General features: G+C 61.8%; 215 protein-coding genes, 10 tRNA genes and 3 pseudogenes (2 of these 228 only partly in view). 87 read left to right on the top strand and 141 right to left on the bottom strand.

Annotated elements, in window-relative coordinates; translation table 11 throughout:
• From flgJ to ACE4QZ_RS09480, 12 genes are all read right to left on the bottom strand, one after another.
• Positions 1 to 1096 carry the 5' portion of a flagellar assembly peptidoglycan hydrolase FlgJ gene (flgJ, locus tag ACE4QZ_RS09535; protein WP_103462192.1) on the bottom strand. The gene continues 59 nt to the left of window position 1, outside the view, so only the first 1096 of its 1155 coding nucleotides appear in the window; it begins with the start codon at positions 1094 to 1096; its stop codon lies off the left edge, out of view.
• A gap of 11 nt (positions 1097 to 1107) precedes the next feature.
• A complete protein-coding gene (locus ACE4QZ_RS09530; protein ID WP_103463134.1) occupies positions 1108 to 2217 on the bottom strand; it encodes a flagellar basal body P-ring protein FlgI in 1110 nt (369 codons plus the stop codon).
• Between the two features lie 12 nt (positions 2218 to 2229).
• Positions 2230 to 2925, bottom strand: a complete 696-nt coding sequence (gene flgH / locus ACE4QZ_RS09525) for a flagellar basal body L-ring protein FlgH (protein ID WP_103462191.1) — start codon at positions 2923 to 2925, stop codon at positions 2230 to 2232.
• 36 nt (positions 2926 to 2961) lie between these two features.
• Positions 2962 to 3747 carry a flagellar basal-body rod protein FlgG gene (gene flgG / locus ACE4QZ_RS09520; RefSeq protein ID WP_103462190.1) on the bottom strand — a complete coding sequence of 262 codons (786 nt, stop codon included), beginning with the start codon at positions 3745 to 3747 and terminating at the stop codon, positions 2962 to 2964.
• Between the two features lie 47 nt (positions 3748 to 3794).
• Positions 3795 to 4535, bottom strand: coding sequence for a flagellar basal-body rod protein FlgF (gene flgF / locus ACE4QZ_RS09515; protein WP_103462189.1), 741 nt, complete (start codon positions 4533 to 4535; stop codon positions 3795 to 3797).
• Between the two features lie 159 nt (positions 4536 to 4694).
• Positions 4695 to 4886: a hypothetical protein gene (locus tag ACE4QZ_RS09510; protein ID WP_003254464.1), complete on the bottom strand. Its 192-nt coding sequence runs from the start codon at positions 4884 to 4886 to the stop codon at positions 4695 to 4697.
• 70 nt (positions 4887 to 4956) lie between these two features.
• Positions 4957 to 6279, bottom strand: coding sequence for a flagellar hook protein FlgE (gene flgE, locus ACE4QZ_RS09505; protein WP_103462188.1), 1323 nt, complete (start codon positions 6277 to 6279; stop codon positions 4957 to 4959).
• Between the two features lie 28 nt (positions 6280 to 6307).
• On the bottom strand, positions 6308 to 7009 hold the full coding sequence (gene flgD / locus ACE4QZ_RS09500) for a flagellar hook assembly protein FlgD (protein WP_103462187.1): 702 nt from the start codon (positions 7007 to 7009) through the stop codon (positions 6308 to 6310).
• A 12-nt stretch (positions 7010 to 7021) separates the two neighbouring features.
• Complete coding sequence (gene flgC / locus ACE4QZ_RS09495; RefSeq protein WP_012051596.1) at positions 7022 to 7465, bottom strand: flagellar basal body rod protein FlgC; 444 nt, start codon at positions 7463 to 7465, stop codon at positions 7022 to 7024.
• A 2-nt stretch (positions 7466 to 7467) separates the two neighbouring features.
• Entirely contained in the window at positions 7468 to 7878 is a 411-nt protein-coding gene (gene flgB, locus ACE4QZ_RS09490) for a flagellar basal body rod protein FlgB (protein WP_021785151.1), read from the bottom strand.
• Between the two features lie 1354 nt (positions 7879 to 9232).
• A complete protein-coding gene (gene cheR / locus ACE4QZ_RS09485; RefSeq protein WP_004575768.1) occupies positions 9233 to 10060 on the bottom strand; it encodes a protein-glutamate O-methyltransferase CheR in 828 nt (275 codons plus the stop codon).
• A 52-nt stretch (positions 10061 to 10112) separates the two neighbouring features.
• Positions 10113 to 11042 carry a chemotaxis protein CheV gene (locus tag ACE4QZ_RS09480; protein ID WP_010955104.1) on the bottom strand — a complete coding sequence of 310 codons (930 nt, stop codon included), beginning with the start codon at positions 11040 to 11042 and terminating at the stop codon, positions 10113 to 10115.
• 77 nt (positions 11043 to 11119) lie between these two features.
• Between ACE4QZ_RS09480 and flgA the strand changes: the two genes are divergently transcribed.
• The 4 genes from flgA to ACE4QZ_RS09460 all read left to right on the top strand — a co-directional run bounded on the left by flgA (position 11120) and on the right by ACE4QZ_RS09460 (position 13691).
• Positions 11120 to 11872, top strand: coding sequence for a flagellar basal body P-ring formation chaperone FlgA (flgA, locus tag ACE4QZ_RS09475; RefSeq protein ID WP_103462185.1), 753 nt, complete (start codon positions 11120 to 11122; stop codon positions 11870 to 11872).
• Positions 11873 to 12036: 164 nt separating this feature from the next.
• Positions 12037 to 12351 (top strand): flagellar biosynthesis anti-sigma factor FlgM, encoded by a 315-nt coding sequence (gene flgM / locus ACE4QZ_RS09470; protein WP_103462184.1) that lies wholly within the window; start codon positions 12037 to 12039, stop codon positions 12349 to 12351.
• Positions 12352 to 12400: 49 nt separating this feature from the next.
• Positions 12401 to 12868: a flagella synthesis protein FlgN gene (locus ACE4QZ_RS09465; protein ID WP_010955106.1), complete on the top strand. Its 468-nt coding sequence runs from the start codon at positions 12401 to 12403 to the stop codon at positions 12866 to 12868.
• A 79-nt stretch (positions 12869 to 12947) separates the two neighbouring features.
• Positions 12948 to 13691, top strand: coding sequence for a flagellar brake protein (locus ACE4QZ_RS09460; protein ID WP_103462183.1), 744 nt, complete (start codon positions 12948 to 12950; stop codon positions 13689 to 13691).
• A gap of 88 nt (positions 13692 to 13779) precedes the next feature.
• On the opposite strand, the gene ACE4QZ_RS09455 is transcribed toward ACE4QZ_RS09460, so the two are convergent.
• The 3 genes from ACE4QZ_RS09455 to bkdR form a co-directional block, all read right to left on the bottom strand.
• On the bottom strand, positions 13780 to 15120 hold the full coding sequence (locus ACE4QZ_RS09455) for an MFS transporter (protein WP_028696946.1): 1341 nt from the start codon (positions 15118 to 15120) through the stop codon (positions 13780 to 13782).
• 132 nt (positions 15121 to 15252) lie between these two features.
• Positions 15253 to 16494: a glutamine synthetase family protein gene (locus ACE4QZ_RS09450; protein ID WP_181005332.1), complete on the bottom strand. Its 1242-nt coding sequence runs from the start codon at positions 16492 to 16494 to the stop codon at positions 15253 to 15255.
• Between the two features lie 230 nt (positions 16495 to 16724).
• Positions 16725 to 17210 carry a Bkd operon transcriptional regulator BkdR gene (bkdR, locus tag ACE4QZ_RS09445; protein WP_003254485.1) on the bottom strand — a complete coding sequence of 162 codons (486 nt, stop codon included), beginning with the start codon at positions 17208 to 17210 and terminating at the stop codon, positions 16725 to 16727.
• 198 nt (positions 17211 to 17408) lie between these two features.
• Here bkdR and ACE4QZ_RS09440 point away from each other — a divergent pair, with 198 nt between their 5' ends.
• From ACE4QZ_RS09440 to lpdA, 4 genes are read left to right on the top strand one after another with little or no spacing between them, the layout of a single operon-like run.
• The gene (locus tag ACE4QZ_RS09440) at positions 17409 to 18641 is read left to right on the top strand and encodes a 3-methyl-2-oxobutanoate dehydrogenase (2-methylpropanoyl-transferring) subunit alpha (protein WP_028696948.1); all 1233 of its coding nucleotides are present in this window, start codon (positions 17409 to 17411) and stop codon (positions 18639 to 18641) included.
• A gap of 1 nt (position 18642) precedes the next feature.
• Positions 18643 to 19701 (top strand): alpha-ketoacid dehydrogenase subunit beta, encoded by a 1059-nt coding sequence (locus ACE4QZ_RS09435; protein WP_003254487.1) that lies wholly within the window; start codon positions 18643 to 18645, stop codon positions 19699 to 19701.
• Positions 19702 to 20973, top strand: coding sequence for a dihydrolipoamide acetyltransferase family protein (locus tag ACE4QZ_RS09430; RefSeq protein WP_021785142.1), 1272 nt, complete (start codon positions 19702 to 19704; stop codon positions 20971 to 20973). It abuts the gene before it with no gap.
• A 2-nt stretch (positions 20974 to 20975) separates the two neighbouring features.
• Positions 20976 to 22355 carry a dihydrolipoyl dehydrogenase gene (gene lpdA, locus ACE4QZ_RS09425; RefSeq protein WP_084850662.1) on the top strand — a complete coding sequence of 460 codons (1380 nt, stop codon included), beginning with the start codon at positions 20976 to 20978 and terminating at the stop codon, positions 22353 to 22355.
• A gap of 110 nt (positions 22356 to 22465) precedes the next feature.
• Here the strand turns inward: lpdA and ACE4QZ_RS09420 are convergent, their stop codons facing one another.
• A complete protein-coding gene (locus ACE4QZ_RS09420) occupies positions 22466 to 23464 on the bottom strand; it encodes a diguanylate cyclase (RefSeq protein ID WP_021785140.1) in 999 nt (332 codons plus the stop codon).
• Between the two features lie 215 nt (positions 23465 to 23679).
• Here ACE4QZ_RS09420 and ACE4QZ_RS09415 point away from each other — a divergent pair, with 215 nt between their 5' ends.
• The gene (locus ACE4QZ_RS09415; protein ID WP_021785139.1) at positions 23680 to 24207 is read left to right on the top strand and encodes a hypothetical protein; all 528 of its coding nucleotides are present in this window, start codon (positions 23680 to 23682) and stop codon (positions 24205 to 24207) included.
• A gap of 74 nt (positions 24208 to 24281) precedes the next feature.
• On the opposite strand, the gene ACE4QZ_RS09410 is transcribed toward ACE4QZ_RS09415, so the two are convergent.
• From ACE4QZ_RS09410 to ACE4QZ_RS09400, 3 genes are all read right to left on the bottom strand, one after another.
• Positions 24282 to 24358 (bottom strand) — tRNA-Arg (locus ACE4QZ_RS09410).
• 111 nt (positions 24359 to 24469) lie between these two features.
• The gene (phnN, locus tag ACE4QZ_RS09405) at positions 24470 to 25063 is read right to left on the bottom strand and encodes a phosphonate metabolism protein/1,5-bisphosphokinase (PRPP-forming) PhnN (RefSeq protein ID WP_021785138.1); all 594 of its coding nucleotides are present in this window, start codon (positions 25061 to 25063) and stop codon (positions 24470 to 24472) included.
• Positions 25064 to 25068: 5 nt separating this feature from the next.
• Entirely contained in the window at positions 25069 to 25338 is a 270-nt protein-coding gene (locus tag ACE4QZ_RS09400) for a hypothetical protein (protein ID WP_135192500.1), read from the bottom strand.
• A 69-nt stretch (positions 25339 to 25407) separates the two neighbouring features.
• On the opposite strand from ACE4QZ_RS09400, the gene ACE4QZ_RS09395 reads away from it, so the two are divergent.
• Positions 25408 to 25734, top strand: coding sequence for an Arc family DNA-binding protein (locus tag ACE4QZ_RS09395; protein ID WP_003254499.1), 327 nt, complete (start codon positions 25408 to 25410; stop codon positions 25732 to 25734).
• Positions 25735 to 25840: 106 nt separating this feature from the next.
• On the opposite strand, the gene mgtE is transcribed toward ACE4QZ_RS09395, so the two are convergent.
• Positions 25841 to 27283, bottom strand: a complete 1443-nt coding sequence (gene mgtE, locus ACE4QZ_RS09390) for a magnesium transporter (RefSeq protein WP_003254500.1) — start codon at positions 27281 to 27283, stop codon at positions 25841 to 25843.
• A 193-nt stretch (positions 27284 to 27476) separates the two neighbouring features.
• Between mgtE and ACE4QZ_RS09385 the strand changes: the two genes are divergently transcribed.
• Complete coding sequence (locus ACE4QZ_RS09385; protein WP_143514745.1) at positions 27477 to 27659, top strand: hypothetical protein; 183 nt, start codon at positions 27477 to 27479, stop codon at positions 27657 to 27659.
• A 20-nt stretch (positions 27660 to 27679) separates the two neighbouring features.
• On the opposite strand, the gene ACE4QZ_RS09380 is transcribed toward ACE4QZ_RS09385, so the two are convergent.
• The 20 genes from ACE4QZ_RS09380 to acs form a co-directional block, all read right to left on the bottom strand.
• Positions 27680 to 27756: transfer RNA gene (locus ACE4QZ_RS09380), tRNA-Arg, on the bottom strand.
• Positions 27757 to 27828: 72 nt separating this feature from the next.
• A tRNA-Arg gene (locus ACE4QZ_RS09375) sits at positions 27829 to 27905 on the bottom strand.
• A 71-nt stretch (positions 27906 to 27976) separates the two neighbouring features.
• Positions 27977 to 28053, bottom strand: a tRNA-Arg gene (locus ACE4QZ_RS09370).
• Positions 28054 to 28159: 106 nt separating this feature from the next.
• Positions 28160 to 28250: transfer RNA gene (locus ACE4QZ_RS09365), tRNA-Ser, on the bottom strand.
• Between the two features lie 72 nt (positions 28251 to 28322).
• Positions 28323 to 28511 (bottom strand): carbon storage regulator CsrA, encoded by a 189-nt coding sequence (gene csrA / locus ACE4QZ_RS09360; protein WP_003254503.1) that lies wholly within the window; start codon positions 28509 to 28511, stop codon positions 28323 to 28325.
• A 167-nt stretch (positions 28512 to 28678) separates the two neighbouring features.
• Entirely contained in the window at positions 28679 to 29914 is a 1236-nt protein-coding gene (locus tag ACE4QZ_RS09355; protein WP_021785137.1) for an aspartate kinase, read from the bottom strand.
• 102 nt (positions 29915 to 30016) lie between these two features.
• Positions 30017 to 32641 carry an alanine--tRNA ligase gene (gene alaS, locus ACE4QZ_RS09350; RefSeq protein ID WP_028696950.1) on the bottom strand — a complete coding sequence of 875 codons (2625 nt, stop codon included), beginning with the start codon at positions 32639 to 32641 and terminating at the stop codon, positions 30017 to 30019.
• A gap of 300 nt (positions 32642 to 32941) precedes the next feature.
• Positions 32942 to 33949: a succinylglutamate desuccinylase gene (astE, locus tag ACE4QZ_RS09345; protein ID WP_021785135.1), complete on the bottom strand. Its 1008-nt coding sequence runs from the start codon at positions 33947 to 33949 to the stop codon at positions 32942 to 32944.
• Between the two features lie 10 nt (positions 33950 to 33959).
• A complete protein-coding gene (locus ACE4QZ_RS09340) occupies positions 33960 to 34250 on the bottom strand; it encodes a topoisomerase II (RefSeq protein ID WP_003254508.1) in 291 nt (96 codons plus the stop codon).
• A 14-nt stretch (positions 34251 to 34264) separates the two neighbouring features.
• Positions 34265 to 35614 carry an N-succinylarginine dihydrolase gene (gene astB, locus ACE4QZ_RS09335; protein WP_103444745.1) on the bottom strand — a complete coding sequence of 450 codons (1350 nt, stop codon included), beginning with the start codon at positions 35612 to 35614 and terminating at the stop codon, positions 34265 to 34267.
• 22 nt (positions 35615 to 35636) lie between these two features.
• A complete protein-coding gene (gene astD / locus ACE4QZ_RS09330; protein WP_021785133.1) occupies positions 35637 to 37100 on the bottom strand; it encodes a succinylglutamate-semialdehyde dehydrogenase in 1464 nt (487 codons plus the stop codon).
• Entirely contained in the window at positions 37101 to 38129 is a 1029-nt protein-coding gene (astA, locus tag ACE4QZ_RS09325; protein WP_014590103.1) for an arginine N-succinyltransferase, read from the bottom strand.
• A 78-nt stretch (positions 38130 to 38207) separates the two neighbouring features.
• Entirely contained in the window at positions 38208 to 39227 is a 1020-nt protein-coding gene (gene aruF, locus ACE4QZ_RS09320; RefSeq protein WP_103462181.1) for an arginine/ornithine succinyltransferase subunit alpha, read from the bottom strand.
• Positions 39228 to 39374: 147 nt separating this feature from the next.
• Complete coding sequence (locus ACE4QZ_RS09315) at positions 39375 to 40595, bottom strand: aspartate aminotransferase family protein (RefSeq protein WP_021785132.1); 1221 nt, start codon at positions 40593 to 40595, stop codon at positions 39375 to 39377.
• Between the two features lie 1233 nt (positions 40596 to 41828).
• Positions 41829 to 42809, bottom strand: coding sequence for a transcriptional regulator ArgR (gene argR / locus ACE4QZ_RS09310; RefSeq protein ID WP_021783461.1), 981 nt, complete (start codon positions 42807 to 42809; stop codon positions 41829 to 41831).
• A gap of 98 nt (positions 42810 to 42907) precedes the next feature.
• Positions 42908 to 43672: an ABC transporter ATP-binding protein gene (locus ACE4QZ_RS09305; RefSeq protein WP_021783460.1), complete on the bottom strand. Its 765-nt coding sequence runs from the start codon at positions 43670 to 43672 to the stop codon at positions 42908 to 42910.
• A 22-nt stretch (positions 43673 to 43694) separates the two neighbouring features.
• Positions 43695 to 44393, bottom strand: a complete 699-nt coding sequence (locus ACE4QZ_RS09300; protein ID WP_003254520.1) for an ABC transporter permease — start codon at positions 44391 to 44393, stop codon at positions 43695 to 43697.
• On the bottom strand, positions 44390 to 45079 hold the full coding sequence (locus ACE4QZ_RS09295; RefSeq protein ID WP_021783459.1) for an ABC transporter permease: 690 nt from the start codon (positions 45077 to 45079) through the stop codon (positions 44390 to 44392). Before ACE4QZ_RS09295 ends, ACE4QZ_RS09300 begins: the two co-directional genes overlap by 4 nt.
• 88 nt (positions 45080 to 45167) lie before the next feature.
• Complete coding sequence (locus ACE4QZ_RS09290) at positions 45168 to 45953, bottom strand: ABC transporter substrate-binding protein (RefSeq protein WP_012051577.1); 786 nt, start codon at positions 45951 to 45953, stop codon at positions 45168 to 45170.
• A 535-nt stretch (positions 45954 to 46488) separates the two neighbouring features.
• Positions 46489 to 48450 carry an acetate--CoA ligase gene (acs, locus tag ACE4QZ_RS09285; RefSeq protein WP_021783458.1) on the bottom strand — a complete coding sequence of 654 codons (1962 nt, stop codon included), beginning with the start codon at positions 48448 to 48450 and terminating at the stop codon, positions 46489 to 46491.
• Between the two features lie 397 nt (positions 48451 to 48847).
• On the opposite strand from acs, the gene ACE4QZ_RS09280 reads away from it, so the two are divergent.
• A complete protein-coding gene (locus ACE4QZ_RS09280; protein ID WP_021783457.1) occupies positions 48848 to 49102 on the top strand; it encodes a DUF2790 domain-containing protein in 255 nt (84 codons plus the stop codon).
• 154 nt (positions 49103 to 49256) lie between these two features.
• On the opposite strand, the gene ACE4QZ_RS09275 is transcribed toward ACE4QZ_RS09280, so the two are convergent.
• Positions 49257 to 50816, bottom strand: coding sequence for a sigma-54-dependent phenylalanine hydroxylase transcriptional regulator PhhR (locus tag ACE4QZ_RS09275; RefSeq protein WP_021783456.1), 1560 nt, complete (start codon positions 50814 to 50816; stop codon positions 49257 to 49259).
• A gap of 257 nt (positions 50817 to 51073) precedes the next feature.
• On the opposite strand from ACE4QZ_RS09275, the gene phhA reads away from it, so the two are divergent.
• The 4 genes from phhA (at position 51074) to ACE4QZ_RS09255 (ending at position 54353) form a co-directional block, all read left to right on the top strand.
• Positions 51074 to 51862: a phenylalanine 4-monooxygenase gene (gene phhA, locus ACE4QZ_RS09270; RefSeq protein ID WP_003254528.1), complete on the top strand. Its 789-nt coding sequence runs from the start codon at positions 51074 to 51076 to the stop codon at positions 51860 to 51862.
• 39 nt (positions 51863 to 51901) lie between these two features.
• Positions 51902 to 52258, top strand: coding sequence for a 4a-hydroxytetrahydrobiopterin dehydratase (locus ACE4QZ_RS09265; RefSeq protein WP_003254532.1), 357 nt, complete (start codon positions 51902 to 51904; stop codon positions 52256 to 52258).
• A gap of 375 nt (positions 52259 to 52633) precedes the next feature.
• Positions 52634 to 52762 (top strand): hypothetical protein, encoded by a 129-nt coding sequence (locus tag ACE4QZ_RS09260; RefSeq protein WP_021783454.1) that lies wholly within the window; start codon positions 52634 to 52636, stop codon positions 52760 to 52762.
• Between the two features lie 388 nt (positions 52763 to 53150).
• On the top strand, positions 53151 to 54353 hold the full coding sequence (locus ACE4QZ_RS09255; RefSeq protein ID WP_103462180.1) for an MFS transporter: 1203 nt from the start codon (positions 53151 to 53153) through the stop codon (positions 54351 to 54353).
• Between the two features lie 98 nt (positions 54354 to 54451).
• On the opposite strand, the gene ACE4QZ_RS09250 is transcribed toward ACE4QZ_RS09255, so the two are convergent.
• Positions 54452 to 57472, bottom strand: a complete 3021-nt coding sequence (locus tag ACE4QZ_RS09250; protein ID WP_103462179.1) for an FAD-binding and (Fe-S)-binding domain-containing protein — start codon at positions 57470 to 57472, stop codon at positions 54452 to 54454.
• A gap of 152 nt (positions 57473 to 57624) precedes the next feature.
• Here ACE4QZ_RS09250 and ACE4QZ_RS09245 point away from each other — a divergent pair, with 152 nt between their 5' ends.
• Positions 57625 to 58509: a LysR substrate-binding domain-containing protein gene (locus ACE4QZ_RS09245; protein ID WP_021783450.1), complete on the top strand. Its 885-nt coding sequence runs from the start codon at positions 57625 to 57627 to the stop codon at positions 58507 to 58509.
• Positions 58510 to 58647: 138 nt separating this feature from the next.
• Here the strand turns inward: ACE4QZ_RS09245 and ACE4QZ_RS09240 are convergent, their stop codons facing one another.
• From ACE4QZ_RS09240 to ACE4QZ_RS09215, 6 genes are all read right to left on the bottom strand, one after another.
• Complete coding sequence (locus tag ACE4QZ_RS09240; RefSeq protein WP_181005296.1) at positions 58648 to 60066, bottom strand: amino acid permease; 1419 nt, start codon at positions 60064 to 60066, stop codon at positions 58648 to 58650.
• A gap of 639 nt (positions 60067 to 60705) precedes the next feature.
• Positions 60706 to 61773, bottom strand: a complete 1068-nt coding sequence (rluB, locus tag ACE4QZ_RS09235; RefSeq protein ID WP_103462177.1) for a 23S rRNA pseudouridine(2605) synthase RluB — start codon at positions 61771 to 61773, stop codon at positions 60706 to 60708.
• Positions 61774 to 62038: 265 nt separating this feature from the next.
• The gene (gene scpB, locus ACE4QZ_RS09230) at positions 62039 to 62806 is read right to left on the bottom strand and encodes an SMC-Scp complex subunit ScpB (RefSeq protein WP_021783446.1); all 768 of its coding nucleotides are present in this window, start codon (positions 62804 to 62806) and stop codon (positions 62039 to 62041) included.
• Positions 62793 to 63533 carry a segregation and condensation protein A gene (locus tag ACE4QZ_RS09225; protein WP_410480456.1) on the bottom strand — a complete coding sequence of 247 codons (741 nt, stop codon included), beginning with the start codon at positions 63531 to 63533 and terminating at the stop codon, positions 62793 to 62795. The genes scpB and ACE4QZ_RS09225 overlap by 14 nt, the downstream gene beginning before the upstream one ends.
• 110 nt (positions 63534 to 63643) lie before the next feature.
• The gene (locus ACE4QZ_RS09220; RefSeq protein WP_033730170.1) at positions 63644 to 64273 is read right to left on the bottom strand and encodes an L-threonylcarbamoyladenylate synthase; all 630 of its coding nucleotides are present in this window, start codon (positions 64271 to 64273) and stop codon (positions 63644 to 63646) included.
• 13 nt (positions 64274 to 64286) lie between these two features.
• Positions 64287 to 65147, bottom strand: a complete 861-nt coding sequence (locus ACE4QZ_RS09215) for a PHP domain-containing protein (RefSeq protein ID WP_021783443.1) — start codon at positions 65145 to 65147, stop codon at positions 64287 to 64289.
• Between the two features lie 67 nt (positions 65148 to 65214).
• On the opposite strand from ACE4QZ_RS09215, the gene ACE4QZ_RS09210 reads away from it, so the two are divergent.
• The 5 genes from ACE4QZ_RS09210 (at position 65215) to ACE4QZ_RS09190 (ending at position 68905) form a co-directional block, all read left to right on the top strand.
• On the top strand, positions 65215 to 65808 hold the full coding sequence (locus ACE4QZ_RS09210; RefSeq protein ID WP_021783442.1) for a septation protein A: 594 nt from the start codon (positions 65215 to 65217) through the stop codon (positions 65806 to 65808).
• 1 nt (position 65809) lies between these two features.
• Positions 65810 to 66109: a YciI family protein gene (locus ACE4QZ_RS09205; RefSeq protein ID WP_021783441.1), complete on the top strand. Its 300-nt coding sequence runs from the start codon at positions 65810 to 65812 to the stop codon at positions 66107 to 66109.
• Between the two features lie 143 nt (positions 66110 to 66252).
• Positions 66253 to 66930 carry a response regulator transcription factor gene (locus ACE4QZ_RS09200; RefSeq protein WP_021783440.1) on the top strand — a complete coding sequence of 226 codons (678 nt, stop codon included), beginning with the start codon at positions 66253 to 66255 and terminating at the stop codon, positions 66928 to 66930.
• A 159-nt stretch (positions 66931 to 67089) separates the two neighbouring features.
• Positions 67090 to 67506, top strand: coding sequence for a Spy/CpxP family protein refolding chaperone (locus ACE4QZ_RS09195; protein WP_021783439.1), 417 nt, complete (start codon positions 67090 to 67092; stop codon positions 67504 to 67506).
• Between the two features lie 58 nt (positions 67507 to 67564).
• Positions 67565 to 68905, top strand: coding sequence for a sensor histidine kinase (locus tag ACE4QZ_RS09190; protein ID WP_101196523.1), 1341 nt, complete (start codon positions 67565 to 67567; stop codon positions 68903 to 68905).
• 129 nt (positions 68906 to 69034) lie between these two features.
• Here ACE4QZ_RS09190 and ACE4QZ_RS09185 read toward each other — a convergent pair whose 3' ends face one another.
• Complete coding sequence (locus ACE4QZ_RS09185; RefSeq protein ID WP_021783437.1) at positions 69035 to 69592, bottom strand: nitroreductase family protein; 558 nt, start codon at positions 69590 to 69592, stop codon at positions 69035 to 69037.
• 102 nt (positions 69593 to 69694) lie between these two features.
• Here ACE4QZ_RS09185 and ACE4QZ_RS09180 point away from each other — a divergent pair, with 102 nt between their 5' ends.
• The gene (locus ACE4QZ_RS09180) at positions 69695 to 71149 is read left to right on the top strand and encodes a TrkH family potassium uptake protein (RefSeq protein ID WP_021783436.1); all 1455 of its coding nucleotides are present in this window, start codon (positions 69695 to 69697) and stop codon (positions 71147 to 71149) included.
• Here ACE4QZ_RS09180 and ACE4QZ_RS09175 read toward each other — a convergent pair.
• Positions 71106 to 72167, bottom strand: a complete 1062-nt coding sequence (locus ACE4QZ_RS09175) for an AraC family transcriptional regulator (protein ID WP_028697761.1) — start codon at positions 72165 to 72167, stop codon at positions 71106 to 71108. The genes ACE4QZ_RS09180 and ACE4QZ_RS09175 overlap by 44 nt on opposite strands.
• A gap of 153 nt (positions 72168 to 72320) precedes the next feature.
• Between ACE4QZ_RS09175 and ACE4QZ_RS09170 the strand changes: the two genes are divergently transcribed.
• Positions 72321 to 72632: a DUF962 domain-containing protein gene (locus ACE4QZ_RS09170; RefSeq protein ID WP_003254563.1), complete on the top strand. Its 312-nt coding sequence runs from the start codon at positions 72321 to 72323 to the stop codon at positions 72630 to 72632.
• 13 nt (positions 72633 to 72645) lie between these two features.
• Here the strand turns inward: ACE4QZ_RS09170 and ACE4QZ_RS09165 are convergent, their stop codons facing one another.
• Entirely contained in the window at positions 72646 to 73443 is a 798-nt protein-coding gene (locus ACE4QZ_RS09165; RefSeq protein ID WP_021783434.1) for a UDP-2,3-diacylglucosamine diphosphatase, read from the bottom strand.
• A 127-nt stretch (positions 73444 to 73570) separates the two neighbouring features.
• Between ACE4QZ_RS09165 and ACE4QZ_RS09160 the strand changes: the two genes are divergently transcribed.
• Both ACE4QZ_RS09160 and ACE4QZ_RS09155 read left to right on the top strand, forming a co-directional pair.
• The gene (locus tag ACE4QZ_RS09160) at positions 73571 to 74338 is read left to right on the top strand and encodes a helix-turn-helix transcriptional regulator (protein WP_021783433.1); all 768 of its coding nucleotides are present in this window, start codon (positions 73571 to 73573) and stop codon (positions 74336 to 74338) included.
• A gap of 178 nt (positions 74339 to 74516) precedes the next feature.
• On the top strand, positions 74517 to 75407 hold the full coding sequence (locus tag ACE4QZ_RS09155; protein WP_021783432.1) for a DMT family transporter: 891 nt from the start codon (positions 74517 to 74519) through the stop codon (positions 75405 to 75407).
• On the opposite strand, the gene ACE4QZ_RS09150 is transcribed toward ACE4QZ_RS09155, so the two are convergent.
• Positions 75408 to 75689, bottom strand: coding sequence for a SelT/SelW/SelH family protein (locus ACE4QZ_RS09150; protein WP_021783431.1), 282 nt, complete (start codon positions 75687 to 75689; stop codon positions 75408 to 75410). It abuts the gene before it with no gap.
• Between the two features lie 67 nt (positions 75690 to 75756).
• Between ACE4QZ_RS09150 and ACE4QZ_RS09145 the strand changes: the two genes are divergently transcribed.
• Positions 75757 to 77943, top strand: coding sequence for a patatin-like phospholipase family protein (locus ACE4QZ_RS09145; RefSeq protein ID WP_084851170.1), 2187 nt, complete (start codon positions 75757 to 75759; stop codon positions 77941 to 77943).
• 38 nt (positions 77944 to 77981) lie between these two features.
• On the opposite strand, the gene ACE4QZ_RS09140 is transcribed toward ACE4QZ_RS09145, so the two are convergent.
• Positions 77982 to 78419, bottom strand: coding sequence for a MarR family transcriptional regulator (locus tag ACE4QZ_RS09140; RefSeq protein ID WP_021783429.1), 438 nt, complete (start codon positions 78417 to 78419; stop codon positions 77982 to 77984).
• Positions 78420 to 78569: 150 nt separating this feature from the next.
• Positions 78570 to 80717, bottom strand: a complete 2148-nt coding sequence (gene recQ / locus ACE4QZ_RS09135; protein WP_021783428.1) for a DNA helicase RecQ — start codon at positions 80715 to 80717, stop codon at positions 78570 to 78572.
• A 243-nt stretch (positions 80718 to 80960) separates the two neighbouring features.
• Between recQ and ACE4QZ_RS09130 the strand changes: the two genes are divergently transcribed.
• From ACE4QZ_RS09130 to ACE4QZ_RS09120, 3 genes are all read left to right on the top strand, one after another.
• Entirely contained in the window at positions 80961 to 81548 is a 588-nt protein-coding gene (locus tag ACE4QZ_RS09130; protein ID WP_010955200.1) for a YecA family protein, read from the top strand.
• A 7-nt stretch (positions 81549 to 81555) separates the two neighbouring features.
• The gene (locus ACE4QZ_RS09125) at positions 81556 to 81921 is read left to right on the top strand and encodes a YbaN family protein (RefSeq protein ID WP_103462176.1); all 366 of its coding nucleotides are present in this window, start codon (positions 81556 to 81558) and stop codon (positions 81919 to 81921) included.
• 311 nt (positions 81922 to 82232) lie between these two features.
• Positions 82233 to 83591, top strand: a complete 1359-nt coding sequence (locus ACE4QZ_RS09120; protein ID WP_021783426.1) for a TolC family outer membrane protein — start codon at positions 82233 to 82235, stop codon at positions 83589 to 83591.
• A 61-nt stretch (positions 83592 to 83652) separates the two neighbouring features.
• Here the strand turns inward: ACE4QZ_RS09120 and ACE4QZ_RS09115 are convergent, their stop codons facing one another.
• The 3 genes from ACE4QZ_RS09115 to ACE4QZ_RS09105 all read right to left on the bottom strand — a co-directional run bounded on the left by ACE4QZ_RS09115 (position 83653) and on the right by ACE4QZ_RS09105 (position 86913).
• Positions 83653 to 84252 (bottom strand): tRNA-uridine aminocarboxypropyltransferase, encoded by a 600-nt coding sequence (locus ACE4QZ_RS09115; RefSeq protein ID WP_103462174.1) that lies wholly within the window; start codon positions 84250 to 84252, stop codon positions 83653 to 83655.
• 64 nt (positions 84253 to 84316) lie between these two features.
• Complete coding sequence (locus tag ACE4QZ_RS09110; RefSeq protein WP_103462173.1) at positions 84317 to 85882, bottom strand: methyl-accepting chemotaxis protein; 1566 nt, start codon at positions 85880 to 85882, stop codon at positions 84317 to 84319.
• Positions 85883 to 86019: 137 nt separating this feature from the next.
• Complete coding sequence (locus ACE4QZ_RS09105; RefSeq protein WP_003254585.1) at positions 86020 to 86913, bottom strand: LysR family transcriptional regulator; 894 nt, start codon at positions 86911 to 86913, stop codon at positions 86020 to 86022.
• A 224-nt stretch (positions 86914 to 87137) separates the two neighbouring features.
• Here ACE4QZ_RS09105 and speB point away from each other — a divergent pair, with 224 nt between their 5' ends.
• Both speB and ACE4QZ_RS09095 read left to right on the top strand, forming a co-directional pair.
• A complete protein-coding gene (gene speB, locus ACE4QZ_RS09100; protein ID WP_028697758.1) occupies positions 87138 to 88088 on the top strand; it encodes an agmatinase in 951 nt (316 codons plus the stop codon).
• Between the two features lie 132 nt (positions 88089 to 88220).
• Positions 88221 to 89600, top strand: coding sequence for a sodium:solute symporter (locus ACE4QZ_RS09095; RefSeq protein ID WP_103462172.1), 1380 nt, complete (start codon positions 88221 to 88223; stop codon positions 89598 to 89600).
• Positions 89601 to 89727: 127 nt separating this feature from the next.
• On the opposite strand, the gene ACE4QZ_RS09090 is transcribed toward ACE4QZ_RS09095, so the two are convergent.
• Together ACE4QZ_RS09090 and ptrR are read right to left on the bottom strand one after the other, a co-directional pair.
• A complete protein-coding gene (locus ACE4QZ_RS09090) occupies positions 89728 to 89856 on the bottom strand; it encodes a PA1414 family protein (protein ID WP_256122388.1) in 129 nt (42 codons plus the stop codon).
• A gap of 124 nt (positions 89857 to 89980) precedes the next feature.
• Entirely contained in the window at positions 89981 to 90874 is an 894-nt protein-coding gene (ptrR, locus tag ACE4QZ_RS09085) for a putrescine utilization regulator PtrR (protein WP_103444753.1), read from the bottom strand.
• Positions 90875 to 90980: 106 nt separating this feature from the next.
• Between ptrR and ACE4QZ_RS09080 the strand changes: the two genes are divergently transcribed.
• On the top strand, positions 90981 to 92153 hold the full coding sequence (locus ACE4QZ_RS09080) for an MFS transporter (protein ID WP_103462171.1): 1173 nt from the start codon (positions 90981 to 90983) through the stop codon (positions 92151 to 92153).
• 52 nt (positions 92154 to 92205) lie between these two features.
• Here the strand turns inward: ACE4QZ_RS09080 and ACE4QZ_RS09075 are convergent, their stop codons facing one another.
• The 4 genes from ACE4QZ_RS09075 to ACE4QZ_RS09060 all read right to left on the bottom strand — a co-directional run bounded on the left by ACE4QZ_RS09075 (position 92206) and on the right by ACE4QZ_RS09060 (position 94220).
• Positions 92206 to 93132 (bottom strand): DMT family transporter, encoded by a 927-nt coding sequence (locus ACE4QZ_RS09075; protein WP_028697754.1) that lies wholly within the window; start codon positions 93130 to 93132, stop codon positions 92206 to 92208.
• Between the two features lie 105 nt (positions 93133 to 93237).
• Entirely contained in the window at positions 93238 to 93633 is a 396-nt protein-coding gene (locus ACE4QZ_RS09070) for a hypothetical protein (protein ID WP_028697753.1), read from the bottom strand.
• A 76-nt stretch (positions 93634 to 93709) separates the two neighbouring features.
• Positions 93710 to 93964, bottom strand: coding sequence for a BrnA antitoxin family protein (locus tag ACE4QZ_RS09065; protein ID WP_004576871.1), 255 nt, complete (start codon positions 93962 to 93964; stop codon positions 93710 to 93712).
• A complete protein-coding gene (locus ACE4QZ_RS09060; protein WP_010955211.1) occupies positions 93942 to 94220 on the bottom strand; it encodes a BrnT family toxin in 279 nt (92 codons plus the stop codon). Before ACE4QZ_RS09060 ends, ACE4QZ_RS09065 begins: the two co-directional genes overlap by 23 nt.
• A 214-nt stretch (positions 94221 to 94434) precedes the next feature.
• Between ACE4QZ_RS09060 and ACE4QZ_RS09055 the strand changes: the two genes are divergently transcribed.
• Positions 94435 to 94707 (top strand): hypothetical protein, encoded by a 273-nt coding sequence (locus ACE4QZ_RS09055; RefSeq protein ID WP_012051554.1) that lies wholly within the window; start codon positions 94435 to 94437, stop codon positions 94705 to 94707.
• Positions 94708 to 94778: 71 nt separating this feature from the next.
• Here ACE4QZ_RS09055 and ACE4QZ_RS09050 read toward each other — a convergent pair whose 3' ends face one another.
• Positions 94779 to 96140 carry a DEAD/DEAH box helicase gene (locus tag ACE4QZ_RS09050; RefSeq protein ID WP_012051553.1) on the bottom strand — a complete coding sequence of 454 codons (1362 nt, stop codon included), beginning with the start codon at positions 96138 to 96140 and terminating at the stop codon, positions 94779 to 94781.
• Between the two features lie 103 nt (positions 96141 to 96243).
• Between ACE4QZ_RS09050 and ACE4QZ_RS09045 the strand changes: the two genes are divergently transcribed.
• Positions 96244 to 97545 carry a mechanosensitive ion channel family protein gene (locus tag ACE4QZ_RS09045; protein WP_103462170.1) on the top strand — a complete coding sequence of 434 codons (1302 nt, stop codon included), beginning with the start codon at positions 96244 to 96246 and terminating at the stop codon, positions 97543 to 97545.
• A gap of 42 nt (positions 97546 to 97587) precedes the next feature.
• Here the strand turns inward: ACE4QZ_RS09045 and ACE4QZ_RS09040 are convergent, their stop codons facing one another.
• From ACE4QZ_RS09040 to ACE4QZ_RS09030, 3 genes are all read right to left on the bottom strand, one after another.
• Positions 97588 to 98463 carry a carboxylate/amino acid/amine transporter gene (locus ACE4QZ_RS09040; protein WP_003254607.1) on the bottom strand — a complete coding sequence of 292 codons (876 nt, stop codon included), beginning with the start codon at positions 98461 to 98463 and terminating at the stop codon, positions 97588 to 97590.
• A gap of 285 nt (positions 98464 to 98748) precedes the next feature.
• Positions 98749 to 99348, bottom strand: a complete 600-nt coding sequence (locus tag ACE4QZ_RS09035; protein WP_021783415.1) for an FMN-dependent NADH-azoreductase — start codon at positions 99346 to 99348, stop codon at positions 98749 to 98751.
• Between the two features lie 109 nt (positions 99349 to 99457).
• Positions 99458 to 99772 (bottom strand): hypothetical protein, encoded by a 315-nt coding sequence (locus ACE4QZ_RS09030; protein WP_028697750.1) that lies wholly within the window; start codon positions 99770 to 99772, stop codon positions 99458 to 99460.
• A 48-nt stretch (positions 99773 to 99820) separates the two neighbouring features.
• On the opposite strand from ACE4QZ_RS09030, the gene ACE4QZ_RS09025 reads away from it, so the two are divergent.
• The 4 genes from ACE4QZ_RS09025 (at position 99821) to ACE4QZ_RS09010 (ending at position 104016) form a co-directional block, all read left to right on the top strand.
• Positions 99821 to 100744 carry a LysR family transcriptional regulator gene (locus tag ACE4QZ_RS09025; RefSeq protein ID WP_003254610.1) on the top strand — a complete coding sequence of 308 codons (924 nt, stop codon included), beginning with the start codon at positions 99821 to 99823 and terminating at the stop codon, positions 100742 to 100744.
• Positions 100745 to 100757: 13 nt separating this feature from the next.
• Positions 100758 to 101570: an alpha/beta fold hydrolase gene (locus tag ACE4QZ_RS09020; protein ID WP_103462169.1), complete on the top strand. Its 813-nt coding sequence runs from the start codon at positions 100758 to 100760 to the stop codon at positions 101568 to 101570.
• A complete protein-coding gene (locus ACE4QZ_RS09015) occupies positions 101564 to 102121 on the top strand; it encodes a peptidylprolyl isomerase (protein WP_021783413.1) in 558 nt (185 codons plus the stop codon). The genes ACE4QZ_RS09020 and ACE4QZ_RS09015 overlap by 7 nt, the downstream gene beginning before the upstream one ends.
• 62 nt (positions 102122 to 102183) lie before the next feature.
• Positions 102184 to 104016: an ABC transporter ATP-binding protein gene (locus ACE4QZ_RS09010; RefSeq protein WP_021783412.1), complete on the top strand. Its 1833-nt coding sequence runs from the start codon at positions 102184 to 102186 to the stop codon at positions 104014 to 104016.
• A 124-nt stretch (positions 104017 to 104140) separates the two neighbouring features.
• On the opposite strand, the gene ACE4QZ_RS09005 is transcribed toward ACE4QZ_RS09010, so the two are convergent.
• Positions 104141 to 105268: a GNAT family N-acetyltransferase gene (locus ACE4QZ_RS09005; RefSeq protein WP_021783411.1), complete on the bottom strand. Its 1128-nt coding sequence runs from the start codon at positions 105266 to 105268 to the stop codon at positions 104141 to 104143.
• 262 nt (positions 105269 to 105530) lie between these two features.
• Here ACE4QZ_RS09005 and ACE4QZ_RS09000 point away from each other — a divergent pair, with 262 nt between their 5' ends.
• Positions 105531 to 106775: a putative porin gene (locus tag ACE4QZ_RS09000; protein ID WP_103462168.1), complete on the top strand. Its 1245-nt coding sequence runs from the start codon at positions 105531 to 105533 to the stop codon at positions 106773 to 106775.
• Positions 106776 to 106975: 200 nt separating this feature from the next.
• On the opposite strand, the gene ACE4QZ_RS08995 is transcribed toward ACE4QZ_RS09000, so the two are convergent.
• Together ACE4QZ_RS08995 and hrpA are read right to left on the bottom strand one after the other, a co-directional pair.
• Entirely contained in the window at positions 106976 to 108097 is a 1122-nt protein-coding gene (locus ACE4QZ_RS08995; RefSeq protein ID WP_021783409.1) for a beta-ketoacyl-ACP synthase III, read from the bottom strand.
• Between the two features lie 174 nt (positions 108098 to 108271).
• A complete protein-coding gene (gene hrpA, locus ACE4QZ_RS08990; protein WP_021783408.1) occupies positions 108272 to 112177 on the bottom strand; it encodes an ATP-dependent RNA helicase HrpA in 3906 nt (1301 codons plus the stop codon).
• 437 nt (positions 112178 to 112614) lie between these two features.
• Here hrpA and ACE4QZ_RS08985 point away from each other — a divergent pair, with 437 nt between their 5' ends.
• A complete protein-coding gene (locus ACE4QZ_RS08985; RefSeq protein WP_028697748.1) occupies positions 112615 to 113979 on the top strand; it encodes a glutamine synthetase family protein in 1365 nt (454 codons plus the stop codon).
• 24 nt (positions 113980 to 114003) lie between these two features.
• A complete protein-coding gene (locus ACE4QZ_RS08980) occupies positions 114004 to 115311 on the top strand; it encodes an NAD(P)/FAD-dependent oxidoreductase (protein ID WP_103462167.1) in 1308 nt (435 codons plus the stop codon).
• A gap of 286 nt (positions 115312 to 115597) precedes the next feature.
• On the opposite strand, the gene fadD1 is transcribed toward ACE4QZ_RS08980, so the two are convergent.
• The gene (gene fadD1, locus ACE4QZ_RS08975) at positions 115598 to 117295 is read right to left on the bottom strand and encodes a long-chain-fatty-acid--CoA ligase FadD1 (protein ID WP_103462166.1); all 1698 of its coding nucleotides are present in this window, start codon (positions 117293 to 117295) and stop codon (positions 115598 to 115600) included.
• 332 nt (positions 117296 to 117627) lie between these two features.
• Positions 117628 to 119316: a long-chain-fatty-acid--CoA ligase FadD2 gene (fadD2, locus tag ACE4QZ_RS08970; protein WP_021783404.1), complete on the bottom strand. Its 1689-nt coding sequence runs from the start codon at positions 119314 to 119316 to the stop codon at positions 117628 to 117630.
• Between the two features lie 218 nt (positions 119317 to 119534).
• On the opposite strand from fadD2, the gene ACE4QZ_RS08965 reads away from it, so the two are divergent.
• Both ACE4QZ_RS08965 and ACE4QZ_RS08960 read left to right on the top strand, forming a co-directional pair.
• Positions 119535 to 120479, top strand: a complete 945-nt coding sequence (locus ACE4QZ_RS08965) for an alpha/beta hydrolase (protein WP_103462165.1) — start codon at positions 119535 to 119537, stop codon at positions 120477 to 120479.
• Positions 120480 to 120513: 34 nt separating this feature from the next.
• Positions 120514 to 120984: a MaoC family dehydratase gene (locus tag ACE4QZ_RS08960; RefSeq protein ID WP_003254624.1), complete on the top strand. Its 471-nt coding sequence runs from the start codon at positions 120514 to 120516 to the stop codon at positions 120982 to 120984.
• A gap of 119 nt (positions 120985 to 121103) precedes the next feature.
• Here ACE4QZ_RS08960 and ACE4QZ_RS08955 read toward each other — a convergent pair whose 3' ends face one another.
• The 5 genes from ACE4QZ_RS08955 to ACE4QZ_RS08935 all read right to left on the bottom strand — a co-directional run bounded on the left by ACE4QZ_RS08955 (position 121104) and on the right by ACE4QZ_RS08935 (position 124397).
• Positions 121104 to 122342: an RNA polymerase sigma factor gene (locus ACE4QZ_RS08955; RefSeq protein ID WP_021783402.1), complete on the bottom strand. Its 1239-nt coding sequence runs from the start codon at positions 122340 to 122342 to the stop codon at positions 121104 to 121106.
• A complete protein-coding gene (locus ACE4QZ_RS08950; RefSeq protein WP_021783401.1) occupies positions 122342 to 122827 on the bottom strand; it encodes an SRPBCC family protein in 486 nt (161 codons plus the stop codon). The genes ACE4QZ_RS08955 and ACE4QZ_RS08950 overlap by 1 nt, the downstream gene beginning before the upstream one ends.
• Positions 122828 to 122848: 21 nt before the next feature.
• Positions 122849 to 123193 carry a YciI family protein gene (locus tag ACE4QZ_RS08945; protein ID WP_021783400.1) on the bottom strand — a complete coding sequence of 115 codons (345 nt, stop codon included), beginning with the start codon at positions 123191 to 123193 and terminating at the stop codon, positions 122849 to 122851.
• A gap of 45 nt (positions 123194 to 123238) precedes the next feature.
• Positions 123239 to 123664, bottom strand: coding sequence for a YybH family protein (locus ACE4QZ_RS08940; RefSeq protein ID WP_021783399.1), 426 nt, complete (start codon positions 123662 to 123664; stop codon positions 123239 to 123241).
• Positions 123665 to 124139: 475 nt separating this feature from the next.
• Positions 124140 to 124397, bottom strand: coding sequence for a DUF2790 domain-containing protein (locus ACE4QZ_RS08935; protein WP_003254632.1), 258 nt, complete (start codon positions 124395 to 124397; stop codon positions 124140 to 124142).
• Positions 124398 to 124751: 354 nt separating this feature from the next.
• On the opposite strand from ACE4QZ_RS08935, the gene ACE4QZ_RS08930 reads away from it, so the two are divergent.
• The gene (locus ACE4QZ_RS08930; RefSeq protein WP_028697746.1) at positions 124752 to 125120 is read left to right on the top strand and encodes a GNAT family N-acetyltransferase; all 369 of its coding nucleotides are present in this window, start codon (positions 124752 to 124754) and stop codon (positions 125118 to 125120) included.
• Here ACE4QZ_RS08930 and def read toward each other — a convergent pair.
• The 3 genes from def to ACE4QZ_RS08915 form a co-directional block, all read right to left on the bottom strand.
• Positions 125075 to 125611: a peptide deformylase gene (def, locus tag ACE4QZ_RS08925; protein ID WP_103462164.1), complete on the bottom strand. Its 537-nt coding sequence runs from the start codon at positions 125609 to 125611 to the stop codon at positions 125075 to 125077. The two genes, ACE4QZ_RS08930 and def, sit on opposite strands and share 46 nt — an antisense overlap.
• Entirely contained in the window at positions 125611 to 126567 is a 957-nt protein-coding gene (locus tag ACE4QZ_RS08920) for a YihY/virulence factor BrkB family protein (RefSeq protein WP_021783396.1), read from the bottom strand. Before ACE4QZ_RS08920 ends, def begins: the two co-directional genes overlap by 1 nt.
• 157 nt (positions 126568 to 126724) lie before the next feature.
• Positions 126725 to 126904, bottom strand: a complete 180-nt coding sequence (locus ACE4QZ_RS08915) for a CsbD family protein (protein ID WP_021783395.1) — start codon at positions 126902 to 126904, stop codon at positions 126725 to 126727.
• 235 nt (positions 126905 to 127139) lie between these two features.
• Between ACE4QZ_RS08915 and ACE4QZ_RS08910 the strand changes: the two genes are divergently transcribed.
• A complete protein-coding gene (locus ACE4QZ_RS08910) occupies positions 127140 to 127520 on the top strand; it encodes a hypothetical protein (RefSeq protein WP_103462163.1) in 381 nt (126 codons plus the stop codon).
• A gap of 5 nt (positions 127521 to 127525) precedes the next feature.
• Here the strand turns inward: ACE4QZ_RS08910 and ACE4QZ_RS08905 are convergent, their stop codons facing one another.
• Positions 127526 to 128362 carry a S1 RNA-binding domain-containing protein gene (locus tag ACE4QZ_RS08905; protein ID WP_021783393.1) on the bottom strand — a complete coding sequence of 279 codons (837 nt, stop codon included), beginning with the start codon at positions 128360 to 128362 and terminating at the stop codon, positions 127526 to 127528.
• Between the two features lie 130 nt (positions 128363 to 128492).
• Here ACE4QZ_RS08905 and ACE4QZ_RS08900 point away from each other — a divergent pair, with 130 nt between their 5' ends.
• Positions 128493 to 129353 (top strand): DUF6279 family lipoprotein, encoded by an 861-nt coding sequence (locus tag ACE4QZ_RS08900; RefSeq protein ID WP_021783392.1) that lies wholly within the window; start codon positions 128493 to 128495, stop codon positions 129351 to 129353.
• A 19-nt stretch (positions 129354 to 129372) separates the two neighbouring features.
• Here the strand turns inward: ACE4QZ_RS08900 and aceK are convergent, their stop codons facing one another.
• Positions 129373 to 131088: a bifunctional isocitrate dehydrogenase kinase/phosphatase gene (aceK, locus tag ACE4QZ_RS08895; protein ID WP_028697745.1), complete on the bottom strand. Its 1716-nt coding sequence runs from the start codon at positions 131086 to 131088 to the stop codon at positions 129373 to 129375.
• Positions 131089 to 131292: 204 nt separating this feature from the next.
• On the opposite strand from aceK, the gene ACE4QZ_RS08890 reads away from it, so the two are divergent.
• Positions 131293 to 132168: a DMT family transporter gene (locus ACE4QZ_RS08890; protein ID WP_021783390.1), complete on the top strand. Its 876-nt coding sequence runs from the start codon at positions 131293 to 131295 to the stop codon at positions 132166 to 132168.
• Positions 132169 to 132181: 13 nt separating this feature from the next.
• Positions 132182 to 132640 (top strand): DUF4265 domain-containing protein, encoded by a 459-nt coding sequence (locus ACE4QZ_RS08885; protein ID WP_021783389.1) that lies wholly within the window; start codon positions 132182 to 132184, stop codon positions 132638 to 132640.
• 3 nt (positions 132641 to 132643) lie between these two features.
• Here ACE4QZ_RS08885 and ACE4QZ_RS08880 read toward each other — a convergent pair whose 3' ends face one another.
• The 4 genes from ACE4QZ_RS08880 to cysK all read right to left on the bottom strand — a co-directional run bounded on the left by ACE4QZ_RS08880 (position 132644) and on the right by cysK (position 136044).
• Positions 132644 to 133525 carry a DMT family transporter gene (locus ACE4QZ_RS08880; RefSeq protein ID WP_021783388.1) on the bottom strand — a complete coding sequence of 294 codons (882 nt, stop codon included), beginning with the start codon at positions 133523 to 133525 and terminating at the stop codon, positions 132644 to 132646.
• A 116-nt stretch (positions 133526 to 133641) separates the two neighbouring features.
• The gene (locus ACE4QZ_RS08875) at positions 133642 to 133803 is read right to left on the bottom strand and encodes a hypothetical protein (RefSeq protein ID WP_154070663.1); all 162 of its coding nucleotides are present in this window, start codon (positions 133801 to 133803) and stop codon (positions 133642 to 133644) included.
• 157 nt (positions 133804 to 133960) lie between these two features.
• Positions 133961 to 134896 (bottom strand): aspartyl/asparaginyl beta-hydroxylase domain-containing protein, encoded by a 936-nt coding sequence (locus tag ACE4QZ_RS08870; RefSeq protein WP_101196526.1) that lies wholly within the window; start codon positions 134894 to 134896, stop codon positions 133961 to 133963.
• 173 nt (positions 134897 to 135069) lie between these two features.
• Positions 135070 to 136044 (bottom strand): cysteine synthase A, encoded by a 975-nt coding sequence (cysK, locus tag ACE4QZ_RS08865; protein WP_021783386.1) that lies wholly within the window; start codon positions 136042 to 136044, stop codon positions 135070 to 135072.
• 132 nt (positions 136045 to 136176) lie between these two features.
• On the opposite strand from cysK, the gene ACE4QZ_RS08860 reads away from it, so the two are divergent.
• The 3 genes from ACE4QZ_RS08860 to ACE4QZ_RS08850 all read left to right on the top strand — a co-directional run bounded on the left by ACE4QZ_RS08860 (position 136177) and on the right by ACE4QZ_RS08850 (position 139407).
• Positions 136177 to 137250 carry a DUF748 domain-containing protein gene (locus tag ACE4QZ_RS08860; protein WP_021783385.1) on the top strand — a complete coding sequence of 358 codons (1074 nt, stop codon included), beginning with the start codon at positions 136177 to 136179 and terminating at the stop codon, positions 137248 to 137250.
• A gap of 119 nt (positions 137251 to 137369) precedes the next feature.
• Positions 137370 to 138215 carry an AAA family ATPase gene (locus ACE4QZ_RS08855; protein WP_016488585.1) on the top strand — a complete coding sequence of 282 codons (846 nt, stop codon included), beginning with the start codon at positions 137370 to 137372 and terminating at the stop codon, positions 138213 to 138215.
• Positions 138216 to 138228: 13 nt separating this feature from the next.
• Complete coding sequence (locus ACE4QZ_RS08850) at positions 138229 to 139407, top strand: vWA domain-containing protein (RefSeq protein WP_021783384.1); 1179 nt, start codon at positions 138229 to 138231, stop codon at positions 139405 to 139407.
• Positions 139408 to 139525: 118 nt separating this feature from the next.
• On the opposite strand, the gene ACE4QZ_RS08845 is transcribed toward ACE4QZ_RS08850, so the two are convergent.
• Genes ACE4QZ_RS08845 through ACE4QZ_RS08830 form a run of 4 tightly spaced genes read right to left on the bottom strand, consistent with a single transcriptional unit; the run spans position 139526 to position 143198 of the window.
• Positions 139526 to 140443, bottom strand: coding sequence for a biotin-dependent carboxyltransferase family protein (locus ACE4QZ_RS08845; protein ID WP_103462162.1), 918 nt, complete (start codon positions 140441 to 140443; stop codon positions 139526 to 139528).
• Positions 140440 to 141126 (bottom strand): 5-oxoprolinase subunit PxpB, encoded by a 687-nt coding sequence (pxpB, locus tag ACE4QZ_RS08840; protein WP_103462161.1) that lies wholly within the window; start codon positions 141124 to 141126, stop codon positions 140440 to 140442. The genes ACE4QZ_RS08845 and pxpB overlap by 4 nt, the downstream gene beginning before the upstream one ends.
• Positions 141126 to 141902 carry a 5-oxoprolinase subunit PxpA gene (locus ACE4QZ_RS08835; protein ID WP_103462160.1) on the bottom strand — a complete coding sequence of 259 codons (777 nt, stop codon included), beginning with the start codon at positions 141900 to 141902 and terminating at the stop codon, positions 141126 to 141128. The genes pxpB and ACE4QZ_RS08835 overlap by 1 nt, the downstream gene beginning before the upstream one ends.
• A gap of 9 nt (positions 141903 to 141911) precedes the next feature.
• A complete protein-coding gene (locus ACE4QZ_RS08830; RefSeq protein ID WP_103463132.1) occupies positions 141912 to 143198 on the bottom strand; it encodes an MFS transporter in 1287 nt (428 codons plus the stop codon).
• A 130-nt stretch (positions 143199 to 143328) separates the two neighbouring features.
• Here ACE4QZ_RS08830 and ACE4QZ_RS08825 point away from each other — a divergent pair, with 130 nt between their 5' ends.
• A complete protein-coding gene (locus tag ACE4QZ_RS08825) occupies positions 143329 to 144240 on the top strand; it encodes a LysR family transcriptional regulator (RefSeq protein ID WP_031322349.1) in 912 nt (303 codons plus the stop codon).
• A gap of 120 nt (positions 144241 to 144360) precedes the next feature.
• Here ACE4QZ_RS08825 and ACE4QZ_RS08820 read toward each other — a convergent pair whose 3' ends face one another.
• Genes ACE4QZ_RS08820 through ACE4QZ_RS08810 form a run of 3 tightly spaced genes read right to left on the bottom strand, consistent with a single transcriptional unit; the run spans position 144361 to position 146178 of the window.
• Positions 144361 to 144882, bottom strand: a complete 522-nt coding sequence (locus ACE4QZ_RS08820) for a DUF2937 family protein (RefSeq protein ID WP_103462159.1) — start codon at positions 144880 to 144882, stop codon at positions 144361 to 144363.
• A gap of 10 nt (positions 144883 to 144892) precedes the next feature.
• Positions 144893 to 145666 carry a class II glutamine amidotransferase gene (locus tag ACE4QZ_RS08815; RefSeq protein WP_021783377.1) on the bottom strand — a complete coding sequence of 258 codons (774 nt, stop codon included), beginning with the start codon at positions 145664 to 145666 and terminating at the stop codon, positions 144893 to 144895.
• Positions 145667 to 145680: 14 nt separating this feature from the next.
• Entirely contained in the window at positions 145681 to 146178 is a 498-nt protein-coding gene (locus ACE4QZ_RS08810) for a hypothetical protein (protein WP_021783376.1), read from the bottom strand.
• Positions 146179 to 146265: 87 nt separating this feature from the next.
• On the opposite strand from ACE4QZ_RS08810, the gene ACE4QZ_RS08805 reads away from it, so the two are divergent.
• Entirely contained in the window at positions 146266 to 148308 is a 2043-nt protein-coding gene (locus ACE4QZ_RS08805) for a S9 family peptidase (protein WP_103462158.1), read from the top strand.
• Positions 148309 to 148480: 172 nt separating this feature from the next.
• Here the strand turns inward: ACE4QZ_RS08805 and ACE4QZ_RS08800 are convergent, their stop codons facing one another.
• Positions 148481 to 148759, bottom strand: coding sequence for a hypothetical protein (locus tag ACE4QZ_RS08800; RefSeq protein WP_103462157.1), 279 nt, complete (start codon positions 148757 to 148759; stop codon positions 148481 to 148483).
• A 132-nt stretch (positions 148760 to 148891) separates the two neighbouring features.
• Here ACE4QZ_RS08800 and ACE4QZ_RS08795 point away from each other — a divergent pair, with 132 nt between their 5' ends.
• Both ACE4QZ_RS08795 and ACE4QZ_RS08790 read left to right on the top strand, forming a co-directional pair.
• Positions 148892 to 149263 (top strand): YajD family HNH nuclease, encoded by a 372-nt coding sequence (locus tag ACE4QZ_RS08795; protein WP_003254676.1) that lies wholly within the window; start codon positions 148892 to 148894, stop codon positions 149261 to 149263.
• Between the two features lie 72 nt (positions 149264 to 149335).
• On the top strand, positions 149336 to 149806 hold the full coding sequence (locus ACE4QZ_RS08790; protein WP_003254677.1) for an RNA methyltransferase: 471 nt from the start codon (positions 149336 to 149338) through the stop codon (positions 149804 to 149806).
• A 64-nt stretch (positions 149807 to 149870) separates the two neighbouring features.
• Here the strand turns inward: ACE4QZ_RS08790 and ACE4QZ_RS08785 are convergent, their stop codons facing one another.
• The 7 genes from ACE4QZ_RS08785 to ACE4QZ_RS08755 all read right to left on the bottom strand — a co-directional run bounded on the left by ACE4QZ_RS08785 (position 149871) and on the right by ACE4QZ_RS08755 (position 156176).
• Positions 149871 to 150032, bottom strand: coding sequence for a hypothetical protein (locus ACE4QZ_RS08785; protein WP_230849515.1), 162 nt, complete (start codon positions 150030 to 150032; stop codon positions 149871 to 149873).
• A 59-nt stretch (positions 150033 to 150091) separates the two neighbouring features.
• On the bottom strand, positions 150092 to 151300 hold the full coding sequence (locus tag ACE4QZ_RS08780) for a hypothetical protein (protein WP_021783373.1): 1209 nt from the start codon (positions 151298 to 151300) through the stop codon (positions 150092 to 150094).
• Between the two features lie 41 nt (positions 151301 to 151341).
• Positions 151342 to 151791 (bottom strand): YcgN family cysteine cluster protein, encoded by a 450-nt coding sequence (locus ACE4QZ_RS08775; RefSeq protein WP_028697742.1) that lies wholly within the window; start codon positions 151789 to 151791, stop codon positions 151342 to 151344.
• Between the two features lie 181 nt (positions 151792 to 151972).
• Positions 151973 to 152905 (bottom strand): D-2-hydroxyacid dehydrogenase, encoded by a 933-nt coding sequence (locus ACE4QZ_RS08770; protein ID WP_021783371.1) that lies wholly within the window; start codon positions 152903 to 152905, stop codon positions 151973 to 151975.
• 2 nt (positions 152906 to 152907) lie between these two features.
• Positions 152908 to 153201, bottom strand: coding sequence for a YcgL domain-containing protein (locus ACE4QZ_RS08765; protein WP_021783370.1), 294 nt, complete (start codon positions 153199 to 153201; stop codon positions 152908 to 152910).
• Positions 153198 to 154331 (bottom strand): ribonuclease D, encoded by a 1134-nt coding sequence (rnd, locus tag ACE4QZ_RS08760; RefSeq protein WP_064491840.1) that lies wholly within the window; start codon positions 154329 to 154331, stop codon positions 153198 to 153200. Before rnd ends, ACE4QZ_RS08765 begins: the two co-directional genes overlap by 4 nt.
• 207 nt (positions 154332 to 154538) lie before the next feature.
• Positions 154539 to 156176, bottom strand: coding sequence for a phosphoethanolamine transferase (locus tag ACE4QZ_RS08755; RefSeq protein WP_021783368.1), 1638 nt, complete (start codon positions 156174 to 156176; stop codon positions 154539 to 154541).
• A gap of 253 nt (positions 156177 to 156429) precedes the next feature.
• On the opposite strand from ACE4QZ_RS08755, the gene ACE4QZ_RS08750 reads away from it, so the two are divergent.
• Positions 156430 to 156666 (top strand): YdcH family protein, encoded by a 237-nt coding sequence (locus tag ACE4QZ_RS08750; RefSeq protein WP_016391913.1) that lies wholly within the window; start codon positions 156430 to 156432, stop codon positions 156664 to 156666.
• Positions 156667 to 156770: 104 nt separating this feature from the next.
• Here the strand turns inward: ACE4QZ_RS08750 and ACE4QZ_RS08745 are convergent, their stop codons facing one another.
• A complete protein-coding gene (locus ACE4QZ_RS08745) occupies positions 156771 to 157952 on the bottom strand; it encodes a trans-sulfuration enzyme family protein (RefSeq protein WP_021783367.1) in 1182 nt (393 codons plus the stop codon).
• Positions 157953 to 158044: 92 nt separating this feature from the next.
• Between ACE4QZ_RS08745 and ACE4QZ_RS08740 the strand changes: the two genes are divergently transcribed.
• Positions 158045 to 158506 carry an Lrp/AsnC family transcriptional regulator gene (locus tag ACE4QZ_RS08740; protein WP_003254691.1) on the top strand — a complete coding sequence of 154 codons (462 nt, stop codon included), beginning with the start codon at positions 158045 to 158047 and terminating at the stop codon, positions 158504 to 158506.
• A gap of 115 nt (positions 158507 to 158621) precedes the next feature.
• Here the strand turns inward: ACE4QZ_RS08740 and ACE4QZ_RS08735 are convergent, their stop codons facing one another.
• On the bottom strand, positions 158622 to 160952 hold the full coding sequence (locus ACE4QZ_RS08735; protein WP_028697740.1) for an FdhF/YdeP family oxidoreductase: 2331 nt from the start codon (positions 160950 to 160952) through the stop codon (positions 158622 to 158624).
• A gap of 551 nt (positions 160953 to 161503) precedes the next feature.
• Between ACE4QZ_RS08735 and moaA the strand changes: the two genes are divergently transcribed.
• Together moaA and ACE4QZ_RS08725 are read left to right on the top strand one after the other, a co-directional pair.
• A complete protein-coding gene (gene moaA, locus ACE4QZ_RS08730) occupies positions 161504 to 162508 on the top strand; it encodes a GTP 3',8-cyclase MoaA (protein ID WP_103462156.1) in 1005 nt (334 codons plus the stop codon).
• A gap of 20 nt (positions 162509 to 162528) precedes the next feature.
• On the top strand, positions 162529 to 163428 hold the full coding sequence (locus ACE4QZ_RS08725) for a bestrophin family protein (RefSeq protein WP_021783364.1): 900 nt from the start codon (positions 162529 to 162531) through the stop codon (positions 163426 to 163428).
• A 102-nt stretch (positions 163429 to 163530) separates the two neighbouring features.
• Here ACE4QZ_RS08725 and moaB read toward each other — a convergent pair whose 3' ends face one another.
• Positions 163531 to 164070, bottom strand: coding sequence for a molybdenum cofactor biosynthesis protein B (gene moaB / locus ACE4QZ_RS08720; protein ID WP_021783363.1), 540 nt, complete (start codon positions 164068 to 164070; stop codon positions 163531 to 163533).
• Positions 164071 to 164211: 141 nt separating this feature from the next.
• Between moaB and ACE4QZ_RS08715 the strand changes: the two genes are divergently transcribed.
• Positions 164212 to 165099, top strand: a complete 888-nt coding sequence (locus tag ACE4QZ_RS08715; RefSeq protein ID WP_021783362.1) for a LysR family transcriptional regulator — start codon at positions 164212 to 164214, stop codon at positions 165097 to 165099.
• On the opposite strand, the gene ACE4QZ_RS08710 is transcribed toward ACE4QZ_RS08715, so the two are convergent.
• A complete protein-coding gene (locus ACE4QZ_RS08710; RefSeq protein WP_021783361.1) occupies positions 165087 to 165869 on the bottom strand; it encodes an AraC family transcriptional regulator in 783 nt (260 codons plus the stop codon). The two genes, ACE4QZ_RS08715 and ACE4QZ_RS08710, sit on opposite strands and share 13 nt — an antisense overlap.
• Before the next feature lie 377 nt (positions 165870 to 166246).
• On the opposite strand from ACE4QZ_RS08710, the gene ACE4QZ_RS08705 reads away from it, so the two are divergent.
• From ACE4QZ_RS08705 to ACE4QZ_RS08685, 5 genes are all read left to right on the top strand, one after another.
• Entirely contained in the window at positions 166247 to 167860 is a 1614-nt protein-coding gene (locus ACE4QZ_RS08705) for an APC family permease (RefSeq protein WP_088513427.1), read from the top strand.
• A gap of 23 nt (positions 167861 to 167883) precedes the next feature.
• Positions 167884 to 168810 (top strand): 4-hydroxyproline epimerase, encoded by a 927-nt coding sequence (locus ACE4QZ_RS08700; protein ID WP_021783359.1) that lies wholly within the window; start codon positions 167884 to 167886, stop codon positions 168808 to 168810.
• Positions 168811 to 168851: 41 nt separating this feature from the next.
• A complete protein-coding gene (locus ACE4QZ_RS08695; RefSeq protein ID WP_028697738.1) occupies positions 168852 to 169799 on the top strand; it encodes a dihydrodipicolinate synthase family protein in 948 nt (315 codons plus the stop codon).
• A gap of 152 nt (positions 169800 to 169951) precedes the next feature.
• Positions 169952 to 171529 (top strand): aldehyde dehydrogenase (NADP(+)), encoded by a 1578-nt coding sequence (locus tag ACE4QZ_RS08690; protein WP_103469933.1) that lies wholly within the window; start codon positions 169952 to 169954, stop codon positions 171527 to 171529.
• Between the two features lie 2 nt (positions 171530 to 171531).
• Positions 171532 to 172779 carry an NAD(P)/FAD-dependent oxidoreductase gene (locus ACE4QZ_RS08685; RefSeq protein WP_028697736.1) on the top strand — a complete coding sequence of 416 codons (1248 nt, stop codon included), beginning with the start codon at positions 171532 to 171534 and terminating at the stop codon, positions 172777 to 172779.
• Between the two features lie 123 nt (positions 172780 to 172902).
• Here the strand turns inward: ACE4QZ_RS08685 and xenA are convergent, their stop codons facing one another.
• A complete protein-coding gene (gene xenA / locus ACE4QZ_RS08680) occupies positions 172903 to 173994 on the bottom strand; it encodes a xenobiotic reductase XenA (protein WP_021783355.1) in 1092 nt (363 codons plus the stop codon).
• 49 nt (positions 173995 to 174043) lie between these two features.
• On the opposite strand from xenA, the gene ACE4QZ_RS08675 reads away from it, so the two are divergent.
• Complete coding sequence (locus ACE4QZ_RS08675; protein WP_103462154.1) at positions 174044 to 174379, top strand: ArsR/SmtB family transcription factor; 336 nt, start codon at positions 174044 to 174046, stop codon at positions 174377 to 174379.
• 129 nt (positions 174380 to 174508) lie between these two features.
• Here the strand turns inward: ACE4QZ_RS08675 and mqo are convergent, their stop codons facing one another.
• Both mqo and ACE4QZ_RS08665 read right to left on the bottom strand, forming a co-directional pair.
• Positions 174509 to 176146, bottom strand: coding sequence for a malate dehydrogenase (quinone) (mqo, locus tag ACE4QZ_RS08670; RefSeq protein WP_021783353.1), 1638 nt, complete (start codon positions 176144 to 176146; stop codon positions 174509 to 174511).
• A gap of 328 nt (positions 176147 to 176474) precedes the next feature.
• Complete coding sequence (locus tag ACE4QZ_RS08665) at positions 176475 to 176666, bottom strand: YhfL family protein (protein WP_003254720.1); 192 nt, start codon at positions 176664 to 176666, stop codon at positions 176475 to 176477.
• A 190-nt stretch (positions 176667 to 176856) separates the two neighbouring features.
• On the opposite strand from ACE4QZ_RS08665, the gene ACE4QZ_RS08660 reads away from it, so the two are divergent.
• Positions 176857 to 177474: a LysE family transporter gene (locus ACE4QZ_RS08660; protein WP_003254721.1), complete on the top strand. Its 618-nt coding sequence runs from the start codon at positions 176857 to 176859 to the stop codon at positions 177472 to 177474.
• Between the two features lie 95 nt (positions 177475 to 177569).
• Here ACE4QZ_RS08660 and ACE4QZ_RS08655 read toward each other — a convergent pair whose 3' ends face one another.
• Genes ACE4QZ_RS08655 through ACE4QZ_RS08645 form a run of 3 tightly spaced genes read right to left on the bottom strand, consistent with a single transcriptional unit; the run spans position 177570 to position 181538 of the window.
• Complete coding sequence (locus tag ACE4QZ_RS08655; RefSeq protein WP_084852250.1) at positions 177570 to 178778, bottom strand: hypothetical protein; 1209 nt, start codon at positions 178776 to 178778, stop codon at positions 177570 to 177572.
• 10 nt (positions 178779 to 178788) lie between these two features.
• Entirely contained in the window at positions 178789 to 180669 is a 1881-nt protein-coding gene (locus ACE4QZ_RS08650) for a hypothetical protein (RefSeq protein WP_084852251.1), read from the bottom strand.
• A gap of 8 nt (positions 180670 to 180677) precedes the next feature.
• Positions 180678 to 181538 (bottom strand): SH3 domain-containing protein, encoded by an 861-nt coding sequence (locus tag ACE4QZ_RS08645; protein WP_021783350.1) that lies wholly within the window; start codon positions 181536 to 181538, stop codon positions 180678 to 180680.
• A gap of 640 nt (positions 181539 to 182178) precedes the next feature.
• Between ACE4QZ_RS08645 and ACE4QZ_RS08640 the strand changes: the two genes are divergently transcribed.
• The gene (locus tag ACE4QZ_RS08640; protein ID WP_021783349.1) at positions 182179 to 182442 is read left to right on the top strand and encodes a hypothetical protein; all 264 of its coding nucleotides are present in this window, start codon (positions 182179 to 182181) and stop codon (positions 182440 to 182442) included.
• Positions 182443 to 182578: 136 nt separating this feature from the next.
• Positions 182579 to 182851, top strand: a complete 273-nt coding sequence (locus tag ACE4QZ_RS08635; protein WP_021783348.1) for a DUF3077 domain-containing protein — start codon at positions 182579 to 182581, stop codon at positions 182849 to 182851.
• 53 nt (positions 182852 to 182904) lie between these two features.
• Here the strand turns inward: ACE4QZ_RS08635 and ACE4QZ_RS08630 are convergent.
• The 5 genes from ACE4QZ_RS08630 to dapA all read right to left on the bottom strand — a co-directional run bounded on the left by ACE4QZ_RS08630 (position 182905) and on the right by dapA (position 186610).
• Positions 182905 to 182994 (bottom strand) — tRNA-Ser (locus tag ACE4QZ_RS08630).
• A 91-nt stretch (positions 182995 to 183085) separates the two neighbouring features.
• Positions 183086 to 183796: a phosphoribosylaminoimidazolesuccinocarboxamide synthase gene (purC, locus tag ACE4QZ_RS08625; protein ID WP_003254733.1), complete on the bottom strand. Its 711-nt coding sequence runs from the start codon at positions 183794 to 183796 to the stop codon at positions 183086 to 183088.
• Between the two features lie 30 nt (positions 183797 to 183826).
• The gene (locus ACE4QZ_RS08620) at positions 183827 to 184585 is read right to left on the bottom strand and encodes an MBL fold metallo-hydrolase (protein WP_021783347.1); all 759 of its coding nucleotides are present in this window, start codon (positions 184583 to 184585) and stop codon (positions 183827 to 183829) included.
• Positions 184586 to 185707: an outer membrane protein assembly factor BamC gene (gene bamC / locus ACE4QZ_RS08615; protein ID WP_021783346.1), complete on the bottom strand. Its 1122-nt coding sequence runs from the start codon at positions 185705 to 185707 to the stop codon at positions 184586 to 184588. It abuts the gene before it with no gap.
• Between the two features lie 15 nt (positions 185708 to 185722).
• Positions 185723 to 186610, bottom strand: a complete 888-nt coding sequence (dapA, locus tag ACE4QZ_RS08610; protein ID WP_003254739.1) for a 4-hydroxy-tetrahydrodipicolinate synthase — start codon at positions 186608 to 186610, stop codon at positions 185723 to 185725.
• 259 nt (positions 186611 to 186869) lie between these two features.
• Here dapA and ACE4QZ_RS08605 point away from each other — a divergent pair, with 259 nt between their 5' ends.
• Positions 186870 to 187430 (top strand): glycine cleavage system protein R, encoded by a 561-nt coding sequence (locus ACE4QZ_RS08605; RefSeq protein ID WP_003254741.1) that lies wholly within the window; start codon positions 186870 to 186872, stop codon positions 187428 to 187430.
• 11 nt (positions 187431 to 187441) lie between these two features.
• Entirely contained in the window at positions 187442 to 187915 is a 474-nt protein-coding gene (locus ACE4QZ_RS08600) for a peroxiredoxin (protein ID WP_014755600.1), read from the top strand.
• A 117-nt stretch (positions 187916 to 188032) separates the two neighbouring features.
• On the opposite strand, the gene ACE4QZ_RS08595 is transcribed toward ACE4QZ_RS08600, so the two are convergent.
• A complete protein-coding gene (locus tag ACE4QZ_RS08595) occupies positions 188033 to 189103 on the bottom strand; it encodes an AI-2E family transporter (RefSeq protein WP_021783345.1) in 1071 nt (356 codons plus the stop codon).
• Positions 189104 to 189123: 20 nt separating this feature from the next.
• Positions 189124 to 189363: a sulfurtransferase TusA family protein gene (locus ACE4QZ_RS08590; RefSeq protein WP_021783344.1), complete on the bottom strand. Its 240-nt coding sequence runs from the start codon at positions 189361 to 189363 to the stop codon at positions 189124 to 189126.
• A 122-nt stretch (positions 189364 to 189485) separates the two neighbouring features.
• Here ACE4QZ_RS08590 and ACE4QZ_RS08585 point away from each other — a divergent pair, with 122 nt between their 5' ends.
• Positions 189486 to 190922, top strand: coding sequence for a M48 family metalloprotease (locus ACE4QZ_RS08585; protein ID WP_014590004.1), 1437 nt, complete (start codon positions 189486 to 189488; stop codon positions 190920 to 190922).
• Positions 190923 to 191030: 108 nt separating this feature from the next.
• On the opposite strand, the gene nadA is transcribed toward ACE4QZ_RS08585, so the two are convergent.
• Both nadA and ACE4QZ_RS08575 read right to left on the bottom strand, forming a co-directional pair.
• Positions 191031 to 192089 (bottom strand): quinolinate synthase NadA, encoded by a 1059-nt coding sequence (nadA, locus tag ACE4QZ_RS08580; protein ID WP_003254747.1) that lies wholly within the window; start codon positions 192087 to 192089, stop codon positions 191031 to 191033.
• Positions 192090 to 192363: 274 nt separating this feature from the next.
• Entirely contained in the window at positions 192364 to 193872 is a 1509-nt protein-coding gene (locus ACE4QZ_RS08575) for a YdgA family protein (RefSeq protein ID WP_021783343.1), read from the bottom strand.
• A 446-nt stretch (positions 193873 to 194318) separates the two neighbouring features.
• On the opposite strand from ACE4QZ_RS08575, the gene ACE4QZ_RS08570 reads away from it, so the two are divergent.
• The 6 genes and pseudogenes from ACE4QZ_RS08570 (at position 194319) to ACE4QZ_RS08545 (ending at position 200626) form a co-directional block, all read left to right on the top strand.
• The gene (locus ACE4QZ_RS08570) at positions 194319 to 195671 is read left to right on the top strand and encodes an APC family permease (protein WP_101196312.1); all 1353 of its coding nucleotides are present in this window, start codon (positions 194319 to 194321) and stop codon (positions 195669 to 195671) included.
• Positions 195672 to 195736: 65 nt separating this feature from the next.
• A pseudogene (mcpU, locus tag ACE4QZ_RS08565) lies at positions 195737 to 196897 on the top strand (methyl-accepting chemotaxis protein McpU); the annotation flags it as partial.
• 363 nt (positions 196898 to 197260) lie between these two features.
• A pseudogene (gene mcpU / locus ACE4QZ_RS08560) lies at positions 197261 to 197803 on the top strand (methyl-accepting chemotaxis protein McpU); the annotation flags it as partial.
• A 145-nt stretch (positions 197804 to 197948) separates the two neighbouring features.
• On the top strand, positions 197949 to 198908 hold the full coding sequence (locus ACE4QZ_RS08555; protein ID WP_103462114.1) for a cation diffusion facilitator family transporter: 960 nt from the start codon (positions 197949 to 197951) through the stop codon (positions 198906 to 198908).
• Positions 198909 to 199081: 173 nt separating this feature from the next.
• Positions 199082 to 199552: pseudogene (locus tag ACE4QZ_RS08550) on the top strand (hypothetical protein); the annotation flags it as partial.
• Between the two features lie 708 nt (positions 199553 to 200260).
• Positions 200261 to 200626 (top strand): hypothetical protein, encoded by a 366-nt coding sequence (locus tag ACE4QZ_RS08545; RefSeq protein ID WP_103462112.1) that lies wholly within the window; start codon positions 200261 to 200263, stop codon positions 200624 to 200626.
• A 654-nt stretch (positions 200627 to 201280) separates the two neighbouring features.
• On the opposite strand, the gene ACE4QZ_RS08540 is transcribed toward ACE4QZ_RS08545, so the two are convergent.
• From ACE4QZ_RS08540 to ACE4QZ_RS08455, 18 genes are all read right to left on the bottom strand, one after another.
• A tRNA-Lys gene (locus ACE4QZ_RS08540) sits at positions 201281 to 201356 on the bottom strand.
• Positions 201357 to 201416: 60 nt separating this feature from the next.
• Positions 201417 to 202091, bottom strand: coding sequence for a 7-cyano-7-deazaguanine synthase QueC (gene queC, locus ACE4QZ_RS08535; protein WP_010952369.1), 675 nt, complete (start codon positions 202089 to 202091; stop codon positions 201417 to 201419).
• 17 nt (positions 202092 to 202108) lie between these two features.
• The gene (gene queE / locus ACE4QZ_RS08530; protein ID WP_003254753.1) at positions 202109 to 202756 is read right to left on the bottom strand and encodes a 7-carboxy-7-deazaguanine synthase QueE; all 648 of its coding nucleotides are present in this window, start codon (positions 202754 to 202756) and stop codon (positions 202109 to 202111) included.
• Between the two features lie 168 nt (positions 202757 to 202924).
• Entirely contained in the window at positions 202925 to 203731 is an 807-nt protein-coding gene (gene ybgF / locus ACE4QZ_RS08525) for a tol-pal system protein YbgF (RefSeq protein WP_028698156.1), read from the bottom strand.
• Positions 203732 to 203737: 6 nt separating this feature from the next.
• Entirely contained in the window at positions 203738 to 204238 is a 501-nt protein-coding gene (gene pal, locus ACE4QZ_RS08520; protein WP_003254755.1) for a peptidoglycan-associated lipoprotein Pal, read from the bottom strand.
• 54 nt (positions 204239 to 204292) lie between these two features.
• Positions 204293 to 205564, bottom strand: coding sequence for a Tol-Pal system beta propeller repeat protein TolB (gene tolB / locus ACE4QZ_RS08515; protein ID WP_021783335.1), 1272 nt, complete (start codon positions 205562 to 205564; stop codon positions 204293 to 204295).
• Positions 205565 to 205590: 26 nt separating this feature from the next.
• On the bottom strand, positions 205591 to 206670 hold the full coding sequence (tolA, locus tag ACE4QZ_RS08510; RefSeq protein ID WP_103462111.1) for a cell envelope integrity protein TolA: 1080 nt from the start codon (positions 206668 to 206670) through the stop codon (positions 205591 to 205593).
• Positions 206670 to 207122, bottom strand: a complete 453-nt coding sequence (gene tolR / locus ACE4QZ_RS08505; protein WP_003254760.1) for a protein TolR — start codon at positions 207120 to 207122, stop codon at positions 206670 to 206672. Before tolR ends, tolA begins: the two co-directional genes overlap by 1 nt.
• 14 nt (positions 207123 to 207136) lie before the next feature.
• Positions 207137 to 207832 carry a protein TolQ gene (gene tolQ / locus ACE4QZ_RS08500; protein ID WP_010952367.1) on the bottom strand — a complete coding sequence of 232 codons (696 nt, stop codon included), beginning with the start codon at positions 207830 to 207832 and terminating at the stop codon, positions 207137 to 207139.
• A gap of 2 nt (positions 207833 to 207834) precedes the next feature.
• Positions 207835 to 208287, bottom strand: coding sequence for a tol-pal system-associated acyl-CoA thioesterase (gene ybgC / locus ACE4QZ_RS08495; RefSeq protein WP_103462110.1), 453 nt, complete (start codon positions 208285 to 208287; stop codon positions 207835 to 207837).
• A gap of 125 nt (positions 208288 to 208412) precedes the next feature.
• Entirely contained in the window at positions 208413 to 209459 is a 1047-nt protein-coding gene (ruvB, locus tag ACE4QZ_RS08490; protein WP_003254766.1) for a Holliday junction branch migration DNA helicase RuvB, read from the bottom strand.
• On the bottom strand, positions 209456 to 210073 hold the full coding sequence (gene ruvA / locus ACE4QZ_RS08485) for a Holliday junction branch migration protein RuvA (RefSeq protein WP_012273768.1): 618 nt from the start codon (positions 210071 to 210073) through the stop codon (positions 209456 to 209458). The genes ruvB and ruvA overlap by 4 nt, the downstream gene beginning before the upstream one ends.
• A 109-nt stretch (positions 210074 to 210182) precedes the next feature.
• Entirely contained in the window at positions 210183 to 210707 is a 525-nt protein-coding gene (gene ruvC / locus ACE4QZ_RS08480) for a crossover junction endodeoxyribonuclease RuvC (protein ID WP_003254769.1), read from the bottom strand.
• 185 nt (positions 210708 to 210892) lie between these two features.
• A complete protein-coding gene (locus tag ACE4QZ_RS08475) occupies positions 210893 to 211639 on the bottom strand; it encodes a YebC/PmpR family DNA-binding transcriptional regulator (RefSeq protein ID WP_021783333.1) in 747 nt (248 codons plus the stop codon).
• Between the two features lie 114 nt (positions 211640 to 211753).
• Positions 211754 to 213529: an aspartate--tRNA ligase gene (aspS, locus tag ACE4QZ_RS08470; protein ID WP_028698159.1), complete on the bottom strand. Its 1776-nt coding sequence runs from the start codon at positions 213527 to 213529 to the stop codon at positions 211754 to 211756.
• 93 nt (positions 213530 to 213622) lie between these two features.
• Positions 213623 to 213844 carry an FmdB family zinc ribbon protein gene (locus ACE4QZ_RS08465; RefSeq protein WP_003254776.1) on the bottom strand — a complete coding sequence of 74 codons (222 nt, stop codon included), beginning with the start codon at positions 213842 to 213844 and terminating at the stop codon, positions 213623 to 213625.
• 92 nt (positions 213845 to 213936) lie between these two features.
• Positions 213937 to 214266: a ribbon-helix-helix domain-containing protein gene (locus ACE4QZ_RS08460; protein ID WP_021783331.1), complete on the bottom strand. Its 330-nt coding sequence runs from the start codon at positions 214264 to 214266 to the stop codon at positions 213937 to 213939.
• 211 nt (positions 214267 to 214477) lie between these two features.
• Positions 214478 to 214951, bottom strand: a complete 474-nt coding sequence (locus ACE4QZ_RS08455; RefSeq protein ID WP_010952363.1) for a Dps family protein — start codon at positions 214949 to 214951, stop codon at positions 214478 to 214480.
• Between the two features lie 281 nt (positions 214952 to 215232).
• Between ACE4QZ_RS08455 and ACE4QZ_RS08450 the strand changes: the two genes are divergently transcribed.
• Positions 215233 to 215826: a cold-shock protein gene (locus ACE4QZ_RS08450; protein WP_021783330.1), complete on the top strand. Its 594-nt coding sequence runs from the start codon at positions 215233 to 215235 to the stop codon at positions 215824 to 215826.
• A 110-nt stretch (positions 215827 to 215936) separates the two neighbouring features.
• On the opposite strand, the gene ACE4QZ_RS08445 is transcribed toward ACE4QZ_RS08450, so the two are convergent.
• Complete coding sequence (locus tag ACE4QZ_RS08445) at positions 215937 to 216143, bottom strand: SlyX family protein (RefSeq protein WP_012051473.1); 207 nt, start codon at positions 216141 to 216143, stop codon at positions 215937 to 215939.
• Between the two features lies 1 nt (position 216144).
• On the bottom strand, positions 216145 to 216564 hold the full coding sequence (locus tag ACE4QZ_RS08440) for an HIT family protein (RefSeq protein WP_021783329.1): 420 nt from the start codon (positions 216562 to 216564) through the stop codon (positions 216145 to 216147).
• Positions 216565 to 217254: 690 nt separating this feature from the next.
• Here ACE4QZ_RS08440 and ACE4QZ_RS08435 point away from each other — a divergent pair.
• From ACE4QZ_RS08435 to ACE4QZ_RS08425, 3 genes are all read left to right on the top strand, one after another.
• Positions 217255 to 218535 carry an OprD family porin gene (locus tag ACE4QZ_RS08435; protein ID WP_021783328.1) on the top strand — a complete coding sequence of 427 codons (1281 nt, stop codon included), beginning with the start codon at positions 217255 to 217257 and terminating at the stop codon, positions 218533 to 218535.
• Between the two features lie 160 nt (positions 218536 to 218695).
• Positions 218696 to 220411 (top strand): proline--tRNA ligase, encoded by a 1716-nt coding sequence (locus tag ACE4QZ_RS08430; protein WP_021783327.1) that lies wholly within the window; start codon positions 218696 to 218698, stop codon positions 220409 to 220411.
• Positions 220412 to 220431: 20 nt separating this feature from the next.
• Positions 220432 to 221385, top strand: coding sequence for a hypothetical protein (locus ACE4QZ_RS08425; protein ID WP_103462109.1), 954 nt, complete (start codon positions 220432 to 220434; stop codon positions 221383 to 221385).
• 27 nt (positions 221386 to 221412) lie between these two features.
• On the opposite strand, the gene dinB is transcribed toward ACE4QZ_RS08425, so the two are convergent.
• On the bottom strand, positions 221413 to 222474 hold the full coding sequence (dinB, locus tag ACE4QZ_RS08420; protein WP_162149595.1) for a DNA polymerase IV: 1062 nt from the start codon (positions 222472 to 222474) through the stop codon (positions 221413 to 221415).
• A 221-nt stretch (positions 222475 to 222695) separates the two neighbouring features.
• Between dinB and ACE4QZ_RS08415 the strand changes: the two genes are divergently transcribed.
• The 4 genes from ACE4QZ_RS08415 to mprF all read left to right on the top strand — a co-directional run.
• Positions 222696 to 222772 (top strand) — tRNA-Met (locus ACE4QZ_RS08415).
• A gap of 133 nt (positions 222773 to 222905) precedes the next feature.
• A tRNA-Met gene (locus ACE4QZ_RS08410) sits at positions 222906 to 222982 on the top strand.
• A gap of 134 nt (positions 222983 to 223116) precedes the next feature.
• Positions 223117 to 223193 (top strand) — tRNA-Met (locus tag ACE4QZ_RS08405).
• 260 nt (positions 223194 to 223453) lie between these two features.
• Positions 223454 to 223965 carry the start of a bifunctional lysylphosphatidylglycerol flippase/synthetase MprF gene (mprF, locus tag ACE4QZ_RS08400; RefSeq protein ID WP_103444798.1) on the top strand. Its footprint extends 2131 nt past the window's final position, so 512 of the gene's 2643 nt are visible here — the first part of the coding sequence; its start codon is at positions 223454 to 223456; its stop codon lies beyond the right edge, outside the window.

The following is a 223965-nucleotide window of genomic DNA, read 5'->3' as shown; positions in this document are numbered from 1 at the left end:
CAATGCTGATGATCTTCTTCGCATAGCCCGGGTCGGTCGCATAACCTGCCTTTTGCAGCTCTCTTGCAAACTGCTCAGGGTTATCGGCCGCATCCAGCGCACCTTGATAGCGAGAATTGCTCTGCAACAAGGTGACAAGGTCGTGGAAGCTGTCCTGGTACGAGTCGTAGCTGCGGAACGCTGCGGTTTCCTTGACGAACTGGCCATCGCGGAATTCGCTGGTGATCGCCCGCGCCTGATCGCCTTGCCAGTTGCCGGTGGCTTTGATGCCGAACAGGTTGTGGCTGCTGCTGCCGTCGCTGTTGCGCATCACCGACTTGCCCCAACCGGTTTCCAGCGCGGCCTGGGCCACCAGGTAGCGTGGGTCGATACCAATGCGCTTGGCGGCCTGCTCGGCCATTGGCAGCATGGTGGCGACGAAGGCGTCGCTGTCGATGAAAGCCTTGTTCGGCGCCAGCGGCGGCTGGGCCACGGCGCGGCCGACAATGCGCAGGCCGTTGTCCGGCACGGCGAAGGCCTTGGCCACTTGCTGGCCGTCACGGGCTGGCACGGCGGCGTTGTTGGCGGTTTCCGCCGATGGCACGATACCGGCCAACAGGCGGTCGGTGAGCTTGCTGGGCAAGGCCAGGCGCCGCGCATTGAGTGCTGCAACGTCATTGCGGGTAGCGGACGAGGCCATGGTATGCACCGGCTCCGCCACCTTGTTGCCCCACAATGCCGGGCCACTGCTATCGACGCGCGGGAACGGGCTGGTATTGACCGACGCACTGCGACCCTTGGTCAGCTGGCGTACCAGCACGTCCTGCAGGCCGATGCCGCCCCCTTCGCGAGACATGCTTACGGCCAGCTGCTGGTCGTACATGTCGCGGTACTGTTTGACCGTTTCGGTGTTCATCGGGTTGTCGTCGGCCAGCACGTCACTGGCCTTGCGCGAGGCCTTGAGCATTTCACTGATGAACAGCGACTCGAACTCCTGGGCCACCTTGCGCACATTGGCTTCGCTGTCGCGGTCGCCGTGCTTGAGGGCACTCAGGCGGTTGAGGTCGGTATAGGCGCCGCTGTCGGCACTACCGGATACCTGGCTTTTGATATTCATCCGTGCCGTCCTCAGATCACGATCAGGTCGGCCTGCAAGGCACCGGCCTGTTTCAAGGCTTCGAGAATCGCCATCAGGTCTCCGGGCGCTGCGCCCACCTGGTTCACCGCGCGGACGATTTCGTCCAGCGTGGTACCCGGGCCGAACTTGAACATCGGCTTGGCTTCCTGCTCTGCATTGACCCGCGAGCGTGGCACCACAGCCGTCTGGCCATTGGAGAAGGCCCCCGGCTGGCTGACGATCGGGTCTTCGGTAATGGTCACGGTCAGGCTGCCGTGGGTTACCGCCGCCGGCGACACCTTGACGTTCTGGCCGATGACGATGGTGCCGGTTCGCGAGTTGATGATGACCTTGGCCACCGCCTGGCCCGGGTCGATTTCGAGGTTTTCGAGGATCGACAGATAATCCACGCGCTGGCTTGGGTCCATCGGCGCGCTCACCCGTACCGAACCACCGTCCAAGGCCTGGGCCACGCCAGGGCCGAGCAGGTCGTTGACCTTGTCCACGATGCGCTTGGCGGTCGTGAAGTCGGGGCGATTGAGGTTCAGGGTCAGGGTATTGCCCTGGTTGAAGCCGCTCGGCACCGCACGCTCGACACTGGCACCACCCGGAATACGGCCAGCCGACGGCACGTTGACAGTGATCTTCGAGCCGTCACGGCCCTCGGCATCAAAGCCGCCCACAACCAGGTTGCCCTGGGCAATGGCGTAGACATTGCCGTCGATACCCTTGAGCGGGGTCATCAACAGGCTGCCGCCGCGCAGGCTCTTCGAGTTACCAATCGACGACACGGTAATGTCCACCACCTGGCCCGGCTTGGCGAACGGTGGCAGGTCGGCATGCACCGACACTGCGGCAACGTTCTTCAGCTGCACGTTGCCGGAACCGGCCGGCACCTTGATGCCGAACTGCGACAGCATGTTGTTGAAGGTTTGCAGGGTGAATGGCGTCTGGGTGGTCTGGTCACCCGTGCCATTGAGGCCCACCACCAGGCCGTAACCAATCAACTGGTTGGAGCGTACGCCAGAGATGCTGGCAATGTCCTTCAGGCGCTCGGCCTGGGCAGCGAAGGCACAGGACAAAAGCAGGGTTGCGGCAATCAGCTGCCTTACGTTGAACATGGTCATCCGTACTCAGAAAGGCCAAAGCGGGCTGATGAAGAAGCGGTCCAGCCACCCGGGCTGGCTGGCATCGGCAAACGAGCCCGTGCCGGAATAGGTGATGCGCGCGTCGGCCACGCGGGTGGACGGCACGGTATTGTCAGTGGCGATATCGTCAGCGCGGACCATGCCGGCAATGCGCACCAGCTCTTCGCCGGTGTTCAAGGTCAGCCACTTCTCGCCGCGCACGGCGATGATGCCGTTGGGCAGCACTTCGGCCACAGTGACGGTGATCGAACCGGTCAGGGTGTTGCCCTGGGTGGCCTTGCTGTCGCCCTTGGTGGCACGCTCGCCGTTATAACCAGCCTCCAGCGACAGATCACCACCGCCGAACGGGTTGTTGGTGTTCGGTGTGCTGCCGAACAGCGAGGTCAGGCCGATATTGGCCGAGCTGTTCTTCTGGATCTGCGAACCTGCGTTCTTGCTGGCCGAGGTTCTCTCGTTGAGGGTGATGGTGATGATGTCACCCACCCGGAACGCCTTGCGGTCGCTGTACAGGTTCTGCTCAAAACCGGCCTGGTAGATCGAACCGTTGTTGGCCGCTGCCGGCAATGGGGTGCGCGGCAACACCGGCGCATAGTACGGGTCGTTGGGCCGGGGCGTCGGCGCGACGCAACCTGCCAGCAACACCGCCCCCCCCAGGGCGAAAACGGACAACAGACGATTCATGACGCTTACCTCACGGGTGCAACTGAGTGACAGGGCTTAGAGCTGTTGAGTAACGAACGACAGCATCTGGTCGGCCGTGGAAATGACCTTGGAGTTCATCTCATAGGCACGCTGGGTGGTGATCATGTTCACCAGCTCTTCCACGGTGCTGACGTTGGAGTTCTCCAGCGTCTGCTGCAGGGTGGTGCCAAAACCGTTCAGGCCTGGGGTGCCGACCTGAGGTGCGCCACTGGCGGCGGTCTCAAGGAACAGGTTGTCGCCGATCGCCTGCAGGCCGGTCGGGTTGATGAAATCGGCGGTCTGGATGTTGCCGATCACCTGTGCAGCCGGGTTGCCGGCGGTGGTGATCGACACGGTGCCGTCCTGGCCAACGGTGAAGGTCTGCGCGTCGTTAGGCACGACAATGGCAGGCTCCAGGGCGTAGCCGTTGGCGGTGACGATCTGGCCATCGGAGTTCAGGTGGAAGGTACCGTCACGGGTGTACGACACGGTGCCGTCCGGCTGCAGGATCTGGAAGAAACCACGGCCGTTGACTGCCATGTCCAACGGGTTTTCGGTGGTTTGCAGGCTGCCGGCAACAAAGCTCTTCTGGGTGCCCACAATACGCACACCGGTACCGACCTGCAGGCCCGAGGGCAGCTCGCTGTCCTGGGTCGACTGGGCGCCAGGCTGGCGTTTGATCTGATAGAGCAGGTCGGCAAATTCGGCGCGGTCACGCTTGAAGCCGGTGGTCGAGACGTTGGCCAGGTTGTTGGAAATGACCGTCAGGTTGGTGTCCTGGGCGGACAGGCCGGTTTTAGCGACCCAAAGAGCCGGAAGCATGTAAGTTCTCCTCGTGCGCCTGTTTTACGGCACCCGTTCAAAAGTGATTAGCCGATTTGCAAAACCCGAGCCATGGCTTCGTCGCCTTCCTTGGCCGTGTTCATCATCTTGACGTGCAGTTCGAACTGGCGGGACAGCGCCAGCACCGAGGTCATTTCCTCGACAGCGTTGACATTGCTGCCTTCCACGAAGCCAGCCACCACCCGCACATTGACGTCTGCATCGGCCGGCTGGCCGGAAGTGGTATGGATCAGACCGTCCAGGCCCTTCGTCAGGCCTTTGGTGTCCGGGTTGACCAGTTTGATGCGATCGACCTCGGCCATCACCCGCGGGTCTTCACCCATGGAGCGGATGCTGATGGTGCCGTCGGCACCCACTTCCACTTTCTGCTCCGGCGGGATGGCGATCGGGCCACCGTTGCCGATCACTGGCATGCCATTGCCGGCACGCAGCACACCGAGGGCATCGATGTTCAGGCTACCGGTACGCACATAGGCTTCGCTGCCGTCCGGCGCCTGCACGGCAATAAAGCCTTTGCCGGTCACCGCCACGTCAAGGTCGCGGCCGGTTTCGACCAGCGGGCCTTCACTGAAGTCGGTGGCCGGGCGCTCGGTCATGGCGAAGGCGCGCGCCGGAAAGCTGTCGCCGAACACCGGCATCGAACGGGCCTGCTCCAGATCGCGCTGAAAACCGTTGGTAGAAATGTTCGCCAGGTTGTTGGCGTGGGCCTTCTGCGCCAGCGCGTTCTGGCTGGCGCCGGTCATGGCCACATAAAGCAACTTGTCCACAGTTTCTCCTCTGCGCGCAGTTACCGCGCTGTCACTGGGTGGTTCAAAGCAATAATCGAACCAAGTCTGAAACACCCGGTTTACGGGGCTTTCAGCGTGGCGAGGGGCAATAACCGTCAGTTTGTCGGCGGATGTTTGCCGCCTGCGGCAAGGGCTTGCTCAATGGGCGCGGCAGGCGGCGTTGTTGTAGGGGCCGGAATGGCGCACCCAGCCTTTGCCCGGGTTGTGGGCCGAGCACAGGTAGCGGCCGGTGACCAGACTTTGCCATTGATAGAACGGGGCGGGGGCGGCAGGGGCCGGCAGAACCAGCACCAGCAAGGGGAACAAGGCCAATAATGACAGCCGCTTCATTAGCACGAACCTTCAAGTTCTTGGGGCCGCGTTGCGACCCCAATTACAGACACCACAGCAAAAACAATCATCAGGTCATCTGAATGATGGTCTGCATGATGGTGCTTTCAGTGGAAATGGTCTTGGCATTGGCCTGGTAGTTGCTCTGCGCCTTGATCAGGTTGACCAGCTCGCCGGTCAGGTCGACGTTGGAGTCTTCCAGCGCACCGCCAGAAATCTGGCCGAGGGTACCGGTGTCCGGGGCACCGATTACCGGTACGCCCGAGGCGTAGGACTCTTTCCAGTTGGTACCGCCAATCGGCGTCAGGCCCTGCAGGTTGGCGAAGTTGGCAATCGCCACCTGGCCGATCACCTTGTCCTTGCCATTGGTGAAGCTGGCAAACAGGTAGCCGTTCTGGTCGATGCTCAGCCCCGACAGCTCACCAGTGGCGAAGCCATCCTGGGTTTTTGCAATTTCTGCGGAGGACGCGTTGTATTGGGTGGCACCCAGCATGTCCAGCTTCACACCGTCCGCGTTGGCGATGGCGCCATTGGCCGACCACTCTCCGGCGGCGTTTTTCTGCGCCGGGATCCAGTCGTTGAGCTGGAAGATCTTGTCTTCGCCAATGCTCAGGCCGCCCGGGACATCACCCGCGATCATTGCGTCCTTGTCCAGCGTACCATCGGACTTGAACGGCACAGCGTTGACCAGCGGCGCGGTGGAAGCCGGATTGGCCGGGTTGCGGCCATCGATAGTGGTGTGCATGGACCAGGTATTGGTCGCGTCGTCCTTGATGAAGTACTGATTCATCTGGTGTTCATTACCCTGGCTGTCGTACACCGGAGTATTGAACGTGAAGTTGTAGGAACTGGCGTTGGTGGGATCAAATGGCGTTACCGACGGGGAGGTCGCGGCCGAGTTCAGGTTGATCTTCTCGGTGATGAGGCTGGTCGGCTTCGGCGTCAGGTTGGAAGTATCGATCTGCAGGTCAGTCAGGATGCCCTGGATGATCTTGCCGTCCTCGCCGACCGCATAACCCTGCAGGTTGGCACCCGAAGCATTCACCACATAACCGGCCTTGTCGCTGTAGAAGGCGCCCGCACGGGTGTAGATCTTCGAGCCGTTGTCGTTCAGGGCAAAGAAGCCGTTGCCATCAATAGCCATGTCCAGCGCCTGGCCGGTGGCGTTGATATTACCTGGCGTGAACAGCTGCGAAACCGCGGCGGTCTTTACCCCGGTGCCGATCACGGTCTTGCCCGCGCTAGTGCCGCGAATGGAGTTGGAGTACTGGTCGGCGAACTCGGCACGCGACGACTTGAAGCCGGTGGTGGCAACGTTGGCAATGTTGTTGCCAGTAACGTTCAGGGCCTTGTTTGCTGCATAGAGGCCGCTAAGGCCGATATTGAAAGACATGTGTAACTCCTGTCGTTTTGCTCAGGCCCTAGATGCCGATGCTTTGGATTTTGGAAAGCGCAACACTGCCCAGCCCGGCCAGGTTGAGCGTCATCTCCGAACCGTTGGTACCCATGGTCACACTGGTAACCGAAGCCGGCAGGTTGGTGGTCATGGCCGTGGCCTTGCCATCGATCGAGGCAGTAGCCTTGAAGGTGTAGGTCCCGGCGGCCGCGACTTCACCGTCATCGTTCAGGCCATCCCAGGTAAAGTCGATGCTGCCACCCTTCTGGGTACCGAGCTCGATGGTGCGCACCAGCTTGTCGTCCTTGTCGTAGATCCCCACCGAGGTGGAGGTACTGGACGACGTCAGGTTGACCGAGCCCTTCATGTCCTTGCTGGTATCGACCACGGCCTTGTCGGTCTGGACAATGACATTGCGCCCGACCAGCGAGGAGGCCTGCAAGGCCTGGGAAGATTGCAGCCCGGCCGCGATGTAGGTCACTGCGTCGTTCAGCGACTGCATGCTTTCCAGGCTGCTGAACTGCGCCAACTGGGCCACGAACTCGCCATTTTCCTGCGGGTCGAGCGGGTTCTGGTTCTGCATCTGGGTAACCAGCAACTGCAGGAACGCGTCCTTGCCCAGCGCACTGCCGGCGGCACCGGTAGAGCTGTCAGTCTTGGACGTCTGCTTCTGCAGCGAGGTCAGGTACGCGCTGCCGACGTCTGTAGTGGAATTGGTGGTGGTCATGTCGGCTTCCTATCACTGCCCAAGGGTCAGCACTTTCTGCATCATGCTCTTGGCCGTGTTCATCAGTTCGGCGTTGGTCTGAAACGCGCGGCTGGCGGAGATCATGTCGGCCATCTCCTCGACCACGTTGACGTTCGGGTAGTAGACGTAGCCGTCCTTGTTCGCCGCCGGGTGGTTCGGCTCGTAGCGTGCTTCCAGGGTGCTCTGGTCTTCGACGATGCCTTTTACCTGCACGCCCTGCCCTGCCTCGCCCTGGTCTTCGAACAGCGACTGGCTGCTGCCGGCCTGGGCGTTCTGGAAGGTGGTGGCGAACACCGGGTGGCGGGCGCGGTACGTCTGGTCGATGCTCGAAGACACGGTCTCGGCGTTGGCGATGTTGGACGCCACGGTGTTCAGACGCGTGTTCTGTGCGCTCATGCCGCTACCGGCAATGTTGAAGACACTGGAAAGGGACATGGTCATTCTCCCCGCAGGGCGGAAACCAGCCCTTTGAATTTACTGTTGAGCAAGGTGAAGCTGGCCTGGAAGCCAATCGCGTTTTCCGTGTAGTTCGATTGCTCGATCTGCGCATCCACGGTGTTCTGGTCGATCGACGGCTGCAGCGGCGTGCGGTACTTGAGGGTTTCATCGGCCATGGCCAGGCCTTCAGCCTCGATGTGCCTGCTGTTGGTACGGTCAAGACTGAAGCGGCCGCCGCTCTGCTGCTTGTCGCTTTCGGCTGCGAGCACCGAGGCGAAGTCCATGTCACGCGCCTTGTAGTTGGGCGTGTCGGCGTTGGCAATGTTGTTGGCCAGCACTTCAGCGCGCTGGGCGCGGAAGCCCAGAGCCTTTTCGTGAATACCAAGCGCTTTGTCGAAGCTGATGCTCATGTCAGGGAAACCTTTAGAGGTTGACCGGAATTTCGTTGAGCAAGGTATAGCAAGGGCTGTGCCAACCACCGAAAAGCCCGTATTTATGGGGTTTACCGGGAGAGTACTATCAGATTGATGCCAGAAAAGCGGCAAAGGCCTTCCGCCTGAGGTGACAAAAGCGGCAATTGATAGGCGGCAAAAGCGGCAAAACAAAAAATTGACGTCAGTGTTTTCCTAGGCGGGCCTCTTCGCGGGTAAACCCGCTCCTACAGCGGCCCGGCTCCAACCTCCGATGTGTGTCCACCACCGATCTGTGTAGGAGCGGGTTTACCCGCGAATACGGTAGCGGCGACAACGGTGAACGGCGGGTGGAGATTGGCCAGCTGGGCCGGCCTCTTCGCGGGTAAACCCGCTCCTACAGCGGGCTGCGTCCAACCTCCGATGTGTGTCCACCACCGATCTGTGTAGGAGCGGGTTTACCCGCGAATACGGTAGCGGCGACAACGGTGAACGGCAGGTGGAGATCGGCCAGCTGGGCCGGCCTCTTCGCGGGTAAACCCGCTCCTACGGCGGGCTGCGTCCAACCTCCGATGTGTGTCCACCACCGATCTGTGTAGGAGCGGGTTTACCCGCGAATACGGTAGCGGCAGCAACGGTGCACAGCGGGTGGGGATTGGATTGGCCAGCTGGGCCGGCCTCTTCGCGGGTAAACCCGCTCCTACGGCGGACAGTGTCCAACCTCCGATGTGTGCCCACCACCAATCTGTGTAGGAGCGGGTTTACCCGCGAATACGGTAGCGGCGACAACGGTGAACGGCAGGTGGGGATTGGCCAGCTGGGCCGGCCTCTTCGCGGGTAAACCCGCTCCTACGGCGGGCTGCGTCCAACCTCCGATGTGTGTCCACCACCGATCTGTGTAGGAGCGGGTTTACCCGCGAATACGGTAGCGGCAGCAACGGTGCACAGCAGGTGGGGATTGGCCAGCAGGGCCGGCCTCTTCGCGGGTAAACCCGCTCCTACGGCGGGCAGTGTCCAACCTCCGATGTGTGCCCACCACCAATCTGTGTAGGAGCGGGTTTACCCGCGAATACGGTAGCGGCAGCAACGGTGAACGGCGGGTGGTAAATGGCCAGCAGGCCCGGTCCTTTCGCGGGTGAACCCGCTCCTACACGGCGGGCTGCGCCCAACCTCCGGTGTGTGTCCACCACCGATCCGGTGTAGGAGCGGGTTTACCCGCGAATACGGTAGCGGCCGCAACGGTGAACGGCGGGTGGAAATTGGCCACCAGGGCCGGCCTCTTCGCGGGTAAACCCGCTCCTACGAAGACAGGGCAAACAAAAAGGCCGGCATCTCTCGATGCCGGCCTTTTTGCTTACTTGGCCTGGTAGATGATCCCCGGGCTGCACTGCACCATCTGGTAATGGTCCGGCAAGCCGTTCAGCGCTTCCGAGGCGCCGAGGAACAGGTAGCCTCCTGGCTTGAGGGTACTGTGAATGCGCAGCAGGATGTCCTTCTTCACCTGCGCCGAGAAATAGATCAGCACATTGCGGCAGAACACGATGTCGAACTTGCCCAGACTGGCATAGCTGTCGAGCAAGTTGAACGAGCGGAACTCGACACGGCTGCGAATCGCTGGCTTGACCGCCCAGCGCCCCGGCCCCTTGGGGTCGAAGTAGCGCTGCAAGCGCTCTTGGGACAAGCCGCGGGCAATCGCCAGGCTGTCATATTCGCCAGTCTTGCAGTTGGTCAGCATGGTGCCGGAGAGGTCGGTGGCGACGATCTGCGCCCCCATCTTCAACTGGCCGAGGTTGCTGCGCTCGAACTCGTCGATTGCCATCGAGATGGAATACGGCTCCTGCCCCGACGAACAGGCCGCCGACCACATGCGCAGTCGCTGGCCGGGGTTGTTGCGGATGAACTCGGGGATCACCTTGTTCTTCAGCACTTCGAACGGATAGGTGTCGCGAAACCACAGGGTCTCATTGGTGGTCATGGCATCGACCACCTGCTCGCGCAAGCCGCCGCGCGGCTGGGCCTGAATGCGCTGCACCAGCTCACCCAGGCTCTTGATGCCCTGTTGTTCCATCAGCTTGTTGAGACGGCTGGAAACCAGGTACTGCTTATTCTCGCCAAGCAGGATGCCACAGGCTTTCTCCAGGAAGACCCGGAACTGTTCGAAATCCAAATTACCCGTAGACACTACTGCCGCCTCTTTTCAATCACTGGTGCCGGGGGCATGCCCCCCGGCTGCTTCAATGCGCTGCCTTGATCCGGTCGACCACCCGTTGGGCCAGGTCGTCCGGCTTGAACTTGGCCAGGAAGTCATCGGCGCCGACCTTCTTGACCATTGCCTGGTTGAACACCCCGGAAAGCGAAGTATGCAGGCAGATGTGCAACTTTTGCATGCGCGGATCGCTGCGAATCTCCGCCGTTAGCGTATAGCCGTCCATTTCCGGCATTTCAATGTCCGAGATCATCATCAGGAACTCTTCTTCAGGCTTTTTGCCCTCATCCACCAGCTGACGCAGGTAGTTCAGCGCCTGACGACCATCATTGAGCGCCACCACCTCGACCCCGACGGTCTGCAGGCAACGGCTGACCTGTTTGCGCGCCACCGACGAATCGTCGACGGTCAGCACCCGCATCAACACCGCCTTGTCCTGCACCTCGGCATCGATCACACCGGCCGATACCGACTCGGACGACGGCGACACTTCGGCCAGCACCTTCTCCACATCGATGATCTCGACCATGCGGTTATCCACCCGGGTGACCGCGGTCAGGTAGTGATCACGGCCGGTCCCCTTGGGTGGCGGATGAATCTCTTCCCAGTTCATGTTGACGATGCGCTCCACCGAATGCACCAGGAAGCCTTGGGTCTTGGTGTTGTACTCGGTGATGATCACGAAGCTGTTGCGTGTGTCTTCCTGCAGCGGTCGCAACCCGGTGGCCATCGACAAGTCGAGGATCGGGATGGTCGCCCCGCGAATATTGGCAACGCCACGCACCACAGGGTGCGCCTTGGGCAGCAAGGTCAGTGCAGGGCATTGCAGTACTTCCCTGACCTTGAACACATTGATGCCGTAAAGCTGTTCGCCATTGAGGCGGAACAGCAGCAATTCCAGGCGATTCTGCCCCACCAGCTGCGTGCGCTGGTTGACCGAATCCATAACACCCGCCATGCCAGACTCCTTAACGTTTCAGCCTTTCGTTGCAACTCAGGTAGCGAGTCGGCACGGGCTTTGCTTTTTTGAGTGTCATGCACACGAAAACGACATTTTCCCGACGATTGACACGCCTGCTGACTGGCCCGCTGGCCACGCTGTGCCTGCTGATGCCCGGCGTTCGCACGGTAGCGGACGCGTTCACCTTGCCTGAACAGCTTATCGGTGTCACCCAAGGGTTTCTTGAATTCACCGTTGAAGATTACCTGTCCACCACCCAGACTGCCGGCCGCTATGAAATCCAGGTCAACCCGCTGGACCCACGGTTGCGCATGCCATTGTGCAGCCAGCAGCTGGACGCCTCGCTGGAAAGCCCGGCCAAGCCACTGGGCCGGGTGACGGTAAGGATACGCTGCAACGGCGCAGCACCGTGGACGGTATTTGTACCGGCCACCGTGCGACTTTTCCGCGACGTGGTAGTGGTAACCCGCCCGCTCAAGCGCGACAACACGGTCGGCGAAGGTGACGTGGCCCTGCGCGAGCGAGACGTCGGCACCCTGGGCCAGGGCTTTCTGACCGAGCTGGACCAGGCGGTGGGCATGAAGATGCTGCGCCCCACGGTGATCGACCAGGTGCTCACCCCGCAACACCTGAAACAGGCCGAGGTGGTGCGCAAGGGTGATCATGTGGTGATCATTGCCCGCAGTGGTGGCCTGAGCGTGCGCATGCCGGGCGAAGCCTTGAGCAAGGGCGGCCTGAGCGAGCAGATCCGGGTACGCAACCTCAACTCCAAACGCGTGGTCAAGGCCAGGGTGACCGGGCCTGGCCAGGTCGAGGTCAGTATGTAGGCCAGCCACCAGATTGCGCTGGCAGTGAGGAACCGCTTTTCCTAAACTGTGTCAGAACACGGGTTCGCGGGCTTGCCGACAGGCGGCAATGCATTTGTGCCTAAAGTTTATATCGGGTTGGCCGAAAACAAGGCAAGCGTCCAAATACCCAGAGGTTTCTGATCATGGTCATCGACTTCAGTCGTTTGAATAACTCTCCGTCCGTCACGGGCGGCGTGCGCGGCAATACCGCGTCCGGCAGCGCCGAAAAACCGGCAGCCAGCCAGGAAGCGGCAAGCGCCACCAGCGCCAGCGGAGAAGCGGTACACCTCAGCCAGGAGGCCCAGCAGTTGCAGAAGATCAGCGACAAGCTGCGCGACGAGCCGGTGGTCAACAGCGCCCGCGTGGCCGAGTTGAAACAGGCAATCGCCGACGGCAGCTACCAGGTCGATGCCAGCCGGGTCGCCAGCAAACTGCTTGATTTCGAAGCCCAGCGCTGACCGTACGGCGCGCTGACTTCACGGACGCTAGAAAAGCCAAGAGTTAGCCATGCACGACACCACCTTGCTGCAACTGATCGAAGATGACATTGCCCCGATGCAGGAACTGCTCGACCTTCTGCACAAGGAAGCAATTGCCCTGCATGGCCGCGACATGCCGCTGCTGGAGCAAATCCTGGCGCGCAAGCAGTCGTTGATCATCTTGCTCGAGCAGCACGGCCAGCGCCGCAGCCAATTGCTCGGCAGCCTGGGCCTGAGTGCCGACCGCACCGGTGTGCAGGCTGTAGCCGCGCAGTCACCCCATGGTGATGTGATGCTGCAGCGGCTCGACATGCTGTCGCAACTGATGGACGACTGCCAGCAGGTCAACCAGACCAATGGCCGGATCATCCAGGTGCAGCAACACGTCACCAACAACCAGATCCGCATCCTTCAGGGCGGCGATTCGCCCTCACTCTACGACAGCCGTGGCAGCACCTCGCCTCTGGCCAAGCCGCGCGCGCTCAGCCAAGTGTGATTTTTCTATCAAGGCACAGAACATAGTGGCAAAATGCCGTTACTTGCGTGTGTCGCTTTTGCCTGGAGAACGATAAGCTGTGTTCAATGAATCCGATGCCCCGCAGCCACCCAAGGTGTTGAGCACCCCCTTGGAGATTGCGGCCAACTTGCGGCAGCTGCAGGAAAGCCACGACCCCCTGATCATCACCTTCCATGACCGCAGCCAGCGCTTCCAGAGCTATGTGGTGCGCGTGGACCGCGAAAGCAACACCCTGGCACTGGACGAGATGATCCCCCGTGACGGCGAGAAATTCATCGAGAACGGCGAGCACTTCCGCGTCGAAGGCTTCCACGATGGTGTGCGCATCGCCTGGGAGTGCGATCACGAGCTGAAAATCAGCGAGGTCGACGGCCATCGCTGCTACAGCGGCGCCCTACCGCAAGAGATGACCTACCACCAGCGCCGCAACGCCTTCCGCGCCGCACTGAAGCTATCGCAGCTGGTCGACATCATCCTCGACGGTGCTCACCTCAAGGGCAACGGCGCCATGCGAGGCAAGCTGCTGGATATCTCGGCCACCGGCTGCAAACTGCGCTTCGAAGGCAATGTCGAAGACCGCTTGCAACTGGGCCAGGTGTATGAGCGTTTCAAGGCGGGCAACCCGCTGGGCCTGGTGGATACCATGGTCGAGCTGCGTCATCTGCACTATGAAGAGCGCATCAACACTACCTTTGCCGGCGTGCGCTTCCACAACCTGAGCGGGCAGGCTCAACGCAAGATCGAGAGTTTTGTGTACCAGCTGCAGCGTGAGGCGCGGCGGTTCGACAAGGACGATTATTGATCGTCGGTCGGTAAAACAGAAAACGCCACCTGCTGAGGTGGCGTTTTCATTTGTGTTTCTGCTGGGCTGGCCTCTTCGCGGGTAAACCCTACACCGACTTGCTGGCTTCTTCCGGTTCAGGCGCCTGCTGCTGCGCGCCCTTCTCTTCATCCTCGGTGTCTTCAGCCGCCACAGGTGCCTGCATCACGTCCTGCACGGTCTGCTCATCCACCCGCGGGTCCAGCGCCGCCGACAACGGCGAACCGGCCGCCGGCATCGCCACGTGGCCCAGCGGTGCATCCTGTACCTGATGCAGGCCGGTAACCGCTTTCGGCCGAATGCGCCAGACCAGCACCAAGGCAAAGAATACGAAGAAGGCATACAACATCTGCGCGCCCAGCACCTTCATCAGAACCCCTGCCGCCAACGGGCCAACGCATGCACCCACACCGTAGGTCACCAACAGCATCGCCGTCAGCGATACCCGGCGCTCGCTTTCCACGTGGTCATTGGAAAAAGCAACCGCCAGCGGGTACAGGCAGAACTGCAGCAACGAGATCAGGAAGCCGATACCGAACAGCAACTCCAGCGGCACACTGGGCAGAATCGCCAATGGCGCAGCAGCCAGTGCCAGCCCCACCGCCACGCTACGAATAAGCACGGCCCGGTCATAACGGTCAGACAACCAGCCTAGCGGCCACTGCACCAGCAGGCCGGCAAAAATGCAGCTACCCATGAACAGACCAATTTGCTCGGTACTCATCCCCTGGCTTGACGCATATAAAGGCGCCAGACCGTAGAACGAGCCGACAATCAGCCCCGAGCCCAAAACCGTACTGAGCGACTGCGGCACGCGCTTGATGAAGAACTTCGGCTCCATCGGTGCCGGGCGCAAAGGCGCCGGGTGAATACGCCGGGTCATCGCCACGGGCACCAGGCACAGGGCAAAGCACATCGCCACCAGCATCAGCAGCTCAGGGCCGAGCTGCGGGTGCACAACCAGGATCAACTGGCCAAGCACCAGCCCCAGGTACGAAGCAATCATGTAACCGCTGAACACCGCGCCCCGGTGCTTCACATCGGCCTGCTCATTGAGCCAACTCTCGATGACCATGTATTGGCACATCATCCCCAGGCCGACGATCATGCGCAGCCCGACCCAGGCCGGCAGCCAGCTGGTCAGGCCATGACCGAGCACCGCGGCGCCGACGATACCGGCACAGGTGGCATAGGCGCGTATGTGCCCTACCCGCCCGATCAGCCGGTGGCCAACCTTGCCGCCAACCGCCAGGCCAAAGTAGTTGGCCGCCATCAACGCACCCACCCACAGGCTGTCGACATGGTCGGCCGCCAGGCGCAGGGCCAGGTAGGTGCTGAGCAGGCCCGAGCCGATCAACATCATCAGCGCGGCGAAATACAACGACTGAAACGGCTTCCATACATTTCGCATACGTCCCGTGGAGCTCCCTGGTCAGGTGGCAGTTTTGGGTGCTAGCAGCATAAAGGCAAAAACCGCCTGGCGCAGGCCCCCCGACAGCTATTTGGCTGTGCGGGGGCGTGCCCGGTGCAGGTTGTGTCGCGCTCAGGCCTGTGCCGCCAGCACCCGGCGCTCCCACGGCGTGATCTCGTCGAAGAAATCGCTCAGTTCAAGGGTCTTGCTGGCGATGTAGCCTTCGATGAACTCGCTGCCGAACAGTTCCCGCGCCAGCGTGCTGCGCTTGAGTCTTTCAAGGGCCGCGTGCAGCGTGCACGGCAAGCTCAGGTGCTCGGGCACCTCGAATTCGCCCTGGATGGCCGGCGATGGCTGCAAGCGCTGCTCGATGCCGTGCAGGCCGGCGGCCAGGCTGGCGGCAATGGCCAGGTAAGGGTTGGCATCGGCGCCTGGCAGGCGGTTTTCCACCCGTCGCGCGACCGGCGCACTGGCCGGAATGCGCAGGCCAACGGCGCGATTGTCCTCGGACCAGCACGCATTGTTCGGCGAGGCATAGGGATGGCACAGGCGCTGGTAGGAGTTGACGTTGGGCGCGAACAGGGCAGTGAAGTCGGCCATGCACGCCTGCAACCCGCCGATGAAGTGGTGGAAGGTGTCTGTCGGCAGGCCTTGCTCGTCACTGAACACGTTACGCCCGCTGCTGGCCTCGACCAGGCTCTGGTGAATATGCATGGAGCTGCCGGGCGTACGCGCCAGCGGCTTGGCCATGCAGACCACCGTCAGCCCGTGCTTGAGCGCCACTTCCTTGAGCAGGTGCTTGAACAGGAAGGTCTGGTCGGCCAACAGCAGCGGGTCGCCGTGCAGCAGATTGATCTCGAACTGGCTGACACCCATTTCGTGCATGAAGGTGTCACGTGGCAGGCCGAGCGCGGCCATGCAGTGGTACACCTCCTTGAAGAACGGGCGCAGGCCGTTGTTGGAGCTGACACTGAACGCCGAATGGCCCTGCTCGCGGCGGCCATCGCTGCCTACAGGCGGCAGGAACGGTTGGTGCGGGTCAGTGCTGGGGGCAAAGACGAAGAACTCCAGCTCGGTTGCCACTACTGGCACCAGGCCCAGTGCCGCATAGCGGGCTATCACGGCTTTTAGCTGGCCCCGGGTGGACAGTGCCGAGGGCCGGCCATCCAGCTCGTTGGCATCGCAGATGGCCAAGGCGCGGCCGTCATTGCTCCAGGGCAGGCGGTGCACCTGACCGGGTTCGGCCACCAGTGCCAGGTCGCCGTCGTCACTGCCGTAGAACTTCGCCGGTGGGTAGCCGCCCATGATGCACTGCAGCAGCACCCCCCGGGCCATCTGCAGACGACGGCCTTCGAGGAAGCCTTCGGCGGTCATCACCTTGCCGCGCGGGACGCCGTTGAGGTCGGGGGTGACGCATTCGATTTCATCGATGCCCTGGAGCTGAGCAGTGCTCATGACGCTTGTCCTTGTTGTTGTAGGCTGACAACAACATAGGCTGCGGGTGTTTAAAATATCAAGCAGCCTATTGGGTGGCTGTGCCGGCCTCTTCGCGGGTGAACCCGCCCCTACAGGTGGATGCGATCCTTGTGCCGGCACCGCCCCCCTTACTCCCGCAAGGTCATGCCATTGGCCGGCAACGGCAACGCCGTCTTGTAGCGCACCTGCTTCAGGGCAAAGCTCGAACGAATATTGGCTACCCCTGGCAAGCGCGTCAGGTAATCGAGAAACCGCTCCAGCGCCTGGATGCTGGGCAATAGCACCCGCAACAGGTAATCCGGGTCACCCGTCATCAGGTAACACTCCATCACCTCGGGCCTTTCGGCAATTTCTTCCTCGAAGCGGTGCAACGACTGCTCCACCTGTTTTTCCAGGCTGACATGGATGAACACGTTCACATCCAGCCCCAGCACCTCCGGCGACAGCAAGGTCACCTGCTGGCGGATCACCCCCAGTTCCTCCATGGCCCGCACCCGGTTGAAGCAAGGCGTGGGCGACAGGTTCACCGAGCGTGCCAGCTCGGCATTGGTGATGCGGGCGTTCTCTTGCAGGCTGTTGAGAATGCCGATATCGGTACGATCGAGTTTGCGCATGAGACAAAATCACCGGTTTTTTGTGTTTATGCGGAATGTTTATCTGCCCCGCTCGGCAAAGGCAATCAACTTGAGAGAAAAATTCTCCTGCCGGGCCACTAAGATGTAGGTGACGCTGACTTACCAGTCACAAGCCGGTACTCAGCGGCGGCCGCTTCAGAGCTCACAAAAACAAATACCCGAGCGAGCGTAAAAAGCATGAACGAGTACGCCCCCCTGCGTTTGCATGTGCCCGAGCCCACCGGCCGGCCAGGCTGCCAGACCGATTTTTCCTACCTGCGCCTCACCGATGCAGGTCAGGCCCGTAAACCCGCTATCGATGTCGATGCTGCCGACACTGCCGACCTGTCCTGCAGCCTGGTCCGCGTGCTCGACGAGCAAGGCGACGCGCAAGGCCCGTGGGCCGAGGACATCGACCCGCAGATCCTTCGCCAAGGCATGCGCGCCATGCTCAAGACGCGGATCTTCGACAGCCGCATGGTGGTTGCCCAGCGCCAGAAGAAGATGTCCTTCTACATGCAAAGCCTGGGCGAAGAAGCCATCGGCAGCGGCCAGGCGCTGGCGCTGAACCGCACTGACATGTGCTTCCCGACCTACCGCCAGCAAAGCATCCTGATGGCCCGCGACGTATCGCTGGTCGAGATGATCTGCCAACTGCTGTCCAACGAGCGCGACCCACTCAAAGGCCGCCAGTTGCCGATCATGTACTCGGTGCGCGAAGCCGGCTTCTTCACCATCAGCGGCAACCTGGCGACCCAGTTCGTGCAGGCGGTCGGCTGGGCCATGGCATCGGCGATCAAAGGCGATACCAAGATCGCCTCGGCGTGGATCGGTGACGGCGCTACTGCCGAGTCGGACTTCCACACCGCCCTCACCTTTGCCCACGTATACCGCGCCCCGGTCATCCTCAACGTGGTCAACAACCAGTGGGCCATTTCCACTTTCCAGGCCATCGCCGGTGGCGAGTCGACCACCTTTGCCGGCCGTGGCGTGGGTTGCGGTATTGCTTCGCTGCGGGTTGACGGCAACGACTTCGTCGCCGTGTACGCCGCCTCGCGCTGGGCTGCCGAACGCGCCCGACGCGGCCTGGGCCCAAGCCTGATCGAGTGGGTCACCTACCGTGCCGGCCCGCACTCGACGTCGGACGACCCCTCCAAGTACCGCCCTGCCGATGACTGGAGCCACTTCCCGCTGGGTGACCCGATCGCCCGCCTGAAGCAGCACCTGATCAAGATCGGCCACTGGTCCGAGGAAGAACACCAGGCCGTCACGGCCGAGCTCGAAGCTGCGGTGATTGCTGCGCAGAAAGAAGCCGAGCAATACGGCACCCTGGCCAACGGGCATATCCCGAGCGCCGCCTCGATGTTCGAGGATGTGTACAAGGAGATGCCCGAACACCTGCGCCGTCAACGCCAGGAACTGGGGGTTTGAGATGAACGACCACAACAACAGCATAAACCCGGAAACCGCCATGGCCACCACTACCATGACCATGATCCAGGCCCTGCGCTCGGCCATGGATGTCATGCTTGAGCGCGACGACAATGTAGTGGTGTACGGCCAGGACGTCGGTTACTTCGGCGGCGTGTTCCGCTGCACCGAAGGCCTGCAGAACAAGTACGGCAAATCGCGCGTGTTCGATGCGCCCATCTCCGAGAGCGGCATCGTCGGTACCGCCGTGGGCATGGGTGCCTATGGCCTGCGCCCGGTGGTGGAAATCCAGTTCGCCGACTACTTCTACCCGGCCTCCGACCAGATCGTCTCCGAGCTGGCCCGCCTGCGTTACCGTTCGGCCGGCGAGTTCATCGCCCCGCTGACCCTGCGCATGCCTTGCGGCGGCGGTATCTATGGCGGCCAGACTCACAGCCAGAGCCCGGAAGCGATGTTCACCCAGGTGTGCGGTCTGCGCACCGTCATGCCGTCCAACCCATATGACGCCAAAGGCCTGCTGATTGCCTCGATCGAATGCGACGACCCGGTAATCTTCCTGGAGCCCAAACGCCTGTACAACGGCCCGTTCGATGGCCACCACGACCGCCCGGTAACACCGTGGTCGAAGCACCCGCACAGCGCCGTGCCCGACGGCTATTACACCGTACCGCTGGACAAGGCCGCCATTACCCGCCCTGGCAATGACGTGACTGTGCTGACCTACGGCACCACGGTGTACGTGGCCCAGGTGGCCGCCGAAGAAAGCGGCGTCGATGCCGAAGTGATCGACCTGCGCAGCCTGTGGCCGCTGGACCTGGATACTATCGTCGAGTCGGTGAAAAAGACCGGCCGTTGCGTGGTGGTGCACGAGGCCACCCGCACCTGCGGCTTCGGTGCCGAACTGGTGGCGCTGGTGCAGGAGCACTGCTTCCACCACCTGGAGGCGCCGATCGAGCGCGTCACCGGCTGGGACACCCCCTACCCTCACGCACAGGAATGGGCTTACTTCCCCGGCCCTTCGCGGGTAGGTGCGGCACTGAAAAAGGTCATGGAGGTCTGAATGGGCACGCACGTCATCAAGATGCCGGACATTGGCGAAGGCATCGCGCAGGTCGAGTTGGTGGAATGGTTCGTCAAGGTCGGCGATATCATCGCCGAGGACCAGGTGGTGGCCGACGTCATGACCGACAAGGCCACCGTCGAAATCCCTTCGCCGGTCAGCGGTACAGTGCTGGCCTTGGGTGGACAGCCCGGTGAAGTGATGGCGGTCGGTAGCGAACTGATCCGCATCGAAGTGGAAGGCAGCGGCAACCATGTGGATGTGCCTCAGCCAAAGCCGGTAGAGGCCCAGGCGGCCCCGATTGCAGCCAAGCCGGAACCGCAGAAAGACGTAAAACCCGCCGCGCACCAGGCGCCCGCCAATCACGAAGCTGCGGCCATTGTGCCGCGCCAGCCGGGCGACAAGCCACTGGCCTCGCCGGCCGTGCGCAAACGCGCCCTGGATGCCGGTATCGAACTGCGTTATGTGCATGGCAGCGGCCCGGCCGGGCGTATTCTGCACGAAGACCTCGACGCCTTCATGAGCAAGCCGCAAAGCAATGCCGGCCAGGCACCGAACGGCTATGCCAAGCGCACTGACAGCGAACAGGTGCCTGTGATCGGCCTGCGTCGCAAGATCGCCCAGCGCATGCAGGACGCCAAGCGCCGCGTCGCACACTTCAGCTACGTGGAAGAAATTGACGTCACCGCCCTGGAAGCCCTGCGCCAGCAGCTCAACAGCAAGCACGGCGACAGCCGCGGCAAGCTGACCTTGCTGCCATTCCTGGTGCGCGCCTTGGTCGTGGCGCTGCGTGACTTCCCGCAGATCAACGCAACCTACGACGACGAAGCGCAGATCATCACCCGCCATGGCGCGGTGCATGTGGGCATTGCCACCCAAGGTGACAACGGCCTGATGGTACCCGTGCTGCGCCACGCCGAAGCGGGCAGCCTGTGGGCCAATGCCGGCGAAATTTCGCGCCTGGCCAACGCTGCACGCAACAACAAGGCCAGCCGCGAAGAGCTGTCCGGCTCGACCATCACCCTGACCAGCCTCGGCGCCTTGGGTGGCATTGTCAGCACGCCGGTGGTCAACACCCCGGAAGTGGCAATCGTCGGGGTCAACCGCATGGTCGAACGGCCAGTGGTGATCGACGGCCAGATCGTCGTGCGCAAGATGATGAACCTGTCCAGTTCGTTCGACCACCGCGTGGTCGATGGCATGGACGCCGCCCTGTTCATCCAGGCCGTGCGCGGCCTGCTCGAACAGCCCGCCTGCCTGTTCGTGGAGTGAGCATGCACCAGACTATCCAAACGACCCTGCTGATCATCGGCGGCGGCCCCGGCGGTTATGTGGCTGCCATCCGCGCCGGGCAACTGGGCATCCCCACCGTACTGGTAGAAGGCCAGGCGCTGGGCGGCACCTGCCTGAACATCGGCTGCATTCCGTCCAAAGCACTGATCCATGTGGCCGAACAGTTCCACCAGACTTCGCGTTTTGCCGGGGCGTCCGAGCTGGGTATCAGCGTAGCCTCGCCGCGCCTGGACATCGGCCAGAGCGTGGCCTGGAAGGACGGCATCGTCGACCGCCTGACCACCGGTGTTGCCGCCTTGCTGAAAAAGCACGGGGTAAAAGTGGTACATGGCTGGGCCAAGGTGCTCGACGGCAAGCAGGTCGAGGTCGATGGCCAGCGCATCCAGTGTGAGCACCTGTTGCTGGCCACCGGCTCCAGCAGTGTCGAACTGCCGATGCTGCCGCTGGGTGGCCCGGTGATTTCCTCCACCGAAGCCCTGGCACCGAAAGCCCTGCCGCAACATCTGGTGGTGGTAGGGGGTGGCTACATTGGCCTGGAGTTGGGCATTGCCTATCGCAAGCTGGGTGCACAGGTCAGTGTGGTGGAAGCGCGTGAGCGCATCCTGCCGACCTACGACAGCGAATTGACCGCCCCGGTGGCCGAGTCGCTGAAGAAGCTGGGCATCGCCCTGCACCTGGGCCACAGCGTTGAAGGTTACGAAAATGGTTGCCTGCTGGCCAACGACGGCAAGGGCGGGCAACTGCGCCTGGAGACCGACCAGGTACTGGTGGCCGTGGGCCGCCGGCCACGCACCCAAGGCTTCAACCTGGAATGCCTGGACCTGAAGATGAACGGCGCCGCCATTGCCATCGACGAGCACTGCCAGACCAGCATGCGCAACGTCTGGGCCATCGGCGACGTCGCTGGCGAGCCGATGCTGGCGCACCGGGCCATGGCCCAGGGCGAGATGGTCGCCGAAATCATCGCCGGCAAGGCCCGCCGCTTCGAGCCTACTGCAATTGCCGCCGTGTGCTTCACCGACCCGGAGCTGGTGGTGGTCGGCAAGACCCCGGAACAAGCCAGCCAGCAGGGCCTGGACTGCATCGTCGCGCAGTTCCCGTTTGCCGCCAACGGCAGGGCCATGAGCCTGGAGTCGAAAAGCGGTTTCGTGCGCGTGGTGGCGCGACGCGACAATCACTTGATTCTGGGCTGGCAGGCAGTTGGCGTGGCGGTTTCCGAATTGTCCACGGCGTTTGCCCAATCGCTGGAGATGGGCGCGTGCCTGGAAGATGTGGCCGGCACCATTCATGCCCACCCCACGCTGGGTGAAGCGGTACAGGAAGCCGCGCTGCGCGCCCTGGGTCACGCCTTGCATATCTGACACTGAAGCGGCCGAGGCCGATTTGGCCCGCTGCGCCGAGAGGCGCTGCGGGTCTTTTTTCATTCAGGCCATGTAAACCTCCAGAAAACAGCGCCATCTCTGAGCGGGCGCTACTCGGAAATTGCGTTCTTGCCTGCCCGCTTGGCCCTGTATAGCGCCTTGTCGGCACGCGCCAGCAGCGCGTCCTGGTCCTCCCCATCCAGCCGTTGCACCACGCCATAGCTCATGGTCAGTCGACAATCCCCCACCGGCTCCACTAGCTCGAGCACCTGGCGCAAGCGCGCTGCCACCTCCAGCGCCTCCCCCAATGCGGTCTGCGGCAGCACGATGACGAACTCGTCGCCACCCCAGCGCGCCAGCAGGTCCAGTTCGCGCAAGCAGGTGCGCAGGTTTTCGGCCACCCGCACCAGCGCCGAATCGCCACGGGCGTGACCGTAGCGGTCGTTGATCGGTTTGAAATCATCCATATCCATGGCAATCAGCGACAACGGCTGGCGAAAGCGCTGGGCGCGCTGGCACTCCAGGTGCAACGCGCTCTCCAGCCGGTAACGATTGGCGACCCGGGTCAACGCATCGCGTTCGGCCAGTTCACGGTTTTCGTCCAGTTGCCGCTGCAACTGCTGGTTAACCCGAGACAACTCGCGGGTGCGTTCGGCCACCTGAAACTCCAGTGACTGGTTCTTCTGCTCCAGTTGAGCCACCAAGCGCTTGCCAGCGTCGATATTGCGATGCGCACCCAGCATGCGCGCCACGGAACCGTCCTCGTTATGCGCGATGATGTAGCCGCTGTCTTCGATCCAGATGTAGCTGCCATCCTGACAACGGCAACGGTATTCAATGCGGTAGCGCTCGTTGCGCTGATTGATATAGGCCTCGAAATGCGCCATTACCCGTGGGTAGTCTTCAGGATGGATCACGCTCTCCCAGGTAAATACCGAGTTGGCCATGGAGTGGCTGGCATAACCCAGCATGCTGTACCAGCCCGGGTTGCGATAAACGTAGCCAGTATTGGCATTCCAGTCCCAGATGCCATCGCTGATCAAATCGAACAAGGTGTGCAACTGCTGTTCACTGAAGCCGGCAGGTACCGGCCTGGTTTCTTGACTCATGGACACTCTCCCTGATGCCCAGCAACTGCGCTCCGATCAAGGGGCTGCCGACAGTGGTGGTAATTGCCGCAGGCGGCAAGATCATGCCTGACACGGGCAAGCATATGCCCGCCCGCGCGTATCGGAAATAGCGCCAAGGCCCTGATTTCGGCCGATAGAATGCTGGCATGGCTTTTGCGCTTGGAAGCTGTCAACGAGATTTCCAACGAGGAAACATGATAATTGCCCATAACGGCGTGAGCTGGCAGCCCACGCTCCATCAGCCTCGGCACGCCAACGATGAGCAGGCAATGGCCCAGATTGCGCCTGTCCGCACGCCAATATCCACCGCCAACACGGCGAGCCAACAGCAGAACGGAGGCAGTACCGCTCAGCAAAACGCTGAGGATGCTCGTGCAGAAGCTTTTGCCAAACTCAAGGTGATGCTGCAAAACCTGGGTTCTGCGACCAACGAGCCGATCATCGGAGAACCACTGCCGCCCAAGACTGCCCGGGAGGAATTTCACGACTTCATGTCCAAGTCGCCTGGCGAGATGATCAAGGAAAAACTGCTGCGTGAGATAGGCCTGACCGAAGAAGAGTACGACGCCCTGCCACCAGAAATGAAAGCAAAAGTCGACGAGTTGATCGCCCAGCGCATGAAAGAAAACATCGAGCGCAAGGTGGAGGAGAAAGCGCAAGAGCAGGTCGCCAAGGCGGATGGCGACCAGGATGAAACGCAACAAGCAGCAAGCCCGATATAGTGAGCTGGCCAAGCGAAGGTGCTTTAACAGCAGCGCGGCGGCGACAAAGGAGACAATTATCGGAATGACAAGAATGGCGTCCCAGGCAGGAATTGAACCTGCAACCTTCCCCTTAGGAGGGGGATGCTCTATCCAATTGAGCTACTGAGACGCTACGACCGGCAGCGAGCGCTGCACAGCGGGATGGCCAGCATGTTAACCAGCATGCTGGCGTTTGTCATGCCTCAACTGGGCTTTTTCGCGTAATCCTTTTCTGCGGCTGCTATCCCCGCGGTAGCACGCCCTGATTGCGAAGCAGCGAAAAGAATGCAGCGACCGCCGCCTCCAGCGTGGAAGAATTATCCAGCACATGCACCGACGGGTCGGCTGCAGCCTGCAAGCGTGCGCTGCGCGCCAGGCGCTGCTCCACTTCTTCTGTGGTTTCCCGGCCCCGGGCCAGCAAGCGCTGGCGCAGCACCTCAGGCTTGACCTGGACCAACACGACCAGCAAGTCCGGATAGCGCTGACGGGCCTCTGCCAGATAAGCCCGCGAGCCATTCACCAGTACCGGCCTCCCCGCCGCCAACCACTGGTCCACCTGCCGGGGTATGCCATAGTCCAGGCCATTGGCCCGCCAGTGCATGGCAAACGCACCCTGCGCACGCAAGGTATCAAACTGCTCGGGCGTGACCCCTTGGGCAGCTTCGCCTTTGGCTTCGGCCGACCGGGTGATGACCCGGCGGGCTATTTCTACCCCGGCGACGGCCAGTTGCTCACGCGAAGCGTCGATCAGGGAATCCTTCCCGGAACCCGACGGCCCAACCAGAAATATCAACCGGCCTGTCCCTGATCGGCGGTCGCTTGCGTCATGTTGCATAGCCACTATGCTCTATGGAGGGAACCGGCGCATTCTAGGGCTTTTCCGGGCATTTTTCTGGGTTTTACCAATTGTTGACGGCAAATGACTGACGGCCAGGCTAGCCAGAGCATGTGAAACTTTTCAAACCAGTGCTCATTTCTGATAATTGGTACTGGCATAAAGCCTTTATCCGGCTCACTATTTGTCACATAATTGACGCCAAGCAAACGGCGACCTTGAGGCAAGATGAGCATCCATTTTTCACTGGCGGTTGAACATTTTGTCGTCGCCACGGTCGTACTTCCATCCCGTGCGGCCAATTTGAGAACCGCTTCCCCTGAACCAAACTCCGGTCAATTTATATGCGCCCAATGAAACAGGCTATTTATTCGAGCCGCACCGCTGACAAGTTCGTCGTCCGCCTGCCAGACGGAATGCGTGAGCGCATTGCCGAGGTAGCGCGCAACCACCACCGCAGCATGAACTCCGAGATCATCGCACGCCTGGAACAGAGCCTTATCCAGGAAGGCGCGCTGGGTGACGAGCTCAGCATGCGTCTGGACAGCCCAGAGCTGTCCCTGCATGAGCGCGAGTTGCTGCAGCGCTTCCGCCAACTGTCCCACCGCCAGCAGAACGCTCTGGTCGCCCTCATCGCTCACGATGTGGAAATGGCCGCAGACGCTTCCTGAGGCCTGCGCGAACACAAGAAAGCCAGCGTAAGCTGGCTTTTTTGTCGGCGACTGACTGGCAGCAATCGCATTCCCCTGTGGGATTGCTCCCACAGGGAGGATCGGCTTACAGCAGGAACAGCGTAGCCAACCCAAGGAAGATGAAGAAGCCACCGCTGTCAGTCACAGCAGTGATCATCACGCTCGCCCCCATCGCAGGGTCGCGACCCAAGCGGGCCAATGTCATCGGGATCAGCACGCCCATCAGCGCCGCCAGTAACAGGTTCAAGGTCATCGCTGCGGTCATCACCACCCCCAGCGACCAGCTGCCATACAGCCAGAAAGCCACCGCACCAATCACTCCGCCCCACACCAGGCCGTTGATCAGCGACACAGCCAACTCCTTACGCATCAAGCGGCTGGTATTGCCTGGCGATACTTGATCCAGGGCCATGGCGCGGACGATCATCGTGATGGTCTGGTTACCAGAGTTGCCACCAATACCCGCAACGATCGGCATCAACGCAGCCAACGCCACCAGCTTTTCAATCGAACCTTCGAACAACCCGATCACTCGCGAAGCAACGAACGCGGTAATCAGGTTGATTGCCAGCCACGCCCAACGGTTGCGGAACGAACGCCAGACCGAGGCAAAAATATCTTCCTCTTCACGCAGACCCGCCATGTTGAGGACTTCGCTCTCGCTTTCCTCACGGATCAGGTCAACCATTTCGTCGATGGTCAGACGGCCGATCAGGCGTTCGCTCTTGTCCACCACCGGGGCGGATACCAGGTCATAACGCTCGAAAGCCTGCGCTGCATCGTAGGCATCTTCCTCGGGCTGGAAGGAGACGGGGTCGGTCGCCATGACCTCCGCGACCTTTTTCTCCGGGTCGTTGACCAGCAGGCGCTTGATCGGCAATACCCCCTTGAGGATGCCGTCGTAATCGACCACGAACAATTTGTCGGTGTGGTTCGGCAGTTCTTTCAGGCGGCGCAGGTAGCGCAGAACCACTTCCAGGCTGACGTCCTCGCGGATGGTGACCATCTCGAAGTCCATCAACGCACCGACCTGCTCCTCGTCGTAGCTCAGCGCCGAACGCACCCGTTCGCGTTGCTGGGCATCGAGGGTCTCCATCAGCTCGTGAACAACGTCGCGCGGCAGCTCTGGGGCGAGGTCGGCCAGTTCGTCGGCGTCCATCTCCTTGGCGGCAGCCAGCAGCTCGTGATCGTCCATGTCGGCGATCAGCGACTGGCGAACCGAATCGGAAACTTCCAGCAGGATGTCGCCATCGCGCTCCGAGCGCACCAGTTGCCAGACCGTCAGACGATCTTCCAGGGGCAAGGCTTCGAGGATATAGGCGATGTCGGCGGGGTGCAGGTCATCGAGCTTGCGCTGCAGCTCGACGAGGTTCTGACGGTGGACCAGGTTTTCCACCAGGTCGTTGTGCGCGCCTTCCTGGCGATGGGTCAGGTCTTCGACCATACGCTGACGCTGCAGCAGTTCGACCACCTGGGCCAGGCGATCCTGCAGGCTTTCTTGCGCTTTTTTAACTTCTACTTCAGTCATAGGCGAACTCCACTCCCAGCAGCGGAGCACGCCGAGGGAATCAATCGGTCAGATCTTTCTGTATGAATCTTGTTAGCGAGTAACTACTGGGTAAGTCCATGGTGGTTTTCCACAAGCCCCGGCGGGGCTGACGGGCGCAATCATACACTGCTAAAGCTGTCAGATCGCTTAAATTTTTGGCCAGAACAATCGTTTGCGTGATAAAGCTGGGACAACGCTCGAAGCTATCAGTGCGACGGTTGTTGTGGATGAGAAAGCACATTTGATTTTTGAGGCCGCACAGCGGCTCCAAGCTACACCGCAATCATTACAGAAGAGCGTAGATCGACATGATCAAGAATTCATTGGCGCACAAACAAAAAGCCCGCTCTATTGAGCGGGCTTTTTGATGGGGTGTGGCGGACTCAGCAGGATTCGAACCTGCGACCGCTCGGTTCGTAGCCGAGTACTCTATCCAGCTGAGCTATGAGTCCGTGGTGGTAGTTTTAGACCAGATTACCACTGGTTTACTGAAGTAGCTTTGCAAGCAGAACCACTTCAAAAAGTGGCGGACTCAGCAGGATTCGAACCTGCGACCGCTCGGTTCGTAGCCGAGTACTCTATCCAGCTGAGCTATGAGTCCGCAATTGGTAGTTTTAGACCAGATTACCACTGGTTGTTTGAAGCAGCTTTTAAGCAAAGCCACTTCAAAAGTGGCGGACTCAGGAGGATTCGAACCTCCGACCGCTCGGTTCGTAGCCGAGTACTCTATCCAGCTGAGCTATGAGTCCGTGTCTTGCCGCGCATTATAGGTCGCTGAAACATTTTTGCAAGAACTTTTTCGTTTAAAATCAACTACTTAGCGTTCTTGCCGTTTACAGCGCCCTAAGCGAATAATGGCGGTGAAGGGGGGATTCGAACCCCCGATACCCTTATGAGGTATACTCCCTTAGCAGGGGAGCGCCTTCGGCCACTCGGCCACCTCACCGCAACACGAGGCGAATATTAAAGAACCTCTTTCACCTTTGCAACCCTTTTTTTGAAAAAAACTTCAAAAAAATTAAAGGCTTGGCTCTTCATCCTTCTCCTTCTTGATCCGCAGGTAGATTTCCTCGCGGTGAACTGCCACTTCTTTCGGGGCGCTCACGCCAATACGCACCTGGTTGCCTTTGACGCCAAGCACCGTCACGGTGATCTCGCCGTCTCCAATGATCAGGCTCTCGGCGCACCGACGAGTCAGAATCAACATAGCTTTCTCCTTACGCAAAACATTCAGGGGTAACAGTCTTGGATTTCGGGACAAGGTCGCGGACGACGACCAAGGCCCTGGTTACTCGCCGCACAGGGCAGGACAGGGCCTGCGCGGCGAGCAGAAACGCGAAGGGCGCGGCAAGCCGCGCCCTTCCAGGCAGCGCCTTACTCGCCCTGTCGGGCAGGAGCATCCAGATCGAACGCGGTATGCAGCGCGCGTACGGCCAGCTCCAGATACTTCTCTTCGAGCACCACCGAAACCTTGATCTCGGAAGTGGAGATCATCTGGATGTTGATGCTCTCCTTGGCCAGGGCTTCGAACATGCGGCTGGCAACACCGGCGTGTGAACGCATGCCGACGCCAACGATCGAGACCTTGGCGATCTTGGTGTCGCCGATCACTTCACGGGCACCGATTTCGCGTGCAGTGTTTTCCAGCACGCTATGCGCCTTCTCGTACTCGTTGCGGTGCACGGTGAAGGTGAAGTCGGTGGTGTTATCGTGCGCAACGTTCTGCACGATCATGTCGACTTCGATGTTCGCAGCGCTGATCGGGCCGAGGATCTTGAAGGCCACGCCCGGGGTATCCGGCACGCCGCGAATGGTCAGCTTTGCTTCATCACGGTTGAAGGCGATACCGGAAATGATCGGCTGTTCCATGGATTCCTCTTCATCAATGGTAATGAGGGTACCCGGACCCTCCTTGAAGCTGTGCAGCACGCGCAGCGGAACGTTGTACTTGCCGGCGAACTCCACCGAACGGATCTGCAGCACCTTGGAGCCGAGGCTGGCCATTTCCAGCATTTCTTCGAAGGTGATCTTCTCCAGGCGACGAGCCTGTGGCACGACACGCGGGTCGGTGGTGTAGACACCATCGACATCAGTGTAGATCTGGCACTCATCAGCCTTCAGCGCCGCCGCCAGGGCCACGCCAGTGGTATCAGAGCCACCACGCCCCAGGGTAGTGATGCTGCCGTGCTCATCGACGCCCTGGAAGCCTGCAACCACGACCACGCGGCCTTCCTTGAGGTCGGCACGAATCTTCTGGTCGTCGATTTGCAGAATGCGCGCCTTGTTGTGCGAGCTGTCGGTGAGAATACGCACCTGGTTGCCGGTGTAGGACACCGCTGGCACACCACGCTTGATCAAGGCCATGGTCAGCAGGGCAATGGTGACCTGCTCACCGGTCGACACGATCACGTCCAGCTCACGAGGAACCGGGTGATCGGTAATCTGCTTGGCCAGGTCGATCAGACGATTGGTTTCACCGCTCATGGCCGACAGCACAACCACCAGGTCGTCGCCCGCTTCACGGTGTTTCTTGACCTTTTCGGCTACCTGCTCGATCCGCTCGATGGAACCGACAGAGGTGCCGCCAAATTTCTGTACGATCAACGCCATTTCAATGGTGCCTCAGCCCATACAGGGCCCCAAATAACAATCCAACATGAAGGAGTGGACGGGAGTGGCCTGTGTGGCTACTAGACCATCCACCCCTTCATCTCAAAGTCCCTGCTCTGCGAATGGCACGGCCAGCGCCAGGGCCTGGTCCAGAGCTGCGACGTCGACGCCACCGCCCTGGGCCATGTCCGGACGTCCACCGCCCTTGCCACCCACCGCCGCAGCGGCTTGTTTCATCAGATCGCCAGCCTTGAGTTGGCTGGAGAGGTCCTTGGTCACGCCGGCCACCAGCACAACCTTGCCCTCATGCTCGCTGCCCAGCAGGATCACTGCGTGGCCGAGCTTGTTCTTCAACTGATCGACCAGCGCCAGCAGGGCCTTGCCGTCCTGCCCATCCAGGCGGGCGGCGAGGACCTTGGCACCCTTGACCTCAACAGCCGCGTTGGAGAGATCGTCCCCGGCGGCGCTGGCGGCCTTGGCCTGCAGCTGTTCCAGCTGCTTCTCCAGCTGGCGGTTGCGCTCAAGCACAGCCGACAGCTTGTCGATCAGGTTGTCGCGGTTACCTTTCACCAGTTGCGCGGCTTCCTTGACCTGCTCCTCGGCAGCGTTCAGGTAGGCCAGCGCAGCGGCACCGGTTACGGCTTCGATACGGCGCACGCCAGAGGCCACGCCGCTTTCGCTGATGATCTTGAACAGGCTGATGTCACCGGTGCGCTTGGCGTGAATACCGCCGCACAATTCCACCGAAAAATCGCCGCCCATGCTCAACACACGCACGGTGTCGCCGTACTTCTCACCGAACAGCGCCATTGCGCCTTTGGCCTTGGCCGTTTCGATGTCGGTCAGTTCGGTTTCAACGGCAGTGTTCTTGCGCACTTCACGGTTGACGATGTCTTCCAGCGCCTTGATCTGCTCTGGTTTCACCGCCTCGAAGTGGCTGAAATCGAAACGCAGGCGCTGGCTGTCGACCAGCGAGCCCTTCTGCTGTACATGCTCACCCAGCACCTGGCGCAGCGCTTCGTGCAGCAGGTGAGTGGCGGAGTGGTTCAACGAGGTGGCGTGTTGCACCTCTGCATCGACCTTGGCCTCGACTGGCGAACCGATCACCAGCGCGCCGCTGGCAACCACGCCGTGGTGCAGGAAGGCACCGCCGGTCTTGGTGGTGTCGCGCACGTCAAAGCGTGCAGCGCCAGCCTGCAGGAAGCCGGTATCGCCAATCTGGCCGCCGGATTCGGCGTAGAACGGCGTGCGGTCGAGCACGACCACGCCCTGCTCGCCTTCACCCAGCTGGTCGACGGACAGGCCGTCCTTGTACAAGGCGATGATCTTGCCTTGGCCTTCAGTGGCATCGTAACCGAGGAACTCGGTGGCGCTGTCGACTTTTACCAGGCTGTTGTAATCCATGCCGAAGGCGCTGGCGGAACGGGCACGCTCACGCTGGGCGTCCATTTCACGCTCGAAGCCGGCTTCGTCGATAGTCAGCTCACGCTCACGAGCGATGTCGGCGGTCAGGTCCATCGGGAAGCCATAGGTGTCGTACAGCTTGAACACCACGTCGCCCGGTACCACGTCGCCTTTCAGCTGGGCCAGGTCTTGCTCGAGGATGCGCAGGCCCTGCTCCAGGGTTTTGGCGAACTGCTCCTCTTCGGCCTTGAGCACGCGCTCGATGTGCGCTTGCTGGCTCTTCAGCTCCGGGAAGGCTTCGCCCATTTCAGCGGCCAGTGCGGCAACGATCTGGTAGAAGAAGCTGCCCTTGGCGCCCAGCTTGTTGCCGTGACGGCAAGCGCGGCGAATGATGCGGCGCAGCACGTAGCCACGGCCTTCGTTGGACGGCAGCACGCCGTCGGCAATCAGGAAACCGCACGAACGGATGTGGTCTGCGACCACTTTCAGCGAGGCCTGGCCATCATTGCTGCAACCGATGGCCTTGGCTGCGGCAGCCAGCAGGTTCTGGAACAGGTCGATCTCGTAGTTCGAATGCACGTGCTGCAGCACGGCGCTGATGCGCTCCAGGCCCATGCCGGTGTCCACCGACGGCGCTGGCAGCGGGTGCAACACGCCGTCGGCGGTGCGGTTGAACTGCATGAAAACGTTGTTCCAGATCTCGATGTAACGGTCACCGTCTTCTTCTGGCGAGCCGGGTGGGCCGCCCCAGATATCCGCGCCGTGATCGTAGAAAATCTCGGTGCACGGGCCGCACGGGCCGGTATCGCCCATGGTCCAGAAGTTGTCGGAGGCGTACGGGGCGCCCTTGTTGTCGCCGATGCGCACCATGCGCTCGGCCGGCACGCCGACTTCCTTGGTCCAGATGTCGTAGGCTTCGTCGTCAGTGGCGTAGACGGTGACCCAGAGCTTTTCCTTGGGCAGGTTCAGCCACTGCTCGGACGTCAGGAAGGTCCAGGCGAAGGTAATGGCGTCGCGCTTGAAATAATCGCCGAAGCTGAAGTTGCCCAGCATTTCGAAGAAGGTGTGGTGACGCGCGGTGTAACCGACGTTTTCCAGGTCGTTGTGCTTGCCACCGGCACGCACGCACTTCTGGCTGCTGACAGCACGCGTGTAGGCGCGCTTCTCCGCACCGAGGAAGCAGTCCTTGAACTGGTTCATGCCTGCGTTGGTGAACAGCAGGGTCGGATCGTTGTTCGGGATCAGCGAACTGGAGGCGACTCGGGTATGTCCCTGCTCTTCGAAGAAGCGAAGGAAGGCTTCACGGATTTCTGCGCTTTTCATAGGTTCTTCCACGGAAACGGCGGCCCTGTTGGGCAAACGCGTCGACGAAACGACGGCAAAGGGCCGCATTATATCGGTCCTGCAGTCTCGATGCAGTGTGTTTATACGATAGAAGCCATCGTTTGGACGGTTTTTCGGGCTATGCAAACGAAAACGACATGACCGGATGCTAAATCCTGTGTTTCGCCACTGGCAAGCCAATTACCGCTCAAGGGAAGGGAAAATGGAACAGGCGGTGAATTAAAAGGTTTTCATCATGGATAGGATCCGAAACCCTGTCGCCTGCAGGCGACAGCGCTCTCAGCCCAGCCGCTGCCCCGAATCCGGCACGATCAGAATGCCGGCGCGCAAGCCATTCTTGACTTTGGGGTTAGGGAAGATGATGCGTGCGCCCTCCTCCTCGACCACCCAGCGCATCTCGGCCAGGTCTTCAGCCAGCAGGTAACCCTTGCTCAGCTCGGAGAAGTTTTCGATGTCAGCCGGCAGGTGCAGGTGGAAGCTGTCACTGTGCTTGATGATTTCGCGGGAAACCCTGAACAATTGCAGGCCATCCAGCGAACTTTCTTCCTCTGGCTCGGTAGCTTCGATAATGCGAATCAGCCGCTCTTCGAGCTTGTCGAGATTGACCTGCTCGTTCTGGCCGAACGGACGGGCCTTGCCCAACTCCAGGGTAAAGGCTTCAGCTTCGAGCTGTTCATAGGTGAAAGCACTGAAGGTGATGGACGACTTGCTTTGCAGTAATACCGCTTCCATACCTGCCGCCGCCAGGCGCACCAGTTCGCGACGGGAGTGCTTGCGCCCTTCTTTATAAGGGTACAAGGCGAATTGCTCGATCTTCGAACCGCGGATGGCAGTATGCAGGTCGTAATGCAGGCGGCTGCGCTCCGGCTTGCTGAAGAACACCCGGGCGAACTGCTCCAGCTCGGCAGCACGCAATGCTTCGAAACCGCTGGAAAGCTCATGGCGGCCATTGAACAAACGGTTGATGTCCTGCTCGATAAAGCGCTCGCCCTTGCGGATCGCCGCCGGGTTGCCGAACAGGAACAGCACCCGTGCCCTGGGTTTGATCTTGCCGTTGGCCACGCCATGCAGCAGCCGCTCGAGCAATTCGATCGGCGCTGTTTCGTTGCCATGAATGCCGGCGGACAACAGTAAGTCCAGCCCGCAATCTTCGCTTTCGGCCGGACGCACTTCGAGCGCGCCCTCCCCCAGCCACCGCAAACGCGCGCCCTTGGGTGTCACTTGGGTCTTCTCGGCCGGTTCGTGATCGGTGAGGGTCAGCTCAAGCAATTTGCCAAGGGCGAGCATAGGGACTTCCTTAGTGGTGGTGACCGCAGTCAGGGCCATGAACGTGATCGTCGTCTTCGCCAAGCTCTGCCGGTTCCATTTCCAGCTGCAGGCTGACCAGGTTGGTGGCCATCGGGCGCAGCAGCAAGTTGGCATACTCGGTGTCGTCTTCCTCGACATCCACACCGATCAGCAGCTGGCCACGGCCATCCTGCTGAATCCACACTTCCTTGCCTTGCCAGACCACAGCAAAGCGGGTGCAGGAAGTTTCCAGCTGGGTGCCGTCTTCATCTTCGAGGATCAGGCGCAAGGCGTCGGTCATTACAGAGTCTCTCTTCAAGGTTGGCGTTGGAACGGATACACCGAGCCCAACTTCAGGATCTGGGTCAATTCGTCCAGTGCCGTACGGCATTCCACCAGCAGTTGCGGGTCAGCCAGGTCTGCTTCGCCAAGGCGATCGCGGTAGTGCCTGTCGACCCACTGCAGCAGCGTGTCATACAGCGAGGCCGTCATGATAACGCCTTGGTTGACCGCCGCCAGTTCCGATTCCTTCAAGGCTACGCGCAAACGCAGACAGGCTGGGCCGCCGCCGTTTTGCATGCTCTGCTTGAGGTCGAACACCTTGACCTCCTTCACCGGGCCTCCCTGACTGGTCAACTGGCCAAGATAAGCCCAGACCCGCTCGTTGTTGCGGCACTCTTCCGGCACGACCAACAGCATGGAACCATCGTCGCGGCTCAGCAGCTGGCTGTTGAACAGGTAGGAACGCACCGCGTCCTCCACCGCCACCGCGGCTCTGGGCACGCAGATGGCCTGGAAGTTGCCACCCTTGCTGGCCAGTTTAGCTCGCAGCTGCCCAAGCACCGCGTCGGTATCGAGAAACGCGTCCTCGTGGTAGAACAGCACTTCGCCGTTACCCACCGAAATCACATCATTGTGGAACACACCCTGGTCGATCACCGCCGGGTTCTGTTGAGCGTAGACCACACCGTCATCGCTCAGGCCGTGCAGCCGGGCCACAGCCTGCGAGGCCTCCAGGGTTTGTCGGGCCGGATACTTCTGTGGCGCCGGGTAACGGCTGTCGAAGGCGCTGCGACCATAGACAAAGAACTCCACACCGGCCTCACCATAGGCGCGGCAGAAGCGCGTGTGGTTGGCCGCGCCCTCGTCACCGAACTGTGCCACGGCAGGCAGCGCGGCGTGATGGGCAAAGTGCTTCTCGTTGTTGAACATGGCGCCCAGCACGCGGCTGGTGGTCGGGTGCTCGATGCTGCGGTGATATTTGCAGTTGAGGTTGGCGGCGGTGAAGTGCACACGACCGTCAGCCGTGTCGGCACTCGGGCTGACTGTCGCGGCGTTGGCCACCCACATGCTTGAGGCCGAGCAACTGGCCACTAGCAACGGCATGGCCTCGCGGGCGGCGCGCTGGATGACTTCGGCATCGCTGCCACTGAACCCCAGGCGGCGCAGCGCGGCCACGTCCGGGCGTTCCTGTGGCGCCAGAACACCCTGCTTGAAGCCCATGTCGGCCAGCGCTTTCATCTTCGCCAGGCCCTGGCGCGCCGCCTCACGCGGGTTGGACCCCTGCTGGCTGTTGCTCTGCGAAGCCACGTTACCGTAAGACAGGCCGCCATAGTTGTGGGTAGGCCCCACCAGGCCATCAAAATTCACTTCATAGGATTTCATCGGCTAGGCTCCGTGACTGTTGTTATAGGGTGACGCCCGGCGTCAGGGTCGCCGGCAAGGCAAGGCTGGCGGTCTCCAGCGAAGCCACGGGGTAAGCGCAGTAGTCGGCCGCGTAATAGGCACTGGCGCGATGGTTGCCACTGGCACCCACGCCGCCGAACGGTGCGCTGCTGGCAGCCCCCGTCAGCTGTTTGTTCCAGTTGACGATGCCGGCGCGGCTGCGCAGCCAGAAGTACTGGTAGCGTGCGCGCGAATCGGACAACAAACCGGCAGCCAGGCCATACTGAGTGTTGTTGGCTTCATCGATGGCAGCATCGAAGTCGGCGTAGCGGATCACCTGCAGCAGCGGGCCGAAAAACTCTTCGTCCGGGCGGTCAGCCACGGCGGTGACATCGACAATGCCCGGGGTCAGCAGTGCGGCATCGGCCTGTGGCTGGGTCATTTCCAGCAGTTTCACGCCACCTTTGGCGGCCAGTTCGGCCTGGGCCGCAAGCAGCGCCCGAGCCGCCTGCAGCGAAATCACCGAGCCCATGAAAGGCGCCGGCTGCTCATCGAACGCCCCCACCGTGATGGTTTTGCACACCTCGACCAAGCGCGCGATCAGCGCATCGCCCCAGGCGCCTTGCGGTACCAGCAGGCGCCGCGCGCAGGTGCAGCGCTGGCCAGCGGAAATGAACGCCGACTGGATAATGGTATACACCGCCGCGTCGAGGTCCTTGACCTCGTCCACCACGAGCGGGTTGTTACCCCCCATTTCCAGGGCCAGGATCTTGTCTGGACGCCCTGCGAACTGCTGATGCAGCAGGTTGCCGGTGCGGCTGGAGCCGGTGAAGAACAGACCATCGATACCTGGGTTGGCGGCCAGCGCCACACCGGTTTCGCGTGCCCCCTGCACCAGGTTCAGCACACCCGCCGGCAGGCCGGCAGCAATCCAGCAGTTGACGGTAAGCTCAGCAACCTTGGGGGTCAGCTCGCTGGGCTTGAACACCACGCAGTTGCCTGCCAGCAGCGCCGGCACGATATGGCCATTGGGCAGGTGCCCGGGGAAGTTGTAGGGGCCGAACACCGCCACCACACCGTGGGGCTTGTGCCGCAAAACAGCCGTGGCATCGGCCAGCGGACCACTCTTTTCGCCGGTACGCTCGCGGTAGCTCTGTACCGAAATCGCCACCTTGTTGACCATGCTGGTGACTTCAGTCGCAGATTCCCACAGCGGCTTCCCGGTTTCCTCGCCAATGCATTGGGCCATGGCTTCGGCATGCACTTTCAACTGCGCGGCAAACTTCTCCAGCACATCGATACGTGCCTCCAGGCTCAACTGCGCCCAGGCCGGGAAGGCCTGCCGCGCCGCCTGCACAGCAGCGCTGACCTGGCTGGCGTCAGCGCCCTGCCCTTGCCAGATCACGGCCTGGGTCACCGGGTTGAGCGACTGCAGGGTTTCACCCTGGCCAGCCTGCCAATTGCCTGCGATGTAATGCGTGGTCATTTACTGGGCCTCCCGGCTGGCCGACAGCGGCACCGCGCGCACATTGTCGCCGACGCCCATGCGCAGGCGCTTGGCGGTCAACGGGTCGACCACCAGGGTACCGGCGGCCAACCGTGCAGGTGCAGCAGTGATACGGCAGTCGTCGCGCTTGCGGTTGTGGATGATGAAAGGGGTCGCGTCGTCGCCTGGCGTACCTACCGCCAGCACCAGGGTCTGGCTCTCGCGCACCGCGCGGATCTTGGCAGTGTCACACTCGATGGCCGGGCCGGCGTCAAAGATGTCGACGTAGCCCTGATAGTTGAAGCCCTCCTGCTTAAGCATGGCCAGCGCCGGCTCGGTGTCTTTGTGCACACGGCCGATCACGTTGCGCGCAGCCTCGGACAGGAAGCAGGTGTACAGCGGGAACTTGGGCATCAGCTCAGCGATGAACGACTTGTTGCCCACGCCGGTGAGGTAGTCGGCCTGGCTGAACTCCATCTTGAAGAAATGCCGGCCCAGGCTTTCCCAGAACGGCGAACGGCCCTGCTCGTCAGACATGCCGCGCATTTCGGCAATGATCTTCTTGCCAAACAGCTCCGGGAACTCGGCAATGAACAGCATGCGCGCGCGCGACAGCAGACGGCCATTGAGACCCGAGCGGTGGTCGCTGCGCAGGAACAGCGAGCACAGCTCGGAGTTTCCGGTCAGGTCGTTGGCCAGGAACAGCGTCGGGATTTCGCGGTAGATCTTCAGCTCCTGCGAGGCGCTGACCGTCAGGCCGACCCGATAGTTGTACCAAGGCTCACGCAGGCCGACGGCGCCGGCGATGGCACTGATGCCCACCACCAGACCTTCGTCGTTTTCCAGCACGAACAGGTAATCGGTGTCACCACGCTCGGCTTCGCCACGGAAGCTTTTTTCCGCCCAACCAACACGGTGCCCGAGGCGCTCTTCGTTGGCCGGCAGCGTGGTCAGCCCGGTGGTGCCGGTGCTGCGTGCCAATTCGATCAACGCAGGCAAATCGCTGCTGCGTACAGGACGAACGATCATGCTATCTCCTTGTGCGGCGGCATCGGCCGGCGCAAAACACTGCTAACGCATCAATCCCGAAACGTCTGTTGCCAGACCTCAAACCGCGACCAGGCGCACGCTGGCGCCCTCGCCCACGCCCAGCGCGTCGGCTGCAGCCACGCTCAGGCTGACCGGTTTGCCAGGCACCCAGTCCAGGTCCAGCAACACCGCGCGGTAGTCCTGCAACTGGCCGTTGCACACCAGGTACGGGCGCCCACCCTTGACCGGGGCCTCTTCGATCTTCACCGGGACCACCCGGCTCTGAGCGATCGAGCGGATGCCAGAGGTGCGCGCATGCAGGGTCGGGCCGCCGTCGAAGATGTCGATGTAGTGCTCGGTCTCGAAGCCTTCGCGCATGAGTATGTCGAAGGTGATCTGTGCCCGCGGATGTACCTGGCCCATGGCTTCCTGCGCCAGGTCTGGCAGCAACGGCACGTAGATCGGGTAATGCGGCATCAGCTCGGCGAGGAAGGTACGGCTCTTCAGGCCGCACAGGCGCTCGGCGTCGGCATAGTTGAGGTCGAAGAAGTTGCGGCCGATAGCATCCCAGAACGGCGATTCACCCTGCTCGTCGCTGAAGCCGACGATCTCGGTTACCACCGAATCGGCGAAGCGCTCCGGGTGCGCAGCCATGAACAGCAGTCGACCACGCGAATTGAGCTCGGCCCAGCCACTGTTCACCAGTTCCGGTGCTACATAGAAACTGGTCAGCAGGCTGTTGCCAGTCAGATCGTGACACAGCGACAGCACATGGATCTTGTTGTGTATCTTCAGCTCGCGCGAGGCGTGCACGAATGTTTCGTTACGAAAACTGTAGAACGGCTCGGAGTAGCCGGCCGAAGCGACGATGGCTGAGCAACCGGCCAACTTGCCTGTTTCGCTGTCTTCGAGCACGAAAAAATAACTCTCTTCGCCGTTGAAGCTGACCTCGGCGGCGAAGGATGTCTCGGAGGCGGCAATCTTGTCGCCGAGACGAGCGGTGTCGTCCGGCAGCGAGGTGACACCAATGGGGCTGTCTGCAGCCATGCGCTGCACGTCGTTCAGATCAGCCATTTGCGCGGGGCGCATCACCAGCATGGTGTCACTCCTTTGGAATACGGGCCGTTCACAGCGGCACGAAAAAACGGCAGGCACCCAGGCACCTGCACTGGAATCGGGTATCGCCGGCCCGGATCGGCCTCGTGCCGAGGCTGGGCTGAGGCCGGCGAAAGGACCGTTGGCGGATCAGCCTTTGGTCAGTGTGGCCACAGCGCGCTCGAAGCGGTCCAGGCCTGCGTCGATATCGGCGTCTTCAACCACCAGGCTTGGGGCGAAGCGGACAACGTCCGGGCCGGCCTGCAGCACCATCACGCCTTCTTTCTCGGCAGCGTTGAGCACGTCCTTGGCCTTGCCTTTCCAGGCCTCGGTCAAGACGCAGCCCAGCAGCAGGCCGACGCCACGCACCTGGCTGAACAGGTTGTACTTCTGGCCGATCTGCTCCAGGCGGGTTTTGAAGCGCTCGTGCTTAGCCTTGATACCGGCCAGGGTTTCCGGGGTGTTGACCACATCCAGCACCGCGCAGGCAACGGCGCAGCCCAGCGGGTTGCCGCCATAGGTGGTGCCGTGGGTGCCAACGGCCAGGTGCTTGGCCAGCTCGGTGGTGGTCAGCATGGCACCAATCGGGAAGCCGCCGCCCAGGCTCTTGGCACTGGTCAGAATGTCCGGGGTCACGCCGTAGTGCTGGTAGGCATACAGCGAGCCGGTACGGCCCACGCCAGTCTGCACTTCGTCAAAGATCAGCAGAGCGTTGTGCTCGTCACACAGTTTGCGCGCGCCTTCCAGGTAGGCCTTGTCGGCCGGCACCACGCCGCTCTCGCCTTGGATCGGCTCGATCACCACGGCGCAGGTCTTGTCGGAAATCTGTGCCTTCAACGCTTCCAGGTCGTTGTACGGCACATGGCTGATACCGGTGATCTTCGGGCCAAAGCCATCGGAGTACTTTGGCTGGCCACCCACGCTGACGGTAAACAGGGTGCGGCCGTGGAAGCTGTTCACGGTGGCGATGATTTCGTGCTTTTGCGGACCGAAGCGGTCATGCGCCACACGACGGGCCAGCTTGAAAGCGGCCTCGTTGGCCTCGGCGCCGGAGTTGCAGAAGAACGCGCGGTCGGCAAAGGTGGCGTCCACCAGCTTGTGGGCCAGGCGCAGGGCCGGCTCGTTGGTGAACACGTTGGAAACGTGCCAGAGGGTGTTGGCCTGTTCAGTCAGGGCCTTGACCAGTGCCGGGTGGCAGTGGCCCAGGGCATTGACCGCGATGCCGCCGGCAAAGTCGATCAACTCGCGACCCGACTGGTCCCAGACGCGGGAACCCTCGCCTCGCACAGGAATGAAGGCCGCCGGAGAATAGTTGGGGACCATCACCTGGTCGAAATCGGCACGTTGCACCGGGGCTTGCTCAACGGACATCTGAGTCTCCTGAAGAGGAACGCTGGCCTGGAAGTGGCGAGCGATGGGGGGATTGTAAGGACTGATCCGCGCCTGTCCTTGCGGCCAAGCGACAACTTGTTACAGCGCAAAACCCAGTTTTGACAAGGCTTTCGGCAATGCGACAAACACTGTCGCAATCGCGCAGTGTACGGGAGAGAGGGGGCTGGGTGAACGGGTGTTCACACAGGATTGAGGGAGGCGGGATGTTTGGCGATGTTGATGTGTTGACGGGGAGATCGAGCGCCGCCCGCGCGGCGCATCGCGAGCGAAGCTCGCTCCTACATTTGTTGCAACGTGCCGAGCCTGTTACGCCATGGTTGCCAGCCTTTGTGCATGGCTTGAGCCTTACAAACAAGGCTGACAACCATGGCCTCACAGGCCTGGCCACGTTGCAACAAATGTAGGAGCGAGCTTCGCTCGCGATGCGCCGCACGGGCGGCGCTCGATTTGCGCCCCACCACCAACCTCAAGGCCTACACCCCGAACCCACCCAAAATGTCAGCCTTTTTCAGCCGGCGCCGAACTCAACTCAGTGCCGAGCCTGTTACGCCATGGTTGCCAGCCTTTGTGCATGGCTTGAGCCTTACAAACAAGGCTGACAACCATGGCCTCACAGGCCTGGCCACGTTGCAACAAATGTGGGAGCGAGCTTCGCTCGCGATGCGCCGCGCGGGCGGCGCTCGATTTGCGCCCCACCACCAACCTCAAGGCCTACACCCCGAACCCACCCAAAATGTCAGCCTTTTTCAGCCGGCGCCGAACTCAACTCAGTGCCGAGCCTGTTACGCCATGGTTGCCAGCCTTTGTGCATGGCTTGAGCCTTACAAACAAGGCTGACAACCATGGCCTCACAGGCCTGGCCACGTTGCAACAAATGTAGGAGCGAGCTTCGCTCGCGATGCGCCGCGCGGGCGGCGCTCGATTTGCGCCCCACCACCAACCTCAAGACCTACACCCCGAACCCACCCAAAATGTCAGCCTTTTTCAGCCGGCGCCGAACTCAACTCAGTGCCGAGCCTGTTACGCCATGGCTGCCAGCCTTTGTGCATGGCTTGAGCCTTACAAACAAGGCTGACAACCATGGCCTCACAGGCCTGGCCACGTTGCAACAAATGTAGGAGCGAGCTTCGCTCGCGATGCGCCGCGCGGGCGGCGCTCGATTTGCGCCCCACCACCAACCTCAAGGCCTACACCCCGAACCCACCCAAAATCTCAGCCTTTTTCAGCCGGCGCCGAACTCAACTCGAACGGGCTGCTGCTGCGTCGCTGGTTACGGTCTTCCCGCGGCGTGGCGCCAAAGAAGTTGCGGTAGGCACTGGAAAAATGCGGCCCCGAGGAGAAGCCACAGGACAGCCCGATCTGAATGATCGACTTGCTGGTCTGCATCAGCATCTGCCGCGCCTTGTTCAACCGCAACTCCAGATAGTACTGGCTGGGAACGCGGTTCAGATACTGCTTGAAGATACGCTCCAACTGCCGACGCGATACGCACACATGCTGGGCAATTTCGTCGGTGGTCAGCGGCTCTTCGATGTTGGCTTCCATCAGCAACACAGCCTGAGTCAGCTTGGGATGACTCGAACCCAGGCGGTTCTGCAGCGGGATACGCTGACGCTCGCCACCCTCGCGGATGCGCTCCACCACCAGCTCTTCCGACACTGCCCCAGCCAGCTCAGCCCCGTGATCGCGCGCCAGCACCGCCAGCAGCAGGTCGGTCACAGCCATACCGCCGCAGGCAGTCAGACGGTCGCGATCCCAGTCGAACAGGTGGCTGGTGGCGATGACCTTGGGGAAGCGCTCGGCAAAGTCATCCTGCCAGCGCCAGTGCACGGCTGCCCGGTAACCATCGAGCAGGCCCAACATTGCCAGCGGATATACCCCCGCCGACAGGCCACCGATCAGGCAGCCACTGCGCGCCAGCTGCTTGAGCGCCGTTGAGAAGGCAGCCCCCATTGCCGCTGGCGGCTCGTCGGCCAGCAGAAATAGCTTGTGGCAACCCTCCAGACGGCCGAGCCACGGCTCGCCCGGCAGACGCCAGGCGCCTTCCTGCGCAGGCTCGGCCTGCAGGAAGACCAACTCGTAGACCACATCCGGATGCACCCGCTGCGCCACCAGCAACACTTCCTCGGCCAATGCCAGGGTCAAGGGCCTGGTGCTGGGCCAGATGAGAAAACCGATTCGCTGGGTGGTCATAGGGTACGGTCCGAAACCTGAGGTCGTTCGAGTCTGTGCGCCGGGTCAGGCTGCGCTCGCCGCGCAGCATGCCCTATTCTGGTGCAAAAATGCAGCTTTTACTTCAGGCTGCCGGAGAGGAACTGCTTCAGGCGCTCCGACTGCGGGTTGGCCAGCACTTCACGCGGGCAGCCGGTTTCTTCCACCAGGCCCTTGTGCAGGAACACCAACTGGTTGGACACCTCGCGGGCAAAGCCCATTTCATGGGTCACCACCACCATGGTCCGCCCCTCCTGGGCCAGCGCCTGCATTACCTTGAGCACATCACCCACCAGCTCAGGGTCGAGCGCCGAGGTTGGCTCGTCGAACAGCATGACCTCCGGCTCCATGGCCAGCGCGCGGGCAATTGCCACACGTTGTTGCTCACCACCCGACATATGCCCGGGGAAGGCATCCTTGCGGTGGGCGACGCCGACTTTGGCCAGGTAGTGCTCGGCCTTTTCCAGGGCGTCCTTCTTGTTCACGCCCAGCACGTGCACCGGCGCTTCGATGATGTTCTCAAGCGCTGTCATGTGCGACCACAGGTTGAAGTGCTGGAACACCATCGACAGGCGCGAGCGCATCCGCTGCAATTGACGCGGGTCGGCAGCCTTCAACGCGCCATCCTTGCCGGCGACCAGTTTCAGCTCTTCGTTGTTGAGCAGGATCTTGCCGGCGTGCGGCTGCTCCAGCAGGTTGATGCAGCGCAGGAAGGTCGACTTGCCCGAACCGCTGGAGCCGATGATGCTGATGACGTCGCCGGCCTTGGCCGCCAGCGACACACCCTTGAGCACTTCGTGGCTGCCGTAGCGCTTGTGCAGGTCTTGGACTTCGAGTTTGTACATGCTGTCGATTCTCACAGAGCGGTCAGTGCTTGCGCGGCGCCAGGTAGCCGAGCCAGCGGCGTTCGGCCATCTTGAACAGGCGCACCAGGATGAAGGTCAGGCACAGGTAGAACACGCCCGCCGTGATGTAGGCCTCGAAAGGCAGGTAATACTGGGCATTGACCGTGCGCGCAGCACCGGTGATGTCGATCAGGGTAACGATCGACGCCAGGCTGGTGGTCTGCAGCATCATGATCACTTCATTGCTGTATTGCGGCAGCGCCCGACGCAGTGCCGAGGGCAGCAGGATGCGGCGGTACATTTTCATGCGCGACATGCCCATGGCCTTGGCGGCCTCGATCTCGCCATGCGGCGTGGCCTTGAGGCTGCCGGCAATGATTTCGGCGGTATAGGCACTGGTATTGATGCCGAACGCCAGGCAGGCGCAGAAGGTGGCACTGGACAGCAGCGGCCAGAAGATACTCTCGCGCACCGCCTCGAACTGGGCCAGGCCGTAGTAGATCAGGAACAACTGCACCAGCATCGGCGTGCCACGGATGACGTAGGTGTACAGCCATGCAGCAAGGTTGACCACCGGCTGCCTGGATACCCGCATCAGGCCCAGCGGAATGGCTGCCAGCAGGCCGAAGAAAAGCGAAATTGCCAGCAGCTTCAGGGTGGTCAGCAGGCCGCCGAAGTACATCGGCAGCGCTTCCCAGACGACGTTGTAGTCGAAGATCATAGTTCAGCCACCTTGACGCCCACCGAGTAGCGGCGCTCCAGATACTTCAGGGCCAGCAGCGAGACACTGGTCAGCACCAGGTACAGCGCCGCCACTGCCAGGAAGAAGGTGAAGGGTTCGCGGGTGGCGTCAGCCGCCTGCTTGGCCTTGAACATCATGTCCTGCAGGCCGACGACCGAAATCAGCGCAGTAGCCTTGGTCAGCACCAGCCAGTTGTTGGTGAAGCCCGGAATGGCCAGGCGAATCATTTGCGGCACCTGGATGCGGAAGAACACTTGGCGAGGGCTCATGCCATACGCCACGCCCGCCTCGGCCTGGCCTTTGGGAATGCCCAGGAAGGCCCCGCGGAAGGTCTCCGAGAGGTAGGCGCCAAAAATGAAGCCCAGGGTACCGATACCCGCAACCAGCGGGTTCAGGTCGATGTAGTCTTCGTAACCGACCAGCGGCGCCACCCGGTTGATGATGTCCTGCCCGCCGTAGAAGATCAGCAGGATCAGGACCAGGTCCGGAATACCACGGATCACCGTGGAATACAGATCGCCCAGCCAGGCCAGCCAGCGCACTGGCGACAAACGCAGCGCCACACCGATCAGGCCGAGTACGATGGCCAGGGCCATCGACGACAGGGCGAGCTGTAGCGTCAGCCACGCCCCGTCGAGGATGACTGCCCCGTAGCCTTTCAACATGATGAGGTCCTCGACCTAGAGAATGAAAAATGGTGCAAACCCCAGAGCCTCTGCTGTTTGCACCATTGCACAGGTGAAACCCGACGTCTTACTTCGAGTCTGGACCGTAGATGTCGAAATTGAAGTACTTGCTCTCGATTTCTTTGTACTTGCCGTTGGCACGGATGGCGTCGATAGCCGCGTTGATGCGGTCGACATTGGCCTTGTCACCCTTGCGTACGGCGATACCGATACCGTCACCGAAGTACTTGGCGTCGGTGAAGGCAGGGCCTACGAACGCAAAGCCCTTGCCAGCGTCCGTCTTGAGGAAGCCGTCTTCCAGCAGGGTGGCATCAGCCACGGTGCCGTCGAGGCGGCCAGCTGCGACGTCCAGGTAGATTTCGTTCTGGGTACCGTAAGGCACCACGGTGGCACCTTTGGCACCCAGCACTTCCTTGGCGAAGCGGTCGTGAATGGAGCCGCGCTGCACGCCGATCTTCTTGCCTTTCAGTTCGTCAAGGCTATCGCTGACAGTGGTGCCGTCCTTCATGACCAGGCGCGCCGGAGTCAGGTAGTAGCGCTTGGTGAAGTCGACCGACTTCTTGCGGTCATCGGTGATCGACATGGACGACAGGATGGCGTCGATCTTGCGCACTTTCAGCGCCGGGATCAGGCCGTCGAATTCCTGTTCGACCCAGGTGCACTTGGTTTTCATCTCTTCGCACAGGGCGTTGCCGATATCGTAGTCAAAGCCGGCAATGCTGCCGTCAGGTTGCTTGAAGGCGAAGGGTGGGTAAGCAGCTTCGATACCGATTTTCAGCGGTTTTTCATCAGCCTGCGACACCAGGGAAAACACAGACAGCGCCAGGGCGCCAAGCAGTGCGAGCTTCTTCATCAGGTAACTCCATCGGTACGGGGCAATACAAGGCAGGTAACGGCTGCCCGATATGCGAATGAGTACAACGCGAGCCGCGCAGGGTTCGACCAAGGCCGCATACCACGAGCGAGTGAGTGGCATTTTAACGACAGCCCGGTAGTCGATATTTCTTCAAAGCGACAACTACTTATAGAAGCGCCTGAAACCGCCGCGGGCGATGTTGACAGCCAGTGCAGAATATGCAATGGCGCAAGAAATAGAACCTATAGACCTAGCAATTCCTGGGCCTATTATTGGCAAAGCCTTGTACGACGGCAAGTGTAGCGTGCCGCGATGCACAAAATGGCGACCCCGACGCACCGAAACGGGCCGGAATTGTTTCCTCGCGCTCCGAACCTGTGCGGGGCCGGTGACAGAACAGTTACCGATGATTGTCGGGTAACAATGCAAAAGCGGGCTTGCCCGCGAATGCGTGAGGTCAGGGTACAGCTTAGCCTGAACTGACGCATTCGCGGGCAAGCCCGCTCCTACAGGGGGTATTGCCGGGGAGGGGTTAGGCCGAAGCCAGGCTCATCGCCTTGTGTGTGTCGATCAGGTGCTGCACCACACTCGGGTCGGCCAAGGTCGAGATATCGCCCAGCGCGTCGTATTCACCGGTGGCAATCTTGCGCAGGATGCGGCGCATGATCTTGCCCGAGCGGGTCTTCGGCAGCCCCGGCGCCCACTGGATCACATCCGGCGAAGCAATCGGTCCAATCTCCTTGCGCACCCAGTTCTTCAGTTCCAGGCGCAATTGCTCACTGGCCTCGATGCCAGCATTGAGGGTGACATACACATAGATGCCCTGCCCTTTGATGTCATGCGGCACGCCAACCACTGCAGCCTCGGCAACCTTCGAGTGCGCGACCATGGCGCTTTCGATCTCGGCAGTCCCCATGCGGTGGCCGGACACGTTGAGCACGTCATCCACACGGCCGGTGATCCAGTAGTAACCATCCTCGTCACGGCGCGCACCGTCGCCGGTGAAGTACATGCCGCGGAAGGTCTTGAAGTAGGTGTCGACGAAGCGATCGTGGTCGCCGTACAGCGAACGCGACTGACCCGGCCAGGAATCAAGGATCACCAGGTTGCCTTCGGCAGCACCGTCGATCAGGTTGCCCAGGTTGTCGACCAGTGCCGGCACCACCCCGAAGAACGGACGGGTTGCCGACCCCGGCTTGAGACCCGTGGCGCCAGGCAACGGACTGATCAGGATGCCGCCGGTCTCGGTCTGCCACCAGGTGTCGACGATCGGGCAACGTTCCTTGCCTACGGTCTTGTAGTACCAGTTCCAGGCCTCAGGGTTGATCGGCTCACCCACCGACCCCAGCAGGCGCAGGCTGGAACCGTCGGCGCCCTCAACAGCTGCCTGCCCTTCAGCCATCATGGCGCGAATGGCAGTTGGCGCTGTGTAGAGGATGTTGACCTTGTGCTTGTCGACGATCTTCGATACGCGGGTAATGTCCGGGTAGTTCGGCACGCCCTCGAACAGCAAGGTGGTGGCGCCGTTGGCCAGCGGGCCGTAGACGATATAGCTGTGGCCGGTGACCCAACCGACGTCGGCGGTGCACCAGTACACCTCGCCCGGGCGGTAATCGAATACGCGCTCATGGGTCAGCGCGGCGTAAACCAGGTAACCGCCTGTGGTGTGCAGCACGCCCTTCGGCTTGCCGGTGGAGCCGGAGGTATAAAGGATGAACAGCGCCTCTTCAGCACCCATTTCTTTGGGTGCGCAGTGGCTGGAAGCCACTTTCATCAGGTCTTCGTACCAGATGTCGCGATGCTGGTGCCAGGCAATGTCGCCACCGGTGCGCTTGCACACGATGATTTTCTGCACGCTGCTGGTTTCAGGGTTGGTCAGCGCCAGGTCGACGTTGGCCTTGAGCGGGGTACGACGACCACCACGCACGCCTTCATCGGCAGTGATCACCACCTTGGACTCGCAGTCGATGATGCGACCAGCCAGCGCCTCGGGCGAGAAGCCACCAAACACCACCGAGTGAATCGCACCAATACGGGCACAGGCCAGCATGGCGACCACAGCTTCAGGGATCATCGGCATATAGATGGTGACCACGTCACCGCGGTGCACATCCTGGCCACGCAGGGCGTTGGCGAACTTGCAGACCTGCTCGTGCAACTCGCGGTAGGTGATGTTGCGGTGCTCGGAAGGGTCGTCACCTTCCCAGATGATGGCCACCTGGTCACCGCGCTCTTCAAGGTGGCGGTCCAAGCAGTTGGAGGAAACGTTCAGAGTGCCGTCGGCGAACCATTTGATATCGACATGGTGGTCGTCGAAGGAGGTCTGCTTGACCTTGGTGAACGGCTTGATCCAGTCGATACGCTGGGCCTGCTCGCGCCAGAAGCCGTCCGGGTTGATCACCGATTGCTGGTACATGGCCTTGTAGGTGGCCTCGTCGGTCAGGGTAGTGGCCGCAACCTCGGGACGAACGGGATACAGTGGAGCCGCACTCATCTGTGTTACCTCGGTGTAATAGTTGTTTTTGTATGGAACCGTTTGTAACTGTACCAGAGCGACAAAAGCCATTCGACGTTGGTAGTAATTTGGTACTCCCGTTCCGGCAAAGCGCTCTGGCGCGGGCATTACAGCCCCTTCGGAGAAAAACGAGGGGCTTTGGCACAGGATTGTTACAGATTCTGTCAAAACACTTTATCAAAACACCCACTGTTTCAGCATTGGCCACCGCCATAAAATTCATCTCGCCAGCAACGGCTAGGCGATTAACAACTGGTAACAGCCCCCACGAAGGCAAGCGTTAATCTCCCTCTAATCCCGATAGTTAAAACTCGCTGTACTCGCGGCGCCATAAGCGCCGCGTGCCCCCTCACGACCTTAGACAGGTAAATAGAAAATGAAAGCTTTACTGGTATTGGTACTTGGCAGTCTTTGCGGCGCGGCGATGGCCGGTGAAGCAAAAGATGCCGAGCAGATTCCGGTTGAACAGTACAGTTACTCGCAGCACCTGGACATCGCCCGCGTCATCTCCATGAGCGAAGTGCCCAATGTGTGCGAAGTCGTGCCAGCCCGCATGACCTATGAAGACTCCAAGGGCCAGAGACACATTCTCGAATACCGTGTGATGGGGAACGGCTGCTCTAACGGCTGACACCTTGTGAATTGGGGGCCCTGTGGGCCCCTTCGCGGGTGAACCCGCGCCTACGAACACCACGCACACCATGAATGCGGCGCGGTACCTGTAGGAGCGGGTTCACCCGCGAAGCATTCACCACCCGATTAACAGGCTATTAACTTACAGCTATTTAATCAGTCGACTTGCCCAAGGAATAATCCCTTAACTTGTTGGCAATCGTCGTGTGCGAAACACCCAGTCTTTTTCCCAAAGCCCGACTACTGGGAAACTCTCCCATCAAACTTTCCAGCACCGCCTTTTCAAAACGCCCTACAATTTGTGAAAGGTCCCCTTCCAGCGAAAACTCGCCCAACGGTTGCCGCGCGCCATAATCCGGCAAACGAATATGCTCGCTTTTAACCACGCCGCCGTCACATAACGAAACGGCCTGGAACAAGACGTTTTCCAACTGCCTTACATTACCCGGCCAGTGATACTGCCCAAGTTTGTCCATTGCCGCCGGCGCCAGGCGCGGCATGGCGCAGCCAATCTGCCGACTGGCCTGATCAAGAAAATGCTGCACCAACCCCTCCAGGCCATCCATGCACTCGCGCAAAGGCGGAATGTGCAGCGACAGTACGTTGAGGCGGTGATACAGGTCCTGGCGAAACTCGCCACGGGCACATAACTCGGACAAATCCACCTGGGTTGCACAAATCACCCGTACATCCAGGTAGACCTCTTCATCGCTACCTACCCGACGGAAGCAGCCGTCCTGCAAAAAGCGCAGCAGCTTTACCTGCAGTCGCGGGCTCATCTCCCCCACACCGTCAAGGAACAGCGTGCCGCCAGCGGTCAACTCCAGCAGCCCCAGCTTGCCTTCGGCGCGTGCCCCTTCAAATGCCCCAGGGCCGTAACCGAACAGCTCGGTCTCGGCCATCGATTCGGGCAGCCCGGCGCAGTTGAGGGCCATCAGCGGCGACTGGCCACGCGGGCTGGCCAGATGGCAGGCACGCGCCAGCAACTCTTTGCCGGTACCGGTTTCGCCCTCGATCAACAACGGTGCATCCAGCGGCGCCATGCGCCGCGCTTCACGCACCACCGCAGCCATCACCCGCGAGCTCTGGAAGATGCTGTCGAAGCCGCGCAGCTCTTGCTTGCGCACATTGTAGATACGCTCGCCGATCCGGTCGGCGCGGTGCAAGGTCAGCACCGCGCCGGCCAGCGCCTCGCTGTCATCGTGCTCGGACTGCAGCGGTGCGATATCGGCCAGGAACACATCACCTTTGACTTTGATGCGCAAGCCATTGATGCGCGACTTGTTGGCCCGAACCAGTTCCGGTAAGTCGAAGTCTTCTACATAGCGCGCCAGCGGCATGCCCGGCACTTCATCAACACGCACGCCAAGCAACTGCGCGGCTGCACGGTTGGCGGCAACGATGCTGCCGCCCATGTCGATCGACAACACCGGGAAGTCCAGCGCCCCCAGCAACGCATTCAGCTCCATGTGCCGGCGTTCGCTGGGCATCAGGCCCACGCGCTTGACGCCGAATACCCCGGCAATCGCCTCGAACTTCGGCCGGAGGGCCTGAAATTGCAGGTTGATCAGGTTCGGGCAATGCAGGTAGATGGCGTTGCCATGGTCACCGCCCACCTCGCCGCGCAGCACGTTGATGCCGTACTCCACCAGCAGGTTGAGGATGTCGCGCAGGATGCCAATGCGGTTCTGGCAATGGACTTTGATACGCATGAGGGCTCTCGAAGCGCCAATGTTTTTCAACACCGCGCAGAAAAGTCGTAAAGATAAGCTGACAAAAACAAGGTTTCCACCAGCCAGATGCCTCGAATTTTCCGACACTTGCTAGGTTTTGTAAAATTATCGTTACGAAAACCCACATCGGCACCCTTCGCGGCCGAAGCCCGCCCCGGTGCAAAACCGCTGGTGAAGGGATATTCCTTTAGGCATGTCCTGCACATAACAAGAAAAGCCCTCACCAGGAGAGCCTCATGAAACAGACGCAATACGTGGCACGCGAGCCCGATGCGCATGGTTTTATCGATTACCCGCAGCAAGAGCATGCGGTGTGGAACACCCTGATCACCCGACAGCTGAAAGTGATCGAAGGCCGTGCGTGCCAGGAATACCTGGACGGCATCGACCAGCTGAAGTTGCCTCATGACCGCATTCCGCAACTGGGCGAGATCAACAAGGTGCTGGGCGCCACCACCGGCTGGCAGGTTGCCCGGGTACCGGCGCTGATCCCCTTCCAGACCTTCTTCGAGCTGCTGGCCAGCAAGCGCTTTCCGGTCGCCACCTTCATCCGCACCCCGGAAGAGCTGGACTACCTGCAAGAGCCGGATATCTTCCACGAGATATTCGGCCACTGCCCGCTGCTGACCAATCCTTGGTTCGCCGAGTTCACCCACACCTACGGCAAGCTCGGCCTGGCCGCGACCAAGGAACAACGTGTGTACCTGGCGCGCTTGTACTGGATGACCATCGAGTTTGGCCTGATGGAAACCGCGCAAGGCCGCAAAATCTATGGTGGTGGCATCCTCTCGTCGCCGAAAGAGACCGTCTACAGTCTGTCCGACGAGCCTGAGCACCAGGCCTTCGACCCGATTGAGGCCATGCGTACGCCCTACCGCATCGACATTCTGCAACCGGTGTATTTCGTGCTGCCGAACATGAAGCGCCTGTTCGACCTGGCCCACGAAGACATCATGGGCATGGTCCACAAAGCCATGCAGCTGGGTCTGCATGCACCGAAGTTTCCACCCAAAGTCGCTGCCTGAGCGACTTTGCCGATAACAACTCGAACCGGAAAACACCTCATGAATGCCTTGAACCAAGCCCATTGCGAAGCCTGCCGCGCCGATGCCCCGAAAGTCACCGACGAAGAGCTGGCCGAGCTGATCCGCGAAATCCCGGACTGGAACATCGAAGTACGTGACGGCCACATGGAGCTGGAGCGCGTGTTTCTGTTCAAGAACTTCAAGCACGCCCTGGCGTTCACCAATGCCGTGGGCGAAATCGCCGAGGCCGAAGGCCACCACCCAGGGCTGCTGACTGAATGGGGCAAGGTCACCGTGACCTGGTGGAGCCACTCGATCAAAGGCCTGCACCGCAACGACTTCATCATGTGCGCACGCACTGACAAGGTGGCGGAAACGGCTGAAGGCCGGAAGTAAACACCAGAAAAAGGGGCCAGAGGCTAATGCCAGTCAGTTAAGGTTTCATCCTCATTAACTGGGGCCGCTTTGCGGCCCTTCGCGGGCAAGCCCGCTCCCACAGGTACAGCGCAAGCTTGAGATTTTGCGCAATCCTGTGGGAGCGGGCTTGCCCGCGAAGGGCTGCAAAGCAGCCCCATTTGGTTTAACTGACCGGCATTAGGCCAGAGGCCCCTTTTTTCATGGGGCATTTGTGCGTTGTTCGCCCGCAAAACCGACAAGCGACCAGGAAAAAAACCAAACTGTCATCCAGACTTGTGTATCCTGCCCCAGCTTATTGAAGCTCCAAACGCGCCTGGCGCAGACTTTTCACTCACACTTGCGAGGAACGACGAGATGCATGAAATCCCGAATCTTCCCTTCCCAAGCCTGAACCCAGAAGAGCCATCCGTGACCGTTCACGCCGAACCGGCACCTGCCGCCGAGCAGGATGGTGACGATCAATCCAGCGCTGACCAGGAATAACTGCGCATCCCCGGCTGTGTGAAAACGGCTGACCTGCGGGCTACCCCCGTCATCACGTTTTCACACCGTCTAAAATCAACGTCGTAACAACCCACTACCACCTGCCCCGCCCCTACCCCACACAGACTCGCGCCTCCTACCGCAAAGAGGCAGAAATGCGCCAGCCGCTCAAGCGCTCGACGCCCTGCTGCATTCGTCCATGTTCACCCGATGGGCCGGCTTCGTCCTGCCGCGCTTGCGGCTGGATTACTCGCAAGCCGAGTTCAGTGTGACCTGGATGCTCGATTACACCAACTGACTACAGGCTGACAGCTGCGCCTGCAAACACCCTTGCTGTGGTTAAGATGGCGGCACACACCGCCATTCTTACCGCAGCAACGGATCCCCAATGCCAGCACGCAGTCCCACGTCCCTTGCCGTCACTGGGCAAGTCGTCTCCATCGTCCTGTTCACCTTCATCGGCTACCTGAACATCGGCATCCCTCTGGCCGTGTTGCCCGGCTATGTGCACAACGACCTGGGTTTCAGTGCCGTGGTCGCCGGCCTGGTGATCAGCGTGCAGTACCTCGCGACGTTGCTCAGCCGCCCCGGCGCCAGCCGCATCATCGATAACCACGGCAGCAAGAAGGCGGTCATGTATGGCCTGGCCGGTTGCGGGCTAAGCGGGGTATTCATGCTGGCCTGCGCCTTCCTCACTCACCTGCCCTGGCTGAGCCTGGCTTGCCTGCTGGTCGGCCGCCTGGTGCTGGGCAGCGCCGAAAGCCTGGTAGGCTCGGGCGCGATCGGCTGGGGCATTGGCCGGGTGGGTGCCGCAAACACGGCCAAGGTCATCTCCTGGAACGGCATCGCCAGCTATGGTGCGCTGGCCATCGGCGCCCCACTGGGTGTGCTGATGGTCAAAGGCCTCGGGCTGTGGAGCATGGGTGTGAGCATCATCCTGCTGTGCGTACTCGGTTTGCTGCTGGCCTGGCCCAAGCAAGCCACCCCCATCGTCAGCGGTATACGCCTGCCGTTCCTGCGGGTGCTGGGCAAGGTATTTCCGCATGGCTCGGGGCTTGCCCTGGGTTCGATTGGCTTTGGCACCATCGCCACCTTCATCACCCTGTACTACGCAAGCCGTGGCTGGGCCAATGCGGCACTGACCCTGAGCCTGTTCGGCGCCAGTTTCATCAGCGCACGACTGCTCTTTGGCAACCTGATCAATCGCATCGGTGGCTTCAGGGTGGCAATCGCCTGCCTTTCGGTGGAAATGCTCGGGCTGTTGATGCTGTGGCTGGCACCCAACGCCGAACTGGCCTTGGCGGGGGCTGCACTGAGCGGGTTTGGTTTTTCGCTGGTGTTTCCGGCGTTGGGCGTGGAGGCAGTGAACCAAGTGTCGGCAGCTAACCGCGGGGCGGCGGTGGGGGCTTATTCGCTGTTCATCGACTTGTCACTGGGGGTGACCGGGCCATTGGTCGGTGCGGTGGCGGCGGGGTTCGGCTTTGCTTCGATGTTTCTGTTCGCGGCGGCTGCGGCAGCGTGCGGGTTGGTGTTGAGCCTCTATCTGTACCGCCAGGCGCGCCGTGGCAGGGACCGTACAACAGAAGCCTGAAAGCCGCTGACGGCCTCTTCGCGGGCAACCCCGCCCGCCTGGTTTGCACGATCCCCGTACCGCGAAGGGCTGCAAAGCAGCCCCCAAGGCCCTGAAACTTAGCGCTGAGCGTACTGCAACACCACCTCAAGCGGGTGACGCATCTTCCGCTCGGTCATGCGCTTGACCTGGCTACGGCACGAGTAACCGGTCGCCAGCGGCTCCCCTTCCTTGTCCAGTTTGGTCGCCCAGCTCTGCTCGAATATGACCCGAGAGATTTCCTGGTTGCGGGCTTCGTGCCCGTAGGTACCGGACATACCGCAGCAACCCGTGGCCTCGGTCACCAGCTTCAGCCCCAGACGGGCGAACACCTGCTCCCACTGCCGGGTGCTGGCCGGCACGTTGGTCTTCTCGGTGCAGTGCGCCATCAGGCGGAAACTGCCCGGTGCGGTCGGCGCCTGCTCGGGCAGCACATCCATCAGCCATTCCTGCGGCAGCAGCACCTGCGGGCAACCCTCCAGGCCTGGCACTTTCTGATACTCCTGGCGATACACCAGCGTCATCGCCGGGTCCAGCCCCACCAGCGGCACGCCGCAATCGGCCAGGGCCTTGAGCTGCGTGGCGTTGCGGATCGCTGCCTTGGCAAATGCGCCAAGGAAACCCTGTACGTGCAACGGCTTGCCGTTGGCGCTGTACGGTGCCAGGAATACCCGGTGGCCCAGCCGGTGGGCAAGGTCTATGAAGGCCGACAGCAGCGGCGTTTCGAAGTAGCGGGTGAAGGCGTCCTGCACCAGCACGATGCTGCGCTCGCGCTGGGCCGGGGTCAGCTCGCGCAGGGCCGGCACCGTGGCCATGCCAACGCGGCAACGGGTCAGGGTAGCCTGGAAGTTGAAGCGGCTGATCAGCGGGCTGTCGACCATGCCCACCTTGTCGGCCAGCAGTTGGCTCACCCACTTCGAGCCCATCACCGCGTTGTACAGCCCCGGTGCGTGCGCCAGGTAGGGGATGGTGAACTCGAGCGAGCCGATCAGGTAGTCACGCAGCGGGCGCTGGTAGCGGCCGTGGTACAGCTCGAGGAAGCGCGAGCGGAAGTCCGGCACATTGACCTTGATCGGGCACTGCCCGGCGCACGACTTGCACGCCAGGCAGCCGGCCATGGCGTCGTACACTTCATGGGAGAAATCTTCCTGGCCCTGGTTGCGCGCGCGGTTGTTGCGCAGACGCGCCGGCAGGCCCTTGAGCCACGACACCTTGTTGCGCGCCGCAGCCAGCACATCAATGTTCGCCTCGCCCTGCAGGCGCAGCCACTCGCGCATTAGCGAGGCGCGGCCCTTGGGCGAATGCTTGCGTTCGCGGGTAGCCTTCCACGACGGGCACATGGCGTCGTTGGGGTCATAGTTGTAACAGGCGCCATTGCCGTTGCAGTGCACGGCGCTGGGGAAGTCCTGCCATACGCGCTCGTCAATGGTGCGGTCAAGGTCGCCGCGCAGGGTCACGCCATCGACCGGGGTCAGGCCCTCGGCGCTGCCCGGCGGTGTGCAGATCTTGCCCGGGTTGAGCTGGTTGTGCGGGTCAAAGGCGCCCTTCAGGCGCTGCAAGGCCGGGTACAGCTCGCCGAAGTACTCGGGCACGTATTCCGAGCGCAGGCCTTTGCCGTGCTCACCCCACAACAGGCCGCCATAACGCTTGGTCAGCGCGGCAACGGCGTCGGAAATCGGCTTGACCAGCGCAGCCTGCGCCGGGTCCTTCATGTCCAGTGCCGGGCGCACATGCAGCACGCCGGCATCGACGTGGCCAAACATGCCATAGGCCAGGCCGTAGCCATCGAGCAGTGCGCGGAAATCGGCGATGTAGTCGGCCAATTGCTCTGGCGGTACCGCGGTGTCTTCCACGAACGGCTGCGGGCGCACTTCGCCTTCGACGTTACCCAGCAGGCCCACCGAGCGCTTGCGCATGGTATAGACGCGGGTGACTGCCTCGGCGCCTTCGGCCAAGGTGTGGCCCAGGCGCTCGACGCTGGTGTCGCTTTGCAGATGCTGGATGAACGCCTGCACCTTGGCGTTGACCTCGGCCGGTTCGTCGCCGCAGAACTCCACCAGGTTGATGCCCAGCGTGGGGCGCTCGGGGTCCGCCGGGAAGTACTCGGCAACGCTGTGCCAGACGATGTCTTTCATCGCCAGCATCAGCACCTTGGAGTCGACCGTCTCGATCGACAGCGGCTTGTGCGCCATCAGCGCATTGGCATCGCGCAGCGCATCCATGAAGCTGGTGTAGCGTACGTTGACCAGCACCGCATACTTGGGAATCGGCAGCACGTTGAGTTTGGCTTCGACCACGTAGCCCAGCGAGCCCTCGGCGCCGCACAGCACGCTGTTGAGGTTGAAGCGGCCCTGCTCGTCGCGCAGGTGCGCCAGGTCGTAGCCGGTCAGGCAACGGTTGAGCTTGGGGAAGGTGGTTTCAATCAGTTCGGCCTGGGTTTCCTGAATTTCCCGGGCCATGCGGTACACCTCACCGACCCGGCCCGGCGCGGCGCAGGCCTGCTCCAGCGCGGCATCGTCGATCAGCAGGCTGTGCAGGCGTTCGCCACCGAGCAGCACGCTGTGCAGCTCCAGCACGTGGTCGCGGGTTTTGCCGTAGGTGCAGCTGCCCTGGCCACTGGCATCCGTGTTGATCATGCCGCCGACCGTGGCGCGGTTGGAGGTGGACAGCTCAGGGGCGAAGAACAGCCCGTGCGGCTTGAGCGCAGCATTGAGCTGGTCCTTGACCGTACCGGCCTGTACCCGCACCCAGCGCTCTTGCACGTTGATTTCGAGAATGTTGTTCATGTGCCGCGACAGGTCGACGACGATACCGTCGGTCAGCGACTGGCCGTTGGTGCCGGTGCCACCACCGCGCGGGGTCAGCTTGACCTGCTGGAAGCGCGGCTCGCCCATCAGCGTGGCGACCCGTGCCACATCGTCGGCATCCAGCGGGAATACCGCCGCCTGCGGCAAACGCTGGTAGATCGAGTTGTCGGTGGCCAGTACCGTGCGGGTTGCGTAGTCGGCACTGATCTGACCACGGAAGCCGCTGTTGCGCAGGGCTTCGAGGAATTCGGGGTAATTGGCGCTCGGTGCAACGGTGGACAGCTGGGCGATCATCGAAGGAAGGCCTCTTGATATTGGCTAGATCACGGGATACCTGTCGCTCCAGCATGGGTTCAAGCATGCAGGGATGACGTATAGGCCAATGTTCCTGTAGTTTCGCGTCAGGGGCAAACGGATAATCCTGCCGCTATCAATGACTTTTATGAATGAATTACCGCCACCTGACCCCATCCATGTCACTGCTGCTGGCTTTCGAGGCCGCCGCCCGGCATGAAAGCTACACCCGCGCCGCCGCCGAACTGTCGCTGACCCAAAGCGCGGTCAGCCGCCAGGTACAGGCCCTGGAGCAGCAGTTGGGCCTGACACTGTTCCGTCGCGAGGGGCGCCAGGTGCAACTGACCGATGTCGGCCGCCTGTACCAGCGCGAGCTCAGCGAGGCACTGGGGCGCATCCGCAGCGCTACCTTGCAGGCACTGGCCTATCAATCGGGGGTGGGCACCTTGCGCCTGGCTACCCTGCCAACATTCGGCTCGAAATGGCTGTTGCCGAGGCTGCATGCGTTCTACAGCGCTCACCCGGGCATGCTGGTGCACATTCATTCACGCATTGAAACCATCAACTTCGACACCAGCGAAATCGATGCCGCCATCGGTGTGGCCAGCCACGACCTGCCGGGGCTTGTCTGCCATCGCCTGCATGCCGAAGAACTGGTAGTGATCTTGCCGCCAGAGGCCGGCGCCGACAGCCAGGGCTGGAGCCCGGCCAGGATCAGCGAAGAGGTGCTGCTGAATGTGGCCAACAACCCGCATGCGTGGGGCGAGTGGTTTTCCCATCATGGCTTGCCGCATCGTGCGATGCGGCTGGGGCCTAGCTTCGAGCTGACCTCGCACCTGATCCAGGCGGTACGTGCCGGGATCGGGATCGGGCTGGTGCCGCGCATATTGGTGGAGGAGGAACTGGCCAAGGGAGAGCTGTACAGCCCGGGCGTGGCGTTTGCCAGCCAGCGCAGTTACTACCTGATCTACCCGCCGAGGAATGAGGCGCTGCCGTCGTTGCGGGCATTCAGAGGCTGGTTGCTGGAGCAGATCTGATTTTTGGCGGGATCACCTGACTTGAGGGCAACGCTGTACCTGTAGGAGCGGGTTCACCCGCAAAAGGGCCCACACAGATAACAAAAAACCCGAAGCCAGTCACCTGACTCCGGGTTTTCACATACCGTCTATGGCGCCTTACTTGGCCACAGTCTCAACAGCACCGCCCGCATCAACCCGGCGACGCGACTTGACCATGTACACCACGAACATCGCAAGCAGCCACACCGGGATCGCATACACCGACACCTGGATGCCCGGGATCATCAGCATGATGCCGAGAATCAGCACCACGAAGGCCAGCACCACATAGTTGCCGTACGGGTACCACAGCGCCTTGAACAGCGGCTTCTGGCCGGTACGGTCAAGGTGCTGACGGAACTTCAGGTGCGAGTAGCTGATCATCGCCCAGTTGATGACCAGGGTGGCCACGACCAGCGACATCAGCAGTTCCAGCGCGTTTTGCGGCATCAGGTAGTTCAGCAGCACGGCAACGAAGGTCACGGCTGCCGACACCAGGATCGAACGCACTGGCACACCACGCTTGTCGACCTTGGCCAGCGCCGCCGGGGCATCGCCCTGCTCGGCCATACCCAGCAGCATGCGGGCGTTGCAGTAGGTGCCGCTGTTGTACACCGACAGCGCAGCAGTCAGCACCACGAAGTTCAGCAGGTTGGCAGCCACGTCACTGCCCAGCAGCGAGAACACTTGCACGAACGGGCTGCTGCCATAGCTGCCACCCGAGGCGTCGATGCTGGCGACCAGGGTGTCCCACGGGGTCAGCGACAGCAGTACCACCAGGGCACCGACATAGAAGATCAGGATGCGGTAGATGACCTGGTTGATCGCTTTGGGGATCACGGTCTTTGGCTTGTCGGCCTCGGCGGCGGTGAAGCCGAGCATTTCCAGGCCACCAAAGGAAAACATGATGAAAGCCAAGGCCATTACCAGCCCGCTGACACCATTGGGGAAGAAGCCGCCGTGTGACCACAGGTTGGCCACGGTGGCTTCAGGGCCGCCGCTGCCACTGGTCAGCAGGTAGGCACCCAGGCCGATCATGCTGACGATGGCGACCACCTTGATGATGGCGAACCAGAATTCGGCTTCACCGAAGAACTTCACGTTCATCAGGTTGATGGCGTTGATCAGCACGAAGAAGGCTGCCGCCGTGACCCAGGTGGGGATCTCCGGCCACCAGTAGTGGACATACTTGCCGACCGCCGAAAGCTCCGACATACCCACCAGGATATACAGCACCCAGCAGTTCCAGCCCGACAGGAAGCCGGCGAAACCACCCCAGTAGGTGTGGGCGAAATGGCTGAACGAGCCGGCCACCGGCTCTTCGACGATCATTTCACCCAGCTGGCGCATGATCATGAAGGCGATGAAGCCGCAGATGGCGTAGCCAAGGATCATCGACGGGCCGGCGGATTTCATCACGCCTGCCGAGCCGAGGAACAGGCCGGTACCAATCGCACCGCCGAGGGCGATCAACTGGATATGGCGGTTCTTCAGGCCCCGCTTTAGCTCGCCTGAATGCATGTTTTGTCCACTCATGAACGAAGTCACCTGCATTGTTTTTATCTGTGACGGAATCGGACCCACCGCGCTCGTGGCGCAGCGGAATGGGCAAGGTGGTTACCTTGGGTTTCTTGACCTCAGGTGCCGCCGGAGCGGGTCAACCAGGCGTGATCAAGAGTGCGCGGTACGCAAGAGAGTCACAGGTAAAACGCGGCGCACTGTATACCCCTGCAAACGCGCAGGCGTCAACGCGTTGCATCGTTTCCTCTCGGAAAAACGCAGCGTTCCTGTGGTACAGGCCTTCAAAGGCGGAGTGATCGGCGTACATGGCGCCTCCATTTGTTGTTTTGTCAGCCCGGCTCTGTGGGCGGGCTCGTGCACAAGGCAATGGCGGCTATAACACCGTGGGGACGGGGGTTTGGGCAAGGGTGGCTGGCGCCATGACGGCGGCTTTGGCACAGAGGCGCCGGCAAGGTTTGTTTACACGAACGGGCTTGATCTGAAACATGGACTGAAAACGGCCAGGCTCGTACAGATTTCTTTACAGGGCGGATCAAGAACTTGCCAGTCGTCCGAAAATTCTTTTTGTTCAATATCTTGGGCCGTTTGGCCACATTCCCGCAGGCATAAAAAAACCAGCCCGAAGGCTGGTTCCTTGATCACCACGCTGGCTTATCAGCCACGCGGCTTGCCGCGACCACGGCCTGCCGGCTTGTCACCCTCAGGCTTGCCCGCACGCTTGCGCATCTCGCTCGGGCGCTCAGCCACCGTGCTGCCACGGGTGGGTTTACGCGGGGCTTCTTCACGCGGCTGACGCGCCGGACGTTCGCTAGTCGCGGCTCCTTCGTGGGCCGGGCGCAGGTTGCGCACGCGCTCGCCACGGCCCAGCGGGCGGGTCGACTTGCGCTGCAGGCGCTCCATCTTGTCCTTGGCCTTGAGCTTCATGGCTGGCAGCGCAACCGGCTGCAGGCCTACTTCGGCGGCGAGGATGTCGATTTCGCCCTGGGTCATTTCGCGCCAGCGGCCCATCGGCAGGTCGGAATTGAGGAACACCGGGCCGAAACGCACACGCTTCAGGCGGCTGACCACCATGCCCTGGGATTCCCACAGGCGGCGCACCTCACGGTTACGACCTTCCATCACCACGCAGTGGTACCAGTGGTTGAAGCCTTCGCCACCCGGTGCCTTCTGGATATCGGTGAACTTGGCCGGGCCGTCTTCCAGCATTACGCCGGCTTTCAGGCGCTCGATCATCTCGTCATCGACCTCACCACGCACACGTACCGCGTACTCACGGTCCATCTCGTAGGACGGGTGCATCAGGCGGTTGGCCAACTCACCGTCAGTGGTGAACAACAGCAAGCCAGTGGTGTTGATGTCGAGGCGGCCGATGTTGATCCAGCGGCCTTCTTTTGGCCGTGGCAAACGGTCGAACACGGTCGGGCGCCCTTCCGGGTCGTCACGGGTGCAGATTTCGCCGTCGGGTTTGTTGTACATGATCACCCGGCGGGTGGCCTCGGCGGCCTCCTCGCGCTTGATCAGCTTGCCGTCCACGGCGATGGCGTCGTGCAGGTCGACGCGCTGGCCAAGGGTAGCCTCGACGCCGTTGACCTTGATGCGACCCTGGCTGATCCAGGCCTCGACATCACGCCGCGAGCCCACGCCAATGCGCGCCAGCACTTTCTGCAGCTTTTCGCCGGATGGCGGGGTGATTTCGGTTTCTTTCAGGTCTTGCTCACTCATCTGGGCACCTCCCGGTGTAGGAATGAAAACAGGGTTCTGGCGACGAACGCGCCAAAAGGCCGCGCATCATACGCGGTTCATCAGGGGAACGCACTGGAGGGTAGAGGGTTTTGTGGGGCTGGGCATGATTTTCTGCCCAATGGGCTTTGTGCTGGCCACCTCGCTGGCACGCCCGCCCCTGCAGGTACGCGCAACCTTCGGGACCTGTGATACCCCTGTGGGAGCGGGCGTGCCCGCGAAGAGGCCAGCACAGGCAACAGATCAATCAGGGCTGCGCCTTGATCTCCTCCTCCACCGGAGGCTCAGGCTCTTCTCCCCGCAAATCATCAAAATCGGTTTTCAAGCCGTCTTCCATGGCATCCAGCTCCACCAACAGGCTACGGAAGCTGGTCTCCTCTCTCGGCTCACCAACCTCCTCCTCCCCAAGGCTGGCATCCGCCAACGCCTGAAGGTGCGCAGGCACCGGCGCATCATCCGGGTCGAGTTGCGGCTCTGGTTCCATTTCGCGCAGCTCGGCCAAGGCCGGCAGGTCCTCAAGGCTCTTGAGGTTGAAATGATCGAGAAACGCCTTGGTGGTGGCGAACATCGCCGGCCGCCCGGGCACTTCGCGGTAGCCGACCACGCGAATCCACTCGCGCTCCATCATGGTCTTGATGATATTGCTGTTCACCGCAACGCCCCGCACATCCTCGATTTCACCACGGGTGATCGGCTGGCGGTAGGCAATCAGGGCTAGTGTCTCAAGCAGCGCTCGCGAATAGCGCTGCGGGCGCTCTTCCCACAGGCGCCCGACCCAAGGGGCATAATCCTCGCGAATCTGCAGGCGATAGCCGCTGGCCACCTCCTTGAGCTCGAAGGCACGGCCATCGCACGACTTGCCCAGCACCTCCAGGGCCCGCTTGAACACCTTGGGCTCAGGGCGCTCGGCCTCCTCGAACAGCTCGTACAGGCGCTCCAGGGATTGCGGCTTGCCCGAAGCGAGCAAGAAGGCTTCGATCAGCGACGCCAGGTCGCGGGGTTCATTCAGGTTCATCGGGTTCTTCAACTGGCGCCGGGCGAAGCCGCACGTGAATGGCGGCGAAAGGTTCATTCTGCACAAGTTCGATCAGCGATTCCTTCACCAGTTCGAGAATGGCCATGAAGGTCACCACCACACCGAGCTTGCCCTCCTCGGCAGCAAACAGCGCGATGAACGGCACAAAGGCACCGCCCTTGAGGCGCTCCAGCACCTGGCTCATGCGCTCGCGGGTGGACAAGGTCTCACGGGTGATCTGATGGCTTTCGAACAGGTCGTTGCGGCGCATCACCTCGGCCATGGACACCAGCAGCTCTTCCAGGCTGACCTGAGGAAACAGCTTGCGTACCTTGGCCTGCGGCGCTTCCAGGCGCGGTACCACCACCTCGCGTCCGACCCGTGGCAATTCGTCGATGCCCTCGGCGGCGGCCTTGAAACGCTCGTACTCCTGCAGGCGGCGGATCAGCTCGGCGCGTGGGTCACCCTCCTCCTCCTCGACGTCGGCGGAGCGCGGCAGCAGCATGCGCGACTTGATCTCGGCCAGCATGGCAGCCATCACCAGGTATTCAGCGGCCAGCTCAAGGCGCACGCTTTTCATCAGTTCTACATAGCCCATGTACTGCCGGGTGATTTCGGCAACAGGGATGTCGAGGATGTCGATGTTCTGTTTGCGGATCAGGTACAGCAGCAAGTCCAGCGGGCCTTCGAAAGCTTCGAGGATGACTTCAAGGGCGTCCGGCGGAATGTACAGGTCCAGCGGCAGCTCGGTCAGGGCTTCGCCATAGACCAGCGCCAGCTGCAGTTGCCGAGGCTCCTCGGCCCGTTCGGCCGACGCCTCAAGCGCTTCCAGCTGGCTCACGCGTTGACCAGGAATGGCGTGGGGTCGCCACAACCTTCGCGGATCAGTTCCGGTTCCTCACCGGAGAGGTCGATGATGGTCGACGCCTTGAGGTCGCCGAACCCGCCATCGATCACCAGGTCGACATGGTGCTCCAGCCGTTCACGAATCTCGTAAGGGTCGGTCATCGGCTCGCTGTCGCCCGGCAGGATCAGGCTTACGCTCATCAGTGGCTCGCCCAACTCGGCCAGCAATGCAAGGGTGATGGCGTGGTCCGGCACACGCAGCCCGATGGTGCGACGCTTATCGTGCAACAGCAGGCGCGGCACTTCACGCGTACCGTTGAGGATGAAAGTGTAAGGCCCCGGCACATGCGCCTTCAGCAAGCGGAAGGTGCCGGTGTCGACCTTGGCATACAACCCCAGTTGCGACATGTCGCAGCACATCAGGGTGAAGTTGTGCGACTTGTCCAGCCCGCGCAGGCGCCGTACCCGCTCGATTGCCGACTTGTCGCCGATCTGGCAACCCAGCGCATAGGCCGAATCCGTCGGATACACCACCACGCCACCCTTGCGGATGATCTCGACGGCCTGTTTTATCAGGCGCGCTTGTGGGTTCTCCGGATGAATCTGGAAAAATTGGCTCACGTAGTCTTCCTGTTCATAGCGCCAAAGGCTGTTCATGGCTGAATCGACGCCACAAAGGTGGCAGATCCTCGGGCAAAGGCCGATAGGCACCGATCTCGCCCCAGGTGCCGGGGCCGTGGAAGTCACTGCCAGCGCTTGCCAGCAGGCCGAACTCACGGGCAAGGATGGACATGGTGCCCACTTGCTCGGCAGGCATCATCCCGTTGACCACTTCAAGCGCCTGCCCTCCTGCCTGAATATAGTCGGCAATCAGCCGCCTGCGCTTGCTGCGTGTCAGGTCGTAGTGCATGGGATGCGCCAGGCTCACCCAAGCGTTGGACTGCCTCAGCGTGGCAACGGTTTCGTCGAGCGTCGGCCAGTGCTGCTTGACGTCGCCCAGCTTGCCGGCGCCCAGCCACTTGCGAAACGCTTCGCCACGGTCCTTGACGTGCCCGGCACGCACCAGATACTCGGCAAAATGCGGTCGCGCCGGGGCGTTGCCGCTGTCACCCAGTTCGTGTTGCACGGCGCGCGCGCCTTCAAGCGTGCCGGGCATGCCCTTGGCCGCCAGCCGTTTGTCGATTTCTTCGGCGCGCAGCCAGCGGCCGTTGTGCAACGCTTGAATCGCCGCCAGCAACGGCGGTGCGTCGAGCGGGAAGTCATAGCCCAGCACATGGATGGTCGCGCCGCCCCACGTGCAAGACAGCTCCACCCCGCTGACCCAGCGCATCCCCAGGTCAGCGCAGGCCTGGCGCGCTTCGGCCAGGCCTTCGAGGGTGTCATGGTCGGTCAGTGCCAGCGCTTGCACCCCGTGCTCATGAGCCCGGGCAACCAGTACCGAAGGCGACAGGGCGCCGTCGGAGGCCGTGCTGTGACAGTGCAGATCAACATTCATAGAGGAGCGCTTTCGCTGGAATCGATGTTTGTTATTATGCCGTCACATCCCGATTCTGGCTGCCATTGTGAAACAATTCATCGATTTCATCCCGCTGCTGCTGTTCTTCATCGTCTACAAGCTCGACCCGCGCCCCATGGAAGTCGCCGGCCATCACTTCGATTTTGGCGGCATCTACAGCGCCACAGCCATGCTGATCGTCAGCTCGCTGGTCGTGTACGGTGCTCTGTTCCTGCGCCAGCGCAAGCTGGAAAAAGGCCAGTGGCTGACGTTGATCGCCTGCCTGGTGTTCGGTGGCCTGACCCTGACCTTCCACAGCGAAACCTTCCTCAAGTGGAAGGCCCCCGTCGTGAACTGGCTGTTCGCCCTGGGTTTTGCCGGCAGCCACTTCATCGGCGACCGGGTGTTGATCAAGCGCATCATGGGCCACGCCCTGACCCTGCCTGACGCCATCTGGGCGCGCCTGAACCTGGCCTGGATCGCTTTCTTCCTGTTCTGCGGCGCGGCCAACCTGTTCGTCGCCTTCACCTTCCAGGACTTCTGGGTGGACTTCAAGGTGTTCGGCAGCCTGGGCATGACCGTGATCTTCCTGGTGGCGCAAGGCGTGTACCTGTCGCGCCACCTGCACGATGACCCTTCTACCTCCAAACCCAAGGATTGACATGCTCTACGCCATTATCGCCAGCGACGTCGCAAACTCCCTGGAAAAGCGCCTGGCTGCCCGCCCGGCGCACATCGACCGCTTGCAGCAGCTCAAGGCCGAAGGCCGCGTGGTGCTGGCCGGCCCGCACCCGGCAATCGACAGCAACGACCCGGGCGAAGCGGGTTTCAGCGGTAGCCTGATCGTTGCCGAGTTCGAGTCGCTGGCGGCGGCGCAGACCTGGGCCGATGCCGACCCGTACATCGCTGCCGGCGTATACGACAAGGTTGTGGTCAAGCCGTTCAAGCAAGTACTGCCCTGACCTGAGACGGCACGGCCCTCTTCGCGGGTAAACACGCGAAGAGGGCCGCGCGGTACCAGCAGTTATACTCAGGTCATCAGTCTGCGGTATCTTTGCCACTGGCGGGCCGAATCACCGCCGTCATTGGTTGAATTGAGTGAGTCATGAGCGAGCTGTTACTGATTGATGATGACCAGGAACTGTGCGAGCTGCTCGGCAGCTGGCTGACCCAGGAAGGGTTTTCCGTGCGTGCCTGCCACGATGGCCAGAGCGCACGCCAGGCCCTGGCTGAGCATGCCCCTGCTGCCGTGGTACTGGATGTGATGTTGCCCGACGGCAGTGGCCTGGAGCTTCTCAAGCAGCTGCGCAGCGAGCATGCCGAGCTGCCAGTGCTGATGCTGTCAGCCCGCGGCGAGCCGCTGGACCGCATTCTCGGCCTGGAACTGGGCGCCGACGATTACCTGGCCAAACCCTGCGACCCGCGTGAGCTCACTGCCCGCCTGCGCGCGGTGCTGCGCCGCAGCCACCCCACCGCCACGACCAGCCAGATGGAGCTGGGTGACCTCGTCTACAGCCCTGCGCGCGGCGTGGTCAGCATCGATGGCCGCGAAATGACCCTGACCCTGTCCGAAAGCCGTGTTCTTGAGGCGCTGCTGCGTCAGCCCGGCGAGCCGCTGGACAAACAGGAGCTGGCGCAGATCGGCCTGGGCCGCAAACTGACCCTGTACGACCGCAGCCTGGACATGCATGTCAGCAACCTGCGCAAGAAGATCGGCCCACACGCCGATGGCCGGCCACGCATCGTGGCATTGCGTAGCCGTGGCTATTACTACTGCCTGTAAAACACCGGTGCCGCTGCGCGCTCCATTCGCGGCACAAGGCCCTACCTGCTCGGGCCAATCATCTTTACGTTGCCTTTACCCTCCCCTGACTGCGCTTGACGGTGATCTCCCTAGACTGTGCTCATCCGGTAATCACCGGCCTATGAAAGGAGAGACACCATGCGCAAGACCCTTATCGCCCTGATGTTCGCTGCCGCTCTGCCGACCGTGGCCATGGCCATGCCTGACGGCGGCCCGCGCCACGACGGCCCGCATCATCGCGGTGATGCGCCTTTCCACCAACTGGACCTGAGCCGCGAGCAGCGCCAGCAGATTGGCAAGCTGATGGGCGAGCAGATGCAGCAACGCCGCGACATCACCGAGCGCTACCTGTCCAAGCTGCCGGCCGCCGACCAGAAGGCCATGAAGGACGAGCTGAAAGCCAGCCGCGACAAGACCGACAGCGCGGTGCGCAACCTGCTCAAGCCTGACCAGCAGAAGAAGTTCGATGAACTGCAAAAGGAACGCGCCGCCAAGAAAGCCGAGTGGCAGGAGTTCCAGGCCTGGAAAGCTGAAAAAGGCGCCAAGGCCCAGTAAGCTGTTCGCCCCCTGCCCGGTCCGCATCACTGCGGGCCGGGCTTTTCCCGTTTAGGAGGTGCACTTGCGTTCTCTGTTCTGGCGCATCCTGGCCAGTTTCTGGCTGGCCATCACCCTGGTCGCAGGCCTGTCGATCCTGCTGGGGCACATGCTCAACCAGGACGCCTGGATCCTCAGCCGCCACCCGGGCCTGAATACCCTGGCCAGCAAGTGGACCAAGCACTATGAGCAGGAAGGCCTGGAGGCGGCCCAGCACTTTCTGGAACGACGCAAGGACCGCTACAAGATCGACGTGCAGGTGCTCGACGATAGCGGTGAGGCCGTGGTGCCGGGTACCTTCCCACGCCGTGCGGCAGCCTTCGAAGCGCGCCAGCACAATGACCAGCGGCGCTTGCCATGGCGCCGGCTGACCGAGGAATACACCAGCCCCGACACCGGCGAAACCTACTTGCTGATCTATCGCATTCCCCACCCGGCGCTGGATGCCTGGCACCGTGAAAGCCTGCTGTGGCCTCTCAGCGCACTGGGCATTGCCTTGGTCGTGCTGACCCTGTTCAGCCTGCTGGTGACGCTGTCCATAACCCGTCCGTTAAGCCGCCTGCGCAGCGCCGTACACGACCTGGGCCAGACCACCTATCAGCAGAACAGCCTGGCACGGCTGGCAGCGCGGCGCGACGAGTTTGGCGTGCTGGCCAAGGACTTCAACAAGATGGGCGCACGCCTGCAAAGCACCATTGGCAGCCAGCGCCAACTGCTACGCGATGTGTCCCACGAACTGCGCTCGCCGCTGGCCAGGCTGCGTATCGCCCTGGCCCTGGCCGAACGCGCCGAGCCTGAGCAGCGACAAGCGCTGTGGCCACGCCTGACCCGCGAGTGCGACCGCCTCGAAGACCTGATCAGCGAAATCCTCGCCCTGGCCCGAGTGGATGCCGAACAGGCTCATGCCGAACCGGTCGACATCAATGCCTTGCTCGGCAGCGTGCGCAAGGACGCCCTGCTGAGCGCGCCGGAGCAGGACGTGCGCCTGGAGGCGCAGCCGGGGTTGAGCTTGCAGGGTTGGCCAACGCTGATAGAGCGGGCCGTGGACAACCTGCTGCGCAATGCCCTGCGCTTCAACCCGGTCGGCCAGCCGATCGAGGTCAGCGCCGCACGCGAGCAGGACCGCATCGTGATCAGCGTACGTGACCATGGGCCTGGGGCGGCAGCGGAGCACCTGACGCAACTGGGCGAGCCGTTCTTCCGCGCGCCGGGGCAGGCAGCGCCGGGGCATGGCCTGGGGCTGGCGATTGCGCGCAAGGCAGCGGAGCGCCACGGCGGTAGCCTGGTGCTGGAGAATCATCCACAGGGTGGGTTTGTGGCCAGGCTGGAGTTGCCCTTGGCTGAAGCGGCAGGCAGTTGATGGGTGTAACGGCGCCTGGCCTCTTCGCGGGTAAACCCGCTCCTACAGGGGATGTGGATGCTGTTGCAGGAGCGGGTATACCTGCGAAGAGGCCAGAAGCCTTGATACATGAATCAGCCCAAGGCAGCCCTACTCACCCCAGCCACTGACGAAATCGGCAGTTGCCAGCACCGGCGCCGTACGCGGCTCGGTCAGCGGCGTGCCGACATACAGGTAGCCAATCAGCTCCTCGTTCTCGGCCAACCCCAACCCCTTGTGCACATGGGCGTCGAAAGCCATGTCACCGGTACGCCACACCGCGCCGATCCCCTGCGCGTGCGCAGCAATCAGAATACCGTGCGCCGCACAGCCCGCCGCCAGGCGTTGCTCGGACTTGGGCACCTTGAAGTGGTCCTGCAACCTGGCCACCACCACGATCAACAATGGCGCCCGCAGCGGCATGGCACGGGCCTTGTCCAAGGCTGCCTGGCTGGCATCGCCCTTGTGCTGCAAGGCTTCGGCGAACAACTCGCCCAGCTTCTCGCGACCCTGGCCTTCGATGGTAAGAAAACGCCACGGCCGCAGCTGGCCGTGGTCCGGGGCGCGCAGGGCAGCCTGGAACAGCGCCTCGCGCTGGGCGGCATTGGGCGCTGGGTCGGTCAGGCGTGGCACGGAAACACGGTTGAGCAATGCGTCGAGAGCCTCCATCGGCTACCCTCCTGGCAGTTGAATGTGCGGCCATTCTAGCGTTTACATCACCAGACCCATAGGTAGAATGGCGCCCTTCCGTTTCGAGTCTGAGCAGATCACATGGCGTTGCCGACCTTAAGGATCATTGGTTTCATCATCGGCATCTTCCTGATTACGCTGGCCGTGAGCATGGCCGTGCCCATGGCGACCCTGGTGATCTTCGAGCGCACCGGCGACATGCCGTCGTTTCTCTGGTCGAGCCTGATCACCTTCATCGCCGGCCTGGCCCTGGTGGTGCAGGGGCGCCCCGAGCATGTGCACCTGCGCCCGCGCGACATGTACCTGCTGACCGTCAGCAGCTGGCTGGTGGTGTGCGTGTTCGCCGCGCTACCGTTCCTGCTGACCCAGCACATCAGCTACACCGACGCCTTCTTCGAAAGCATGTCAGGCATCACCGCGACCGGCGCCACCGTGCTCAGCGGGCTCGACAACATGTCGCCGGGCATCCTCATGTGGCGCTCGATGCTGCACTGGCTCGGCGGTATCGGCTTCATCGCCATGGCGGTGGCGATCCTTCCGCTGCTGCGCATCGGCGGCATGCGCCTGTTCCAGACCGAATCGTCCGACCGCTCGGAAAAGGTCATGCCGCGCTCGCACATGGTCGCCAAGTCGATCGTCGGGGTTTACGTCGGCTTCTCGATACTGGGCGCGCTGGCCTTCTGGTGGGCGGGCATGAGCCCGTTCGATGCAATAAACCACGCCATGTCGGCAATCTCTACCGGCGGTTTCTCCACCTCCGACCAGTCATTGGCGAAATGGGATATCCCGGCCGTGCACTGGGTTGCAGTGGTGGTGATGATCATGGGCAGCCTGCCGTTCACCCTTTACGTAGCCACCCTGCGCGGCAACCGCAAGGCGCTGATCCGCGACCAGCAGGTGCAAGGCTTGCTGGGCATGCTGGTCGCCACCTGGCTGGTGTTGGGGACCTGGTATTGGTACAGCACCGACCTGCACTGGCTCGATGCCTTGCGCCACGTAGCGCTGAACGTGACCTCGGTGGTCACCACCACCGGCTTCTCTCTGGGTGACTACAGCCTGTGGGGCAACTTCTCGCTGATGCTGTTCTTCTACCTGGGCTTCGTTGGCGGCTGTTCCGGCTCGACCGCAGGCGGTATCAAGATTTTCCGCTTCCAGGTGGCCTACATCCTGCTCAAGGCCAGCCTCAACCAGCTGATTCACCCGCGCGCGGTGATCAAGCAGAAATACAACGGCCATCGCCTCGACGAAGACATCGTGCGTTCGATCCTGACGTTCTCGTTCTTCTTCGCCATCACCATCTGTGTCATGGCGCTGCTGCTGTCGCTGCTGGGCGTGGACTGGATGACCGCGCTGACCGGTGCGGCTGGCACGGTTTCGGGTGTAGGCCCGGGCCTGGGTGAAGTGATCGGCCCGTCGGGCAACTACGCCACGCTGCCTGACGCAGCCAAATGGATTCTGGCGACCGGCATGCTGCTGGGTCGCCTGGAAATCATCACGGTGCTGGTGTTGTGCATGCCGGCGTTCTGGCGTCACTGAGCACTTCGCCCTCCGCGCCCAGACGGGCGCGGTACTCGCTGGGCGTGGCATCGAACCAGCGGCGGAACGCACGATAGAAGTTGCTGGGGTCGGCAAAGCCCAGCAGATAGGCGGTTTCCAGCAAGGTCATGCCCGGCTGGGCCAGGTATTGTTCGGCCAGTTCACGGCGGGTGTCGTCAAGCAAGGTCTGGAAGCTGGTGCCTTCCTCCTGCAGCCGCCGTTGCAAGGTGCGCTGCGACAGGTGCAGGGCCTGGGCCAGGGTTTCGCGCTTGGGCTCACCCTGCGGCAGGATGCGGCACAACACCTGGCGCACGCGGTGGCTGACCCGGCTTTCGGAGAAGCGTGCCAGGTACTCCCCGGCAAACCGGTCGTGCAGCACCGCCATGGCCTCGTTGGCGGTCGGCAGCGGCGCTTCCATGTCGGCCCGCTCGAACACCAGCGCATCATGTGGGGCGCCGAACACCAGCGGTGAATGGAACGCCACCTTGTAAGGCTCGACATTCTTCGGCTGCGGCCCCTGCACCAGTACCCGCCGCGGCTGGACCGGCCGGCCACTGAGCCATTTGCACAGCGCCAGCGCACAGGCCAGCGACGCTTCGGCGCTGTGCCGGGTCGGCGGCAGGTGGTCGCCGTGCACGGTCAGAATCAGCGAATAGCCCTCGGCGCCGAGGACGAAACTGAGATCGGAGCTTTCGGCGATGATGCGCTGGTAACGCACCAGACGCTCGAAGCCCTCGGCCAGGGTGCGGCTGGACATCAACGCATAGCCCACCACATGAAACGACGCCGGGCGGACCACCCGTGCCATGTTCAGGCCGATGGCCTCATTGCCCGACAGCTCCACCGCCAGTTGCCAGAGGCGGGTCATGGAATCTTGAGGGAAACGTGCATCAGGGTCATCGAGGGCGGCAAAGTCCAGCCCCAACTGCTTGAACATGGCTCTGCAATCCAGCCCTTCCAGTTCAAGTGCCTTCACGATCCCTGATGCCCAACTGGCTGACGTTGTTCTTTCGCTCATGACAGGCTTCTTTTACCAACCGCTCCAGCGGTGAACCCCAAGGATACTCATTTGGCGCCTATTGTCACTGGTAGGCCCCGTCAGTCACTCTAGACTCGAATCAGGCTCCACGCCGTGTATCTTGTCCAGAAGTATTAATTCCGGAGCACTGCCATGAACAGCACAGCGCAGTTTCGCAGTTTTGCCGAGTTCTATCCGTACTATCTGGGGGAGCACAGCAACCCCACCTGCCGCCGCCTGCACTTCGTCGGCACCAGCCTGGTGATAGCGCTGCTGGCCTACACCATTGGCAGTGGTAAATGGTTGCTGCTGCTGGCCGTGCCGGTGTTCGGCTATGGCTTTGCCTGGGTCGGGCACTTCTTTTTCGAGAAGAATCGGCCAGCGACCTTTACCTATCCGCTGTACAGCCTGGCCGGGGATTTCGTGATGTTCCGGGATATCCTGCTGGGCAAGCTCAGGCTGTAAGCATCTGAGGCCCCTAAGCCGGCTCGCGCAACGCCGCCACGGCCTGCGCTTCCGCCAGCCGATACAGTTCGACGCTGCCATCCCAATGCTCGATCAGGGCCGTGCACGACTCCACCCAGTCCCCGCAATTGAGGTAGTCCACTTCACCCACCTTGCGGATCTCGGCATGATGAATATGCCCGCACACTACCCCATGAAAACCACGACGGGTGCACTCGTGGGCAATGGCATTCTCGAAGTCACTGATGAAGTTCACCGCCCCTTTCACCTTGTGCTTGAGGTACGCAGACAGCGACCAGTAACCATAGCCATACCGCGCACGCCAGTGGTTGAGCCAGCGGTTGAGCACCAAGGTGAATTCGTAGGCGCGGTCACCCAGAAACGCCAGCCAGCGGTGGTAACGGGTAATCACATCGAACTGATCGCCATGGACCACCAGCAGACGGCGGCCATCGGCTGTCAGGTGCTCGGCCTCGTCTACCAGCTGAATGTTGCCCAGAATCAGCTTTGAGTAGCGGCGCAGGAATTCATCATGATTGCCGGTGACGTAGATCACCTCGGTGCCGCGCTTGCTCATGGTCAGTAGCCGGCGGATCACGTTGGTGTGAGCTTGCGGCCAGTAGATCCCGCCGCGCAGTTTCCAGCCATCGATGATATCGCCCACCAGGTAGACGCGGTCAGCCTGGTAGCCCTTGAGGAATTGCGACAGGTGTTCGGCCTGGCAGTCGCGGGTACCCAGGTGCACGTCGGAGATCCACAGGGTACGCACGCGTTGCTTGCGCGAGGGGCGGGACAGTTCGGCATGGGTCATGGGCAGGCTCCGGCGCAGTTTGCTGGAGACTGGCAGGCGTACATGACAGCGCCATGGCAAAACAGTGACGAGTGATGGCGTGCAGGGATTGAGGCACAATGGGCGCCCGCCCTGCGAGGAAGCCCCCATGACCGCCGGCCCGATCCTCTCGCTGCGCCATTACCGCGACAGCCTGATCGCCCACAGCCACGAACACCCGCAATTGGTGTTCGGCCTGCGCGGCCGCCTGGAGTTCGAGGTCCAGGGGCATGGTGCCGGGATCGATCGGCAGGGGCTGGTGGTGGTCCCGGCGGGTGCTCATCACACGTGCGCCAGCGATGCCGGCAGTGATTGCCTGGTGCTTGATGTGCCTGGGGAGCCTTGGCTGCACGAGCACTTGGGTGAGCATGCCGATGCCAGCCGCCGCCTGCTCGACCGCCCCATCGCCCTGGGCCTGGATGAACGCCAGCAGCAACTGGTGGACTGGCTGGCGAGCAGCCCTGTACACGACCCATTGATCGCCAGGCAAGGCGCGGCACTGCTGCTGGCCAGCCTCAACGTCACGGCGGCAGCCAGCGTGCACGCCAGCCAGCGCCTGCCCTATGCGTCCTTCGATGTGCATATCGAACAGCATGCTGCCTACCCGCTGCAGGTTGCCGACCTGGCGCGCATCGCCGGGCTGTCCAGTGCCCGGCTGCATGCGCGCTTTACCACTGAGTGCGGGATGACTCCGATGGACTACATTCGCCAGCGGCGTTTGCTCAAGGCGCGGCGGCTAATCGTGCAGACCGTGCTGCCGATGGGCGAGATAGCGGCGCAGGTCGGGTATAGCTCGCAAAGTGCCTTTTCAGCGGCGATGCTGCGGGCGTTCGGGTGTACACCTTTGGCTTTGCGGCGAGAGTCTGGCGATAACTGACAACAGTCTTGCGACAGAATGTGTTTGCCTGAGGCTTTACACTTTGCCTTTACCGGCCCTTTCGCGGGTAAACCCGCTCCTACAGGATTTGCGCGGCCCTGAAGGTTGTGCACAACCTGAGCGGGTTTACCCGCGAAAGGGCCGGCACTGCCTGTAGAGATCTTCATCAAGGACTACCATGAACCACCGCACCGCCCTCGGCGCCCTGCACATTGGCGCGCTGTTCTTCGGCCTTACCGGCGTTTTCGGCAAACTGGCCGCCAGCGCCAGCCCGGCGATCATCGTCTTCGGTCGGGCTGCCTTCGCCGTACTCGCCCTGGCCCTGTTCGTCAGCCTGGCAGGCCCGGGCTGGCAACGCCTGAGCAGCCAGGACGCGCGCCGCCTGCTGCTCGGCGGCGTGCTGCTGGCCGGCCACTGGGTCAGCTTCTTCATCGCCGTCAAAGTGGGCGGCGTAGCCATCGCCACCCTCGGCTTCGCCAGCTTCCCGGCCTTTACGGTGATCCTCGAAAGCCTGCTGTTCCGCGAGCGTATCCGCCGTAACGAAGCCGTATTGGTCGTGCTGGTCAGCATCGGCCTGATACTGGTCACGCCGGCATTCGACCTGGCCAGCGAAGCCACCGGCGGCCTGCTTTGGGCGCTGCTCTCGGGCCTGCTGTTCTCGCTGCTGTCACTGACCAACCGGGCTGGCTCCGGCCGGTTGCCTGCGGTACAGGCAGCCCTGTGGCAGAACCTGGTGGTAGGCCTGTGCCTGCTGCCGTTCGCCGCCCCCGGCCTGGCCAGCGTTGCGACCCTGGACTGGCTGTGGATCGCCCTGCTCGGCATCTTCTGCACGGGAGTGGCGCACAGCCTGTTCGTTGCCAGCCTGGCGGTGATCAAGGCGCGCACCGCCGCCGTCGTGTTCGGCATGGAGCCGGTCTACGGCATTGCCGTGGCCTGGGCAGTTTTCGCCGAAACCCCCACCGTGCGCATGCTGCTGGGCGGCGCGCTGATCATCTTCGCCATCGTGCTGTCCAGCCGTCTGGCGGCCGAGCAACCGCCCAGGCAGCGACCACTCACCGAGGGCGCCTGATCAGCGGTCGTTGTGACCAAGGTCACGCTGCGGGTCGACCAGGTCGCGCACCCGCTGCTTCAGTACCTTCGCTTCGGGGAAACCACCGTCGGCCTTGCGCTCCCAGATCTGCACACCATTGCAGGTGATGCGGAAGATACCCCCCGTACCCGGCTCCAGCGCTACCCGGCCAAGGTCGTCGGCAAAGGTGCTGAGCAGTTCCTGAGCCAGCCAGGCAGCGCGCAACAGCCACTGGCACTGGGTGCAATAGGTGATTACGATTTCCGGCTTGTTGTCAGCCATGGTGAAACATCTCCAGGTGAGGGGCCGCTTATACTAGCGGTCTTTCGCCCACGGTTTGAGACTCACGATGCGCCGTTTGCTGTTCTGTTTTCTGCTCGCCCTTACCTCGCTTACGGCAATCGCTGCGGAACCCGCCAGGCCCAAGGTCGGCCTGGTGTTATCTGGCGGTGCAGCCCGTGGCCTGGCCCACATCGGCGTACTCAAGGCGCTGGAGGAACAGGGTGTGCGCATCGACGCCATCGCCGGCACCAGCATGGGCGCGGTGGTCGGCGGCCTGTACGCCTCGGGCTACAGTGTCGAAGAGCTGGAAAAACTCGCTACCACCCTTGACTGGCAACAGGCGCTCTCCGATGCGCCGCCGCGCGAGGATGTGCCGTTCCGGCGCAAGCAGGATGACCGCGACTTTCTGGTCAAGCAGAAGCTCAGCTTCCGCGACGACGGCAGCCTGGGCCTGCCGCTGGGTGTGATCCAGGGCCAGAACCTGTCACTGCTGCTGGAAAGCAAACTGGCGCATACCGCCGACACCCGCGACTTCGACAAGCTGCCCATTCCCTTCCGCGCCGTGGCCACCGACATCGCCAGTGGCGAAAAAGTCGTATTCCGCCGTGGTCACCTGCCCCAGGTAATCCGCGCCAGCATGTCGATCCCCGCCGTGTTCGCCCCGGTCGAACTGGACGGCCGCCTGCTGGTGGACGGCGGCATGGTCGACAACATTCCGGTGGATGTGGCCCGCGAAATGGGCGTGGACCTGGCCATCGTGGTCGACATCGGCACCCCGCTGCGCGATCGCAAACAATTACTGACGGTGGTCGACGTGCTGAATCAGTCGATCACTTTGATGACCCGCCGCAACTCCGAAGAACAACTGGCCAGCCTGCACCGCGACGACATCCTCATCCAGCCATCGTTGACCGCCTTCGGCGTGACAGATTTCGGCCGTGCCCGCGACATGATCGACGCCGGTTACCGCGCCACTCGCCTGCTTGACCCACGCCTGGCCGAGCTGCGCCAGCTCGAGGGCGACGCCAGCCTGGCCGTGGCCCGCTCGCCGCGCCAGCGCACGCCGGTAATTACCGCAATCCGGATCGAAAACGACTCCAAGGTCAGTGATGATGTGATCCGCTCGTACATCCGCCAGCCGATCGACGCACCGCTGGAACTGGACCGCCTGCAGACCGACATGGGTACGCTGTATGGCCTGGACTACTTCGACAGGGTGCAGTACCGCGTGGTGCACAAGGGCAACGACAACACCCTGGTGATCAACGCCCGCGGACGACGCGGCGGCACCGACTACCTGCGCCTGGGCCTGAACCTGTCCGATGACCTGCGTGGCGACAGCGCTTTCAACCTGGGCGCCAGCTACCGGGTCAACGGCATCAACAGCCTTGGCGCCGAATGGCTGACCCGCGGCCAGATCGGCGATAAGCAAGAGCTGTACAGTGAGTTCTACCAACCCCTGGATGTGGGCTCACGCTACTTCATCGCGCCGTACCTGGACCTGGGCTCGCAGAACATCGAAGCGACCCTGGACAACGACCCCGTCGCCGAGTATCGCCTGGAGCGCTACGGCTTTGGCCTGAATGTAGGCCGGCAGATCGGCAACAGCGGTGAAGTGCGCCTGGGCGCGGGCAAGGCATGGGGCGAAGCCGAAGTGCGCATCGGCGACCAGGACTTGCCCAAAGTCAGTTTCAACGAAGGTTTCTACGAACTGAAGTACTCGTTCGACACCCTCGATAACGTGTATTTCCCGCACCATGGCGAGGACATCGGCCTGACCTTGCGCAAATACGACAAGTCGCTGGACTCCGACCAGGATTACCGGCAGTGGCTGTTTAACCTGGACAAGGCCATCAGCATCGGGCCGAACACGTTCGTGCTGGGTGGGGGCTACGGGCGCACGCTGGACGATACCGAAGTGGTGACGTCGAGCTTTGTGATAGGCGGGGCGCGACAGCTGTCAGGCTTCCGCCAGGACTCGGTATCGGGGCAGAACGTAAGCCTGTTGCGCATGGTCTATTACCGCCGGCTGACGCCGCGGGCCTATGTGCCGCTGGACTTCCCGTTATACATTGGCGGTTCGCTGGAGCGTGGGCGGGCATGGAACAACGACAACGAGTTCGACAGTGGGTACATCAATGCGGCGAGCATCTTCCTGGGGCTGGAGACGCCTTTAGGGCCGCTGAATTTCAGCTATGGCGCCAACACTGCACATGAACAAGCGGTGTACCTGAACCTTGGGCACACCTTCTGAGGCTTGGGTTTGCACTGCACCTGAATGGATGGGTGAGCTCAGGACTTTTCGAGGTTGGCCAGGATCTTGGCATGCACGCGCATACAGGTCTGCAAGTCGGCCTCGTCCACGCCGGTAAACAGCTCTACCCGCAGCTGGTTGGCAATGGTCTCGATCTGATCGATCAACGGCTTGGCCGGCGGGCACAGCACAATCTTCTTCGCCCGCCGATCCTCCAGTACCGCCTGCCGCCGCACCAGTCCTTGCGCTTCCAGGCTGTCAAGCAGACGCGCCAGGGTCGGGCCTTCGACGCCTACGCTCTGGGCCAGCTCACGCTGGGTCGGGGCTTCTTCGAAGCGGGCCAGGTGCAGCAACACCAGCCAGCGCGCCTGGGACAGGTTGAGCCCGGCCAGGCGGCGGTCCAGCTCGGCACGCCAACCTCGGGACATCTGGGCCAGTTGCATGCCAAAGCGGTGTTGGTTGTCGTTCAGGGGCATAAGGAACTCATTGAGTAGATCTAATTATTAGGCAGCTAACCATGCCCTGCCCCATGAGGCAAGGCTCGGCCTGGTCTACGCGTTCGATAATCGTCAAAAAGCATGACAAAGGTCAGCAGATGGCGCTTCCGCCTTCGATCCTGCCGGTGTTTACAATTCGAATTCCGCCGCCAGTGCTGCCCGCACGCAATAGAGTACGCCCTCCGGTACCCGCGCCCCGAACTGGGGGGCTATGGCCGACACCGGTGGCAGTTCACCCTCACCATCAAGAAAGGCGTCCTGCACCTCCAGCATCAGGTCTTCCGGCAGGTCGATGGCCTGATCAAGACTCAGCTCCTGGCGCCCCAGCGCCTCGGCCAGCAGGCTATACACGTTCTTCTCGCTGCAGTTGAGCTGCCCGGCGATCTGCGCCGGGGTCATGCCGGCACGGGCCAGGCTGACCAGTTCGTGGCGCAGGTCGAGCACCACTTTCGGTGCCTCGTCGGTGCCACCACTGTTGTTCAGCACTTCGAGGAACGCCTGGCCGTAGCGCTCCAGCTTGCGCGCCCCCACACCGCTGACCTGGGCCATGTCGCTGAGGCTGACCGGCTGGCTGCGCAGCATCTCCAGCAGTGTCGAGTCGGGGAAGATGACGTAGGGTGGCACACTGTGTTCTTCGGCCAGCTTGCGACGCAGGGTACGCAGCGCTTCCCACAGATCGCGCTCTTCGGCACGCACCAACTGGCTGGCCGGGCTGCCGCCACCGGACGACGAGGTTTTGGCCGTGGTCTGGGGTTTGAGATCACGGCGCAGTTGCAAGGTCACCTCGCCGCGCAGCAGCGGCCGGCAGCTGTCGGACAGGCGCAGGCCGCCGTAGCCTTCGAGGTCGATATCGACCAGCCCGCGCGCCACCAGCTGCCGGAACAGCGAGCGCCACTCGACCTCGGCCAGACCTTTGCCAACACCAAATACCGACAACTTCTCGTGGCCGAAATTGCGCACCTTCTCGGTGTCCTTGCCTAACAGCACATCGACCAGGTGGCCAACACCATAACGCTGGCCGGTGCGGAACACCGCCGACAGCGCCTGGCGGGCCGGCTCGGTAGCGTCCCAGGTCTGGATGTTGTCGACACAGTTGTCGCAATGCCCGCACGGTTGTTCGAGGGTCTCGTCGAAGTAGGCCAGCAGCGACTGGCGGCGGCAGCGGGTTTCTTCGCACAGCGCCAGCATGGCATCCAGCTTGTGCTGCTCTATACGTTTGTGGCGCTCGTCGCCTTCGGAGTTCTGCAGCATCTGCTTGAGCATCACCATGTCCTGCAGCCCGTAGGCCATCCAGGCATCGGAGGGCAGGCCGTCACGGCCGGCACGGCCGGTTTCCTGGTAGTAGGCCTCAAGCGATTTGGGCAGGTCGAGGTGGGCAACGAAGCGCACGTTGGGCTTGTCGATACCCATGCCGAAAGCAATGGTAGCAACCATGATCAGCCCTTCCTCGTTCAGGAAGCGATGCTGGTTGGCCGCCCGCGTCTCGGCGGCCAGGCCGGCGTGGTAAGGCAGCGCTGGGAAACCCTGACTACAGAGGAAGGCGGCGGTTTCGTCGACCTTCTTGCGCGACAGGCAGTAGACGATGCCAGCGTTGCCACGGCGCTCGCCGAGAAAGGCCATCAGTTGCTTGCGCGGTGCCTCCTTGGGCACGATGCGGTAGAAGATGTTGGGCCGGTCGAAACTCGACAGGAAGCGCTCGGCGCCTTGCAGGTGCAGGCGCTGGACAATCTCCTCGCGGGTCCGCATGTCGGCGGTAGCGGTAAGCGCAATGCGCGGAACATGCGGGAACAGTTCGGCCAGCTGGCCCAGCTGCAGGTACTCTGGGCGGAAATCGTGACCCCATTGCGATACGCAGTGGGCCTCGTCAATGGCGAACAGCGAGATGTCCAGATCGCGCAGGAAGTCGAGCATGCGCGGCTGCACCAGGCGTTCCGGTGCCAGATACAGCATCTTGACTTCACCACGGCGCAGGCGCCCGGCCAGTTCACGCTGCTGCTCCGCCGTCAGGGTAGAGTTCAGGGCGGCCGCAGACACACCCAGCTCGTCAAGGGTGGCGACCTGGTCGTCCATCAGCGCGATCAGTGGCGATACCACCACCGTCAGGCCCGGGCGCAGCAGCCCCGGCACTTGGAAACACAGCGATTTGCCGCCACCGGTGGGCATCAGCACCAAGGCATCGCCGCCATTGGCCACGCATTCGATGATCGCTGCCTGGCGCCCACGGAAACTGTCGTAGCCGAAGATGTCCTTGAGAACGCGCTGAGCCTGTTCGAGCATGTGCAACTCCAAATCGCCGTACCATCCTGGATAAAGGCTGGACGAAAAACCCGCCCCGCACACGCCAAATGCGTAAGCGGTTTTTGCCAGGCAGCCGGCAAAACCTGCCCCTGGATGAAAAATCGCGGAGTATACCGCAGCACAGCGATGCACAGGCACCATGGCGATAGACGTTCCCTTTGCCCCGCTGCCGCTGCAAGGTGCTAGAATTCGTTATCGTTTATTCCCCAAGGTAGCCCTGTAATGTCCTTCGCCGAGCAACTGACCCGCCTGCAAGCCTTCCTCGACGCCGACGAGCTGCACGAAGAAGCGCTGGACTATGTCGCCGCACACGGCTACCTCACCGCACTTTCGATCAACGCCGAGGACGTGCCCGAGCGCGAGTGGATCGACGCCCTGTTCGCCGAAGAGCCGCACTACGCCAGCGAAGCCCAGCGCACCGAGATCGAGGCCACCCTGGTAGCGCTCAAGGCGCACATTGCCCGCCAGTTGGCCAGCGACGAAGAATTCGACCTGCCATGCGACCTCGACCTGACCGATGAGCCGGACGATTCAGACCTGCGCGGCTGGTGCATCGGCTTCATGGAAGGCGTGTTCCTGCGGGAAGAGGCGTGGTTCGAAAACGCCGAAGAAGAAGTCAGCGAGATGCTGCTGCCGATCATGGTGGGTTCGGGCTTGTTCGACGAGCAACCAGAGTTCGCCGACATCGCCAGCAACGCCAACCTGCAGGATGACATGATCGTGCAGATCCCCGAAGCACTGAGCGCTCTATTCCTGCTGCTGCACGCCCCTGACGAAAAACCGGCGCTGCTCAAGCCACGCCACCACTGAGCAACCTGTGCGCTACCTGCTGCTGGCTACCGGCTGGCTCAGCGTCGCGCTGGGGGTGCTGGGGATATTCCTGCCGGTATTGCCCACCACCCCCTTCCTGCTTTTGGCGGCGGCCTGCTTTGCCCGCAGCTCGCCGCGCTTTCACCACTGGCTGATCCATCATCCCAAGCTGGGACCATGGATCCGTGACTACCTCAGTGGTGAAGGCATCCCCCTCAAGGGCAAGGTCTACGCCATCGGCCTGATGTGGGCCAGCATTGGCCTGTCGTGCTACCTGGTCCCGCTATTCTGGGCACGTACCTTCATGCTGACCAGTGCCGTACTGGTCACCCTGTACATTCTCAGCCTGAAAACGCTGCACAGGCCAAAGTGACAATATTTTGTCGCCAAATATCGCTTTCGCCTAATGGGCGCCCTCTTTATCTGAATTAGTTCTGGAACCGCGCACAACCCTTGTGCTCATTGGCTTTCATAGCATTCAGCACCGTCATTCCCTGCCCCTTAAAGCAAAATTATTAGACAATAAAAGTCTTATATGTCAATTTGATATGAATAAATCTTCTTATCTATCGCGTTGAATGTACTTAGCTGTGTTGTTAAAAACCTGCAACACTATATGCGATAAGTTTATCGTCATTTTTTTGGCGAGCAGCAGGATCAATTCCAGGATCAGGGAGATGTACCATGCGCGTTTTGAACCCCATCACCAGTGCTTTACTGTTGGCCCTGGCGAGTGCCAACGTACAGGCGATGTCGATTACCGAGGCTGTCCAAAGCGCCGTGGACTACCACCCACAAGTCAGCTCCAACCGTAACAGCAAGCTGTCGGCCGATGAAGACGTGAAGTTCGCGCGTGGTGGCTACTACCCTTCCGTGGACCTGGTTGCCGGTTACGGCCGCCAGCGCTCGGACAACGCCACTACCCGTGCAGCGGGTAATCACAACAAGGAAACCCTCAACTACACCCAGTCCGAGCTGCGCCTGCGGCAGATGATCTTCGACGGCTTCAACACCGCGAATGAAGTGGGCCGCACCGAGGCGGTCTCTACCTCCCGCGCCTATTACACCCAGGCCGTCGCCCAGGATGTCGCCCTGCGTGCAGTCGAGGTCTACCTGGAAGTGCTAAAACGCCGTGAACTGGTGACCTTGGCCAAGAACAACCTGCAAGCTCACCTGCGCGTCAACGACCAGATTGGCCTGCGCAACGAGCGCGGCGTCGGCAGCACCGCCGACCTCGACCAGTCCCGCGCCCGTCGCGCCCTGGCAGAAAACAACCTGGACACCGCCGAAGTCGACCTGGCCGATGCCGAGGCCAACTTCTTCAGTGTGATCGGCCGTGCCCCGGACGAGCTGGAAAGCCCGCAGACCATCAAGGGCGAGGTGCCAGGCACCCTCGAAGAAGCCCGCGATGGCATGCGTCAGAACAACCCGTACATCAAGTCTGCCCAGGCTGACGTCAACGCCGCCGAGAAGCAGTACGAAGTGGGCAAGTCGACCTTCTACCCACGCTTCGACGCCATTCTGGCAACTGGTGCCAACAACAACACCGGCGGCGAAAAAGGCCACAACAACAACGACTGGCAAGCTGGCGTGGAGATGAACTACAACCTGTTCCGCGGCGGCAGCGACAAGGCTCGCCTGCAGTCCGACGCGCACAAGATCAACCAGGCACTGGACATTCGCAACAACGCCCTGCGGGAGTTGACCGAGAACCTGAGCCTAGCGTGGAACGCCATGAACAACGCCAGCAAGCAGCTGCCAACTGCGCGTGAATACGCCGAGACCACCAAGCGTGTGCGTGCGGCCTACCAGGACCAGTTCGGCCTGGGCCAGCGCACCCTGCTGGACGTACTCGACAGTGAAAACGAGCTGTACAACGCCGACCGCCGCTACACCGAGGTGCGTTATACCGAAGAGTTCTCACGCTACCGCGTACTGGCGACCATGGGTGAATTGCTGAGCAAACAGCATATTTCGCTGCCGCCAGAGGCGCTGGCGACTACCGAAGTACGCACCGAGGCGCGTCTGCCTGAGATGCGTTGAGCGGGTTTGAGATAGCGGGGCCGCTTTGTGCTGCGAATGGGCTGCAAAGCAGCCCCAACCCTCACTCGCGGCCATGATTACGCTGAAACGTCTCTACCCCCATGGCCCTGATCTGCCCCTCGATCAACGCCTCGAACGGCGCCAGCAGTGCGTCAAAGCAGGTCGGTTGCTCCAACGTGTTCAACGCCCCGACCACCGCCTCGATCGTCGACACTGCACCCGCCTCCGGCGCTTTGCGCAACCGATAGCGCGAAGCCGCCACCTGCCCCAGCGTCACCCGTGGCAGCCCCCCCAGCAACGGGTTCAGGTACAGCAGCTTGCGCGCCTTGCGCCAGGTGCCGTCGGGTACGATCAGCAACAAAGGTTTGTCGCCCACCTCGCCATACGCTGTCAGCTCCTGCGCGTCATCGCCTGGGAACAGCAGCACCGGGTGGTATCCGGGGGTGGCGAGCAGGTCATGCAGGTCATCGAATACCTCCCCAATCCGCAGCTCGGCATTGTTCAGGCCAAGGGCAGCCAGGCGCGCCGTGTTCAGGGCGTGGGCAGTTTCACTGGGGTGCTGCAGCAGGACCACACGGGTACGGCTATCGAGCGCGGGAATCAATGGGCATAGGCAATGGTCGAGCGGGCGCTGGCAGCGCTCGCAGCGGGGTCTGGGCATGGCGGTCTCCTTGGCGGGGACAGTTTGCCACATAACCGGGGCCCGCTTTGCGGGCCCCGTGATTTCAGCGGTTGAACCTTTCAGCCAGGCTGTGCAGGTACTCCGCCATGCGCTCGAGGTCCTGGCTGATTTCCGCGCCTTGCCTGGCTTGCCCGGCACTCTGGTCGCACAGTTGGGCGATCCTCACGATCTGCTGGTTGATGTCTTCTGCCACATGGGTCTGCTGCTCCGATGCCGTGGCCATCTGCTGGCTCATGCCGGTGATGCGGCTGACCGCCTGGGCAATCCCGCTCAGCGCCGCCTGCACCGCCTCGACACTGTGCACACTGTCCCGGGAAATCTGCTCACCCCGGCTGGCAGTGCTGACCGCTCGCTCCGCCCCAGCCCTCAAGGAGGCGATGATATGGTGAATCTCTTCGGTCGAAGCGCGGGTACGCTGCGCCAACGACCGCACCTCATCAGCCACTACGGCGAACCCACGCCCTTGCTCACCGGCGCGCGCCGCTTCAATGGCAGCGTTAAGCGCCAGCAGGTTGGTCTGCTCGGCAATCGAAGTGATCACGTCGACCACGCTGCCAATCGACTGGGTCTGCTCGGCCAAGGCGTTGACCGCCTGACCAATGTCATTGACCGCATCGCTCATGCTGCCCATGGCTTGCAGGCTCTTCAGGGCCAGCTCGCTGCCCTGCTGCGCCAGCTGGTCGGCATCACCTGCCGCGTGTGCCGTGCTTTGCACGTTGTGGGTGACCTGCTGGATGGTTGCCGCCATCTGCGCGATAGCCGTGGCGGACTGGTCGGTCTCGCTGCGCTGCCGGTCGAGCATCTGCGCCTGGGCATCGGACAGGTCGGAAGATTGCGCCGCCCGCGACTTTACCCCGACCCCGGCATCCACCAGCCGGGTCAGGGCCGTTTGCAGGCGGGCTTCCTCGCTGATGATGGCCAGGTCGAGCTGGCCCTGCAGGCCCGGGTTGTCGCTGTAGGTCAGCGCCACCAACGGACTGGTAAAGGCCTTGGGATGCTCAGCCAACGTGCGGCGAATGGCCTGGTTCTGCCGGTGCTCGACCCAGTACCACGCCAGCAGCAGACTTGCCATCAGCACCGCAAGCGCGGCATAGGGTGGCAGCCAAAGGTAACCCGCCGCCGACAGCAGGCCGGCGCCGATCAGCGGCCAGCCATGGCCCAGGCCGTGCCCCAGGCGGGCAGCCCAAGGCACTGGGCTGCGGCCATCGCGCAAGCGCGCATACAGTGCCTCGGCGCGGCGGATCTGCTCGCGCGTGGGCACCGAGCGCACCGACTCGTAGCCACTGATCCGGCCCTGTTCGTATATCGCCGTGACGTAGGCGCTTACCCAGTAGTAATCGCCGTTCTTCGCCCGGTTCTTGACTATGCCCATCCAGGGTTTGCCCTGTTTGATGGTTTCCCACATGTGGCCAAACACTGCCGGCGGCATGTCCGGGTGGCGCACCAGGTTGTGCGGTTGGCCGACCAGCTCGTCGTAGGTAAAGCCGCTGATCGCCACAAAGGCGTCGTTGCAGTAGGTGATTCGGCTGTCGAGGTCAGTCGTGGAAATAAGGCGTTGATCGCCGGGGAAGGTTCTTTCGTGCTCAGTGACGGGCAAATTCATGCGCATCTTGGGCGATCCTTGCAGGATGAAATGAGGGGAAATCATCAGCGCAAATTGATATGTAGCAGAGCGCTATCAGGTTAGCGGCCAGCGTTTACCGGAATTTAACCCCCTCCCGACGGAATGCATGAATGCGTCGCATCTCAGCCCACGTTGAGCTGGCTTTTCAGCAGGTCACGGAAGGTCTGGATCAACGGTTCACGGCTGCGACCGCGACGAATGATCAGCGAGAACGGGGCCTGGTAACCAAAGGTCGACGGCGACAGCACGCGCAAATCACCTTTGTCGACCCAGGCCTGGGCGTAGTGCTCGGGCAGGTAGCCGATGTAGGCCCCGGAAAGGATCAGGATCAGCTGCGCCTCCATGCTTTCAACCGTCGCGGCACTGTGCTTGAAGCCATGCCGGGCCAGTTCGGCCTGGCTCCAGTAACCACGCCCGACCATGCGCTGCTGGGTCACCACCTGCTCGGGGATGCGCCGCTCGGCATACAACGGGTGGCGGCTGCTGCAGTACAGCCAGTGCTGTTCGCGGTACAACGGCTGGTAGAGCAAGCCGCTCATCCGCGAAGAAAACGCGCCGATGGCCAGGTCCAGGCGGTTGTCCTGCACACCCAGTTGCAGCTCGTAGGGGCTGGACACCGACAGGTGCAGGTGCACCGCTGGGTGCTCCTGGCTGTAGGCACCGATGGCTTCGGCCAGCGGCAAGGCGCGGTCACCGACAGTGGAGTCGATCACCCCAAGGTTGAGGGTGCCACGCAATTCACCCTTGAGGGCGGCGGCATACTGCTCGAAACCGTCCAGCTCGGCCAGCAGGCGCAGGGTTTCCTGATGGAACAGCTCGCCCTTGCTGGTAAGGCTGAAGCCGCCCCGACCACGGTGGCACAGCACGATACCCAAAGCACCCTCCAGCTGGCTCATGTAGGTACTGATGGCCGAGGTCGACAGGTTCAGCTCGCGCTGGGCGTTGGCAAAGCCCTGGTGGCGCACCACGCTGATGAAGATGCGCAGCAGTTTCAGGTCGGGCAAGGTCGAGGCCATGGTGCAACGGTTCCACAAGGGTATGTGCGCGCAGTCTAACTGCTCCACACGCCTTTAGTTCAGAAAATCCTGAACTAAGTATTTGTCGGTAGCGATTCTTCCCGGGCACTACCTTGAGCAGACTTGGCCGAAATGTCCCTGCCCGCCGGCAAACCACACATGAATGGCGCGCGGCGGCACAGGTTCGAACAAACACAACAATCGACCGACTGATGAGGCCCACCGTGGACAAGACTCTCCACCAACCACTGGGCGGCAACGAAATGCCGCGTTTCGGCGGCATCGCCACCATGCTCCGCCTCCCCCACCTGCAAAGCGCCGCAGGCCTGGATGCTGCCTTCATCGGCGTGCCACTGGATATCGGTACCTCGCTACGCTCCGGCACCCGCTTCGGCCCACGGCAGATCCGCGCCGAATCGGTGATGATCCGCCCGTACAACATGGCTACCGGTGCCGCCCCGTTCGACTCGCTGTCGGTCGCCGATATCGGCGATGTGGCAATCAACACCTTCAATCTGCTGGACGCCGTGCGCATCATTGAAGAAGCGTATGACGAGATCGTCGAGCACAACGTCATTCCCATGACCCTGGGGGGCGATCACACCATCACCCTGCCGATCCTGCGTGCGCTGCACAAAAAACACGGCAAGATCGGTCTGGTGCACATCGATGCCCACGCCGACGTCAACGACCACATGTTCGGCGAGAAAATCGCCCACGGCACCACCTTCCGCCGCGCCGTGGAAGAAGGCCTGCTGGACTGTGAGCGCGTGGTGCAGATCGGCCTGCGCGCCCAGGGCTACACCGCCGATGACTTCAACTGGAGCCGTCGCCAGGGCTTCCGCGTGGTCCAGGCCGAAGAGTGCTGGCACAAGTCGCTGGAGCCCCTGATGGCCGAAGTGCGGGAAAAAGTCGGCGGTGGCCCGGTTTACCTGTCTTTCGACATCGATGGCATCGACCCGGCCTGGGCGCCCGGTACCGGAACCCCGGAAATCGGCGGCTTGACCACCATCCAGGCGATGGAGATCATTCGCGGCTGCCACGGCCTGGACCTGATCGGCTGTGACCTTGTCGAAGTCTCCCCGCCTTACGACACCACCGGCAACACCTCGCTGCTCGGTGCCAACCTGCTGTTCGAGATGCTCTGCGTGCTACCTGGCGTGGTGCGTCGCTAATACCGCTCTACCCCGGCAGGAGCCATGAGGGAGGGCCACTGAGGCCCGCCAACACAAGAAAAGACCGCCGGGCGCCGTGCAAACGCCCGCGCGGTCGATCTCGCCATAATAAAGATAATCGGGAGACCCCCAATGGCCTTGGACATCATTGTTGTAATGATCTACACCGCTGGCATGCTAGGGCTTGGCTGGTATGGCATGCGACGCGCGAAAACCCATGAAGACTACCTGGTAGCCGGGCGCAATCTCGGCCCGGTGCTGTACATGGGCACCATGGCCACCACCGTACTCGGTGGCGCCTCCACCGTCGGCACCGTGCGCCTGGGCTACGTCCACGGCATTTCCGGCTTCTGGCTGTGCGCAGCCCTTGGCCTGGGCATCATCGCCATCAACCTGTTCCTCGCCAAACCGCTGCTGCGCCTGCGCATCTTCACCGTGACTCAGGTGCTGGAGCAACGCTACAACCCCACCGCACGCCAGGCGAGCGCCGTCATCATGCTGGCTTACGCGCTGATGATTGGGGTCACCTCGACCCTGGCCATGGCCACCGTCCTGCAGGTGCTGCTGGACCTGCCGTTCTGGGCTTCTCTGATGCTCGGCGGCGGCGTGGTAGTGCTGTACTCGACCATCGGTGGCATGTGGTCGCTGACCCTGACCGATATCGTCCAGTTCGTGATCAAGACCGTCGGCCTGATGTTCATCCTGCTGCCAGTGTGCCTGTACAAGGCCGGTGGCTGGGACACCCTGGTGGCCAAATTGCCAGCGGCCAGCTTCCAGCTGACTACCATTGGCTGGGACACCATCATCACTTACTTCCTGATCTACTTCTTCGGCATCCTCATCGGCCAGGACATCTGGCAACGGGTGTTCACCGCCCGTGACGAAAAGGTCTGTCAGCGTGCCGGTACCACCGCTGGTGTGTACTGCGTGCTGTATGGCCTGGCCTGTGCTGCGATCGGCATGGCTGCGCACGTGCTGATGCCCGACCTGGCCAACCCGAACAACGCCTTTGCCGAGATGATCAAGACCACCCTGCCCGATGGCATCCGTGGCCTGCTGATGGCCGCGGCCCTGGCGGCGATGATGTCCACCGCCAGTGCCGGCCTGCTGGCTGCCTCGACCACCGTGACCGAAGACCTGCTGCCCAAGCTGCGTGGCGGCAAGCAGTCGAGCCTGGGTACCAGCCGCCTGTTCACCCTGCTCACTGGCCTGGTGGTGCTGGGCATCGCGCTGGTGGTGAATGATGTGATCAACGCCCTGACCCTGGCTTATAACCTGCTGGTCGGCGGCATGCTGATCCCGCTGATCGGGGCGATCTTCTGGAAGCGTGCGACCACCGCAGGCGCGATTGCCAGCATGTCGCTGGGCTTTGCCACCGCCCTGCTGTTCATGTTCCTGGACGGGCTGGAGGCCAATACGCCGATCTACTACAGCCTGGCGGTAGGGCTGGTGAGCTTTGTAGTGGTGAGCCTGGTGTCGCGCAAGTCGGTGGCGGCGGTGAAGCTGGCCTGACCGTTGTACCGGCCCTTTCGCTTGTAGGAGCGGGCTTGCCCGCGAGAGGGCCAGTACAGGCAATAGACAATCAACAGGCACAAAAAGGCCGCTGCACACACTCGGGTGCAGCGGCCTCTGTCGTTAATCAGCGACGACGCGATTGACGTTTGCGCTGCTCTTCATCAGTCGGGATCGGCACCGGCTGCAAGGGTGGTGGAATCAGCCCCAAGGCGACGGCCAGGTCGTGGAGCCAGTTTGACAGTGGTTTATTCATAATGCCCCCTTGACGGGTCAGCCTCACGGCAAATCAATCCTGCGATGTTTCATACAGATCATAGCCCGATGTCCTGTATTACGCATTCCTCTGTTCCTACAGATAAGGGCCATTTTGACGCGGATCAAGCCGTGGCGGTGGATTCCGACGACTGGTTAATCGTTTCGCTTTGTTGCAGGTCGATCCATGCCTGCAGATTAGCCCCGCGCATGCCCTGGCGCCACATCAGCCAGGTGACCGCCTGATCGAAAGGAGCCTGCAGCGGGTGCACCCTCACCCGGTCACGGCCAGGCAGGCTGTCGAGCATCGACTGGGCCATCATCGCCACACCCGCGCCCGCGATCACACAGGCCAACATGCTTTGATATGACTCGATCTCCATCACCCGCCCCATCGGCGTATGGGCATGGGCATACCAGGCCTCCAGGCGCATGCGGTATGAGCAGCCCTGGCGGAAGGTGAACACCGCCTTGCCCGCCACGTCCTTGGCGGTGCGTACCGCCAGGTGCTCGGGGCTGGTGATCAGTACCAGTTGCTCATCGCACAGCGGCACGCCATCAAGCCCGGCAAGGCTCGGTGGCCCGTCCACAAGAGCAGCATCCAGGGTGTGGTTCAGCAGCCCCTCAAGCAACTCGCCGCTGGGTGCTGCACGCACTTGCAGGTTCACCTTCGGGTAAGCCTGGTGATAGCGCGCCAGCAACCCCGGCAGGTGGGTCGCCGCCGTGCTGTACATGGTCCCCAGTACGAAGTCACCAGCCGGCTGACCGCCACGCACGGCGGCCAGCGCTTCGTCGCGCAAGGCTGACATGCGGTTGGCATAGTCCAGCAGCACCTTGCCTGCTGGCGACAACTGAAGGCGCTGGCGTTCGCGCAGGAACAGTTCGACGCCCAACTGCTCCTCGAGCTGGCGCAGGCGCGTGGAGAGGTTTGATGGCACCCGGTGCAGACGCTCTGCGGCGCGGGTAACCGAGCCTTCCTCGGCCACGGCCTGAAAGATGCGCAGTTGGCTGAACTCCATAGCATTCTCCAAAACAGAATAACTTGATCATCATTATTCAATTTTATTGAAAATCAAACCGTCCTAACCTGCCATCCATCGCTTATATCCGCGCAGGAGACCTGTCATGTCGCCACTCATTCAACTGCTCGCCAGCGCCGTGGCGCTGATGATGGCCATGGGCATCGGCCGTTTCGCCCTCACCCCGCAACTGCCGCAACTGATTGCCGAAGGCCAGTTCGACCTGACAGTCGCCGGGCTGGTCGCGGCGGCCAATTACCTTGGCTACTTCGTGGGTGCGGTGGACGCCATGTTCGCCCGCTCGCCAGGCCAGGTACGCCTGCGCCTGCATGGGGGGCTGTGGCTGTGTGTGCTGCTGACCCTGGCCTCATGGGCTGCCGACGGCTTCTGGGGCCACCTGCTGCTGCGCTTTGGCACCGGCGTAGCCAGCGCCTGGGTGCTAGTGATGATCACCAGCCTCAGCCAGCAAGTAGCTAATGCCCACAACCGCCAACGCCTGGGAGCGCTGGTATTCGCCGGGCCCGGCCTGGGTATTGCAGTGACCGGGCTACTGGCACTGGCCGCACATGTACAGGGGCTGGGCTCGGCAGCGCTGTGGCTGATCTATGCCGTGGCTGCCCTGGTGATGCTGTTGGCCGTGCGGCCGTGGTTGCCACGGGCATTGCAAGCGGCACCGGCTCAGTCGCCAGTGCGACAAGGCCCGACGCGCAGTGTCGGCACTGGCCGCCTGGGGTTGGTGTATGGCCTGTATGGCATGGGCTACATCCTGCCGGCCACCTTTCTGTCACAGATGGCCAATCAGCAGTTTCGCGGGCAGTGGCTGGCTGACCTGTTCTGGCCGGCGTTTGGCCTTGCGGCGGCGCTGGGCGTCTTGCTGGTGAGCGTGCGCCGTGGTGGCCACACTTCAGCCTGGCTGACTGCCACCCTGTGGCTGCAAGGGCTGGGTGTGCTGGCCTGCCTGATGGGTGGAGGGATCGGGCTGGCGCTGGGTGTTGCGCTGTGTGGCGGGCCGTTCCTGGCCTGCATGCAACTGGTCATGCAACGCTCGCGCGAGTTGGCGCCAAATGCCACACAGCGCAATGCCGGGCTGCTGACCGCGTGCTTTGCCTTGGGGCAGTTGAGTGGGCCGCTGCTGGCCGCGCTCAGCAGCCATTACAGCGGCGGGCTGCAACCCGCATTGATGCTGGCGACGGGCGGGTTGGTGGTGGCTGGAGTGTTGGTCCAACTGCACGGTAATGCACAGCAGGGAAGCGCCTGTCAGGCCAAGGTTGCATCCTGAGTCGATGTAGCCTGTTCCGGCCGCCCGCGAAGGGGCCGGAACAGGCAATCCATCACCCTACCAACCGCCGCAATTGTTGTTTCACCCAAGGCTCGGCACTTACCAGGATCACCCCCAGCAACACCATCAACGCCCCGACCACGAAATTCGCACTGAGCGGCTCATCCAGCAGCAATACACCAAAGGTCACCCCAAATAACGGGGTAATGAAGGAAAACACCGCGAGGTTCGACGCCAGGTACTTACGCAGCAACCAGAACCAGGTGAGGTAGCTGATGAATGAGACTACAATCCCCTGGAACAACACGCTGCCCATCGCCAGCGGCGTCAGCGACACCGCGCCGATCTGCCCGCTGACCAGGGCAATCAGCAGCAGCCCGGCAAACCCGACCGCCAGCTGATAGAACAGGGTCAAGGTTGCCGGCGCCTCCGATAGCCGTGAGCAACGCACCACCACCGTAGTCGCGCCCCAGGCCAGCCCGGCGATCACGCCAAAGGCATCACCCAGCAAGGTGCGGCTGTCCATGTCCTCGAACGAAGTGCCACCGGCAAAGGCCATGGCAATGCCGCCGAAGGCCAGCAGAATGCCCAGCCATTGCAGCAGCCGCAAGCGTTCACTGGCTAGCCGAAAATGCAGGCCCAAGGCGGTAAATACCGGCGCGGTGTAGAGGAATACCGACATGTGCGCCGCCGACGTCAGTTTCAGTCCTTCGGCAATGAACAGAAACTCCACCCCGAACAGCCCGCCCGCCACCACCCCTGCGCGCCAGGTGCTGCCGACCTGCTCCCAGCCTCCCCGCCAGCACAGCATCAGGCCTACCAGTACAGCGGCAATGCCATTGCGCAGTGCTGCCTGCATCACCGGGGCGATGTCGACGGCAGCGGTCTTGATCAGTACCTGCTGGCAGCCCCAGATCAGGCAAAGGCCCAGCATTACCTGGAAGGCAAAGGCGTCAGGGTTCTTGCGGACCGCGCTCATAAGCGGGCCTCTGGGGTGATCGTAGGCATGGGCAAGGCTCGGCAGCGTTCAGGAGCTACCGATTATCGGGTTTCGAGCGCTGCACTTGCCAGCCTTAAAACGACCTCAAGCAATCTGTGCCTTCGCAGATACCTGTTCGAATGTCGTTTCGTCCAGCGCATCCTCCTGCTCATCCAGCACCTGCCGCGGGTGCTCGAAGCCGGGGATGCTGCTGTCGATCAGGCTCATCAAGCGCGAGCCGCGTTCGGTCAGGACGAAGTTTTCGCCATTGCCGCCGTCCTCTTCAGGCCGGCATTCAATGAATCCGCGCTCGAATAGCAGCTTTTCATACTCGCATGCACGGGTTTTCAGGTGATCCACGTCACCCACCGGCTCACCCTTGGCGGCCAATGCCGCAGCATGCTGTTCGGCATAAGGGCGGGGCGTGAAGCTGTGACCGGCGCCGTTCTGCACTTCGTGCAGCAAGCGTTCGATCAGGTCCCAGTCGTAGGTGATGCTCATGGCTACGGGCTCCTGCTGTGGACGAAAGGGGTACACAGGTTGGGACCTGCCAGGGTTGCCAAGCGTTCCGAAGCGCTTAGCGCTGGCGTTGTTGCGCTTGCATGTACTGGCGCAGCAACTGATTGATCCGGGTCTGGTAGCCGCTACCCTGCTCCTTGAACCAGGCGAGGACATCTGAGTCCAGTCGAATGGTCACCGTCTGCTTGGCGGGAACGCGCAGCTCGGCCTGGCGGAAAAAGTCCTGGTCCAGTTCAGGGATATCTGATGTGTCGATATCCTTGTCGTCCTGTCGGGCCAGGCGGCTCCAGTCAGTTCTCGATGATTTGGTCATAGTACCTGGCCTCCCGTTTGGTGGCTTTTCTTGCAGAAATGATGCGTATCACCTCACCCCGCCTCTCCGTGTACACGACGACACCTATCAGCGCCTTTAGCCATCCTAGGCTGACCCAACGTTCTTCAGCACATTCCACATCCTCATCACGCCGGATCAGCATGGGATGGTTGAACATGTCAGGAACGTCGGCAAAGTCGATGCCGTGCTTGCGGATATTGCTCTGGTTTTTCCCTTCGTCCCATTCAAAGAACATGGGACGACCTGTATTTACAGCTGTACATACAATACCCCCTCTTTTCCTTCGAGACTAGAGCGATGTAGCGTGCTGCTCAACGGCGCTGGAGAGATACGGGAGCGTTTCAGAAACGGACTACCACCACCAAAGAATCTTCCATCGGTCGCAAGCCCTGAACTTCCCTGCCCCCACAGCCCTCCACCGGGCATCACCACCGCCGGAGGTTGAAAGGATGAAACCGCTACTGCCCATAGCCTGTGCCACTGCCCTGCTCTGCGCCCTGCCCGCTTGGGCCTGCACACCTGAAGAAGCAACACAAAAACGTGAGGAGTTGGCCGGGCTGGTCACTCAGTTGACCGAGCAGAACCCGCAAAAGGCCAAGGAGATCAATGATGAGCTCCAGGGGATGGATCTGGGGACGGCGAGCAAGGACTTGCCCGACAAGTGTCAGCTGATCGACCAGCGGATCAAGGAGTTGAAGCAGGCAGAGAAAAAGGCGGAGTGATCGTTCGTCGCCTGCGCACGCCCTTCGCAGATGCGAGTTTGCGTCGCTTCTGCAAAGGGCCGGCGTGAGTCTTATTCAGCAGCAGGCTTGCGCTTCTTCAGCGGTGCCAGGCCGTCAGCACTGGCCAGGGGCGCGTTGGCCTTCGGCTTGGCAGTAGGCTTGCGCTTGGCGGCAGCTTTCTTATCGCCAGTTTTCTTCTCGACCTTTTTCTTCTTGCTGCCGGCCGCCTTGCCCGAGGCCTTGACTTTCTTCGGCCCGTTGTAGGTGCCCTTCACTTCCTTGATGACCCGGCGTTCGAACTGCTGCTTGAGGTAGCGCTCGATGCTCGACATCAGGTTCCAGTCGTTGTGGGTGATCAGCGAGATCGCCAGGCCTTCACCACCGGCACGGCCGGTACGGCCCACACGGTGGACGTACTCGTCACCGCTGCGTGGCATATCGAAGTTGATCACCAGGTCCAGGCCGTCGATATCCAGGCCACGGGCTGCCACGTCGGTCGCCACCAGCACTTTGGAGCTGCCCTGTTTGAAGCGCTCGATGGCCAGCTTGCGGTCCTTCTGGTCCTTTTCGCCATGCAGCACGAAAGCCTTCACATCCTTGGCCACCAGGTGACCGTAGATACGGTCGGCCATGGCGCGGGTGTTGGTGAAGATAATTGCCTTGTCGAAGGTTTCGTTGGCCAGCAACCACTGCGCGATCTGCTCTTTATGCTGGTCGTGGTCGGCGGTGATGATCTGCTGGCGGGTGCCTTCGGCCAGTTGCGAGACACTGTTGAGCATCAGGTGCTCAGGGTCTTTCAGCACTTTGCCGATGATGTCGCGCAGGGCTGCGCCACCCGTGGTGGCCGAGAACAGCAAGGTCTGCTCGCGGTTCTCGCACTCCTTGCACAGGCGCTCCATGTCTTCGGCAAAGCCCATGTCGAGCATGCGGTCGGCTTCGTCCAGAATCAGGACCTGCACGTGGGACAGGTCGAGGTTGCCGGCATTGAGTTGCTCGAGCAGGCGACCCGGGGTGCCGATCAGCACGTCGGGCACCTTGCGCAGCATGGCGGCCTGTTCCTTGAAGTCTTCGCCGCCAGTCACCAGGCCCGACTTGATGTAGGTGAACTGCGAGAACAGCTGCACCTGCTTGAGGGTTTGCTGGGCCAGTTCACGGGTCGGCAGCAGGATCAACGCGCGAATCTCGACACGCGGGCCGCTGAGGTCGACCAGACGGTTGAGCAGCGGCAGTACGAAGGCCGCCGTCTTGCCGCTGCCGGTCTGCGCAGTCACACGCAGATCACGCCCTTGCAGGGCCAGGGGGATGGCCGCGGCCTGCACCGGGGTTGGCTCGACAAATTTAAGCTCGGCCACGGCTTTAAGCAGGCGTTCATGCAGGGCGAATTGGGAGAACACGGAGGTAACCTCAGACAAGTGCGGGAAATTCAGTTGCATAGGGTAACGTTTTCTGCCGCCTTAGCCGAATTTCTTTTGGCAACTTTGTCGCTATCCGCGCTCTAATACAGCTTCGTTTCGCAACAAGACTGTACGCAAGCCCATGGATATCCAACAAATCTGGCGTGATTCCCTCGACCTGTGGGGCACCCTCGATCAACATCCAATGCTGCACGCCGCCATCGGTCTGGCGGCACTGCTGCTCATTTCCCTGATAGTCGGCCGCCTGGCGCGCTTCCTGGTACTGCAAGGCGGGCGCCTGTTGGCCCGTCAGCATGCGCTGAAGTGGCTGGACGACCTGCGCCACAACAAGGTGTTCCATCGCCTGGCACAAACGACCCCGTCACTGGTGCTGCAATTCGGCCTTAAGCTGGTACCCGAGCTGTCCGACACCGCCCAGCACTTCCTCGGCAATGTCGCCCTGGCCTTTACCCTGCTGTTCATGACCATGGCGCTGTCATGCCTGCTGGATGCCCTGCTCGACATCTATGCCCGCACCGAACACGCCCGCACCCGCTCGATCAAGGGTTACGTGCAGCTGGCCAAGCTGATGTTGTGGATCTTCGCCTCGATCGTCATCGTCGCCACCCTGATCGACCGCTCGCCGCTGTTACTGCTGTCCGGCCTGGGTGCAATGTCGGCAGTGCTGCTGTTGGTGTACAAGGACACCCTGCTGTCATTCGTCGCCAGCGTGCAGTTGACCAGCAACGACATGCTGCATGTGGGTGACTGGATCGAAATGCCGCAGGTAGGCGCCGATGGCGACGTGGTGGACATCACCTTGCACACGGTGAAAGTGCAGAACTTCGACAAGACCCTCGTTTCCATCCCCACCTGGCGCCTGATGAGCGAGTCATTCCGCAATTACCGCGGCATGCAGCAATCCGGTGGCCGACGCATCAAGCGCAGCCTGTTCATCGACGCCGGCGACGTACGCTTTCTCTCCCGCGAAGAAGAGCAGCGCCTGAGCCAGGTGCGGCTGCTGGGTGACTACCTGACCGCCAAGCGCCAGGAACTGCAGAGCTGGAACGAGGCGCTGGGGCCGGTGGCGGAGCTGTCAGCCAACCGCCGCAAGCTGACCAATATCGGTACCTTCCGTGCCTTTGCCCTGGCTTACCTGCAGAACCACCCCAACGTACACAAGAACATGACCTGCATGGTGCGGCAGATGCAGACCACGGCCGAAGGCGTGCCGCTGGAGATTTACTGCTTCACTACCACCACGGCGTGGGAAGAGTACGAGCGGATTCAAGGCGATATCTTCGACTACCTGCTGGCGGTGTTGCCGGAGTTTGGCCTGAGCCTGTATCAGCAGCCGAGTGGCAATGACATGCGGGTGGGGTTGGCCGGGCGTACGGCGGCGGAGCCGATGCTGCGTCGCATTGAAGATATGAGCGAGGCCTGAGATTGCCGGGGCTGCCTTGCAGCCCCCGGATCAAAGGGCGCGTCAGGCCTTGCCGGCCAGCGGCGCCTGTGCGCGCCCACCCAGGCGGCTCAGCCACACCGACGCCAGGATGATCCCCCCGCCGATGAATAGCCGCCCCAGCGGCTCGTGCTGGTTCCAGATCAACAGGTTCAGCAGCAGCCCTACCGGCACATGCAGGTTGTTCATGACCGCCAGCGTACCGCCAGAAACCAGGCATGCACCTTTGTTCCACCAGTACAGCCCCAGCGCCGTCGGGCACAGCCCCAGGAACAACAGCACCAGCCATTGCACATCCGTGCTCGGCAAGTGCTGAGTGTTGCCGAACAGCAAGAAGGCCGGCAGCACCACCAGCAACGCGCCGAGGTAAAAGTACCCGAAGCGGGCGTAGTGTGGCAGGTCACTGGGGTGGCGAGCGACCAGGTGGCGGTACAGCACCTGGCCAGCAGCATAGGTGAAGTTGGCCAGTTGCAGCAGCAGGAAGCCGATGAAGAACTCGCCGCTGATGCTGTCGAAGCGGATCACGGCGGCACCGGCCACGGCGACCAGCGCGGCCACTAGCGCCCAAGCGTTGAAGCGCCGGTTCAGGGCATCTTCGATCAAGGTCACGTGCAGCGGCGTGAGGATGGTGAACAGCAGCACCTCCGGTACGGTAAGCACCCGGAAGCTGAGGTACAGGCAGACATAGGTGATGCCGTACTGCAGCGCGCCAATCAGCAGCATGGAACGCATGAAGCGTGGCTCGACCTGGCGCCAGCGGGTCAGCGGCAGGAACACCAGGCCGGCCAGCAGCACCCTGGCGAGCACTGCGAAATAGCTGTCAACGTGCCCGGCCAGGTACTCGCCGATCAGGCTGAAGGAAAACGCCTGGATCAGCGCGACGATTATCAGGTAGCCCATGGTTGTCTCTCGTGAATCAAGGCCGCGACCTTAGCGGGTTGCGACGAATGAGTTCAACCATGAGGAATGTAGGGGCTGTAGCGGCCTCTTCGCGGGCACGCCCGCTCCCACAGGGACCTGCTATATCTTCCGGCGAATGGAGGCCATGTAGGTGCGGGTTTACCCGCGAAGAGGCCAGCACTGATGCCCTAAAAATCCCAGGCATAAAAAAGCCCGGCCATACAGGCCGGGCAGGTACACCCAAAGGAGCAAAAACAGGTGTCAGGGTTGGGAATTCGTGAAACCTCAGGCCACCGCCGCCAGCTTGGCCTTGGCCTGGCTGACGCCCTTCTCGTGGAACTCGCCGCTCATGTTCAAGCCTTCGGCATGGATGAAGTCGACATCGTGGATGCCGATGAACGCCATCACCTGGCGCAGGTACGGTTCCTGGTGGTCACTGCTGGCGCCAGCATGGATGCCGCCACGGGCAGTCAGGACGATGGCGCGCTTGCCGGTCAGCAGGCCTTGCGGGCCTGTCGGGGTGTACTTGAAGGTGATACCCGCACGCAGCACGTGGTCCAGCCAGGCTTTCAGGGTGCTGGGGATGGTGAAGTTGTACATGGGCGCCGCCATCACCAGCACGTCGGCAGCCAGCAATTCATCCGTCAGTTCGTTGGAACGGGCCAGGGCCTCCAGTTCGGCGGCGGTGCGCTGTTCTTCAGGCTTCATCCAGCCACCCAGCAGATTGGCGTCCAGGTGCGGCACCGGGTTTACGGCCAGGTCACGCACGCTGATCTGATCGGCTGGGTGAGCGGCCTGCCATTGCTGGATGAAATCTTTGGTCAGCTGACGGGAAACGGAATCCTGCTGGCGGGCGCTGCTTTCGATGATCAGTACGCGGGACATGGGGTGCCTCCATCGGCAAAAAAGGGTGCGATTCGATGGAGGTGAGATTAAGGCTTGACCTATCGATAAAAAAGCGTAAAAAGTGGGTCCAATCTATCGATTAATCAGTTTATTCCGCACTGCAGTTCAAGGCGATGCGCAGTTTGATGATTTGCCGATTGAATTTGGCGGTGACATCGACGCTTTTACCCGCCGGTACGTTCACCCGGCGCACCCGCGGTGCCTCCGGGCCATTGCGAAAGGTCACCTTGCACGCCGCCGGGACCTGCCCATAGTTGTTGAGGGTGATGGCGCCAATGTCATAGGCCGTGTCATAGGCGGTGTAGTCGAGCTTGACCCCGGTCAGCTCCTTCTCCACATCGATGGGATAAGCCATGGCCCCGAGGGGCAGGCACATCAGTATTGCCGCACAATATTTCTTCATGGGCCGCTCTCCTTGAAAGAGCGCAGCTTAGGACAACAGGAGCGAAAGATGAAAGCGCCGCGCGTAACCCTTGACCAGTGGCGAACCCTGCAAGCAGTGGTCGATCACGGCGGGTTTGCCCAGGCCGCCGAGGCCTTGCACCGCTCGCAGTCATCGGTCAGCTACACCGTGGCCCGCATGCAGGAGCAACTGGGCGTGCCGCTGCTGCGCATCGATGGGCGCAAGGCGGTGCTGACCGAGGCCGGCAATGTGCTGCTGCGCCGCTCGCGCCACCTGGTCAAACAGGCCAGCCAGCTCGAAGACCTGGCCCACCACATGGAACAAGGCTGGGAAGCCGAGGTGCGCCTGGTGGTCGATGCCGCCTACCCCAGTGCCCGCTTGGTGCGCGCGCTGGCTGCGTTCATGCCGCAAAGCCGCGGCTGCCGGGTGCGCCTGCGTGAAGAGGTGCTGTCTGGCGTGGAGGAAGTGATGCACGAAGGCATCGCCGATCTGGCCATCAGCAGCTACAGCATCGGCGGCTACCTGGGTGCCGAATTGAGCGCCGTGGAGTTCATCGCCGTCGCCCACCCCGAGCACAGCCTGCACCGCCTGGGACGTGAACTGACCTTCCAGGACCTGGAAAGCCAGCTGCAGGTGGTGATCCGCGATTCCGGCCGCGCCCAACCGCGTGACGTGGGCTGGTTGGGCGCCGAGCAGCGCTGGACCGTCGGCAGCCTGGGCACCGCCGCCACCTTTGTCAGCAGCGGCCTGGGCTTTGCGTGGCTGCCCCGTCACATGATCGAGCGCGAGCTGCGCGAAGGCGTACTAAAGCCATTGCCGCTGGATCAGGGTGGCAGCCGCCACCCACTGTTCTACCTTTATTCGAGCAAAGAGAAGACCCTGGGACCGGCCACGCAGATTCTCATCGACCTGCTGCGCAATTTCGACACCGCGCCACTGGACGTGCCCTTCGCAGCCCCCCCGCAAGCCTGAGAGGACCGCGCCCATGGCCTATTTCGAACACGAAGGATGCACGCTGCATTACGAGGAATATGGCCAGGGCGAACCCCTGGTGTTGCTGCACGGCCTGGGCTCCAGCTGCCAGGACTGGGAGTTGCAGGTGCCGGTGCTCAGCCGCCACTATCGGGTGATCCTCATGGACATCCGCGGCCACGGTCGCTCCGACAAGCCCTCTGACGGTTACCAGATCGCCACCTTCAGTGCCGACCTGCTGGCCCTGCTCGAGCACTTGCACACAGGGCCGGTGCACTTCGTCGGCCTGTCCATGGGCGGCATGGTCGGCTTCCAGTTTGCCGTCGACCACCCGCAATGGTTGCGCAGCCTGTGCATCGTCAACAGCGCCCCCGAGGTCAAGCGCCGCACCCGCAGTGACTGGGCGTGGTGGCTCAAGCGCTGGAGCCTGGCGCGCATCCTCAGTGTCGAAACCGTCGGCAAGGGGCTGGCCGAGCGGCTGTTCCCCAAGCCACAACAAGCAGACCTGCGGCACAAGATGGCCCAGCGCTGGGCGCGCAACGACAAACGCGCCTACCTCAAGAGCTTCGACGCTATCGTCGACTGGGGCGTGCAGGAACGCATCGGGCAGATCCACTGCCCTACTCTGGTGATCGCCGCCGACCACGATTACACGCCGATACAACTCAAAGAGCGCTACGTCGCCCTAATACCCAACGCCAGGCTGGTCGTCGTCGACGATTCCCGGCACGCTACACCCCTCGATCAACCCGAGGTCTTCAACCAGACCCTGCTGCAGTTCCTCGCAGCCGTTTCCACCTCTCAAGGATCTTTGAGCCCATGCTGAAAAAACTCCTGCTCACCGCCTGCTCGGTCGCCTTCGCCACCAGTGTCATGGCTTCCGACAAGACCCCGCACGTCATGCTGGACACCAGCTTCGGCCAGGTCGAAATCGAGCTGAACGCCGAGAAGGCACCGATCAGTACCAAGAACTTCCTGGAGTACGTCGACAGCGGCTTCTACAACAACACCATCTTCCACCGCGTGATCCCGGGGTTCATGGTCCAGGGCGGCGGTTTCACTGACCAGATGGTGCAGAAGAACACCAACGACCCAATCAAGAACGAGGCCAGCAACGGCCTGCAGAACACCCGCGGCACCCTGTCGATGGCGCGCACGTCCAACCCGAACTCAGCCACCAGCCAGTTCTTCATCAACGTCGCCGACAACGACTTCCTCAACCCGGGCCGCGACGCCGGTTATGCGGTGTTCGGCAAAGTGACCAAGGGCATGGAAGTGGTCGACCAGATCGTCAACTCGCCCACCACCATCAAAAAAGGCATGCGCGACGTACCGGCCGATCCGGTCTATATCAAGTCCGCCAAACGTATCGACTGACTGCAGGCTTCACAAGGATGTGAAACCGCCTGAGGGTCGGACGAACAGGAGTGTTGTCGACCATGCTGTACCGTCGTTTCGAAAGACTGATCGATATTTTCCGCGCGGCACCGAGCGAAGCCCCCCCGAGCACGGTGTGGCCGTTCTATCTGTACTACCTGCGCCAGGTATGGCCTGCTTTTCTCGCGCTGCTGGTGGTTGGCCTGTTCGCCTCGCTGATCGAGGTGGCGATGTTCAGCTACCTCAGCCGCATCATCGACCTGGCCCAGGGTACGCCCAATGCCAACTTCTTCAGCGAGCACAGCGGCGAGCTGATCTGGATGCTGGTGGTGATCCTGCTGCTGCGGCCAGTGTTCTTCGGCCTGCATGACCTGCTGGTGCACCAGACCATCAACCCTGGCATGACCAGCCTGATCCGCTGGCAGAACCATACCTACGTGCTCAAGCAGAGCCTGAACTTCTTCCAGAGCGACTTTGCCGGGCGCATTGCCCAACGCATCATGCAGACCGGCAACTCGCTGCGCGACTCCGCCGTGCAGGCCGTGGACGCGTTATGGCATGTGCTGATCTACGCCATTACGTCGCTGGTGTTGTTTGCCGAGGCCGACTGGCGCCTGATGCTGCCGCTGCTGATGTGGATCATCGGCTACATCGCCGCGCTCTGCTACTTCGTGCCGAGGGTGAAGGAACGCTCGGTGATTTCTTCCGACGCCCGCTCCAAGCTCATGGGGCGTATCGTCGATGGCTACACCAACATCGCCACCCTCAAGCTGTTCGCCCACACCGACTACGAACAGCAATACGCTCGCGAAGCAATCCGCGAACAAACCGAAAAAACCCAGCTGGCCTCACGGGTGGTCACCAGCATGGACGTGGTCATCACCACCCTCAACGGCCTGCTGGTGGCCACCACCACGGGCCTGGCGCTGTGGCTGTGGAGCCAGTCGCTGATCACCGTCGGCGCCATCGCCCTGGCCACTGGCCTGGTGATCCGCATCGTCAACATGTCAGGCTGGATCATGTGGGTGGTCAACGGCATTTTCGAGAACATCGGCATGGTGCAGGACGGCCTGCAGACCATCGCCCAGCCGGTCACCGTCACCGACAGGCCCAATGCGCCGGCACTGAAGGTCAGCCGCGGCGCGGTGCGTTTCGATGACGTCGACTTCCATTACGGCAAGGCTGCCAATGTCATCGAAGGGCTCAACCTGGACATCCGCCCTGGTGAGAAAATTGGCTTGATCGGCCCATCAGGGGCAGGCAAGTCGACCCTGGTCAACCTGCTGTTACGCCTGTACGACGTGCAGGGTGGGCGCATCCTGATCGACGGCCAGGACATTGCCGAGGTCAGCCAGGCCAGCTTGCGTGCGCAGATCGGCATGATCACCCAGGACACCTCGCTGTTGCACCGTTCGATCCGCGACAACTTGCTGTATGGTCGCCCAGATGCCAGCGAGGCGGAATTGATCGAAGCCGTGCGCCGTGCCCGCGCCGACGAGTTCATCCCGCAACTGTCGGATGCCCAGGGGCGTACCGGCTTCGATGCCCATGTGGGGGAACGCGGGGTCAAGTTGTCGGGCGGTCAGCGTCAGCGTATCGCCATTGCCCGGGTCCTGTTGAAGAATGCGCCGATCCTGATCATGGACGAGGCCACTTCAGCGCTGGACTCGGAGGTGGAGGCTGCCATCCAGGAAAGCCTGGAGACGCTGATGCAGGGCAAGACGGTGATTGCCATCGCCCACCGGCTTTCCACCATTGCCCGTATGGACCGGTTGGTAGTGCTGGACAAGGGACGAATTGCCGAAAGTGGCAGCCACAGTGAGTTGCTGGAACAGCAAGGGCTGTATGCCCGGTTGTGGCACCACCAGACCGGGGGCTTTGTCGGGGTCGATTGACGCTTGCACCAGCCTCTTCGCGGGCTCGCCCGCTCCCACAGGATCACCACAGGCCTCAGAACTGTGCAATACCTGTGGGAGCGGGCAAGCCCGCGAAAAGGCCAGCACAGGCAACACAAAACGCTCAGTCCCGGCGGTAGGGCAACATCCCCCGCGCCTCCTCGGCATACCCCCTGACCCCTTCCCGTTCCTGCAGCAGAAAGTCCTCCACCGCCCGCCGCAACCCCGGATGCAGCAGGTAATGCCACGACCGCGTCAACACCGGCTCGAAACCGCGAATCAACTTGTGCTCCCCCTGCGCCCCGGCATCGAAACGCTGGTAACCCTCGGCAATGGCAAAGTCCATGCCCTGATAGAAACACGTCTCGAAATGCAGCCGGTCGAACTCATCCAGGCAGCCCCAGTAGCGGCCAAACAGGCTGTCACCGCCCACCAGGCTCAAGGCCATGGCCACATCTCGCCCACCCTGGCGGGCCATCACCACGCGCACAGCCTCGGGCATGCGTTCGGCCAGCAGGCTGAAAAACTCGCGGGTCAGGTAAGGCGCCCGACGGCGTACCGCATAGGTGTTGGCGTAACACAGGAAGACGAAGTCCCACTGTGCTTCATCCAGTTCGTCGCCCCGATACCAGCGAAAGTCAATGCCTTGCCCCGCCACCTGCTCGCGTTCCTTGCGCATCTGCTTGCGCTTGCGCGAGCTAAGACTGTCGAGAAAGTCCTGAAAGTCGCGGTAACCGTGATTGCGCCAATGAAACTGGCACCCCAACCGCTCCATCCACCCCGGCAAGCCAGCCATCTGCGCATCCAGCTGCGGGTCGGTGAAGTTGATGTGCGCCCCTGACAACCCACCCTTACCCAGGTATTCCGGTAGCGCCTGTAGCACCAGCAAGCCGTCGGCTGGGTCGGCAGCCAGCAAACGCGGGCCACTGACCGGGCTGAACGGCACGGCGCCGAGCAGCTTGGGGTAGTAGGCGATACCGGCCCGCTCACAAGCGTCGGCCCAACCATGATCGAACACATACTCGCCAAACGAGTGCCATTTGCGGTAAGCGGGCAACAGCGCCCGCACCTGCCCGTCACGCTCCAGCACCAGGTGCTCGGGAGCCCAGCCAGTGCTACGCGCCACGCTGCCGCTGTCCTCCATTGCACTGAGAAAAGCATGGCGCAGGAAGGGTTGACCGGCTGGCACATGGGCATCCCAGGTGGCTGTCGGGAGATCACGCAGATGGGCAAGGCTGTACAGGCTGGTCACGTTTTCGGCTCGCTGTCTGAAGACCGTCAGTATCCCCAAGGAAGGCCCGTCGCTCAAATGACGAAAGCCGGGTTGATCCCTTCATTCTCAATTACTTAACAAGAGTGCCACTAATCAGACATTAATCTGTCATTGACCCCCGCAATACTTGCGCCTGTTTTCCGGATCCACAGAACCTGTCTACTCAGGCCCTTTCCGAAGACATGCCAACGCAGGGGCAGGCGCTTGAGCCTCCCCCATTTTTTTCAGTAGGGAGAACCTTATGCGTCTTGTTTCCACACTTACCGGAGTAAGCCTCACCGGCATGATGCTGGCCCTGAGTGCCCCGGCCAGTGCTGCTGTCGACGCCAAGCTGCTCGAAATGCTCCGCGCCAATGGCTCGATCAACCAGGCGCAGTACAACGAACTGCAGGGCGACCTGGCAAAAGAAACCAAGGAAAAGGCCGACCAGAAAGCTCAGTCCGAACGTATGAGCTCCTTCGAACAAAAAGTGGCATGGGCCGCCAAGACCCAGATCAAGGGTGACGTGCGTCTGCGTTACGAAGACGTCAACGTCGACGACCCGAACAGCAGCAGCGGCAACCAGGACCGCCAGCGCGTGCGTGCCCGTGTCGGCTTCTACAGCGAGATCAACCCGCAGGTCGACGCCGGGGTTCGTATCGCCACTGGCAGCAGCGCTGACCGACGTTCGACCAACCAGAGCTTCGACAACTACTTCGACAAGAAGTCGCTGTGGGTCGACCTGGCCTACCTTGACTGGCACCCGACTGCAGTCCCTAACCTGCACCTGATTGGCGGCAAGATGCAACAGCCTTGGGTGAGCATGGGCGACATCATCTGGGATGGCGACATCAACCCGGAAGGTGTGGCTGCGACTTACAAGGCTGACCTGGGCGGGGCCGAGGTCTTTGCCAGCGCCGGTCAGTACACCCTGAAGGACAACGTCGATGGTGACGGCGTCCAGTACAAGCACGATGCGCAGGTTTACCACGGCCAGTTGGGCGCCAAGTTTGCGCCGGCCGACGTGCTCAAGCTCACCGTGGGTGCCAGCATCTATGGTTACGACAACGACAAGGAAGCAACCATCCTGCAGTCGTTCGGCAACACCACCAACGAGTTCAATCTGGTGGAAGGCTTTGGCCAGATCGATTTCACCGGCTTGGCCATTCCGTTGTCGGCCTATGGCCAGTACGTGAAGAACACCGAGAGCACCGATGGCGAAGATCAGGCCTGGCTGGCTGGCCTGAAAACCAAAATGGGTGCCTGGAGCCTGGACTACAACTACCGCGATGTGCAGCGTAACGCGGTGGTCAGCCTGTTCACCGATTCGGACTTCGGCAACGGCTACACCGGTTCGCGCGGTCATAAGTTCAAGGTCGGTTACGAAATCGACAAGAACTTCTCCCTGGGTGCTGCCTACCTGATGGCCAAGACCGACCTGTCGCAGCTGCCGAACAGCAATGCTGACGTAGACACCCTGCAGGTTGATCTGGAAGCCAAGTTCTAAACAACACCCTGCTCTGCTTCACCTGAAGCGGGAAATGCCGACCCCATCCGGCGTTTCCCGCTTCTTTTTGCCTGTGTGAAATGCGCCGGCACCTTCGCGGGCTTCCCCGCTCCCACAGGATCACAACAAACCTTGAGCACTGTGCCGTACCTGTGGGAGCGGGCGAGCCCGCGAAGAGGCCGTAACAAGCGCCTGATGAATCAGCGCTTGCGCAGAATCACGCTACCAATCGAATACCCCGCACCAAACGAGCTCAACACGCCCAACGAGCCCTTGGCCAGGTCATCCTGGTACAGGTGGAAGGCAATCACCGACCCCGCCGAGCTGGTATTGGCGTAACGGTCCAGAATCACCGGTGCATCTTCCTCGGCCACTTCACGCCCCAACAGCTTCTTGACGATCAGGTGGTTCATGCTGAGGTTGGCCTGGTGCAACCAGAATCGCTTCACGTCGCTCGGCTGCAGCCCGTTCTCCTCCAGGTGCTCACCGATCAGCTCGGCCACCTTCGGGCATACCTCGCGGAACACCTTGCGGCCTTCCTGGATGAACAGCTTGTCCGCAGCGCCTTCGCCCTCTTCCGCTGCACGGTTAAGGAAGCCGAAGTTGTTGCGGATGTTGTTGGAGAACTCAGTCCAAAGCTTGCTGCTGACGACATCGAACTGGTGCGCCGAAGTGGCCTGGTCGGCACGCTCCAGCAACACGGCGGTGGCAGCATCGCCAAATATGAAATGGCTGTCACGGTCACGGAAGTTGAGGTGACCGGTGCACACTTCGGGGTTGACCATCAGCACTGCCCGCGCCTGGCCCAGCGCTACGCTGTTGGCGGCGGTCTGGATGCCGAAGGTGGCCGACGAGCAGGCCACGTTCATGTCGAAGGCAAAGCCCTGGACACCCAGTGCCTGTTGCACTTCGATGGCGATGGCCGGGTACGGGCGCTGCAAGTTGGAGCAGGCGACGATCACCCCGTCGACATCGGCCGCCGTTCGGCCTGCGCGCTCCAGGGCCTGGCGGGCAGCGGCCACGGCCATTTCACACAGCACCGACGGTTCATCGTTGCTGCGCTCAGGCAAGCGCGGCTTCATGCGCTGCGGGTCGAGGATACCGGCCTTGTCCATGACAAAGCGGCTTTTGATGCCCGAGGCCTTTTCGATAAACGCCGCGTCGGAGAGCGGCGCCGCCTCGACTTCACCGCGCTCGATGGCGGCAGCGTTGTCCTGGTTGAACTGCTGCGACCAGGCGTTGAAGGAAGCCACCAGCTCTTCGTTGGAAATGCTCTGGGCCGGGGTGTACAGGCCGGTGCCGCTGATCACGACGTTATGCACGGTCGTTCCTCTGGTCAAAGGCCATCGCCACAAGGCGCTGGCTGGGAATATGACAGGTTAATGGCACTTTAGTGCCAATTCAGGGGCGTACATTTACCCCTGCGGGGCGGGCTTACCCGCCAAGGGCCGCAAAGCGGCCCCAAACGCCCCAAAGTTTGCCACAAATAATGAAGGTTAGCCTTCCACCTGACTCCATTGTTTGCTCAATCGCTTGTCAGAAATCGGTACCTTGGTCCCCAACTGCTGGGCGAACAGCGACACGCGATATTCTTCCAGCCACCAGCGGTACAGCGCCAGTTGCTCATCGCGCTTGCCTTCCTGGGCATGCTTGTCGGCACGGGCCTTGTACTGCGCCCACAAATTGGCCAACTCGCCGCTCCACACCCGGTCCTTCTGTACTTGCGAGCCGAGTTTTTCGAGACGCAATTCAACCGCCTTGAGGTAACGCGGCAACTCCTTGAACCACACCCCAGGCGTTTCGCGGACGAAGCCCGGGTACACCAGGTTGCCTAGCTGCTGCTTGATGTCGTTCAGTGCCACCGCTTGGCTCAGGTCGATCTTGCCCTTGAAGCGTTTTTGCAGACCATGCCACAGCTTCAGCACTTCCAGGGTCTGCCTTGCCAGGCGCTCGGCATGCTCGGCCCAGCTGCCGCGCTTGCGTTCAGCCAGCGCGGCCAAGGCCGCGCCATCACGTGGCAACGGTTGTTCGCCTTCAAGGATGCAACTGTCCAGGCTGGCCAGCAGAATGTCTTCGACCAGCGCCTCGACCCGCCCCATTTCACGGTACAGCAGGCCCAGCTCGGTCAGCCCCGGCAGCTTGCCGCGCAGGAACTTGGCCGGCTCGGCCAACTGCTGCAGCAACAGCCGTTGCAATGCGCGGCGGTGCTGAAACTCGGCTTCGGCCTGGGTCGAGAAGCGCCCTTCACGCACGGTGCCGTTGTCTTCCACCAGCGCCGGGTACACGGTCATCGACAGGCCGGCGATCTTCTGCTGGGCGGTCTGCTTCACTTCGCTGAAGGCCTTGGCTTGCACCGGCTGCTCACCCTTGGCGTCACGCGGCACGGCCAAGGCAGCCTGGCTGGCGGCAGCAAAGCGCGCGGTCAGTTCCGCCAGGTCGCGGCCTTCGCCAAGGAACTTGCCCTGACCATCGACCACTTCGATGTTCATGCGCAGGTGGCCTTCGACCTGGTTGACCGACTCGTCCCAGGCCTCGTCCGACACACGTGCCCCGGTCATGCGCAGCAGCTCCTGGCCCAGGGCCTGCGGGAGCGCCCCTTGGCCGAAGGTCATGCGCGCCAGCGAAGCCTTGACGAAGTCAGGTACCGGGACAAAGTTCTTGCGCAGGGCCTTGGGCAGGTTGCGCACCAGCGCCACGCACTTGGCCTCCAGCAGGCCCGGCACCAGCCACTCCAGGCGCTCGCCCGGCAGGCTCGGCAACAGCGGCGCCGGCACCCGCACCGTCACACCATCGCGGGGGTGGCCGGGCTCGAAGTGGTAGCTCAGCGGCAGGCGCAAATCGCCCACCTGCATACTGTCGGGGTACTGTGCGGCGGTCACTTCGCTGGCCTCGCGGGCCAGCACGTCCTCCTCGCGCATGATCAGCAGGTTGGCGTCCTTCTGGCTGCCCATGCGGTACCAACTGTCGAAGGTCGCCGTCTGGTGGATTTCCGCCGGCAGGCGCGCTTCGTAGAAAGCGTACAGCGTTTCTTCGTCAGCCAGGATGTCACGCCGGCGAGCCTTGGCTTCCAGCTCGTCCAGCTCTTCAAGCAGGCGTTTGTTGGCCGCCAGGCACTTGGCCCGCGACTGGATTTCGCCACCCACCAGGCCTTCACGGATAAACAGCTCGCGCGAGGTCGCCGGGTCGATCGGGCCGTAGTGCACCGGCCGACGGCCGACCAGGATCAGCCCGTAGAGCGTGATCTGCTCGTAGGCCACCACCTGCCCGCGCTTCTTCTCCCAGTGCGGCTCGAAATGGTTTTTCTTGATCAGGTGGCCGGCCAGCGGCTCGATCCAGTCCGGCTCGATCTTGGCCACCATGCGCGCATACAGCTTGGTGGTTTCGACCAGCTCGGCAGCCATGACCCACTGCGGGCGCTTGCGTCCCAGGCCCGACGATGGATGCACCCAGAAGCGCCGCTGGCGGGCGCCCTGGTAGTCGCCCTCTTCGGTCTTCTGGCCGATCTGGCTGAGCAGCCCGCTGAGGATCGCCTTGTGCAGCTTCTGGTAATCAGTCGGTTCCTTGTTCACCGTCAGTTGCAGGTCGCGGCAAATCAGCGCCAACTGACGATGAGCATCGCGCCACTCGCGCAGCCGCAAGTAGTTCAGGAACTGCTTGCGGCACCAGTTGCGCAGCGGGTTGGCGGTCAGCGCCTGGCGTTGTTCCTCGAAACCACGCCACAGGTTGACCAGCGCAGCGAAGTCCGAGTCCACGTCCTTCCACTGTGCGTGCGCCTGATCGGCGGCCTGCTGGCGTTCTGGAGGGCGTTCACGCGGGTCCTGCACCGACAGCGCGCTGGTGACGATCAGCACTTCCTGCAGGCTGCCCAGGCGCGCGCCTTCAAGCAGCATGCGGCCCAGCCGCGGGTCGATCGGCAAGCGCGCCAGCTGGCGGCCAATTGGCGTCAGCTGGTTCTCGCGGTTGACCGCCGAAAGCTCCTGCAACAGGTTGAAGCCGTCGCTGATGGCTTTGCCATCTGGCGGCTCGATGAACGGGAAGGCATCGATTGCGCCCAGGCGCAGGTGCAACATCTGCAGGATCACCGCCGCCAGGTTGGTGCGCAGAATCTCCGGGTCGGTAAACGCTGGCCGGCTGTTGAAGTCCTCTTCGCTGTAGAGGCGCACGCAAATGCCCGGCTCGACCCGGCCGCAACGGCCTTTTCGCTGGTTGGCACTGGCCTGTGACACCGCCTCGATCGGCAGGCGCTGGACCTTGGCGCGGTAGCTGTAGCGGCTGATGCGCGCAGTACCGGTGTCGATCACATAGCGGATGCCCGGCACGGTAAGCGAGGTTTCGGCGACGTTGGTGGCCAGCACCACGCGGCGCCCGGTGTGCGGTTGGAAGATACGCTGCTGCTCGGCCGGCGACAGGCGCGCGTACAGCGGCAAAATCTCGGTATGGCGCAGTTGCGCCTTGCGCAGGATCTCGGCGGCATCACGGATTTCCCGCTCGCCCGGCAGAAAGATCAGCACATCGCCCGGGCCCTTGCCTTCGCTGCGTTCGTGCTGCGCCAGCTCGTCGAGGGTGGCAAGGATGGCCTGGTCGACCGTGAGGTCGTCCTCGATCTGGTTGCCCTCTTCGTCCTGTTCGCTGGTCAGCGGGCGGTACCAGGTGTCCACCGGGAAGGTGCGCCCGGACACCTCGATGATCGGCGCACCGTCGAAGTGCCTGGAAAAGCGCTCCAGGTCGATGGTGGCCGAGGTAATGATCAGTTTCAGGTCCGGTCGCCGATGCAGCAACGTTTTCAGGTAGCCGAGAAGGAAGTCGATGTTCAGGCTGCGCTCGTGCGCTTCGTCGACGATGATCGTGTCGTAGCGCTCAAGGAAGCGGTCGTGCTGGGTTTCGGCCAGGAGGATGCCGTCGGTCATCAGCTTGACCAAGGTGTTGGAATCGCTCTGGTCTTCGAAACGCACCTGGTAGCCGACCAGCGCGCCCAAGGGCGTGCCCAGCTCTTCGGCGACCCGCGCTGCCACGCTACGCGCTGCGATCCTGCGTGGCTGGGTATGGGCGATCAACCCATGGCTGCCACGGCCAAGCTCAAGGCAGATCTTCGGCAACTGGGTCGTCTTGCCAGAGCCGGTTTCGCCGGCGATCACCAACACCTGGTTTTCGGCCAGGGCCTTCTTGATTTCGTCACGCTTGGCGGCGATGGGCAGGTTGTCGTCGTAGCGTACGGTGGGCACGCTCTGCTGACGCGCGGTGACCTGAGCGCAGGAGGCCTGGACCTTCTCCACCCACTGCGCCAGCTTCGCCTCGTCGGGGCGCTTGCGCAGTTCGTGCAGTTGCCGGCGCAGGCGATGGCGGTCGGCAATCATGGCGTGGTCGAGGTTTTGCAGCAGTTTGTCGATGGCGTGGTCAGTCATGGGGCTTTTTAGTGATGCAGGTGAGCCTGCTTTTTCATGATCGGCATTCGGAAAGTCGGGCGATTGTCGCAGATTTGCAGATTCTCTGCTGCTTGCACGCTCCCGGGCGAATGTTTAGCCAAGTGCGATGTAAAGGTTGCCATTCACTGCTTTAATCAACCTTACGCCGCATGTGAGTATCAAAGGCATGACTCCCGCCCAGCCCATCGCCCCACCGTCGTCCCGCCCTTCGCTGCCGAAGGCCCGGAGGCGTGCCGGGGAAAATCCGCTGGTCCACATCATCCTCGCCTTCTGGGCCCTGTGGCACTGCCGTCACGCGCGCCCACCGGACACCTCGCTCACGCCATTGTGACCAAACCCGGCCACCTTCTGGCCGTTTGACTCATCCGGGCCGCCTGCTTGCGCGGTGGCCCTGCGCGCCCATGAGCGAATTGATCATGCACTTTGCCCCTGTAGAGCAGGCTACCCGTTTTCTGGCCGACAACCCCGATATCGAGCTGTTTGAACTGTTCATCCTCGACGCCAACGGCGTGCCACGCGGCAAACTGTTGCACCGCGAGGAACTGCTGGCCGTGTACCAGACCGGCCGGCCACTGCCCAGCACCATCCTTGGCCTGACCCTCAATGGCGACGACGTGGAAAACTCCGGCCTGGTGTGGGACGTCGGCGATATCGACTGCCGTGCCTACCCGCTTGACGGCAGCCTGGTGCGCCTGCCCTGGCGCCGGGTGCCCACCGCCGCAGTGCAGGTGAGCATGCACCCCAAGGAGGGCCTGCCCGCCAGCATCGCTGACCCACGCCATGTGCTGCTGCGCACCATCGAAGCGCTGAAGGCTGACGGTTATCACCCGGTGATGGCCTGCGAGCTGGAGTTCTACCTGCTTGACCAGCAGCGTGATGCCCAAGGCCGCCCACAACCGGCGCTGGACAACGACGGCGGCCGCCCCCGCAGCACCCAGGTCTATGGCCTGCGCGAACTGGAGCAGATCGAACCGTTCCTCGCCGACCTGTACGCTGCCTGCAAGGCCCAAGGCATCCCGGCGCGCACGGCCATTTCGGAGTACGCCCCCGGCCAGGTGGAAATCACCCTGGAGCATGGCGATGCGCTGCAGGCGATGGACCAGGCGGTGCGCTACAAACGCCTCGTAAAAGGTGTGGCCCATGCCCACGGCATGCAGGCCTGCTTCATGGCCAAGCCATTCGCCCAGTTGGCCGGCACCGGCATGCACATGCACCTGAGCCTGGCCGACAGCGACGGCAACAACCTGTTTGCCAGCGAAGACAAGGCCGGCACCCCGCTGCTGCGCCAGGCCGTGGCCGGCATGCTGCGCCACCTGCGCGACTCGCTGTTGCTGTTCTGCCCCAACGCCAACTCGTACCGCCGTTTCCAGGCCAACAGCTATGCGCCACTGGCGCCAACCTGGGGCGTGGACAACCGCACCGTGAGCCTGCGCGTGCCGGGTGGCCCGGCCAACAGCCGGCATGTGGAGCACCGCATCTGTGGCGCTGATGCCAACCCTTACCTGGCTGCAGCGGCGATCCTTGCTGCCAGCCACCGGGGCATCCGCGAACAGCTTGACCCAGGCGCCCCCGTTGAAGGCAACGGCTATGCCCAGGCCACCGAACACCTGCCCACCGACTGGCTGACCGCCCTCGACGCCCTGCAACATTCCGATTGGGCCCGCGAAGCATTGGGCGAAGACTTCCTTGGCGTGTACCTGAAGGTCAAGCGCGCCGAGTACCGCCAGTTCATGGCCGAAGTCAGCGAACAGGACTGGCGCTGGTACCTGCACCAGGCCTGAGCCCCCACATAACAAGGAACACCCATGAACGCAGCATTGAACAACGGCCCGGCGCAGCGCGCGCCGTCCTATTACAGCGCCACCCTCAACGACCACAGCGAGTACCCGCAACTCAAGGGCACAGTACAGGTGGATGTGGCGATCATCGGCGGTGGCTTTACGGGCGTGGCCACGGCAGTGGAACTGGCCGAGCGCGGCCTGAAGGTCGCCATCGTCGAAACCAACCGCATCGGCTGGGGCGCCAGCGGGCGCAACGGTGGCCAGGTCACCGGCAGCCTGTCGGGCGACGAAGCCATGCGCGCACAGATGCGCAACCACCTGGGCGCCGAAGTCGACGATTTCATCTGGCACTTGCGCTGGCGCGGGCACCAGGTGATCGAGCAGCGCGTGGCGCGCTATGGCATCGATTGCGACCTCAAGCGTGGCCACCTGCATGCAGCCATGAAGCCTTCGCACATGAACGAGCTGCGTGCGTTCGAGGCCGAAGCACGGCGCCGCGGCATGGGCGAGCAGGTGCAACTGCTCGACCGCTCTGCAGTGGCGGAGCATCTGAAAAGCCCGCTTTATCTGGGCGCGTTGAAGAACCTGCGCAACCTGCACCTGCACCCACTCAACCTGTGCCTGGGCGAAGCCCGTGCCGCACATGGCCTGGGTGCACTGATATTCGAAAATTCCGAAGTACTGGACATCGTCCATGGCCCGCGCCCGGCGGTGGTTACCGCCCACGGCCGGGTGGAGGCACGCCAGGTGATGTTGGCCGGTGATGTGTATCACAAGCTGGAAAAGCGCCAGCTCAAGGGCAAGATCTTCCCAGCCATGGGCGGTATCGTCACCACCGCGCCGCTGGGTGAACTGGCCGAGCAGATCAACCCCCAGGACCTGGCGGTGTACGACTGCCGCTTCGTCCTCGACTACTACCGCCTGACGGCCGACAAGCGCCTGCTGTTCGGCGGCGGCGCCAACTACTCGGGCAAGGACTCACGCGACATCGAAGGCGAATTGCGCCCCTGCATCGAACGCACCTTCCCGGCATTGAAGGGGGTGCCGATCGAGTTCCAGTGGAGCTGCGCCATGGGCATCGTGGTCAACCGCATCCCGCAGTTGGGCAAGCTGTCGGACAACGTGTGGTACTGCCAGGGTTACTCGGGGCATGGCATTGCCACCAGCCACATCATGGGTGAAATCATGGCCGAGGCGTTGACCGGGACGCTGGAGAAGTTCGACACCTTCGCCCAGTGCAAGCATGTGCGGGTGCCGATGGGGGACTTGCTGGGGAATCCGCTGCTGGCGGCGGGGATGTGGTATTACCAGATGCTCGAGAAGCTGCGCTGAGTTGCGCGGATGTAGGAGCGGGTTTACCCGCGAAAGGGCCGGCCCTGCTGACCGATATCCACCCGCCGTTCACCGTTGTCGCCACTACCGTATTCGCGGGTAAACCCGCTCCTACAGGGGCTCACAATGTCTGAAGACGGCGCCGCATCTTATTGTGGGGCCTTGTTTCGCGAAAGGGGCGCATAGCGCCCCCAACCATTGTCGCATCGCCGCCAAAATCCCAGGGCCGCGTCGCGGCCCTTTCGCGACACGAGGCCGCTGCCACACTGAGCGTGCAGGTTTATGGTCAGGCGATCTTCTTCAAGCCTTGCTTCTTGAGCTCTTCGTCACGCAGTTCGCGGCGCAGGATCTTGCCCACGTTGGTGGTTGGCAGCGAATCGCGGAACTCTATGTAGCGCGGTACCTTGTAACCGGTAACGTTGGCACGCATGTGCTCCATTACCTGTTCCTTGGTCACGGTCATGCCCGGCTTGACCACGATGAACACCTTGATCACTTCACCCGACTTCTCGTCCGGCACACCAATGGCCGCGCACTGCAGCACGCCCGGCAGGGCCGCCAACACGTCTTCCAGCTCGTTGGGGTACACGTTGAAGCCCGAGACCAGAATCATGTCTTTCTTGCGGTCGACGATACGCATGTAGCCATCCGCCTGTATCAGGGCGATGTCACCGGTCTTCAGCCAGCCTTCGCTGTCGAGAATCTCGGCCGTGGCGTCTTCCCGCTGCCAGTAGCCCTTCATCACCTGCGGGCCCTTGACGCACAGCTCGCCCACTTCGCCAAGCGGCAGCTCATTGCCGGCGTCGTCGATGATCTTGCACAGGGTCGACGGCACCGGAATGCCGATAGTACCCACCTGGTTCGCTTCCGACGGGTTCACCGCCGCCACCGGGCTGGTTTCGGTCATACCGTAGCCTTCGCAGATGGCGCAACCGGTAACGGCCTTCCAGCGCTCGGCCACGCTTAGCTGCAAGGCCATGCCGCCCGACAGGGTGATTTTCAGCGCCGAGAAATCCAGGGCTCGGAACGCCTCGTTATTGCACAAGGCAACGAACAGGGTGTTGAGGCCCACAAAGCCGCTGAACTTCCACTTGCCCAGTTCCTTGACCATTGCCGGCAAGTCTCGCGGGTTGCTGATTAGCACGTTGTGGTTGCCGATCAGCATCATCGCCATGCAATGGAAGGTAAACGCATAGATGTGGTACAGCGGCAGCGGGGTGATGAGGATTTCGCAGCCTTCGTGCAGGTTGGCGCCCATCAGTGCCCGGCACTGCAGCATGTTGGCCACCAGGTTGCGGTGGGTCAGCATGGCGCCTTTGGCCACGCCGGTGGTACCGCCGGTGTATTGCAGCACCGCCACGTCGTTGGCCTGCGGGTTGGCTTCGGTCACGGGCTGGCCCTTGCCCAGCGCCAGGGCGTCATTGAAACGCACGGCCTGCGGCAGGTTGTAGGCCGGCACCATCTTCTTCACGTACTTGATCACGCTGTTGATCAGCAGGCGCTTGAGTGGCGGCAGCAGGTCGGCCACTTCGGTGACGATAACGTGCCTGACCTGGGTTTTGGGCACCACTTTTTCGGCCAGGTGGGCCATGTTGGCCAGGCACACCAGGGCCTTGGCACCCGAGTCGTTGAATTGGTGTTCCATCTCCCGCGCGGTGTACAGCGGGTTGGTGTTGACCACGATCAGCCCGGCACGCATGGCACCGAAGACCGCGACCGGGTATTGCAGGACATTGGGCAATTGCACGGCAATACGGTCACCCGGCTTGAGGTCGGTATGCTGCTGCAGCCAGGCGGCAAACGCCCCCGACAACGCATACAACTCGCCATAAGTGATAGTCTTGCCCAGGTTGCTAAAGGCCGGTTTGTCGGCAAAGCGTTGGCAGGATTGCTTGAGTACCGCCTGGATATTGGGGAATTCGTCAGGATTGATTTCCGCCGTAATCCCGGCTGGGTACTTATCCTTCCAAAAATTTTCGATCATGGAAGCCCACTCCTTCAGCAACAGCGAAGTTCGATTCACGCGTCGATGCGCTTATTATTGATATGAGATGACGATTCGTTGCAAACCGGATCATCTGGAAGCGGGCCGAGAGTAACAGCTTTGCCTGGGGTCGCCTAGAGGCCAAAATAGGCCTTACGGTCACAAAAATGACTCAATGAACAATACAAGTCATTTTTAGAGTAATTACCCAAAATGTCGCAGATAAGGCTGTATACAGCCTTTTAGAGCAGTTTAGAGGCATTCGCGGGTAAACCCGCTCCTACATCGGGCGGTGTAAGAGCGGATTTACCCGCGAAGAAGCCATCCTGGTATCACGCTATGTCGCGCAACTCACGCCGCAAAATCTTGCCCACCGGCGTCATCGGCAATGACTCGCGCAGCACAATGTGCTTGGGGACCTTGTAGCCGGTGAGGTTGGCCTTGCAGTAGGCCTTCAGCTCATCAACGCTCACCCCGCCCTCGCGCGGTACCACGAACAGCTTGACCGCCTCGCCTGAACGCTCGTCCGGCACGCCGATTGCCGCACAGTTGGCGACCTTGGGATGCCCCATCACCACATCCTCGATTTCGTTGGGGTACACGTTGAAGCCCGAGACGATGATCATGTCCTTCTTGCGGTCGACGATGCGGGTGAAGCCGTCCGGGTCGATCACCGCGATATCACCGGTCTTGAACCAGCCTTCTGCATCCAGTGCCTGGGCCGTTGCCTCGGGCTGATGCCAGTAACCCTTCATGACCTGCGGGCCTTTGATACAAAGCTCGCCCCGCTCGCCCAGCGGCAGTTCGTTACCGTCATCATCGATGACCTTGAACGCAGTACCCGCCACGGGGATACCCACCGTCCCCAGACGCGCCAGCTGGCCGTAAGGGTTGGTGCTGGCTACCGGCGAGGTTTCTGTCAGGCCGTAGCCTTCAACGATGCGGCACCCGGTAAGGTCTTCCCAGCGCTCGGCGGTCGCCTTGACCAGCGCTGTGCCACCAGAGTTGGTGACCTTCAGTGCCGAGAAGTCCAGTTGACGGAAGCCCGGGTGATCCATCAGTGCGACAAACAGGGTATTGAGGCCCAGCAAGGCCGAGAAACGCCATTTGCCCAGCTCCTTGATGAAACCGGGAATATCCCGCGGGTTGGTGATCAGCACGTTATGGTTGCCGGTCACCATCATGCACATGCAATTCGCGGTGAAGGCATAGATGTGATACAGCGGCAGCGGCGCGATCATCACCTCCTGGCCGTCCTTCAGCAGCTTCTGCCCATCGGGGCCGTGCTGCGAGAAGCAGGCCAGCACCTGCAGCATGTTGGCCACCAGGTTGCCATGGGTGAGCATGGCGCCCTTGGCCAGGCCGGTGGTGCCGCCGGTGTACTGCAGCACAGCGATGTCATCGAGGTTCAGCGACACCGGTTTGGGCGACAGCCCGCGGCCCTCGCGCAGCACCTGCTTGAACGGCACCGCCTGGGGCAACTGGTAAGCTGGCACCATCTTCTTCAACTTGTCGACCACGGTGTTGACCAGCCAGCCCTTGGCGGTCGGCAGCAGGTCGCCCATCTTTGCCTCGATCAGGTATTCGATACCGGTATCAGGCAGTACCTCCTGCACGCGCTTGCCGAACATGTTCAGGTACACCAGCGCACGCGCGCCGCTGTCCTTGAACTGGTGGCGCATCTCGCGCTCGGTGTACAGCGGATTGGTGTTGACCACGATCAGCCCGGCGCGCATGGCACCAAATACGGCGATGGGGTACTGCAGCACGTTGGGCATCTGCACGGCGATGCGCTCACCCGGTTTGAGGTCGGTGTGCTGCTGCAACCAGGCAGCGAAGGCAGCCGAATGGCGCTCCAGTTCCGCGTAGCTGAGGGTCACGCCCAGGTTGCTGAACGCCGGGCGGTCGGCAAAGCGTTTGCAGGAGCGTTCGAACACCTCGACGACCGAGGCGTAGGCATTGATGTCGATGGTGGAAGGCACGCCCGCCGGGCGCTTGTCATTCCAGAAGTCGGCTTGCATTTATTATTGTTCCTCTGCCTGGACCTGCACTGCGTCCTTTAGTCCTTTACCTGATCGCCTGCTGGCGAAAAGGCGTTGATCCGACGTTAGCAGGTAAGCCCAAGGTGGCATATACGCCAAGTGCCGCCATTAACATTGTGAATCTTATTTGTGCCCCTCCTGCAATCCGGCCGGTTGTGCATACACTGTTCGGGTAACCGCGCGCACAAGGACCCGCCATGCCCCACGACGCCTTCTGGCTGCCCGCCAGTGAGCACTGCAGCCTGTACGTACACCAATGGCTGCCGGCCACACCGGTGAAGGCCGTGGTGCTGCTGGCCCATGGCATGGCCGAGCATGCCGGGCGCTACCAGCGCCTGGGCCAAGCCCTGAGCGAGGCCGGCTTTGCCCTGTTCGCAGCCGATCAGCGTGGCCACGGGCGCACTGCCGAACTGGGCGCCCTCGGCCTGTTCGCCCGACATCATGGCTGGAATGCCGTAGTCAACGACCTGGGATGTGTGGCCCAGCACATCGGCCAGCAGTACCCGTGCACGCCGCTGTTCCTGTTCGGCCACAGCATGGGCAGCTACATCGCCCAGGCCTACCTGCTGCATCACAGTGGCAGCCTGCACGGGGCCATCCTCAGCGGCTCCAACTACCAACCGGCCGTGCTGTACCGCTTTGCGCGGCTGATTGCCCGGCTGGAGTCCTGGCGCCAGGGGCCACTGGGCAAGAGTGCACTGATCGAATGGTTGTCCTTCGGTTCGTTCAACAACGCCTTCAAGCCCAACCGCACCGCATTCGACTGGCTCAGCCGCGACCCGGACGAGGTCGATCAGTACGTGAACGACCCGTTATGTGGCTTTCGCTGCACCAACCAGTTGTGGCTCGACCTGCTACAAGGCTTGGCGCAGATCAGTCAGCCGGGTAACCTCGCGCAAATCGATCCCAACCTGCCGATGCTGGTGATCGGCGGTGAATGTGATCCGGTCAGTGCCGGCAAGCGTCTCACCCACCTGGCCGACGCCCTGCGCGCGACCGGTAATCGACATGTACAGCTGCGCGTCTATCCGGAGGCGCGGCATGAAGTACTCAACGAAACCAACCGTGGCGAGGTCATCGCCGACATTCTCGGCTGGCTTGAACAGGCGCTGGCCCTTGGCCGCCCTGCACGCAGCGAATGATAGCCGCCCTCGCCCAACGCTTAAGGAAGCATCGATGTCCCAGGTCACCAACACGCCTTACGAAGCCCTCGAAGTCGGCCAGAAGGCCGAGTACAAGAAGTCCGTTGAAGAACGCGACATCCAGCTGTTCGCTGCGATGTCCGGTGACCACAACCCGGTTCACCTGGATGCCGAGTTCGCCGCCAAGAGCATGTTCCGCGAACGTATTGCCCACGGCATGTTCAGCGGCGCGCTGATCAGTGCTGCAGTGGCCTGCACACTGCCTGGCCCTGGCACCATCTACCTGGGCCAGCAGATGAGCTTCCAGAAGCCGGTGAAAATCGGCGACACCCTGACCGTGCGCCTGGAAATCCTCGAGAAGCTGCCCAAGTTCAAGGTGCGCATCGCCACCAACGTGTACAACCAGAACGACGAGCTGGTGGTCGCGGGTGAAGCCGAGATCCTGGCACCGCGCAAACAGCAGACCGTCGAGCTGGTGTCGCCGCCGAACTTTGTGGCTAGCTGAAGTGTGATGCAGCCAGCACCTACTTCAAGGCTGCTCTCCTGGGTAACCCGCTAATTCGTTGATTTAGCGGGCATCCTGTGGGATATGGGCTGGCCCGCAAAGAGCCGGCACACCCCACATCATTCGATAGCCTGCAAGCGCCGCTCGATATGCCGCCGTTCTGGCGCCTGCCGTGTCAAGGCCAGCGCCTGCTGCCAGGCCGCACGCGCCGCGTCCACCTGCCCCAGCTGGCAATGCAACTCGGCGCGCGCCGCATGTGCCAGGTGATAGTCCAGCAACTCCCCCCGCGCCAGGATCCCTTCGACTTCCCGCAAGCCAACCTCCGGCCCATCCCGCTTCGCCAGCGCCACCGCCCGGTTCAGCTCCACCACCGCTGATGGCCAATACCGCTGCAACACGTCATACAGCCCGACGATCTCCCCCCAGTCGGTTTCTTCAGCCGTCGCCGCCTCGGCATGCACAGCAGCAATCGCCGCCTGGACGGTATAGGCCCCGAATGCACGGCTCTGCAGGGCCTGGCGCACCAGTTCACAGCCTTCGGCAATGAACTGCCGGTCCCACAGGCTACGATCCTGCTGCTCCAGAACCACCAGATTGCCTTGGCCATCGATACGCGCCCGCTGCCGGGACGCCTGCAGCAACATCAACGCCAGCAGGCCGACCGCCTCCGGGTCGGGCAGCAACTGCACCAGCAACCGCGCCAGGCGAATGGCTTCATCACTCAGCGCCTGCTGCAGCAGGGTCTCGCCCGATGACGCCGAATAGCCCTCGTTGAACACCAGGTAGATCACCCGCAACACGCTTTCCAGGCGCTCAGGCAGCTCATTCAGCTCTGGTACCTGGTACGGTATGCCGGCGTCACGGATCTTGGCCTTGGCGCGCACGATGCGCTGGGCGATGGTTGTCGGGCTTTGCAGAAAGGCGCGGGCGATCTGCTCGGTGGTCAGGTCGCAGACTTCGCGAAGGGTCAATGGCACCTGAGCGTCGGGCGACAGGGCCGGATGGCAACAGGTGAAGATCAGCCGCAGGCGGTCATCCGCCAGCAGTTCTTCTTCACTGGGGTCCTGCGCCTGGCCCTCCAGCAGCATGCTCAAGTCAGCCTGGGAGCGGTCGAAGCGGGCGCGCCGGCGCAGCGCATCGATGGCCTTGAAGCGCCCGACAGAGACCAGCCACGCTCGCGGGTTGGCGGGGATGCCGTCGCGTTGCCAGCGTTCGACGGCAACGAAGAAGGCATCATGCATGGCCTCCTCGGCCAGGTCGAAATCACCCAGCAAGCGGATCAGTGTCGCCAGGATGCGCCGCGACTCCTGCCGGTACACGGCCTCGACTTCGGCGCGCACCTGTGCCGGTGCTGTCATCAGTCGGGCATCCGCTGGGTCACCACATCCACAAGACGGTCCAGGCTTTCTCCCCAGCCTTGGTAGAAGCCCATTTCTTCATGAGCCTGGCAGTCAGTGGCATTCCAGTGCCAGGCACGGGCGGTGTAACGGGTTTTGCCCTGTTCCTCGTCAAAGCTGATCACGGCGGTCATGAAGGCCTTGTTCGACGGTACCCAACCAGGGCCGAAGGCATCGGTGAACACCAGCCTGCGTGGCGCGGCAATTTCCAGAAAAACGCCCTGGTTCGGGTACTCGCTGCCATCCGGCGCCCGCATCAGAGTGCGAAACAGGCCACCGGCCCACAACTGCATTTCACATTCCGGGGTGGTCATGCCGTGCGGCCCCCACCACTGCATCAGCCACTGGGGTTCGGTCCAGGCGCGGAATACCTTGGCCGGTGGTGCGTCGATCAGGCGGCTGATGGACAACTCGTGTTGCGCTTGCGCAATGGGTGCAAGGCTCATGCTGATTGTTCTCCTTGGCGGTCAGGGTTGCAGCTCGCGCACTGGTCGCACCTCGACACTGCCGACCCGCGCGGCAGGGATGCCCTTGGCGATACTCAGCGCTTCGTTGAGGTCGCGGGCCTCCACCAGGTAGAAGCCGGCCAGTTGCTCCTTGGTTTCGGCAAACGGGCCATCAGTCAGGCTCATATGCCCGTTGCGCATGCGCACCGTGGTAGCAGTCTGCACCGACTTCAGCGCCTCGGCCGCCAGCATTCGCCCGGAACCGTGAATGGCTTCGGCGTAGGCCATGCATTCGGCGTCTTCCGGGCTGTCGGGCAGGCTGTGCAACAGCCCCTCGTCACAATAGACCAGGCACAGGTATTTCATGGTCGCCTCCAGGGCATTTGGCTAAGTGCGTTTGGCGATAACGGCTCAGGGCTTGAGATCGAACAGGGCTTTTTGCGTTTCCATGTCGAAAGGCGCCGACCAGTGTTCGTGGATTACCTGCCACTGGCCGCCTTGACGACGATAGCCCACCGTGGCGCGCATGAAGCCGCACTGGCTTTCGTCATCGCCCGGGCCGCAGCGGTTCAGCCAATGGGCCAGGGCCAGATCGCCAGCGGCGTGCACGGTAAGTTGGGCAAGTTCGAAGACCATGGGGCCGGTGCACATGCCCATGCACATTTCCCAGTGCGCCGTGTAGGCGGACTTGCCTTTGAATTGCAGGGCCTGGATGGCATCGAAGGCGACAATATCGTCGGCGTAGGGGGCGATGATGCCCGGGATGTCGCGATCGCGCACGGCTTGCATCCAGCGCTCGATCAATTGGCGGATTTCGGTTTCGGCTGCGGTGCTCATCGGGGGTCCTCCGACAGGACAGGGTGTTTTGGCACACTGCGTGCGTGCCTTCACTTATGGTCGAACTGAGGGAGGGGAAATCGACAGTGGAGGAGAATATTTTGACGGGGGGCAGCTGAGAGCGTGCATCAGGGACTGCCTGGGGAATGTTCTCGGTGAATGTTCTCGGTGATTGGGCGCCTGGGAGATCGAGCGCCGCCCGCGCGGCGCATCGCGAGCAAGCTCGCTCCTACATTTGTTTCGGGCCAGTATTGCCTGTGCCTACGCGCGCGACCGCCTTGTTTGCGCCACCCGATATCGAGGAGGACGCCAAAGGGCCGCGCGCTTCTGCCTCAGGAATAACTGGCCCGAAACAAATGTAGGAGCGAGCTTGCTCGCGATGCGCCGCGCGGGCGGCGCTCGATCCCACGGGCGGTGAAAATGCCGCGGCGATCACATGGAAGCCAGCAGCAACTTTCATCGCACTACCTATCTATCACCCCTGCTGGCAACCTTCACCCATGGCCCGGTACTGAATGGTGTGCACCTGGCCCTGATGGTCTTCATAGGTCATGGTCGCAGGTACCACTTCGCAGACATTGGGGATGGTCGACAGGTTGATCACCCGCTTGATGTCCAGGTTCATCGAGTAGTCGTACTGCTGAGCCACAGGCTCGCTGGAAACGGGTTTGGCCTCATCGGCGAGGGCGAACGAGGACATACCGACCAATGCAAGAATCAGTAATGGTTTCATGTGGTTTTGCCTTTTGCGCGTTCAAGCTGATCGATTGACTTCTATTGCCGTATCCGGCGCGGAGAAGTTGTCATCTATGGTCTAGATGGCACGAAGTACCGATCCCGCTTCGTACTGCCAGGGGGGATGAACAAAATTCTACTCCCGGCCAGCAATAGTTGAACCCCGGAGTCGGATATTCACCCTTGCCGGTTTTGCAACAATCTGCGACAAAGTGGCCGCAAATCATCAGGCCAGAGCCTCTGGCCACGTTTCAGGGTAGGACTCACCATTTCTGAACAATTGTCCTGTTCGAAGCTTTCGGACACAGAACGCCGTTTGCTGGACCACTTCTACCGCCAGCACAGCTCACGCATGCGCGCTGCAAACGACGCCGAACTGTGGGTAGCACGGGCGCCTGGCATCATCGCCGGGCTGAGCTTGAGTGCGGTGAGTGAGGGGTTCTGGCTGACCGGCCTGTTCGTCGACCCGCAGCGACGCAGCCAAGGGGTGGCCGCGCGGTTGGTCGAGGCAGCGCTGGTGCAAGTTGGCGGGCCTGTCTGGCTGTTCTGTCATCCCGAGCTAACGCCCTTCTACCAGCGCCTGGGCTTCGACCTGGCCCAGCAACTGCCAGAAGCCCTGGCCAGCCGCCTGCAACGCTATCAGCGCAACAAACGCCTGGTAGCCCTGCAGCGAGGTCAGTCCTCGCTGACCTCGAGCCCGGGGAACAACACATCGGTGTAGCCGAACCTGGCGAAGTCCTGGATGCGCGAGGGGTATAGCCGGCCAATCAGGTGGTCGCACTCGTGTTGCACCACCCGTGCATGGAAGCCATCGGCAAAGCGGCTGATCGGGTTGCCGTGGGAGTCGATGCCTTGGTAGCCGATATGCTTGAAGCGCGGCACCACGCCGCGCAGGCCAGGCACCGACAGGCAACCTTCCCAGCCGTCCTCGACCTCGCTGGAGGTCGGGGTGATGACCGGATTCAGCAGAATGGTCTGCGGCACCGCCTCGGCATCGGGGTATCGCTCGCTGCGCTCGAAGCCGAAGATCACCAACTGCAGGTCGATGCCGATCTGCGGGGCAGCCAGGCCCACACCGCCTACGTGACGCATGGTTTCGAACATGTCGTCGATCAACTGCTGCAGTTCGGCACTGCCAAGCATGTGCTCGGGCACTGGCGGTGCGATGCGCAGCAGGCGTTCATCGCCCATCTTGAGAATGTCACGGATCATCAGGGGTTCGGCTCGACGCTATGAGGCTTGCTCGGGTTCGGGTGCTCGTGACCCAGTACAGTCAAGGTTTCCTTGGGCTTATCCTCGTCGAAGTCTTTCTCGCCCGGGTTCTTGCCTTCGGCTGACATGTGCTCGATCACCGCATTCATTTCGGCGCCGAGCAACAACACGGCGGCCGAAATATAGAAATACAGCAACAGCACGATGATTGCACCAATGCTGCCGTACATGGCGTTGTAATCGGCAAAGGTCTTCACGTAGTAGGCAAAGCCCAGTGAGGCCACGATCCACACCACCACCGCCAGCACCGAGCCTGGGGTGATGAAGCGAAACTGCTGTTTCACATCAGGCATCACGTAATAGATCAGGGCCACTGCCACCATCAGCAGAATGATGATCACCGGCCAGCGCAGGATGGTCCACAGTGTGACGATGAACTCCTGCATGCCGATCTGGGCGGCGATCCATTCCATCACCTGGGGGCCCAGTACCATCAGTGCTGCGGCCGCAAGCAGCATGCCAGCCAGGCCCACGGTGTAGAAAATGGAAAGCGGGATACGCTTCCACACCGGGCGACCTTCGGGCACATCGTAGGCGGCGTTCATGGCGCTCATCATCAGGCGCACGCCAGCGGAGGCGGTCCACAGGGCGATCACGATACCCACCGACAGCAGCCCGCCCTTGGATTGTTGCAACTGGTCGATCACCGGATTCACCTGCTCCAGCGCCTGGGGCGGCAATACCAGTTCCGATTGCAGACGCAGCCAGGAGAAAAAGTCCGGCAGGTGCAGGAAACCGATCAGGGCAATCAGGAACAACAGGAAGGGGAATAGCGAGAACAGCGCCTGGTAGGCCAGCGCTGAGGCATAGGTGGACATCTCGTCGTCGAGGAATTCCTTGACGGTGCGAACCAGCACGCGGTGCAGGGGCAAGCCGCGCAGGTCGGGGAAAATCATAGCGTCTCCTTTCGCCGCTTGATCGTTACAACAGACAAGTCTAATAGACCCTGCCCGTGCTGTGCTGCTCCCGGCCGTGGTTGAAGAATTTGCTTACGTATAGTGCCGGCCTCTTCGCGGGTTCGTCCGCGAAGAGGCCGGCACAGGCCGTCTCAAGTCAAGGCTTCTTCACCGCATCCTTCACATTGCCCTTGATCTGTTGCGCCTCGCCTTTCAACTCCTGCGCCTTGCCTTCGCCGCGCAGCTTGTCGTTGTCGGTCACCTTGCCAACACCCTGTTTCACGTTGCCGATCGCTTCGTTGGCCAAGCCTTTCGCTTTGTCTTTAGTACCGCTCATGGCAAAACTCCTGCAAATGGAGACACGTGAACCGTGTCGACATTAGGTGGACCCAACGCCTTCTCCAGGAGTTTCAACGGATTTCCCGGTCAGAAGCCGGACGGTAAGACTGCGGGCGAATACCGCACAAGCCGGTGAAGAGGCTCGCACATGCGCCGCCAGTTACAAACCTTGCCCCGCCCCGTGCCACCCCTCACAATGCAGGCCTTCATAGCGTCAACCCGCAGGAACCTGCATGAAACTCGACAAACCCGCCGCCATCGCCCGGCGCAACGAAGCACTGGCCCGCCCGGTGCTGACCAGCAGCAATACGCTGTTCGCCATCCTGGACAACAAACGCAACCTGTGGTGGTTCGAAGTGCCAGTGGCACTGCTGGGCAAAGGCCAGGCCGACTGGGTCAACCTGCTGCTGCACACGCCAGAAAGCGATGAGCTGCAGCACCTGAAGGTACCCACCAATTTCCTCAAGGCTCACCTGGAGCAGATGGAAGTGCGCAAGCCTGGCAAGCGCCGCTCCACCATCAGCCTGGCCCTCAGCGCCGACCGTGACTCGCTGCTGCGCGACACCCGTCCGGGTGGCGAGCAGCTGGACTTCCGCAACTTCGTACAGCCGTAACGCGGTCAGGCTTTCTCGATACGATCGTCATGGATGACGATCAGGCCCTGCTTGAACAACCCGCCAATGGCCTTCTTGAAGTTGCCCTTGCTGACGTTGAACAGTTTGCTGATCAGCGCAGGGTCACTCTTGTCGCACACCCCCAACACCCCGCCTTCGGCTTCCAGGCGCGCCATGATCTGCTCTTGAAGGGTGTCCGCCAGGGCAGCGCCTACCGGCTGCAGGCTCAGTGAAATCTTGCCGTCCTGGCGCATTTCCTTGATGAAGCCTTTCTCGTGCATGCCCGAGCGCAAGAACTTGAACACCTCGTTCTTGTGGATCAGGCCCCAGTGGCGGTTGTTGATGATGGCCTTGAAGCCCATCGGCGTTTCGCCGGCCACCAGCAGCTCGACCGGCTGACCAACCTTGTAGTCGGCCGGGGTGACATCGAGATAGCGGTCCAGGCGCGAGGTGGCAGTGATCCGGCGGGTACGCTTGTCGAGGTACACGTGCACCACGCAGTAATCGCCAATCTTCAGCGGCCGTGCCTCTTCCGAGTACGGCATCAGCAAGTCCTTGGACAGGCCCCAGTCCAGGAAGATACCGGCACCGTTGATGTCCTTGACCTTCAGGCTGGCAAACTCGCCAACCTGCACCTTGGGCTTCTCGGTGGTGGCGATCAGCTGGTCTTCGCTGTCCAGGTAGATGAACACGTTCAACCAGTCATCGACCTCGGTCTCGGCGTTTTTCGGGATGTAGCGCCCGGGCAGCAGGATCTCGCCATCGGCGCCGCCGTCCAGGTACAGACCGAAGTCCACGTGTTTCACGATTTGCAAACTGTTGTAGCGCCCAAGCAGAGCCATTTCCGATGATCCTCAAGACAAGGCGGCTATTCTACACCTGAAGCCACCACATGGCCCGACCACTCATGCAGTGGAACCGCCAGCCCGCACTTGCATCTACCTTCTGGCCAGCCTGAGGAAGGAACAGCACATGCCGCTACGCCTGCCCAAAGCCCTGCTTATCGCCATCGGCTTCGCCCTGGCCTTGGCCGCCTGCAGCCGCATCGACCTGGCCTATCGCAACCTCGACCGCCTGGTGCCGTGGTCGCTGAGCGACTACCTGGACATGAACCGCGAGCAAAGGGCGCTGCTGGACGATCGGTTGCGCGAGCACCTGGCCTGGCATTGCAAGACTCAACTGCCCGGCTACCTCGACTGGCTCGATCGGCTACGTGGCATGGTCGCCGCCGGCCAGGTGACCGACCAGGCCCTGCAACAAAGCACCCTCGACGTGCGTGAAGCGATTGGTCGGGTGACCGAGGAAATCACCCCGTCAGCCACCGAACTGCTGCGTGGCATGAGCGACGACCAGGTAGCGAAAATGCGTGAGGCCTTCCGCGAAGACATCAGTGAGCGGCAGAAGCAGTATGTGGATACGCCCTTGCCGAAGCAGATTGCCCGCCGTAGCGAGCGCATGGAAAAACGCCTGGCACCCTGGTTTGGCGAGTTGACTGCGGTACAGAAGCAACGCATCCAGACCTGGTCTCAAGCGCTGGGTGACCAGAACCGTGAATGGATCGCCAACCGCGCCCACTGGCAGCAGCAATTGCTCTTGGCGATGAACCAGCGCAACGACTCCAGCTTCGAGCCGCGCCTGGCGACCTTGTTGCAGCGCAAGGAGAGTTTGTGGACACCCGAGTACCGGGCGGCGTATCAGAATACCGAACGGCAGGCGCGCAGCCTGCTGGTGGACCTGGTGCAGCAAAGCACTCCGCAGCAGCGGCGGTTCCTGCAGGAACGGTTGGGCAAGGTACGTTCCCATTTGAGTGAGATGAAGTGTTTGAAGGAGTGACAGGCCTGCTCGACCTGACTCACCGGGCTTTGCGCCGATACGGAAATACATCGATCACTTTCCCTTCACGTATCGCCGCCTGCAGCCCCTTCCAGTAGTCCGCGTCATACAGTTCCCCATGCAAGCGGCTGAACAACCGCCGCTGGCCCATATCGGCAAACAGAAACGGCGGAAACTCTTCGGGGAACACATCATGCGGCCCTATCGAGTACCACGGCTCGCCCGACATTTCGTCCTCCGGGTAACGCGGTGGCGGAATGTGGCGGAAATTCACCTCGGTCAGGAAGCTGATTTCGTCATAGTCGTAGAACACGACCCGGCCATGGCGGGTCACGCCAAAGTTTTTCAGCAGCATGTCGCCGGGGAAGATATTTGCCGCCGCCAGCTGCTTGATGGCCAGGCCGTAGTCCTCCAGTGCCTCCAGCACCTGGCCCTCGGTGGCATGCTCCAGGTACAGGTTCAACGGTGTCATGCGCCGCTCGGTCCAACAGTGGCGGATCAGCACCGTGTCGCCCTCCAGCACCACCGTCGACGGTGCCACCTCCAGCAACTCGGCCAGGCAATCTGGCTCGAACTTGCTGCGCGGAAAGCGAAAATCGGCAAACTCCTGGGTGTCGGCCATACGGCCCACCCGGTCGACGCTTTTCACCAGCCGGTACTTGTCGATCACCGTGGCGCGGTCCACGGTTTTCGATGGCGAAAAGCGGTCCTTGATGATCTTGAACACCGTATTGAAGCCGGGCAAGGTGAACACGCTCATGACCATGCCCCGCACCCCTGGCGCCATGACAAAGCGGTCATCACTGCTGGCAAGGTGGTTGATCAGCGCGCGGTAGAACTCCGACTTGCCCTGCTTGTAGAACCCGATCGAGGTGTATAGCTCGGCAATGTGCTTGCCTGGAAGGATGCGCTTGAGGAAATTGACGAACTCGGCCGGCACCGGTACATCGGCCATGAAGTAAGAGCGGGTGAACGAAAAGATGATCGACACCTCGGCCTCGTCGGTGATCAATGCATCGGCCTCGATACCGTGGCCCTCGCGGTGCAGCAAGGGAATCACCAACGGCCACTGTTCATCGCTGTTGTACAGGCGGCCGACCAGATAGGCCCCCTTGTTGCGGTAAAGCACGGGTACAAACAATTCCACGGCCAGCGCCGGGTCCTTGCACACCCAGTCGGGCAGGCATTCGCGCAGTTGTTCTTCCAGCCGCGTCAGGTCGCCCTCCAGGTCGCCATAGGGCATGTCGAATGGGTAATCGGCGAACACCGCGCGCAGCAAGTTCCTGAGACTGCCGTCAAGCCGATAGGTACGGGTTTGCGCGGCGCGCTCGCGGCCGCGCATGGAAGGCCGGGTGGTGTGGATGAACATGCAGCCGTCGCTGATCTGGTCATGGCTGAACAGGCTGCAAAACAGCGAGTTGTACCAGGTCTCTGCCAGCTCGTCGTCCAGCCGTGGGTCGATCAGGTGGATATAGGCGTTTTTCACCAGTGGCCACTGTTCCACGTCCAGCAGCACCTCCGTGGCAAAAGCCTGACGCAGCCAGCCGTTGACTTCGGCGACTTTCTCTTCATAGAGATTGATGCGGGCGGCGGCGGCCTGCTGAATGTCCTGCCAGTGCGCCTGCTCGAAGCGTTTGCGGGCTCCGAGGGTGATGCGCTGGAAATGATCGCGGTAGTCGTCGAAGCCGGCGAGGATCATCCGGGCGATTTCGACAGCGGGCCAGGGCTGGGACATGCGTGGGGCCTCGGAGCTGGGATTGAGTACAGAGCTTAGCCGCCCTTGGCTTCATGGGTTACTGCCATTGAAGCCCCGAGCTGTAGTTGCACCTGCCTTGCCCAGAGCCCCGCAGCCCGAGAGGAATTACACAGCAAGAAAGCACAAGAATCCCCCCGCCCCCTGGCGTACACTCGCGCCCCTGCCTTGCCTTCGGAGACCGTTGTGAGCCCCATCGCCCTAGCCCGCCTGCTGACCCTTGCCGCCGTCTGGGGAGCGAGTTTCCTGTTCATGCGCATCATCGCCCCCGAACTGGGCACGGTGCCGACCGCGTTCTTCCGGGTGTCCATCGCCTGCCTGGGCCTGATCGTGCTACTCGCCGCCGCCCGGGTGCGCTGGGACTTCCAGGGTAAGCTCGGTGCCTGCCTGGTGCTGGGCATGATCAACTCCGGCATCCCCGCCACCTTCTACTCGGTGGCGGCCCAGGTGCTGCCGGCCGGCTATTCGGCGATCTTCAACGCCACCACCCCGTTGATGGGCGTGCTGGTCGGCGTACTGTTCTTCCGCGAGCCAATGACCCTGGCCAAACTCTGCGGCATCTTCCTTGGCCTGTTCGGCGTCGGCATCCTCAGCGGCGCCGGCCCGGTGGCACTGGACATGGCCCTGCTGCAAGGCGCCCTCGCCTGCCTGGCGGCCACTACCTGCTACGGCTTTGCCGGGTTCCTCGCCCGCCGCTGGATCAGCGGCCTGGACAGCCGTCTTTCCGCCCTGGGTAGCATGCTCGGCGCCACACTGATGCTGACCCCGCTGTTCGGCTGGAGCGCACTCTCCCAGCCGCCCGCCAGCTGGGGGGGTTGGGACGTGTGGTTGTCGTTGCTGGGCCTGGGGCTGCTGTGCACGGCATTCGCCTACATTCTTTACTTCCGCCTGCTCGAGGAAATCGGCCCGGTAAAAGCCAGCACCGTAACGTTCCTGATCCCGGTATTCGGCGTATTGTGGGGTGCATGGCTGCTGAATGAGCCATTGTCGATGGCGCACCTATACGGCGGCCTGCTGATTGGCCTGGCCTTGTGGCTGGTGCTGCGCCCGGCGCGCAACTGAAGCGGAGTACTGCATGAACAGCGCGTACAAAAAGGTTTTGTTCCGCCTGGAACAGGACGAGAACGGCTACCCACCGGCTTCGGTCGAGGGGCTGTGGGCCAAGGCCGTAGAAGGCGGCTATGCCGTCGACAACATCCCCTTCCATGTCTATGGCATCGCCCCGGGCGACGTGATCGACACACGCGAGGAAGAAGGCGAAACCTGGTTCGCAGAACTGCGCCACAGCAGCGGTAGCTCGGTGTTCCGGGTGGTCGTCAAACCTCCGGAAACCCTCGACCAGGTACGTGCGGCATTGCTGGATTTCGGCTGTGCCTGTGAAACCGAGCAAGCAGTGAAGATGCTGGCGGTCGAGGTCCCGCCGCAACGCTCGCTCGACACCCTGCTCTACTACCTGCTCACCCAGCGCGAAGCCGGCCTGCTGGACTTCGAGGAAGGCGTGTTGCGCCACGCCATCCCCGAAGAATTCCGCTAGGGCCTACGCTTCCGCCAGGCGCGCCGCGGGCTTGCGAAACACGAACAGCAGCCCAACAACGATCAGCCCCATGCCCAGCAAGCTTAGCGGCGCCAGGCGATTACCGAAGATCAGCAAGTCCATCACTGCAGTCACTGCCGGCACCAGGTAGAACAGGCTGGTGACATTGACCAGATTGCCCTTGGCGATCAGCCGGTACAGCAGCAAGGTTGCCAGCAGCGAGACCACCAGGCCCATCCACAGCAGCGCACCGACGAAGCCGCCGGTCCACTCGACATGGAGCGGTTGCAAAGGTGCGAACAGCGCGCACATGGCAAAGCCGGCCAGGTACTGCAGCGGCAGTGTGCCCATGGGGTTGTCGGTAATGCGCTTCTGCAGGATCGAGCCAAAGGTCATGCTGACCAGCGCCAGCAGGGCGAACAGCATCCCCGCCAGCGATACCCCGCCCAGGTTGATGCCCTGGTAGACCACCATGATCAAGCCGCCCAGCCCCAAACCCAGGCCGAACAAACGGCTCCAGGAACGCTGGCGCTCCATCAGCACCACGGTGAGGATCGGTTGGACGCCCATCACCGTCGCCATGACACCAGGGGTGACATGGGTATCAAGCGCCAACAGATAGAAGATCTGATAGGCACCGAGCAGCACACAGCCTGTACCCAGGGCGCGCAGAATGCTACCGCGAGTACGCGGCCAGCGCAGCCCTAGCAACGGGCCGATCAGCAACAGGCCAGCCAGGGCCAGCGCCGAGCGCAACAGCAGAAAGGCGAACGGGCTGGCATGCGCCAGGCCAAGTTTGGAGACGATCGCCCCGCTGCTCCACAGCAGGACGAACAGGCAGGTAGTGGCCGCAGAGGCCACGGACGCTTTGGTAAAGACAGACATGAATTGCCACCTGATAGTAGGCAGATAAGCCAAACGGACGGCGTGCGCTTCGACGTGAGAAGTGGCCGACCGTGTTCAGTAGGTTGCGCGTGCGAAGGGTTGCGGCACGAAGCCGATCAGCCCAGCACAACCACGCAATGAGGCGGAGCTACGCCGCCTACGACGCCACTGACAGGTGGTGGGGAGTGACAGATCATGACCGGCTGCTGGCTACCACGCACGACCATGCCCGCGACTGGCGCGATGGCAAAGCGTGTGGTGGAAGGAATGGCAGGCATGACAGCGGTCTTTGAAGAAGTGAATGTTCTGGAATATAGCGAGTGATTCTTCGCGGCACAAGCCTGCTTTCACAGGCTCTGCTCATCCTTCAAGGAGGGTGATGCTCTTGTGGAAGCGGGCTTGGCCCCGCGAAGAGGCCCGAACAAACTACAAAAATCAGAACAACCAGCGATACAGCAGATACGCCACCACCACCGCCAGTACCGGCCGCAGCACACGGTAAGCCTTGGGGTTGGCGCGCTTGAACTGCTTCACATGGCTGCTGATCTTGTTGCTGAAGCGCTTGCTCCAGGCGTACGCCTGGTTGATCCCACCCACGCGCTCTTCGTCGGTGTTCTGCGGCGCGGTGGCGCGGCCGAGGAAGGCACTGACCTTACGGTTGATACGCGTCATCAACGGGCTACTCAGCGGGCGCTCGATGTCGCAGAACAGGATCACGCGGGTTACGTCGGTTTCGTTCTTGACCCAGTGCACATAGGTTTCATCGAACATCACGTCTTCGCCATCACGCCAGGCGTACTGCTCACCGTCCACGTAGATGCGGCATGCGTCGGAATTCGGCGTGGACAGCCCCAGGTGATAACGCAGCGAACCTGCGAACGGGTCGCGGTGCGGGTTCAGGTGGCTGCCGCCGGGCAGCAGGGCGAACATTGCGCCCTTCACATTGGGGATGCTGCTGACCAGCTCGACAGTGCGCGGGCACAGGGTTTGCGCCGAAGGCAGCGGTTTGTCGTACCACTTCAGGTAAAAGCGCTTCCAGCCCTTCTTGAAGAACGAACCAAAGCCGGCGTCGTTATCTTTCTCGGCGGCACGGATATAGCCTTCGTCGAACAGGCGCATGGCCTCTTCGCGGATTTCCTGCCAGTTGTCCTTCAGCACGTCCAGCTCCGGGAAGCGCTGACGGTCCAGATAGGGCTTGGACGGCACGCCGGAAAACAGGTACATCAACGCGTTGTAGGGGGCGAACAGCGCCGAATGGTTGACGAACTGGCGCAACACCGGCAGGCGGGCCTTGCCGCGCAGGTGCACGAACAGCACGCTGCCGAAAAACACCAGCAAGACACCCGCCTTGGCTGCAAAGGAAAAGGTCATGCTTTCACTCCTTGGGGAAGAGCCAGGGCTGCGCTGCCTGCTCTCCAGAAAATCATCCTGCCATCATAAACCGATCCCGCCGCGGTAAAAACAACCCGGGCGGGATCGCATTCATGAAGATTCTGCAATAAACCAGGCCGCCGATTGTTGCGCCGGATCAGCGGCAAGGCCGATTACTGTTGGTTTTCCTGCTCGCTGAACATGTCGCTGAACAGCATGCTCGACAGATATCGCTCGCCCGAGTCGGGCAGGATTACGACGATGGTCTTACCCTGCATTTCCGGTTTTTCGGCCAGGCGCACCGCCGCCGCCATTGCCGCACCGCAGGAAATACCGCAAAGGATGCCCTCTTCCTGCATCAGGCGAATAGCCATGGCCTTGGACTCTTCGTCGGTCACCGTCTCCACCTGGTCGACGATCGACAGGTCGAGGTTTTTCGGCACGAAGCCGGCGCCGATGCCCTGGATTTTGTGCGGGCTGGGCTTGAGTTCTTCACCGGCCAGGGTCTGGCTGATCAGTGGCGATGCCACGGGCTCCACAGCCACCGACAGGATGGCCTTGCCCTGGGTATGCTTGATGTAACGCGACACGCCGGTGATGGTGCCGCCAGTGCCCACGCCCGCCACCAGCACGTCGACTGCGCCGTCAGTGTCGTTCCAGATCTCCGGGCCAGTGGTTTTTTCGTGAATGGCCGGGTTGGCCGGGTTTTCGAACTGGCCCGGCAAGAAGTACTGCTCCGGGTCGGAGGCGACGATTTCGTTGGCCTTCTCGATAGCACCCTTCATGCCCTTGGCCGGATCGGTCAACACCAGCTCGGCGCCTAGTGCCTTGAGCACCTTGCGGCGCTCCAGGCTCATCGAGGCGGGCATGGTCAGCATCAGCTTGTAGCCGCGGGCAGCGGCGACGAAGGCCAGGCCGATACCGGTGTTGCCCGAGGTGGGCTCGACGATGGTCATGCCCGGCTTGAGCTTGCCGCTGCTCTCGGCGTCCCAGACCATGTTCGCACCAATGCGGCATTTGACCGAATAACCCGGGTTGCGCCCTTCGATCTTGGCCAGGATGGTCACGCCGCGCGGGGCGATGCGGTTGATCTGCACCAGCGGCGTGTTACCGATGGAGTGGGCGTTGTCTGCAAAGATACGGCTCATGGCAGGGGTCCTTGGCATGAAAAAGCAGGGAAATGCCTCAAGGGTAAGCCCGCGGCAGTGGCCCGTAAAGCCTGTTCGAACTCAGCCCGCCGCGGTGCGGTCAACCGCACATCCTGCCTTGGAGACCGCCTCATGAAAGCCCGCTATCGCTGGCCGCTGGTCGGCCTGGCCAGCCTGATCGCACTGCTGGTGGCGCTGCACCTGGCCCTGCCCTACCTGGTGCGCGACTACCTCAACAACAAGCTGGCCGACATGGGTGACTACCGCGGCCAGGTAACCGATGTGGACCTGGCCTGGTGGCGCGGCGCCTATCAGATCAATGGGCTGAGGATCGTCAAGACCACCGGCAAGGTGCCCGTACCGCTTCTCGAGGCCCCACTGATCGACCTTTCGGTGAGCTGGCGTTCGTTGTGGTACGACAAGGCAGTGGTAGCGGAGGTGACGTTCGTGCACCCCGAACTGAACTTTGTCGACGGTGGTAGCAAACAGGCATCGCAGACCGGTCAAGGTACCGACTGGCGCCAACAGCTGGAAAAACTCCTGCCCATCACCCTCAACGAAGTGCGTATCGACAACGGCGTGCTGACGTTCCGTAACTTCAACTCCAAGCCACCGGTCGACCTGAAGGCCACCCGGTTGAATGCCAGCATCCACAACTTGACCAATGTGCGCGACCAGAAAGGCCGTCGCGATGCCAGTTTCGAAGGTACGGCGTTGATCGCGGGGGATGCAAAGGTAGAAAGCCGTGCCACCTTCGACCCGTTCAGTGATTTCGATGACTTCGAATTCAGGCTTCGCGCCACCGGCATCGAGCTGCGCAAGCTGAATGACTTTGCCAGCGCCTACGGCAAATTCGACTTCAATGCCGGGCACGGTGACGTGGTCATCGAGGCCCAGGCAGAAAACGGCCGGCTGAACGGCTATATAAAACCGCTGCTGCGCGATGTCGACGTGTTCGACTGGCAACAGGACGTCGAGGAAAAGGACAAGGGTTTCTTCCGCTCGGTGTGGGAGGCCTTGGTGGGTGCGACCGAGACGGTGCTTAAGAACCAGCCGAAAAACCAGTTCGCTACCCGGGTGGAACTCAGTGGCAGTGTGCGCCAACAGGATATCAGTGCCTTCGAAGCGTTCTTGCAGATCCTCCGTAACGGGTTTATCCAGGCATTCAATGCGCGTTATGAGCAGCCAGCGCCGAAGTCTGACTGAGACAGCGTGACGGGGCATTCAGGGACTGAATACCCGGTCCGCGTTTTCAGTCGCCTGGCCCCGCGTTATAGTCGCTAACAAATCAAGACCAATACAGGCTAAAGCAGAGGACAGCCCCCATGAAGTTCGAAGGCACCCGCGACTACGTCGCCACAGACGACTTGAAACTGGCGGTAAACGCGGCCATTACCCTCGAACGCCCGCTGTTGGTCAAGGGCGAACCAGGCACCGGCAAAACCATGCTCGCCGAGCAGTTGGCGGCTTCGTTCGGGGCGCGCCTGATCACCTGGCACATCAAGTCCACCACGAAGGCCCACCAGGGGCTTTACGAGTACGACGCAGTCAGCCGCCTGCGTGATTCGCAGCTGGGCGTGGACAAGGTGCACGATGTGCGCAACTACCTGAAAAAGGGCAAGCTCTGGGAGGCCTTCGAGGCCGACGAGCGGGTCATCCTGCTGATCGACGAAATCGACAAGGCCGATATCGAATTCCCTAACGACCTGCTGCAAGAACTCGACAAGATGGAGTTCTACGTCTACGAAATCGACGAGACCATCAAGGCCAGACAGCGTCCGATCATCATCATTACCTCGAACAACGAAAAAGAGCTGCCGGACGCCTTCCTGCGCCGCTGCTTCTTCCACTACATCGCCTTCCCCGACCGCACTACCCTGCAGCAGATTGTCGACGTGCACTACCCGAATATCAGCCAGTCGCTGGTCAGTGAGGCGCTGGATGTGTTCTTCGACGTACGCAAGGTGCCGGGCCTGAAGAAAAAGCCGTCCACCTCCGAGCTGGTCGACTGGCTCAAGCTGCTGATGGCCGACAATATCGGTGAAGCGGTGCTGCGCGAACGCGACCCGACCAAGGCCATCCCGCCGCTGGCCGGTGCGCTGGTAAAAAACGAGCAGGATGTACAACTGCTCGAGCGCCTGGCCTTCATGAGCCGGCGCGGCAACCGCTGACAGGAGCAGGGCCATGCTGCTCAATCTGTTCAATGAGATGCGTGCGGCCAAGGTGCCGGTCTCGGTGCGTGAGCTGCTCGACCTGCACCAGGCCTTGCAAAAGCGCGTGGTGTTTGCCGACATGGACGAGTTCTACTACCTCGCCCGCGCCATCCTGGTAAAGGACGAACGCCACTTCGACAAGTTCGACCGGGCCTTCGCAGCCTATTTCAAGGGCCTGGAAAACCTCGACCGGCACATTGAGGCGCTGATCCCCGAAGACTGGCTGCGTAAAGAGTTCGAGCGCTCGCTGACCGATGAAGAGCGCGCGCAAATCCAGTCGCTGGGCGGCCTGGACAAGCTTATCGAGGCCTTCAAGAAACGCCTCGAAGAGCAAAAGGAACGCCACGCTGGCGGCAACAAGTGGATTGGTACCGGTGGCACCAGCCCATTCGGCTCGGGCGGTTTCAACCCCGAGGGTATCCGCGTCGGTGACGCCGGCAAGCGTCAGGGCAAGGCGGTAAAAGTCTGGGACCAACGCGAGTACAAGAACCTCGACGACCAGGTCGAGCTTGGCACCCGCAACATCAAGCTGGCCCTGCGCCGGCTGCGCAAGTTCGCCCGCGAAGGCGCCGCCGAAGAGCTGGACATTGACGGTACCATCGACCATACCGCGCGTGATGCCGGGTTGCTGAACATCCAGATGCGCCCTGAGCGGCGCAACACCGTGAAGCTGCTGTTGCTGTTCGACATTGGCGGCTCGATGGATGCGCACGTCAAAGTCTGCGAAGAGCTGTTCTCGGCCTGCAAGACCGAGTTCAAGCACCTGGAGTATTACTACTTCCACAATTGCGTTTATGAATCGGTGTGGAAGAACAACCTGCGCCGAACGTCAGAGCGTTTTTCCACCTTCGACCTGCTGCACAAGTATGGTGATGACTACAAGGTGGTGTTCGTCGGTGACGCGGCCATGGCGCCCTACGAGATCACCCAGCCAGGCGGCAGCGTGGAGCATTGGAACGAAGAAGCCGGGTATGTGTGGATCCAGCGCTTCATGGAAAAATTCAAGAAAATCATCTGGATCAACCCTTACCCCAAGCAGGCCTGGGAATACACCGCGTCGACCCATCTGGTGCGGGACCTGATCGAGGACAAGATGTATCCGCTGACCCTGCAAGGGTTGGAGGAAGGGATGCGCTACCTGTCCAAGTGAGGTTGCCTGTCCCGGCCCTTTCGCGGGCTCGCCCGCTCCCACAGGCCCCCACATTCAAAACCCTCAAATGCAGTGCGATCCCTGTGGGAGCGGGCAAGCCCGCGAAAGGGCAGCAGCCTTACAACCAACGCCCCAGGTAAAGCTGCTGCTCCCGCCAGGCCTCGTCCTGCACCACCGCCCTGAACCGCACAGAAGCCCCCGGCATGCATTGCGCCAGTTGCGCCAGCGCCAGCGGCGTCAGCGCGCCCAGCCGCGGGTACCCACCAATGGTCTGCCGGTCATTGAGCAACACGATCGGCTGCCCGTCCGGTGGCACCTGCACAGCCCCCAGCGGAATCCCTTCAGAAATCATCGGCGCGCCCTGGTAGACCAGCTGCGGTCCCAGTAAGCGGACGCCCATGCGGTCGGCCCGCCTGTCCAGCGTCCAGTCACTGTTGAACGCTTCGAACAGGCTGGTACCGCTGAATTCACCGATCTGCGCGCCTATCACCAGGTCGAGCACCGGCTTTTTGGCGAACTGCGGGCACAACGCTTGCGGCACTTCGCGCAGGGTTGCTTTGCTACCGGTAAAAGCTAATGCCTGGTCTTTAGCCAGCGCAGCACCCTGGCCATCAATGCCACCCAGTGCTTCACGTACCACAGTGGCACAACTGCCCAGCACGTCCTCGCCCTGAAACCCGCCAGGTGCCGCCAGGTACGCCCGGACGCCCCGCTTTGGCTGTTTCAGGGTCAAGCGCTGGCCCTTGGCCAGGGCAAAGCTGCGCCATGGCGCCAAGGGCTGATCATCGACCCTGGCATCCAGGTCGGCACCGGCCAGGGCCAGCACGCAATCCTGTTCGGCCACCACGCAAAAACCACCCAGCGCCACCTCGACCACTGGCGCCCCCAACGGGTTGCCCAGCAGCCAGTTGGCCCAGTGCATCGCCACCCAGTCCAGCGCCCCGCCCTGGGTCACGCCCAAATGACGCACGCCAAAGCGCCCGGCATCCTGTAACTGGCACAACGGCGTACTGGCCTCGATCCTCAATTGCTTCATCCCTGCGCCTCCATATCACCACCCATGGCCAGGAATTCACTGCGCGAAACCGGCACAAAGCGCACCCGGTCACCGGGTTGCAAGAGGCTGTAACCCTCACGCTCACGGTCGAACAACCGCACCGGGGTGCGCCCGATCAGGTTCCAGCCACCCGGCGATACTGCCGGATACGCCGCCGTCTGACGCTCGGCAATGCCCACGCTGCCCGCCGCCACGCGCTTGCGCGGGGTACTCAGACGAGGGCTGGCCAGGCGCTCATCGACCAGGCCCATGAAGCCGAAACCAGGTGCGAAGCCCAAGGCAAACACCGGGTAATCACGCTCGCAATGCAAGCGAACAATCTCTGCTTCACTCAAGCCGCTGCGGGCCGCCAGCACAGGCAGCTCGGGGCCGACACTGGCGTCGTACCACACCGGGATCTCGTGTCGGCGGCCGCCACTGCCGGTGTCAGGCTGCAAGCCGTCCAGCACCTGAGCGATTCGCGCCCTGGCCTCGCCCGGCGGCAGGGCAGACTGCACCATCAGCGTGGTGTAGGACGGCACCAGGTCCAGCAAGTGCTCGCCGAACGCCGCGCTCAAGCGCCGGCTGGCGGCGAGCATCCATGGCATGTTGGCCTCATCGATACGGTCGAACAGGCGTACCATCAGGCTGTCGATGGCGACCACTTCGATTCGCGGCTTCATCACGCCTCCAGCCCATCGAGGGCCTGGCGAATCTGCCGCACCGCAGCCACCGAACTGTCGTTGTCGCCATGCACGCAGAGGGTGCGGGCGGCGAGCTGCAAGGCACTGCCATCGTCAGCCAACAGCGTTTCGCCTCGGGCCAGACGCACAGCCTGCTCCACCACCCGCGCCGGGTCGTGATGCACCGCGCCCGGCAGCCGCCGCGACAGCAGATGGCCGCTGGCGGTGTATGCGCGGTCTGCGAACGCCTCGAACCACAGCGGTACGCCAACTTCATCGCCCAGTGCCTGGGCGGCTCGGTTGTCGGCGGTAGCCATCAGCATCAACGGCAGGTTGCTGTCATAGGCCGCTACGGCCTCCAGCACGGTACGCAGCTTGAGCGGGTCGGCCATCATGTCGTTGTACAGCGCGCCATGGGGCTTCACATAGGCCACGCGACCACCCAGCACTTTGCAGATGCCATCCAGCGCACCGATCTGGTAATGCAGCAGGTCGCGGATTTCTTCCGGGCTGCAGGCCATGGAACGGCGGCCAAAGCCGACCAGGTCCGGGTAGGCCGGATGAGCGCCGATATTCACCCCGTGCTCCAGCGCCAACGCCACGGTGCGGCGCATGATACCGGGGTCGCCGGCATGGTAACCGCAGGCGATGTTGGCGCAATCGATGTAAGGCATGACTTCGGCATCCAGGCCCATGCGCCAGCTGCCGAAACTCTCACCCATGTCGCAATTGAGTAGCAGGCGTTCCACCACGCGGTCTCCCTTGTCGTTGTGCATATGCCTACCTTACCGCGCCTGCAGCTGTTTGCCGCGGGTTTCCGGCAAGCTCAAGGCCGCCACGATCACAATGCCGTAGGACACCGCAGAAAACACGCCGATACCCAGGCCCAGCGGAACATTCTGGCCGAGCATGCCGATCATCAACGGGAACAGCGCGGCTATGACCTTGCCGATGTTGTAGCAGAAGCCCTGCCCCGAACCCCGAATGCGCGTAGGGAACAGTTCGGTCAGAAACGCGCCCATGCCACTGAAGATACCCGAGGCGAAAAAGCCCAGCGGGAGGCCCAGCCACAGCATCACGCCATCGCTGACCGGCATCTGCGTGTACAACAGCACAATGACGAAAGAGCCCACGGCGAACAGGATGAAGTTCTTCTTGCGCCCCAGCAGGTCGGACAGATAAGCGCTGACCACATAGCCCACGTACGAGCCGACGATCACCATGGCCAGATAGCCACCCGTGCCCAGCACACTCAGGCCGCGCTCGTTCTTCAGGAAGGTTGGCAGCCACGAGGTGATGGCGTAGTAACCGCCGAGCGCGCCGGTGGTCAGCAGGGATGCCCGAACGGTGGTCCAGAGCATGCCCGGCGCGAAGATTTCGTAGAAACGCGAAGGGGCCTCGGCGTTTTCCACTGCCTTGGCGTTACGATACACCTCAGGGTCCTTGACCAGGCGGCGAACGAAGATCACGAAAACCGCCGGTACCAGCCCCAGCAGGAACAACGCACGCCAGGCCTGCTCTGCCGGCAGCCAAGAGAACAGCAGCGCATAGAGGATGGCCGTGAGGCCCCAGCCAATTGCCCAACCGGACTGCACCATGCCGACCGCCTTGCCGCGGTCCTGGGCACGGATCACCTCGCCGATCAACACCGCGCCGGCGGTCCACTCGCCACCGAAGCCAAAGCCCATCAGGGTTCGGGCAATCAGCAGTTGCTCGTAGTTCTGAGCGAAGCCACACAGGAAGGTGAAGAAGGCGAACCACAACACCGTCAGTTGCAGGGTACGCACACGGCCGATGCGGTCGGAGAGGATACCGGCCACCCAGCCTCCTGCAGCGGAGGCGATCAGCGTGCTGGTGTGGATCAAGCCGGCTTCGGTGGTAGTGAGCCCCCACAGCATGATCAGCGTAGGGATGACGAAACTGAGCATCTGCGTGTCCATGCCGTCCAGGCCATAGCCAATCTTGCAGCTCCAGAAAGTACGTCGTTGCTGTTTGTCGATGTCGCGGTACCAGGCGAAAGGCCCGGTCGAACGGAAGGAACTGACCTGCTGCTGCACGCCGGTGGGGTTCATGGATGCCTCGGCTTGTTGGTATTGTTTTATGAGCGACATAAAGCGTCGCGGCCTGGGCGACATTGTTCAGAGGCCGCCTCGCCTGCGTCCAACGAAAAAAACCGCCGGTCTGGAACAAGAAAAACTGATCATGAACCTTCGCTTCCTCGAAACCTTCGTCTGGGTCGCCCGGCTCAAGAGCTTCCGCCTGACGGCAGAAAAGCTGTTCACCACCCAGGCTTCGGTATCCAGCCGTATTGCCGCACTGGAGGCTGACCTGGGCGTGAAGCTGCTGCTGCGCGATTCCCGCGGCGTCAGCCTGACCCCGGAGGGCGGCAAGGTACTGGAATACGCCGAACGCATGCTGGAAACCGCCAAGGCCATGAAGCAATCGCTGGACAGCGACCGGGCCAAGGTCGGGCGCATTCGCATCGGGGTGATGGATACTGTGATCCACACCTGGATGAGCGCACTGGTGGCGGAGTTGAGCGAGCGATACCCGCAGGTGGAAATCGAACTGGTGGCCGACACCGCGCTGAACTTGCGCGAGCAGTTGCAGAAGGGTTTTCTTGACGTGATTTTGCAGACCGATTTGCTACGCGAGCAATCGATCCGCAGCCTCGACCTGGCGCGCTACCCAATGGGCTGGGTGGTAGCCGCAGGCGCCCACCAGCACCGGGACTATGCGTCGCTGGCCGAACTTGGGCGCGAGCGTATCATCACCTTCTCGAAGAATTCACGGCCGCACCAGGAGGTACTGAGCTTGCTGCAGACTGCGGGGGCAGAGGCGCCGCGGTTGAATTGCGTGAACTCGGTGGCGGCGATTACCCGGCTGTTGCGCGACGGTTTTGGCATTGGCGCGCTACCGCCGGCGCTGGTGGATGCCGACTTGGGCCGGGGCGAGCTGGTGCTGCTGGAAGGGTTGCGGCCGCCGCCGAGCCTGGAGCTGGTGGTGGCGTGGCAGACCGGGGTGGCGTTGGTAGATGAGGTGGTTGGGGTTTGCCGGCAGGTGCTGGAGCGTTATGCGCGGGATGTGGGTGGGCAGCGGATCGTGCTGGTCTGAACGACGGTCTCTGCCTGTACCGGCCCTTTCGCGGGCTCGCCCGCTCCCGCCCGCCAGGCCTGTGATAATCCTGTGGGGCCGGGCAAGCCCGTGAAAGGGCCGGTACAGGTACAGCAGAACTTAGCGCCAGCTCTCTTTCACCGCCCTGCGCCGCCCGCCCAGGATCAGCCAGCCAATCCCCAGCAACAGGCTTTCGACCACAAACGCCAGCACAAAACCGGCACCAACCCCCCAGCCGATCGCCTCGGGCACCAGCAGAATCTGGTAGCTGTAGCCATTGAGGGTTTCTTCGCGCAACTGCGGGTCGGCCTGCACCAGCACATGCCACGTACGCTCGGCCCATGACCCTTGCAGCACCTGCCATTCATTTTCCAGCAGTTCGTTGCGGATCATCAGGCTTTCGATGCTGTTGGCGTCACTGATGAACACCGGGTCGTCGCTGCTGCGGTAGTGCTGCAGCAGCGCCTGCAAGTCGCCCTTGAAAAAGCGCTCGGCCGTTTGCCGGAACCCATCGAGCGCCTCGCGCGATTCGAACAAGTGCGCCTCGACCCGCTGGCTATAGTCCTTGACCAGCCCCGGGACCTGAATACCGGCCAGCAGGCCGAAGGTGAACAACAGCAATCGAAGGTAACTTCTGAACATGCAGGCGTCCTTAGCTCTGGCCGTGCGCCACGCACTCGCCGTGCCGCCACAGGGCCCACTGACCCGGTGCGTAGCGGTGCCAGGACTCGTTCTCGGTCAGGGCCTCGGTGGCAATCACCGTGACCACGTCGTTGGGGGTGGTTTCGGTATGAAAATCGACGATCAGGTCGACATCCTTTAACCGTGCGGCACCAAATGGCGCACGGCGGGTAATGTGCACCAGCTTGGTCGAGCAAAAGCAGAACAGCCAGTCGCCGTCGCTGAGCATGCAGTTGAATACGCCCTGACCACGGTAGCCGGCACAGGCTTCGACCAGCACTGGCAGCAGCTGTTCCACCGGCACCGGTTCCGGGAAAGCGCTGCGGATGCGGTTGAGCAGGTCACAGAAGGCCGCTTCGCTGTCGGTGTCGCCCACTGGCCGGTAGAAACTGGCCAGGCCCTTGAAGTCACCCAGCTGGCCGTTGTGCGCGAAGCACCAGTTGCGGCCCCACATTTCCCGCACGAACGGGTGGGTATTGGACAAGCACACCCTGCCGACATTGGCCTGACGGATATGACCAATCACCACTTCGCTTTTGATCGGGTAGCGCTGCACGAGGTTGGCCACTTCCGACTCGCTGCTCGCAGCCGGGTCCTGGAACAGGCGCAGCCCGCGGCCTTCGTAAAAGCCTATCCCCCAGCCGTCACGGTGCGGGCCGGTACGCCCGCCCCGCTGCATCAGGCCGGTGAAGCTGAAAACGATGTCGGTAGGGACGTTGGCACTCATGCCCAGCAGTTCGCACATCGGAGTGTCTCCGTTTACAGGCGTGGTTCGACCCGGCCTGCGCCACGCGCAGCGGCTGGCGGCGAGTCGTCACGGTAACGGTCGCTGCGCTCGGCTGCCAGCGGCGCTTGGGCGCCGAGCTGATCATCCTCGGCCAGCTGACGCTTGGCAGCGGCTTCGGCCTGTTCACGGCGTGCGTGCGCGCGCTTTTCAAGCGGCCAGCGCAGCAGGACGAAGAGGAAGTACAGGCCGAAAGCGATCATGCCGTACATGACGAAGTCGGACACAGCGCGCCAGGCGTTGTTGCCGACCTTGAAGGCAACATCCAGCGCAGTGATGGCGATTGCCGGGGCGAAGCTGTCCTTGACCGGATCGACGATGGTCGGGGTCAGCAGCAGCACCGCCAGCACCACCCGTAGCGGTTCGCGCAGCCAGCGCCACATCCAGCCGGTGAGCTTGAAGCCCACCAGCAGGCACCCTAAGGCGGCCACTGCGTACAGGCCCCAGGCGAAGGTGTAGTCGTTCTCGGTCATGGTGTTCGTGCAAGCCAGGCAAAGAGTTGCCTATGATAAACACTTTTCAGGGCGCAGACAGTGTTTGCCCCAATCAAGAGATCTTCAATGCCAACCAAGCCCCAACCCCCGATTGCCCAAGCCAACCAGGCAACCGACCCGTATGCCTGGCTGCAACAGCGCGACACCCCAGAGGTCCTCGCCTACCTGCAAGCTGAAAACGCCTACCAGGAAGCCTGCCTGGCCGACCAGGCCCCGTTGCGTGAGCAACTCTTCGAAGAGATCAAGGGCCGCATCCTGGAGACCGACCTGTCACTGCCGGCGCCCTGGGGCCCCTACCTGTATTACACCCGTACCACCGCCGGCGACGAATACCCGCGTCACTACCGCTGCCCACGCCCGGCCGACGACTCGAACACCGTCGATGAACGCCAGGAGCAACTGCTGCTCGACCCCAACGTCCTGGCCAACGGCGGTTTCCTTTCCCTCGGCGCGTTCAGCATCAGCCCCGACCACCGCCTGCTGGCCTACAGCCTCGACACCAGCGGCGACGAAATCTATACCCTGTACGTCAAAGACCTGGCCAGTGGCAGTGTCACTACCCTGCCCTTCGACGACTGCGACGGTAGCCTGACCTGGGCCAACGACAGCCAGACGCTATTCTTCGCTGAGCTTGACGACACCCACCGCCCATGGCGCCTGCGTCGCCACACCTTGGGCACTGACGCCGCGCAAACCGTGTTCGAAGAGCCGGACGGGCGTTTCTTCCTGCACTGCTACCGCACCAGTTCCGAGCGCCAGCTGGTACTGCTGCTGAACAGCAAGACCACCAGCGAGGCCTGGGTACTGGACGCCGAAACCCCGCAGGCACCGTTCATCTGCCTGGCGCCGCGCGTCGAAGGCCACGAATACTTCCCCGACCATGGCCAGCTCGACGGCCAGTGGCGCTGGTTCATCCGCACCAACCAGGATGGCATCAACTTCGCCCTGTACCATGCGCCAGTCGCGCCAGTACCAAGCCGCGAACAGTGGCAGGTGCTGGTGGCGCACCGCGACGCGGTCATGCTCGAAGGCCTCAGCCTGAATAGCGGTGCCCTGACCCTGAGCCTGCGCGAAGGCGGCCTGCCGATCATCGAAGTGCGCCCGCAAGGTTTGCCGGCCTACCGCGTCGAGCTGCCAGACGCCGCCTACAGCCTGTACGTGCAGGACAGCCTGGAATTTGCCAGCACTCGCATACGCTTGCGCTACGAAGCGCTCAACCGCCCGGCCCAGGTGCGCCAACTGGCGTTGTCCACGGGCGACCAGGTGGTGCTCAAGCAAACCCCGGTGCTCGGTGCATTCGATGCCGATGATTATGTCAGTGAGCGCCTGTGGGCAACCGCAGCGGACGGCACCCAGGTGCCGATCAGCCTGGTACGCCGCCGCCAGGACCTGGGCAAGACCGTGCCGCTGTACCTGTACGGCTATGGCGCCTATGGCGAAAGCCTCGACCCTTGGTTCTCACATGCGCGCCTGAGCCTGCTGGAACGTGGCGTGGCCTTTGCCATCGCCCATGTGCGTGGTGGCGGTGAACTGGGGGAGGCCTGGTACCGCGCCGGCAAGCAGGAGCACAAGCACAACACCTTCAGCGACTTCATCGCCTGCGCCGAGCACCTGATCAGCCAGGGCGTGACGGCCGCCGACCGCCTGGCCATCAGTGGTGGCAGCGCTGGCGGCCTGCTGATCGGCGCGGTGCTCAACCTGCGCCCGGAACTGTTCCGCTGCGCCATTGCCGAGGTGCCATTCGTCGACGTGCTCAACACCATGCTCGACCCGGAGCTGCCGCTGACCGTGACCGAGTACGACGAATGGGGCAACCCTGAAGAACCAGAGGTGTATGAACGGATCAAGGCTTATGCGCCGTACGAGAATCTGAAAGCGCAGGCCTACCCGGCGATGCTGGTGGTGGCGGGCTACAACGACAGCCGCGTGCAGTATTGGGAAGCCGCCAAATGGGTGGCGAAGTTGCGCACGCTCAAGACCGACAGCAACCTGCTGCTGCTCAAGACCGAGATGGGGGCTGGGCATGGTGGGATGAGCGGGCGGTACCAAGGGTTGAAAGATGTGGCGCTGGAGTATGCGTTCGTGTTTGGCGAGCTAGGTATTGCCTAAACCCAGGTTTGAGCACCCGCGCGATTGGACTGTGGGAGCGGGCAAGCCCGCGAAGCCAACACCGTGGTGGATGGCACGGGCTTCGCCCCGCAAGCCCGCTCCCACACCCGCCAGCTTCAGAAATTGAGCAAGACAGTTGCTCCAACATGATGACGGCGTGGGCCGCTCATGCTCAATCATTCTGGGCCGGCGGCTTCGGCGGCTCCGGCCGCAACCCGGGCAATGGCTGGTCCTTCGGCGGGCCGGGCACTGGCATCGGCGGCAACAACGGCGCCCCCGGCTGACTGTCATAAGCCTTGGGCGGTGTACTCGGAGTTATCTGCGGGTATGGCGTGGGCGTGGGCGTACCCGGTGCACCAGGCACTGGCGTATTGAGTCGAGGTGGCGTGCTGGCAGCTTCTGCCAGAGGCAGGCCAGCCATCAACAGCGCGGCGAGGATCGCGTGAAACATCAGCAACCTCCTGTCGGGAACCTTGCTACAGGCTACGCCTAAATCAACGCTTTCGCCTGTCCGCCTGACCTGCAAGCGCGCTAGACTCAATGGCATAACCGTCACCTGCCCGATCAGAACAAAGGAAACACCATGAGCTCCACCTCTTCTGCCGCCGCTACCGCGCGCCTCGACCGCATCCTGGCCGATGCCAAGCGCGACAAGGAAATGGGCTACCGCGACAAGGCCCTGAGAATGTACCCGCACGTGTGCGGCCGCTGCGCCCGCGAATTCGCCGGCAAGCGCCTGAGCGAGCTGACCGTGCATCACCGTGACCACAACCACGACAACAACCCTCAGGACGGCTCCAACTGGGAGCTGCTGTGCCTGTACTGCCACGACAACGAGCACTCGCGCTACACCGACCAGCAGTACTTCAGCGAAGGCTCCACCAGCACCCCGAGCATTGCCAAGGCTACGCACAACCCGTTTGCCGGGTTGGCGGGCATGCTGAAGAAAGACTGACCATCGATTCGCCCCCCGCTGCTACCGGGCAGCCCGTATAATCGCGCTTTTTTTCGCGAAGGGCCCCGGTACGTGGCAAACAAACGATACAGCTGCATCGGCCTGTTCAACCCCAAGTCGGCAGAAAACGTCGGCTCTGTGATGCGCGCCGCGGGCTGCTATGGCGTCAATTCGGTGTTCTACACGGGCAAACGCTATGAGCGCGCGCGTGACTTCGTCACCGACACCAAGCGCGTGCACTACGACATCCCGCTGATCGGCATCGACGACCTGCAGCGCATTATCCCGCTGGGGTGCACGCCAGTGGCGGTGGAACTGGTGGAGGGTGCGCGGCCATTGCCGGACTACACCCATCCGGACCGTGCCATTTACATCTTCGGACCAGAGGATGGCTCGTTGAGCGAAGAGGTGCGGGGCTGGTGTGAGGAGACAATCTACATACCAACCGAGGGCTGCATGAACCTGGCGGCAACGGTGAATGTGGTGCTGTACGACCGCTTGGCCAAGGGGCTGAATACCCGCTCGGGGCCCAAGTTCAAATAAAAAGGCCGCCACTGCGGCGGCAGGACAGACCTGCCAACACAGGGCGACCGAGTGCTGAGCTCCGTCAGAACAGCACCGAAACCGGGCCGAACATTGCCTCGACAAACCATGGGTTGTCGCGATCAACGTTGCCGACGATGGTTGGCTGCACGCTCCCCATCCTCGGTTTCGCCCCGTGAACAATGCTGAGTTTCTGCTCGGCGGTGTATTCCAGGTACGACTTGATACGCTTGAAATGCGACTTGCAGACGATGCCGCCCTGCCGATTGTCAGGCGCAGGGATACCTAGTGCAGCACCTTGCTCTGCAGCACATCGGAACGCCGCCCCAGCACGTTCTCGCTGATCTGCACAAAGTCTTCGGTACTGACGCTGGGCAGGCGCATCAGCCCACGCACCACATCGTCCAACGAACGCTTGGCCTGGGTGTGAATGCGGATTTCCTTGTCCAACGCCTGCAACAGCATCACGCCACGGGCCACCTGCGCCGGACTGGCGCGCTCACCCTTGAGCCGGTTGACCTTGGCGCCCTGCTTGCTCAGGCGCGCCTGCCAGACCTGGTAGCGGTCGTCACTCATCCCGCCCGAGCGGCGTAGCAACTCGTTGGCGTAATAATCGGTCAGGCTTTCTACCAGCCAGTCACTGCCGTCGCGCCCGTGAATCTGCGCGAAGAGTTGCACCAGTTCGCGCAGCAACGGGCTATTGCCGTTTTCGCTGACCATGGGCCGGGCACTGTTCAGGTACAACGAGCCCTGCGCAGCCATAGCCCCTCGCCACATGCCGTCACGCGCCCCGACCAAAAGCAGCTTGGGCGGGTTACGCGGGAACACAGCTTGTAGTTGTGGCCAGACGAATGTGAGCAAGGTCAGGTTGTCCATGCGCCGCATGCCCTGCCCCACCGGTGCGGCCACGGTCACTTCGGTCTCGCCCAGGCGAGCGCGGCGGCTGCCCAGGTCGCCGGCAAGCATCCAGCCGGTCGGGCGATCGAACAGGCGCGACACGTTGTCGATGCGAAACTTCCCCTTGCCAATGCGCGGCCAGGACGTTTCGATGCTCTTCCAGCCCTCGGGCAGGTCGAAAGCCAGGCGCGCCACCAACTCGGTACCGTCCTGCTGGTCGAGGCGCGCAGGGGGTATCAACTGGTCGCCGAGGAACAGTGCCCAGTGCGGGGTGACGCGTGATGAATAGGCGCCGCTGGCCAGCTTCTGGTCCAGCTGCACGCGGTAGCTGAGGCTGGTCTTGCCGGCCGCTGGCTGCCATATGCCACGCTGCCCCTTCAGTTGCCATTGCCCATCAGCCTGGAAGCCGCTGTAAGCCCCGGCCTTGCTCAGGTCGAAGTCCAGGCTGCGCACTACGCTGCCTTCGGCCAATGTAACGCGCACTTCAGCCTGGCCACTGGCAGGCAGCAATCGCACTTGGTAGTCGAGGTCGACCTTTTTCGCCCAGGCCGGCGAACTGGCCATCAGGCCCAACAGCAACAACAGCTGGCAACGCATACAGAAACTCCTTGTTTCCCCGGGGCAGCGGGTCGCGCCGGTCAGCTGGCGCGGAAGATCAGGTGGTCTTCCCAGTCGTCTTCGTGCACATCGTGTTCACTGAGCATACGCCCCGACTGTGAAATGCGCTGTTCATGGACCTGTTGGCGATCGCCACAGACCAGGTGATGCCAGGCCGGCAAGTCCTTGCCCTCACTGACCAGACGGTAACCACAGGTACTTGGCAGCCACTTGAACTGGTCGGCCTTGCCCGGGGTAAGCTGGATGCAGTCCGGCACTTGGGCGAAGCGGTTGGGGTAGTCACTGCACTGGCACGTATCCAGGTCCAGCAACTTGCAGGCGATGCGGGTGTAATAGACGCTGTTGTCGTCTTCGTCCTCGAGCTTTTGCAGGCAGCACAGGCCGCAGCCATCGCACAGCGACTCCCACTCTTGCTGGCTGAGTTGTTCGAGGGTCTTGCGCCGCCAGAACGGCGCGTTTTCAGCGATCATCACACGGGGTTCCTGCATTCATCTTGGGGGCCACAGCGCGCGGCGGCGCCAGTCTAGAGCCTGGCCTTCGGCAAAGCCAGACCGCTTGTCAGTCACGCCGACACGCAGTGGTGCCGTTCAATCGCAGCCAGGCGCAACAGGCTTCGGCGCTATGGCACACCTTCGACACAGCCCATACATTTCAATAACCCCGGTCGAAGTCCACTTCTCCCCGCAACCCCTGCCCCGCTTCATAAGCCCGCACGTTCTCGACAAACAAACGCACCATCGCCGCCGGCGAGGTGGGCGCCGAGCTGTGCCCGGTCAGTAGCAAGCCCCAGGCGGTCCAGAACGGGTGTTGCTTGGGCAGCGGCTCCTGGCGGCACACATCGATTACCGCACCGGCCAGATGGCCCGCCTTCAGCGCCTCAACCAGATCGGCATCGACCACCGCCACACCACGGCCGGCGTTGATGAACAAGGCCGAGGGCTGGAAGCACTTGAACAGCGCTGCGTCATACAGGTCATGAGTCGCCGGGGTATCGGGCAGCAGGTTCAGCACGTAATCGACCTGGCCGACCATGCGCGGCAGGTCGACCAGCGCCGCCACCTCGACGAACGGCGCCTGCTCACGGGCGCTGCTGGCGACCCCGTAAAGCTCCACACCAAACGGCTGCAGGAACTCGGCCACACGCTGACCAATGTCACCTACACCCACAATGAGAACCTTGCGCCCTTCCAGGCTGCGCCCCGGGTGGTCATCCCAACGCCGCTCGACCTGGCTGACCAGGCGCGCAAGCACCTCACGCTCATGGCCTAGCATATAGGTGAGCATGTACTCGGCCATCACTTGCCCGAAGATACCCACTGCCCGGCTCAGGCGGTAATCACGCGGCAGGCCATCGGCCAACAACGGCGTGATACCGGCCCAGGTCGACTGCATCCAGGCAGGCTTATGGCCTTGGCGCAGCAGACTTGCCAGCAAGTCCGGCTGGCCCAGCCACACCGGGCACTGCGGTGCCTGGCGGGCGAGTTCGGCAGAGTCGCCGCTGGTCAGAACTTCCACTTCAGGCGCGGCTGCGCGCAAAAGCTCGGCGTATCGAGCATGGTCATGCTCAGCAATCAGTACGCGCATGGTCAGACGGGGTCGTTACGGCGCAGCAGCTCTTCGGGCAGGTGCTCGATGTACTCATCTTCCAGCGGCGGCATCTGCAGGTGGTAACCTTGGCTTTCGAGGTTCTCCAGCACCTTGCTGATGTCCTCGCGGGCCAGCTTGCGCTCAGGGCTGAGCACCAGGTCGAAAGCGTGAACGGGGGTGCCGAAAAACGGCAGCAGGCCTTCAGGCACGCGCTCCAGGCCGTCAGCCTTGAGCACGTACAGGTACATTTCGTTCTTGCGTGGGCTCTTGTAGATCGAGCAAATGCGTTTCATCGGGTTTCTCCGGCACCTGCCAGGTTGTCCAGCAGGGCCTGGCCCATGCGCTCACGGCGCCAGCCGCGCAGCGAATCGGGCAGTTGATAAGGGCCATTGGGGTAACCGCTCTTGAGCAGCGCCTCCAGGGCTTTCTTGCGCAGCATCAGCTCGGGCGCAATCCCCAGGCGCTCGCCTTCGGCCTGGCCGATGGCACGCAACTGCTTGAGGAGGCCGGCAGCCTCGATCGGCAGCGGCTCGGGCAAGGGCGCTGGCCATTGCTCGGCAGGCAGGCTGGCGGCGCGCTTGATCAGCTGGATGAGGAACTCACCGTCCTGACGAATGGTGCGCGGGTGCATCTCGTCGATCTTGGCCAAGGCCGACAGGTTGTTCGGCTGGCTCTTGGCCATGGGCCACAGCGAGTGCTCCTTGAGGATACGATTGCGCGGGACATCGCGGTTGCGCGCCTCGCGCTCGCGCCAGGCGCACAGCTCACGCAGCACTGCCAGTTGTTGAGGCGCCAGCTTCCAGGCCAGCTTGACGTCGCGATACAGGCTTTCGGGCTCGACTTCACGGCGCAACGCAGCCACCAGCTCGGCGCCGTCTTCCAGCACCCAGGCGTACTTGTCGTCACTCAGCCGCGGGCGCAGCACGGTGAACAGCTCGGCCAGGTGCACGGCATCTTCGGCAGCGTAGCTGACCTGGGTTTCCGAGAGCGGGCGTTGCAGCCAGTCAGAGCGGGTTTCGCCTTTGGGCAATTCGATGCCCAGCACTTCCTGCACCAGGCGCGAATAGCCCATGGAGAAGCCCAGGTTCAGGTAACCGGCGGCCAGCTGAGTGTCGAACAGCGGTTGAGGCAGCTTGCCGGTCAGGCGCAGCAGCACTTCAAGGTCTTCGCTGCAGGCGTGCAGCACCTTGACCACACCGCTGTCTTCCAGCAGGTCGGCCAAGGGTTGCCAGTTGCCGATCAGCAGCGGGTCGATCAGGAAGGCGCGTTGGCCGTCGCCGATCTGAATCAGCCCGGCTTTCGGGTAGAAGGTGTCGACCCGCATGAATTCGGTGTCGACGGCGACGAACGGCAACTGGTGCCAGTCGCGGCAGTGTTCGGCCAGGCTCTGGTCGTCACGGATCCAGTGAATTTCGATGGCCACAAGGCTCTCCCACTAACATTGGCGCGCAGTATATACGGCGCGGGCACTGCTGGTGAAACTGTCCAGCTTTTCGGGAGCAGTCCACCCTGTGGGAGCGGGCGCGCCCGCGAAGAAGGCAACACGGTGTATGGCACGGGCTTGGCCCGGGTTCGCGGGCTTGCCCGCTCCCACAGGGACCGCGCAAGCTTGCATGACACGCGACTGGCTTCAGCGCTTGGCCGCCAGCCAGGGCCGGCAACTGGCGAACATGTCCAGCGACTGCTGGTAGAGTTCGGTGTGTACCTGCAACAAGCCAAGCATCGAGTGGAACAGGTTGTCCTGGGACAGCGGGGCATCGCTGAGCCGGGCCAGGCAGTCGGTATCGACGCCGAAGTCCTCCTTGTAGCTGTCAGAGAACCAGGTCAGCAGCGGCACATGCTTCTGCGGCTCGGGAGCGATGGCGTACGGCGTACCGTGCAGGAACAGGTTGTACTCGCCCAGCGACTCGCCGTGGTCGGACAGGTAGATCATCGCCGTGTCGACCTTGTCTTGCTTGCTGCGCAGGATATCGATCAGCGAGGCCAGCACCTTGTCGGTGTAAGCAAGGGTGTTGTCGTACCCGTTGATGATTTCCTCCTTGCTGCACTGGTTCAACGCGTTGCTTTGGCAAACCGGGGTGAAGCGCTCGTCGTCACTGGGGTAGCGCTTGAAGTACTCGGGGCCGTGGCTACCCATCTGGTGCAGCACCAGCACGGTGTCCTTGTCGAGGTTGTCGATCAGCGCGTCCAGGCCTTGCAGCAGGATCTGATCATGGCATTCGCCATTGGCGCACAGCTGCGGATCCTTGAGGTTGCTGACATCGATGAACTGCACGCGATCGCAGGTGCCTTTGCAGCCCGACTGGTTGTCACGCCACTGCACGGCCAGGCCGGCACGCTGGAGAATGTCCAACAGCCCTTCACGGTTTTTCGCTACCCGGGCATCGTAGTCCCTGCGCTTCATGCCCGAGAACATGCAAGGCACCGAAACCGCCGTTTCCGTACCACACGAGTGCACGTCGGAAAACGCCAGCAGGCCCTGCTCCTTGGCGAGATTCGGCGTGGTATCGCGGTCATAGCCCAGCACGCCGAAATGGTCTGCCCGGGCACTTTCCCCGACCACCAGCACGGTCAGCGACTTGCGCTCATGTTTTTGCCAGGCCGCATCACGCTTGGCATCTTCGCCATAATGCTGGAACGGGCGCGAGGCCGTACCGACACGCTCGCTGACATAACCAATGGAAGCCCCGACGATATTGCTGGGGGTGAGCATCAGGCGCAGTTCATGGTGATTGCGAAACAGCGACGACAGCCCCTGATAATTGACCAAGGCGACCGAGCCGATGGTCACTACACAGGCGCCACTGACCACCAACTTACCCAGCAGCTCGCGGTGCCAGGGGCGGTAAGCGATCTTCGCCTTCCACAGCAGCACCGAAGGCAGCACACCCAGCAGCAGGATATATGCGGCAAACTTGAACGACATCAAGTCGCGCACTTCCGCAATATTGGTCTCGGCCATATTACGAAACATACCGGTATCAATAAGTACACCGTACTGGTTCATGAAGTAAGCCACGCCTGCGCCACTCATGAACAACACGATAAGTACCGGCTTCAATACATATCGGAAAGCAAGTAACGTGAGGATCAGATTGAAGGCGAAGAGCATCAGCATGGCAAACGCCAGGCTTAGCCACAACCCCGACAGGCCGGCAGGAACCGCGGCTTGCAGGTGCTCCCAGAGGAACATGTTGAAGCCGATCAGCAGGTAAAGACTGGCCAGCAGCGTGACCCATTCAGTCCGCAGGGATTTGAAGTTGAGCATCAGCGTTCGCAATCAAGAGTGATTTTCAACCCCCAGGCCAGAAGGCACCGTGGGAAAGTTGGGCGAACTCTAGAAAGGGCGCCATCAAATTTTTGTGAAAAAGACGGTAACAATTTCGTGAAGGTGCGTCTTTTACAAATAATCTCAAAATCATTCAGCTGCCATTCAGCCTGGGCAGCCGCCACAAGCCTGCGCAAAGACAGCTATCCTCAGTGATCAGAGCCTTACCGACAACCCTGACAGAGGTGAAGAAATGCCAGTTCCGCATGATCTGCTCGCTGACCTGCACGTTACCGCTGATGCATTCCAGGCGCTCATTGACAAGGATCAGGACCTGCACAAACTGCACAAGGAGTACAACGCCAAGGACAAGGAGGTGGTCGCCGCCGAAGGCAACGGTACCAACGACGAGGCCGTCAACCGCCTGCGCAAGGAAAGGTTGCTGATCAAGGACAAGATCGAACGGATCATTCATCCGCCCAAATCCTGACAGGCATCTATTGAATCCGCCGGCCTCTTCGCGGGCAAGCCCGCTCCTACATTGAAACACGACACCTGCAGGAGCGGGCTTGACCGCGAAGAGGCCAGCAGCCCTTACACAGCAACCAGCGCTTTCAACGCCCCATCCAGGTCCTCGACCAGGTCACGGTAATCCTCGATACCTACCGACAACCGCAGCAGGTTTTCGCTGATACCCATCACCCCTTTCTGCTCCGGGCTCAGCGAGCAGTGCGACATGCTCCAGGAATGGTTGATCATGCTCTCCACCCCGCCCAGTGAGTCAGCCAGCACAAAAATCTGCAGTGCCTCTACCAGGCGGTTGAGCGCGGCGCGGTCGCCCTTGACCTTCATCGCCACCACTGCCCCGCCACTGCGCATCTGGCGTTTGCACAGTTCATGCTGTGGGTGGCTTTCCAGCCCCGGGTAATAGACCTGCTCGACCTGCGCGTGGCCTTCCAGGAAGCGTGCCACCTGCAGGGCATTGGCGCACTGGCGCTCCATGCGCACATCCAGGGTTTTGAGGCCGCGCAGGGCCAGGTAGCAGTCGAACGGCCCCTGCACCGCACCAATCGCCATGCTTATACGGCGCAGGCGGGCCAGCAGCGCGTCATTGGCTGCCACCACCACACCGCCGGTGAGGTCGGAGTGGCCACCGATGTACTTGCTGGCCGAGTGCATCACCAAGTCCACGCCCAAGGTGATCGGGCGCTGGTTCCACGGTGAGCAGAACGTGTTGTCGATACAGGTAAGAATTCCCCGCGCCCTGGCCAGGTCGCATACCGCCTTGATGTCGACCAGGTGCAGCAACGGGTTGGTCGGCGATTCGATCCAGATCAGCTGGGTTTCCGGCTTGATCGCAGCCGCTACGGCTTCAAGGTCGTTGAGATCGACATAGGTGGTGGTCAGCCCCGAGGTGCGGCTGCGGTAATCTTCCATGATGCGGAATGTGCCACCGTACACGCCGTTCATCACCACCACGTGGGCATCCTTGGGCAGCAGCTCAAGCACGGTTGCGGTGGCATTGACTCCCGAGGCGCAGGCCACAGCGCCCACGCCTTCTTCCAGGGCAGCGACACAGGTTTCGTAGGCATGCCGGGTGGGGTTGCCGACGCGACTATAGGAATATTCCGGCTTGTCATCCAGGCTGCGCTTGGTGAACGAACTGGCGGTGACGATGGCCGGGAAAATGGCGTTATCGGCAACGCTGAACTGCTCGCCGGCGTGAATGGTACGGGTGGCGAAATTGCGCGGCTTGTCGGACATGGTCAGGCCCATTGGCAGAATGAAAGCTGCAACTATCGCACAACCCAAATCGTCTGGCCTTGGGGTAATCTGTGAAATATTTTTCTGCACGGCCAGCGCACGATATGGACAGTTTCGACCAGCACATTCTTACCCTGCTACAGCGTGATGCCTCGATCTCGCTGAAGGACCTGGCCGAGGCCGTCAACCTGTCCACCACACCGTGCTGGAAGCGGGTCAAGCGCCTGGAAGAAGACGGCTACATACTCGGCCGTGTCGCCCTGCTGGACCCCGAACGGCTGGGGCTGGGGCTTACTGTGTTCGTCCAGCTCAAGACCCAGCGCCACGACAGCGCCTGGCTGGAGCAGTTTGCCGCGACCGTCACCGGGTTCGAGGAAGTGATGGAGTGCTACCGCATGTCCGGCGACTGGGACTACATGCTGCGGGTGGTGGTGGGCGATATCGCGGCGTATGACCGGTTTTACAAAAAGCTGATTACCCGTACCGACGGGCTATCGAACATCACCTCCAGTTTTGCCATGGAGCAGATGAAGTACACCACGGCTTACCCGGTGCATCGCGCCTGACTGGTGCTGGATTCTTCGCGGGCTCGCCCGCTCCCACAGGGTCACCTCAACCTCAAGCGCTGTGGGGTCCTGTAGGAGCGGGTTCACCCGCGAAGGGGCCAGTACAGGCACCCCATCAATCCGAGGCCAACACCGCCGCAATGCGGTTCCCCGCCTTGGCTTTCACGACCTTGATCGCCACGAATTTCGAGGTCGGGGTATAGGTCCCCTCACCATAGCTTTCCAGCGGTACCAACGGGTTGGTTTCCGGGTAATACGCCGCCGCCTGCCCCTCCGGCACGTCATACGCCACCAGGCGGAACCCCGACACCCGCCGCTCCACGCCATCCTCCCACAACGACACAAGGTCCACCTGCTCACCCGGCTCGAAGCCCAGGCGACGGATGTCCGCCTCATTGACGAACACCACTTCACGCAGGCCGAACACCCCACGGTAGCGGTCGTCCAGGCCATACAGGGTGGTGTTGTACTGGTCGTGCGAGCGCAGGGTCTGCAGGATCAGGTCGGGTTTGTCACCCCGGGCCAGCACCTTGGCATTGACCAGCTCCTCGGGCAGCGCGTGGGGCATGAACCGGGCCTTGCCCGTGGCCGTTCGGAAGTTGCGATCGGCGGCGGTGTTACCCAGGTGGAAACCGCCCGGCTGCTGCAAGCGCTCATTGAAGCTGGCGAAACCAGGGATAACGTCTGCGATCATCTGACGAATACGGCTGTAGTCGGCCACCGCAAACTCCCAGTCTATCGGCTGGTTACCCAGCGTAGCCTTGGCCATGCCGGCGATGATCCAGGGCTCCGAGCGCATATGCGGCGAGCGCGGGCGCAACTGGCCGTGGGAGATGTGCACCATGCTGAAGGTGTCCTCCACAGTCACGCCTTGCGGCCCTTCGGCCTGCAGGTCGATTTCGGTACGGCCCAGGCACGGCAGGATCAGCGCATCGCGGCCGGTGACCAGGTGCGAGCGGTTGAGCTTGGTGGAAATCTGCACGGTCAACGCGCAGTTCTGCAGCGCCGCGTGGGTGCGCGCGGTGTCCGGGGTGGCTTGGGCAAAGTTGCCGCCCAAGCCGATGAACACCTTGGCCCGTCCCTCTTCCATGGCTTTGATCGCCAACACCGCGTTGTGCCCATGGGTACGCGGCACACTGAACTGGAAACGTTGTTCGATGGCATCGAGTAGCGCCGCCGACGGCTTCTCATCAATGCCCATGGTACGGTCACCCTGCACGTTGCTGTGGCCACGCACCGGCGACAGGCCTGCGCCGGGTTTGCCGACGTTGCCGCGCAGCAGCTGCAGGTTGACGATTTCCTGCACGGTCGGCACCGAATGGCGATGCTGGGTGACGCCCATGGCCCAACACATGATGACCCGTTCGGCCTTGCGATACATGCGGGCGGCCAGCTCGATCTCGGCCAGGGTCAAGCCCGACTGTTTGACGATGTGCTCCCAGGACGTGGCGTCCACCGTCGCCAGGTAATCGTCGACGCCGCTGGTGTGCTCGGCGATGAAGGCATGGTCGAACACCGCCGGCTCGCCCTTGGCCTGCGCCTCGCGCTCCCATTGCAACAAATATTTGGCAATGCCGCGCATTGCCGCCATGTCCCCGCCCAAGGCCGGGCGGAAGTAGGCACTGGAGGTCGGCTCGGAGCCGTTGCTGAGCATTTCGAACGGGTGCTGCGGGTGCTGGAAGCGCTCGAGGCCACGCTCTTTCAGCGGGTTGAAGCAGACTACCTGGGCACCACGCTTGACCGCTTCCCGCAGGGGTTCGAGCATGCGCGGGTGGTTGGTGCCGGGGTTCTGGCCAATGACGAAGATCGCGTCGGCCAGTTCCAGGTCGTGGAACACCACGGTGCCCTTGCCCACCCCGAGGGTTTCCGACATGCCCGCGCCGCTGGCTTCGTGGCACATGTTCGAGCAATCAGGGAAGTTGTTGGTGCCGTAAGCGCGCACGAACAGTTGGTAGAGGAACGCCGCCTCGTTGCTGGCCCGGCCCGAGGTGTAGAACTCGGCCTCATCTGGCGACTGAAGCGCATGCAGGTGCCTGGCGACCAGCTCGAAGGCCTCCTGCCAGGTGGTTTCGACATAGTGGTCGGTGGCGGCGTCGTAACGCATCGGGTGGGTGAGGCGGCCCTGGTATTCGAGCCAGTAGTCGGTCTGCTCCTTCAACGCGCTGACGCTGTATTTGGCGAAGAAAGCCGGGTCGACCGAGCGGCCGGTGGCTTCCCAGTTGACCGCCTTGGCGCCGTTCTCGCAGAACTTGACCATGTCGCTTTCCGGCGACTCGCCCCAGGCACAGCCGGGGCAGTCGAAGCCGCCGTTCTGGTTGGTCTTGAGCATGGCCCGCAGGTTCTTGAAGGCATTTTCGCTGCCCAGCCAGCTCTTGGTCACGCTTTTCAGCGCCCCCCAGCCGGCGGCGGCGCCCTTGTAGTCCCTGATGTGTTCGTCCTGGCTCATGCGATGAATCCTCACGCTTCGATGCTTTTTTCCAGCCTATGGAGCGTGGGGAGGGGGCGTCCAATCGAAAGATCTTACGGCGTGATAAGCGGTTTCGATCATGGGCTTCCTGGTGCTTGCCGTGCCATCTTCAGCGCCAGTGAGATCGAGCGCCGCCCGCGCGGCGCATCGCGAGCTGCGCTCGCTCCTACGTTTGTTTCGGGCCAGTGACGCCTGTGACAGGCGCGCGCGACCGCCTGGTTTGTACGACGCGAGATCGAGCCATGCGCCAAGGCGTGCACGATCGCCTGGTTTGTGCGACGCGATATCGAGCCATGCACCAAGGCGTGCGCGCGCAAATCCCCCAGGCATCATTGGCCCGAAACAAACGTAGGAGCGAGCGTAGCTCGCGATGCGCCGCGCGGGCGGCGCTCGATCTCACTGGCGCTGAAAATGCCAAGCCGAGTGATAGAGGCCATCGATCAACCAGTAGGACAAAGCAATTTGACGCCCCTGCCCCCAGGTTATAGCTTGGAGTCATGCCCCAACCCCTTCGAGATTCGAGTGCGAACGTGGAACAGAACAGCCGGGCCCTGATCGACGGCTTCAACCGGAAAATCGACTACCTGCGGATGTCGGTCACCGACCGCTGTGACTTCCGTTGCGTGTACTGCATGGCCGAAGACATGCAGTTTCTGCCGCGCCAGCAAATCCTCAGTCTCGAAGAACTGTTCCAGGTGGCCGAGCGCTTTGTCGCCCTCGGCACCCGCAAGATCCGCCTGACGGGTGGCGAGCCACTGGTACGCCAGGGCATCGTCGACCTGTGTGGGCGCATCGCCGCCCTGCCCGGCCTGCACGAGCTGTGCCTGACCAGCAACGGCTCGCAACTCGGACGCCTGGCTCAGCCGCTGTTCGACGCCGGCGTGACACGCCTGAACATCAGCCTGGATAGCCTGGATGCCGACCGTTTCAAGCAGCTGACCCGCACCGGCGACCTTGCCCAGGTAATCGCCGGCATCGACGCCGCACGCCAGGCCGGTTTCAAACGCACCAAGCTCAACTGCGTGGTACTCAAAGGCCGTAACGACCATGAACTGGTCGATCTGGTGCGCTTTGCCATCGAACGCGAGCTGGACATCACCTTCATCGAGGAAATGCCGCTGGGGGTGATAAGCGAGCATGAACGTGACGAATCGTTCTGCTCCAGCGATGAAGTTCGTGAACGCCTGGCCGAGCAGTTCACGCTGATCGAATCGACCGAATCGTCCATGGGGCCGGCCCGCTACTGGCGCCTGGCCGAAGCCACAAACACCCGGGTCGGCTTCATTTCACCGCACAGCCACAACTTCTGCGCCACCTGCAACCGCGTACGCCTTACCGTCGAAGGCCGCCTGCTGTTGTGCCTGGGCAACGAACACTCGGTAGACCTCAAGCACGTGCTGCGCGCCCATCCTGGCAACCCCGAACGCCTGGAAAAGGCCATTCGCGACTCGCTGCACCTCAAGCCCTATCGCCATCACTTCGAAGTCGGTGGCGATGTGCAGATCCTGCGCTTCATGAACATGACCGGCGGCTGAGCAGCCGTCTCAGGACTTCCATGATCGTCCCGCCCTCCCCCGATGTGCTGCGCGTGCTGTTCACCCTCAAGGGGTCGATCGTCAAACGCATTGCCCTGCGCTGCCTGACGGTGACACTGCTGGCCGCGCTGATCGTGCTGGTCGAGCGGCATTTTCCGGCGTATTTCTACCCGGTCAGCGCCACGCCATTCACCTTGCTGGGCCTGTCGCTGTCGATCTTCATGAGCTTTCGCAACAACGCGTGCTACGACCGTTGGTGGGAGGGGCGCAAGGCCTGGGGCAAGCTGATTATAGAAACTCGCTCGTTCGTGCGGGAAAGCATGGTGATCGCCGACGAAACACTGCGCAACGAACTGCTGCGCAACTTGTGTGGCTTCGCTCATGCACTCAATGCCCGGCTGCGTAACGAGGACGAACGGGCAGCTGCCAGACCGTGGCTGGCCCAGGCCGATGCGATCAGCCCGCACAATGTGTGCGACGGTATCCTGCGTGAAATCGGCGAACACTGTTCACGGTTGGCCGCGCAGCAACAGATCAGCGAATGGCGCTACAACCTGCTGGAACAACGCCTAGTGGGCCTGACCGAAGTGCAGGCCACCTGCGAGCGGATCAAGGGCACGCCTTTGCCGTTCCCCTACACGCTGCTGCTGCACCGTACCATCTATATTTTCTGCCTGCTGCTGCCGTTTGCCCTGGCCGAGCCGCTGGGCTGGCTGGCACCGCTGTTCACCACCATCGTGGGGTACACGTTCTTCGGGCTGGATGCGATCGGCAACGAGCTGGAAGACCCGTTCGGGCGCGATGAGAACGACCTGCCGACCGATGCCATGGTGCGGACGGTGGAGCGCGATGTGCTGGCCGGATTGGGGGAACAGCAGTTGCCGCCGGCCTTGTTGCCGGTGGGGTATGTGTTGAGCTGACCGTGGGTGGTTGCCTGTTCAGGCCTCTTCGCGGGTAAACCCGCTCCTACAAGGCACAGCAGAGGGCCCGAAACCTGTGCTGTACCTTGCACCGGATACCCCTCAGCCCCGGCTTGCGCAGGCCTCGATCGGCAACAGGTGTTTGACGAAGTTGCATGGCCGGTGCCGTGCATCCAGTTGCTCTGCCAGAATCCCTTCCCAGGCGGTGCGGCAGGCCCCGGTCGAGCCCGGCAGGCAGCACACCAATGTGCGGTTGGACAACCCGGCCAATGCCCGGCTCTGTACGGTCGAGCTGCCAATATCGAGAATCGACAATGCCCGGAACAACTCGCCAAACCCATCGATACGCTTGTCCAGCAGGCACTCGACCGCTTCGGGTGTGCTGTCGCGCCCGGTAAAGCCGGTACCGCCGGTGATCAGCACCACCTGCACCTGTTCATCGGCAATCCAGCTGGCCACCTGAGCGCGGATCTTGTACAGGTCGTCCTTGAGCAGCGCTCGCGCCACCAGCCGGTGACCGACCTCGACCGAGCGGTTGGCCAGTAGCGCGCCGGAAGTATCGCTATCGTAGGTACGGGTGTCGCTGACAGTCAGCACGGCGATGTTCAGCGGTACGAAGACCGCATCAAGTTGGACGCGCACGGTGAAGCTCCTTGAAGGGCATTTTCACCACGCTAGAGGCATACCCCCAGAGGCGTCCAATCGATATGACGTACCGGCCGATCAATGACATCTATCGCAGACGTGGGTTAAGGTCTGCATAACCATACGCCAGGCACTTCCATGGACATCAAGCAGCTCAAGTTCCTCATCGCCCTCGACCAGACCCGCCACTTCGGCCAGGCGGCGGCGCTGTGCCATATCACCCAGCCGACGCTGTCCATGCGCCTGCGCAACCTGGAAGACGAACTGGACCTGGTGCTGGTCAAGCGGGGCCAGCGCTTCGAAGGTTTCACCGAGGCCGGCGAGCGCATCCTGGCCTGGGCGCGCACCCTGCTCGCTGCCCACGACGGCCTGCAGGCCGAGGCTGCCAGTTGTCGTGGCCAGGTGGTCGGCAGCCTGCGCCTGGGCACGGTGCCGCTGGCCAGTTTCAACCCCATGCACCTGCTGCTGCCCCTGCGCGAAAAATACCCCGAACTGCACTTTCAGCTCAGCTCGCTGAGTTCGGAACAGGTACTCGACGGCCTCAGCCGCAACCAGCTCGACCTGGGTATCTGCTACCTGGACCAGGTCAATACCAGTTTCTTCGAAGTGATCGAACTCGGCACCACCACCATGGGCCTGCTGCACGACACGCGGCACTTCCAGTTCGCCAGCGACCAGTTGCGCTGGGACGAGCTCGGCGATATTCCGCTGGGACTGCTGAGCAAAGGCATGCACTACCGCCAGTCTCTGGACCTGAGCTTCCGTAGCCGTGGTCTTGAACCCAATGCGGTGCTTGAGAGCGACTCGAGCTTCCAGCTTATCCAGGCCATCAACACCGGCATATGTTGCGCGATCATGCCACTGGACTGCGGCCTGGAAGACCTCAGCGAGCACCTGCGAATCCTGCCGGTGGCCGACGCCGCCATCCTTAGCCCGGTCGGGCTGCTGCTGCGCCGCAGCGAGCCGCGCTCGGCGATTGCCGAGCAATGCTTTGCCGAGGCGCGTGGGCTGTTTCAGGCCACCTGATCGGCGGTAGCCTGTCGATACTGGCGCGGCGTAAAGCCGGTCAGTTGCTTGAACTGGCGGCTGAAGGCGCTGTGATCGGTGTAGCCGCAGCGCATCGCCACTTCAGTGATCGGCAGCTCCGAATGCAGCAGGCGATGGGCATGCTCCAGGCGCGCCTTGTGGATCATCTGCCGGGGCGTGAGGTGGAACACCCGCTTGCAGTAGCGTTCCAGTTGAGCCACGGAGATACCAGCGATGCGGGTCAGCTCGCCCATGCTGATCGGCTGATGAAAATGCCGGCGGATGTGCTCGTCAACCGCCGCCAACCGCTGATAGGCAGGGTGGCTGTCGGCGGCTGACTGCAAGTCGACCGAGATGCCGACCAGGCCGATGATTTCGCTGGCAGGGTTGTACAGCGGGCGCTTGTGGGTCAGGCACCAGCCGGGCTCACGGCTGCCGTAGAGGTGCAGCTCCAACTGGTCCTCCAGCACCAGGCCTTCCTTGAGAACACGTCGATCCTGCTCGGTATAGCCGGGGCCAAATTGTGCCGGAAATACCTCGGCGCTGGTCTTGCCTAGCAGCGGTTGCAGGCGCTTGAGGCCACAGCGCTGGACCAGTGTGTTGTTGGCCAACGCATAGCGGGCAGCAGAATCCTTGATGAAGATTGCGGCGTTGGGGATGGCGTCGAGCATCGGCAACAACAGCGATACTCCGGCGAGCAGGGCCTCAAGGGTGGCGGGGCGGTGCTGGTCGAGGGACTGGTAGAGGGTTGCCAGGGGGGCGTCGGTCATCTGTCGGTTCTCTGCTGGCTGGGCCGGCCTCTTCGCGGGTGAACCCGCTCCTACAGGGCCCCCACAGATTTCGAATTCTGCGCCGTACCTGTAGGAGCGGGTTCACCCGCGAAAGGGCCGGCACTAGCACTGCATCTCTCAAACCCTTATCCGGTATGGCTTTGAGCCTATCCCCCCGCTTTGCGCCTTACCACTGTTTTTCTGCAACTGTGCCGATTTCGTCATTCCCTGTGCAGAAAACCATCAAGAACCGCCGCCCTGATCGGTCCACTCTATGCCCCACGCAAGCCGCCCAAGTCCTACAAGAGCGCGGCCCAAAAAGCCGCATCTCGTGACATCAGACCTGCCTATCCAATAACCAACAAAAAGGCGAACCCATGTCAGGCAAATTCAAAAAACAGTTATCACTGCTGGACCTCACCTTCATCGGCCTAGGCGCCATCTTCGGCTCCGGTTGGCTGTTTGCCGCCAGCCATGTCTCGGCCATCGCCGGCCCGGCCGGCATCCTCTCCTGGTTCCTGGGCGGGTTCGCCGTACTGTTGCTGGGCATCGTCTACTGCGAGCTGGGCGCCGCCTTGCCCCGCGCCGGTGGCGTGGTGCGCTACCCGGTGTACTCGCACGGCCCGCTGCTGGGCTACCTGATGGGCTTCATCACCCTGATCGCCTTTTCCAGCCTGATCGCCATCGAGGTGGTCGCCTCACGCCAATACGCCGCCGCCTGGTTTCCCGGGCTCACCAAGGCCGGCTCCAGCGACCCAACCGTGCTCGGCTGGCTGGTGCAGTTCGCCTTGCTGGGGCTGTTCTTCTTTCTCAACTACCGCAGCGTGAAAACCTTCGCCAAGGCCAACAACCTGGTCAGCGTGTTCAAGTTCATCGTGCCACTGCTGGTGATCGGCGTGCTGTTCACCTTCTTCAAACCGGAAAACTTCGAGGTCCAGGGCTTTGCCCCGTTCGGTCTGTCCGGGGTGGAAATGGCGGTATCCGCCGGTGGCATCATCTTCGCCTACCTGGGCCTGACGCCGATCATTTCGGTGGCCAGCGAGGTGAAGAACCCGCAACGCACCATCCCCATTGCACTGATCTTGTCGGTACTGCTGTCCACCGCCATCTACGCGCTGCTGCAACTGGCTTTCCTTGGCAGCGTGCCGACCGAAATGCTGGCCAACGGCTGGGCCAGCGTGACCAAGGAGCTGGCACTGCCCTACCGTGACATCGCCCTGGCCCTGGGTGTGGGCTGGCTCGCCTACCTGGTGGTGGCCGACGCAGTGATCTCGCCAAGCGGCTGCGGCAACATCTACATGAACGCCACCCCACGCGTGATCTATGGCTGGGCGCAGACCGGCACCTTCTTCAAGTACTTCACCCGCATCGATGCAGAATCCGGCATCCCGCGCCCGGCCCTGTGGCTGACGTTTGGCTTGTCGGTATTCTGGACCCTGCCGTTCCCATCGTGGGAAGCGCTGATCAACGTGGTGTCCGCCGCCCTGGTGCTGAGCTACGCCGTGGCCCCGGTCAGCGTCGCCGCCCTGCGCCGCAATGCACCACACATGCCGCGCCCGTTCCGGGTCAAGGGCATGGCCGTGCTTGGTCCGCTGTCGTTCATCATCGCTGCACTGATTGTGTACTGGTCGGGCTGGAACACCGTGTCGTGGCTGCTGGCCCTGCAGATCGTGATGTTCGTGCTGTACCTGCTGTGCAGCCGTTTCGTACCCACCCAGCACCTGTCGCTGGCCCAGCAAGTTCGCTCGTCGGCGTGGCTGATCGGGTTCTACGCAGTGACCATCCTGCTGTCGTGGCTGGGCAGCTTCGGCGGCCTGGGCGTCATCGGCCACCCATTCGACACCGTGGTCGTGGCGGCCTGCGCACTGGGCATCTACTACTGGGGCGCCGCCACGGGTGTGCCTGCCCACCTGGTGCGTCTGGAAGGCGACGACGAAAGCGAAGCCTGCGCTGAAACCATTAACGGCCGCCCTGTTGCCGTCGCTTCCTGATCTTTTAAGCAAGGGACAAGCCCATGAAACAGATTCACGTCATCGACTCCCACACGGGTGGCGAACCAACCCGCCTGGTGATGAAGGGCTTTCCGCAACTGCGGGGCCGAAGCATGGCCGAACAGCGTGACGAACTGCGCGAACTGCACGACCGGTGGCGCCGCGCCTGCCTGCTGGAGCCACGCGGCAACGATGTGCTGGTTGGCGCACTGTACTGCCCGCCAGTGTCGGCCGATGCCACCTGCGGGGTGATCTTCTTCAACAACGCCGGTTACCTGAACATGTGCGGCCACGGCACCATCGGCCTGGTCGCCTCGTTGCAGTACCTGGGCCTGATCACACCGGGTGAGCACAAGATCGACACCCCGGTCGGCCAGGTCAGCGCCACCTTGCATGAAGATGGCGCCATCACCGTCGCCAACGTGCCCTCCTACCGCTACCGCCAGCATGTGGCGGTGGACGTGCCCGGCCATGGCGTGGTGCGCGGCGACATTGCCTGGGGCGGCAACTGGTTTTTCCTTGTGTCCGAACACGGCCAGCGCATTGCGCTGGATAACCGCGAGGCGCTGACCGAGTACACCTGGGCCATGCTCAAGGCCCTGGAGGCCCAGGGCATCACCGGCGAAAACGGCGCCCCCATCGACCACATCGAGCTGTTCGCCGACGACCTCGACGCCGACAGCCGCAACTTCGTGATGTGCCCCGGCAAGGCCTACGACCGCTCCCCATGCGGCACAGGCACCAGCGCCAAGCTGGCCTGCCTGGCCGCCGACGGCAAGCTTGCCGAAGGCCAGACCTGGGTGCAGGCCAGCATCACCGGCAGCCAGTTCCATGGCCGCTACACGCGCGACGGCGAACGCATTCGTCCGTTCATCACCGGCCGCGCCTACATGACCGCCGACAGCACCCTGCTGATCGACGAACAGGACCCTTTCGCCTGGGGCATCTGACCCCGGCCTTTCCCGACTGAACATTGCCAGGAGTGACAACAATGAATGACAACATCTTCACCGGCACCATGCCCGCCCTGATGACCCCCTGCACCGCCGAGCGCAAACCGGACTTCGACGCCCTGGTGCGCAAGGGTCGCGAGCTGATCGAGGCCGGCATGAGCGCGGTGGTGTACTGCGGCTCGATGGGTGACTGGCCACTGCTGACCGAGGCCGAGCGCCAGGAAGGCGTGGCGCGCCTGGTGGCGGCCGGTATCCCGACCATTGTCGGCACCGGCGCGGTGAACACCCGTGAGGCGGTTTCGCATGCTGCACACGCCGCCAAGGTTGGCGCCGCCGGCCTGATGGTCATCCCCCGCGTGCTCAGCCGCGGTGCTTCACTGATCGCCCAGAAGCACCACTTCTCGGCCATCCTCGCTGCCGCGCCGAAACTGCCGGCGGTGATCTACAACAGCCCTTACTACGGCTTTGCCACCCGCGCCGACCTGTTCTTCGAACTGCGCAGCGAGTTCCCCAACCTGATCGGCTTCAAGGAGTTCGGCGGTGGCGCCGACCTGCGCTACGCCGCCGAACACATCACCTCCAAGGATGACGATGTCACCCTGATGGTCGGTGTCGACACCCAAGTGGTGCATGGCTTCGTCAATTGCAACGCCACCGGCGCCATCACCGGCATCGGCAATGCCCTGCCGCGGGAAGTGCTGCAACTGGTGAGCCTGAGTAAACAGGCGGCCAAAGGCGACGCCCGTGCCCGCCGCCTGGCGCGCGAGCTGGAAGCGGCGCTGGCGGTGCTGTCGTCGTTCGATGAAGGCTGCGACCTGGTGTTGTATTACAAGCACCTGATGGTGCTGAACGGCGACACCGAGTACAGCCTGCACTTCAACGAGACCGACGTACTGACCGACGCTCAGCGCAACTATGCCGAACAGCAGTACACGCTGTTCCGCAGCTGGTACGCCAGCTGGTCGGCTGAGCAAAACATCGCCTGAGCAGCCACTGCTCTCCCTGTGGGAGCGGGCGTGCCCGCGAATCAGGCGACCCGGTGCATGGCACCGGCTTCGCCGGTGTTCGCGGGTGAACCCGCTCCTACAGGGGTCGTAATCCCCCCCATGCATCTGCATTAGATTTCCAAGGAGGCTACATGCCCCTCACAGGCAACCTGCTGATCGGCCAGAGGCCGGTAACCGGCAGCCGCGAAGCCATCCGTGCCATCGACCCAAGTACCGGTCAGACGTTGGAACCGGCCTACCTCGGCGGCACAGGCGAACACGTGGCCCAGGCCTGCGCCCTGGCCTGGGCGGCATTCGACGCCTACCGCGAAACATCGCTCGAACAACGAGCAGAGTTCCTTGAAGCCATCGCCACACAGATCGAGGCCATCGGCGATGCCCTGATCGACCGCGCCGTGGCCGAAACCGGCCTGCCCAAGGCGCGCATTCAGGGCGAGCGTGGTCGTACCTGCACCCAGCTACGCACCTTTGCCCGGGTAGTGCGGGCCGGCGAATGGCTGGACGTGCGGGTCGACAGCGCCCTGCCTCAGCGCCAGCCACTCAACCGCGCTGATCTGCGCCAGCGCCAGGTGGCCCTGGGGCCAGTCGCCGTGTTTGGCGCCAGCAATTTCCCGCTGGCCTTCTCGGTGGCCGGTGGTGACACCGCGTCGGCACTGGCCGCTGGCTGCCCAGTGGTGGTCAAGGCCCACAGTGCCCACCCCGGCACCAGCGAGCTGGTCGGCCAGGCGGTGGCGCAAGCGGTGAAGCAGTGCGGCTTACCGGAGGGTGTGTTCTCGCTGCTTTATGGCTCGGGCCGCGAAGTGGGCATTGCCCTGGTCAGCGACCCACGTATCAAAGCCGTTGGTTTCACCGGTTCGCGCAGCGGTGGCATAGCGCTGTGCCAGGCCGCCCAGGCGCGCCCGGAGCCTATTCCGGTGTATGCCGAAATGAGTTCGATCAACCCGGTGTTCCTGTTCGACGCCGCCCTGCAAACCCGTGCCGAAGCACTGGCACAAGGTTTCGTCGCCTCGCTGACCCAGGGCGCCGGCCAGTTCTGCACCAACCCTGGCCTGGTAATCGCCCGGCAGGGGCCGGCATTGCAGCGGTTCATCACTGCAGCCGCCGGGTACGTGCAGCAGGCCGCCGCCCAAACCATGCTCACCCCCGGCATTTTCAGTGCCTACCAGGCCGGTATCGCAGCCCTGGCAGACAACCCCTGTGCCCAAACCATCGCCAGTGGCCAAACCGATCAGGGCCCCAACCAGTGCCAGGCACAGTTGTTCGTGACCCAGGCCGAAGCGTTTCTCGCCGACCCGGCGTTGCAGGCTGAGGTGTTCGGTGCAGCGTCGCTGGTCGTTGCCTGCACCGACGATGAGCAGGTCCGCCAGGTAGCGGAACACCTGGAAGGTCAGCTGACCGCCACCCTGCAACTGGACGAGGCCGACATCGACAGCGCTCGCGCCCTGCTACCCACCCTTGAGCGTAAGGCCGGGCGCATTCTGGTCAATGGCTGGCCGACCGGCGTCGAGGTGTGCGATGCCATGGTCCACGGCGGGCCGTTCCCGGCCACTTCCGATGCCCGCACCACCTCGGTGGGCACGGCGGCGATCCTGCGTTTCCTGCGCCCGGTTTGCTACCAGGACTTCCCCAATGCGCTGCTGCCGCAAGCGTTGAAACACGGCAACCCGCTGCAGCTGCGGCGCCTGCTTGATGGTAAACGGGAAGACTGAGCATGGTCGAAACCGCTGAAACCGATATCGCCGTGGTGGGCGCCGGCATTGTCGGCGTCACCTGTGCCCTGCAACTGACCCGCCAGGGCCATCGGGTAATGCTGGTCGACCGCCAGGCACCCGGCCTCGGCGCGTCTTTCGGCAATGCCGGGCACCTGGCAACCGAGCAAGTGTTTCCGATTGCCGACCTGTCGATCCTCAAGCGCCTGCCTCGCATGCTGCTCGACCCGATGGGCCCGCTGCGCCTGGACTGGAAATACCTGCCCAAGGCCATGCCGTGGTTCACGCGGCTGCTGCTCAACCTGCGCCAGGCGCCGTTCCAGCGCAGCGTGGCTGGCATCCGCACGTTGAACGAAGGCAGCTTGGGCGCCTGGCACCGGCTGTTGGGCTCGATCGGGCGCAGCGAATTGTTTCAAGAGGATGGTTCGTTGCTGGTGTTCGAGAAGCCTGAGTCACGCCAGACACTGGAGGCGTTGCGCACACGCATGCAACAGCAGGCGGTGCCGGTGGACTTCTGGTCGGCCGAAACCGTGCGTGAAGCGGCGCCGCAACTCAGCCCGTCACTGTTGGGCGGACTGTTCTTTCCGTGCACCGGGCACTTCATCGACCCTTATCGGGTGGTGTGCGAATTGTTCGAAGCGGCCAAGGCCAGCGGGGTGCGCTTTGTCCAGGCGCAGGTCGATGGTGGGCAGTTGCACAGTGCCGGCGTGAGCCTTGCCAGCGACCAAGGCATGCTCAATGCCCGCCAGGTGCTTGTCAGCTGTGGCGCCCATTCTGCGAAACTGACCGCCGCGCTGACAGGCACGCGGGTGCCGCTGGATACAGAGCGCGGCTACCATCTGATGTTGCCAGGTGAGCACCAGCGCCTGCCGTTTGCGGTCACCTCGCTTGAGCGCAAGTTCATCATGACGCCCATGGCCGATGGCTTGCGCCTGGCTGGCACTGTGGAGTTTGCCGGGCTGCAGGCACCGCCGAGCATGCAACGGGCTTGGCAATTGCACCGGTTGAGCAAGGGGTTGTTCCGGCACGACTTGAGCGTCGAAGGGGCAACGCCGTGGATGGGGTTCAGGCCTTCGTTGCCGGACTCGCTGCCCGTGATCGACAGGGTGTGCGATGGGCGGGTGCTGTTGGCGTTTGGGCATCAGCACCTGGGGCTGACTCAGGCGGCGGTGACGGCGGAATGGGTGGGGCGGCTGGCTGAGCAGGCTGGTGGGCCTGAGATGGCTGCATACCGACTGGATCGGTTTTAGCCTTTACCGGCCTCTTCGCGGGCAAGCCCGCTCCCACAGAGAGGGTGCAGCATCTGAAACCTGTGGTGTCTCTGTGGGGACGGGCTTGCCCGAGAAAGGGCTGCAAAGCAGCCCCTCCAAACCTCAGCGGTAACGCTCGAGCCAGTGCGCATACGGTGCCGGCAAGGTCCAGGAGGCTTTTTCCACCCCCAGTTCCTTGGCCGCAAAGTAAGCCCAGTGCGGGTCGGCCAGGTGCGCGCGCCCTACCGAAACCAGATCCAGCTGGTTGGCCTGCAATGCGGCCTCCGCCAACTGCGGCGTACCAAAGCCCCACGCCGACGTCACGGGCAGCTTTGCCTCGCGGCGCACGCGCTCGGCAATAGGCCCCATGAACGCGGGCCCCCAGGGGATGTTGGTGTCGGGAATGGTGAAGCCGACACTCACGCTCAGCAGGTCGAGCCCACCGGCCTTGAAGCGACGGGCCAGTTCGATCGACTCTTCCAGGGTCTGCTCATCACGGCCATCATATTCCAACACACCAAAGCGCGCGGTCAGCGGCAGGTTCTCCGGCCACACTTCGCGCACGGCGGCCAGTGTTTCCAGCAGGAAGCGGCTGCGGTTGTCGAAGCTGCCACCGTAGGCATCGGTGCGCTTGTTGGAGTGCTCAGAGAAGAAGCTCTGACCCAGGTAGCCATGGGCAAAGTGCAGTTCGATCCACTCGAAGCCGGCATCACGCGCACGGCGGGCAGCATCGACGAAGTCCTGCTTGACCCGGGCGATATCGTCCAGCGTCATTTCCCGTGGCACCTTCGGCAGGTGCGCGCCAAAGGCAATGGCAGACGGGGCAATGGTCTCCCAGCCGCGCGTGTCGTCGGCGGCAATGTGATCATCACCCTCCCACGGGCGGTTGGCGCTGGCCTTGCGCCCGGCGTGGGCAATCTGGATACCCGGCACGGAACCGGCAGCCTTGATGGCCTGCACCACCGGTACGAACGCCTGAGCGTGGGCATCGCTCCAGATACCGGCGCAACCGGGGGTGATACGCCCTTCCGGCGCCACAGCAGTGGCCTCGACCACCAGCAAGCCCGCACCACCACGGGCCAGCCCGGCCAGGTGCACATGGTGCCAGTCGTTGATCATGCCGTCTTCGGCCATGTATTGGCACATCGGCGGAATGGCAATGCGGTTTCGCAGGGTGACGTCTTTGAGGGTGTAGGGTTCGAATAGCGCGGACATGGGAAACTCCGGGGTCATTTGATTACTGTTGTTCGATCATAATCGAACTATGGCAATTAATGAAACCCCCGTTATCATGTCAACCATGCGAGCCTATAAACATCCCAATCCCGAAGACCTTATCCTTGAACGCCTGTTCTATGCGCTCAGCGACCCCGTGCGCCTGGAAATCGTCCGCCACCTGGCCGGCGTGGCCGAGGCCAGCTGTGGCGAGCTGGACGGAGGTCGGCCGAAGTCGAGCATGTCCCATCACTTCCGTGTGTTGCGTGATGCAGGGTTGGTGCAAACCCGCAATGTCGGGACTACCCATATGAATTCGCTGCGTAGCGAGATGCTGGATAAGCGGTTCCCGGGGTTGCTGGAGTGCATACTGCGCCAGCAGTGATACCTGTGCAGGCCTCTTCGCGGGTGAACCCGCTCCTACAGGGATGGCGATAAGCCTGAGGGTTGCGCTGTGCTTGGCAAAAAAAAGCCACGAGGTCTCCCCCGTGGCTAGTTTCACAGCAATGGCCGATTACAGCGCCATGTCGTTCTCGGGCTTGCTCTCAACCGGGTCGCTCGCCGCGCCACCGAATTCAACGCTGGCGTCGATCACCGGCGGTTTCCCCAGCTGCAGCACTTCAGCGGTGTAGTTCCACTCTTTCTGGGTGGCCGCTGCCGAATCGTTCAGCTTGGTGCCGTAGCTCGGCACGATTTCCTTGATCTTGGCCTGCCACTCTGGGGTAGCGACCTTCTCCTTGAACACCGTTTCCAGCACGTGCAGCATGATCGGCGCAGCAGTCGAAGCACCCGGCGAGGCACCCAGCAGGCCCGCGATGGTGCGGTCTTCGGACGCCACCACTTCAGTGCCCAGCTTCAGCACGCCGCCCTTCTCGGCATCACGTTTGATGATTTGCACGCGCTGGCCGGCCTGCCACAGGCGCCATTCTTCTTTCTTGGCGTTCGGGAAGTAGGTGCGCAGGGCTTCGAAGCGGTCATCGTCAGACAGCATCAGCTGGCCAGCGAGGTACTCGACCAGTGGGTACTGGTCGATACCGACTTTGGTCATCGGCCACACGTTGTGGGTGGTGGTGCTGCTCAGCAGGTCCAGGTACGAGCCGTTCTTCAGGAACTTGGTCGAGAAGGTGGCGAACGGGCCAAACAGGATCACGCGCTTGCCATCCAGCACACGGGTGTCCAGGTGCGGGACCGACATGGGTGGCGCACCGGTCGAAGCGATACCATAGGCCTTGGCCATGTGCTGCATGGCCACGGTCGGGTTCTCGGTCACCAGGAACGAACCGCCCACCGGGAAGCCTGCGTATTCCTTGGCTTCCGGAATACCCGACTTCTGCAGCAGCTTCAGCGCGCCGCCGCCGGCACCGATGAACAGGAACTTGGCGTCGGTGGCCGACTCGGTGCCGTCCTTCAGGTTCTTGTATTCGACGTGCCAGGAGCCGTCCTTGTTGCGGGTGATGTCCTGCACTTCGCTGGACAGCTTCAGGTCGAAGCCTTTCTGGGTCTGCAGGTGGCCGACGAACTGGCGGGTGATCTCGCCAAAGTTGACGTCGGTGCCGATTGGCGTCCAGGTCACGGCCAGCTTCTGGTTCGGGTCGCGGCCTTCCATCATCAGCGGGACCCACTTGGCGATCTGCGCGTGGTCCTCGGAGTACTGCATCGGGCGGAACAGCGGGCTGGTCTGCAGTGCGTCGTAACGTTTCTTGAGGAACTTGATGTTGTCATCGCCCCACACGAAGCTCATGTGCGGTGTGGTGTTGATGAACGAGTGCGGGTTCTTCAGTACGCCCTGGCGTACCTGCCACGACCAGAACTGGCGGGAGATCTGGAAGGCTTCGTTGATTTCGATGGCCTTGGAGATGTTGACGTTGCCGTCTTTGTCTTCCGGGGTGTAGTTCAGCTCGGCCAGCGCGGAGTGGCCGGTACCGGCGTTGTTCCAGCCGTTGGAGCTTTCTTCGGCCACGCCATCCAGGCGCTCGACCATTTCCATCGACCAGCTTGGCTCCAGCTCGTGCAGCCACACGGCCAGGGTGGAGCTCATGATGCCGCCGCCGACCAGCAGCACGTCTACTTTTTTGGTTTCTGCAGCGTGCGCTTGAATGACGCTTGCAGCGACCGCCAGACCCAGCAAGGTCTTGCCAGCTTTCTTGAACATTGATCATTTCCAGTCAGGAGAACAGAGTGAGGGCCTGTGGCTGGCCCCGGTAAAGCGTGTTCTTCAGCGCAGGCTTGTTGTTGATCATTGTTCAGCAGCCAGAGAACCAGAAAACGACTCGGCCTTTAGTCGAATTGACCGACAAGGCTGAATCGTTTTTCCGATTGTATCTGAAATGCCAGCACAAACAAATTGCAGGCCGGAGCGTCAAGGCGACCGGTTGCCCCAGCGGCAGAATGTCACGCCAAAAAACAAAAACCCCCGACCATGTACATGACCGGGGGCCTTGGATCACGCCGCAAGCGTCGCGATCAGGGTACCGCCAAGATTACTGCTGCTGAGGCAGTTTATCGATCGGGCCGCAGCCACCGATGATCTTGGAGATGGAAACCGAAGGGTGGAACAGGTAGTCGTAGGTGCAGTTTTTCGGTTGGTTGTAAACTTGGCCAGTGCAACCCGACAGCAGGGCAACACCCGAAACGACAGCAACGGCAACGGTGGCCTTGAACAGCTTTTTCATTACTCAGTCCTTTAAATGAATCATCTTCGACCATCGTCTGATGGCCGCGGAATCATACAGACTCCAGGCATTGGATCCAAGCCGCACTTGGCACAGGTTCTTTGCAACTGTGCAACAACAGGTTGAAAAGCGCGCCGTTGGCGACGATAGTTCAGCGCACTGCCTTCGCAATGCCCAACAGGAACTCACCATGCTTGGCGTCACCGACTACGGCGCATTCGTCATCGCCTTCCTCATTCTTCTGGCCATCCCCGGCCCGGGCAATTTCGCCCTGATCACCGCCACCGGCAAGGGCGGTATCAAGGCAGGCCTGGCCGCGACCTGTGGCGTAATCGTGGGCGACCAGGTGCTGCTGTGGCTGGCGGTAGCCGGCGTCGCCACCCTGCTGGCCACCTACCCTGCCGCCTTTCATATGGTGCAGTGGGCGGGGGCTGCATACCTGGCCTACCTGGGCCTGCGCATGCTGCTGAGCAAACCCGGTGGTGCAGCACACACCTGCCGCATGGACAACGGCCAGTACCTGCGCCAGACCATGATGATCACCCTGCTCAACCCCAAGGCGATCATGTTCTACATGGCGTTTTTCCCGCTGTTCGTCGACCCGGTGAAGCACCAAGGGCTGGTGACGTTCGGTTTCATGGCGGCGACAGTGGCGGTGGTGACCTTCCTGTATGGGCTGATTGCCGTGGTGCTGACCCATCAACTGGCCGAGCGCATGCGCGCCAACCCGCGAATTGCCAATATGTTCGAGCGACTGGCGGGGGCTTGCCTGGTGGGATTCGGCATCAAACTGGCGGCGATGCGCTGATCCCAAGCCCGACAGGGTCCGGGCACACCTGACAGCAAAAAAAGCCCCCGGCAACTCAGGGTTCCCGGGGGCTTGCTCACTCAGCCATTACCCAATCAATTGGTTTCCAGCTGATACGCCTTGCTCACGAATAACGCTGCAAACAGGCTCTTGCCTTCCTTGAAGGTGTACTGCTCTTCGAAACTGCCGTCTTCGACCAGCTTCTGCCCGATGGCGCACTCCGAGTCGCTGTGGTTCTTGGCCTTGGCGCCAAAGTCACTGCTCCACGACGACAGCCCAACCTCCTGGCAGAAAGCTGCGAACTTCGCCTTGGGGACTTGCTGCTGGTAATCGCTGAAAGCCTCTTTCAGCGGTTTGAAGCCGCTGTAGCTCACCGAGTAGTTCTCGACCTTTGCCTTGCGCGCAAAACCACTCACTGTTTCGGCCAATACCGACTGACCGGTGTAAGGGCTGTATGCACCAATCAGCATGGCACTGAGCGCACTCTTGAGTTGGGTTTCGACATCGTCCAGCTCCGGCAGCGACTGGAAGTCGGCCTTGCGCACGATCTCACCTACCTTGGAGCCATCGTTGCGGTGGGTCACGACAAACGCCATCGAGCCTTCACCGTCACTGGAGCGCTTGATGGTGAAGTCCAGGTCAACCGTGGTGCCAAAATCGCCCGTACTGCTGACCAGAAACGCGCCTGTCACCGGCTGGCGGACCGCCATGTTGGCCCCCCAGGCGAACCCCGACTCAGTGGCCCGGCCATTGGCGGTCAGCTCTGCACGTGGCTGGATCTCGTCGCTGACATCAGCCACCAGAACCACTTCGGCGCCCTTGCTGGCAACGTAGGGGTTGGCCATCTGCATGCCGAGCAGCTGGATGTGAATGGTACCGTCCTTGCTGTCACCGTCGTGAGACAGCTTCAGCGCATCGGCTTTCAGGTATATGCCGGCAACATTACGGCTGACGTTGAGCTGGTACTTGGCCCAACCCGCCAGGCCTTCTTCCGTCGAACTGCCGCGGACCGATTCCATCAAGCCTGACAGGCCGCGCATGAACTGTTGGGCGCCGTTGGTCTGCGCCGCAGTGACACGGATTTCAGGCTCGGCGACGGTCAGGTTGCCGGAAAACGCCGAGTAGGAAATGTCCCCCTCAGACAGTACATCCTCAAGGAAATAGCGCTCCTTGAAGTCGTCGTAGTAGGCCAGCGCAGCCTTCTTACCCGAGCTGGAGACCATCGCATAGCCACCGCCGAGCACCAGCACCGCCGCGGCCACACCGCCAATCAGCAGCTGCTTCTTGTTCATCTGTTTGATCATGGTGTTTGCCTCACTGGACCATCGCGGAAGCGCTGTTCCAGTCGTTCACGTACTTTTGGGAGACCTCGGGGGTCCAGCTGAAATCGATACCGGCGTTGGGGAATTCCTTGGCCAGTACGGCACCGAACGACACGCGGTCGGCACAGTGGTCCTGCTTGCAAGCCTCGGGCTCACCCACGCTGTAGGCCCGGTAGGTAGGCACGGCACGGCCATCGTCCAGCGGGTAGTACGGCGTGGCGTTGGCCACCTGGGTCACGTACCAGCCTTCGCTGTATTCCTCGTCCGCAACCAGACGGCCCTTGCTCGGGAAGTCGATGGTGTAGAAGTCGCCCTGCGTGCCGGTAACGTGCACCATCATCGGCGTCACGCTGGCCGAGGTCGCAGGGTTTTGCTGCTCCAATGGCGAAGCGAAGCGCACCTTGATGCCGGCCATTTGTGCCAGCGCCTCGGTTTCACGCCCCTTGAAGTCGCTCATGCCATCCTGCAACTGCTGGTAACGCTCCAGTACGCGGGTATGCACGCGGGCCAGTTCCTGTTGGCGCTGACGCTCTTCACGCACCCGCCGCTGCTCACGCTGAACCGCCCAGTTCGTACCCTCGCGCACATCGAAGAACAGGCCCTGACGGTTGATGCCGATGCGGTTGCGGGTAATCTTCTGCGCGTCATTGCCCCAGATGTTGTTCGAGATCGCCGACAGGTCCTTGACGATGAACAGGGTGGCCACATCAGTGGTGGTCGGCGAGGTGGTCTTGATCAGGTCGAAGATTTCCAGCGCGGCTTCCTTGTACTTGGCCGCGTCCAGAGCAAACGACTCGTCCGGGGTGACCACCACGTAGTACGGGTCGCTGCCGAACGGGCGCAGTACGCCGTAGCTGGAACGGCTGAAGGTCAGGTACACCTTCATCTGCCGGCCGGGGATTTCGCCCACCAGGAACGCGGCTTGGTCAGCTTGCGCGGTGAGGTAGGAAACAGCCTTGTTCTTCACCGCAGGCTCGAGGTTCTTGATGAAGATCAGGCCGCTCGGGTGCGCGTAGACGCGGTTCCAGTTATCACCCCGGTAGGTGCCCACGGCCTTCCAGCTGATTTTTTCGAAGCTGCCTTCGCCAAAGCCGGAGGCCGGGCACGGCATGGCCGGGGTGGTGCCGAACGACAGGGTGTCGCCATCGCCGATGATCGACTTGCTGAGCACCCATTTGCAGCCGGCGCCGTCCGTTACCTGCATCAGGTTGCGGTTTTCCAGGACCACCGAGCGGCCGAAGTCCGAAGTGGGGGCTACTGCTACTGCTGTGGCAGGTGCCGGGACAGGCGGCACAACAGGGGCTGGTGCCGGGGCTTCGGCGGCCGGCGCAGGGGCCGGTTCTGCAGCTACGGCTGGGGCAGGCGCGGGAGCCGGGGTAGCTTCTGCTTTCGCGGGTGCGGCTTCAACTACCGCCGGGGCTGGCTCAGCAGCAGGGGCTGAAGCCGCTGCAGCAGCAACCGGTGCTTCTGGCTGCACAGGTGCCGGCACTGGCGCAGGTGCTGCAACCGGCGCAGGGGAAACTGCGGCAGGCGCGGCCGCCAGGGTGACCAGCCCCAGGTTGCTGGCATTGCCCGAGCCGCTGGCGTACAGGTTGCCCTTGGCATCGACCGCCTTCCAGCTCACCTTGGCAGTGGAGCAGTCCTTGGCGAACACGAACGGCAGCTTGGTCAGCAGGCCAGACAGCAGCTCCTGGTTGTCCCACGCCGGGCGGGTGATGGTCAGGTCGACCTGGGGCTTGCACCAGCTGGTGGCATCCCCAGGCACTTCGACCTTGATGTTGTCTTTCTTGGAAAAGGCCAGCTCATGGGCGAACGCCTGCGGTACCAGACCACAAGCGCCGATCACTGCCAGCGCGAGCGCGTGCTTTTTCATGGATTTCCTCAGATCAGTTCCCAGGTGCCATTGGCTTGTTTGCAGAAGGTGTTCTGCTCTTGCTCAGTCTTGCCGCTTTGCGATTTCAGGCTGACGGTGACAGGGCGGCAGGCCGCTTCGGCGGCAACTGTCTGGGTCGGCAGCGACTGCACCGAGTCCAGGTCGAAGCCTTGGGTTTCCTTGCTGGCAGCAACGTCCAGCTCGTCCAGGTTCACCGCCGGGGTCACGCGCTTGGCCACGGCCTGGGCCTTGGGCTCGACGTAGTTCTTGTGCACATAGCCAACGGTCACACCCTTGCGCCCGACCAGGATCCAGTCACCGGTGGAGCCCACGGCGGTGAATTCGGTGTGGTTCTTCAGGCTGCCGACCTTCTCGCCAGTCTGATTGGGCGCGGCGCGCACATTGAGGTTGTCGCTGGTGGTCACATACGGCTCGTTGATCAGCTTCATCGACGGCACCGCCTGGATCTTCGGCGCGCGCTTGACCTCGACCTGCTTGGTCTTGGTGTATTCCTTGCCCGGCACGATCTGCGCGGTGGCACCCGAATGGTCGGACTTCCAGGTCACCGGCTGGGCGCTGGCGGTGGTCTGCTGCTGGCTCAGCACCTCCTGGGTGCGCAGCGCCAGGGCCTGCTGGTCCTTCTCGTCCAGCATGTGGCCGATACGGTTGCCCATGTAGGCACCGATGCCACCCGCGATCAGGGCTGCGGCGATCTTGCCGTTACCACTGCCCATGGTCGAGCCGATGGCCACACCGGCCAGGCCACCGATCACGGTGCCCGCTTGCTCTTTGCTGATACCGAGCTGTGCACAGGCCGTGGTAGAGGCGATGGCGACCGCCAGAAGGGACGCGACGAATTTCTTGTGCAAGTGGAGCACTCCATTTTCGGTGGGGCGCACAGCCGCGTACCGCAGCCAATGGTTGGCGGCAGCATTCAAAGTTGTGCGGGGTTTTCAGAAAGTGCGCAGCACTGGCCGCAGACGACAATTCAGCCGTCCAGCGAGGGGCGCAGGGGGAGACCAGTACGGCGCAAAGCATCCAACGAATCCATGTCAGGAAGAGTTCATCGCCCAGCGCGCGTAGTCATTACGGCGTGTGGCCTGGGCGTGAGTGGCGTATCAGAGCGCCGCATTGTAGCCTAAGGTGCCATTGGCAGTTCAAGACAAAATGTTGCAGGAAGCCTGTCTGATGTATTGGTAGAAATCCGTCCTACAACTTGCACTCAGAATTATCCCCTTCCTTGTAGGGCGTTTCCCAAACATACTTCCAACCCGCTCAAACGGTTGCGACGGATTCGGTCGCGCTCTAGTCTCGGCTCGTCGTTGTGAAATCAGCGACCGGCTTTGACAGGCCGACTACTCAAGTTTCCGTTGCAGCGCTTAATGGCAGCTGTGCATGGGGCACATTCGTGTGCGCCGGGTCCTTGGGTACCGGTCTGTCAACCCATGTATAGCTGCCTCCATTCGTTTGACAGCGTTGCCAGGCGGCTCCACTACCCAAGGAGCTTACATGCGCAAGACAGTCCCCGATCCGCCCTACTCCCCCGATTCCACCCAGATCCTGCAAGACACCCTGGTCCAGTCTTCAGAGTACGTGCTCTGCGCCCTGTCCGTGGCCCGCCAATCCGTGCAACTCGAACCTACCGCCCACAGCTCGATCGTGATGCAGGCCGTAATTCATGAAATGGAAGCGGTACAGGGGCTGGTCGAGTCGGCGTTGATGCAGTTGCAGATGCGGCCGCATTTACCCACAGAGCCTCACACCTTGCATTAGCAGGTCAGGCCTCTTCGCGGGCACGCCCGCTCCCACAGGGTCATCACAGCCGTCACGCACTGCACAGTACCTGTGGGAGCGGGCGAGCCCGCGAAGAGGCCAGCCCAGGCAACCCAAAATCCAGGGAAACAAAACAATGCCCACCGACAACACACCAGAACCCACCACAGTCGGCAAGACCTGCTTCTACCAAGGCGAAAACAACACCCACCCGCTGTTCCGCATCGAGCCCGGCATCCCCTGCCAGGACGCCCGCGAGCAGGCCTCCGAACTGATGGGTTACGTGCGCGACCTGATCATCACCGGCCTGATGGACGGCGACCAGAAACTGATCTGGGCCTCGCATTACCTGAGCGCAATGGCCAAGGCGCTGCTGGATGATGCTGAGTTGGGGATGATGAAAAAGTAAGCCGCAACGAAAAAGCCCCCGAAAGCTTTCGCTTCCAGGGGCTTGATCTTGTATGGCGGAGAGATAGGGATTTGAACCCTAGGTACTGTTGCCAGTACAACGGATTTCGAATCCGTCCCGTTCGACCACTCCGGCATCTCTCCAATGCCGCGCATCATACCAGCGTTCTTTTAAAACGCAAATCTTTTTTTCAAAAAAACCGCGTGGTATCAGGCGCTTGCGTGAACGCGCCGCTTACAGCGGCACGCCCAGGCGCTTGGCAACTTCTTCGTAGGCTTCGATCACGTCGCCCAGGCCCTGACGGAAGCGGTCCTTGTCCATCTTCTTACGGGTTTCTTTGTCCCACAGGCGGCAGCCGTCCGGGCTGAACTCGTCGCCCAGCACGATCTGGCCGTGGAATACGCCGAACTCCAGCTTGAAGTCGACCAGCAGCAGGCCGGCGTCATCGAACAGCTTGCTCAGCACTTCGTTGACCTTCAACGACAGCTTCTTCATTTCTACCAGCTGCTCGGCGGTGCCCCAGCCGAACGCGACAACGTGGGATTCGTTGATGAAGGGGTCGCCCTTTTCGTCGTTCTTCAGGAACAGCTCGAAGGTGGACGGCTCCAGCTTGATGCCCTCCTCCACGCCCAGGCGCTTGACCAGGCTGCCGGCAGCGTAGTTGCGCACCACACACTCGACCGGGATCATGTCCAGTTTCTTCACCAGGCACTCGTTGTCGCCCAGCAGCTTGTCGAACTGGGTCGGCACGCCGGCTTCTTCCAGTTTCTGCATGATGAAGGCGTTGAACTTGTTGTTCACCATGCCTTTGCGGTCGAGTTGTTCGATACGCTTGCCGTCGAACGCCGAAGTGTCGTTACGGAACAGCAGGATCAAGCGGTCGGCGTCGTCGGTCTTGTAAACCGATTTGGCCTTGCCGCGGTAAAGTTCTTCGCGTTTTTCCATGATTGGGCTCCGCTTGCTTGAGGTGTTGGGCTAGGCGATTTCGCGCCAGTCGAGCCCGTGTTCCTGATTCGCCACCTGGAGCCAGTCCGGGTCGCACCCAAGGGTGTCGACGAAGCACTGGCGGGCCAAGTGTGGCAGGTTGTTCTTGCTGCTGAGGTGGGCCAGCACCAGGTGTTGCAGGTTGTTCCAGCCCAACTCGTGCACCAGGCGCGCGGCCTGGTGGTTGTTCAAATGCCCTTGCATGCCACCCACCCGCTGCTTCAAAAAGGCCGGATAGTGACCGCGTGCCAGCAGGTCGCGGCAGTGGTTGGCCTCGATCAGCAGTGCATCCAGGCCCTGGTAACGCTCCAACAGCAGCGCGTCGTACGAACCCAGGTCAGTGAGCATGCCAAAACGCCGCTGACCATCGCTGACCACGTACTGCAATGGCTCGTAAGCATCGTGCTCGACCCGCGCTGCGGTTACTTCCAGGCTGCCGACGCGCAGGCTTTGGCCACAAGCGAGAAAACCGGCCACCTCTACCGGCTTGCGCATGCCGCGCAAGGTCCCTTGGCTGAGGTAGACCGGTACATTGTAGCGCCGTGACAGCAAGCCGACCCCATGCACGTGGTCGGCATGTTCGTGGGTGACCAGTACCGCACTGAGCTGGGCCGCCGACACGCCGAGCAGCGCCAGGCGCCGCTCGGTTTCGCGCAGGGAAAAGCCGCAATCGACCAGGATGAACGTGTCACCACTGGCGATCAGCGTGCCGTTCCCTTGGCTGCCGCTTCCGAGTACCGCGAAGCGCACTTAGCCCAGGTGGTCCTGAATGGCGCTCAGCACGCGGCGGGCGACATCGGCCGGAGCCACGGTGTTGATGTTTTTCTCGACCGTGACCTGCACGCTCTCACCCACCTTGCTCAGGCGAACCTGGTAACGCTCGGCACGGGCTTCACGCTCTTCCTTGGTCGGCTCGCTGCCGAACAGGCGGCTGAAGAAGCCAGGCTGGTTCTGCTTGTCTTCAGGCTTTTCGGACAGGTTGATGTAGTACAGGCCCAGGCTGCGGTTGATGTCTTCAACACGCCATTCGCCACCCTGCTCCAGGGCACGGCCTACGCCAGACCAGGCGCGGTCCAGGTCAGACCCCAGGTACAGCACCGGGTTGCCGCTGCCGTCTTCGCTCAGGCTGACGCGGCTTGGGGCGTCGAAATCGCGCGCGGCCAGCAGCGACACCGAACCACCCTTCTCGGCGCTGCGGTTCATGCTGGCAAGCATTTCGTCGACCAGCAGGGCATCGGTGCCGATATTGCTGGAGGTGGACGGGAACGCAGGATCGGCAGTGCTGCCCGCCGGGCGCTCGACGCTGACCACATACACCTCGGAGGTGTTGCGCTGCACGCCAGGCTCCATGCGCACACGCACACGCACCTCGCTGTCACCGCTGCTGGCAGTGCTGGCCAGACGCTGGCCAAGCGATGCCGACAGCTCATCGAAACGCTGCCAGGTGGTATTGAACTCACCTGTCTGCGGGCGCTCTTCAGCAATGCGGAAGCCGTTGTCCTCGAAGAACTGCCGGGCTACCGGCCACACTTCGGCTGGCGAATGCTGGGCCAGTACCCAGCGGCTGCTGCCGCTGCGCTGCAGGCTGTAGTCGGTAACCTGGGCGGCACCGCCAGTCAGCGGTTGCGGGCGAGGCACTTCGAACTCACCCGCGACGTTATCGTCAGCGACGTTACGCGGAATCGGCAGCAGCGGGTCAAGGCGCTTGACGTTGCTGGCGTCCGGCGGCAGTTGCATCGGCGCGGTCGGGTGCGCCTGCAGGTAGTCACTGCCGCGGTCGCGGAAATAGCCATCCTCGCCCCACAGCCAGCCACACCCGCTGGTGCTGGAGATAATCAGGGCAAGGGCGGAAAGACCAGCCAGTCGCTTCATGCGGTGTACTTCCTCTTAAACCAGTACGCCGGACTGGCGCAAGGCAGTACGGACTTTTTCGTGGCAGCCTTCGCTCAGCCAGGTCAGGGGCAGGCGAATACCTTTTTGCATCAGGCCCATTTCGACGAGCGCCCATTTCACCGGGATCGGGTTGGACTCGCAGAACAGGTCTTTGTGCAGCGGCATGAGTTTTTCGTTGATTGCGCGGGCCTTCTCGGCATTGCCCTCAAGGGCGGCCTCGCACAGGTCCGCCATTTCGCGCGGAGCGACGTTGGCGGTGACGGAGATGTTGCCCTTGCCACCCATCAGGATCAGCTCGACGGCAGTCGGATCGTCGCCGGACATGACGATGAAGTCCTTGCTGACGCCATCGAGGATGGCCTTGGCGCGGGCCAGGTCGCCCGTGGCTTCCTTGATGCCGATGATGTTCGGCACGGTCGACAGGCGGATCACGGTCTCGGCCTGCATGTCGCAGGAGGTACGGCCGGGAACGTTGTAGAGGATCTGCGGGATGTCGACGGCTTCGGCAATGTGCTTGAAGTGCTGGTACAGGCCTTCTTGCGTTGGCTTGTTGTAGTACGGCACAACCAGCAGGCAGGCGTCGGCGCCAGCATTCTTGGCGTTCTGGGTCAGGTGCACGGCTTCGGCGGTGGAGTTGGCACCGGTGCCGGCGATGACCGGAATCGGTTTGGCGCTGCGTTTGACGCGCTCGACCACGTGTTTGATGACCAGGATGTGTTCTTCGACATCCAGCGTGGCCGACTCACCGGTGGTGCCGACAGCGACGATCGCATGGGTGCCGTTTTCCAGGTGGAAGTCTACAAGTTTGTCGAGGCTGCCCCAGTCAACACGCCCTTGTGCATCCATGGGTGTGACCAATGCCACCATACTGCCCGCAATCATGTAACTGCTCCTGCCGGAAAAAGAGAGCGGTAATGGTACTGGGGGCATCGACCTTGCACAAGCGAAGCAGGCGGGTGGAGCATTCCCCTCGGCGGCTTATTTCGCTACCCTTGGCCCTTTGATCGGTGCAGCGCGGCCCGCCGGGCCGTCGACCTTGCTCCCCGCCAGCGTCCAAGACCTCGCATGCGAGCCCCGGGCCCTGCCGACAGGAGGCTTTTGCCCGTCCTGTGCCGACCGCTCATCGCTTTAGGAATGCTGCATGTCCACCCCCACCGTCCGCGAACAATTCCTTGTCATCAGTGCCCTGGGCCCGAACCCCATGGAGCTGGCCAACGTCCTCAGCCGCGCTGCCTTCGAAAACCGCTGCGCGGTGGTCACCTCGCGCCTGAGCCGCCACGGCGAGACCAGCGCCCTGGTGCTGCAGGTGGGCGGCAGCTGGGACGCCCTGGCACGTCTCGAGTCCACCCTGCCAGGCTTGGGCAAGAAGCACGGCCTGACCCTCGACGTGGTCCGCAGCGCAGACCAGGAGGTGCGCCCGCAGGCCCTTCCGTATGTAGCCTACGTCAGCGCTGCCTACCGCCCGGACATCATCAACGAGCTGTGCCAGTTCTTCCTTGACCACCGCGTCGAGCTGGAAGCCATGACCTGCGACACCTACCTGGCGCCGCAAACCGGTAGCAGCATGCTCAACGCCCAGTTCACCGTGATTCTGCCGGCCGGCACGCAGATCAGCTGGCTACGCGACCAGTTCCTGGACTTTGCCGATGCCCTGAACCTCGACGCACTGATCGAGCCATGGCGTCCCCAGAACCCAATGTAAGGAAACCGATCATGGCTGTAGCACTCGACCAACCTGTCGCCGACTTCCAGGCCCAGGCCACCAGCGGGCAAACCGTCAGCCTTGCCGAACTCAAGGGCCAGCAGGTGGTGGTGTACTTCTACCCCAAGGACAGCACCCCAGGCTGCACCACCGAGGGCCAGGGCTTCCGCGACCAGCATGACGCCTTCGCCGCGGCCAACACCGTGGTATTCGGTGTGTCGCGTGATGGCATCAAGTCGCACGAGAACTTCAAGGCCAAGCAAGGTTTCCCGTTCGAGCTGATCAGCGACAAGGACGAGGCCCTGTGCCAGCTGTTCGACGTGATCAAGCTGAAGAAGCTGTATGGCAAGGAGTACATGGGCGTTGACCGCAGCACTTTCCTGATCGACAAGGACGGTGTGCTGCGCCAGGAATGGCGTGGCGTGAAGGTGCCTGGGCATGTGGATGCAGTTCTGGCCGCTGCTCAGACCTTGAACAAGGCTTGAAATTGAATGGGGCTGCCTTGCAGCCCTTCGCGGGCACGCTCGCTCCCACAGGAATTGTGCAGGGCCCAGTGGGAGCGGGCGTGCCCGCGAAGGGCCGCAGAGCGGCCCCAATGACATTCAAAGCATCGGTGAAACGCTAGGCTCCTGCTTGGGCCACGCATCCAGCACGGCCTTGATCAGCGTCGCCAGCGGGATGGCGAAAAATATCCCCCAGAACCCCCATAGCCCGCCAAACAGCAGCACTGCACAAATAATCGCCACCGGGTGCAGGCTCACCGCTTCAGAGAACAGCAGCGGCACCAGCACATTGCCATCCAGCGCCTGGATGATCGCGTACACCGTCATCAGGTAGATGAACTGGTCGCCCCAGCCCCACTGGAACAGCGCAATCAAGGTGACCGGCACAGTCACGACCACCGCGCCCACGTAAGGCACCACCACCGACAGCCCCACCAGCAACGCCAATAGCGCTGCGTAGTTGAGCCCCAGGCTGATGAAGGCAATGTAAGTGGCAATGCCGCAGATCAAGATCTCGATGCCCTTGCCACGGATGTAGTTGGCGATCTGCCGGTTCATCTCGCTGCCCACCCGGCTCAACAAGGTGCGCTGGCGCGGCAGGTAGCCGCTGACCCAGCGGCCAATGAGCTCGCGATCCTTCAGGAAGAAGAACACCAGAATCGGCACCAGCACCAGATAGATCATGGCGTTGACCAGCAGTGGCAGGCTGGACAGCGAGAAGGTCAGCGCCCATTGACCAAATTTGCCAATTTCACCGCGCACCGACTCGATGGCGTGCAATACCTGCTCGTCCGACACCAGGTGCGGATAGCGCTCCGGCAGCAGCAACAACAACGACTGCCACTTGCCGAGCATGCCCGGCAGCTCGTTGAACAGCGTGATCAACTGGTGCCACAGCAGCGGTACCAGCACCAGCATGAACACCGCCAGTGCGCCCATGAACAAGGCGAACACCAGCATCACCGCCAGCCGTGTAGGTACGCGCACACGCTCCAGGGCGTTGACCAGCCCCTGCATCAGAAACGCCAGCACCATGCCCGCCAGCACCGGCGCGAGCATGCCGCCCAGGGTGAGCACTGCGGTAAACGCCAGGAACAACAGGACCGCCAGCACCACCGCTTCCTCATCGGAGAAGTAGCGCTGCACCCAGTCGCGAAAGACTTTGAACATTGACGATCCTTGGAAAAGACTCAGGCCTTGCGCAGCCAGTAAGTATAGGTACCGGCCTCGGCCGTTTCATGCAGCAGGGTATGACCGGCCAACTGGGCGAAAGTGCGGAAGTCGCGCTGGGAGCCTGCGTCAGTGGCGATTACCTTGAGCACAGCGCCACTGGCCAGGCGATTGAGTTCCATCTTGGCCTTGAGCAGTGGCAAAGGACAATTCAGCCCGCTGGCGTCCAGTTCGGCGTCGCAGGTCAGGGTGTTACTCATCGCAGGGTCTCCAAAGGCATCGCCAGGCTGCTTCTTGGCATGGCTGGCTAGGATAGCGCCACTGGTCGTCAACGTGTGAGCCCGCTACAGTAGGTATCTTTGATCCGACGCGAGCTTCATGCATGAATCTACTGCGCCCTACCCTGCTGACGCTGGCCTGCCTGATGGCCCTTCCCGGCCATGCTGACGACCTGCCATCACTGGGTGATGCCAGTTCTGCGATCGTCTCGCCGCAACAGGAGCACCAACTGGGCCGCGCCTGGCTCAGCCTGCTGCGTGGCCAGGTCAATCAGCTCAACGACCCTCAGCTCAAGGACTACGTCGAAACCAGCGTTTACAAGCTGGCCGAAACCAGCCAGCTGCAGGACCGGCGCCTGGAGTTCATCCTGATCGACAGCCGCGAGCTCAACGCCTTCGCAGCCCCAGGTGGCATTGTCGGGGTCAACGGCGGGTTGTTCCTCAACGCCCAGACCGAGGGTGAATATGCCTCGGTACTGGCCCACGAACTGGCGCACTTGTCGCAACGCCACTTCGCGCGGGGTGTCGAGGCCCAGCAGCGTATGCAGTTGCCGATGATGGCAGCGCTGCTGGCCGGCATCGTGCTGGCCGCAGGTGGCGCCGGCGATGCGGGCATCGGCATGATTGCCGGCACCCAGGCAGCGGCCATCCAGGAGCAGCGGCGCTTCTCGCGCCAGAACGAACAGGAAGCCGACCGCATTGGCATCCAGAACCTGGAAAAGGCCGGCTACGACCCGCGCAACATGCCGACCATGTTCGAGCGCCTGGCACGCCAGTACCGGTATGACGCCAAACCGCCGGAATTCCTGCTGACCCACCCGGTGACCGAATCACGTATTGCCGACACCCGTAACCGCGCCGACCAGGCGCCCAAGGGTGGTATCGAAGACAGCATGCGCTACCAGCTGATCCGCGCCCGGGTGGCACTTACCTACGAAGGCACACCGGGGCTTGCCGCCAAACGCTTCCGTGCCCAACTGGACGAAGACCCAAAGCTGGACGCTGCACGTTATGGCCTGGCCTTGGCACAGATCAAGGGTGGGCAATTGAACGAGGCGCGTGAAATGCTCAAGCCGCTGCTGGCCAAGGCGCCCAACGACATCACCTACAACCTGGCGCAAATCGACCTGGACATCACCAACAACCGTCTTGCCGACGCCCAGCAGCGCGCCGAACGGATGCAGGGGCTGTACCCGGGCAACTATCCGTTGAAACAGGTGCGTGCCGACCTGCTGGTGAAACAGAACAAGCCGGCCGAGGCCGAGAAGGTATTGAACGAGCTGGTCAAGAGCCGCCCGGATGACCCGGATGTGTGGTACGACATGGCTGAAGTGCGGGGCTTGTCGGGCAATACCATCGGCTTGCACCGGGCACGGGCCGAGTACTTCACACTGGTCGGCGACTTTGACCAGGCAATCCAGCAGCTGGATTACGCCAAGCGCCGGGCGGGTGGGAATTTCCCGCTGGCCTCACAGATTGACCAGCGCCAGCGCGAGATCATGGAGCAGCGGCGCATGGTTCAGGAAATGATGGGGCGCTGAAGACGATTCGCGGGCTTGCCCGCTCCCACAGCTACTCCACCGCCTTGGTAAACGGTGCAATATCTGTGGTAGCGGGCGAGCCCGCGAAGAGTATGACGCGGTCTGGCGTCAGGCATTACCAGACAGCTTCAGCCGCGCCGCCTGGGTAAAGTCCAGCATGCGGTTAAGCGGCTTGATGGCCTTGGGCACCAGCGCCGGGTCGACAAAAATTTCGTTGGTGCCGTTACGCAGGCAATCCAGCACCCGCTCCAGAGTGTTCATCGCCATCCACGGGCAATGCGCGCAGCTGCGGCAGGCCGCGCCGTTGCCGGCGGTGGGGGCTTCGACGAATTCCTTGTCCGGGCACAGCTGCTGCATCTTGTAGAAGATGCCACGGTCGGTGGCGACGATGAAGGTTTTGTTCGGCAGGGTCTGGGCAGCCTTGATCAGCTGGCTGGTGGAGCCCACCGCGTCGGCCAGCTCGATCACCGCTTCCGGCGACTCGGGGTGCACCAGAATCGCAGCATCCGGGTACAGCGCCTTCATGTCGGCCAACTGGCGCGACTTGAACTCTTCGTGAACGATGCAGGCACCGTCCCACAGCAGCATGTCGGCACCAGTCTGCTTCTGGATGTAACGGCCAAGGTGCTGGTCCGGGCCCCAGATGATGGTTTCGCCGTTGTCCATCAGGCTTTCGACAATTTCCAGCGCACAGCTCGAAGTCACTACCCAGTCGGCGCGTGCCTTCACCGCTGCGGACGTGTTGGCGTAGACCACCACGGTGCGTTCAGGGTGCTGGTCGCAGAAAGCCGAGAACTCTTCTACCGGGCAGCCCAGGTCGAGCGAGCAGGTGGCCTCCAGGGTCGGCATTAGCACGCGCTTTTCCGGGGTGAGGATTTTTGCCGTCTCGCCCATGAAGCGCACACCGGCCACGATGACCGTTTCGGCAGGGTGATTCTTGCCGAAACGGGCCATTTCCAAAGAGTCGGATACACAGCCGCCGGTTTCTTCAGCCAGCGCCTGGATGACCGGGTCGCAGTAATAGTGGGCAACCAGCACGGCATTCTGGGCCTTGAGCTCGGCAGCGATGGCCGCACGGTATTCGGCCTCCTGCTCGGCTGTCAGCGGGTTGGGCTGCTTGGCGTCGAGGTGGGCCTGAACCAAAAGGCGTTCGGAAATCTGGGTCATGATCGCTGGACCTGCAGGCGCGCTTGCGCGTCAAATCGAGTGTATCACCCGGCCCTGGCAGATCGGCTAAGGGTGCCGGACGGCACACTGACCGCCACGGCCCTCTGCGGGCGCGGATTATTATCGGAGGCCGAAGGCTACAGACAATCCAGCGATTACTAAAGGGGTTTTTGTGTTGCCTGTACTGGCCTCTTCGCGGGTAAACCCGCTCCTACACTGTGAAATCCTTGTAGGAGCGGGTTCACCCGCGAAGGGGCCGCAACAGGAGAAACCATCACCCCTGCGGCGACAGGGCTGCCAGATGCGCCGCCATGAACATGGCAAATTCTTCCACGGTCATTTTTCGGCCATTGAAATCGACCATGCCCTCGGCATAGTGCAGGCTGCTGACCACATCATCGCCCTGCACGGTGGCCATGCCGCTCTGCAGCGCCATCATGCCGACCATCTCCCCCGCCTGGCTCGACTGCATGGCAATGGCTTGGGCATCGGTCTGGCCATCCAGCAAGGCCTGCAAGGTCGCCAGGTCACCGATCATCGGCTTGGACAGCGACAGCTTGCCTTTCACCTCAGTGATGATCTGCTTGCTCAGCTGGTCCGGCGGCAGGTCGAAGCTGGCCGGCGCGGCGAGGTCCATCGACAGGTTGAAGCGGCTCTCGCCATTGGCGGTCTTGAACGACAGGTTTTCCACCGCCAGCTTGGGCTTGGCGGCCAGCAATTTCTGCAAGTCACCCTGGAAGCGGGCCTTTTCGGCATCGTCCATCTGGATCTGCGGCACCGGCTGGCCAGCCGCACTGGCGGCCTCGAACTCAGGCAAGTGCGACTGGTACCACTTCGACAAGGCCTGCAGCGCCGGGGCGTTGACCGAGGTCACGCTCACCGCCATCTGTGCCTTGCCTACCGCGCGGCCATCCCAGCTGATGTCGCCGACCTTGTACTCCGCGCGGCCACCTACGGTGTCCGTGCCCTCGAGGGTTTGCAAGGCCTTCTGCTCCAGCCCCTTGATCAGCAGCACCTGCTGTTTCGGCCCAAGTGTGACCTTGGTTTCGGCCAACGCCAGATCGACGTTACCCACATAGATGGCATCGTGCGCGGTGGCTGCGAGGTTACCGCCAAACTTCAGCCCTTTGAGCTCGAACGTGGCCGGCGGCTGGTCGTCTTGCACCCGTTTAATCACGAGACTGTCGGCCTGGCCGTGGAACGTCGAGGCCTTGCCTTCCTTGTCCCCGCTGGCTTCGAACTGCATGCCCGAGAAATCCAGGCTGTTGCCGTCCGCTTCATCAAGCCTTAGCGGCGCCAGCTGAACCTGGCTGACCACACTGCCGCTGTAACCCAGGCTGGTCTGCGCACTGATCGGGGCCTTGCCACCCGCAGCAGCGAACCATGGCGCGACGGCCTCATCCTTCTGCAGCGTGCTGTTGCTGACCGCCATTACCGGCATCAGCTTCAGCGCCCTGACCCTGGACCAGGGAAACGGGCCGTGCTCGATCTGGTCGGTCACGCCTACGTCAAAATTGATCACCTCACCCTCACCCACGTTGATGTCGCGAGCCTTGAGCCGGTACTGGGCAGTACTGCTGAAGAGGTGCTGCTCCAGCGACACGCGCTCGATGCTCATGCTACCGCCGGTGCTGACCAGGGCCTTTCTGAGTTCGGCGTTACTGCGGGCAAGCGCGTTGTCCAGCTCTGCCGGCAGCTGCTTGCCGGTGTACCAGGCGCCTGCGGTAGTTGCGACGGCAATGGCGATAGCCAGGCCGGAAAGGATGCCAACTGTTTTCTTCATGAATAGAACCGATTGCTGTCCGTAAGAGCTTCGAAGGCGGCCAGTGGCCACGCAGAAAACGAAGAGTACCACCCCCGATTAGGCCGAGTGCTGGCTCAGGTCGAGAAATGCCATTTTTCGGACACGTCTGACACCGAGACAAGGCAAGCACAGGATTCGTTAATTTTTACGAACACGCCAATTGATCACAATCGCAAATAAACGCGCAAAAACCGAACAAAACCCGGATTTAATCGATAAATATTTCAATTCAGCAACATCTTGTCATGTTTAACTTGACACTCACCTATCCATCGTTTTTTATTTTCACCACTTTGCGCGCTCCCCCGCGCCTCCCGCCGCTCCAACATAAAAGGTGAACAACATGGAGCCCACCCGCTCGCCCTTGCCGCATGCGCAATACACCGTGCCCGTCGTTTACGCCCAGCAGCAGGAGCCATGCCAGCATGCAGCCTGACCAGAGCGCTTCCGGCCACGGCCAACTCCGCAAAACCCTGCGCCTCTGGCACGTGATCATCATCGGCCTGGCCTACCTGACCCCGATGACCGTGTTCGACACCTTCGGCATCGTCAGCGGGATTACCGCCGGCCACGTACCCAGCGCCTACATTCTGGCGCTGGCCGGCATCCTGTTCACCGCCGTGAGCTACGGCACCCTGGTAAAGCGCTTTCCGCAGTCGGGCTCGGCCTACACCTACACCCAACGCGCAATCAACCCGCACGTGGGCTTCCTGGTGGGCTGGTCTTCACTACTGGACTACCTGCTGCTGCCAATGGTCAACGCACTGCTGGCCAAGCTTTACCTCTCAGCCATGTTCCCGGAAGTGCCGGAGTGGATGTGGGTGGCCGGCTTCGTCACCCTGATCAGCCTGATCAACATGCGCAGCGTGAACCTGGTGGCGCACTTCAACCTGCTGTTCGTGGGTGTGCAGGTGGCGATCATCGCCGTATTCATTTACCTGTGCGTGCGTGGCCTGGACCATGGTGAAGGGCTGGGTACCACCTGGAGCCTGATACCGTTCGCCGACAGCCAGACCCAGTTCAGCGCCCTGGCCGCCGGTGCGACCATCCTGTGCTTCTCGTTCCTGGGCTTTGACGCGGTCACCTGCCTGTCCGAGGAAACTCGCGATCCGGCCAAGACCATCCCCCGGGCGATCTTCCTCACCGCATTGATCGGTGGCGTGGTGTTCATCACTGTGTCGTATTTCATCCAGGCCTACTTCCCGACCATGGCCCGTTTCCACGACCAGGAAGCGGCCCTGCCGGAAATCGCCCTGTACGTTGGCGGCAAGCTATTCCAGTCGATCTTCATCGCCTGCACCGTGATCAACACCATCGCCTCGGGCCTGGCCTCGCAAACCAGCGTGTCGCGCCTGCTGTATGTAATGGGCCGCGACAACGTGATCCCGGCCAGCGTCTTCGCCCGCCTGCATTCGCGTTACAAGACACCCGTGCTGAACATTGCCGTGGTCGGCGTCATTTCGCTGTCGGCGATCTTCTTCGACCTGGTGACTGCCACCTCGATCATCAACTTCGGCGCCCTGGTTGCGTTCAGCTTCGTCAACCTGTCGGTGATCAACCACTGCTACCTGCGTGAAGGCAATCGCAAAGGCCTGAGCAACCAGTTGAAGTACCTGGTACTGCCTACCATCGGCTTCTGCATCATCGTCTCGCTATGGCTGGACCTGAACGCACATTCGCTGATGTTCGGCGGCATCTGGGCTGCGCTCGGGCTGATCTACCTGGGCTGGCTGACCAAAGCCTTCCGCTCGGCACCGCCCAACTATGTCGCCGAATGACCCCTGCTGCCCACAACGCCCGCGCCTGACCGCGGGCGTTGTACTTGATCGATAAGGAAAGCCTCATGCCGCTGCGTCGCCTCTCCATCCAATGGAAGATCACCCTGCTCGCCGGGCTGTGCCTGCTGGCCATTGTCGCCTTGCTGGTAGCCACCTCGCTGACCCAGGCGCACCGCAGCGCTGCCCTGGTCAACCAGGCCAACACCGCCATGCTTGAAAACAGCGCCCGCCAGCGCCTGCAGGCCCAAGCCGAAACCCAGGCCTTGCGTATCCAGCGCTACTTCATGGATGCCTACCAGTACGGCAATGGCTTTGCCCGCCTGGTGCAAGTGCTGAAGGCCCGGGGTGGTGGCGACCTGCGCGCCGAACTGACCCGCCAGGCGCGTGCCAGCCTCGCCGGCAACCCGGACGTGATCGGCCTGTACCTGGTGTTCCAGCCCAACGCCCTGGACCAACAGGACAGCCAGTACCTCGGCCAGGACGCCATGGGCAGCAATGAGAGCGGGCGTTTCTCGCTGTACTGGTCACAACCCAGTCCCGGCACCCTGGAACTTGAAGCCATGCCGGAAACGATGCTCGGTGACAACAGCATTGGCAGCAACGGCGCGGCGAAAAACCGCTGGCTGACCTGTCCGCAGGACACCGCCAGAACCTGCATGCTCGAACCGTACCTCGACGAGGTCAACGGCCGTCAGGTGCTGATGACCAGCATCGCTCTGCCATTGCTGGAACACGGCAAGGTAGTCGGCGTGGTCGGCCTGGACATCGGCCTGGCCAATCTGCAGCAACTGAGCGTGGACGGCCGCCGCGATCTGTTCGACGGCCAGGGCCAGGTGAGCATCGCTACCGCCGCCGGTCTGCTGGCGGGCAACAGTCGCGACGACAGCGCGCTCGGCAAGCCCATGGACAAGGCAGTACCCGACGGCCTGCTGCGGGTGGCCCACCCCTTCACGCCAATCCCTGACACAGCCCCGTGGCAGGTTCTGCTGGAGCTGCCAGAAAGCGTGCTGCAGGCGCCTGCCGTCGCCCTCAACCAGCGCCTTGATGCCCATAACCAGAACGCCAACCTCACCAGCCTGCTGATAGGCATTGGCACGGCAATCGCGGGTTTGCTGCTGGTGTGGCTGACCGCTCGCGGTGTTAGCCGGCCAATCCTGGCCGTGGCTGCACGCCTGGAAGACATTGCCAGTGGCGAAGGCGACCTTACTCGCCGCCTGGACTACGCCCGCCAGGATGAACTGGGCCAGCTCACCAACTGGTTCAACCGCTTCCTCGACAAGTTGCAACCGATTATCGCCCAGGTCAAAGGGTCGCTGCAGGAGGCACGCGACACCGCCGACCAATCGGCGGCCATCGCCAGCCAGACCAGCAACGGTATGCAGCAACAGCATCGCGAAATCGAACAGGTGGCCACAGCGGCCAACGAAATGAGCGCCACGGCCCTGGATGTCGCCCACAACGCCTCGCAGGCGGCCCAGGCCGCACGTGCTGCGGATCAAGCCAGCCAGGAAGGCTTGCAATTGGTCGACAGCACGCGCCAGGGCATCGACCGCCTGGCCGCAGGCATGAACACTGCCATGGACGAGGCGCGCGCACTGGAAGACCGCAGCGGACAAATCGGCTCGGTGCTTGAAGTGATCCGCACCATTGCCGAGCAAACCAACCTGCTGGCACTGAATGCCGCCATCGAAGCGGCCCGCGCAGGCGAAGCCGGGCGTGGCTTCGCCGTGGTTGCCGATGAGGTGCGCGGCCTGGCCCAGCGCACGCAGGTTTCGGTGGAGGAAATTCGCCAAGTTATCGAAGGCCTTCAGCAAGGCACCCAAGACGTTGTCGGGGCCATGCATGCAGGCCAACGCCAGGCCCAGGACAGCGCCGCACGCATGGAACAGGCATTGCCAGCACTGCAACGCATTGGCGAGGCGGTGGCGGTCATCAGTGACATGAACCTGCAAATTGCCTCGGCAGCGGAAGAGCAGAGCGCGGTGGCTGAGGAAGTGAACCGCAACGTGGCCGGCATCCGCGATGTGACAGAGTCACTGGCTGGCCAGGCCGACGAATCAGCACGTATCAGCCAGGCATTGAACCGGCTGGCCAACCAGCAGCAGGCGCTGATGGAGCAGTTTCGCGTCTGACCTGCAAGGGCCTCTTCGCGGGCAAGCCCGCTCTCACAGGGGCGTAGTGGCTTTCGAGGCTGGTGCAGATCCTGTGGGAGCGGGCTTGCCCGCGAAGAGGCCCTTGCAGACACAACAGCATCGTCGTTTTTACTGAGCACTACTCATGCAAACCGCAACCCGATCCACCTTCTTCGACATCACCAGCGAACAAGGGCTTTTACGCACCTCGATCGCCGCCACCCTGTTCATTGCCACCATCGGCATCGCCTTCGGCCTGGCCTCCGGCTCGTTCTCCATCATCTTCGACGGCGTCTACTCGCTGGTGGATGCCAGCATGAGCGGGCTGTCGCTTGTGGTGGTCAAGCTGATCACTTCGCACACCACCAGCGTGCAGATGTCGCGCAAGTTGCGCGAACGCTTCACCATGGGTTTCTGGCACCTGGAGCCCATGGTACTGGCACTCAACGGCATCCTGCTCAGCGGCGTGGCCATCTACGCACTGATCAACGCCGTCAGCAGCCTGCTGCAAGGCGGGCGCCACCTGGAGTTCGGCATTGCCATGGTCTACGCAATGCTGACGGTGATCACCTGCGTGAGCATCGCCGTCGTCGAGGCACGCGCCAACCGCAAACTGAAGTCAGACTTCGTGCGCATGGACGTCAAGGGCTGGGTGATGTCAGCCAGCATCACTGCCGCGCTGCTGATCGCCTTCTGCTTTGGCTATGCAGTACAGGGCACTTCGCTGGAATGGGTATCACCGTACATCGACCCGGCGGTGCTGGCGCTGGTGTGCCTGGTGATCGTGCCGTTGCCGATGTCGGTGGTGCGTCAGGCGCTGTCTGAAATCTTCCTGGTCACCCCCGGCGACCTCAAACTGCACGTGGATGAAGTGGCCAAGGCCTTCGTCGCCCGCCACGGCCTGCAGTCTTACCGCGCCTATGTCGCCAAGGTCGGGCGCTCGAGGGAAATTGAGCTGTATTTCATCGTGCCCAAGACCATGACGGCCAAGACCATTGATGAATGGGATGCGTGGCGTAACGAAATTGGTGACGCGGTGGGCGGTGAAGGGCCGGACCGTTGGCTGACGGTGGTGTTCACTGGCGACCCGGAATGGGCCGAGTGATGTGCGGGCGCTCTGCGCCCTTTTTCCGAAACCCGTAGCGCAAACGAAACGTCCACATCGCATCGAGCAAGTATCTCTGTCTGGCGGCGGCGGTCAGCGTCCGACCAATCAACCCCAGGCTCAAAACGTTCCTCAGCCGAGCCCCGATGACTTGCGCGCGAGGTAAGACGAAGAGCGAGGCACGTAACCAAGGGAAGGTCAAGCAGGCATTGGGCATCTCGACCCGCAGCTACCTCCATACAGGCGAGATCGCCGGCTATGCCGACAAGGTATCTGGTGTTGCCAAAGCGTCGAATCTGGTCAAGAAAGGCACGTATATCGGTACTGCGCTGGATGTGGCCGCCACAGGCTTGTCGATTCATAAAGCCTGCACAATGGGCCGGGAGGAGCAGTGCCGCCGCGCCAAATATGTTGAAAGCTCGGCGTTGATAGGTGGCCTGGGAGGCGGCAGCCTCGGAGGGTATGCGGGAGGTATGGCAGGGGGTGGTGCTTGTGTAGTCGTTCTGGGATTTAGTACAGGCGGCCCTGGAGCGCTGGTTTGTGCTGTGGTAGGCGGTGCAGTAGGCGGTAAAATATTCGGAGACATCGGAAGCTGGGGAGGCGAGATGATGGGTGATTTATTATATAGTGAGGTTTCAGAGTGAATGCAGTTGACCCTGGATGGATTGCGCTGTTGATACTTGCCCCCATAACTCTGTCTATGATCGGGCTTTGTTACATCGCACACAAATATACTGAGCACTTTGAATCGTTTCTTCCGAATTGTACGTACGTGACCGGAAATAAGAAAATATTCCAGCATGCAGGCTTACTGGGCAAAGTCATGCGCACGGGATCGATCTCTCTGGTGCTGGCGATGCCGACAATTTTTTTGCGTAGAAACTTAATTGACTTAAATGAAGTTAAACGTTTCCCGCCCAACACGAAGCGGTTATTGGTGAGCCTGTTAACAATCCAAATCATGCTGCTAATCGCACTAACCATTTTCCATTATGTATATAGTTGAAGCTTAGCTGAGTGACATTAGCTTAATCGTTACGATGGCCAGATAGATAGCCCAGCCCCAGCTGGCCAACTCCAATCACCTTCAGTCCCAGTTATAAGTAGGCAAAGCCCCTTGTAGATATACTGCACTGACTGAGTTTTTATGATAGGTGGCCTGGGAGGCGGCAGCTTCGGGGGTATGGTAGGGGGGGTGGTGCTTGTGTAGTCGTTCTGGGGTTTAGTACAGGCGACCCAAGAGCGCTGATTTGTGCTGTGGTAGGCGGTACAGTAGGCGGTAAAATCGCCGGTGACTTCGGGAGCGAGAGAGGCGAGAAGGTGGGTGATTTTTTATATCGTGAGGTATCGGAGTGAATCAAGTTGACCCTGGATTAATTGCGTTGTTTATCCTTGCGCCCATGAATCTGGCGATGATCGTGCAGTGCTATATTGCGCATAGATACACTGAAGACTTTGAGTCGTTTCTCACAAATTGTAAGTTCGTGACCGGCAATAAAAAAACATTCCAACATGCAGGCTTGCTTGGTAAAGTCATGCGTACGGGATTGATCTCTATGGCACTTGCCATACCGACAATCTTTTTGCGCAGAGGCTTAATTGACTTAAATGAAGTTAAACGTTTCCCGCCCAACATGAAACGATTATTGGTGAGCATGTTAGCCATCCAAATCGTGCTGCTCATTGCGCTTACCATTTCCCATTATGCAGATCGTTGAAAAATAATTGACTGGCATTATCGGGACGATGGCCAGATAGATGGCCTCGTCCCAGCTGGCCAACTCCAATCATCTTCAGTCCTGGTTAGAAAGGTACAAAATTCCTTATTGCCGCGCGCTTCGTGGAGCTCCTTGCTCAAGAACGCTGCGTCGAGCAGTAAGGGGCGCTGCAAGCTGTTCCAGCGACCTGTTGCCCCAGAGGAGCTTTTCACACCCACCCTGCTATTCAGATCGATGACATCAGGCGTAAAGACGACGCCGGCACCCCGAACGTCTGCAAGTCAAACAGTCACGCCCAACAGCGCTCGCACCTCCCCTTGAACCAGCACTGCGAGCGCCGAGCCATCCGCCCGTAGTTCGACGAACAAGGCAGAGCTATCCCAAGTCATCGTGCTAGGAAACTGGCGCCATGGTTTCGGCTGCGTGCGATTTATGACCATGCGGACGCGCGGTTACCTATAGCCGTGATAGCCCGCTAACCCGCTAACTCATTGACTTTTCTAGGGCAGACACGAAAAAGCCCACCATGACAGGCGGGCTATTCCATATTTACATCACGACGAAGCGAGCCTAAGGTTCGCCTCAGACGGCTGCAAGACTAGAAACTGGCTGAGGCAAGCCTCCCTCTCTAGTACTCACGAACCGCTTTGCATATGGTGGGTCGTGTAGGATTCGAACCTACGACCAATTGGTTAAAAGCCAACTGCTCTACCAACTGAGCTAACGACCCGTTGGATGGCGCGTATAATACTGATTTCTAACGAGAAATCAATACCCCATCAAACTTTGTTCAAAAATACCGCGTCGGGTCTTCGATACCGGCTGCCTTGAAGCCATCGGCGCGCAGGCGGCAGCTGTCGCATTTGCCACAGGCACGGCCGTCATCGTCGGCCTGGTAGCAGGAAACGGTCAAGCTGTAGTCCACACCACGAGCCATACCAGCCTGCACGATCTGAGCCTTGCTCATGTTCTGCAGCGGCGCCTGGATGCGGAAGCCCTGCCCTTCTACACCAGCCTTGGTCGCCAGGTTGGCCATACGCTCGAAGGCCTCGACGAACTCGGGTCGGCAATCCGGGTAGCCAGAGTAATCCACGGCATTGACGCCAATGAAGATGTCGCGCGCTTCCAGTACTTCTGCCCAACCCAAGGCCAGCGAAAGGAACACAGTATTGCGCGCCGGCACGTAAGTGACCGGAATGCCTTCACCCGGGGCTTCCGGCACGTCGATGCTGCTGTCGGTCAATGCCGAACCGCCGATGCCGTCGAGGTTCAGCCCAATGACCTTGTGCTCGACCACACCCAGGTCGCGGGCCACGCGGGCAGCGGCGTTCAGCTCGGCACGATGACGCTGCCCGTAGTCGAAGCTCATGGTGTAGCAGCTGTAGCCTTCGGCTTTGGCCATGGCAACCACGGTGGCTGAGTCCAGGCCACCGGACAACAGGATTACTGCGCGTTTTTCGGTCATGTATACGTGCTCCTCAATCAACGTCCGGGCTCGTCGTTCCACAGCAGCTTGTGCAACTGCAGCTGGAAGCGTACGGGCAAGTTGTCGGCAACGATCCAGTCAGCCAGGTCACTGGCGTTCACCTGATGATGGCTGGGAGAGAACAACACCTCACCGGCACGCTCAGCCAGGTTGTACTGAATCAGCTTGGATACCGCCCAGTCATAGTCCTCGCGGGAACAGATGACGAACTTTACCTGGTCGTTACGCGTCAGCTGCTCGATGTTCTCGTAGCGATTACGGTGCGACTCTTCGGAACCTGGGGTTTTCAGGTCGACCACACGGCTGACGCGGGTGTCGGTGCCGGCAATATCCAGCGCACCGCTGGTCTCCAGCGACACCTCGTAACCGGCGTCACACAGCCGCTGCAGCAACGGCAAGGCGTTGGGCTGCGCCAGTGGTTCGCCACCGGTGACACAGACGTAGCGCGGCTTGAAGCCGGCCACCTGCTCAAGGATCGAATCAAGGGTGCGCACGGTACCGCCACTAAAGGCATAGGCACTGTCGCAGTACTGGCAACGCAGGGGGCAACCGGTGAGGCGCACAAAAACCGTGGGCAGCCCGGCCGTTCGCGTCTCACCCTGCAAAGAGTAAAAGACTTCGGTGATGCGTAATGTGTCTTGCATGCTCGCCACGGGCGTGACAGCTAAACAGGCTGTCCGCCTCCGTCAGGCACTGTTGCGGACTCGACATAGCGTTATCCGCAGCAGCGTGTTTAAGAAAAAAGGGCATTGATTCTAACGAAAAAACCCGCGACTGGCGCGGGTTTCTTTCGAGCGGTACAGCGGCGACGCCTAGAGCTTCTGCAGGTCACGCTGGGCCAGTTGAGCAGCAGAGGTGCCCGGGTACTGGGTGATGACCTGCTGCAGGATGCCCTTCACCTTGTCGGTATGACCCATACGGCGCTCGACATCAGCCAGTTTGTACAGCGAATCAGGCACCTTGCTGTGCTTCGGGTACTTCTGGCTGACCTGGGCAAAGGCCTGGCTGGCGCCTTGCAGGTCGCCCTTGGCCAGGTTCACTTCACCCAACCAGTATTGGGCATTACCGGCGTACTGGCTGTTGGGGTACTTGCGCAGGAAGGCGTTGAACGCCTGGCTGGCCTTGTCGAAGTCTTTCTGTTTGATCAGGTCGAAAGCAGCGTCGTAGTAGAGCTTCTCTTTCGCCGGATCACCGGGCTGGCTACTGCCGGCCGGTTGTTGCGCAGCAGCACCTGCTGCGGCATCGGGGGCGGCATTGGACGCACCACCACCGGAGGAATTGTCAGGGGTTGCGGCAGGCGCAGCGCCACTGTTGATGCGACGGTCCAGGTCCTGGTAACGCTCCAGGTTTTCCTGCTTCATGCGCGACACATCGTTTTGCAGCTCTTCGATGATGCCTTGCTGGCGGGAAAGCTGATCCTGCATCTGTTGCAGCTGCATGAACAGCTGGCCCTGTGCAGAGGCAGGGGCCGAAGCCCCTGACCCGGCATAGGCGCCGCTCGTGCCATAACCCACAGGCGGATAGCTGCCTGCGTTGTCATCTACTACAGGGACCTCAGCCCAGGCCGCAAGCGGCAGGCTGAGTGCGAGGACGGTTACTACACGGCGGCACATACGCATAAGAACTTACTTACGCAGTTCTACGCGACGGTTCTGAGCCCAGGACTGCTCGTCGTTGCCGGTAGCAACTGGACGCTCTTCGCCGTAGGAAACCAGTTCCAGCTGAGCAGGGGAAACGCCCTGCAGAACCAGGTAGCGCTGAACGGCCTTGGCACGACGCTCACCCAGAGCCATGTTGTACTCGCGGGTGCCGCGCTCGTCGGTGTTACCTTCCAGAACAACACGGTTGCCGTTGGCTTTCAGGTCCTTGGCGTGAACGTCCAGAGCGCGCATGGCTTCTGGTTTCAGGTCCGAGCTGTCGTATTCGAAGTAGAAGGTGGTGATTGCGCGCAGAGCGGCTTCTTCGCTCAGGGAGCCGTCAACAGCGCCAGTGTTGGCACCGTAGCCAGCGTTAGGGTCTACAGCAGCGCCTTCGCCTGCGTTGTCACCGCCCTTAGAGGAGCAACCTACAGCTACGGCCATGGCCAGGGCCAGCGCAGCAAATTTACCAAACTTCAGCATTTCCATCGTGAAACTCCTAATGAAACCCCAGTGTGTTAAGCAAAATGTATTACGCCGCAATCAGTTCAGGTAAGGGGACCAGGACGGTTCTCTGACTTCGCCTTGAGCGGTAGGAAGTGGGAGCCTCACGCGGCCATTAAGCGACACGAGCATCAAGACTCCCCGGCCCTGCTGGCGGGTGGCGTAGATTAGCATGGTGCCGTTTGGCGCAACAGTGGGAGACTCATCAAGACTTGTTTCAGACAGAATCTTTACACTTCCGCGCTGCAAGTCCTGGGCCGCCACTTTGAAGTTGGTAAAGCCCTGTTGGCGATGAATCATTACCAAGGTCTTTTCGTCCGCCGAAAGTTTCGGGTTGGCATTGTAGTTACCCACGAACGTCACACGCTCGGCACCACCGCCACTGACCGACTGTTTATAGATCTGCGGTTTGCCGCCACGGTCGGAAGTGAAGTAAAGGGTATTGCCATCTTTGCCCCAGAACGGCTCGGTATTGATACCCGGGCCTGCAGTAACACGGCTGATCTGGCGCGAAGCCATATTCATCACGTAGATGTCCGGGTTGCCGTCCTTGGACAGCACGAACGCCAGGCGCGAACCGTCCGGCGACCAGGCTGGCGCACCGTTCAGGCCTTCGAAGTTGGTGACCTGCTCGCGGCGGCCAGTATCGATGTTCTGCACGAAGATACGTGGGCGCTTCTGCTCGAACGAAACGTAGGCGATACGTTTGCCATCCGGCGCAAAGCGCGGCGACAGGATCGGCTCACGCGATTGCAGCAGGGTCACCGCACGTGCACCGTCGTAGTCCGAACGCTGAAGGGTGTAGCGGGTGTTGTTGGTGGAGAAACGCTCGGCCGTCACGTACAACATGCGCGTCGAGAACGCGCCTTTGATGCCGGTGAGCTTCTCGAACGACTGGTCGGCGATGTAGTGCGCCATGTCGCGCAGCTGGTCGGTGCTGCCCGCTACGCTGCCGGTCAGCACTTGCTGCTCGGTGGCGACGTTGAACAGCGCGTACTGCACCTGCAGGCGACCGCCCGACGGCACAATGCTACCGACCATCACGTACTGGGCTCCCAGCGCTTTCCAGTCACGGAAGATCACTTCGCTGGCCTGCGACGGCTGGCTGATCATGTTCTGCCGCGGGATTGGCGAGTAGTAGCCAGAGTTGCGCAGGTCGTTGCCGATGATGTCAGCAATGTCCTCTGGCAGCACGCTGCCGCCCTGCAGACCGAACGGCACTACCGCGATGGGGGTAGCCCGATCGCTGCCGCTGGTGACCAGGATGTTCTTTTCCTCTGCAACGGCCATGCCTGCCACGCAGCACAGCATGACCAGCAGTCCTCTCAGACGTTTAATCACAACGCTAGATCCTCAGGTGTAAATGTCATCTTGAACGAACGATAACGGTTGAAATCGCTCGGCTTCATACCCTGCATCTCGGTCAGACGACCAATGTTCTTGACCGCAGCCACTGCCGAACTGTCGTACGGGCCGTCACCACTGGAACGGGCCACGCTGACACTGGTAATGGTACCGTCCGGCAACATGCTGACCTGCAGGGTCACCGTCATGCCCTTGCGCGCGGAAGGCGGACGCGCCCAGCCCTCGGCCGCGCGCATACGGATCAGGTCGTCGAAGTCGCCAGCTACCTGATCGCCCTGCTCGTCAGCCAGCGCCTGCTGCCGCTCGGTGGTGTCAGACAACAGCTCGGCCAGGGCCTGGGCTTTCTTGTCTTCTGCCGCCTTGCGGGCCGCTTCCTGTGCCTTTTTCTTCTGGGCGTCTGCAGCGGCCTTTTTCTTGGCCTCTTCAGCTGCCTTCTTCTTCGCGTCCTCGGCTGCTTTCTTCTTGGCCTCTTCGGCTGCCTTCTTCCTGGCGTCCTCGGCGGCTTGTTTCTTCGCCTCTTCAGCGGCCGCTTTCTTGGCCTCTTCTTCGGCTTTTTTCTTCGCTTCGTCCTCGGCCTTCTTCTTGGCGATGTCGGCCTGCTGCTTCTCGGCGGCTTTCTTCGCCTCTTCGGCTTTCTTGGCTTCGGCAGCTTTCTTTGCCTCGGCAGCCTTGGCGGCTTCAGCGGCCTCGGCTTTTTTCGCTTCAGCAGCCTCGCGAGCCTCTTCGGCCTTTTGAGCAGCGTCGGCCTTCTTTTGTTCCGCGGCCTTCACGGCCTCTTGCTCGACCTTCTTCTGTTCCAATTGCTCAACTTCGGTCTGGCGCGAAGCGGTTTTCTTCGCCTCCCCGGCAATCTTCTGATTGGTCTGGGTGGTCGCCTGGCTCTTGGACTTGAGCTGATACAAGGTAGCCTGAACAATCGGCTTGGATGGCGGCAGCTCAGGCGTCATGGCAAAACTGACGAACAGCAGGGCGAACACCAGCACATGCAGGCCGATGGCCCAGACACTGGGCCAGAAGTAGCTTTCCGAGGCGGATGGCTCTCGCTGTTGCATCAGGGCGCCTCGGTAATCAGGCCAACGTTACCGACACCGGCCTTCTGCAACCCGCCCATGGCACCCATGACCGCGCCATAGTCGACAGCCTTGTCGCCACGAATGAACACCTGGGTCTGCTTGCCCTGGTCACGGCCGGCAGCAATGATCTTGGTGACGGCGTCGGTCATGGCCGGCAAGGTCATGGCTTTGTCCATCTGCTTGTCGGTATCGACTTCGCTGCCGAGGTTCCAGTAATAGGTTTTATCGGCCTTGATGGAGATGGTGAGGATCTGGACGTTGTTGTCCTGCGGCAAGGCTTCGCTGGAAACCTTGGGCAGGTCGACCTTCACGCCCTGGTTGAGCATGGGCGCCGTCACCATGAAGATGACCAGCAGCACCAGCATCACGTCGATGTAGGGCACCACGTTCATCTCGGCGACGGGCTTGCGTTTGTGGCGAACTCGGGCCATGGGCTTCTACCTGATTACTCTTCGCTGGTGTGCACTTTGCGGTGCAGGATCGCCTGGAACTCGTCGGCGAAGGTGTAGTAACGGCCGATCAGCACTTCACTGCGTGCGGCGAAACGGTTGTAGGCAATAACAGCCGGGATTGCCGCGAACAGGCCGATGGCGGTTGCGATCAGTGCTTCGGCGATGCCCGGAGCAACGGTGGCCAGGGTGGCCTGCTGGGCGCTGGCCAGGCCGCGGAAGGAGTTCATGATGCCCCATACAGTGCCGAACAGGCCGATATACGGGCTGGTCGAACCGACGGTGGCCAGGAACGGCAGGCTCTGCTCGAGTTTTTCTTCCTCGCGCGAAATGGCAACGCGCATGGCACGGCCAACGCCTTCCATGACCGCGTCGGGATCAACGCCCGGCTGTTGACGCAGACGCGAGAACTCCTTGAAACCGGCACGGAACACCTGCTCCACACCGGAGTCCGGGTCTGGGTTGCTGCCTGCCTGGCGGTACAGCTTGGACAGGTCGATGCCCGACCAGAAGCGCTCTTCGAAGGCATCCAGCGCACGACGACCGGCGCGCAGCATGGTGCTGCGCTGGAAGATCATGATCCATGAGGTGACCGAGGCGGCCACCAGGGTCAGCATTACCAGCTGTACCACCACGCTGGCATTGCTGACCAGACTCCACATGGAGGTATGGTCGACGACGTTAGCTTCCACGCTTATTCTCCTGCATTCGATTGATTACCCGAGCCGTCCGCCGCAAAGGCGTCGCGCAGCTGGGGCGGTATGGCTCGGGGTTTGAAAGTGTCGGCGCGCACGGCGGCCACCAGGAACTGCCCTTCGCAAAGCAGCGTTTCATCCTTTTCCCGCCACACCTGCTGTACGAAACGCAGGCTGGCGCGATTGAGTTCAAGTACTTGCGCGGTCACCCGCAATTCGTCATCAAGCCGCGCCGGCGCGTGATAGCGCGCTTCGCTGGAATGGACAACGAACAGCAGGTTGTCTTCAACCAGCTGCGACTGGGAAAAGCCCAGGTGCCGCAGGCGTTCGGTGCGCGCGCGCTCCATGAATTTCAGGTAGTTGACGTAATACACCACGCCGCCCGCATCGGTATCTTCGTAATAGACGCGACACCTATGTGCGAACGGTTCGAGCTGATTTTGCGCGCGCATACTCTAGTGCTTACTCCTCAGCTTGCCAATCCGCTGTGGCAACTGTTTTTTCTTCATTAATGTCTTATTGCCAGCGCGCCAAGGGCATGCCAGCGGTAGGACCACAAAAAGTCGCTTTTGATCTGTCATTCATCGCCTGGCTCGGAAAAATCGCCCCCCTCCCCCAAGCGCCCGGGGATATTCAGCCCAAAGTGCAGGTAGGCATGCCGGGTAACCACGCGGCCGCGCGGCGTGCGCATGATGTAGCCCTGCTGGATGAGGTACGGCTCAAGCACATCTTCGATGGTATGACGCTCTTCGCTGATGGCTGCAGCCAGGTTGTCCACGCCCACCGGGCCACCATCGAACTTCTCGATCATGGTCAGCAGCAGGCGACGGTCCGAGTGGTCGAAACCACGCTCGTCGACGTCCAGCAGGTTCAGCGCCATGTCCGCCACGGCCTTGGTGATCTGGCCCTTGCCGCGCACCTCGGCGTAGTCACGCACGCGGCGCAGCAGGCGGTTGGCGATGCGCGGCGTGCCACGGGCACGGCGGGCAATCTCGTAGGCGCCCTGGTCTTCGATGGCCAGGCCAAGGATGTTGGCCGAGCGGCTGACGATGGTGCTCAGATCCTTGTCGTTGTAGAACTCCAGGCGCTGGACGATACCGAAGCGGTCACGCAGCGGGTTGGTCAGCATGCCGGCACGGGTAGTAGCCCCCACCAGGGTGAAGGGTGGCAGATCAAGCTTGATGGATCGGGCTGCCGGGCCTTCGCCGATCATGATGTCGAGCTGGAAGTCCTCCATGGCCGGGTACAGCACCTCTTCGACAACAGGTGACAGCCGGTGGATTTCATCGATGAACAGCACGTCGTGCGGCTCGAGGTTGGTCAGCATGGCTGCCAGGTCCCCGGGGCGCTCGAGAATCGGCCCCGAAGTGCTCTTCACCGACACCCCCATTTCATGGGCGATGATGTTGGCCAGGGTGGTCTTGCCCAGGCCGGGCGGGCCGAAGATCAGCGTGTGGTCAAGCGACTCGCCGCGGCCTCGGGCCGCCTGGATGAACAGCGCCATCTGCTCTCGCACCACTGGCTGGCCGATGTACTCGTCCAGGCTCAGGGGGCGAATCGCACGGTCCTGGACTTCTTCGCGGTCGCGGCCACTGGCGGCAATCAGGCGGTCGGCTTCGATCACTTGGTAATCATCCCTTTCAGGCTGCGGCGAATCAGCTCTTCACTGCTCAGGCCGGCCTTGTCCTTGATCGCGGCGATTGCCTTGCTGGCTTCCTGTGGCTTGTAGCCCAGCGAGACCAGGGCACTGACTGCATCGGCCTCGGCACTGGACTCGCTGGCGACCGGTAAAGGCCCATCGGAGACCAGGGTGAACATGGCCGGCGAGGTTTCCCAGGCCTTGAATCGATCCTTGAGCTCGACCAGCAAGCGCTCGGCGGTTTTCTTGCCGACGCCTGGCACGCGCACCAGGGCTGAGGTGTCCTGGGCCTGCACGCAGCGCACCAGTTCATCCACTTCCAGCCCGGACATCAGCGCCAGGGCCAGCTTTGGCCCTACACCGTTCAGGCGGATCAGCTCGCGAAACAGCTCGCGCTCGCGTTTTTCGGCAAAGCCGTAGAGCAAGTGGGCATCTTCGCGCACGACCAGATGGGTATGCACCGTGACGGCTTCCCCCACTTTGGGCAGACGGTACAGCGTGGTCATGGGAACTTCCAGTTCGTAACCCACGCCGTTGACGTCGATAATCAGGTGAGGCGGTTGTTTTTCCGCCAGGGTGCCGCGCAAACGTCCAATCACGTTCCGATCCTTCCTCTCGGGGAGCCGGTCAAAGACCGCTCAACCCTATCAGCAAATGCAGCAGGTGAACGTATCACCCGAACAAAATGTGTATCAGCGCATGAAGCGCTTACAGACGCAAGCGCCCGCCGCGTCGCCGCGCTGTGCTCAAGCCATGCGGCACCAGGCTGGAGCGGGTGTGGGCGTGGCACAGCGCGATGGCCAGGGCATCGGAAGCGTCAATCTGCGGTTTTTGCGTCAATTTCAGCAGATGCATGACCATCATCATCACCTGCTCCTTGTTGGCACCACCCGTGCCGGCCACGGCCTGCTTGACCTGGGTGGCGCTGTACTCGGCGATCTCCAGGCCAGCCTCGGCGGCGGCGACGATAGCCGCGCCACGTGCCTGGCCAAGCTTGAGCGCCGAATCGGCGTTGCGGGCCATGAACACCCGTTCGATGCCCATGGTCACCGGGCCGTGCTGGGCAATGATTTCACTGACACCACGAAAAACAATCTGCAGCCGCTCGTGCAGCTCACCGCTGCCGGTGCGGATGCAGCCCGACGCCACGTACTCGCAACCACGGGCGGTCTGGCGTACCACGCCATAGCCGGTGATGCGCGAGCCAGGGTCGATACCTAGAATCAGAGTCATAAAGCCCGTCGAAAAAATGATGCATCTCTACAAACTGCGCCGGCCCTTTCGCGGGTAAACCCGCTCCTACAGGTACTGCACCACATTTGAAATGGGCGTAATACCTGTAGGAGCGGGTTTACCCGCGAAAGGGCCGGCACAGGCGCGATCAAACGCTCAGCGTTGGCACAAAATGCCAAATCACCTTAGCCTAGGTTTTCCATGATCTCGTCGGAAATCTGAGCATTGGAATAGACGTTCTGCACGTCGTCCAGGTCTTCGAGCATGTCGATCAACTTGAGCACCTTTTCGGCACCGTCCTGGTCGAGCTCGGCACTGGTGGTCGGTTGCATGACGATTTCTGCATCAGCGGCCTCGAAGCCAGCCTCCTCCAGGGCATTACGCACGGCATAGAAGCTGTTGAACGAAGTGAATACGTCGAACGAACCGTCGTCATTGGCCACCACGTCGTCGGCATCGGCCTCCATCGCCGCCTCCATCAACGCGTCCTCTTCCACGCCGGGGGCAAAGCTGATCTGGCCTTTGCGCTCGAACAGGTAGGCCACCGAGCCGTCAGTACCCAGGTTGCCGCCACACTTGGTGAAGGCATGACGCACGGCGGCAGCGGTACGGTTGCGGTTGTCGGTCATGGCTTCGACCATGATCGCCACGCCACCCGGGCCGTAACCCTCGTAGCTGAGCTCTTCGACGTTGTCGCTTTCGTTGGTGCCAGCACCACGGGCTACGGCGCGATCGATGATGTCGCGGCTCATGTTGGCGCCCAGGGCCTTGTCCAACGCCAGGCGCAGGCGCGGGTTGGATGCCGGGTCAGGGCCACCCTGCTTGGCAGCGACCGTCAGTTCACGGATCCACTTGGTGAAGACCTTGCCTCTCTTGGCATCCTGGCGCTCTTTGCGGTGCTTGATGTTCGCCCACTTGGAATGACCAGCCATATCGACTCCGAATCCTTTGAATCACAAACAGCCCCGCCCCATGACGGGGCGGGACGGGAAAATACCTGCGTCGAAACGCAAAGGCGCATCCATATGGATGCGCCCGGGGACTGCTTACTCGACCTTGGTCTGTTCGCGCAGTCGGATGTGCAGCTCGCGCAGGGCCTTGGCGTCGACCATGCCTGGGGCCTGGGTCATGACGCACGCGGCGCTCTGGGTTTTCGGGAACGCGATCACTTCACGGATCGACTGGGCGCCAGTCATCAGCATGACCAGACGGTCCAGACCGAACGCCAGGCCACCGTGAGGCGGTGCCCCGAACTTCAGAGCGTCGAGCAGGAAGCCAAACTTCTCTTCCTGTTCTTCTGCTTCGATACCCAGCAGGCGGAATACTGCCTGCTGCATCTCTTTACGGTGGATACGGATCGAACCGCCACCCAGCTCGGTACCGTTCAGGACCATGTCGTAGGCACGGGACAGGGCGCTGGCCGGGTTGGCTTCGAGCTCTTCCGGGGTGCACTTCGGCGCCGTGAACGGGTGGTGCAATGCAGTGAAGCTGCCGTCTTCGTTCTCTTCGAACATCGGGAAGTCGACAACCCACATCGGCGCCCACTCGCAGGTCAGCAGCTCGAAGTCGTGACCCAGGCGAATACGCAGCGCGCCCAGGGCTTCGCTGACCACCTTGAACTTGTCGGCACCGAAGAACACGATGTCGCCGTCTACGGCGCCAACGCGATCGAGGATGTTGTTGAGGTTGGCCTCAGGGATGTTCTTGACGATCGGCGACTGCAGGCCTTCGACACCCTTGGCGCGCTCGTTGACCTTAATGTAGGCCAGCCCCTTGGCACCGTAGATACCGACGAACTTGGTGTACTCGTCGATTTTGCTGCGCGGCATGCTGGCGCCGCCTGGCAGACGCAGGGCGGTAACGCGGCACTTCGGATCGTTGGCCGGGCCGGCGAACACTTTGAAGTCGACATCCTTCAACTGGTCGGCAACGTCGACCAGTTCCAGCGGAATACGCAGGTCTGGCTTGTCGGAGCCGTAGCGGCGCATGGCCTCTTCGAAGGTCATGTGCGGGAATTCGCCGAATTCCAGGTCGAGCACTTCTTTGAACAGCTTGCGGATCATGCTTTCGGTCAGGCCCATGATCTCGCTTTCATCGAGGAAACTGGTCTCGATGTCGATCTGGGTGAATTCCGGCTGGCGATCGGCACGCAGGTCTTCGTCACGGAAGCACTTGGCAATCTGGTAGTAGCGGTCGAAGCCGGCGACCATCAGCAGCTGCTTGAACAGCTGGGGCGACTGCGGCAGGGCGAAGAAGCTACCGGCATGGGTACGGCTTGGCACCAGGTAGTCGCGCGCGCCTTCCGGAGTGGCACGGGTGAGGATCGGTGTTTCGACATCGAGGAAGCCGTTGTCGTCCATGAAGCGACGGATGCTGCTGGTGATGCGCGAACGCAGGCGCAGCTTTTCAGCCATTTCCGGGCGACGCAGGTCGATGAAGCGGTAGCGCAGGCGGGTTTCCTCGCCGACGTCAGAGTACTCGTTCAGCGGGAACGGCGGGGTTTCCGCCTCGTTGAGCACAGTCAGCTGGTAGCCGAGGATCTCGATGGCACCGGAGGCCATGTTGGCATTCACTGCACCTTCAGGGCGCTTGCGGACCTTGCCGGTGATCTGTACGACGTATTCGCTGCGCACACGGTCTGCGGCGGCGAAGGTTTCGGCGCGATCCGGATCGAACACGACCTGGGCCATGCCTTCGCGGTCACGGATGTCGAGGAAGATCACCCCGCCGTGGTCGCGGCGACGATGGACCCAGCCGCAAAGGGTGACTTCCTGGCCGTCCAGGCTCTCGTTCAGTTGGCCGCAATAATGGCTGCGCATCATGATGGTGGTTTCGCTTCTCGTGATTCGTGTATTCGGTGGAGGCCTTGGCCGCCCGGAGGGCTAATACTGCAAGACCCGGTCACAGCATTCAACTCAGTCGGCCTTGTCGCCGCCTGCCAGATTCTTTTTCGCCCCGGTCTTGAAGTCGGTTTCGTACCAACCGTTACCGCTCAGGCGAAAGCCTGGCACCGACAGCAGCTTTTTCAGTGCCGGTGCCTGACAGGCCGGACAATCGGTCAGCGGCGCGGCGCTGATCTTCTGCAGCACTTCCATGCGGTGCTCGCAGGACGCACATTGATAGTCATAAAGGGGCATGGGTGTCTCTCGTCAACCATAACGCTGGCTGCCGGGGCAGCAAAAAGCGGGATTATATATGGTTAGCAAGCACTGCGCAGCCCGCCAGGCGATCAGCGAGCACTCGGCGGGTCCTGCAGCCACGCCACGCAGATGACCCGGATCAGCCCGCTGAAGTTGCGCACTCCACCCTGACGCAGGTGCACTTCACGGTCCACATAGGACAACACGGCACTGACCGAACAACGGTTGGCGGCGGCAATGCGTTCCAGGATACCCCAGTAGACAGCCTCCAGGCGCAAACAGGTAGAAAAGCCGTTGAGCCGCACGGAACGTGACACCGGCTGCGTCTGCAGCATGTCAAAGTCCGCCTTGAACGGATCGATGCACTGTTTTCCTGGCCAGCTGCCTTGGCCTGCCATACGTTTGCTCGCTTGCATCATGCGCCACACTTCCTCGTCACAGGTACCAGGTGGCCTATGAAGCGCTGACGGGCGAGCTTAAAGCAGCGGCAAAATGTTCCTTTGCAAATACCAGGTTGCCAGGCGGACCCTGTGGGAGCAGGCGATGCGCTGGATGGCACCGGCTGCGCCGGCGTTCGCGGGCGCGCCCACTCCCACAGGGGTTGCGCAAGTTTTCCGCCTTGAGCAACGGTTACTTGTCGTCGAGCAGCACCCGCAGCATCCAGGCGGTTTTCTCGTGCACCTGCATGCGCTGCGTCAGCAGGTCTGCGGTCGGCTCGTCACTGACCTTGTCCACCACAGGGAAAATGCTGCGCGCAGTGCGCACCACGGCCTCCTGCCCCTGGACCAACTGGCGGATCATCTCGTCTGCCGGAGGGACACCTTCCTCCTCCTTGATCGACGAGTGCCGTGCATAGAATGCATACGAACCCGGTGCCGGGAAGCCCAGGGCACGGATTCGCTCGGCGATCGAATCGACTGCCAGCGCCAATTCGTTGTACTGCTCTTCGAACATCAGGTGCAGGGTGCGGAACGACGGACCGGTGACGTTCCAGTGGAAGTTATGGGTTTTCAGATACAGCACGTAGGTATCCGACAACAGGCGGGACAGCCCATCGACGATGGACTTGCGATCTTCTTCACTGATACCGATATCAATTGCCATGAAGCTCCCCTTTCCATAAGGCTTGAGACTCAAGCGGGCGCCGACCACTGTAGCAACACTTGCCGCATGCCGCATGTGACATGGCGCAACACATCGCCCACTGGGCGGCCTGCGGTTTGAGTAGGCTGCGGCTTTACTGTTAAATAGGCACTGTGCCACCCGTGCGGACTGTCATTGCCGGGTGCATAGGCTGGCCTGCCACGTGTTCGCGCTCCATATCTCATGCGCACCGTGCTGCCAGCTCTTCCTGTGATCGGCCTTATCAACAGTGAGCCAACCCCATGTTCAAGATCGTCCATCTGGTGACGGGCGTGGCAGCTTTGCTGCTATCGCTCATACCCAGCCTGAAAACCGATGCGACACCCTTCCTGCAACAACCTGACGCGGTCTACCTGGCCCTGCTCGGCCTGCTCAACCTGGTGCTGGCGCCGGTGGTGCCACTGTATCATCGCGGCGCGCGACAACAACTGCAGCATCTGGCCTGCGCCCTGTTGGTGGTCGCCGTCGTGCTGCAGACCCTGACGCTACTGGCCCGCCCGGAAATGGGCAACCTGGCAGCCCTGGTCTGCGCGGCACTGGCCGTGGCCCTGCATCTGGCCGTGGGCTTTGCACGCGGCCCACGCAAGGCACGCAGCAGCCAGCACGCGGCACAAGATGCCGGCAACCGTGATACTGGCACCGTCAAATGGTTCAACACATCGAAAGGCTTTGGTTTCATCTCCCGCGACTCGGGTGATGACATCTTCGTGCACTTTCGAGCCATCCGCGGTGAGGGCCACCGCATCCTGGTCGAAGGCCAGCGCGTGGAGTTTTCGGTGATGCACCGCGACAAGGGCCTGCAGGCCGAAGACGTAGTTGCGGTAACCCGCCGCTGACCGACTGACGCCATCAACGGCAAGCCAGGCTCCGCAAGGTCAGCGCTGCACCTGAGAGCAGCATCATACCTGTGGGGGCTGGTTTGCCGGCGATGGCAGCCTGGCAGAAATCAATAATGGGGAGGCGGCGCCTCTTCCCCTTCACTGCCATACTGGCCAACCATCTCTTCATGACGCTTGATCAGCTCGGCCATCTGCAATTGCAGCCGCTCGATCACCCGCGCTTGCTCCACCACCACGTCATTCAGCGCCTGGATAGCGTCATCCTGAAACGCCTGACGGGTTTCCAGCTCGACCATACGCATTTCCAATGTCATGTCAGGCCTCTTGGTAACCAGCAAGCTGCAGCCCGCGCAGACGCTGACGAACAGCCTGCAGTTGATCATCGGTGTAACCCACAGGCGCACACTTGCCCCATACCGGAGCCGGCCACGCGGCGTCGTCGCGCTGGCGCACGATCACATGCATGTGCAACTGGCTGACCACGTTACCCAAGGTAGCCACGTTCATCTTGTCAGCTGCGTAGCTGGCCTTCAGCGCTTCTGCCAACAGGGTGGTTTCCTGCCACAACTGCTGTTGCTCTGCCGCATCCAGCTCGAACAGCTCACTGATACCCGCGCGCTTGGGCACCAGGATGAACCATGGGTAATTGGCATCCTTGCTCAGCAGCAACTGGCACAGCGGAAACTCCCCCAGCACCAGCGAATCCTGCTGCAATCGCGAATCGAGGACGAACACGGCATATCTCCTTCAGGCAATACCATCCCGCGTCAGGCGGAAACAGGCCAGCAAGGATACCTTGCACATTCCCGGTAACACAGCGCTACTTTTCGCACCAAAATGAGGCCGCCTGACCGCCTTCCCCACACCTGCCACCCCACAAATGCCCCCGGATTAACAAGTTGCGGTAACACCTTGACTCTAATGGCAGGTTTTTAAATTTTAATGATTCTCGATCCCAAAAAACACCCAAGCCGCCTTCGCCCCGCATTTACGGTACTTTCCGACCCTCGGTAGCAGGTTTTGTGAAAATTTCATGAAGTGTTGCGAATTTTGAGCACGCTTGTTGCATCCCCTTCCCGCCAAGTCGGCACGACATCTGCAGTGGCAGGTGAACGCGACAAATAACAACAGCGACATGGGTTACCAGGGAGTTTCCTCAACCGGAATCGGCAGTTACAGATTCGTTACGGTGCCAGGAACAGCGCTGAGGTTATACGGCCCCTGAAACGGGGCGTGATTTGCGACATGGAAATACTTAAAAGCGACACGGCGAAAAAGTTCCGCAAAGAGTGCTTATAGCCATATCGCCAACAACAGTCTGCGTGCTATACATTTTCGCCGACATAACAAGAAAGAGCTGCCCCATATAACTAAAAGACTTGGACGCAGCGGTACTCTTCCTAAAAACCAAAGGAGCAAATCACGATGCGCGTGATGAAGTGGAGCATGATCGCCCTGGCCGTTGCGGCAGGGACCTCGCAGTTGGCAATGGCCTCGGCACAGGACGAGTCCAAAGGTTTCATCGAAGACAGCAAGCTGAACGTCAAGACCCGCATGCTGTATTTCAGCCGTGACTTCCGTAACAACGATAGCGGCAAGAGCCGCGTTGAAGAAACCGGCCTTGGCTTCCTCGGCACCTTCGAATCGGGCTTCACCCAAGGCACCGTAGGCTTCGGTGTCGACGCCATCGGCATGCTGGGCCTCAAGCTGGACAGCGGTAAAGGCCGCGCCGGCACCGGCCTGTTCCCGACAGGTTCCGACGGCCGTTCGCAAGACGAGTACTCCGAAGGCGGCGGCGCAGTGAAAATGCGCATTTCCAACACCGTGCTCAAGTTCGGCGACCAGTTCACCGCCCTGCCAGTACTGGCTACCGACGACAGCCGCCTGCTGCCGGAAGTGGCTGAAGGTGGCCTGATCACCAGCAACGAAATCGATGGCCTGACCCTGCATGCCGGTCACTTCACCGCGCTCAACGCCCAGGCTCAGACCTATCACGACAGCCTGAACCTGACTGAAGCCAACGTCTTTGGTGGCACCTATGCCATTACCGACAGCCTCAGCACCAGCGTCTACTACTCGCGTATCGAAGATCACTTCCGCAAGTGGTACGGCAACATCAACTGGGCGCTGCCGATCAGCGACAAGCAAGGCCTGGTGTTCGACTTCAACATCTATGACACCAAGTCGATTGGCAACAACCTGACCGGCGCATGGGTAAGCAAGTCCGACGGCACCAATGAGCTGGACAACATCGCAGCCAGCCTGTCGGGCGCCTACAACATTGGCGCCCACACCTTCACCCTGGCCTACCAGAAAGTCAGCGGCGACGGTGATTACGCGTACGGCGTGGACGGTGGCGGTACCGTCTTCCTGGCCAACTCCGTTGCCCGTTCCGACTTCAACGCCGAAGACGAAAAATCCTGGCAAGCACGCTACGACCTGAACTTCGCCGAGTTCGGTGTACCTGGCCTGACCTTCATGACCCGTTATGTTCGCGGTACCGGTGCCACCACCCGCACCACCGACAGCGGCAAGGAATGGGAACGCGACATCGACGTCAAGTACGTGATGCAAAGCGGCCCAGCCAAGGACCTGAGCTTCCGCGTTCGTCAGGCCACCTACCGCTCCAGCGACGGTGTGTACTACGGCTCCTCGTCGATCGACGAACTGCGTCTGATCGTGGAGTACCCGCTGAGCATCCTGTAAGCCTGGCTTGCAGTGCCCCGCACCTGAAAAAGCCCGGCAATCACGCCGGGCTTTTTCTTGGCTGACAAGTGTCACGCCCTGGGGCATCCTGTACGCCTTCGTTTCCCCCCCGTACAATGCGGGGCTATTTCAACGTCTTAGGCAATCGACACGGCTAACCATGCGCACCAGTCAATATTTGCTCGCCACCCAGAAAGAAACCCCTGCCGACGCAGTGGTCATCAGCCATCAGCTCATGCTGCGTGCCGGCATGATCCGCAAACTGGCCTCCGGCCTGTACACCTGGCTGCCGATGGGCTTGCGGGTAATGCGCAAGGTCGAAGCCGTGGTGCGCGAGGAAATGAACGCCGCCGGCGCCCTGGAAGTGCTGATGCCGAGCATCCAGCCCGCCGAACTGTGGCAGGAATCCGGTCGCTGGGAGCAATACGGCCCTGAACTGCTGCGCGTGAAAGACCGCCACCAGCGCGACTTCTGCGTCGGCCCTACCCACGAAGAAGTGATCACCGACCTGGCCCGTAACGAGCTGTCCAGCTATAAACAGCTGCCGCTCAACATGTACCAGATCCAGACCAAGTTCCGTGACGAGATCCGCCCGCGCTTCGGCCTGATGCGTGGCCGCGAGTTCATCATGAAGGACGCCTACTCGTTCCATGCCGACCAGGCTTCCCTGCAGGAAACCTACGATCGCATGCACCAGGCGTACACCAATGTGTTCACCCGCCTGGGCCTGGACTTCCGCCCTGTGCAGGCCGACACCGGCTCGATCGGTGGCAGCTACTCGCACGAGTTCCACGTACTGGCCGAGTCCGGCGAAGATGACGTGATCTTCAGCGACAGCTCCGACTATGCCGCCAACATCGAGAAAGCCGAAGCCATACCGCGTGAAACCGTGCGTCCAGCGCCTACCGAGGAGCTGCGCCTGGTCGACACCCCGAACGCCAAGACCATCGCCCAGTTGGTGGAGAACCACGGCCTGCCGATCGAAAAGACCGTCAAGACCCTGATCGTGCGCGGCGCCGAAGAGGGCAAGCTGATTGCCCTGATCGTCCGTGGCGACCACGAACTGAACGAAATCAAGGCCACCAAGCTGGAACAGGTTGCCGACCCGCTGGTCATGGCCACCGAAGCCGAACTGCGCGAAGCCATTGGCGCCGGTGCCGGCTCGCTCGGCCCGCTCAACCTGCCACTGGAAATCATCATCGACCGCTCGGTTGCCCTGATGAGCGACTTCGGCATTGGCGCCAACATCGACGACAAGCACTACTTCGGCGTCAACTGGGAGCGCGATCTGCCGGTTCCACAAGTCGCCGACCTGCGTAACGTGGTCGAAGGCGACCCAAGCCCTGACGGCCAGGGCACCCTGGTTATCAAGCGCGGCATCGAAGTGGGCCACATCTTCCAGCTGGGCACCAAGTACAGCGAGGCGCTGAAGTGCCAGGTGCTGGGCGAGAACGGCAAGCCGGTCGTACTGTCGATGGGTTGCTACGGCATTGGCGTATCCCGCGTGGTTGCTGCTGCCATCGAGCAGAGCTATGACGACAAAGGCATCATCTGGAATGACGCCCTGGCTCCGTTCCAGATTGCCCTCGTACCGCTGCGCTACGAAACCGACGTGGTCCGCGACGCAACCGACAAGCTGTATGCAGAACTGACCGCCGCCGGCTATGAAGTGCTGCTGGACGACCGCGACAAGAAAACCAGCCCAGGCATCAAGTTTGCCGACATGGAGCTGATCGGCATCCCACACCGCATCGTCGTCAGCGATCGCGGCCTGGCCGAAGGCAACCTGGAGTACAAGCACCGCACCGAGCAAGACGCCCAGACGTTGCCGCTCAATGAAGTGCTGACCTTCCTGCAGGCCCGCGTTCGCCGCTGATAATCAATGCACGAGTGATCATGTTCAAGCGAAGTACCTTTACCCTGGGGGGTGCCGCACTATGCGGCACCCTGCTCCTCAGCGGCTGCGCCAACCAGATGTCCCAGCGCAGCGACCATGAGGAGCGCGTCGAGCGCAAACTGCTCGAGCACACCCTGCAGATCGATGTCGGTGAGCCGAAGGTGATGGAGCTTCCGCAGCGACGTGTGCGCGTGCATGAGCAAAAGCGCTTCGAAGTCACCGAGTTCGAAGTGACCCGTCGCTATGACCGCTACACGCCGTACCAACCCTGGCGTGAGATCTACGAGATCCCGCTGGGTGCAGTGGCCGTGGTGGCGGGTGTCGGCGCCAATGTGGTCAACGTCTTCGCCCTGGGCAACCTGCCGCAAAGCATCACGCATGACTGGCTCAGTTATGGCGTGGATGGGCTCAACCCGTTCATGAACGTGCCCTCCAACGGCCGCGCCCAGCAAAACCTGGCCGGGATCAGCGAAGTGCAGAAAGGCAAGCGCGAGGAATCCACCAGCCTGCCCTGGAGCGAGCGCCTGGTCGAGGTCAAGGCCGGCAAGATGACCCACGAGCTGACCACCGACCGCAATGGCGTGCTGCGTCTGAACCTGCTCGACAGCCCGTTTTCCGAGCAGAACCTCAACCACGTCGGCACCTTGCACCTGCAGGTACATGATGAGGACAATGCGGTAAGAGGCGATGCCAGCCTGCTGGTCAGCGCTACCCTGCGCAATAAGCTGCTTGAAGCCCATGAGCTGATCTTCGATGACCTCGAAGATGATGATGTCGGCCAGTGGGTGCACCGGGTCAAGCGCTTGTCCGAGCTGGGCCTTGAAGAGGAAGCCAGTGAAATGGAACAGAGCCTGATCGAGCTGACCCGCAACGATCCGGAGCTGCAGCAGGAGTTCTTGCAGTCGCTGACCGAGGCCACTGGCCGGTTGGTGGCCGATCCGGGCGTGCATTAACAGAATGGGGCTGCATTGCAGCCCCTTTCATTTATTAGGCGGGAACAGCTCCAGCTGTTCATGCGCCCCCCGCAAGTCACGCAACCGCACCCCTACCCCTAGCAAGCGTACCGGCTTGCCACCACGGGCGAATGCCTGCCCCAGCAATTGCCGATAACTCTCCAGGTCCCGGCCCGCGCCCGCCTGCTCCATGGTGGTCTGGCTGAAGTCATGGAACTTGACCTTGACGAACGGTTTGTCTGGCCGGTAACTGCTGTCCATACGGGCGATGCGTTCGTTCAGGCTGTCCAGCAATTCGGGCAGCCGCGCCAGGCAACTGGTCAGGTCTGGCAGGTCGGTATCGTAGGTGTTTTCAACACTCACCGACTGGCGTCGGCTGTCGTTGTGCACCGCACGCTCATCGATCCCCCGCGCCAGCCCCCACAACCGCTCGCCAAAACTGCCGAACTCGCGCACCAATGCCAGCCGTGACCACTCACGCAAATGCAGGCAGGTTTCGATGCCCAGCCGCGTCAGTTTGTCGGCCGTCACCTTACCCACCCCATGCAACCTGGCCACCGGCAAGGCTGCAACGAACGTTTCCACTTCATTTGGGGTAATCACAAACAGCCCGTTGGGTTTGCGCCAGTCACTGGCGATCTTGGCCAGAAACTTGTTAGGCGCCACGCCAGCCGACACGGTGATATGCAGGGTGCGGGCAACACGCCGGCGTATATCCTCGGCAATGCGCGTGGCGCTGCCCGAATACCACTGGCTGTCGCTGACATCCAGATAGGCTTCGTCCAGCGACAAAGGCTCGATAAGCTCCGTGTAGTCGCGAAAGATCGTGTGGATTTCCCGCGAAGCCTCGCGGTAGGCCTCGAAGCGCGGCTTGACGATCAACAGATCGGGGCAGAGCTTCAGCGCATGCCGCGACGACATGGCCGAGCGCACGCCATAGGCGCGTGCTTCATAGTTGCAGGTGGCGATGACCCCGCGATGGTCGGGCGAGCCCCCCACCGCCATGGGCCGACCGGCCAGGCGCGGGTCGTCACGCATCTCGATCGCAGCGTAGAAACAATCGCAGTCGACGTGAATGATCTTGCGCAAGGACATGGACGACCGTCAGCACTGTAAATTCATACAGATAGTATCGCATGCGCCCTGCTCTGAAACAGCTCACCTGCCTGGCCACACGATAATCGGCCTGAAAGCCCCGCCGTGCCTGAGCTGCATACTGTTATCAAGCGCTAAGGGTTTGAACAAAAAAGGTTTTTCCAAAACAATTGCTTGACATCGGGGCGCAAATCCGTAGAATTCGATCTCACAGGCGCGGGATGGAGCAGCCTGGTAGCTCGTCGGGCTCATAACCCGAAGGTCGTCGGTTCAAATCCGGCTCCCGCAACCAGATTCGAGAAAAGGCCACTGTTAACGCAGTGGCCTTTTTCTTTGCCCGCAAAAAAGCCTTTTCGAAAAAGCTCGAAAAATCAATGCCTAGCGCTTGACATATAAACTGTACGCTGTAGAATTCGCCCCACTGACGCGGGATGGAGCAGCCTGGTAGCTCGTCGGGCTCATAACCCGAAGGTCGTCGGTTCAAATCCGGCTCCCGCAACCAGATTCAAGAAAAGGCCACTGTTAACACAGTGGCCTTTTTCTTTGCCTGCTGATAAGCGTTTTCGAAAAAACATCGATAAATCAAAGCCTAGCGCTTGACATACAAACTGCACACTGTAGAATCCGCCCCACTGACGCGGGATGGAGCAGCCTGGTAGCTCGTCGGGCTCATAACCCGAAGGTCGTCGGTTCAAATCCGGCTCCCGCAACCATATTCGTCAGAACAAACCCCGCCTGTGTAAAGCAGCGCGGGGTTTGTTGCTTTATACCTTCCTGATTCTTGTCGCCTCGATTTTCCCTACCCTCATGCCAACTCGCAGGCTTGAGATGCCGTATCCAGGATGAACTATCTTTAACCGTGCCAGGCAGCTGCAAACGCCTGAGGCCGGAGTAACATTGGATACGTTTTCCTAAGGGACTTTCACTTGGCCGCACCTCTCCTTCACCTCGCGCAGCATGCCCGGGGCATCTCATGACTTCGCACAATCCCGAACCTCCGGTGCCACTCGCTACGGCGCTACCCGGTGCTGTGCAGCGCCTGCCCTTGCTCGAACGCCTAAGTCGCTACCGCCAGCCCATAGGCCTGATGGTGACCCTGCTACTGTTCACGATGGCCTTGATTGCCTGCCGCCACCTGCTGAACGAGCTGGACATCTATGCCTTGCACGATGCGATGCTCAGCGTGCCGACCCAGTCATTGCTGGGCGCCTTGCTGGCAACGGTGATCGGCTTTGTGATCCTGCTGGGCTACGAGTGGTCGGCCAGCCGCTATGCGGGCGTGAAACTGCCAGCACGCAGCCTGATATTGGGCGGTTTCAGCGCCTTTGCCATCGGCAACGCCATCGGCCTGTCGATGCTCTCTGGCGGCTCGGTTCGCTATCGCCTGTACGCACGCCTGGGCCTTGGTGCTGGCGAGGTCGCACGCATGACCGTGTTTGCCAGCCTGTCACTGGGCTGCGCGCTGCCGCCACTGGCCGCCCTGGC

Source organism: Pseudomonas sp. DCA-1 (assembly GCF_046523955.1).
Taxonomy (GTDB): Bacteria; Pseudomonadota; Gammaproteobacteria; order Pseudomonadales; family Pseudomonadaceae; genus Aquipseudomonas; species Aquipseudomonas putida_Y.
Note: the sequence above shows the minus strand (reverse complement) of the source record. Positions and strands in the feature narration are given on the sequence as shown.

Excerpts from the sequence above, each read along its gene's own strand:
- ACE4QZ_RS08465 (WP_003254776.1), bottom strand. The coding sequence starts at position 213,844 with ATGCCCCTTTATGACTATCAATGTGCGTCCTGCGAGCACCGCATGGAA.
- ACE4QZ_RS09010 (WP_021783412.1), top strand. The coding sequence starts at position 102,184 with ATGCTGTACCGTCGTTTCGAAAGACTGATCGATATTTTCCGCGCGGCA.
- phhA (WP_003254528.1), top strand. The coding sequence starts at position 51,074 with ATGAAACAGACGCAATACGTGGCACGCGAGCCCGATGCGCATGGTTTT.
- flgA (WP_103462185.1), top strand. The coding sequence starts at position 11,120 with ATGCACACGAAAACGACATTTTCCCGACGATTGACACGCCTGCTGACT.
- ACE4QZ_RS08825 (WP_031322349.1), top strand. The coding sequence starts at position 143,329 with ATGAACCTTCGCTTCCTCGAAACCTTCGTCTGGGTCGCCCGGCTCAAG.
- ACE4QZ_RS08950 (WP_021783401.1), bottom strand. The coding sequence starts at position 122,827 with ATGAGCCTTGCACCCATTGCGCAAGCGCAACACGAGTTGTCCATCAGC.
- fadD2 (WP_021783404.1), bottom strand. The coding sequence starts at position 119,316 with ATGCAAGCCGACTTCTGGAATGACAAGCGCCCGGCGGGCGTGCCTTCC.
- ACE4QZ_RS08910 (WP_103462163.1), top strand. The coding sequence starts at position 127,140 with ATGAAACTCGACAAACCCGCCGCCATCGCCCGGCGCAACGAAGCACTG.
- ACE4QZ_RS08705 (WP_088513427.1), top strand. The coding sequence starts at position 166,247 with ATGTCAGGCAAATTCAAAAAACAGTTATCACTGCTGGACCTCACCTTC.
- tolB (WP_021783335.1), bottom strand. The coding sequence starts at position 205,564 with ATGCTGTGCTGCGTGGCAGGCATGGCCGTTGCAGAGGAAAAGAACATC.
- ACE4QZ_RS09280 (WP_021783457.1), top strand. The coding sequence starts at position 48,848 with ATGAAAGCTTTACTGGTATTGGTACTTGGCAGTCTTTGCGGCGCGGCG.
- ACE4QZ_RS08600 (WP_014755600.1), top strand. The coding sequence starts at position 187,442 with ATGGCTGTAGCACTCGACCAACCTGTCGCCGACTTCCAGGCCCAGGCC.
- ACE4QZ_RS08650 (WP_084852251.1), bottom strand. The coding sequence starts at position 180,669 with ATGAAAAAGCACGCGCTCGCGCTGGCAGTGATCGGCGCTTGTGGTCTG.
- lpdA (WP_084850662.1), top strand. The coding sequence starts at position 20,976 with ATGCACCAGACTATCCAAACGACCCTGCTGATCATCGGCGGCGGCCCC.
- flgM (WP_103462184.1), top strand. The coding sequence starts at position 12,037 with ATGGTCATCGACTTCAGTCGTTTGAATAACTCTCCGTCCGTCACGGGC.
- ACE4QZ_RS09465 (WP_010955106.1), top strand. The coding sequence starts at position 12,401 with ATGCACGACACCACCTTGCTGCAACTGATCGAAGATGACATTGCCCCG.
- ACE4QZ_RS09095 (WP_103462172.1), top strand. The coding sequence starts at position 88,221 with ATGGCCTTGGACATCATTGTTGTAATGATCTACACCGCTGGCATGCTA.
- queC (WP_010952369.1), bottom strand. The coding sequence starts at position 202,091 with ATGACCGAAAAACGCGCAGTAATCCTGTTGTCCGGTGGCCTGGACTCA.
- ACE4QZ_RS08750 (WP_016391913.1), top strand. The coding sequence starts at position 156,430 with ATGCCAGTTCCGCATGATCTGCTCGCTGACCTGCACGTTACCGCTGAT.
- ACE4QZ_RS09435 (WP_003254487.1), top strand. The coding sequence starts at position 18,643 with ATGAACGACCACAACAACAGCATAAACCCGGAAACCGCCATGGCCACC.
- ACE4QZ_RS09255 (WP_103462180.1), top strand. The coding sequence starts at position 53,151 with ATGCCAGCACGCAGTCCCACGTCCCTTGCCGTCACTGGGCAAGTCGTC.
- ruvC (WP_003254769.1), bottom strand. The coding sequence starts at position 210,707 with ATGACTCTGATTCTAGGTATCGACCCTGGCTCGCGCATCACCGGCTAT.
- ACE4QZ_RS08425 (WP_103462109.1), top strand. The coding sequence starts at position 220,432 with ATGTTCAAGCGAAGTACCTTTACCCTGGGGGGTGCCGCACTATGCGGC.
- flgB (WP_021785151.1), bottom strand. The coding sequence starts at position 7,878 with ATGAGCATCAGCTTCGACAAAGCGCTTGGTATTCACGAAAAGGCTCTG.
- ACE4QZ_RS08605 (WP_003254741.1), top strand. The coding sequence starts at position 186,870 with ATGTCCACCCCCACCGTCCGCGAACAATTCCTTGTCATCAGTGCCCTG.
- ACE4QZ_RS09260 (WP_021783454.1), top strand. The coding sequence starts at position 52,634 with ATGCATGAAATCCCGAATCTTCCCTTCCCAAGCCTGAACCCAGAAGAG.
- ACE4QZ_RS08575 (WP_021783343.1), bottom strand. The coding sequence starts at position 193,872 with ATGAAGAAAACAGTTGGCATCCTTTCCGGCCTGGCTATCGCCATTGCC.
- bamC (WP_021783346.1), bottom strand. The coding sequence starts at position 185,707 with ATGAAGCGACTGGCTGGTCTTTCCGCCCTTGCCCTGATTATCTCCAGC.
- ACE4QZ_RS08590 (WP_021783344.1), bottom strand. The coding sequence starts at position 189,363 with ATGAGTAACACCCTGACCTGCGACGCCGAACTGGACGCCAGCGGGCTG.
- ACE4QZ_RS08965 (WP_103462165.1), top strand. The coding sequence starts at position 119,535 with ATGCCCCACGACGCCTTCTGGCTGCCCGCCAGTGAGCACTGCAGCCTG.
- ACE4QZ_RS08455 (WP_010952363.1), bottom strand. The coding sequence starts at position 214,951 with ATGGCAATTGATATCGGTATCAGTGAAGAAGATCGCAAGTCCATCGTC.
- pal (WP_003254755.1), bottom strand. The coding sequence starts at position 204,238 with ATGGAAATGCTGAAGTTTGGTAAATTTGCTGCGCTGGCCCTGGCCATG.
- ACE4QZ_RS08930 (WP_028697746.1), top strand. The coding sequence starts at position 124,752 with ATGCGCGCTGCAAACGACGCCGAACTGTGGGTAGCACGGGCGCCTGGC.
- ACE4QZ_RS08945 (WP_021783400.1), bottom strand. The coding sequence starts at position 123,193 with ATGAAATACCTGTGCCTGGTCTATTGTGACGAGGGGCTGTTGCACAGC.
- ACE4QZ_RS08740 (WP_003254691.1), top strand. The coding sequence starts at position 158,045 with ATGGACAGTTTCGACCAGCACATTCTTACCCTGCTACAGCGTGATGCC.
- flgC (WP_012051596.1), bottom strand. The coding sequence starts at position 7,465 with ATGTCCCTTTCCAGTGTCTTCAACATTGCCGGTAGCGGCATGAGCGCA.
- ACE4QZ_RS09275 (WP_021783456.1), bottom strand. The coding sequence starts at position 50,816 with ATGCGTATCAAAGTCCATTGCCAGAACCGCATTGGCATCCTGCGCGAC.
- mgtE (WP_003254500.1), bottom strand. The coding sequence starts at position 27,283 with ATGACTGAAGTAGAAGTTAAAAAAGCGCAAGAAAGCCTGCAGGATCGC.
- ACE4QZ_RS09420 (WP_021785140.1), bottom strand. The coding sequence starts at position 23,464 with ATGAGTCAAGAAACCAGGCCGGTACCTGCCGGCTTCAGTGAACAGCAG.
- flgD (WP_103462187.1), bottom strand. The coding sequence starts at position 7,009 with ATGACCACCACCAATTCCACTACAGACGTCGGCAGCGCGTACCTGACC.
- argR (WP_021783461.1), bottom strand. The coding sequence starts at position 42,809 with ATGACCACCCAGCGAATCGGTTTTCTCATCTGGCCCAGCACCAGGCCC.
- ACE4QZ_RS08980 (WP_103462167.1), top strand. The coding sequence starts at position 114,004 with ATGAACGCAGCATTGAACAACGGCCCGGCGCAGCGCGCGCCGTCCTAT.
- ACE4QZ_RS08920 (WP_021783396.1), bottom strand. The coding sequence starts at position 126,567 with ATGATTTTCCCCGACCTGCGCGGCTTGCCCCTGCACCGCGTGCTGGTT.
- ACE4QZ_RS09035 (WP_021783415.1), bottom strand. The coding sequence starts at position 99,348 with ATGTCCCGCGTACTGATCATCGAAAGCAGCGCCCGCCAGCAGGATTCC.
- ACE4QZ_RS09205 (WP_021783441.1), top strand. The coding sequence starts at position 65,810 with ATGCTCTACGCCATTATCGCCAGCGACGTCGCAAACTCCCTGGAAAAG.
- ACE4QZ_RS08435 (WP_021783328.1), top strand. The coding sequence starts at position 217,255 with ATGCGCGTGATGAAGTGGAGCATGATCGCCCTGGCCGTTGCGGCAGGG.
- phnN (WP_021785138.1), bottom strand. The coding sequence starts at position 25,063 with ATGCAACATGACGCAAGCGACCGCCGATCAGGGACAGGCCGGTTGATA.
- alaS (WP_028696950.1), bottom strand. The coding sequence starts at position 32,641 with ATGAAAAGCGCAGAAATCCGTGAAGCCTTCCTTCGCTTCTTCGAAGAG.
- ACE4QZ_RS08830 (WP_103463132.1), bottom strand. The coding sequence starts at position 143,198 with ATGAACCCCACCGGCGTGCAGCAGCAGGTCAGTTCCTTCCGTTCGACC.
- ACE4QZ_RS08430 (WP_021783327.1), top strand. The coding sequence starts at position 218,696 with ATGCGCACCAGTCAATATTTGCTCGCCACCCAGAAAGAAACCCCTGCC.
- queE (WP_003254753.1), bottom strand. The coding sequence starts at position 202,756 with ATGCAAGACACATTACGCATCACCGAAGTCTTTTACTCTTTGCAGGGT.
- flgH (WP_103462191.1), bottom strand. The coding sequence starts at position 2,925 with ATGAATCGTCTGTTGTCCGTTTTCGCCCTGGGGGGGGCGGTGTTGCTG.
- ACE4QZ_RS09090 (WP_256122388.1), bottom strand. The coding sequence starts at position 89,856 with ATGAATAAACCACTGTCAAACTGGCTCCACGACCTGGCCGTCGCCTTG.
- ACE4QZ_RS09110 (WP_103462173.1), bottom strand. The coding sequence starts at position 85,882 with ATGCGCATGAATTTGCCCGTCACTGAGCACGAAAGAACCTTCCCCGGC.
- ACE4QZ_RS08915 (WP_021783395.1), bottom strand. The coding sequence starts at position 126,904 with ATGAGCGGTACTAAAGACAAAGCGAAAGGCTTGGCCAACGAAGCGATC.
- ACE4QZ_RS09070 (WP_028697753.1), bottom strand. The coding sequence starts at position 93,633 with ATGAGCATCACCTACGACTGGGACCTGATCGAACGCTTGCTGCACGAA.
- tolA (WP_103462111.1), bottom strand. The coding sequence starts at position 206,670 with ATGCAACAGCGAGAGCCATCCGCCTCGGAAAGCTACTTCTGGCCCAGT.
- ACE4QZ_RS08700 (WP_021783359.1), top strand. The coding sequence starts at position 167,884 with ATGAAACAGATTCACGTCATCGACTCCCACACGGGTGGCGAACCAACC.
- astE (WP_021785135.1), bottom strand. The coding sequence starts at position 33,949 with ATGCTCGCCCTTGGCAAATTGCTTGAGCTGACCCTCACCGATCACGAA.
- ACE4QZ_RS08765 (WP_021783370.1), bottom strand. The coding sequence starts at position 153,201 with ATGAAACGCATTTGCTCGATCTACAAGAGCCCACGCAAGAACGAAATG.
- ybgF (WP_028698156.1), bottom strand. The coding sequence starts at position 203,731 with ATGCGTATGTGCCGCCGTGTAGTAACCGTCCTCGCACTCAGCCTGCCG.
- ACE4QZ_RS09145 (WP_084851170.1), top strand. The coding sequence starts at position 75,757 with ATGCGCCGTTTGCTGTTCTGTTTTCTGCTCGCCCTTACCTCGCTTACG.
- ACE4QZ_RS08640 (WP_021783349.1), top strand. The coding sequence starts at position 182,179 with ATGCGCAAGACAGTCCCCGATCCGCCCTACTCCCCCGATTCCACCCAG.
- ACE4QZ_RS09395 (WP_003254499.1), top strand. The coding sequence starts at position 25,408 with ATGCGCCCAATGAAACAGGCTATTTATTCGAGCCGCACCGCTGACAAG.
- cysK (WP_021783386.1), bottom strand. The coding sequence starts at position 136,044 with ATGAGCCGTATCTTTGCAGACAACGCCCACTCCATCGGTAACACGCCG.
- ACE4QZ_RS09020 (WP_103462169.1), top strand. The coding sequence starts at position 100,758 with ATGGCCTATTTCGAACACGAAGGATGCACGCTGCATTACGAGGAATAT.
- ACE4QZ_RS09120 (WP_021783426.1), top strand. The coding sequence starts at position 82,233 with ATGCGCGTTTTGAACCCCATCACCAGTGCTTTACTGTTGGCCCTGGCG.
- ACE4QZ_RS08880 (WP_021783388.1), bottom strand. The coding sequence starts at position 133,525 with ATGTCTGTCTTTACCAAAGCGTCCGTGGCCTCTGCGGCCACTACCTGC.
- astD (WP_021785133.1), bottom strand. The coding sequence starts at position 37,100 with ATGACCACGCATTACATCGCAGGCAATTGGCAGGCTGGCCAGGGTGAA.
- ACE4QZ_RS09055 (WP_012051554.1), top strand. The coding sequence starts at position 94,435 with ATGAAACCGCTACTGCCCATAGCCTGTGCCACTGCCCTGCTCTGCGCC.
- ACE4QZ_RS09040 (WP_003254607.1), bottom strand. The coding sequence starts at position 98,463 with ATGGGCTACCTGATAATCGTCGCGCTGATCCAGGCGTTTTCCTTCAGC.
- ACE4QZ_RS08770 (WP_021783371.1), bottom strand. The coding sequence starts at position 152,905 with ATGCGCGTACTGATTGCTGAGCATGACCATGCTCGATACGCCGAGCTT.
- ACE4QZ_RS08445 (WP_012051473.1), bottom strand. The coding sequence starts at position 216,143 with ATGACATTGGAAATGCGTATGGTCGAGCTGGAAACCCGTCAGGCGTTT.
- def (WP_103462164.1), bottom strand. The coding sequence starts at position 125,611 with ATGATCCGTGACATTCTCAAGATGGGCGATGAACGCCTGCTGCGCATC.
- ACE4QZ_RS09480 (WP_010955104.1), bottom strand. The coding sequence starts at position 11,042 with ATGGCGGGTGTTATGGATTCGGTCAACCAGCGCACGCAGCTGGTGGGG.
- ACE4QZ_RS09510 (WP_003254464.1), bottom strand. The coding sequence starts at position 4,886 with ATGAAGCGGCTGTCATTATTGGCCTTGTTCCCCTTGCTGGTGCTGGTT.
- ACE4QZ_RS08855 (WP_016488585.1), top strand. The coding sequence starts at position 137,370 with ATGAAGTTCGAAGGCACCCGCGACTACGTCGCCACAGACGACTTGAAA.
- ACE4QZ_RS09200 (WP_021783440.1), top strand. The coding sequence starts at position 66,253 with ATGAGCGAGCTGTTACTGATTGATGATGACCAGGAACTGTGCGAGCTG.
- ACE4QZ_RS09450 (WP_181005332.1), bottom strand. The coding sequence starts at position 16,494 with ATGACCGCCGAAGGCTTCCTCGAAGGCCGTCGTCTGCAGATGGCCCGG.
- ACE4QZ_RS08955 (WP_021783402.1), bottom strand. The coding sequence starts at position 122,342 with ATGACAGCACCGGCACAGGTGCGCGCCGAAGTCGAGGCCGTGTACCGG.
- ACE4QZ_RS09080 (WP_103462171.1), top strand. The coding sequence starts at position 90,981 with ATGTCGCCACTCATTCAACTGCTCGCCAGCGCCGTGGCGCTGATGATG.
- ACE4QZ_RS09195 (WP_021783439.1), top strand. The coding sequence starts at position 67,090 with ATGCGCAAGACCCTTATCGCCCTGATGTTCGCTGCCGCTCTGCCGACC.
- ACE4QZ_RS09180 (WP_021783436.1), top strand. The coding sequence starts at position 69,695 with ATGGCGTTGCCGACCTTAAGGATCATTGGTTTCATCATCGGCATCTTC.
- ybgC (WP_103462110.1), bottom strand. The coding sequence starts at position 208,287 with ATGCGCGCGCAAAATCAGCTCGAACCGTTCGCACATAGGTGTCGCGTC.
- ACE4QZ_RS08450 (WP_021783330.1), top strand. The coding sequence starts at position 215,233 with ATGTTCAAGATCGTCCATCTGGTGACGGGCGTGGCAGCTTTGCTGCTA.
- ACE4QZ_RS08570 (WP_101196312.1), top strand. The coding sequence starts at position 194,319 with ATGCAGCCTGACCAGAGCGCTTCCGGCCACGGCCAACTCCGCAAAACC.
- ACE4QZ_RS08835 (WP_103462160.1), bottom strand. The coding sequence starts at position 141,902 with ATGCACAACGACAAGGGAGACCGCGTGGTGGAACGCCTGCTACTCAAT.
- ACE4QZ_RS09185 (WP_021783437.1), bottom strand. The coding sequence starts at position 69,592 with ATGGAGGCTCTCGACGCATTGCTCAACCGTGTTTCCGTGCCACGCCTG.
- purC (WP_003254733.1), bottom strand. The coding sequence starts at position 183,796 with ATGGAAAAACGCGAAGAACTTTACCGCGGCAAGGCCAAATCGGTTTAC.
- ACE4QZ_RS08475 (WP_021783333.1), bottom strand. The coding sequence starts at position 211,639 with ATGGCTGGTCATTCCAAGTGGGCGAACATCAAGCACCGCAAAGAGCGC.
- ACE4QZ_RS09150 (WP_021783431.1), bottom strand. The coding sequence starts at position 75,689 with ATGGCTGACAACAAGCCGGAAATCGTAATCACCTATTGCACCCAGTGC.
- ACE4QZ_RS09130 (WP_010955200.1), top strand. The coding sequence starts at position 80,961 with ATGTCCTTCGCCGAGCAACTGACCCGCCTGCAAGCCTTCCTCGACGCC.
- mqo (WP_021783353.1), bottom strand. The coding sequence starts at position 176,146 with ATGTTCAAGAAAGCTGGCAAGACCTTGCTGGGTCTGGCGGTCGCTGCA.
- ACE4QZ_RS09175 (WP_028697761.1), bottom strand. The coding sequence starts at position 72,167 with ATGAGCGAAAGAACAACGTCAGCCAGTTGGGCATCAGGGATCGTGAAG.
- ACE4QZ_RS08780 (WP_021783373.1), bottom strand. The coding sequence starts at position 151,300 with ATGCGTTGCCAGCTGTTGTTGCTGTTGGGCCTGATGGCCAGTTCGCCG.
- ACE4QZ_RS08585 (WP_014590004.1), top strand. The coding sequence starts at position 189,486 with ATGAATCTACTGCGCCCTACCCTGCTGACGCTGGCCTGCCTGATGGCC.
- pxpB (WP_103462161.1), bottom strand. The coding sequence starts at position 141,126 with ATGAAGCCGCGAATCGAAGTGGTCGCCATCGACAGCCTGATGGTACGC.
- ACE4QZ_RS09355 (WP_021785137.1), bottom strand. The coding sequence starts at position 29,914 with ATGGCGTTGATCGTACAGAAATTTGGCGGCACCTCTGTCGGTTCCATC.
- ACE4QZ_RS09115 (WP_103462174.1), bottom strand. The coding sequence starts at position 84,252 with ATGCCCAGACCCCGCTGCGAGCGCTGCCAGCGCCCGCTCGACCATTGC.
- ACE4QZ_RS09050 (WP_012051553.1), bottom strand. The coding sequence starts at position 96,140 with ATGCAACTGAATTTCCCGCACTTGTCTGAGGTTACCTCCGTGTTCTCC.
- ptrR (WP_103444753.1), bottom strand. The coding sequence starts at position 90,874 with ATGGAGTTCAGCCAACTGCGCATCTTTCAGGCCGTGGCCGAGGAAGGC.
- recQ (WP_021783428.1), bottom strand. The coding sequence starts at position 80,717 with ATGCTCGAACAGGCTCAGCGCGTTCTCAAGGACATCTTCGGCTACGAC.
- ACE4QZ_RS09140 (WP_021783429.1), bottom strand. The coding sequence starts at position 78,419 with ATGCCCCTGAACGACAACCAACACCGCTTTGGCATGCAACTGGCCCAG.
- ACE4QZ_RS09165 (WP_021783434.1), bottom strand. The coding sequence starts at position 73,443 with ATGACCCATGCCGAACTGTCCCGCCCCTCGCGCAAGCAACGCGTGCGT.
- ACE4QZ_RS08870 (WP_101196526.1), bottom strand. The coding sequence starts at position 134,896 with ATGACCTTTTCCTTTGCAGCCAAGGCGGGTGTCTTGCTGGTGTTTTTC.
- flgE (WP_103462188.1), bottom strand. The coding sequence starts at position 6,279 with ATGTCTTTCAATATCGGCCTTAGCGGCCTCTATGCAGCAAACAAGGCC.
- fadD1 (WP_103462166.1), bottom strand. The coding sequence starts at position 117,295 with ATGATCGAAAATTTTTGGAAGGATAAGTACCCAGCCGGGATTACGGCG.
- ACE4QZ_RS09315 (WP_021785132.1), bottom strand. The coding sequence starts at position 40,595 with ATGTCCGTTGAGCAAGCCCCGGTGCAACGTGCCGATTTCGACCAGGTG.
- ACE4QZ_RS08885 (WP_021783389.1), top strand. The coding sequence starts at position 132,182 with ATGAACAGCGCGTACAAAAAGGTTTTGTTCCGCCTGGAACAGGACGAG.
- scpB (WP_021783446.1), bottom strand. The coding sequence starts at position 62,806 with ATGAACCTGAATGAACCCCGCGACCTGGCGTCGCTGATCGAAGCCTTC.
- ACE4QZ_RS08710 (WP_021783361.1), bottom strand. The coding sequence starts at position 165,869 with ATGACCGACGCCCCCCTGGCAACCCTCTACCAGTCCCTCGACCAGCAC.
- ACE4QZ_RS09430 (WP_021785142.1), top strand. The coding sequence starts at position 19,702 with ATGGGCACGCACGTCATCAAGATGCCGGACATTGGCGAAGGCATCGCG.
- ACE4QZ_RS09000 (WP_103462168.1), top strand. The coding sequence starts at position 105,531 with ATGCGTCTTGTTTCCACACTTACCGGAGTAAGCCTCACCGGCATGATG.
- ACE4QZ_RS09155 (WP_021783432.1), top strand. The coding sequence starts at position 74,517 with ATGAACCACCGCACCGCCCTCGGCGCCCTGCACATTGGCGCGCTGTTC.
- ACE4QZ_RS08775 (WP_028697742.1), bottom strand. The coding sequence starts at position 151,791 with ATGATCGCTGAAAACGCGCCGTTCTGGCGGCGCAAGACCCTCGAACAA.
- ACE4QZ_RS09025 (WP_003254610.1), top strand. The coding sequence starts at position 99,821 with ATGAAAGCGCCGCGCGTAACCCTTGACCAGTGGCGAACCCTGCAAGCA.
- ACE4QZ_RS09075 (WP_028697754.1), bottom strand. The coding sequence starts at position 93,132 with ATGAGCGCGGTCCGCAAGAACCCTGACGCCTTTGCCTTCCAGGTAATG.
- ACE4QZ_RS09290 (WP_012051577.1), bottom strand. The coding sequence starts at position 45,953 with ATGAAGAAGCTCGCACTGCTTGGCGCCCTGGCGCTGTCTGTGTTTTCC.
- ACE4QZ_RS09295 (WP_021783459.1), bottom strand. The coding sequence starts at position 45,079 with ATGTTGAAAGGCTACGGGGCAGTCATCCTCGACGGGGCGTGGCTGACG.
- ACE4QZ_RS08660 (WP_003254721.1), top strand. The coding sequence starts at position 176,857 with ATGCTTGGCGTCACCGACTACGGCGCATTCGTCATCGCCTTCCTCATT.
- ACE4QZ_RS08595 (WP_021783345.1), bottom strand. The coding sequence starts at position 189,103 with ATGTTCAAAGTCTTTCGCGACTGGGTGCAGCGCTACTTCTCCGATGAG.
- ACE4QZ_RS09340 (WP_003254508.1), bottom strand. The coding sequence starts at position 34,250 with ATGACCGACGCCTTGCGCCTGATCCTCGAAGATGAAGACGGCACCCAG.
- ACE4QZ_RS08905 (WP_021783393.1), bottom strand. The coding sequence starts at position 128,362 with ATGGCTCTGCTTGGGCGCTACAACAGTTTGCAAATCGTGAAACACGTG.
- ACE4QZ_RS09105 (WP_003254585.1), bottom strand. The coding sequence starts at position 86,913 with ATGGCCTCGACCTTGCCCGACCTGAAACTGCTGCGCATCTTCATCAGC.
- ACE4QZ_RS08725 (WP_021783364.1), top strand. The coding sequence starts at position 162,529 with ATGATCGTCCCGCCCTCCCCCGATGTGCTGCGCGTGCTGTTCACCCTC.
- ACE4QZ_RS09045 (WP_103462170.1), top strand. The coding sequence starts at position 96,244 with ATGGATATCCAACAAATCTGGCGTGATTCCCTCGACCTGTGGGGCACC.
- rluB (WP_103462177.1), bottom strand. The coding sequence starts at position 61,773 with ATGAGTGAGCAAGACCTGAAAGAAACCGAAATCACCCCGCCATCCGGC.
- ACE4QZ_RS08940 (WP_021783399.1), bottom strand. The coding sequence starts at position 123,664 with ATGAGCACCGCAGCCGAAACCGAAATCCGCCAATTGATCGAGCGCTGG.
- ACE4QZ_RS09300 (WP_003254520.1), bottom strand. The coding sequence starts at position 44,393 with ATGATCTTCGACTACAACGTCGTCTGGGAAGCGCTGCCGATGTACTTC.
- ACE4QZ_RS09265 (WP_003254532.1), top strand. The coding sequence starts at position 51,902 with ATGAATGCCTTGAACCAAGCCCATTGCGAAGCCTGCCGCGCCGATGCC.
- ACE4QZ_RS09065 (WP_004576871.1), bottom strand. The coding sequence starts at position 93,964 with ATGACCAAATCATCGAGAACTGACTGGAGCCGCCTGGCCCGACAGGAC.
- ACE4QZ_RS08985 (WP_028697748.1), top strand. The coding sequence starts at position 112,615 with ATGCACTTTGCCCCTGTAGAGCAGGCTACCCGTTTTCTGGCCGACAAC.
- ACE4QZ_RS08815 (WP_021783377.1), bottom strand. The coding sequence starts at position 145,666 with ATGTGCGAACTGCTGGGCATGAGTGCCAACGTCCCTACCGACATCGTT.
- ACE4QZ_RS08715 (WP_021783362.1), top strand. The coding sequence starts at position 164,212 with ATGGACATCAAGCAGCTCAAGTTCCTCATCGCCCTCGACCAGACCCGC.
- flgG (WP_103462190.1), bottom strand. The coding sequence starts at position 3,747 with ATGCTTCCGGCTCTTTGGGTCGCTAAAACCGGCCTGTCCGCCCAGGAC.
- ACE4QZ_RS09440 (WP_028696948.1), top strand. The coding sequence starts at position 17,409 with ATGAACGAGTACGCCCCCCTGCGTTTGCATGTGCCCGAGCCCACCGGC.
- ACE4QZ_RS08635 (WP_021783348.1), top strand. The coding sequence starts at position 182,579 with ATGCCCACCGACAACACACCAGAACCCACCACAGTCGGCAAGACCTGC.
- ACE4QZ_RS09250 (WP_103462179.1), bottom strand. The coding sequence starts at position 57,472 with ATGATCGCCCAGCTGTCCACCGTTGCACCGAGCGCCAATTACCCCGAA.
- bkdR (WP_003254485.1), bottom strand. The coding sequence starts at position 17,210 with ATGCGCAAACTCGATCGTACCGATATCGGCATTCTCAACAGCCTGCAA.
- ACE4QZ_RS08655 (WP_084852250.1), bottom strand. The coding sequence starts at position 178,778 with ATGATCAAACAGATGAACAAGAAGCAGCTGCTGATTGGCGGTGTGGCC.
- ACE4QZ_RS08820 (WP_103462159.1), bottom strand. The coding sequence starts at position 144,882 with ATGTTCAGAAGTTACCTTCGATTGCTGTTGTTCACCTTCGGCCTGCTG.
- aruF (WP_103462181.1), bottom strand. The coding sequence starts at position 39,227 with ATGCTGGTGATGCGCCCCGCGCAAATGGCTGATCTGAACGACGTGCAG.
- ACE4QZ_RS08900 (WP_021783392.1), top strand. The coding sequence starts at position 128,493 with ATGCCGCTACGCCTGCCCAAAGCCCTGCTTATCGCCATCGGCTTCGCC.
- ACE4QZ_RS08810 (WP_021783376.1), bottom strand. The coding sequence starts at position 146,178 with ATGACCGAGAACGACTACACCTTCGCCTGGGGCCTGTACGCAGTGGCC.
- ACE4QZ_RS08555 (WP_103462114.1), top strand. The coding sequence starts at position 197,949 with ATGCAAACCGCAACCCGATCCACCTTCTTCGACATCACCAGCGAACAA.
- ACE4QZ_RS08860 (WP_021783385.1), top strand. The coding sequence starts at position 136,177 with ATGAAAGCCCGCTATCGCTGGCCGCTGGTCGGCCTGGCCAGCCTGATC.
- ACE4QZ_RS09245 (WP_021783450.1), top strand. The coding sequence starts at position 57,625 with ATGAATTACCGCCACCTGACCCCATCCATGTCACTGCTGCTGGCTTTC.
- ACE4QZ_RS08755 (WP_021783368.1), bottom strand. The coding sequence starts at position 156,176 with ATGCTCAACTTCAAATCCCTGCGGACTGAATGGGTCACGCTGCTGGCC.
- ACE4QZ_RS08800 (WP_103462157.1), bottom strand. The coding sequence starts at position 148,759 with ATGTTTCACGCGATCCTCGCCGCGCTGTTGATGGCTGGCCTGCCTCTG.
- xenA (WP_021783355.1), bottom strand. The coding sequence starts at position 173,994 with ATGTCCGCGCTATTCGAACCCTACACCCTCAAAGACGTCACCCTGCGA.
- ACE4QZ_RS09530 (WP_103463134.1), bottom strand. The coding sequence starts at position 2,217 with ATGTTCAACGTAAGGCAGCTGATTGCCGCAACCCTGCTTTTGTCCTGT.
- ACE4QZ_RS09455 (WP_028696946.1), bottom strand. The coding sequence starts at position 15,120 with ATGCGAAATGTATGGAAGCCGTTTCAGTCGTTGTATTTCGCCGCGCTG.
- ACE4QZ_RS08675 (WP_103462154.1), top strand. The coding sequence starts at position 174,044 with ATGGCAATTAATGAAACCCCCGTTATCATGTCAACCATGCGAGCCTAT.
- ACE4QZ_RS08685 (WP_028697736.1), top strand. The coding sequence starts at position 171,532 with ATGGTCGAAACCGCTGAAACCGATATCGCCGTGGTGGGCGCCGGCATT.
- ACE4QZ_RS09060 (WP_010955211.1), bottom strand. The coding sequence starts at position 94,220 with ATGTTCTTTGAATGGGACGAAGGGAAAAACCAGAGCAATATCCGCAAG.
- ACE4QZ_RS08460 (WP_021783331.1), bottom strand. The coding sequence starts at position 214,266 with ATGATGCAAGCGAGCAAACGTATGGCAGGCCAAGGCAGCTGGCCAGGA.
- ACE4QZ_RS08850 (WP_021783384.1), top strand. The coding sequence starts at position 138,229 with ATGCTGCTCAATCTGTTCAATGAGATGCGTGCGGCCAAGGTGCCGGTC.
- ACE4QZ_RS09030 (WP_028697750.1), bottom strand. The coding sequence starts at position 99,772 with ATGAAGAAATATTGTGCGGCAATACTGATGTGCCTGCCCCTCGGGGCC.
- ACE4QZ_RS09305 (WP_021783460.1), bottom strand. The coding sequence starts at position 43,672 with ATGTACAAACTCGAAGTCCAAGACCTGCACAAGCGCTACGGCAGCCAC.
- ACE4QZ_RS09160 (WP_021783433.1), top strand. The coding sequence starts at position 73,571 with ATGACCGCCGGCCCGATCCTCTCGCTGCGCCATTACCGCGACAGCCTG.
- ACE4QZ_RS08935 (WP_003254632.1), bottom strand. The coding sequence starts at position 124,397 with ATGAAACCATTACTGATTCTTGCATTGGTCGGTATGTCCTCGTTCGCC.
- ACE4QZ_RS08745 (WP_021783367.1), bottom strand. The coding sequence starts at position 157,952 with ATGGGCCTGACCATGTCCGACAAGCCGCGCAATTTCGCCACCCGTACC.
- csrA (WP_003254503.1), bottom strand. The coding sequence starts at position 28,511 with ATGTTGATTCTGACTCGTCGGTGCGCCGAGAGCCTGATCATTGGAGAC.
- astB (WP_103444745.1), bottom strand. The coding sequence starts at position 35,614 with ATGAAATCCTATGAAGTGAATTTTGATGGCCTGGTGGGGCCTACCCAC.
- aspS (WP_028698159.1), bottom strand. The coding sequence starts at position 213,529 with ATGATGCGCAGCCATTATTGCGGCCAACTGAACGAGAGCCTGGACGGC.
- ACE4QZ_RS09240 (WP_181005296.1), bottom strand. The coding sequence starts at position 60,066 with ATGAGTGGACAAAACATGCATTCAGGCGAGCTAAAGCGGGGCCTGAAG.
- tolR (WP_003254760.1), bottom strand. The coding sequence starts at position 207,122 with ATGGCCCGAGTTCGCCACAAACGCAAGCCCGTCGCCGAGATGAACGTG.
- ACE4QZ_RS08960 (WP_003254624.1), top strand. The coding sequence starts at position 120,514 with ATGTCCCAGGTCACCAACACGCCTTACGAAGCCCTCGAAGTCGGCCAG.
- astA (WP_014590103.1), bottom strand. The coding sequence starts at position 38,129 with ATGATCGTTCGTCCTGTACGCAGCAGCGATTTGCCTGCGTTGATCGAA.
- ACE4QZ_RS08690 (WP_103469933.1), top strand. The coding sequence starts at position 169,952 with ATGCCCCTCACAGGCAACCTGCTGATCGGCCAGAGGCCGGTAACCGGC.
- ACE4QZ_RS09215 (WP_021783443.1), bottom strand. The coding sequence starts at position 65,147 with ATGAATGTTGATCTGCACTGTCACAGCACGGCCTCCGACGGCGCCCTG.
- ACE4QZ_RS08665 (WP_003254720.1), bottom strand. The coding sequence starts at position 176,666 with ATGAAAAAGCTGTTCAAGGCCACCGTTGCCGTTGCTGTCGTTTCGGGT.
- ACE4QZ_RS09170 (WP_003254563.1), top strand. The coding sequence starts at position 72,321 with ATGAACAGCACAGCGCAGTTTCGCAGTTTTGCCGAGTTCTATCCGTAC.
- ACE4QZ_RS09415 (WP_021785139.1), top strand. The coding sequence starts at position 23,680 with ATGATAATTGCCCATAACGGCGTGAGCTGGCAGCCCACGCTCCATCAG.
- ACE4QZ_RS08875 (WP_154070663.1), bottom strand. The coding sequence starts at position 133,803 with ATGCCTGCCATTCCTTCCACCACACGCTTTGCCATCGCGCCAGTCGCG.
- dapA (WP_003254739.1), bottom strand. The coding sequence starts at position 186,610 with ATGATTGCGGGCAGTATGGTGGCATTGGTCACACCCATGGATGCACAA.
- ACE4QZ_RS08735 (WP_028697740.1), bottom strand. The coding sequence starts at position 160,952 with ATGAGCCAGGACGAACACATCAGGGACTACAAGGGCGCCGCCGCCGGC.
- ACE4QZ_RS08805 (WP_103462158.1), top strand. The coding sequence starts at position 146,266 with ATGCCAACCAAGCCCCAACCCCCGATTGCCCAAGCCAACCAGGCAACC.
- ACE4QZ_RS08795 (WP_003254676.1), top strand. The coding sequence starts at position 148,892 with ATGAGCTCCACCTCTTCTGCCGCCGCTACCGCGCGCCTCGACCGCATC.
- aceK (WP_028697745.1), bottom strand. The coding sequence starts at position 131,088 with ATGTCCCAGCCCTGGCCCGCTGTCGAAATCGCCCGGATGATCCTCGCC.
- ACE4QZ_RS08695 (WP_028697738.1), top strand. The coding sequence starts at position 168,852 with ATGAATGACAACATCTTCACCGGCACCATGCCCGCCCTGATGACCCCC.
- ACE4QZ_RS08845 (WP_103462162.1), bottom strand. The coding sequence starts at position 140,443 with ATGAAGCAATTGAGGATCGAGGCCAGTACGCCGTTGTGCCAGTTACAG.
- ACE4QZ_RS09015 (WP_021783413.1), top strand. The coding sequence starts at position 101,564 with ATGCTGAAAAAACTCCTGCTCACCGCCTGCTCGGTCGCCTTCGCCACC.
- nadA (WP_003254747.1), bottom strand. The coding sequence starts at position 192,089 with ATGACCCAGATTTCCGAACGCCTTTTGGTTCAGGCCCACCTCGACGCC.
- hrpA (WP_021783408.1), bottom strand. The coding sequence starts at position 112,177 with ATGACTGACCACGCCATCGACAAACTGCTGCAAAACCTCGACCACGCC.
- acs (WP_021783458.1), bottom strand. The coding sequence starts at position 48,450 with ATGAGTGCGGCTCCACTGTATCCCGTTCGTCCCGAGGTTGCGGCCACT.